The sequence below is a fragment of the Streptomyces sp. CA-288835 genome (assembly GCF_050936385.1).
GTDB lineage: Bacteria > Actinomycetota > Actinomycetes > Streptomycetales > Streptomycetaceae > Streptomyces.
The window spans coordinates 6,587,603-6,818,288 of record NZ_JBNJMW010000001.1 but is presented as its reverse complement, the minus strand read 5'-3'; the positions used below and the strand labels follow the sequence as shown (position 1 = coordinate 6,818,288).

The following is a 230,686-nucleotide window of genomic DNA, read 5'->3' as shown; positions in this document are numbered from 1 at the left end:
CACGAAGATCAAGACGGGTGCGGGCGTGTTCCGTACCTTCTTCTACCTGCCGTACCTCGCCCCGCCCGTCGCCGCGACCCTGGCCTTCGCGTTTCTGCTCAACCCCGGCACGGGCCCGGTCAACCAGGTGCTCGGCGATCTGGGCCTGCCACAGCCGGGCTGGTTCAACGACCCGACCTGGTCCAAGCCGGCGCTGACGCTGCTCGCGCTGTGGGGCATCGGCGACCTCATGGTCATCTTCATGGCGGCGCTGCTCGATGTGCCCAAGGAGCAGTACGAGGCCGCCGAGCTGGACGGCGCGGGCTCCTGGAAGCGCTTCCGCTACGTCACTCTGCCGAACATCTCGCCCATCGTGCTGTTCGCCGTGGTCACCGGGGTGATCCAGACGATGCAGTACTACACGCAGCCGCTCATCGCCGGTAAGACGGCCAGCGGTGTCATCGGCGCCGGGGCCGGCCAGATCTACGAGCCCGGCTACCCGGGGAAATCGACGCTGACCCTCCCCCAGCTCATCTACACCCTGGGCTTCCAGCGCTTCGACACCGGCTCCGCCTGCGTGGTCGCCCTCGTGCTGTTCGCCCTGTCCATGGCGTTCACCGCGCTGCTGATGCGCCGCCGCGGCGGCCTGATCACGGTGGAGGACTGATCCCCATGACCCACACCGTCACCGCTCGCCCGCCGACGCCCACCAAACCGGCCGGTTCGTCCGGCAGGGCCTCCGCGAGCCCGGCGGCCCGTACCGCCCGTCGCAAGGCGCTGCTGCACTGGATCGCCGTGCACTGTCTGGGCATCGCGGCCGCGCTGTTCTTCATCATGCCGTTCGTGTTCATCCTGCTCACGTCCCTGATGGACGACCGGCAGGCGCTGACCAGCGCCCTGCGGCCGAGGTCCTGGAACTGGGACAACTACGCGAACGTCTGGAACGCCCCCGGCTTCCTGACCTGGTGGCGCAACACCCTCATGTACGCGGGGCTCGGCACCCTCTTCACCGTCGTCTCCAGCCTTCCGGTGGCGTACGCCCTGGCAAAGTTCCGCTTCCGCGGCCGGCGGATCGCGACGATGCTCGTGATCTCCGCGATGATGCTGCCGCCGCAAGTGATCATCGTGCCGATGTACCTGTTCTGGGCCAAGCAGATGCACATGACCGGCTCGCTGTGGCCGCTGATCATCCCGATGGCCTTCGGCGACGCCTTCAGCATCTTCCTGCTGCGGCAGTTCCTGCTGACCATTCCGAATGAGTACTTGGACGCGGCGAAGGTCGACGGCTGCGGGGAGCTGCGCACCCTGCTGCGGATCGTTGTGCCGCTGGCCAAGCCGGGGATCGCGGCCGTAGCGCTGTTCCAGTTCTTCTACTGCTGGAACGACTACTTCGGCCCGCAGATCTACGCGAGTGACAATCCGGCTGCCTGGACGCTCAGTTACGGCCTTGAGTCGTTCAAGGACAACCACCATACGAACTGGAATCTGACCATGGCCGCGACCCTGCTGGTCATGGCCCCCGTGATCATCGTGTTCTTCTTCGCACAGAAGGCGTTCATCGAGGGTGTCACGCTGACCGGAGTGAAGGGCTGACTGACCGTGAAACTGGCAGTAGTGGGCGGGGGCTCCACCTACACCCCCGAACTCATCGACGGCTTCGCCCGGTTGAGGGACACCCTGCCCGTCGAAGAGCTGGTGCTCGTCGACCCGGCGGCCGAACGGCTTGAGCTGGTCGGCGGCTTGGCGCGGCGCATCTTCGCCCGTCAGGGGCACGGCGGGCGCATCGTCACGACCTCCGACCTCGACGCGGGGATCGACGGCGCCGACGCGGTCCTGCTGCAACTGCGCGTCGGCGGACAGGCCGCGCGGGAGCAGGACGAGACCTGGCCGCTGGAGTGCGGCTGTGTCGGGCAGGAGACGACCGGTGCGGGCGGGCTCGCGAAGGCGCTGCGTACGGTGCCGGTGGTGCTGGACATCGCGGAGCGCGTACGGCGGACGAATCCGGGCGCCTGGATCATCGACTTCACCAATCCGGTCGGCATCGTGACCCGCGCCCTGCTCGAGGCCGGTCATAAAGCGGTTGGGTTGTGCAATGTGGCGATCGGTTTCCAGCGGAAGTTCGCAGGGCTGCTCGGCATCGCGCCCGTCGACGTGCACCTCGATCATGTCGGGCTCAACCACCTCACCTGGGAGACGGGTGTACGACTCGGGGGGCCCGAGGGCGAGGACATCCTGCCGAAGCTACTGGCCGTGCACGGCGAAGCCGTCGCCACCGACCTTCGCCTGCCCCGCCACGTCCTCGACCGCCTCGGCGTCGTCCCCTCCTACTACCTGCGCTACTACTACGCGCACGACGAGGTCGTACGGGAGCAACGTACGAAGCCGTCGCGGGCCGCCGAAGTGGCCGCGATGGAGCGCGAGTTGCTGAAGATGTACGGCGACCCGGAGCTCGCCGAGAAGCCGGCGCTGCTGGGCAAGCGGGGCGGGGCGTACTACTCGGAGGCGGCCGTGGACCTCGCGGCCTCGCTGCTCGGTGGCGGGGCGGGAAGTCCGTACCAGGTCGTGAACACGTACAACAAGGGGACGCTGCCGTTCCTGCCGGACGACGCCGTCATCGAGGTCCAGGCGGCCGTCGGATCCAGCGGGGCCACTCCGCTGCCGGTGCCGTCCGTGGATCCGCTGTACGCGGGTCTGATGGCGAACGTCACCGCGTACGAGGACCTGGCGCTTCAGGCGGCGCTGCACGGTGGCCGCGAGCGGGTGTTCCGGGCGCTGCTGGCGCATCCGCTGGTCGGCCAGTACGCGTATGCCGACGCCCTCACCGATCAGCTGATCGCGCACAACCGGGAGCACCTCGCGTGGACGTGAGAGCGGGTGTTCTCGCCATCGACGCGGGGAACAGCAAGACCGATGTCGCTGTGGTCGCGCCGGACGGGCGGGTGCTCGCCGAGGCGCGCGCGGGTGGCTTCCGGCCGCCCGTGGTCGGGGTGCGGCAGGCGGTGGACACGCTGGCGGGGGCCGTCGACCGGGCCTTCGCCGAGGCGGGGATCACGGCCGTGGACCATGTCTCCGCTTGTCTCGCCAATGCCGATCTCCCCGTCGAGGAGCGGCAGTTGGCGGCCGCGCTGCACGCGCGTGCGTGGGGCGCGAGTACCGAGGTGCGCAACGACACCTTCGCGATCCTGCGCGCCGGCGTCGCCGAGCCGCGTGGGGTGGCGGTGGTGTGCGGTGCGGGTATCAACTGCGTCGGCATGCGGCCCGATGGGCGCATCGCCCGCTTCCCTGCCATCGGCCGGCTCTCCGGTGACTGGGGCGGCGGCGGGGGTTTGGCCGAGGAGGCCATCTGGCATGCGGCGCGCGCCGAGGACGGCCGGGGCGGCCCGACCGTGCTGGCCCGCGCGCTGCCCGCCCACTTCGGCCTGGACTCCATGTACGCGCTGATCGAGGCCTTCCACCTCGGGCACCTGGTGCAGGAGCGGCGTCATGAGCTGACACCGGTCCTGTTCGCCACAGCGGCGGCCGGCGACCCGGTGGCCCGCGCGCTGGTCGACCGGCTCGCGGAGGAGGTGGCGGCCATGGCGAGCGTGGCCCTCTCCCGTCTGGAACTGCTCGACGAGGAGGCCCCCGTACTTCTCGGCGGCAGCATCCTGGCGGCCCGGCACCCCCAACTCGACGACCGTATACAGGAACTGCTGGCCGAGCGCGCCCCCAAGTCCGTACCCCGGGTGGTCACCGCGAGCCCCGTCCTGGGTGCCGTGCTGCTCGGCCTCGACCACGTGGGGGCGCCCGAGGAGGTGCACGCGCGCGTGCGGGCGCATTACGAGGGCGGAAACTGAGCGCTTCCCTCCGGGTTCCCCCCGGCTCCCCTCCTGGGAGAAACCCGGTTCCCTCCGCGGAGAAACCGTGAGAACTCGGCAGAACTCAGGGAACCGTAGGGTCGCGGATCGCGTATTCATGGTTGCGCTGCGGTACGAATTGCACTGCGATACGAACAAGATCCAGTCAGGGCCTGTGCGGATGTCAGTCCCGGCGGGGATACTTGCGGCCGTGCACCTCTTCCCGTGCGTCCTGACGTGCGGGCGGACGTGACGGAGGGATGACCATGGGGGAGGTCAAGTGACATACACGCCGAACGGCGGCTCGGCGCCACCTGGCGCGGGACCGCCCACGATGCCCGCCATGCCGCCGCAGCCCGGTCCACCGGTCGCGGCGCCACCGGCCGCGCCCGCCGCCCAGCCTGCTCCGGCCGGTCCCGGCGGGCCCGACCCGACGCCTCCGCGCCGTACGGCCTGGGCGGAAGGCGTCGACCAGTTGCGTGCCGCGGCGACGACGGAGCCGGGGCGGCTGCGCATCATCGGTGCCGTGCTCGCCTTCCTCGTCGTGGCGTTCGGCTCGATGACGGCTTGGCAGATGACGGAGCGGTCGGCCGCCGCCGACAACGTGCTGAACAGCAGCCAGCCGCTGAGCGCCGACGCCGCGGACATCTACCGCTCGCTCGCCGACGCCAACACCGCGGCCTCCAGCGGCTTCCTCGCGGGCGGCCAGGAGACGGCCCGGTCCCGCCAGCGGTACGAGGAGGGCATCAGCACGGCCGCGGACAAGCTGGTCAACGCCGCGGCCAACTCCGAGCCGGGCTCCGAGTCGGCGAAGACCATCACCCGGCTGAACACCCGGCTGCCCGAGTACAAGGGCCTCGTCGAGCGCGCCCGGTCCAACAACCGGCAGGGCTACCCGCTCGGCGGCGCCTACCTGCGGTACGCCAACGCGAAGATGCAGGTCATGCTCAAGGACGCCGAGGATCTCTACAAGATGGAGAACCAGCGGCTGCGTTCCGACTACGACGCCGCCACTCCGTACCCGTGGATAGCGATGGGCGCCGGCGTCCTCGCGATCGGCGGCCTCGTCTGGGCCCAACGGCGCAACTACCACCGTACGAACAGGGTCTTGAACCACGGCCTTGTCGCCGCGACCGCCGCCTCCACGGTGGTGCTGCTCTGGCTGGCGGTGGGCCACACCTTCGCGCGGGCGGGACTGAACGACTCGTACGACCACGGAGTACGGTCGCTGAACGTGCTGAACGACGCCCGGATCGCCTCCCTCAAGGCCCGCGGCAACGAGACGCTGACGCTGGTCAGCCGGGGCGCCGAGACCACAAAGGTCGGCGACAAGGTCGTGGACGCGTACGACAACGACTACAAGATCCAGATGAAGGACCTCTCCGCCAAGCTGGCCGCCGCCGAGGACCTCGCCGACGACGGTGCGGGCGAGACCCCGGTGAAGGGCGCGACGAAGAACATGCAGGTCTGGCAGGACCGGCACGAGGAAGCCCGTACCGCGGACGACAACGGCGACTACCAGGGCGCGCTGGACAGGGTGATCGGCTCCAATGACAAGAAGCCGACGGGCGAGTGCTTCGACAATGTGGACACCGATCTGGACAAGGCGCTCAAGCACGAGCAGGGCGAGTTCGAACTGGCGGCTGAGGACGGCAAGGGCGCGATGACGGGGCTTCCAGTGGGCGCCGCGGTGCTCGCGGTGCTGGGCGCCTCGGGTGCGGTGCTCGGTATCGGGCGCCGGCTGTCGGAGTACCGGTGAGAGGGGGCATGACGATGAGGGCACGACGTGTGCGGGCCGCTCTGAAGGGCTGGGGCGGCGTCGGCGCGATGGCGGTCGTCCTGGCCCTGACAGCGGTCTTCGCGCTGGTGCTGCCGCTGTCGCAGTCCCGCGGGGACGGCAGCACGGGCACCGGCGGCCAGGGCGTGGCCGAGGGCACGCAGACCAAGGCCGAGGACTGCCCGAACCCGCAGGACCAGAGCCTGGCGCCGTCCGGCGAGGACGGCGCGACGATCCAGGAGATCCGGAAGCGCGGCTTTCTTCGGGTCGGCGTCGACCAGAACAGCTACCGCTGGGGCTACCGCGATCCGAACAGCGACTCGGAGACCAGTGAGCTGGAGGGCTTCGACATCGATCTCGCGCACGCGATAGCGGGCGAGATCCTCGGCGACCGGGACAAGATCCGCTTCCAGGCCATCCCCACCAATGAGCGGATCCCGGCGATCCAGGGCGACCGCGTCGACATGGTGGTGCGCACGATGACGATCAGCTGCACCCGGCTGGATGAAGTGGCCTTCTCCTCGCCGTACTTCGAGACCGGACAGCAGGTCCTGGCCCCGAAGACCTCGGGCATCAAGGGGTACGACGTGTCCTTGGCGAACAAGAAGATCTGCTCGGCGGACGGCTCCACCGCCTGGGAGACCCTGACCGCGGACAAGAAGTCCGGCAAGCTGGTCGCCTCCGCCGACATCAAGACCACCGTGCCCAACCAGCTCGACTGTCTGGTGAGGCTTCAGCTCGGTGAGGTCGACGCCGTGGTGACCGACGGCGCGCTCGCCGCGAGCCAGGCCGCGCAGGACCCGACGGTCGAGCTCAAGGGGGAACCGTTCACGACCGAGTACTACGGGGTGGCGATGAAGAAGGACGCCGACGACCTGGTGCGCCGGGTCAACCAAGTACTGGTGGACTACCGCAAGAACGGCTGGCAGCAGTCGTACGACAAGTGGCTCGAGCCGAGCCTCGGGGAGTCGGGTGGGCCACCGCCCGTCAAGTACCAGTAGCCCGAGCCGCGTTACGGCGGCCAACCTGATACCACCAACCTGATACCACTGGAGAGTTGCCCGGGGCGCGGGGGAACGCGCACAGGGAACGACTGAGAGCGAGAGGTGATCGATGGGCGCCGCGGGACCCTCCGGGCCGGTAATGGACCGGGACGAGGTGGACCGTGCGCTGGCGCGGCTCGGCGCGGAGCACGAGGCCATCGAGACCTCGCTCCTCGCCCTGCAGGACCACGCGGGCCGCAGACTCCTCGAAGGCGCCGAGCTCACGGGCACGACCCGGGAGCGCTGGACGGCCACCGAGGCGTCGATCTCGCTCCTGTGGACGTACTTCGACGCGTACGCGGACGCGTTGAGGTCCGCCCGTGACGTGCGCTCCCGCCGACGCTGGCCGAACCGCGACGACCTGGTGGAGCTGACGGAGCTGCTGCGCGGCGAGTGCGTCACGGTGGCGGGCAGTGCCGCCGCCACGGCCTCCGCGCCCACGATGGCCGGCACGGGAAAGCTCAGCGAGCGCTTCACCCTCGTCGAACTCGTGGAGCGTATGAACGAGTTGTACGCGAAGTCGCTCGACATGGTCGTGGCGGCCGACGCCGTCTGGTCGGCCCTGCCCGCCCGCATCGACCTGCTGGCCGCCGAGTTGCAGCGCACCCGCCAGCTCGCGCACTCCGTGGGCGTACGCCCCGGGGAGCACCCGGCGGGCGACGACCTGGAGCGGATCACGCGCACACTGACGTCGTTGCGTGAGCAGGTGGTGTCCGATCCGCTGGCGTTCTGGCGGCCCGCGCAGGGCAGTTCGGCGCCGGGCGGCGGGCGGCCCGACACCACGCGCTACGACCGGGAGGCGCGCGCCCTGGAGGATGTGCGCCGCGAGATCGACGCGGTGCTGAGCGTGCGGCAGGACGCGGAGGCGCGCCTCGTCAAGCTGCGGGACACGCTCTCGCGCGCGGACCGCACCCTGGCCGAGGCGCGCTCCGCGCGCGGTGAGGTGCTGGCGAAGATCGCCGCGTCGGAGGTGCCCGCGGTCAGCGGCCCGCCGACCGCGCTGCAGGAGCAGCTGGCGACGGCCGCCGAATACCGCAGACACGCGCAGTGGCACCGTCTCTCGCCGCTGCTGGAGTCCCTGGAGCAGAAGGCCGAGGACGAACTCCTCAGGGCCCGCGAGTCGTTGACGGCGGTCACCGCGCCGCTCGCGGTCCGTGCGGAGCTGCGCGGCCGGCTCGACGCGTACAAGGCGAAGGTCGCCCGGCACGGCCTCGCCGAAGACCCGCTGCTCGTGGAGCGCTACGACGCGGCGCGCCGCATGCTGTGGAGCGCGCCCTGCGATCTGCGCGTGGCGGAACAGGCGGTGTTGCGCTACCAGCACGCGGCCGCCGACTTGCTGGTGCCCAAGGTCCCCGGCCCAGCCAGCAACGGAGGACCACAGGACCGGAAGGGGCCCCTCGCGTGAGCGATAAAGGTGATGCAGCGTGAGCGAAGAGAACGCAGGCGAGCGGAAAGAGTGCCAGCGCCCCGGTTGCTCGGGGGCGTACGAGGACGTGGGCGGCGGCGAGTTGTACTGCGACACCTGCGGTCTGGCGCCGGTCGTCTCCCCGAGCGGCATGGTCGGCTCGCCGCCGACCGGGCTCACGGCGGGCGGCAAGAACTCGCGCGGGTCCGGCCGCGGGAGTGCGAGCTCGCGCTCCAGTTCCCGGTCCTCGTCGCGCTCGGCCCGCTCCTCGCAGTCCCGGCGCTCGGTGTCGGGGCGGCTGTCGCGCTCGTTGTCGGGGCGGACGTCGAGCCGTTCGGTGTCGGTGCGCAGCTCCGGCAAGACGACCGGGTCCTCCGGCCGCGGCCGGCTGGGCGTCGGCCTCGTCCAGGTTCCGGACGTGCCGCGCCCCGATCCGCGCGCGATGGTCCAGGAGAACCCCGAGGTGCCCGAGCGGAAGCGGTTCTGCTCGCGCTCCGACTGCGGGGCGCCGGTGGGACGTTCGCGGGGTGAGAGGCCGGGGCGTACGGAGGGTTTCTGCACCAAGTGCGGCCACCCGTACTCGTTCGTGCCGAAGCTGGCCGCGGGCGACGTCGTGCACGGCCAGTACGAGGTCGTGGGCTGCCTCGCGCACGGCGGGCTCGGCTGGGTCTACCTCGCCGTGGACCGCGCGGTGTCCGACCGCTGGGTGGTGCTCAAGGGCCTGCTCGACACGGGCGACCAGGACGCGATGGCCGCCGCGATATCGGAGCGCCGCTTCCTCGCCGAGATCGAGCACTCCAACATCGTGCGGATCTACAACTTCGTCGAGCATCTCGACCAGCGCACGGGCTCCCTCGACGGCTACATCGTCATGGAGTACGTCGGCGGCAAGTCCCTCAAGGAGATCGCCAACGAGCGCCGTACGCCCTCCGGGAAGCGGGACCCGCTGCCGGTCGAGCAGGCCTGTGCGTACGGCATCGAGGCGCTCGAGGCGCTCGGGCATCTGCACAGCCGCAACCTGCTGTACTGCGACTTCAAGGTCGACAACGCGATCCAGACCGAGGACCAGCTCAAGCTGATCGACATGGGCGCGGTGCGCAGGATGGACGACGACGAGTCGGCCATCTACGGCACGGTCGGCTACCAGGCGCCGGAGGTCGCCGAGCTCGGCCCGTCGGTCGCCTCCGACCTCTACACCGTCGCCCGTACGCTCGCCGTGCTGACCTTCGACTTCCAGGGCTACACGAACGTTTTCGTGGACTCCCTGCCCGACCCCGACAACATCGAGGTCTTCCGCCAGTACGAGTCGTTCTACCGGCTGCTGGTCCGCGCCACCGACCCCGACCCGGCCCGCCGGTTCGCCTCCGCCGAGGAGATGGCGGAGCAGCTGACGGGCGTACTGCGCGAGGTCGTGGCGCTCCAGACGGGCCGCCCCCGCCCCTTCCTCTCCACCCTCTTCGGTCCCGAACTGAAGGTCACGGACACGGAGTTGTTCGGGGAACTGGAAGGGGATGTGTCGCGGCTGGGGGCGCGGGCGGTGCCGGTGGGACGGCGGCGCCGGGCACTGGTCGGGGCCAGCGCGGGCCAGGCGCCCGCCGCGGGCAACGGCGGTGCGGCGCTTTCTTCAGGCACCGGCGGTGCCGCGCTGGTGGGCGGCGGAGCCGCTAACGCTCTTGGCGCCGGAGGCGCCGTGCAGGCGGGCGGCGGAGCCGCCAATGCCTCCCCCGCCCAAAGCGCGGCCAGCGCACTCGCGCCGAAGCCGACCGCCCTCGTCAAGCCCGTCGACGCCGCAGCCGCAGCGCTCGCCCTTCCGGTCCCCCGGGTCGACCCCGGCGACCCGAACGCCGGTTTCCTCGCCGGCCTCATGGCGTCAGCGCCCGCGGAGCTGATCTCCGCTCTGCACGCGGCGCCCACCGGCTCCCTGGAGCTGCGGCTGCGCGAACTGCGGGCCCGGCTCGAGATGCGCGAACTCGCCAGCGCCACCGGAACACTCGCGGCTCTGGAGGCGGACCACCCCGACGACTGGCGGGTGGTCTGGTACCGCGGTATCGCCGCGCTCGCGAGCGGCGACCACGAGGTGGCGGCGCTGTCCTTCGACGCGATCTACGACGCGTTCCCCGGCGAGCCCGCCCCCAAGCTGGCCCTCGGCCTGTGCGCGGAGGTCCTCGGGCAACTGGACAACGCCGCCGAGTACTACCGCCTGGTGTGGACGACCGACCCGAGCTATGTGAGCGCGGCGTTCGGACTGGCCCGCGTACAGCTGGCGGCCGGAGACCGGCAAGGGGCCGTACGGACCCTGGAGTCGGTACCGGAGGCGAACATCCACTACACGGCGGCCCGTGTCGCCGCCGTACGGGCGCGGCTTCGGCACCGGATCAACGAGGGGCCCAGCGCGCCGTTCCTGAACGACCTGACCGCGGCCGCCGGGCAGATCGAGGCGCTGCGCGGGTACGGCCTGGACGCGGTCCGCCGCGAGCAGTTGTCCACAGAGGTCCTCGGCTGCGCCCTGGACTGGGTACTCTCCGGTAGCCAGGGTTCCTCGCCACCGAGTACGGGAGCGCGGACCGTACTGCTCGGCAGTGACCTGGACGAGCGAGGCCTCCGTTTCGGTCTGGAGCGCTCGTACCGGACACTGGCCCGGCTCGCCCAAGGTGGCGAGGAGAGGATCGATCTGGTGGAGCGCGCCAACCGCTACCGCCCCCGGACGTGGGTGTAATTCATGTCGCAGATGCCCCCGGCGTTGTCGAAGTGCCCCAGCTGCGAGGAGCCGCTGGAGTCGGGCGACCGCTTCTGCGGTGCCTGCGGGTACGACCTGTCGGCCGTGCCCGCACCGCCGGACGACAACCCCACGATGACCATGAACGGCTCGGCGCCGCACCCCCCGTACCCTCCGGCCCCGCCGGTGGACTGGCCGGTCGCCCCCGAGGTGGACAGCTCCCACCGGCCCGCCCCGCTCCATGTGCCGTCGGAGATCCAGGGCACCGATTCGGCGGGCCACGAACTCCCGGCCCATGCGTCGGGCGTACGGTTCGACGGGCCCCCGGAGCCCGACGAGTACGCCTTGCAGGCACCAGACCCGCGTACCGCCGACTTCGTGGCGACCCCGTCCGCGGGCACCAAGGTGTGCGTGGCCTGCCGTGCGGGCCAGGTCGACCGGGACGGCTACTGCGAGAACTGCGGCCACGCACAGCCGCGTGAACGGGACCACATGGAACAAGAGTTGGACGCCGTGTCCGCGGTCAGCGACCGGGGGCTGCGTCACCACCGCAACGAGGACGCGTTCGCGATCTCCTCGACCGCACTGCCCGACGGCTCCTCCGCCGTCATCGCCATCGTCTGCGACGGGGTGTCCTCGGCGACCCGCCCGGACGAGGCCTCCCTCGCCGCGTCCCGCGCCGCCAACGAGTCGCTCCTTGAGGCCCTGCCCCGGGGCACGCACCCGCAGCAGGCCATGCACGACGCGATCGTCGCCGCCTCCCGGGCCGTCAACTCCCTTGCGGGAGCCGCCCCTTCCGAGCACGCCCCGCATCAGAACGCGCCCGCCTGCACCCTCGTGGGCGCCGTGGTCACCCCCACCCTGCTGATCGTCGGGTGGGTCGGCGACAGCCGCGCCTACTGGATCCCAGTGGATCGCACCGCCCCCGCGGCCCGGCTCACCGAGGACGACTCCTGGGCCGCGCAGATGGTCGCCGCGGGCCTGATGAACGAGGCGGAGGCGTACGCGGACGAGCGCGCCCACGCGATCACCGGCTGGCTCGGGGCAGATGCGTACGAACTGGAGCCGCACACCGCTTCCTTCAAGCCGGACCGGCCGGGTGTAGTGGTGGTGTGCACCGACGGGCTGTGGAACTACGCGGAGGCGGCCGAGGAGATGGCACAGGTCATCCCGCCCGACGCCGCGCTCCACCCGCTGCACAGCGCCCGGGTTCTGGTCGGCCACGCCTTGGACGGCGGGGGCCACGACAACGTAACAGTGGCCGTCCTGCCGTTCCCGGCCCCTCCGATGGGGGCAGGATCGGCCTGAGGCCGGGCGGACACGGCCGCGGACCGGAGGGGACCGGTCCGCTCACCGACATCACCCACGGTGCGTGGGGTTGCTTAGGGGGAGCTAGGAAGGCATGGCCAATTTCTCGAAGTCGAACGTGCCGCAGTTCTCGGTGGAGGTGTACCAGAACGAGTACCTGCCGGAAGGCGGGCGCGAGGTCAACGCGATCGTCACGGTGACCTCGACGGGCGGCGGCACCGTCGGGAGTGCGGTCGCCGCGCCGCACCTGTACACACCGGGCCAGGGCCCGGACGCGGCCGTGGCGATCATGGTCGACTGCTCGGGTTCGATGGACTACCCGCCGACCAAGATGCGCGGCGCCCGGGACGCGACGGCCGCCGCCATCGACGCCGTACGCGACGGAGTGCACTTCGCGGTGATCGGCGGCACGCATGTGGCCAAGGAGGTCTACCCCGGCGGCGGGCAGCTCGCGGTCGCCGACGCGGGGACCCGCGAGCAGGCCAAGCAGGCGCTGCGCAAGCTGAGTGCGGGCGGCGGCACGGCGATCGGCACCTGGCTGCGGCTCGCGGACCGGCTGCTGGCATCGGCGGACGTGGCGATCCGGCACGGCATCGTGCTCACCGACGGACGCAACGAACACGAGTCGGCGGAGGATCTCAAGGCCGCCCTCGACGCCTGCGCGGGGCGCTTCACCTGTGACGCGCGGGGCGTCGGCACCGACTGGGAGGTCAAGGAGGTCACCGGGATCGCCTCCGCGCTGCTCGGCACCGCCGACATCGTCGCCGACCCGGCGGGCCTGTCCGCCGACTTCACGCAGATGATGGAGACGGCGATGGGCAAGGAGGTCGCGGACGTCGCGCTGCGGCTGTGGACGCCGGTGGGCACCGCCATCAAGTTCGTCAAGCAAGTGGCGCCCACGGTCGAGGAGTTGACCGACCGCCGTACGGAGGCGGGCCCGCGCGCCGGCGACTACCCGACCGGCTCCTGGGGAGACGAGTCCCGCGACTACCACGTGTGCGTCGAGGTGCCCGAGGCGGGCATCGGCCAGGAGATGCTCGCGGCCCGGATCTCCCTGGTGATCCCGCAGACGGAGGGCCCGGCCCAGACCTTGGGCGCCCAGGGTCTCGTACGGGCCGTGTGGACCGACGACATGGCGGCGTCGACGTCGATCAATCCGCAGGTCGCGCACTACACGGGCCAGGCCGAACTGGCTGAAGCCATCCAGCAGGGACTGGATGCCCGCAAATCGGGAGATATCGATGGCGCAACGGCCAAGTTGGGCCGCGCCGTTCAGCTCGCCAGCATCTCCGGAAACGCGGATACGGCGAAACTGCTTGCGAAGGTAGTGGACGTGGTCGATGCCCCGGCAGGTACTGTGCGACTGAAGGCGAAGGTCGAGGAGGCCGACGAGATGACGCTCGAAACTCGGTCGACCAAGACTGTTCGTGTAAAGAAATAGCTGGTCCGGCCCCTCCCCGGGGGCTGGAGCGACGAAAGCCGGACCCTGTACCGAGGGGGACGGAGAACTTCGGTCCCCCGGGGCCGGAAGAAGAAAGGGGGAAGCGCCGACATGCCGACCTGCCCGAACGGACACCAGTCGGGTTCCGACGACTGGTGCGAGGTCTGCGGTCACCGCATGGCCGGTGCCGTGCCCCCTCCTCCGCCGCCACCCCCGGCCGCCGGCTACGGCTACCCGCAGCCCGGTTCGCAGCAGCACGGTCAGGGCGGACGCCCGCACCTGTCCGCCGTACCGGACTCGCCCTCGCAGGAACTCTGCCCGCAGTGCCGCACCCCGCGCGAGGGCGGGGCCCCGTTCTGCGAGGAGTGCCGGTGGAACTTCCTGACGAACACGGCGACCTCGTACACCCCGGCCGCGCCGCCCGGTGCCGGCGGTCCGAACCCGGCGCTGCGGTTCCAGCAGCAACAGCCCGGACAGCACGGCGGCGGCCATGACCCGTACGACTACCAGAGCTCGAGGCCCTCTCAGATGAACCGTCCCGCCGAGCCGCTCTCGCCGTACGGCGGCGACCCCTCGGGCCAGGGTGGCTACCCCGGTGGTCAAGGGGACTTCGGTGGTCAGGGGAACTACGGTGGTCAGGGTCAGGGCGGCCACCCCGGTGCCGCGCAGGCGTACCAGCAGCAGGCTCCGCCCGGATATCCGCAGCAGACCGGTCATCCGCAGGGTCCGGGCGGGCAGCAGCCCTACGGGAACGGGGACGACTGGGTTCTCCCTCCGCCCGGCGGCGACCCCAACGGCCAGGGCCAGGGTGGCTACGGCTACCCGCAGCCCGGCCAGACGCAGGCCCCGCCCGGCTACCAGCAGCAGCCGATGGCCTGGAACATCACGATCGGGCCCGACCGCGAGTACTTCATGGCGATGATGCAGCGCTCAGGACCGGAGGCCACGGGGCTCAACCTGCCCGCGTACTCCCCCGAGCAGCAGCGCCCGCTCATCGGCAACCAGATCACGATCGGCCGCCGTCGCCACTCCACGGGCGAGTCCCCGGACATCGACCTGTCGGTGCCGCCGGAGGACCCGGGCGTCTCGCACCAGCACGCGGTCCTCGTCCAGCAGCCGGACGGCAGCTGGGCGGTCGTCGACCAGAACTCCACGAACGGCACCACCGTCAACAACGGCGAGGAGCCCATCCAGCCCTTCGTCCCGGTACCGCTGCAGGACGGCGACCGGGTGCACGTGGGGGCATGGACGACGATCACGATCCGCCGGGGCTGAAGCAGTCCCAGCGCTGTGTGATCTGCGTTACGCGAGCGGCCAGGCGTACGGTCCTTCCGGGTCGTCCAGCCAGGCCCACTCGCGTTCGCCGCTGACCGTGATCCCGTACCGCTCCCGTTCCGGCTGCTCCTCGCGCTCCCACAGGGCCAGGGCCTCGTGGGGGTCGAGGGCGCCCGCGGTGAGGGCCAGCAGGAAGCGGAAGAGTTCGTTCTGGATCGCCCGGCGCGGCAGACCGCCGTCCGCCGTGGACCGCGGTTCGGGCCGCTCGGTGCCGCGCAGGGGCACGAAGTAGGCGGGCGTCTGCAGGAAGTGGCCCTCGGCGTGCCCGGCGTCGCGTACGCGCAGGTCGATCACGCCGGTCGCGATCGGCGCGAGGATATGGGCGCCTGGGTTGCACTGGGCGAGCCAGGGGCGCGGGATCGAGGTCACCGCGCAGGTCACGATGACGCGGTCGTACGGGGCATGCTCCGGGCAGCCGCGGGCGCCGTCTCCGGTGACGACTCTCGGGTGGTACCCGGCGGCGGCCAGATGCCGGCGGGCGGACTCGGTGATCTCCGGGTCCAGGTCGATGGTGGTGACCAGTTCGTCGCCGAGGCGGTGGGCGAGCAGGGCCGCGTTGTAGCCGGTGCCCGCGCCGATCTCCAGGACCGCGTTGCCGTCCCGTACCTCCAGCTCCGCCAGCATCTTCGCCATCAGGGACGGCTGGCTGCTGGACGAGACCAGCTGACCGTCGCGTACGCGGGTGGCCAGCGGGGAGTCCGCGTACGCGCCGCGCAGCCAGCGCTCACGGCGGCGCCGGTCGGGGTCCTCGCACCACAGTCGCTCATAGCCGTCCTCGGCACCGACGAAGTAGTACGGCACGAAGAGGTGACGCGGGACACTCTCGAAGGCCTCCCGCCAGCGCGGGTCACTGCTCCAGGCCCCGCCCGCCTCGATCTCGCGCACCAGCGCGGCCCGCGCCGTGGCGGCGAGGTCGTCCAGGCCGTGGTCGATGGCGTGCGCACTCATACCTCCACTGTGCGGCGCGAGGCTCGCAGGGGCGAGCGCTTGAATGCGCCGTTCCGCGCGCTTTCCCCGTAGTCCTAAGCCTTGAGTCCTCGGTCTACCCGTCTGAGACCATGGGTGACGTGGCTGCAATTTCCGGGGGACAACCCCCGGACCCCCGGCCGAACAGAGCCAGGGGCTGACCAGAGCGATTTTTGTGAGGCCAACCAACGTGGTCGAGATTCGGCGCGGCACGCTTCAAGAGCAGACCTTCTACGAGCAGGTCGGCGGGGAGGAGACCTTCCGCCGCCTCGTCCACCGTTTCTACGAGGGTGTCGCCGAGGACCCGCTGCTCAGGCCGATGTATCCCGAGGAGGACCTGGGCCCGGCCGAGGAGCGCCTCACGCTGTTCCTGATCCAGTACTGGGGCGGCCCCACCACGTACAGCGAGAACCGCGGCCACCCCCGGCTGCGGATGCGCCACGCCCCCTTCGCCGTCGACCGCGCGGCGCACGACGCCTGGCTGAAGCACATGCGGGTCGCCGTCGACGAGCTCGGCCTCTCCGAGGAGCACGAGCACACGCTGTGGAAGTACCTGACGTACGCGGCGGCGTCGATGGTGAACACGGAGGGCTGACGCACGCGGACTGACAGACCCGGCGAGCTGACACCGCTTTTCGAACGGCATCTATCACAATCCGGTCAAGCCCGGACGACAAGCGCTTACCCGTAGCCCCTTCCCTCTGACAACATCACCGGAGGTCCGGGACAGGCGGGGGGAGCCGGGTGACGGAGTTCGTCTTATCGCGTGCGCGGGCGCACCGTCTGCTGCTGACCGCAGCACTGCTCACCGTCATCCTGACGACCGCCGTCCTGACGACCCTCACCGCGTACTCGGGCGCGATCGGCGACGCGGCTCTGCGCCACTCGCTGCTCGCACAGGCCCGCGCCTCGGGCACATCGAGCGCGTCGGGCGCCTCGGACACCTCGGGCTCGTCGGGCTCGTCCGATACGGAGAGCGCCGCCGCCACGACCCTGTTCGTCGAGGCCGACGTGCCGGCGGACGAGCGCGAGGCCGCCGACAAGGCCGTACGAGACGGGGCTCGGCGTACCTTCGACGGGCTCCCGGTGACGCTGCGGACGCTGCTGCGGTCGGGACCGTACGCACTGCCGCGGTCCCTCCAGCCGCCCTCCGCCCGGTCCGGCGACCCGGATCTCACGCACTTCGCGGCGCTGGACCGCTCGCAGGTCCGCGTCGTCGAAGGGCGGCTGCCGCGCAATGCGGCAGGCCGCGAGATCGAGGTGGCCCTCCCCGAGGCGGCGGCGCGGGCGCTGTCGCTGAAGCCCGGCGCGCGGCTCACGCTCGTCGACCGGCTCGACGGGCCGGACGCGCGCATCCGGGTCAGCGGTCTGTACCGGCCCGCCCAAGTCACCTCGCCGTACTGGAAGTTGGACGAGCTCGGCGGCCGTGGCATCAAGGAAGTCGACTTCACCACGTACGGGCCGCTGCTCACCGATCCGGCGGTCCTGAGCGCGAACGGGCGGGTGAGCGAGGGGCCTTCGGCCTGGCTGGCGTCCGCCGACTTCCGGGAGCTGACCACCGGACGGATCGACGCCCTGCGGGAGGCCGCGCTCGCCGGTCCCAAGGCGCTGGTCAAGTCGCCCGCGATGCACGGGACCACGGCCGTCACGACCTCGTTGCCGGAGGAGCTGGACCGGGTCGAACGTTCGCTGCTGGTCTCCCGTTCGACGCTGCTGATCGTCGCGCTCCAGCTCGCGCTGCTCGCCGGCTACGCACTGCTGCTCGTGGCCCGGCTGCTGAGTACCGAACGGGCCGGTGAGACGCGGCTGTTGCGGGCGCGCGGCGGTTCGCGGGGCCGGGTCGCGGGCTTCGCCGCGATAGAGGCGCTGCTGCTCGCCGTGCCCGCTGCCGCATGCGCACCGCTGCTCGCCGGGCCGTTGACGCGGTTGCTGGCCGGGCAGGGGGCGCTGTCCCGGATCGGGCTGGAGCTCGACACCTCGGCGGCGGTCGGCTCGCTGTGGCTGGTGGCAGCAGGGGTGGCGCTGGGGTGTGCGCTCGCGGTGACCGTGCCCGCGCTGAGCGCGGAGCCCAAGGGCCGGGCCCGGGCGCTGCCCGCGCCGGTGCGGGCGGGCGCGGACGTCGGCCTGCTGGTGATCGCGGCGGTCGCGTACTGGCAGCTGAACCGCCAGACCTCCGGCGCCGTCACCGACGACACCTCCGGCACCCTCGGTATCGACCCGCTGCTCGTCTCGGCGCCCGCGCTCGCCCTGCTCGCCGGAACCGTCCTCACCCTGCGGCTGCTGCCGCCCGTCGCCCGTCTCGCCGAACGCCGCGCGGCCGGCGGGCGCGGACTGCCGGCGGCGCTCGCGGGCTGGCAGTTCAGCCGCCGCCCGATGCGCGGCGCAGGACCCGTACTGCTGCTCGTCCTCGCCATCGCCCTGGGCATGCTCGCCATCGGCCAGGGCGCCTCCTGGGACCGCTCGCAGGACGACCAGGCGGACTTCCAGTCCGGCACGTCGGTACGTGTACTCGGGGTCGGCGAGGGCGGGTTGGGCGCGGCCGGGGTCTACGCCGAGGTCGAGGGCGTACGCGAGGCCGCGCCCGCCGTGCGTACGACGCTGCCGTTGTCCGGCGACCGGACGGCTTCGGTGCTGGCCCTGAACACCGGGGACTTGGGGGAAGCGGGAGGCGGCGCACTGCTGATGCGGCGGGATCTGGCGGACGAGCCGGTGGGGCGGCTGCTGGCGGGGCTCGGGCCGGGGCGGGTGGCTGCCGAGGGTACGACGCTGCCGAAGGGGACCAGCCGCCTGGATCTGGGCCTTCGGCTCCGTGACATTGCCTCCAAGGCTTCCGGTGCCGGTCCTTCGGAGGTGACCGCGGACGTCGCGGTGACGCTGGAGGACCGGTACGGGGTGCCGTACCGGGTCACCGTCGGCGCACTCCCCGCCGACGGCCGGGCGCACACCCTCACCCTGGACCTCGAGCGGGTCGCGGCGGCCCCGGCCGAGCCGTTGACGCTCATCGGAATGCAGCTGGACATGACCCAGCCGATCGACAAGGCCGAGCAACACCGGTTCACCATCGAGGAGTTGACGGCCACGGGAGCCGACGGCCAGAAGCGCACTCTGCCGCAGCCCGCCTCCTGGAAGGCGAAGTCCCGTAGCGACAGCACCATGGTGGACCCCGAGGGTGACGCGGCCCCGACCCGTGCGCGCGTGGAGTCCTCCCGGCCGCTGACGGTCAGCTACGGCACCGGCTATGTGCCCCGCGAAGTCGCCTGGAATCCCTTCCCGTTCACGGTCCGGCTGCAGGTCACCCAGCCCGCCACACCGGAGGTCACGGCCCTGGCGACCGACCGTTTCCTTCAGTCGGCGGGCGCGCGCACCGGGCAACGGGTGGAGGTGCCGTTCGACGGCTCGACCGTGCCGGTGCGGATCGTGGGGAGCGTACGGGCGCTGCCGACCGCCGAGGACGCGTCGTCCACCAGTGGTGGCGCGCTGCTGGTCGATCTGCGGTCCGTGAACCGGGTACTGGAGGCGCGGTACGGCGAGAGCGTCACGCCCAGCGAGTGGTGGCTGCGGGCCGAGCCGGGCAGTGCGGCGCGCGTGGCGGCGCAGTTGCGGGAGCGGCCGGATATCGAGCCGTCTCAGGTGGTCGTGCGGGACGAGGTCGCGGACGGCCTGCGGGACGATCCCTTCGGGGCGGGGCCTCAGTCGGCGTTCGCGGCGGCGGCCGCGGTGGCCGCCGCGCTGGCCGCGGTCGGTTTCGCGGTGAGCACGGCGGGTTCGCTACGGGAACGGGGCACCGAGTTCGCGATCCTGCGCGCCCTGGGCGCCCCGCGCCGCCAGCTGGCCCGGCTGATCGCCGCCGAGCAGGGCGTTCTGATCGCGCTCGCGTTGGTGGTGGGCGTGGCGCTCGGGGCGGTGCTGACGCGGGCGGTCATCCCGCTGATCGTCCTGACCCCGCGGGCTACGCAGCCGGTGCCGCAGGTGCTGGTGGAGCTCCCGCTGGGTCAGGTGGCCGTCCTGCTGACGGCGGTCGTCGTCTTGCCGTTGCTGGTCACGGCGGTGCTGGCGCTGCGGCGGCAGGATGCGGCGAGTTCGCTGCGAAGCCAGGGGGGTGAGTGACGTGGCCGCACCTCGTGACTCGGTCACGCCTCATGACGAGGCTGCACCTCATGACGAGGCCTCGTCTCGCAACACGACGCCTCATGACAAGGCCGCGCCTCGCCACACGGTCGCCCCCTGGACCCGTACCCGCCTGCGCGCCGCGCCCGGTGCCGCCATCGCCCTCGCCCTGCTCGTCGCGCTGACCGCCTCGCTGGCCGCCGTCTTCCCGCGCGCGGTCGACCGTTACGAGGACGAGGGTCTGCGCCACGCCGTCGAACAGGCGACGGCCCAGTCGAGCTCCGTACAGCTGTCCGCGCCGCAGCCCTGGGGCCCCATCTCGCAGGGGGAACGGGAGTCGGCCCTGCGCCCGGACAAGCTGCGCGAGCAGTACGCGCAACTGCAGGCTTTGGTACGGGCACCCCTCGTCCCGGACCGTGAGCAGTCCACGTACGGCGTCCGCAACACCGAGCCGCTCGAGGCGCCCGAGCGCTGGCTGCCGCGGCCGAGCGGGCTGCCCGCGCAGATGTCGCTCGCCGCGCTAAACGGCCTCGCCGACCACTCCAAGCTGCGCGAGGGACGCTTCCCGCGCACCGACGGCAAGGTGACCGCCGCGACGGCCGAGGTGGAGGCCGCGGTCACCACGGAGACCGCCGCGAAGCTGCGGATCAAGGCGGGTTCGGTGATCCACGTACCCGGAGTGGAGCGCGCCCCGCTGGCCGTCCGCATCACCGGCATCGTCGCCCCGCGCGATCCGGAAGGCCCGTACTGGACGACCCAGCCCCTGCTGCGCCGCCCCTCCCTCTCCCGGGTCCCCGGCTCGATCGGCAACGAGCAGACGTACTGGCTGGGCGCCCTGCTGCTGGCCCCGGAAGCGGCCCCCGCCCTCCTCGGCACGCCCGGAAACCCGGTGCGCTACTGGCAGCTCGCCCCCGACCCCGCAAGCCTGACGGCGCGCGATCTGTCCCGGCTCAGCAGCGCCGTCGCCGCGCTCGAATCCGGCCCTGACCTGCTGAAGGTCCGCCTCCTCACCGACCCGGATGCCGATGTGGCCACCGACCTCGACGACATCCTCACCTCGTACGGCGAGCTCCGCTCCGGCATCTCGCCCCTCGTCGCCGTCGCCGTTTTCGGCACCGGCGCGGTCGCCGCGATCGTCCTGCTCATGGCCGGTGGCCTCGCCGCCGACCGCCGCCGCACCGAACTCGCCCTGCTGCGCGCCCGCGGCGGTTCCCTGCGCGGCGTCATGGGGCGGCTGCTCGCCGAGACGGCCGTGGTCGCGGTTCCGGCGGGCGCGCTCGGCCTGACGGCCGCCCTGTTCGCCGTCCCGTACGGCCGCCTCTCGTACGCCGTGACGGCCGCCGTCGCGGTCACCGTGCTCGCCTGCGTCGTGCTCCCGCTGCGCGCCGCGAGTGCCCACCGTGCCGTACGCGTCCACGGCGCCCGTGAGGACCTGACGTCCGTACGTCCCTCACGCCGCCGTACGGTCGCCGAGGTCACCCTGCTCATCCTGGCGTCGGCGGCGGTGTTCGCGCTGCGGCGGCGCGGGGCGGCGTCCGGCGATCAACTGGTGGCGCTGGCCCCGGTGTTGATCGGCGTCATCGCCGCGCTGGTGCTGGTCCGGGTCTACCCGTTCCCGCTGCGCCACCTCGCCCGTCCCGCGGCCCGGCTGCGCGGGGCCGTCGGCCATCTCTCGCTGGCGCGCGCGGGCCGCACCTCCGTCTCCACGGTGCTGCCGCTGCTCGCGCTGCTGACCGCGCTGACCACCGCCGCGTTCGGGGGTTCCGTGCTGGCGGGCGTGGCGGACGCGCGGGACCGGGCGGCGGTCCTCGCCCTCGGTGCGGACGCCCGCGTCGAAGCCATCGGCCCGCTGCCCGCCGACCTGCCCGAGGAGCTGCGCTCGACGTCCGGCGCGGACGAGGTCACGGCGCTGAGCATCGCGTACCAGGCGAAGCCGGAGGGCGGTCCGGTGACGGTGCCGCTCGCGGGGGTGGAGCCGGAGGAGTACGCGAGGCTGGCGGGGCGGACGGGGCTCGGGGCGTTTCCCGAGGGCGAGTTGAGCCGCTCGGGGCAGCGGGTTCTTCCCGCCCTCGCCTCCCCCTCGGTCGCCGAGCGGTACGGCACCCGGCCCCTGCCCGTACGGCTGGAGGACGGCAGCGAGGTGACCGTCCGGATCGCTCTCGTACGGGAGCTGACGCCGGCCGTGTCCGGCACCGAGTTCCTGGTGGTGGACCGCTCCGGTCTCGGCGCCGAGGCCGCGCGTCCGACTGCTCTGCTGTTGACCGGCGATCACCTCAACGCGGGCGCGCTGCACAAGGCCGAGGGTGCCGGCACGGACGTACGACTGCGGTCCGAGGAGCGGGAGCGGTACGTGGACTCCCCTCTCCAGTCCGGCGCCGAGCGTGTCTACGCGGCGGCGGTGGCGGCGGGCGCCGGATATGCCGTACTCGCGCTGTTGCTGGCCCTGGTCCGCGCCGCTCCGGAACGCGCCGCCCTGCTGGCCCGGCTGCGCACCATGGGCCTCACCCGTAGCCAGGGGCGCCGGCTGCTCGTACTGGAGGCGCTGCCGGGGGCTCTGCTCGCGGCGGCGGGCGGCGCGCTGACCGGCTGGGCGGCCGTCCGGCTTCTGGCGCCGGGCGTGGACCTGACCACGATCGCGCTCGCCACGGCGGGCGGCGCGAGCGCGCAGGGCGCCGCCCCGTTGCGTACGGACCCGGCGTCCCTGTTGCTTCCCGCGCTGGCCGTTCTCGTCCTCGCGACGAGCATCGCGGCTGCTCAGGCGTGGTGGACGGGGCGGAAGGGGTCGGTCACGGAACTCCGGGCGGGGGATGCGCGATGACGACCACGATCCTCCGGGGTGCCCAATGACGGCCACGGCTATGGCTACGACCACGACCGCAGGAGTCGCCTGATGACGGCGATTATCACGACCGTAGGAGTCGCCCGATGACGGCCACGAACCCGACCTTCGCCGATCTGGCCCAGCGCGCCGCCGACCGCCGGGACCGGCCCGCCTACGGCCATGACGCGCTGATCACCTGTGACCGGCTGGTCCGTGTCTTCTCCACGGACGGTGTGGAGGTGCAGGCGCTCCAGGGGCTCGATCTGCTCGTCCGCGAGGGCGAGTTGATGGCCCTGGTGGGGGCGTCCGGCAGCGGCAAGTCGACCCTGATGAACATCCTGGCCGGCCTCGACACCCCCACGGCGGGCGCGGCCCGGGTCGCCGACCACGACCTGCTGACCATGAACGCGAAGGACCGCCTCCGCTACCGGCGCGAGACGGTCGGCTTCGTCTGGCAGCAGACGGCCCGCAACCTGCTCCCCTATCTGACCGCCGCGCAGAACGTCGCCCTGCCCATGCAGCTGCGCGGCGCCCGCGGTGGCATCCGTAGTCGCCGGGCGAAGGCCGAACGTGCCCTGGAGCTCCTGGAGTTGCTGGGCATCGCCGAGTGCCGGGCGCGTCATCCCCACCAGTTGTCCGGCGGACAGCAGCAGCGGGTCGCCATTGCCGTGGCGCTGGCCAACTCGCCCGCCGTGCTCCTCGCGGACGAGCCCACCGGTGAGCTGGACTCGCACACCGCGGAGCAGATCTTCGCCGCGTTCCGTACGGCGAATGAGCGCCTCGGCACCACGATCGTCATCGTCACCCATGACCAGGCGGTGGCCGGCGAGGTCCGCCGTACGGTCGCCATCCGCGACGGGCGCACCTCCACGGAGGTGCTGCGCCGCACGGAGGTCGATGCCGCGACCGGCGACGAGAGGGTGGTGGCCCGCGAGTACGCCATGCTCGACCGGGCGGGGCGGCTTCAGTTGCCGGCCGAGTACACGGAGGCGCTCGGGATGCGCGACCGGGTCGCGCTCGAGCTGGAGCCGGACCATATCGCGGTCCGCCCCGACGGAGACGCTCCGCTGGAGGGGCAGTGACCATCTGCGGGTCCGGTGGGGGCTGGTCGCGCCCGCGCGGTGGAGCCGCAAATTGACGCAGCCCCGCGCCCCTGGGGTTCGTGGTGGGTGCGGGGCCGCGTCGGGGGTGTCCGTCCTCGGACCGGCGCGCGTTGCTGTCGGCTGGTAGAGGGTGCTCGGGGTGGCGCGCCGGCCGCTGCGGGCGCACACCCCCGCCCCGTCCCCTTGCCGCCGTGGGCGGCTGCGGGGCCATGGGGGTGCGGGCTCCCTCCGGGCGCGGCCAGCCGCAGGTTCTTTAAAGGGGCGCCCCCACTCGGCCCCCGCTCACAACATCACGCCGGTGACGGCTGGGCGCGATCAGCGGACGCTGACGTCCAAGGCACCGAGTCCCGCCCTGCGTACCGCGATCGAGCCGTACGGCGTGCGCAGTCTGAGCCACGGGCCCGAGGACAGCAGTGCCAGGGCCGGCTCTTCCGGTGTGGCTGGGCGGGCTGGGCGCAGGAAGCCCAGTGACTGGGCCGCGTGTGCCGCCCTCACCGGGAGGTCGGTGTCGCCGATCGGGCGGGACCAGATCTCCCGGCCGATCCGGTCCAGCTCGGTGCGGGTGCGCTGCTCTGGCGCCAACTCGCCCGTGCGGGAACGGAATTCGGCCACCGCCGAGGCGACCATCGACCGCACCGTCTCCAGCGGGGGCAGCCCCGGCTCCGGGCGCCAGCCGCTGCGCGGGGGCAGGACGCCTGCCCAGGGTGGGCCGGTGACGGCGGTGGGTACGGCGGCCGTGGCCGCCGGCTCGTCGATGGACTCCAGGAGTTCGCCGGCCGAGACGGTCACGTCTAGGGAGACGTCGAGGCCGTTCTCGTACGGCTTGGCCAGTCGTGCCGTACGGATGGCGAGGACCTCGAACGACGGGGGGCGGCCGAAGACCGCGAGCGCCGTCCCCGATCCCTGCAACCGTACGGCTGCCGCGCGGTCGTAGTGGATCAGCCGGGCGAGGAAGGCGGCGAGGTCCGCCGCCTCCCCGGCGTCGGCGAGGTGCAGGGCCGTCATGCGGCGACTGCCTCCGAGGGGTCTTCGTCGTCTTCGGTGGAGTCCGTGTACTCCTCGAGGAAGGCCTTCTCCTCGGCGGTGATCCGGCGCGGTCGCTGCGCCTCGAAGTCGAACGGCACGATCACCGTCGAGGCCCGTACATACACCTGGTCCGGGTCCTTGACCTCGTACGTGATGGTGAAGGACGCCGCCCGGATCTCCGTGACCCACAGCTCGATGTCCACCGGCGTGTGCCGGTGGACGAGCTGCTGCTTGTAGTCGATCTCATGGCGTGCCACCACGGACCCCTGCTGGAAATCCTTGTCCGGGCGGAACAGGAAGTCGATACGGGCTTCCTCCAGGTAGCGGAGGAAGACCACGTTGTTGATGTGGCCGTACGCGTCCATGTCCGCCCAGCGCAGTGGGCAGCGGTAGATGTGCCGCAAGATCAGCCCCGGGTCAGCTTCTTGTAGGTGGCGCGGTGCGGACGCGCGGCGTCCGGGCCGAGCCGTTCGATCTTGTTCTTCTCGTACGACTCGAAGTTGCCCTCGAACCAGAACCACTTGGAGTCGCCCTCGTAGGCGAGGATGTGCGTCGCCACGCGGTCGAGGAACCAGCGGTCGTGGGAGACGACCACGGCGCAGCCGGGGAACTCCAGCAGCGCGTTCTCGAGGCTGGACAGCGTCTCGACGTCCAGGTCGTTGGTCGGCTCGTCGAGGAGCAGCAGGTTGCCGCCCTGCTTGAGGGTGAGCGCGAGGTTGAGGCGGTTGCGCTCACCGCCGGAGAGCACACCGGCCGGCTTCTGCTGGTCGGGGCCCTTGAAGCCGAAGGCGGAGACGTACGCGCGGGACGGCATCTCGACCTGGCCGACGTTGATGTAGTCCAGCTCGTCGGAGACGACGGCCCACAGCGTCTTCTTGGGGTCGATGTTCGCGCGGGTCTGGTCGACGTAGCTGATCTTGACGGTGTCGCCGACCTTGATGGCACCGGAGTCCGGCTCCTCGATGCCCTGGATCATCTTGAACAGCGTGGTCTTGCCGGCGCCGTTCGGGCCGATGACGCCGACGATGCCGTTACGCGGCAGCGTGAAGGAGAGGTCGTCGATGAGGAGCTTCTCGCCGAAGCCCTTGCTGAGGTTGTTGACCTCGACGACCACGTTGCCAAGCCGCGGGCCCGGCGGGATCTGGATCTCCTCGAAGTCCAGCTTCCGCATCTTGTCCGCCTCGGCGGCCATCTCCTCGTAACGGGCAAGGCGCGCCTTGGACTTGGCCTGCCGGCCCTTGGCGTTGGAGCGGACCCACTCGAGCTCTTCCTTCAGACGCTTCTGCCGCTTGGCGTCCTTCGCACCCTCGACCTTGAGACGGGCCTGCTTGGTCTCCAGGTACTGCGAGTAGTTGCCCTCGTAGCCGTGGAGGCGGCCGCGGTCGACCTCGCAGATCCATCCGGCGACGTTGTCGAGGAAGTACCGGTCGTGGGTGACGGCGACGACGGTGCCCGGGTACTTGGCGAGGTGCTGCTCCAGCCAGTTCACGGACTCGGCGTCGAGGTGGTTGGTGGGCTCGTCGAGAAGCAGCAGGTCGGGCTGCTCGAGCAGCAGCTTGCAGAGCGCGACGCGGCGCTTCTCACCACCGGAGAGGTTGGTGACGGGCCAGTCACCGGGAGGGCAGCCCAGGGCGTCCATGGCCTGCTCGAGCTGGGCATCCAGGTCCCACGCGTTGGCGTGGTCGAGTTCCTCCTGGAGCTTGCCCATCTCGTCGAGCAGTGCGTCCGAGTAGTCGGTCGCCATCTGCTCGGCGATCTCGTTGAACCGGTCGAGCTTGCCCTTGATCGAGGCGACACCCTCCTGGACGTTCTCCAGGACGGTCTTGTCCTCGCTCAGCGGGGGCTCCTGCAGCAGGATGCCGACGGTGTAACCGGGCGCCAGGAACGCGTCACCGTTCGACGGCTGCTCAAGGCCGGCCATGATCTTGAGGACTGTCGACTTACCGGCACCGTTCGGGCCGAGGACACCGATCTTCGCGCCAGGCAGGAAGCTCAGGGTGACGTCGTCGAGAATCACCTTGTCGCCGTGCGCCTTGCGCGCCTTGCGCATGGTGTAAATGTACTCAGCCAAGAGAAACCGTCCGGACGCTTGAAATCGGCAGTGGGCAGATACACCCCATCTTGCCCGACCGCCACCCATGGACGGAAACCCATATGGCCACAGCCCTGTGACCTGCGGTTTCGTGCCAGGCACCCCAGGCTCAACTGTCACTGCCGGTCGTCATCGATCGACCTCGGGCGCCCTCGCACGGCCCAGAGACGGCCCAGGAATCAGCCGACTCGCCTCGACGCGGAAGCCGGACGCGACGCCCGGCGATCACTCAAGCGGTTGGGGAGCTACCGGGAGCTGTTCGCTATGCAGCCAGGTGAAGGTGCGATCGGGTTCGAGGTGGGCCTGTCCCCAGTGGATGACATGGATACCGCTCTCGACATCGGCCGTGAAGAACACACAGACCAACTTCGTCGAGGCGCCCAGCTCCTCGAAGGTTTCGTGCAGCTGCAAGTACTCCTCTGTTGTGAGCTCGTCGCCGAGATCGAACAACGTGTCCTGAGGCTCGGGTCCGTGCGCCCGGAACAATCGGCGTCGTGTGGGAGAGGTCTTGGACGGCAGCCGAGCGCGATCCAGCGGCCTCGGCCTGTCCGCGTACTTGAAGGGGAAGAGGGCGTGCTCGTTAATCACCGCGTACTCGTACCCAAGGACTTCTCGCACGGACTCACCAAGCTCGCGTGCCGTGTCCGCCAGGTTCTCGCGCACGGCCTCGGCGAGGGTGACACCGTAGGGACTTCGCTTCTTCAGCCCGGCCGCGAGATGCGCGGCGTGAGCCTTCGCCTGCGCCTTGGCCAGTTGCACCGGAACCGCCGCAGCGAGCCTGCCGGCCTGTTGCCCGAACCGCTCGACCGCCCAAGCCGACGGCGCTACCGGATCGCCACCCCACACGGACATGCAGCGTCCCCCTCCCCCTGATCCTGCCTCTCAACTGTGTGACACGTACACGAAGGGCACACAAGGGAGCGATCCGGCCACAGAGGAAGGAAGGGGGGACCCTGCTGCGGGCAGATGAGGCGACATCCGCCTTAGGAGTTCGATCCCTCCTCCGTGCGGCTGCTTCGGACTCGTGCTAGCCGGGCGGTTCGCAGTCCAGCTCCAGTCGCCAGGATCCGTTATCGTCTGGCGACGTTGATGTCAGCTGGTGATGTCAGACCATGGGGTGTTCGTTCGGCAGAGGGGCGCGGACGAACTGGGTACATCGCTCGTCGCAAGCACCCACAGCGTGGAAGTTTTTTCGTGTTTCCGTGAGGCTCAGCCGCCCGTTGGGGCAGCCTCGAACTCGGTCAGCATCATGGTCGACCTGCCCGTCGTCCTCCCAAAAGCACACGGGACAGATCTCGAAGTTGCTGCGCTCACCGAGCGTCAGGAAGCCACAGCAGGGACAGGGGTGTGGACCGTCCTCGGGGTTCCCCTGGATGTTGACGAACGGAGTGACCATCACGGCATCCTGCCTGGCATCGCCGCCGATCGTGAGCGAATAGGTACGAGCTGCCCAACCAGCGGAGCCATGAGCTTGGGAAGCCCAGGGCATCTAGGGCCTACTCCGGGGCTGAACTGCGGCGGAGCGGTGTCGGCGCCTGGTGGGCGGTCGGCTGGTTCCCCGGGTGTTCCCCGCGGGATCTGGCACGCATCTGGCATGTCTGCATGGACGTCGTGTATCTGGCTTCAGGGCGGCCAACTCCAAGCGCTTGGCGGCCTGAAGCACGACGGAAGCACGAACGCTGGGTGTTCAGATGCAGAGATCACCCGCACGCACGGCAGCCGGCGCACCGCCCCGGCCTCCACGGCAGCCCCCTGGACCGCCTCAGCCATACCCGCATCCACCTGGGTCACAACGACCACCTCCCCCGCACGGGCACGAACATCAACTCGTGCCGACCGTACAACCGGCAGCCAGAACGCGTCAGACCCTGTGGACAACTCCACAGCTGTGGAAAACCCGTCATCCGCGCCCGGGGCTAACAGCCGCCGTCCCGCTCGCTCTCCGGCAGATGCTTCTCCGCCCACTCCCCGAGCTCCTGGAGGGCGGGCCCCAGCGCCGCTCCCGCCTCCGTCAGCCGGTACGACACCCGCAGCGGCGGACCCTCGTCGACCTCCCGCACCAGGAGTCCCGCGGCGCCGAGTTCGGTGAGCCGGTCGGAGAGCATGCGCTCGCTGATCCCGGGGACGGCCCGGCGCAGATCGGCGAAGTGCGCGGGCTGTTCCACCAGCACGGACACGATCGGACCGGTCCAGCGCTTGCCGAGCAGCTGGAAGACACGGGTGATCCCGCCGTCCACCCGCTTGCACGTCGATTCGTCGTGAATCCGCTCACCCGCCATGGGTTCAGGGTACTGCCCTGACGTACGGGGATGAAAAAAAGTAAGTGACTGTGTTATCCATAGTCGAGTACGAATTATTAGCCCGCCGCTCCCGTGCGGGCACCTCTCTCCTTGGAGACCCCATGGCCACGCTGCTCCACATCGACTCGTCCGTGTTCCCCAGCGGCGCATCCGCGTCCCGCGCCGTCACGGACGCCTTCCGCACGACCTGGGAGGAACAGCACCCCGAAGGCACGGTGATCTACCGCGATCTCTCCGTGAGCCCCGTGCCGCACATCACCGCCGACGCCCACACCGCCGGCTTCGCCGACCCGGCCGCGCACAGCCCCGAGCAGGCGGCCGCCTTCACGGAGCGCCTGCAGCTGATCGAGGAGCTGGAGCAGGCGGACGCCGTGCTGATCGGCGCCCCGATGTACAACTACGCGATCCCGTCCACCCTGAAGGCCTGGCTGGATCATGTGATCCTGAGGGGCCGCACCGCGGCCGCCGAGGACTCGAAGGTCAAGGGCACCCCGGTCACCGTGGTCGCCAGCCGCGGCGGCTCGTACGCCCCGGGCACCCCGCGCGCGGGCTCCGAGTATGTACAGAACTACCTGTCGGCGATCTTCGCCGAGACTCTCGCCATGGACGTCGACTTCATCGTCCCGGAGCTCACCGCGGCCCCGCGCAACCCGGCGATGGCCGAGCTGGTCCCCCTCTTCGAGGCCTCCCGCGAACGCGCCCTCGACGACGCCGCCGCCAAGGCCAAGAAGCTGGCGCAGCGCTTCGCCGCGTAACGCCCTTCGAGGGCGTCCACAGGGTGAGTCCGTTTGCCTCCTGTGTATGCCGATCTCCGCACGAAGATCCGTACCATGAGGGTGCAGGCTGCGGCACGTGCTCAAGCGCGGGGTTAGCACTCGAAGGTCGGTGGAGCGGCTTTGGGCAGGAGCTGCTTCGCGAGTGATCATGGTCCCGTAAGCTTCCGGCGCGTCGGGCAGGTAGTGGACCTGCCCGGTAAAGCACGACGTTGGGGCCATGATCTTCGAGGCTCGCGCCAAAGTGGCTGCCTAAAGCCGTGGAGCCGACCGCCCCAGCCGCGACGTACCCCTTCTCTGGCGTCAGGCGGCTGATTGCTGTGTGCGCGGTACGGGCGTCGGCCGGGCTGGAGCGGGGCGGAGACAGGAGCGCAGGCCCGGCCGGGGGCCGGGCCGCGCGCGGGGAGCGGAGCGAGCCGCCTTGATGAACGTAGGGAAAGTCTTACCGCGCTGCGGCTCGGGTCGGGCTCGTCGCGATCATGCGGCTCGGCTGTCGGGCTTCTGCCCGTGCTCCAAGTAGACCGGCGCTGCCTCGTTGCGGGCCTCGGCCGCTGCCAAGATGCGTCGGGCCAGTCGCGGGATAGTGCGCTGCGTGATCTCGTTCGGGGTGAGGAAGGCGAAGCTCTTCAGCTCGTCTGCCTGCAAGCTGATCTGGGACAGGTGATCGGGGCTGAGCTCGCCGCCGTCGAAGAGGTACAGCACCTTGTCGCCCTCGGCCTCGTTGGGCGCCCAGTCAACGGCCAGTAGGCGCCCGAGGTTCGGCGCGATGCCCAGCTCTTCTTGAACCTCTCGGACGGCGGCATGAAGCGGTGACTCGCCGGTCTCGACATACCCGCCTGGGATCTCCCAGTAGCTCTTGTAGGTGGGCTCCACCATGAGGACCCGTCCGGCGGCATCGAAGAACAGCGCACCCGCTGCCATACGCGGATGCGCCATCTTCGCTTCCTGTGCGTTCACTGCCATGCAGCCGAGCGTACCCAGATCAGACGACATGCAGCCTGTCGGCTAGGTCAGCCAGAGTGCGGCTCGGTCGGCCGCGCTGATTCCTGACCCAGGTGAGCACCAGCTCGCGCGCGAGGTAGTGGCTTCACACCTGCTCGGGTGCCCAGCTCTCCGCTTCGAGGATCTTCGCTAGCGCTTCATCCATCTGGTTGTGGGCGCTGAGGGCTCGGGCTACTTCGAGGTTGTGACGGGTCCGGCGCTCGGTCGGCAGTCCGCTCGTGTCGATCTGTGGGCCCAGGTCTGCCGCGATCTGCATGTCCCCCAACTCAGCAGCGGTGGCTACTCGGTGGATCGCGACGTTCGTCGGGCCGAAGGCGGTCCAGACGTGGTTGGCATCGCTTCCGAGTCGCCGCGCTGCCTGGTCCGCCTCTCCGAGGAAGGCCTGTGTCGTACCGCGGTCCTCTGCGCGGGCCGCCGCCATCGATCCTGCGAGGAACAGAGTCCCGTAGATCGACAGGAACTCGGGAGTGGCCTGGTCCATGCCGGGCCGAAGGCGACCCATCGGCTCATCTTCACGAGCGGCGTCGGCGCTGCCATCTGGAGCCAAGGGTTCAACGATCAGTCGTGGAAGCCCGCGTTGGCGTCCGCCGGGATCATCCCGGTCCCGGACAAGGGCCAGGGCTACGCACCCGCCCGCGAACACGGCATGCACGCCCTGCGCCACTTCTACGCCTCGGTCCTCCTGGACGCCGGGGAGAACATCAAGGCGCTGAGTATGTACCTCGGTCACAGCGATCCGGGCTTCACGCTCCGCGTGTACACGCACCTGATGCCGAGCAGCGAGACGCGAACTCGAAAGGCCATCAGTGCGATGTACCAGACCGCCGGTCACGCCCGCCGCCAAGCAGCCTGAGGTGATGACACATTGCCCCCGTTGGAATGCCAGGTTCCCGGGCATCATGAGCTCGGGTGCCGATGAGACGTCCAGTCAAGCCGGGGGACAGACATGGATAACGGCCTAACCGCTCTGATCGCTGCACTTGTTGGCGTGACGGGGACCTTGGTGGCCCCCATTTTCTCTCAACGAATAGTCACTCGGGTCCAGGAACGGCAGTTCGAACGGCAACAACAGGCGGTACAGGCCCAGTGGATGCGCGACAGAGAGGAAGCGCGGCTATCCGAGCGGCGTGCCTGCTACGTCGCTACCAACACGGCCTATCGGCGATACCGCATACAGCTCATGAACTACCTATGGGATGTCCATCAAGGGACGGTCACGACCGCAGCGCGTGACGAGTTAGAGGCAGCACGCCACGCCCATCACGCTGCCTTCGCGGAAGCTCAGTTGATCGCCTCATCCGTGGTACTGGCCGAGTTGGACGCCGTGGCGAAGGAACTCGGCGAGACCTACCGGCGGGTCAAACGTCTGGAGGAAGGCAACCCGGTGAGGTCATTCGAGGAGATAGAACAAGATCTCCAAGACCTCTGGGAGCGATGGAAGCAGATGCGCAGCATGATGCGTACGTGCCTCGGTGTAGAAGATCCTTCGCTGCGCGTGCCCCAGGGCGGTGCTGTGAATCCATGACGGCCCAGAGACGGCCCAAGCCGCCTGACACGGCCCCTCATCGGTGGGAAACCTGCTGGTGAGGGGCTGTTTCATGCCCTCCCACAGCAAGTAACACCCCATCTTGCCCGACCGCCACCCCTCGGGGGAAACCCGTATCGCCCAGCGGACCTGACCTGCGCTTTCGCTGCCGGACCTGATCAAGAGCGAGTGCAGCGGCCCGTCGGGGCGGCGGCCGGTGGGCGGCATTGCAGGGCGAAGTCCGCGGCGTTCTTGCTCAGGTAGCGGCCCATGCAGGTGTTCGCGCTGGTGCGGCCTCGGTCTCGGCAGAAGTTCAGGGCGGCTCGGCCGTCGGCGAAGGGGCCCGGGGCGTAGATGACCCAGAAGCCGGCGCGCAGGGAGGCGAAGTTGTCGCTGCGGACGTAGACGGCCTCGGGGACGGTCTGGCGGATCTTGGCGAGCCGTTGGTCTCGGGCGGCCGTGCCCGCGCTGACGGGCTCGGAGAAGAGCTGGGCGATCCAGCGGTCGCCCTTGTTGGGGGCGGCGGGCGGGCGGGTGGTCTGCTTCGGCTTCGACGGGCTTGGGGTCGCAGTCGGGGTCGGGGTCGGTGCGGGGGTCGTCTGCCGGTTCGGCTCGGGGGTCTGGCGCGTCGGCTGCGTCACCGGTGTGGGGGACGTACCACCGCGGGCCTCCTTGTCGGTCTTGTCGCCGAGCATGAGGGCGAAGGCGGTGGCGGCGGTGACCGCGAGGGCGACCGCGATGACCGCGATGACGATCGACGTACGGCTGCCGGTGCGGCGGGGCGCCTGGTGGTACTGAGGGTGCGGCGGCGTCGGCCGCGGGGTGTCGACCTGGGTGAGCGGGTGCGGCACCGGCTCCGATGCTGGCGGTCCCGTCGTCGTCAGCGTGGGCGCCGCCCAGTGCGGGGCCGCGCCGTGCTCCACCTGCGCGAGCATCGCGTCCAGGTGTGCCGGGGCGGGGCGTGCCGCCGGGTCCCGTACGAGCAGGGCCTGGAGTACGGGCGCGAGGGGGCCGGAGCGCACCGGCGGCGGTACGGGGTCGTCGAGCACCGCGGCGAGCGTGGCGAGCGTGGTCCCGCGGCGCAGCGGGCTGACGCCCTCGACGCAGACGTACAGGACGAGGCCCAGGGACCAGAGGTCGGACGCCGGGAGGTCGTCGTTGCCGCGGATCCGCTCGGGGGCGATGTACTCGGGGGAGCCGATGAGTTCGCCGGTGGCCGTCAGGGAGGTCGAGCCCTGGAGGGCCGCGATGCCGAAGTCGGTGAGGACGGCGGTGCCGTCGGGGCGCAGGAGGATGTTGGCGGGCTTGACGTCGCGGTGCTGGATGCCGGCCGCGTCCGCTGCGCGCAGGGCGGCGAGCACCTGACGGCCGACGCGGGCGGCCTCGACGGGGAGCAACGGGCCGTTGTCGAGGCGCTGTTGGAGCGAGATGCCGCTCACCAGCTCCATCACGAGCCAGGGGTGCGGGTCCTGGTCCACGATGTGATGGATGGTCACCACGTTCGGATGGCTGAGCCGGGCGAGCGCCCGTGCCTCCCGCAGCACCCGCTCCCGCATGGCGTCCGACGTCGCCGCGTCCGCCCGTACGGCCTTGAGGGCGACCTCCCGGTGCAGAACGCTGTCGCGCGCCCGCCACACCGTTCCCATCCCGCCGCTGCCGAGCCTCTCAATCAGCTCGAACCGGCCGTCGATCACGTCCCCCGGTGCGTTCATGGGCGACAGGTTAAAGGAGAGGCGGGAGGGTTCGCCGGGCGGGAAGGGGTGCCGGGTGGGCGGAGGCTCGCCCACCCGGCCCCTAACCCGTCAGGTCAGACCGTTCGAGGACAGCCAGGTCTTGGCCACCTCCAGCGGGTCCTTTTTGTCGTTCTGCACCTGGCCGTTGAGACTGATCAGCGTTTCCGTGTCGAGCTTCTCCGATACGGCGTTGAGCGCGGAAACGCCCTCCGCCGGGAGATCGCTCTTGAATGCCAACGGAGTTACGTTCTGGAAGCCGAAGAGGTTCTTCGGGTCCTGAAGGATGAGGAACTTGTTCTGTTCGATACCGGGGTCGGTCGTGAAGATGTTCCCGGCCTGAATGTTGTTGCCCTTGAGCGCCGCCGCCGTCAGCGGACCGCCCGCGTCCAGCGCCTTGAAGGACTTGAATTCGAGCCCGTAGTCCTCCTTGAGGCCCGGCAGCCCGTGGTGCCGGGTCTGGAACTCGGGCGAACCGCCGATGACCATCTCAGGCGCCAGTTCGGCGAGGTCGGCGAGCGTCGACTTGTCCGTCAGCTTGTACTTCTTGGCCGTGGCCTCGTTGACCGCGACGGCGTCCTTGTCCTGGGCCTCCGAAGACTCCAACAGCGTGAGCTTGGAATCGATTTCGGACCCGATGGCCTTGTTGGTCTCCTCAGTCGACGTCGGGGCCGCGTCCTTGTTCAGGTAGGACAGCAGCGCCCCGTTGTACTCGGGCAGTACCGTGATCGTGCCGTTCTTGATCAGACCGTAGGTCGTTTCACGGCTGCCGATGTTCAGTTTGTAACTGACCTTGATGCCCTTGGACTTGAGCGCCTCGCCGTAGATGTCGGCGAGCAGGATGCTCTCGGGGAAGTTGTTGGAACCGACCACGACGGTCCCGCCCTTGGCTTCGTCCTCCTGCAAGGGGTCGGAGCTGCCGGAGGAGTCGTCGGAGGAACCACATCCCGCGAGCGCGGCCGTGGCCACAACCAGCAGGGATACGGCGTACGTTGCGGATTTTCTGGTGCTTCGTGCGATGGTCACGTTCGTCATCCAGACTTGCGGGGGCGTGGGCGGTGAAGGCGTTGCGAGCAATGCGGCCGTAGTTGCGGCGTCGCGACGATCCAATCGACCCCGCTCACAAGCCGTCAAGGCACGAATAGATCACCGAAGGACACCGGACGGCTTCGTCCCGTATGCACAACGGGGCCAATATGGGATCGAAAGCGGCATATCTTCGTGCCAGTTTTTGGTTGATCATGGCCGTACTGTTCCGCCAGCCGCTAGTGTTGGCCGCGTCGGGGGTCCTGTTCCACCTGGTTCCACTTGTCGGTCGAAGCGCGCTGTCGCGACCCTGCAACCGATGACTTTTGGACAGCGGGTTTTCCATGTGACGCAAGAAGCAAGGAGGTTCGGTGCCCGCGCACAGAAAGGTTGCCCGGGAGCAATCACCCGAGGCTCCCCGCACCGGCCCGACGACGCCCCTCCTCGACCGCTGGCCCTTCCGGCGCAAATTGAACGTTCTGGTGATCGTTCCGCTTGCGGTCGTCTCGGCGATCCTCGCCTACGTCGTCTACGCCCAGGTCGACCAAGCCCGTTCCGCCGCCTCCACCGCTGAACTCGTGCGCGACAGCGCGCAGGTGACCCGGCTGATCGACGCCGTGCAGACAGAGCACCGGCAGGCCCTGCTCGTCTCCCTGCGCTATGAGGCCGCGGGTCCCGAGGAGGGCGCGCCCGACACCTCCGTGTATCTCCAGGCGCAGCAGAAGGTGAACTCCCAGATAGAGAAGGTCCGGGAGACCTACGGGGACAGCCTTCCGGAGGGCGAGGCCCAGGCGCTGCAGGAGCTGGAGGGCCTGGACAGCCTGAGGCAGACCGTGGAGAAGGGGCCCATCCCCGCCGACAACATCGACCCCGCGTACGCATCGGTCATCGAGGGCCTGATCAGCGGACTCGACCTCGGTGAGGGCGCCGAGTCCTCCTCGTCCGCGGGCAATCTGCTCGACGCGCTGCTGCGGGCCGACACAGCCCACGCCTCCTTCGAGACCAGCGTGTTCGCCGCCCGGACCCGGGACCCGAACGCACTCATCCAGTTCACCGCCGCCGTCGGCGACCTCGAGCAGTACACCTACCAGGCCGAGCGGTTCACCGGGTACGCCAGCCAGAAGCAGGGTGCCGAACTGGCCGGCATCGCGCAGAGCCCGTACCAGAGCGTCATCGACCAGCACTACGTCGGGCTCCAGGTCGACCCCGGCGCACTGGTCGCCGAGAACGCGACCCAGCTGCGCAGGGCCCTCGGCGACGCGCTGAAGGCCGAGCCCACCTACGAGCGGCAGGCGCAGAACCGGCTGAAGATCACCCAGTCCCTCATCGGCCAGATCGCCGACGACACCCAGTCCGCGTCGAACGCCGCCTGGTGGCAGGTGTCCTGGCTGGTCGCCGGCACGCTGATCGCCTTCGGGGCCTGGCTGCTGTTCTCCGTACTGGTCCGCCGCTCCGTGGTACGGGTCGTACGGAGCCTCACCGGTGCGGCCCAGCATGTGGCCGCCGCGGCCGAGACCGAGTTGGCGCGGGTCGCGGACGACGACGCCGACGACGCGAGCCCGCCGCGTCTGGAAGCCGTACCCGTGCCCGTACGCGACGAGATCGGTGAACTCGCCGAAGCCTTCAACCAGGTTCAGGTCACCGCGACCGCCCTGCTGGAGCGCCAGGTCGTCAGCCGGCGCAACATCGCCGAGATGTTCGGCAACGTCGGTCGCCGTGTCAGCAACCTGACCGCCCGCCAACTCTCGCTGATCGACTCGGTGGAGCGCGGCGAGACCGACCCGGAGGTACTGGACCGGCTCTACCGCATCGACCACATCGCCGTACGACTCCAGCGCAACGCCGACAGCCTGATGCTGCTCGCCGGAATCCGTGAGACGGGCCTGAACACCGGGCCGATGCGGCTCAGCAACATCGCCCGGGCCGCGCTCGGCCAGATCGAGGGCTATCAGCGCGTCACTCCGCACGCCGAGGGCGATGTCACCGTCGCCCCCGACATCGTCGGCGATCTGACGCTGATGCTCGCCGAACTGCTGGAGAACGCGGTGACGTTCTCCCCCGCGCACACCAGCGTCGAGGTGGTCCTACGGCCCCGGATGGGCTCCGGAGGCGCCGTCGTCGAGATCATCGACCACGGGCTCGGGATGAGCACCGAGCGGCTGGACGAGGAGAACGCCCGGCTGATCCGCCGGGAACGGCTCGACCTGGCGCCGACCGAGGTCCTCGGCCTGTTCGTGGTCGGCGGTCTGTCCCGGCGCTGGGGCATCGAGGTCGTACTGTCCCGCACTCCGGGCGGCGGAGTCACCGCCACCGTCGCGGTCCCCGCGGAGCATCTGCTGACCACCGACCCGACGGCGCCTCCGGGACGGCCCGCGCAGATCCTGCCGCCCGCCCGCCGCTCGGGCCAGTCCGAACCGCGTCCCGCGATGGTGGAGGCGGCGCCCGGCCGCTCGTCCCTGCCCCGCCGGATTCCCGCGCGTACGCGGGCGGAGCAGGCACCGGCCCAGCCCTCGTCTCCGGTCGAGCCCCGGTCCGCGGGTCATGCGCGCCGCCTGGAAGCGACGGCGGAGAGCGTGCGGGGACGCCAGGACGCCACGGCTGAGGGCATGCGCGGACGCCAGGAAGCCATGGCGGACGGCATGCGCGGACGCCAGGAAGCCGCGGCAGAGGGGGGCATGCGCGGGCGCCCGGAGGCCATGGGTCACACGCCGTACGGCCCCGGCACTCCCCCGCTGCCCAGGCGGGGCGGGCTCTCGCCAAGGCCCCCCTCCGGTACGGGAGTTGGCCCTCACGAGGCGGCCGGGCGCGGCGGCAGCGCCGGCGTTGTCGGTGGCGGTGGCAGCGGCGGCGGCACTCGCGGTGGCGGCAACAGCGGATCCTCCGGTACGGCCCCGTCGCGGCCCGACGCTCCAGGACCCCTGCGGCGCCGGGTGCGTGGTGCCACCCTCGGCGCCACCACCGCCTCCGCCCGCCAGCCCAAGCGGGCGCCGACGACCCAGCGGCCGTCCGCCTGGCAGCCCGTAGACCCGGAGGCGGCGCGGTCCGAGATCGACGAGTTCGAGGCCGCCGTACAGCGGGCTCAGCGCGAGGCCGCCGAAGAGACGCGGCCCAACTCCGCGTACACACCTACCGACCCGAGACCTACAGATCCCCATTCCCGGAAGGCTTGAGCAAGTGATGATGTGGACAGGTGGAACGCAATCCGGGGCCGTGGGGCCGGTGACGGATGTGAAGGCAGCCGCCGCCGATTTCAACTGGCTGCTGAACCGCTTCGCCACCGAGACCGCCGGGGTTGTCGACGTGATCGGTGTCTCCTCCGACGGGCTGCTGATCGCGGTGTCCCAACTGCGCGGCCAGGCGGACTCGGAACGGCTCGCGGCGATCGTCTCCGGCATCACCAGCCTCGCCATGGGGGCGTCCGGCAACTACGGACTCGGCGGCCTCAACAAGGTCATCATCGACCTCGAGGAGGGCCACGTCCTGGTGTCGGCGCTCGGCGCGGGAGCGGTACTCGGCGTGGTCGCGTCCAAGGAGGCGAAGCTCGGCAACATCGCGTACGAGATGACCCTCTTCGCCAATCGTGCCGGCGCCGCGCTGAGCCCGCAGCTGGTCATGGAGCTGAAGAACACCGTGGGGATCGCGCCCGCCGGGTGACGAACGGCCTGGGGCGTTGCCCAACCATGACGCCCGTGAAGGTGAAGGGGGAACGTGATGACGGCCGGTGAGCCACCTGCCGCCGACGACTCCGTGTGGGGTGCGGAGCCTCCCGCGCCTCTGATCCGGCCGTTCCTGCTGACGGCGGGGCGGATCGCCGGCGGCGACAGCCTCGTACCGCCGATTCCGATAGAGACACAGGTGGTCGCGACCGACGTGGGTCTGGCCACGCTGGACGCATTCGCCTTCGACCAGCACCGCGACATCATCATGATCTGCCGCCAGCCGCAGTCGCTGGCGGAGATCGCGGCGAAACTGCGGATGCATCTCAATGTGATCCGGGTGCTCGCCGACGATCTGCGCGCGGACGGCCAACTGGCCTTGTACGCACCGCAGGACGGTTCCGCCCGCGACACCTCTGTATTGCGAAGGGTTATCGATGGTCTTCGAGACATCCCCGACTCCCGGGGGCGGGTCCGTGAACGATGAGACCCAGGGGACCCGGCCGCCGCTGCCGGTGAAGATGGTCATCGCGGGCGGCTTCGGCGTGGGCAAGACGACCACGGTCGGCGCCATCTCCGAGATCGAGCCGCTGACCACCGAGGCGTCCATCACCTCGGTCGCGGCCGGCATCGACGACCTCTCGCACACCCCGGAGAAGATGACGACCACCGTCGCCATGGACTTCGGCTGCGTCACGCTCGACCCGACGCTGAAGCTCTATCTGTTCGGGACGCCCGGCCAGGAGCGGTTCGGGTTCATGTGGGACGACCTGGTGGACGGCGCGCTGGGCGGCCTCGTCATCGTCGACACCCGTCGCCTCGACGACTGCTACGCCGCCGTCGACTACTTCGAGCACCGGCAGATCCCCTTCGCGGTGGCCGTCAACGCCTTCGACGGCAAGGTCGAGCACGACCTGACCGACGTACGGTGGGCCCTCGACGTCGGCGACCATGTCCCGGTCACCGTGTTCGACGCCCGCGAACGCGGCTCGGTCCGGGACGCGCTGCTCGTCGTCCTGGAACACGCCCTGGAAACCGCCGAACGGCGGTGACCGGGCGGTGACCCGGCGGGTAACCGCCCAGTCGGGTCAGGCCGTGCCGCGCCTGCGGACCCCCGGGGACACCGCCGTCCGGCCCGCGGCCCAGAACACGACGAGGACGAGCAGGGCGAGGGCCGCGGTGAGCGTGGCGCCGCCGACCACCTTCTCGTAGTCACGCTGGTAGAGGCCGTCCACGATGTACCGGCCGACGCCGCCCAGAGAGACGTACGCCGCGATCGTCGCCGTGGAGACGATCTGGATCGCCGCCGAGCGCAGCCCGCTGAAGATCAGCGGCAGCGCGGCCGGCACCTCGACCTGGAACAGGATCTGCGACTGCGACATGCCCATTCCACGGGCGGCGTCGACGGGCGAGGGGTCCACGGTGCGCACCGCCTCGTAGGTGGTGATGAGGATCGGCGGGATCGCCAGCACCACCAGCGGGATCATCACGGGCAGCACGCTCAGCCCGAGCCAGACGAACATCAGCACCAGAAGCCCGAACGTCGGCAGGGCACGGGCCGACGCCGCCACGAACGCCATCGCGTTGCCGCCGCGGCCGGTGTGCCCGGTGACCAGCCCGATCGGCAGTCCGATGGCCGCGGCGATCGCGAGCGCGGCGGCGGAGTACTGGATGTGCTCCCACACGCGCTGCGGGATGCCGTCGTAGCCCTTCCACTGGGCGCTGTCGCTGAAGAAGGCTTCGATGAAGTTCAGTACGTTCACGAGACGCGCTCTCCTGCGCGGGCCGCGCCCGCCGTTGTGGACGGGTCCGGCGCCGTGGGGCCCGCGGCGGTACGCAGCGCCGTGCGCCTGGCCTTGCTGTCGGACGGCGGCAGCCAGGGGGTGAGGAGGCGGCGCGCGAGGACGAGCAGGGCGTCGACCAGCACGGCGAGTACGGCGGTGGTGACCACCGAGTTCAAGGCCAGGACGGGGCGCTGGTAGAGCAGCGCAGTGGTCAGCAGATTGCCCAGGGCGCCCTGGTTGCCGATCAGTGCGCCGACGCTGACCAGGCTGATGCTGGAGGCCGCGGCCACCCGCAGTCCGGCGATGATCGCGGGTACGGCGATGGGCAGTTGGACCTGGAAATAGCGGCGTACGAGGCCGATGCCCATGGCCTGGGCGGCGGCGTTCGTCTCCTCGGGAACCGACCGGATGCCGTCGACGACCGACGGGACGAGGACGACCAGGCTGTACAGGCACAGCGGGATCATCACCGTGAGCTTGCTCAGCCCCGTGTAGTCGATGAGCACCACGAAGAAGGCCAGCGACGGGATCGCGTAGATCACCGTGGTGGTCCACAGCACCGGCGGGTAGAGCCAGCGGACGCGGACGCACAGCAGACCGATCGGCAGCGACAGCAGGAAGCCGACCAGCACCGGGATCAGGGCCTCTTGCAGGTGTGTGGAGATGAGGCCGAGATAGCTGCTCTGGAGGTCGCTCGGGATGTCGAAGAAGCCGTTCATCGGGCCGCCTTCACCGGGGGCGGGTCCTGCGGGTAGTCCGTGCCCTGAGGCGAGGTGGCGGCGTGCCGCTGCCTGGCGGCGCGGATCGCCGCGGCGATCGTCTCCTGGCCGGCGATGCCCAGCACGCGTCCCGACCCGTCCACGGCGACCGCATGGCCGGTGGGCGAAAGGACCGCCCGGTCCAGGGCGACGCGCAGGGAGTCCCGGCCGATCTCGAAGCTCTGCCCGTACGGCGCCAGGGTCCTGGCGTCGCCGTTCCAGGCCGTGGGGTCGGTCCAGCCGAGGGGCTTGTCGTCGATGTCGGTGACGAGAACCGGCTGGGCATCGGCGGGTTGAGCGCTCGTCGCCTGGGCGATCCGCCGCCGGTCGGCGTCGATCGGGAAGACCCGGGAACGGTCGAGTTCGAGGTCGCGCGTGGACAGGAACGACAGTCCGCGGATGCCCCGGTCACCGCCCAGGAACTCCTCCACGAACTCGTCGGCGGGCGACGACAACAGCTCGTCGGGCGCCGCGAACTGGGCGAGCCGGCCGCCCTTGCGCAGTACGGCGATCCGGTCGCCGATCGTGATGGCCTCGTCCATGTCGTGCGTGACGAACACGATCGCCTTGCCGAGCTCGCCCTGAATACGCAGCAACTCCTCCTGCAGGCCCCGCCGGACGACCGGGTCGACCGCCGAGAACGGCTCGTCCATCAGCAGGATCGGCGGGTCCGCAGCGAGCGCCCGCGCCACACCGACCCGCTGCTGCTGGCCACCGGAGAGCTGGTACGGGTAGCGGCGGGCCATGTCCTTGTCGAGCCCGACGCGTTCCATGAGCTCGGCCGCGCGGGCCCGGGCGCGCTGCTTGGACCAGCCCAGCAGCCGCGGCACCGTGGCGATGTTGTCGAGGATGGTGCGGTGCTGGAAAAGGCCGGCGTTCTGGATGACGTAACCCATGGACCGGCGCAGGGCGTTGACCGGCTGACGCTGGACGTCCTCGCCGTTCACCCGGATCGTGCCGCTGCTGGGCTCGATCATGCGGTTGATCATGCGCAGCGTGGTGGTCTTGCCGCACCCCGAAGGCCCGACCAGCACGGTGATGGAGTGGTTCGGAATATCAAGGGACAGGCGATCGACGGCCACCGTGCCGTCGGCGTACCGCTTGCTGACCTCTTCGATGGCTATCAAGCGTCGAAACCCTTCGGGAACGGCATGGCCCGTACGTGGCGCGATCACGTGCCACAGAGGGTGCGAGTCTAGCCAGTCGGCGGCTGCCTGTGATCGGTCCGGGCCCTGTTCGTACCACTCTCCACCGGGTCACTACTCAGGTGTGATCACCACGGTTACCGTTCGGTTTCGGGCGGCGCTGTCGTACGGGGCGTCCTGCTGGTCCGCGCTGGTGGTGGTGAACGCGGTGAGAGGTCCCAGAGCCCTGGCGGTACAACCGTCCTGTGTCCATCCGGATTCCAACTCCCTTCCATGGCCAGTCGCTTACGCCGTCTGCAGACTCGGGAGACGGGCGCGAAAGCCGCCGGAGAGGGCGGAGGTGTGGCATGCGACCGGCGAAGCTAAAGGTGACCTCTCCCGCTGGGAAGGCCCGCGTCTACGTACTGGAGGCGATCAGTACACCGTGGGCCGTGTCGCGCCGAACCATGAGCCGGACAACCTGTGGCGCGCCCTCGTGGCCGCCCGTCAGCACCGCCGGCGGCGGGCTCCTCCCGGAGCGGCAGGCTGGGCACCCCTGGTCAACTTCGAGAACTCCAAGGAGCCGATATGCCCGACGAACCCGCCGTACGCGAACTCCGCCTGGTGGTCACGGCAGACGACTACGACGCGGCGCTGCACTTCTACCGCGACGTCCTCGGCCTGACCGAGCGCGGCGCGTTCTCCTCCCCCGGCGGACGGGTCACCATCCTCGACGCCGGCCGGGCCACGCTGGAGCTGACGGATCCGAACCACGCCGCCTTCATCGACGACGTCGAGGTCGGACAGCGGGTCGCCGGCCACATCCGGGTCGCCTTCCAGGTCGACGACTCCGCCACCACCACGTCACGGCTGGCCGCCGCCGGAGCCCAGGTACTCGCCGAGCCGACCCGCACCCCCTGGAACTCCCTGAACTCCCGGCTCGAGGCGCCGGCCGCACTCCAGCTGACCTTGTTCACGGAGCTTGACGAGTAGCCGGTGGGGCGGCTGCGGCTGGGCGACTTCGTCGGGGCTGCGGCTGCGGCTGCGGCTGCGGCTGGGCAGTCTCAGGCTCACGTCCACGGCCACACCACCAGCCACATCGCCGTCCGCTCCGCCCACAGCGAAGTCCGGCCCACTAGCACGCGCAAGGTTGTAATTATGTAATTCGAACCTTGGGCAAGCCGAAAGGGTCGACTCGTGGCCGAGACAGTCTCCGAGCCCGACCGCTCCCGCGGGGAGCAGGCCGCGCTCGACACGTACTCCCAGGTTGTCGTCTCGGTCGCCGCCGAGCTCACTCCGAAGGTGGCGGCCCTGAACGTGGCGCACCGGCGCTACAGAGGGCGCTTCGTGATGGGCACCGGCTCCGCGGTGGTGTTCACGGACGACGGTTTCCTGCTCACCAACGCCCATGTCGTCGGGCACTCCGACGCCGGTACGGCCTCCTTCGCCGACGGTACGACCACTCCCTTCCATGTCATCGGCGCCGACCCACTGTCCGACCTCGCAGTGGTCCGCGCCGACGGACCGACCCCGCCGCCGGCCCGGCTCGGCGAGGCCAACGCACTGCGCGTGGGTCAGCTGGTGGTCGCGGTCGGCAACCCGCTCGGTCTGGCCGGCAGCGTCACCGCGGGCGTCGTCAGCGCCCTGGGTCGGTCGCTGCCGGCGAGCACCGGCTCCGCGACGCGTGTCATCGACGATGTCGTCCAGACCGACGCCGCTCTCTATCCCGGCAGTTCGGGCGGCGCCCTCGCCACCGCCGACGGCAGGGTCGTCGGCATCAACACCGCCATCGCCGAGATAGGCCTCGGCCTCGCGATCCCGGTGAACGACACCAGCCGGCGGATCGTCGCCGCCCTGCTCGCCGACGGCCGGGTCCGCCGCGCCTACCTCGGCCTCGCCGGTACGCCCGCACCACTGCCGCCCCCGCTTCAGGCGCGGTTGGACCAGCGCACCGGCCTGCGCATCATCGAGGTCGTACCCGCCTCGCCCGCCGCCCGCGCCGGACTGCGCACCGGCGACCTGCTGCTCACCGCTCACGACGAGCCGGTCAGCAGCGCACAGACCCTGCAGCGGCTGATGCTCGAGGACGCCATCGGACAGCCACTCCCCCTGACCGCGCTGCGCGGCGACGCCCTCGTGGACGTCATCGCGATACCGGCGGAGCTGGCCGCGGAGGACTGATCAGTCCGGTGTTACGTCCGGAAATCCCGCCCCGGATATCCAGGCCCGGAAGTCCGAGTCCGGAAAATCCAGCGAATCGCACCACAAGTGATGCAACCGTACGGCTCGTCCGGATGTCACACATAGTGAAATCACTGCCCCTCACCAGGAGAAATCGGGGGCGTCATGCAACACCATCCATCCCGCGCGGCCATGGCCGCAGGCATCCTTCTCACGGCCGCAGTCGGCACCACGATTCCCGCTTCGGCCTCCGCCCCTGCCTCCGCTTCCGCCTCCACTTCCGCACAGGCCGAGGCGCCCCGGCAGGCCCCCGCAATCGCACTCGTCGTCAACGCCCGCTGGGGCGGGCACTGTTCGTTCGACCGGATCGTCATCGACGTCCGGGGCACCATGCCCCCGGTCACCGTGAAACCGGTCAGGGAGCTGCGCTACGACGGAACCGGAGCCAAGGTCCCGCTCGCCGGCAAGCACTTCCTGGAGATCAAGCTCTCCCCCGCCGCCGCGCACAACGATGCCGGCCGGTCGGTCTACCGGGGCCCCAAGCTCCTGAATGTCCACCTGCCCAAACTCAAGGGCCTCGCCCTGACCGGCGACTTCGAGGGCACGGTCTCGTTCGGAGCCGCGTTCCACACCAAGCCCACGTACAAGACCTTCAAGCTGCACTCCCCGGAGCGCTTCGTCGTCGACATCAGTCACCCCAACCGGTGCCGCTGACGCATACGGTCCCTCACTGTGCAGTTGACAAGGTGCGGTCATTCATCGCTCGGCCCCGAGGCACCAGGAGGCATTCAGTCACGCGTCACTCAGCCCTGAGGCTTCTTCTTGTGGACGAGGAGCAGCGCGGTGCTGCCGATCGCGAGCAGGCCGATCGCGATCTCGACCATCATCGGGGTGGCGCTGGAGCCGCCGGTCTCGGCGAGGTCGGTGCCACCGGTGGAGGTGCCGCCGACCGTGGCCGGGCTCGGTTCGCTCAGCGTCTGTGTGGTCTCACCGCCCGCGCTGCTGCTCTGCGTCTGGCAGTCGAGGACGCCCTTGAACCGCTTCTCGTAGCCGTTCGGCCCTCTGATCGTGAAGTCGTACGCCTGGTCCTCCTGGAGCGGAATCGTCACGGTCTGCGACGCGCCCGCCTCGATGGTGTGCTCGGCCCCCATCAGCTCGAAGGTGAACGGCTCGTCACCCGCGTTGGCCGCCGTGATGTCCACGGCTCCCTTGTCGCAGTTCTTCTCGGCCGACAGCGCGGGTATCGCGCCCTTCTCGGCCCAGTTCGCGGTCGCCGTCGCGGAGACCGTCGACTCGCTGGAGCCCGCGAGGATCTGCGTCTGGCTTCTGTTCTCGGAGGCGAAGGCCCGGCCGACCGGCACCGTGGTCGAGCCCTGCACCGTCAGCGCGGCCGAGCCGTCCGCGGCACCCTCGGGCACGTCGAAGAACAGCTGACTGCCGTGGGTCGCGGAGGTGACGGCCCGACCTTCCTTGTCGACGACCTTCACCCCGCTCGTCGCGTCGGTGGGCGGCGTCACCCGCACGCTCTCCGCGTCGGTGTGGACCGTGACGGGGCCGAGCAGCTCACCGGCACGCCCGGAGACCTCCGGCGACCCCAGGGTCAGCGAGGCCTCGGGCTCCGCGACGTTCCGCGCGCTCTTGTGCAGGTAGTCGGCGAGCTTTTCCGCCTTCGGGTTCACCGCGTCCACGTCGGCACCGTCCGAGTACCGCCAGATCGCCACCTGCGTCCCGACGGCCGCGTCCTCCTCGGTGAGACCACTGGCGCCGGCCCGCTCGGCCAGCGCCGAGAGGTCGTTCACCTGCGGGTAGGAGTTCTGCAGGATCCAACGGATCTTGCCCGCGTCCGGGTTGCCGCTCAGCGCCGTACCGCTCCAGGGCGTCTCCTGGTACTTGGCGGACATCTGCGTCGGGTGGTCCATGTCGACGCAGTAGGTCTGCAGAGTGCCGCCGTTGTCGACGGACATCTCGAACAGCCCCGCGGGCACCTGCCTGTCCTCGCCGTTGTCGTGGATGACGGCGAGCCCGGACGTCTTCAGACCGCCGACGGTGGCGGTCGCGCCGCCCCGGCTCTGCGGGACCTCGTCGGCGGCAGCGACGGCCGTACCCGCCGTGGTCATCGCGCTCACCACGACAAGCCCGGACATCAGCGTCGCCGCCGCGAGGCGGGCAGCACCTCGCCCGCGTACGGACAACGCAGAGAACGAAGCAAGCACAGAATTCCCTTTCGAGCAGGACCTGTTGACGTGGGGGGTTACGGTCCCACCAGCAAAATCAGAAGCCTCGAGAGCTATGCCCGGCATCCTAGGTACGAGGCGCACCACGCTCCCCAGGCATCCCATCCGATAACCGATCCGACTCGGAATTGTTATCGCCAAGATCGCATCCGAGTCGGGGTTGTCGACAAATCCACGACGGATTGTTCGGGACACACTCGCTGATAAGCCGCACTTCGATCGGCGCAGATCAATCGGCGAAGCCGACGGCCGGTGCCGGCGCCTGCCCCACCCCGTGTCACCCCGCCTCACCCCGTGTCACCCCGCGCCACTTGGCGAGACCGACGCCGGACGTCACGTCACCAAGGCTGGCTCCGCCTGCTGTTGGGCTGCGACGCCCGGCTGGCCTCCCGGCTCCGTCTCCCAACTGGGCTCCGGCCGGGGTGGCGCGGCCGATGCCAACTCCCCCTTGTTCGCCCGCCGGAACGCCGCGGTACCGCGCGACAGATCATGGCCGACCGCGGTCGCCTCGATATCGGCGTACGTCCATGCCTTGCCGTCGCGTTGATCGGTACGGACCTTCAACCTGCCCTGGACGACGACCGGATCGCCCAGCGTCACGGACGCCTGCACATTGGTCGCGAGCGACCGCTTGACCCATACCGTGAAGAAGTTCGTATGCCCGTCCGTCCACGCGTTCTTCTCGCGGTCCCAGTACCGCTGTGTCACCGCGAGCCGGAACCGCGCCGACGCCCCCGCCGCCGTATCCCGGTACACCGGCTGCGTTGCGACGTTCCCCACCGCACAAACCGTCATCTCATTCATGGCCGAAACCCTCCCGTGTCCACACGCCGACGGGCCCGTCCCGTACGGCTGCGTCTGTCGCGGCGATCGTGCTGTGATCGCCGCGGTCCCAGATTGCCTCCGCCGGCCCGAGCCCGCTGAGAGCTGTGGGCTACCGCCCGGTTGTGGACAACTCCGTCACCCGATCGTGGTTCCGACCCCCGTGACCCGCACGTATTGCTCTCGTACCTCCCGATATCGCAGCAGCTCCGCCGCCACCGGATCCAGCACCCGCGCCCTGCCGCAGGCCGCTGCCGCCTCCCGCAATCGCCGTTCCGCCTCGTCCCCGTACCGTCGCGCCGGCCCGCGTACCGCCAGCTTGCAGGCCCACTCGATGCCCGGCCCGCCGACGATGCCGATCACCATCAGCAGCACCGGCACCCCGAGGTTCGGTGACATGAATCCGATGACCTGACCCAACAGCCAGAGCCCGCCGATGACTTGAAGGATCGTCATGGACGCCTGCGCCAGCACGGCCAGCGGCCACCAGCCGGGCCGCGGCGGTCGACCGGCGGGACTCCCGGCCGCTGCCGCCAGCTCGTCCAGCGCCTCGGGCAGCCCCTGCGACCCTCGTACGGCCGCCTCTCGCACCGCCTGCGCCCAGGGACCCGGCAGTCCGCCGGACGCCTGCTCGGCCACCGTACGCACCGCCTGCTCCACCCGCTGGCGCGCGGTGGCCTCCTCCTCGGCGTACGTCCGTACGGCCTGACGCCCGGTCGGCGGTTCGCGCAGGTCCTGGTACCAGCGCCACAGCCGGAGCCAGGGCGTACCGCAGGCGCGGTTGGCGTGGCGGCGGCAGGCGCGCTCGGCGGCCTCTCCGGCGGCCGTGGCGCCGACCGCGTCCGCGAGCCGGTCGGCGAACTCGTCGCGCGCCTCCTCGCTGAGCCCGGCCCACTGCCCGTTCGCGTAGACGGGCCACAGCCGAGCTGCCGCCGAGTCCAGATCGGCGGAGATCCGGCGGGCCGCGGCGCCCCGCTCCGCCACGAAGTGGCCGAGCGCCTCGCGGAGTTCGCCGATGCCCTTGCCGGTGAGGGCGGACACGGCAAGCACGTTCGCGCCCGGTTCGCCGTATTCGCCGAGCGCGATCCCGTCCTCGTCGAGCAGTCGTCTGAGGTCGTCGAGGACCAGATCGGCCGCCTCCCCGGGGAGCCGGTCGATCTGATTGAGCACTACGAAGGTGACCTCCGCGTGGCCCGCCATAGGCCGCAGATAGCGCTCATGGAGCACGGCGTCGGCGTACTTCTCCGGGTCGACGACCCAGATGACCGCGTCGACGAGCCCCAGGATGCGGTCGACCTGCTCGCGGTGCTGGACGGCCGCGGAGTCGTGGTCGGGCAGGTCGACAAGGACGAGCCCGCGCAGCTGTGCCTCGGCCTCGGGGCTCTGCAACGGGCGCCGCCGCAGCCGCCCCGGGATGCCGAGCCGGTCGATGAGCGTCGCGGCGCCGTCGCTCCAACTGCACGCGATGGGCGCGGCGGTGGTCGGCCTGCGTACGCCGGTCTCCGAAATGGCCACTCCGGCCAGCGCGTTGAAGAGCTGCGACTTGCCGCTTCCGGTGGCCCCGGCGATGGCGACGACGGTGTGCTGCCCGGAGAGCCTGCGCCGGGCCGCCGCCGCGTCGAGGACCCGCCCTGCCTCGGCGAGCGTCTTGCTGTCGAGCCTGGTCCGGGACAGGCCGACCAGTTCACGCAGTGCGTCGAGACGGGACCGTAGCGTCCTGTCGTACGAGAGAGGAGTCACAGGAGGCGTCCAGGGCTCCGCGACCGGCTCCCGTACGACCTGTCCGTGCCCTTGCGCCTCGTCTGCCGCGGACACGCGCCGTGCGATCAGCCCGTCGTCCCAGAAGCCTTCGGAGTCTGCGCCGGTGTCTGTGTCGGTGTCTGCGCCTGGGTCTGTGCCCGCCTCCATGTCGACGTCCGTGGAATTCACGATCTCCAGGAGGGCGGTTTCCTCGGCATCGTCCACGCGCGCGTGCCCACCGTCCCTGTGCGCCCCGTCCCTGTTCCCCCCGTCCCCATGCCCCTCGTTCCCTTGTCCCTCGCCCCCGTGCCCCTCGTCGTCTCCGGGGTGGTCGGAGTGATCCCTGTGATCCGTGGCGGCGGTCACCGTGGTCACCTCTCCTTCTGCAGTACGGACAGCGCGGCGATGAGTTCGGACTGGGGTTCCGGGCGTACGTCGAGGGCGTCGAGCGGGGCGAGCCGCCGCTCTCGTTCGGCGTGCAGCGTCTTGTCGAGGTAGTCGGTGAGCAGTCGCCCGACCCGGTCGCGCAGCCGCAGAGCGCCGTGTGCGCCGATCCGCTCGGCGAGGTTCTCGCCCGCGGACCGCGCCCGGCGACCGCCCAGCAGCGAGGTGGCGACCAGCGCGGCCACCACCTCGGCGTCGGGCGCGATGCTCTTGTCGAGGTGGCGCACCTCGTCCTCGGCGTACTCCTCGACGACCCGCCGCCAGCGCCGTACGGCCAGCCCGATCCGGTGCTCGGCGTCTTCCGGGCCCGGGTCCCGGTTCATCAGGCCGGGGGCTTTCGCGGCGGGTTCGCGGCGCCAGGCCTCGTCGATGCGCTCGTCGGCGGCGGCGACGGCACACAGCAACAGGGCGGCCAGGCTCTCCACCAGCGCGTCGAGCAGTTCGCCGGCGGTGCAGTCCAGCGGGTAGCTGCGCCATCGCTTCAACGCGTCGCCGGCGAGCACCGCTCCGGCCTGCAGACGACCCCGCACGCGCGCGTGCTCGCTGTTGTACGCCCCGTCGACGGCCGCGGTGAGCCGCAGGGCGGCGGCGTACTGCGCGGCCGAGGCACTGGCCAGTTCGGGCATCCGCGCCTTCAGCGAGTCGAGCACTCCGTACGCCGTACGGGCCATCACCTGGTGCCTGGCTCCGGGGTCCTGCACCTGATGGACGAGCCAGGTCCGTAGCGGCGCCACGGCGGTGGCCGGAAGCAGCCCCCCGCCCCACGCGGACTCGGGCAGCTCGGGCACGGTGAAGCGGGGCACGTCGCCGAGTCCGGCCTTGGTGAGCAGGGCGCCGTACTGCCGCGAGACCTCGGAGACCACCTGGTGCGGGACGCGGTCGAGAACGGTGACGAGGGTGGCGTCATGTTCCTTGGCGGTACGCAGCAGATGCCAGGGCACGGCGTCGGCGTACCGCGCGGCCGTGGTGACCATGATCCATACGTCGGCGGCGCAGATCAGCTCGGCGGCGAGGACGCGATTGTCGGCCACCAGGGAGTCGACGTCGGGCGCGTCGAGGAGGGCGAGCCCGCGCGGGAGGGTGTCGGCGGTTTCGATACGCAGCACACGCGCGCGTGGACCGTCCGGCTGCAGGAGGTCGCCCTTGGGGTCCGGTGGCCGCCTCCATACGCGTGTGAGGTCGGGCAGTACGCGCATCCCGCTGAACCAGTGGTGGTCCTCCGGGTGGCACACCAGCACCGGAGTGCGGGTCGTGGGCCGCAGCACTCCAGCCTCGCTGACACGACGGCCCACAAGGGAGTTGACGAGTGTCGACTTTCCGGCTCCGGTGGATCCCCCCACGACGGCCAGCAATGGCGCTTCGGGTTCCCTCAACCGGGGCACCAAGTAGTCGTCGAGTTGTGCGAGCAGTTCGTCGCGATTGGCACGCGCGCGTGGGGCCCCCGCCAGGGGCAGCGGGAAGCGTGCGGCGGCGACACGGTCGCGCAGGGCGGAAAGTGCGTCGAGCAGCTGAGGCCGTACGTCCAAGGTCACCACATGCGAAGAATGCCCAATTTTGGAGGCTTTCTGAAGCATATGACTACATCTGCGCGCCGATCGGACACACGGGGCGGAAGGGACGACTGGGGCGCAGGCATAACGAGTGCACAACACCAGGGTCGCGAGACGCCAAAAGCGATGCACGATTCGTACCTGCCTGCGATTATCAGGACCGCTTCACCGAACCTCCACATCGAGCCACGGAGGCGAAGCACCGGGGACCAGGGCAAGGGAGCCCTATCCTTGTCCCCGACAAGGTCACGGATCCGCCCACACCGGGCATCAGTGCCCCAGGCCACCACACCTGGCCCCCGTAGCTCAGTGGATAGAGCAGGCGCCTTCTAAGCGCTTGGCCGCAGGTTCGAGTCCTGCCGGGGGCGCCACACTGCTCTGAGTTATCGCAGGTCAGGGCACCTTGACCGCGTGCCCGGCTTCCTCCGCCGGCGTCCAGGTTTCTCTGCCCCGATTTGGGTGGTTGTCCGGCGAAAGTCCCACGCGACAACGGAGTTGCCCATGGGCAGGAGATCGACCAAGATCCTTCTGTCGCACGAGGAACTCCGTTGGATGCTCAGTGTCGTAAGGGACGGCCGCGTCAGCGCCGATGGAAGGCGCGGTTCAGGACGTCGCGGGTGACCGCCAGCCCGAGCCGGTGCCCGTGCTCGGAGGCGAAGCGGTAATGCACGCCGGCCCAGATGCGCGCCTCCAGGAGTTCGGCTGTCGCCGCCTGAAGGCTGTCGTAGTGGCGGGTCGTGCCGGAGGCGGGGCTGTACGCCGCGAACGTGAGGTCGTCACGGCCGAAGAACGACCCCAGGACCGTCATGACCGCCGTGGTGAAGCAGGCGTGGCCCGACGGGTACTCCGGCGACGGGGCGGTGACCCGCAGCGGCGTCCAGTCCGGGTCGGGATCGGTGGCCGCGTTGCCGTCGGTGCCGGCGAGCGGAATGGCCGTCACTGGGCGCCAGAAGTTCCAGTGCGCCTTGGCCTTGTAGCAGGCGATCAGGGTGTCGGCGGAGGCCACGTACACCATGGCGAGCAGCCGGGCCGTCCGGAGGCTGCTGAGGCGGTGCGCGTCGGCGAGTTGCCGGGTGATCGACCATTCGACCATCCGGGGGTCGTCCCACCAGATCGCCGCCTCGGTCTGGTCCTCGGTGCGGACGGTGCTGGTGGCCGCGCCGAGGCTCTTGGCCTCGTTCAGGTCGCGGGCCCAGGCGGCGCCGGTCAGGGCCGGCGGGGGCTTGACCCGGTAGGTGCCGGCGTCGGGGACGACGAACGGCTTCAGGTTCGGCACCCAAGCGCCGACGTTGACGTAGCCGGGCGGGGTGAGCCGGTATTCGCCCGGCTCGGTGCCGACGGTCCACGGCGCGGTGGGGTCGAAGCCGTCGTCACGGCGGCTCTCGGTCATCGCCGCGGCGGCGGCCCTGCCGACGGCCACCCCGCCGTCCTCGGCGCGGCCGTCGGGGATCGCGGCCAGCGCCTCGTCGTACCGGGCGTTCAGCGACTCGGCCTGCCCCGGGAAGAGCCACAGCAGCGTGTCGTGGGCGGCCGCGGCGACCGCCGCGGCGGTGGAGTCCCCGGGGCGGCTGCGGGGCGCGCTGACCAGGGGCTCGTACGGACGGCCGGCGACAGCGTTGACCGCGTCGTACACGGCGCCCTGCACGATGGCGAAGCTGCGGGTGCTGGTGGTGGGCGACTGCTTGGCGGTGTCGTAGATGGCGGTCTGGGCGTGGATGTTCCAGGCGATGACGGGATTGCCCGGGGCGGCCGCCACGCCGCTGTGTGCCTCGGCGGCGGTGGCCGTCAGTGGGACGGTCAGGGCGAGTGCGGTGAGGACCGCGATACGGCGTAACCCTCTGAATGATCCGGCGAGCGGGCGTTGTGTCACGAGACCCCCACGGGCTTGTCGGTGACAGATTGTCAGAGCCTAGAGGCAGGGGGTCTGATTTGTCGTTACATCGACAATCATCGACAATCCGAGTGGGGTTCACACCCGGATGTCCGTCACCTCGGCGACGAATGCGCGGGCGCTCCGGCCGGGAGCACTCCCTCACAGACGCACCGCGCCGTGTTTCGCTCGGAGCGGCCACCGAGAACCATCCCTACGACGGCGCCGACGAACCCGCGGCACCGCGACGGTGCCAGAAAGAACCAGCTCAGGGCGGCTGTAGGGCCGTACAGATGCTGTCGGTGCTGACCACCGTACGAGCGGGATGCGCGACCATGTTGATCGCGCATCCCGGTGTTGATCGTCATCGACCGGTCCTACGGCCGAGTGAGGGTGGGCCTAGCGGGCGGGCCTACCCGGTCGTGGTCGGGACGTAGGGAGACAGGGCCGGGGCCAGCTGTACGCCGGGCGCCAGGCCGAGGGCGGTGAGGGCGTCGGGGAGGCCCCGTCCGATGCGGGCGGCGTCCATGGTGCCCGGGGCGGCCAGTGGGCGGCAGCTGGCGGCGATGATCTCGAAGAGGTGCCGCACCCGGCCGGGTCCGCGCGGCAGCAACTGGCCGTGGAAGTCCTCGTGGTGAGCGAGGACGAGGGCGGCGAGACCGACGACGTGGGCCGAGGCCGTACCGGTGCCGTCGAGGGCCGTGTATCCGCCCTCCGGCGAGCACGAGAGCACCGCCACGCCGGGGGCAGCCGCGTCGACCCCGGGGCCGTAACAGCTGAACGGCGCGGCGAACAGCCCTTCCGGCGTCAGCTGCGGGCCCGCGTGCGTGGCCTGGGAGGTGTCCGGCGGGAAGGAGCCGAAGACCCCCAGCGCACCCACGGTGAACACGGTGGGTAGCGAGGCGGGGAAGCAGACCGGGCCGCCCGTGTCACCCGCCGGGGCGACGCAGGCGATCCCCGCCGCGTTGGCGTCGGCCAGTTTGCGGGAGACCAGCGCCGAGGGGTACGGCGTCGCCACGGCGATGTGCGCGATGTCGACGTCGCGTTCGATGCAGTGGTCCAGAGCGGCGATCAGGTCGCTGAAGCAGCCGCCGGGCAGCACCTGGCAGACCTCGATCTCGGCGTCGACCGCGGTGCCGATGACGCCCTTGCCGGTGTCCGCCCCGGCGATGACGCCCGCCGCGTGGGTGCCGGTGCCGACCGGGTCGTAGGCCCAGCCTTCCTCCGTACCGCGGACGAGATCGATCCCGGAGCGCACCCGCTGCTTCAGGTCCGGATGCTCGCTGGCGACACCCGAACCGATCACCCCGACCTTGACCCCGAAGGCGCGGAACGTGGGAGGCAGCTGGTCCAGCCGCATGGCCTGCTGGCCCCAGCCGTACTGCTGCCGCTCCTCCAGCCCCGGGTACGCCTTCGCCAGCGGCGTGAGCGTGACGAGGTTCTGCTCGGTCGCCGACAGGTCCGGACGAGTGATCCAGCGGTCGGTGTAGCCACCCACGGGGCGGACGTACAGGGACTGAATGGACTGGACGGTCTCCGTAGGCAGCGTGACGGTGACCGTCCCGTCGGCCGCGGTGACGCCCTGAGCGGGCCATGACGAACCGATCACGAACACGCCCGCGCCGGCCAGCGGTTCGCCCTCCGGGCCGCAGACGCGCAGCGCGATCTCGACGGGTTCGTCCAGGGGCATGACCAGCCCCGGATCGCGCAGCGGGATCCCGGCGGCCGGCGCGGTGGCGGGTGTGGCCGCGGACAGCGGCAGGTCCGGCTCGATATGTACGTGCAGAGTCCGCATCGCCGGCAACTGAGGCTCGGGCGCCTCGACGACCGCGATCTCCGGGCAGGAGGGATGCATCCCGGCCGACTGCAGTTTCTCCGAAGGCCGGAGCCTGCGGGTCACCTCGACCTCGGGCATCCGCTCCAGTTGGTCGCACACCTGGTCCATGCTGAGTTCGGGAATTCCTGGGGGCAGCAGGTGCCGCGGCAGCGGCGTCACCATGTATCGCTCCCGGCGCGATTGCACCGGGCGCGATGCCCGTGCGGCCTTCCCACCCGGCTCCGCCTGACTGCCCTCCGGGTCCGGTCCTTCGGCCCCCGCACCACCCTCGGCCCCGCTCGCGCCGCTGTTTCCGGGCCTTTCCTTAGCCATTACGTCCACCTTCACCACGCCTACGTCGTAACTCGTGCTCCTGACCGGCAACGGGACAGCTCGCCCGTTCAAGGTGATGCGGTGTGCCCGGAATCTGCTGCTCCGGGCACACCGCGTCACGCTGCCCTACTCGTCAGCCGATACCGAACGGCTGGCCCATCTGGCCGAAGCCGAAGCCGGGCTGCTGCTGGTACTGCTGGTACTGCGGGGACTGCTGACCGAAGCCGCCGCCCCACTGCTGCGGGGACTGCTGGCCGAAGCCGCCGCCCCACTGCTGCTGGCCCTGCATGCCCTGGCCCTGCATGCCCTGCTGACCCTGCTGGCTCTGCGTGAGCAGGGCCACGATCGTGTTCGGCAGCGCCTGCTGCACGGACTGCTCTACGGCGTGGCGGACCGCCCCAGCCAGCGAGCGGTGCAGCGCGAGCGCCAGGTACGGGTGCGCCTGCTGAGCGAGCTCCGGCCGCTGCTGCAGCTGCTGCTGAAGCTGCTGGATCTGCTGGAACGTCTGCTGCACCTGCTGCGCGACCTGCTGGGCCGTCTGCTGACACGCCTGCTGGATGGTCTGCTGAACCAGCTGGGTGATCTGCTGCGGGCCGCCCTGCTGCTGAGCGCCGAACTGCGTGCCGTACTGCTGTTGGGGTTGAGTACCGGTCATCACCGACATGAATGCTCCTTTCACCACTACCGAGGGAGACCGACATAAGTGTCATATCGGCCTTATCGGGATATCCCGACGCCCCGAAACTAAGGGCACGCCGACAGAGCGGCAATCGGAAGCCTCCGGCCTCACCCTCCGTCCGTGGCTACGGCTCCGCCGAGCGAGCGGACCGAGGCGCCGGCCCCCCTCACCCGACACAGGAAGCCCAAGAAGCAGTCTCGGCACGGGCATTGACGGGGAAAGCGCTTGCCTCCTACGGTTCCTCCGGCGAAGCGAACAATGTTCGAAATGTCGAACCCTGGCGGGAGTCGAGGCCGGATGGGCACGCAGAGACGGTTCGGGTGGGGGTCGGTTGCCGCGGCTGCCGCCATGGCGCTGGCGGCCGGAGTGGTCAATGCCCCTGCCGCGCACACCGCGGAGGACCCCGTCGAGGTCATAGTCGACGGGAACGATGTTCGCGCCGAGAACGTGAACGGCTTGACCTACAAGGGACTTGGCGTGCTCAGCTGCAACAGCACGACCAATCTGCTGATGGACTACAAGGCCCAGCAGCCCGATCGGTACTGGCAGCTCATCAAGGTTCTTTTCGGCGGGAAGAATCCGCTGATCAACCACGTCAAGATCGAGATGGGGACGGACACGAACACGTCGACCGGTTCGGATCCGGCGACGATGCGTACGCCGGACGAACTCGCCGACTCCTCGCGCTCCCCCGGCTTCCAACTGGCCGCCGACGCCAAGACAGTCAACCGGAACCTCAAGGTCTCGATTCTCCGCTGGGAAATGCCCGAATGGGTCCAGAACGAATGGGACAAGGGCACCGGCACCGACGAGATGTACAAGTGGTACAAGGAGACGATCCTCGACGCGTACGAGAAGTACGGATACATCGTCGACTACGTCAACCCGGACAAGAACGAGACGCGCACCCCCGACATCTCCTTCATCAAGTGGTACAAGAACGCGCTGGTGAACGACGCGGAATTCGCCGACCCGCGTTACGGACTGACGCCCCGGCAGCAGAAGGAGGCCGCCAAGGCGTACCGCGACATCAAGATCACGGCATCGGACGAGAACACCACGAAGAACATCGGCCCCGCCCTGCTCACGGACGCCGAACTCTTCGGCATGGTCGACGCGGTGGGCTACCACTACACCACCGACGACCGGCTGGACGGCACCCCCGACAGCGCCACGTACCGGCCGTACACGAAGCTGGCGACCGGTGAGAACACATACGGCCAGGACAAGGAAGTCTGGTACAGCGAGGGCGTCGGCTCCTTCGGCTACACCGAATACCGCGTCAACAACACCGAAGGCCCCAATGGCGCGAGCACCGGAATCGGCGGCGTCCAAAGCGCCCTCGATCTCGCGAACCGGTCCGTCAAGAGCTACGCCAACTCCAAGCGGACGCACTACATCTTCCAGCCGGCGATCGGCTCCTTCTACGAGGGCGCCCAGTACAGCCACAAGGAACTCGTCAGCGCCCGCGATCCATGGTCGGGCTATCTCCATTACGACGCGGCGCTCTATGTGATGCAGCACTTCACGCAGTTCGCGAAGACCGGCTGGGAGAACGACACGAACACGGCGGGTATTTGGCGCACCGTTCCGGAGGCCAGTTACAGCGGGGTGAGCGGCACCGAGAACGTCGACGGGTCGAACGGTGCCCCGAGTTATATGACGCTCGCGGATCCCCGTAAGAAGGACTTCTCGACGGTCGTGGTCAACGACAGTGACCAGCCCAAGACTTACCGCGTCAAGGCCGAGAACATGCGGCTCGGCTCGGACCCGACCATGGAGGTCTGGGAGACCCGCGCGGCGGACGCGGGACAGGCCTACGACGCGAACTTCAAGCACCTCGCCGACCAGATCCGGCCCGGCGGCGACGGCTCCTACACCTACACGGTCAAGCCGCGGTCGATCGTGACCCTGACGACGCTGGACAAGAGCCGCGACAAGGCGACGAAGCAACGTCTGCCCAAGTCCGGGGACCGTACGGTGCTCGACACCGACGCCACGGGCAAGAAGCACAACACCCGCGACGACGTTCTGTACGCCGACGACTTCGGCTACGAGGAGGAGGGCAGGGTCCGGGTCGGTGCGGCCGACGGCGCGCACAAGGTGTCCCAGCCCTACCTGCCGTCCCGTGGCAACCAGCCGCGCTACATGGTCGACCAGACCGGCGCCTGGGAAGTCGGGAAGAACGCGGGCGGCGACAACGTGCTGTACCAGTACATGGACCAGTCCATGAAGGACACCCACGCCTGGAACCGGCACACGCCGAACACCACGGTCGGCGACTTCCGCTGGGAGAGCTACAAGGCCACGGTCGACGTCTCCTTCCCGGACCCGGCGGGCGGGCTCGCCTCCCTGGGCGTCCGCCAGCAGAAGGGCATGGCGATCAGCGACGCCGCCTACAACGTGCGTATCCGCCCGGACGGCAGCTGGACGTTCTACGAGTACGGCACCGCGATCAAGTCGGGAACGGTCGCCGCGTCCGGCACGTACCGTCTCGCCCTAGAGGCGAAGGGCGCGACGGTCACGGCCTTCGTCGACGGGGAAGCCGTCGCCACGTACGAGGATCCGACGCCGCAGACCCAGGGCCGCGTCAAGCTCGGCAGCGACTTCTACAAGACGGGCTTCGACAACCTGAAGGTCGAGAAGATCGACGGGTACACGCCCTACACCGGCACCCAGATCGACAACATGGACGGTTCGGTCGCGTACGACGGCGCCTGGAGCCGGAAGGCCTCACTCGGCGACGCGATGGACTGGTACCGGTCGACGTCGACGAGCACGGCTGCTGGCGCGTCCTTCAGCGTCCCGTTCACCGGTACGGGGATCGATGTCATCGGCGGCAACGACGGCAGCGCCGTTCTGGATGTCTACGTCGACGGCAAGCCGGTCGCGGTGGACGCGAAGACCTCCGCCGTCGACAAGCGCCTCGCGACGTACAAGCTCCGCGGCCTGCCCGACGGCAAGCACACGGCGAAGTTCGTCCTGAAGTCCGGGAAGCTCGTTCTCGACGCGTTCCACGTCGTTACCGGTGAGGGCCGGCCGTAGAGATACGGCAGCGAGATCGTCACGTTCACCGACGACCACGGGCGCGCCTGTACCGCGTCCGTGGTCGTCGGCGCCCCTGCCGGAGGTCCTCAGTAGAAAGCGGCCTGGTTCTTGCCCGCCGTCTTGGCTCGGTACAAGGCCGTGTCGGCGTCCCGCAGCGCCTCCGTGGGCGCCGTCGGCTTGGTGATGCTGCGGGCTCCGATGCTCGTGGTCACCTGGACCGGATGGCCGTGGGCGAGGATGAACGGGTCGGTGAAGGCGTCCAGGAGCCGCGTCGTGTAGTCGTGCAGGGTGCGCTCGTCGACGCCTTCCACGAGGAGGGCGAACTCGTCGCCGCCGAGCCTGGCCACGAGGTCCTGGTCGCGGACCCGGCCCGCCAGCCGGTGTGCGACGCCGACCAGCAGCTCGTCGCCCACCGGGTGTCCCAGCGTGTCGTTGACCTCCTTGAAGCCGTCGAGATCGAGCATCACCAGTCCGGCGCCGCAATCGTCGGAACACCGGCCGAGTACGGACTCCAGGCGCTCGTTCAGCAGCGCCCGGTTGGCCAGACCCGTCAACGGGTCGTGGGTCGCCTGATGGCTGAGCTGTTCCTGGAGCACCGACTGTTCCCGGAGTGAGGCGGCGAGGGCGATGGCCCGGCTCTGGGCGAACTGGGCCAGGAACGCGACGCGCAACAGCAGCAGCAGTGACAAGGCCGCCATCATGCCCACGATCACGGTGACGTCCACGGGCTGGTCCCGGATGCCGCCGACGTTGGCCAGCACGATGAGTGGGCCCATCAGGATGAGCGCGATCAGGATCGACAGTCTTCGCCGCGGCATCCTCTCCTGGGCTGCCGCCGCGAGTGCGGGCCGGGCGAGGGAGGAGTGCAGTGCCGCGGCCCCCAGCAGGAGGACGGAGAGCATCCATCCCACCTCGGACACGTCCTCCGCGATCGCGGTCCCGGTCGTCGCCTGCGTCCCGTAATAGAGGCCGTCGGCGGCCAGCAGGACGACCAGCCATCCGAGGCACAGCAGGAACGACGGTGAGCGCGAGCCGGTGGTGAACATCAGCCGCGCGGCCACGGACAGCAGCATCAGGTCGGTGGCGGGATAGGCGATGGAGACCGCGAGCGGCCATGCGGACAGCTCGCTGCGCAGGTACGGGGCGAAGATGAACGCCCAGAACAGGGTGGCGAACCCGAGCGTGACGATGCCCGCGTCCAGCAGGCCCGCCCAGTGCAGACGGCCCGCCTCCCGCCGGGCCAGCGCCACCAGGCCCGCGGTGAACAACAGGTAGCTGCCCAGGTAGAGCATGTCGGCCACGCCCGGGAACGGGACTTCGTCGCCGCGGACCTGGTACAGACCCCAGATCGTGTCCGCCGCCGCGAACGGTGCCATCCCCGCGGCGAACAGCCACCACGGAAGGCGAGACGCCGGCTTGTTCCTGACCACGCCCACGGCGATCGCGGGCACGACCGAGGCGGACACCAGCACGGGCAGCAGATAGCGCACCGAGGAGGAGGTGACCAGGAAGGTGACGATCACCGCCACCCCTGCTGTCACATACGCCCAGGCCACCGCCTCGCGGCGGGAGGGCAGCCAGGCGTGCAGCTTGTCCACGGTTCCTCCCTCCCTGCCGCCGTCGGGAGCCGGAGAGCGGTGATGGAGCATCATTCGCCTCCGTTGCCCGGAGGCTGGGAGCGGAGGGCCTCGAGGATGCGGCAGGCGCGGTCCAGCTCGTCCTGGAGCCGGGGTGCAATCTGGGCCAGGGGGGCGGGGTCGCCGGCCCGGGCCTGCTCCTCCAGCTCCCCGCAGCAGGCGGCGAGGCTACGGGCTCCCATGTTGCCGGCGGCGCCTTTGAGGCTGTGGGCCTGCTCGGCGGTCTCCGAGATGTCGTGGCGGTCAAGGGCGTGGAAGAGGGCGCTGGTCATCTCGGGTGCCCGGACGAGGAAGTGGTCCACAAGACGGTTGACCAGTTCGTGCTCGGCGGGGGTGCCGGCGCCCCGTAGTTCGTTCAGCCGCTCTTCGATGGAGACGCGCAGGTCGTCGCTGTCCTCCTGTGGGCCGGTGGGGTGTACCCAGCGGGCGAGAGCTCGTTCCAGCTCGTCGGGGCTGACGGGTTTGGCGATGTAGTCGTCCATGCCCGCGGCCAGACAGCGTTCCCGGTCCTCGGCCATGGCGCTGGCCGTCATGGCGATCACCGGCAGGTGACGGCCGCTGCCGCGTTCCCGGCGGCGCAGCTCCCGGGTGGCGCTGTAGCCGTCCATCCGGGGCATCTGACAGTCCATCAGTACGGCCTGATAGCGAGGTTTCGCGTGCGCCTCGGTCAGTTGCAGTGCCTGGACGCCGTCGGCGGCGATGTCGACGCTGTAGCCGAGGCCGGTGAGCATGCCCTGCGCCACCATCTGGTTGATCTCGTTGTCCTCCACCAGCAGCAGATGGCCGCGGTCGGGCCGCGGGGGCGCGGAAGGGGTCGGAGCCCGTGCCGGTGCCTGAGCCAGCGCCTGGGTGGAAACGGCCACCGACGGCTTCTGGCTCATGAGTTCGACCAGAGCGTCCACGAGCTGCGACTGCGAGACAGGCTTGGGCAGACTCTTCGCGATACCGGCCGCGGTCAGTTCGGCGGCGGGCAGGGGTGCGCTGGAGCTGAGCATCAGCAGCCGTACGCGGGAGAGGGTCCGGTCGGTGGTGATCCGGCGGGCGAGTTCCAGGCCGTCCATGTCGGGCATATGCATGTCCAGCAGTGCCAGGTCGAAGGGGCGGCCCGCGGCTGCCGCCTCGTGCAGGGCCACCAGGGCCTGCGGGCCGCCCGCGACGGCGGTCGGCTGCATGTGCCATCTGCGCAGCTGGGTGTCGAGGATCAGCCGGTTGGTGTCGTTGTCGTCGACGACCAGCACCCGCAGCCCGCGCAGCACGACGGGCTTGACAGGCGCCGCGGGTTGCTGGGGCGTGTCAGGTGTCCGGGCCGGCACGGTGAAGTAGAACGTGCTGCCCTGTCCGAGCCGGCTGGTCACGCCGATGGTGCCGCCCATCGCCTCGGTGAGCCTGCGGCAGATGGCCAGCCCGAGACCGGTGCCTCCGTAGCGGCGGGTGGTGGAGGCGTCCGCCTGGGAGAACGCGTCGAACATGCGCTCCTGGTCGGCCTCGGCGATACCGATCCCGGTGTCGGACACCTCGAAGCGCAGCCACGGCGTGCTCGCCGCGGAGGCCCGGTCGGCGGCCGGGCAGACACGCAGGACGACCTCGCCGGACTCGGTGAACTTCACCGCGTTGGATGCCAGGTTGAGCAGGATCTGCCGCAGCCGCCCGGCGTCCCCGAGCACGATCACGGGCAGGTCGGGATCGCAGTCGCTGAGCAGTTCAAGACCCTGGGCCTGGGGGGTCTGCGCCACGAGCGTGGTGACCTCCTCCACCAGCGTCTGGGGGCTGAAGGCGACCTCGTCCAGTTCGAGCCGGCCGGCCTCCAGCTTGGAGAAGTCCAGGATGTCGTTGATCAGTGACAGCAGTGCCGAGCCCGCGGCCTGAATGCCCTCCGCGTAACGACGCTGCTCGGCGTCCAGTGGGGTGTCCAACAGCAGGCTGCTGAGCCCGAGGACGCCGTTCATGGGCGTACGGATCTCATGGCTCATCGAGGCGACGAACTGGGACTTCGCCTGGGACGCGGCGATCGCCTGGTCGCGGGCCTCCGCCAGGGCGGCTTCGGCCTGCTTGCGCTCGCCGATGTCGCGGACGAAGGCGTTGAAGCAGCGCGCCTTCGCCGACTTCAGCCGCCACACCTCCAGTTCGACCGGTATCTCGTGGCCGTCCCGGTGCAGCGCCGCGAGTTCGATCCGGCGGCCCAGCACATGTGTCTCCCCGCCGGCCAGCACCCGCTGTAGGCCGGCGGTGTGCAGGGCGCGGTAGCGCTCGGGGATGATCGTCTCCGTCAGCGGGCGGCCCATCGCCTCGCGGTGGCTGAACCCGAACAGCCTTTCCGCGGCCTGGTTCCAGTCGATGACCAGGCCCTCCTCGTCGATGGAGACGAAGGCGTCCCGGGCGGTCTCGATGACCGAGCGCGCCTGCTCCTGCAGCAGCCGCAGCGCTTCCTCCCGGCGCCGCTGTCCCTCCGCCTCGCGGATGAAGCCGCGTACCTCGAGGGGCTTGCCCGCCGCGTCCCCTACGACCCAGGACGTGGTCTCCGTCCACAGCCAGTGCCCGTCGGCGCGCCGCAGCCGCAGACACACCACCACCCGCCCGTCGCGGTGCAGGTCGCGCTCCGCTCCCTCGAAGTCGTCCACGTCGCCCGGGTGCACCCAGGACTCCACTGATGTCCCCACGATGTCCTCGACGGGCCGGCCGAGCAGGACCTGCCCCGCGGCGGACACCTCCTCGAAGAAACCGTCGAGCGTCCGCCGGAAGACCATGTCCGGAGAGTTCTTCGCCAGCAGCCGGAACCGTTCCTCGTCGTCGGCCGCGTACTGCCTCGACGGGTCTGTGGGTTGCTGCATACGTCCGCCTCCACATGTGATGCCCGACCGCACGGCGGGCCCGGGACTTCCGAGCAGACGTCCACAGGCCGGCCCGTATGCGCGACGCCGCCCGCGTTCTCACGGGCCACGGCTGATGACGGAGATCACGCGATCCCCTCCGGATACCAACGGACCCTTCCAGCGAAGGATGAACCACCGAAGATCGCAAATCGGGCCCGCGCCCACCGCCGAGGCCTGGTGACCTGACCGCGTATCAGTGCGGTACGTGCCGCTCCGACTTCGCGAGCGCGTCCGGCTGCCGCCGGTTGGGCTGGCCCGGGGGGTGGGGAGGCTGTTGCGCGCGAATGTGACACTCGACCCCTGAGGTGTCACCTTTTCGCGCAACAGCCTCTCCCCGGGCCCCGGCTCCGAGCAGGTTGTCGGCCGCCGGGCCGGCCGTGCCCAGCAGCGGGCCGGTCCCCCCTCCCCGCGCGGGGGGGGGAGCCCTGCCATGGCGACGACGCCGGCAGTGCCCGTAGCGACGTTCGGGCCGTGGGGCGCGGCAGTCGCTACGACGTCACCGGCTCGGCTTCCGCCTCCGTGCCAGTCGTTTCCGCGTCGCCGTACGGTCCTGCGTCGCCGTGCGTGCCGATGTGGATGTCGCCGTCGGCCCCGGTCGCGCTCGTGCCGCGGCCGAGTGCCGTCGCCTCCTCCAGTTGACCGGTGGCCAGCACCGTGCCCGCTGGGCCGGACGGGTTGACGTACAGCGCGTACCCGTCCGGCAGCCGGCCCAGGAGGTCGGGTACGGCGACGACTTCGAAGGCGAAGCCACCGGCGGCGTCGAGATATGGCGAGGAGGTGTAGACCGGGACCACGGGCGTGCCGTCCGACGCGACGGCCGTGACCGGCAGCCCGTCGGGCAGGGTCAGCACCGCGACCTCGGCGGCTGCCAGGGCGCGCACCGCGTCCTCGGCGGGTCCGTAGCCGGTGACGGCGAGCTGGAAGGCTGCGTCGACGTCGTCGGCGGGCGCGGGCCAGCCGAGGGCCTCCGGGGAGGGGCGGTACGCCTCGTTGTCCTCCCACTCCTCGATCTCGCCGGCCGGTCCGGACCGCCAGCGCCCGGCCACCGCCCAGTCCGGCGGCACGCCCTCGCCGGACCAGCCGGGGTCGACCATGCTGATCCAGTGGTCGGGCGCGAGTCGGGCCGCCTCGACGAGTTCCTGCGGAGGAACGGGCATGTGTTCACTCGGTGCCGGGTCGGCCGGCGTTGCGGGTCGCTTCTGCTTCTGGTTCTCGCTCATGTGACCTTCGGCCATCAGACGGAGTCGGCGGAGGCCGCGACTCTACGGACTGCAACTGGAGAGGAGGCGACCGGGAGACCAGCCGTCAGCTTCTCCGGATGCCTCGTCAACTTCCTTGTGTGGTAGGGATTTTCGGTCGCTCGGCCCTACCGCCACATGCGGCCCGGCGGCGAGGCCCGGCCGACGGCGGCTTCGTACTCCTCTCTCATGACGGGCCGTCCCGGTTCGGGTCGGAGGACGGGACCTCGGGCTCGGCGCCGGGCGCGAAGGGCTCGGCGGGCACGCCGGGCACGGCCGGATGGTGGACGCCGTCGACGTGGGCCAGCACGACCGCGGGCCCGGTCGCTGGGCCGAACGACCGTACGCCGCCGTCCGGTTCGATGACGGTGAGCCTGATGCCGAGTTCCTCGGCGACCAGTGCGGCGGTGGTCTCGGTGAGGTGCTCGCCACCGGGGCTCTGGCGCAGCAGCCGGTAGCGCTGCGGCAGAGTGAGCGTGACCTCGGCGGCCGTCAGCGACTGCCCGGTGAGCACGGCGAAGGTGCTCTGCGCCTGGGTGAGCCCGAGCGGGACCCCGGCGGCGGTGAGTTCGTCGACGGTCGGTTCCGGCCGGCCGCCGAGCCAGTCGGGTCCGGCGAGCAGGGGGGCCTTGTCCGCCGCGTCGGGGGCGCCGAGCCGGTCCTCGGCCCAGCGGTGCAGCGCGGCGGGGCCGTCCGGCCCGGCCAGGGCGGCGGCGAGGCCGTTCCCCGCCGCCGGCTCCGGCGCGCCGTCGCGCAGGGCGCGCACCAGCGCCTCGGCGAACTTGTCGCCGTCGCCGGGCACGTCGTACAGCCGCAGCGGAACGCCTCCGAGGTCGAGGCTGCCGGGGCCGGTCCAGGAGGGGGTGGGAGCGGGGGCGGGGTCCTTAGTGGCGTGTGTGAGCGAGACCTGGGCCGCCTCGGCCTCGCTGAGCGCAGCCGGGCTCGCCTCCGCCTGCGGCGCCGACGCCTGCTGCGGGACGGACCGCGTGAGCGGAGCGGGGGTGACGTCGATGTCGGCGTCGGCCGACGGCTCCGGGTCTGTGTCCGGCCACCTGCCGTCATCAGAGGCGCTGTCGCTGCCGGTGTCCGATTCCCTGCCGGTATCCGACTTCGGGCCCGCGTCCCACTCCCGGTCGGCGTCCCACTCCGGGCCCATGTCCCCATCCGGATCCGCGCCCCCTTTCGGGTAGGTGTCCCGGTCCCACACCGTGTCCGTGCCCGAGTCCCACACCGTGTCCGTGTCTGTCCAGCCCACCGAATCCGCCGCCGTTTCGGACTCGGCCGCCGGATCCGGTTGGGTGTCCGAACTGCCGACCGGGTCCGAGTCGGGGTCCGGATCGGCGTGAGGGACGGTGGTGGCCACGTTGGTGGGCAGGGGCGGGGCGGTGCGTGCCGGAGGCGCGGTTGGCTGGGCGGGCGGAGTCGGCGGTGCGGACTCCGCCCGGGTCTTGGGAGAAGCGGTCCCCTCGGCCACCGTGCCACCGGTGGACGTGCCGGGGGCGGGAGCGGGGCCGGGAGCCGGGCCGGGGCCGGGAGCCGGTGCCGGTGCCGGACCAGGCTGCGGGGCGGGCGGGGTCGGCGGTGTGGGTTCCGGCGGCAGCTGGGGTGGGTCGACCGACCTCCAGTCGAAGTCCCTGCCGAGGTAGCCGGCCACCACGCTCATCACCAGGCGGGTCTCGCCCGTATCCGTGTCGTGGACGAAGCGGACGAAGTCGCTCGTCACCCACACGGTCCGGGCGGTTCCGGTGCGGGCGGCGAGGTCGTGGGCCTCCTGGAAGCGGGAAAAGGCGTCCACGGGGACGATGTCGAGCGCTTCCGCCCGGACGTGGGCCAGCTCAGGATCGTGCTTCAGCAGCTCGACGATCTCGGCGTGGGGCACGGGGCGAGTGGTGCCGTCCCGGCGGGGCACGCTGATCCCGGCGGCGGTCCGGTCCGTGGCCACGAAGTACGGGCCCGGCTTGACGTCACGGAACTTGCGCTTGGCCCAGGGTGCCGCCACCTGCGTCTCGCCACTGCTGCCGGGGCTCTTGACGAAGTAACTGTCCACGACGACCGGGCCCTTCAGCGGGCGCCCCGTCCAGTTGCGGCCGACCCGTCGGTCGTCCGTCGAATGGATCTCGGTTCCCCGGTCCAGCGCCCCGTTCAGTTCCAGGTCGTACGCGGCGAGCACATGCGGGTCGTACGTGTCGCGGCCGACCGCCGCCGCCCGGACCGCTGTCAGGAACAGGTCGCTCTGCCGGTCGGGATCCCGCGGATCGTCGCCGGCGAGCAGATGGAGGACCTTCTTCGTCAGGGCCTCCGCGTCGGGGTGGTTGTCGACGCTCTCCACGGCCTTGACGGCGGCCCACAGCACGTGTTGCCGGTGGGCCTCGGTCACCGGGGTGTCGGCAGGCAGTCGCAGCACCTTGCGGACCCGCCCGTCCGGATCACCCTCCGCCAGCAGTTGCTTGGCCCGGCGCACGGAGGGAAGGGAGACGAAGTCGGACAGTACGGCCCGGGAGTCGGCGGCCACGTGCGCCGACGCCGCCTGGAGTGCCGCGGTCATGTCGGCGGGGCTCAGCGGGGCGGGCCGCGTCCCGGGGGTGGCCGGCCGGCCGAGGTGCGCGCGGGTGACCCCGTCGAGCAGGTCGAGCGTGAACTGCCCGGGGCCCCGCAGGTTCGCGTCCCTGCGCCGCATCATCTCCAGCGCGCCGATGCCGCGCAGCAGTCGCTGGTACTCGCCGGAGGGGTCGTTCTTGTCGTTCTCGACGGAGACACCGAACTTCAGGCGCAGTGCACGGACCAGCCGCAGGGTCGTGTCGCGGGCCTCCTGAGGGGTGAGAACGGGCTCGGTCCCGCTCACGCCCGCGATCTCGCTCAGGGTGTCGAGCTCGTCGCCCTTCGGTTCGGGCCTCACCTCCTCCCAGGTGACCGGGGTGGCGCCGTCGCGGGTGGTGTAGACACCGTGCGATCCGTCGTCGTGGTAGACCGTGTGCAGCCGGTTGGGGGCGTAGACGGTGTGCTCTGTCTCGTTGGCGATGTCCTGGGCCACCGATACCGTCGACAGCGGATCGGCGACGAACGGGGCGGGGCTCCCCGAGGCGAGGGCGACGCCAGGGTGGCCCGGTGTGTTCACCCAGCACGAGAGGACCACGATCGGTACGGTCGGCGCGAGCTGCGCCACGCTCGGACGCCTGTGGAGGTAGCCACCGCTATGGGGGCCGCGGAGTCTTGCCGTATCGCCGGACACCACGGAGAAGTGGGACTCGCCCGGCAACCCGTGCACGTAGAAGAAGTAGGCCTTCCCGCCCTTCCACGGCACCGGTTTGGGGGCGCCATGGCGCCTTTTCGTGACCGGGTCGACGCTGAACCACTCCCTCAACCGGCTCAGCTGGGCGAAGAACTGTTCGCGTTCCCGCTGGTCGGCATCGGAGAAGACCGCGCGTCCGATGGGCAGTGAGTCGCTGACGAGCGTGACGGTGTTGACGTCGCCGTCGTAGACCACCCGCCCCTTGATGTCCTCCATGGCACCGGTGTCCGCATGGAGGTCGTCGAACTCCTTGTCGGTCATGTCGTCCGGTGGGGTGGGGAGCCAGGTACCCACCGGCACATTCGCGCCCCGGTCGCCGTCGACCTCGATACGGTGCCTGCCCGGGTCGTGCTGGGCCGTCTTCAGCGAGACCGATCCGGTGTGCGTCCACACCGTCTTCCGGGTCCGGTGCGCGGCCGTGCGCGGCAGGAGCAGCCCCTGGGCACCGGCGAACGGTGACGCGATCACCACCGGTACGTCACTGTCGCGGGCCCTCAACTCCGCGTCCAGGCCCAGCAGTTCGGCGAGCGCCTTCTTCCCTACGGGCCAGCGCCTGCCGTCCGGCAGGCCCAACGTGACCGCCTCATCGTTTCCGCTCTCGGTCGCGATGAGGTACGAACCCTCGCCCCACGGAGAGGGTGCGGGCGGCGAGGCGGAGCCCCTCACCTGGTACGAAGCCATGTCCAGGTCCTGTACCGGTCTGCCGGTCCAGTTACGCCCCAGCGGTGTGCCGTCCGGCGCCCTGAGGAGGGTGGCGTCACCGAGCAGGCCCTGCTTGGCCAGGTAGAGAGCGGTCAGTGCGGATTGGCTCGTCGCCAGCCCGGCGGCCGCCGCCTCGGTTGCCAGTTCGTAGAGCTCACGGAGGCGGTCGTCGGGCACGTCGTCGGTCTCGAAGGGGTTGTGCTCCGACGCGTGGGACTCTTGGGACGCGTCGCTGCCGCTGTCGCTCGTGGACGCGATGCTCTCGGTGTCGGACGCGCTGTCGGTGGACGGGTCGGTGCTCGGACTTGGGGGCCGGCTTCCGGAAAGGTCCAGGTAGGGCTGGGCGAGGACGGAATCGAGGAGCCCCTCCGGACGGAAGAATGTGGACTCGGCGGCGAAGGTCCACGGGGCCAATCTGGCGAGCTGCGCGACCCCGTCGGACAGAGGCGACCGCTCCACACTGATCACGGCCTGCTGTCGCACCTCCCGCCCAGTGGCGCCGTCGATCGGGCCCACGGTGCCGAGGTCACGGCCACCGCTCCGTACATCGATCCTGAAGTCCTCGACCCGGACTTCCCTGCCCCGCCGCCGGAGGACGTTGTTCGCGGCCCTGCGCTGAAGTTCCAGCTGACGCCGGATCTCCTTGCGCAGGAGTTCCTCCACCCCCTCGGCCCGTTGTCGGCCGACTGTCTCCGCGTGCTCCACGGCGCCGCCGAAGAGCGCGAAACGCGGGCCGTTGCTGTAGCCGGTGATCGTGATCCGGGGGGCCCGGAGTCCGGCCCGGATGTCCCTCAGGCCGGTCGCCACGATCTGCTCGGCCAGATCGGCGATCTTCTGGATGTGGACCGGGTCGGTGACGGCCCGATTGCGGTGCAGGAAAGGGACCTGGAGCTGCGCCGCAGGCAGCAGTACTTGCGGATCGGCAGCCGGCTCTCCGTCGTCGGAGTCCACCACACTGCCCAGGCTGCTGCTGTCGGACGCCGCCACGCTGATGTCGTCGGATACGACACTGTCGTCGTCCGGTCCCGCCACGCTGATGTCGTCGGACACCACACTGTCGTCTTCCGATCCCGCCACGCTGATGTCGTCGGATGTCGCCAGGCCGACATCGTCCACGTCCGCCGCACTGACGCCGGCGGATGCCACCGGGCCAGCCCCGTCCACCTCCGCCACGCCGACGCCGGCGGATGCCACCGGGCCGGCGCCGTCCGAGTCCGCCGCGGTATTGGCGTCGAGCAGGTCGTCACCCGTCCCGGAGTCCAACGGGGCTGTCGCCAAGCCGCTGGTGATGGTCGGATCGCCGGAAGGGACGTCGGCGGCGGCGCCGGGGGCGTCGGCCGGAGGAGCGGGGGGCGCGGCCGCGGAAAGTGCGGGCGGTGCGGGATGGTTCACCCCGCCCGGCACCGGCTCCCCGCCCGTCCCGGCGGCGGCCACGGTGTCCGGCAACGCGTCCAGGAGCCGGGCGAGGGTCCGCGCCGACAGTCCGGTCGCCAGACGGTGTACGTACGCTTCGCTCGCGCCGTGCCGACGTGCGAGATCCGCGAGCCGGTCCCGCGTCGCCTGGTCCGGCGCGGGAGCCCCGGAGGTGCCGGATGCCGGTGGCTCCGCCGGCTCGTGGTCCGGCTCCGGCTGAGGCTCGTGCTCCGGCTGCGGCTGCGGCTCGATGGGGCCGGTTCCGGCCGGCTCTGCCGGGACCAGCGCCTCATAGTGGTTGGTGCCGTTGTAGAAGACGTACACCTCGGGACCGGTGGCCTCGTCGTCGAGACGCCAGCTGAAACCGCCCGGTTGTACGAGTACCAGGTTCAGGTTCTGCGAACGGGCCACCAGCAGGGGCACCTCGTCGTAGAAGGGCGTCTGCCACATTCGCGGAGTGCCGATGGCGTCCGCGACCAGGCCGCCATAGCCGGCCTCTGTCATGGCGGACCGCTCTCGCGGAATGCCCCGGGCGGCAGAGCGCTGCAATGCCCGATGCAACCGCTGCCACAGCGCGTCCGCCCGCGGATCCCCGACCGGAGCCCGCAACAGCTTCAGCACCTCCTCCCGCAGGGTGGCCACCTGGGCCTGCTCGGTCAGTCGCCTGAGACGGCCCTGGTCCACCGCCGCCGTGTCGGGCTGGAAACCGGGCAGCAACGCCGTCACGGCGGGTGTCGGGAGGTCGGCGAGAAGCGTGCGGTCGTTGTCCTCGGCCGCCAGGGCCACCAGGGCCGCCCGGCGCTGAGAGGTCCGCAACTCCTCGTCGATCCTTGCCTGTTGCGCGGGGGTGAGAGCCGGCGGACTTGAGCGTTCCAGCAGGGCCAGCAGGTCGGTGAGGCCGGGGAACTGGTCGTGGACCAGCGTGTCCAAGGGGCTCCGCTCGGCGTGCTCGGTGCGGAAGCCCTCCGCGGCGGGGGACTTCTTGTACCAGTCCACCGCGTGGCGGCGCATCGTCGACGCGTCCATGGCCGCCCCGTCCGCGTCCGGCCGCTGCGCCGCCAGGCTCCCTCGCACGGCGTGGAACAGGCAGTCTCCGTCAGGGGCCACAGGACTGACGACGAAGGTACGCCCGTCGACTTCGACACGCGTCCCGGAGGCCGCCGGCGGCGGTACCGGGCGCATGGGCTCCGCGGGCGGAGCCGTGGACTGCGACGCCGCCGGGTCCGGCACGCCCGACTGCGCATCCGCCGGGTCCGGCACATCAGGCTGCGCATCCGTCGCCCCCGGCACAACCGGCTGACCACCCGCCGGGTCCGGCACATCAGGCTGCCCGTCCGCCGGATCCGGCACAACCGGCTGACCACCCGCCGGGTCCGGCACAACGGGCTGTCCATCCGCCGGATCCTGCACCGCCGGCTGACCACCCACCGGATCCGGTACCACCGGCGGCACCACCGGCGGCTGTTGGAGGTCCTTGTGCTTCAGGAGTACCGGCTCGACCGGGACTTCGAACCGTGCCGACATGCGGGCGGCCACGTTGCTCACCCAGCGGAGGGCGTCCACGGGGTTCAGCTGCGGCCGGACGCGCTCGTTGGTGCTCATGTAGCGGCCCGACTTGTCATTGACCTCCCAGTGCCCGGCCGCCTCGTTCCAGGCCAGCTCACCGCTCACCCGGGCGGACCGGGTCACCGTCCTGCCCGCCTCGTCGAATCCGACCGCCATCGTGGGGTGGCCCTGACCGTCGAGGCCCCGCCGCAACTCCTCGCGGGTCAGGTCCGGGTTCTTCGCCGCCAGGAGCTCGTACAGCTTCTCGAACTCCTCGCCATCGAGGGCCGTGTCGATCTCCTCGACACCGAGATGGATCTCGCCTTCTTCGTCAACCGAATACAGCCAGTGCACATGCTTGTGTTCCAGGAGCGCCGGGGGGAAATCGTCCAGCGCGTACCACAGTGGATTGACGCGCGTGGGCCTGACCTTGGCACCCTCGGACTTGGCGGGCTTGTCCTTGGCGGGCTTGTCCTTGGCGCCCTCGGGCTTGGCCGACTTGTCCTTGGCGGGCTCGTCGGGTCGCGGCTTTCCTCCCGGCTGATTCGGGTCCTGCTCCTGTTCCTGCTTCTTCACGCTCTTCGGGCCCGCGAGCGGACCGTATGCGTGATCGAGGTCGGTTCCGGGAGCGACGCCCCAAGGAGGCACGCTGAGCCGGTAGGTGCCGTCCTCCAGGCTGAGCACGACGTGCCGGTTCGAGGGTGCGGGGCGGCCGTCGGGGAACCCGGTGAAGTCCTGGGAGCTGCCGTCACCGTGGACGACGGTGATCCGCGCCCCGTAGACGCGGGCCGCGAGCATCGGGAGGAGGTCACCGGTGGCGTGGTCCTCGGGGGTGGCGGTGACGGTGCCCAGGGTTTGCAGGTCCGCGTTCGCGTCTTTGCCGATCTCCTCCGTGAGTACGCGGCGCATGCGGGCGACGACGGCGGCATCGGGGCCGGGGCCGGTGGCCAGGCGCAGCCCCCTGGCGAGCGCCTGGAAGAAGGAGCTGTGGGCGGGCACGGCGAGCTGGTAGTGGTGGTCGTCGAGGCTGAGGACCACGTGGGGGCGGGGAGTTTCGGGGTCGTCTACGAGGCCGTGGAGGTCCCCTGAGCCCTCACGCGTGCCGGGGTCGAAGTGGTCGAAGGTGCCGTCGCCCCTGACCACGGTGACCCGTACGCCGAAGGTGCGGGCGGCGAGCATCGGGAGCACGTCCGCGGCGGAGTGGTTCCACCCGGTCTCCGACGCGGCGTCACCGCGTCGTAGGAGCTGGGCGACCGCCAGTCCCGTACGGGCCTCGGGGCTCAGGTCGGCGGCGTGCGGGATCAGACCGCCGAGGGCGTCGAACTCGCGGCGGGCCGGGGTGTTCGTCCCCAGGTCGAGGCCCGCGTCGGCGATCTCCCGTGTGCTGAAGGTGTCGGCCGTGTCGGGGGTGACGAAGGCGAGCAAGTCCACGTCGGCCGGGTCGGTCAGCCGGGCGGCCAGCCGCCTGCGCAGCTCGGTCACCGCTGCCGGGCTCGTGGGGTCGATGCCCAGATCGGCGAGGAGTTCCGGAGCCGCCAGGTCCAGGCCTTCGGCGAGCGCGCGGAAGAAGGCCTCGCCGTCCCTCGGACCGTCGTGGAGGGTGTACGTCTCGTTCTCGGGCGAGGTGAGCCGTACGTCCGGTCCGGTGCCGGTCCTGGTGAAGCGGGGCCGTGCCGGGGGCGGGACAACGGCCGGTGCGGGCGGGGCCTGGTAGGTCACCTCGGGTGGTTCTTCGAGACCGTCGAGCTCCTGGCGGCCCTCGTCGGTGGCCGCCAGTTGGTGCCAGCGGGTGAGCTGGTCCGCTCCGGCCCGTACCCGGTGATACTCCGCCGCGGCCGTCTCCGCCGCCTCCCTGAGCCGGTCCAGCTCGGTGCGCCGGGCGTCCAGTGCGGCCTGTGCCGTCCGCTGTCCGGCGAGGGCGGCGTCGAGGGGCCGCTGGGCGGCCTCGGCGGACAGCCGGATCGCGTCGAGCCGGGCGGCGGCTTCGGCCCGGCGAGTGCGGGCGGTCTCGAGCCGCTGATCGGCCGCCGAGCGCAGGGCGTCAGCGGTCGACTCGGCCTGGGCGAGCCCGAGTCGTGCGGCGTCGACCCGCTGATCGGCCGCCGTGCGCAGGGTGTCGGCGGCCGACTGGGCCTGGGCGAGCCGGGCCCGCGCGGCGTCGACTTCCTCCTGCGCGAGTTCCGCCCAGCCGTCGTGCTCGGGGGCGGTGTCGTCCGTGAGGAGGGCGTCGAGTTGGGCCCGCGCGGCGGCCACGGAGTCCCGGGCCGTGCGGTGGTCCCGGGCGGCGTCGGTCTCGGCCTGCCGCAGGGCAGCCTCGGCCGCGTCGTAGGTGTCCCGGGCGGTGCCGTAGTCCTGGATGACGTCGGCCTCAGCCTGCCGCAGGTCCGCCTCCGCCGCGTCGTCGGCGTCACGGGCGAGATCGAGCGGGATCGCGGCGGCCCGGGCGGCCGGGCGCACCTCGTCCACCGCGCGCCGCGCGGCGTCGAGGGCCTCGCGCAGATGGATCGCGGTACGCCGCTTCGCCCAGTAGGCCTTGTCCGCGGTGACCCACCCCTTGCTCGCGCTGTCCACCGCATCCCACGCCCTGTCGACCTGCGCGGGGAAGTTCTCGTCGTTGATCAGCTTCAGACCCTGCGCGACGTCCTTCCGTATCCAGGCGATGACGTACGCCTCGGACTCCATCGCCTGCGGACCCGACCTCACCGCGTCGCCGAAGACCCCTCGGACCGCGTTCGCGAACTTCGAGTCCTTGAAGCTCCGGTGTACGTCGCCGACGCTGAGGAAGGTGGTGGGGATCGCGAACAGGAGCGAACGGTCGGTCTTCGGTTTGACGTTGCGCGACGTCAGGTGGTCGTCACCCACCGGCATCCCGTCGCCCTCGAGGTCGTTGGGTCCGGGACCGAAGAGCCCGATCGTGTTGAGGCCGGCGCCGTTGGGCGAGTCGTACAGGAAACCGCCGCCGAAGTTCGCCGACTGGGCGTGCTCGCTCGACGAGGAGGTTCCCGCGTTCTCGCCGTACCGCCTGAGCACCTCCAGCTTCTTGCCGTCCGCGACCGTCAGCAGCAGGGCGCGGCTGAAGTCGGGCGTGGAGCGCAGGAACAGCTCTCCGGTGTCGGTGCCCACGACGGACTTCTCGGTCAGCCCCGCGACCTGGTAGCCCTCCGGCTTCAGGGTGACGGGGAAGAAGGACGTGACCGCCGCGTAGCCGGTGGCGTCCTCCAGTGCCTGCGCGGAGCCGGTGCCGAACCGGGTGAGGCCGGTGTTCCTGGTCTTCCGGAGGAGTTCGGTCACGGTGGTGGCGTCGGCGCCGGCCGGGAGGGAGATGCGGGGGTCGTACGCCCTGCCGAGCAGGAGCTCGCTCGCCGCGCGGATGTTCTCCACGGCGATGATCCCGCGCGGGTGGAAGCCGTTCTCGGGGAAGTCGAAGGTCCCTTCGGCTCCGTCCCCGAACCGGACGGTCATTGCCTGCCCCGGCTTCGGAAGGGGCACGGGCCGGGGAGCGTCGGCCAGGGCGGGATCGCTCCCCGGGTCCGGAGCGGGCAGCAGCCTCGGGGCGCCGGACGTGTTCGACGCCCCGGCATGACCAAGCCCGTTGCCGCGGGAGGGGCCGGGCCGGCCATCGGAGGAGGAGTCGTTCGCCCGCGGCGTCACCGGTTCCATCAGGCTGAGCGGCACATGCTCGCGCAGCTCCCCCACGCCGTGTTCCTCGACGATCTGCCGCCTGCCCCGGAAGCGGTCCCAGACGGAGACCGTCCCCTCCCGCGCCTCCCGCTCGGCGGCGTTGCCGGTGTTGGGGGTGTCGTCCGCCTCCAGCGTGATCCGCATGGTGTACGGGGTGACGACCTCCGCGTACGGCTCGGTGGACGCCGCGCGGTAGATCGTGACGGTGGTGGTCGAGTGGCTCGACGCGGCGGTCCGCTTGTTGGATCCGCTCTCGGCATACGTGGGCCCGGCGCCCGCGACGTACTGGTTGCCGGTGTACACCAGCTGGCTGGTCTGGATCCCGATGTCCGCGCCGGAGGAGGCTTCCGAGCCCTGCTGGACGGTCTCGATGGCCCGCCGGTTCTCCTCCATCTCCACGCTGTGGTCGAGCCCGTGGAACACGGGTGTCCCGGGGATCAGCTCGACCCGCGCCCGGACCCACCGGTCGCCGATCCGCACGCCGTCCCAGCCGGTGCCGCCGACGGTGACCATCGTCGAGGGGCCGGTGGTCGTCATCTCGCCCTTCAGGGCGCGCGTGGCGCGGGCCGTCACCAGCTGCCGGATCTTCTCCCTGCTCGACTCGTCGAGCCCCATCCCGCGGATCCGCTCCTCGAACGCGAGCAGCGCCTGAGTCGGGTCCAGCGGGTTCACCGCATACGTGCCGAAGGGGGCGCGGCGCAGCCACGGCTGCGGCGACCAGAGGTGCTGCGTGTAGCGCGGGACCTCGCCCATCCCGTCGTCGAGCAGCCCCAGCTGGTGGGCGCTCTTCTCGGGCAGGTGTCCCAGCAGGCCGGCGGGGGTCGTCAGCTCCGTCCCCGCCGCTCCGGCCAGCATCCCGGGTACGAGCGAGCTGCCCGCCGCGGCCCGACCGAGCCACCCCGTCCCGAGCCGGCTCGTCGTCAGCGCGAACCAGTGGTTCACGTCTCCGGCCACCAGCACCTGGTGGGTGAACCCCTTGCGGTTCATGTCCGCGACGACGGTACGTACGACACTGCGGCTCCGCGCGGTGCCCCGCGAGACGGGGTTGGCGACGAACGCGTAGGTGCCCATGAGCCCGTGCCCAGGGAACTGGGAGGCGTTGTAGCCCAGTTGACCGCCGAAGACGAAGGTCGTGCTGTTGCTGGTCTTGCCGGCGGCCTGCCGGGTGCCGCCGAGGATCATCTCGGTGTCCATGGACATCGACCCGGTGAGGGCACGCAGCCCGCCCACCGTCGTCGCGTACCGGTAGGTCCCCCACAGCGTGGCGTAGGGCCCCTTGCCCATCAGCCCGCTGCCCGCCAGGCCGAGGGGCCCGGTGCTCTGGTCGAAGCTCGCCGTCAGGTACTGGGGTGTGAAGACCCGGATGACCGCCTCCCGGGTGGGGGCGCCCTCCTCGACCAGTTGCCAGGAACTGCCCGACGCCTCGTGCAGGACCCGGTTCACCTCCGCGACCAGCACCGGCGGCAGCACCATGTTCACGGTCACGAAGGGGTGTTGGCGGAACTCCCGGAACTGGTCCGTCCCGCGCCCGGAGAGCCGCCCCGCGTTCGGGCCGCTGCCCCCGCCGGGCAGCACCAGATCGCCCTTCGCCAGGGCGAGGGCCCGCTGAGTGCTCATGGGTGAGGGATCGGGCTCGTCGCTCAGATACGGGTTGAGGGCCCCGTCCGCGTGCGGGTCGGCCTCGGGGGCGTGCTGGACGGGGACGCTGATCAGGACCGTTCCGGTCACCGGTCCGCCGCCCCTCAGGTGCCCCTGCGCGGTCCGGCCGAAGAGGATGTTGGTGGGCTCGTCGAGGACCAGCAGTCCGGGCAGCCCGAAGCCGAAGCCGCGGACCAGGCCGCGAGGCCGCCAGTAGCCGCCGAGGGTCGCGGTGAGTTCCAGGTTGTAGCGGTACAGGTGGGTGGGCTGGTTGCTCACCGACATCGGCTCGTTGGTGACCGTCGAGCCGAAGGCGGTCTCCGCCTCCCACTGCCGTCCCGTACGCACGCCCGCCGTCAGCCCGAGCGTGTTCCGTGGCAGCCCGGCGTCGTCGACGCTGTTGTCGCGGCCCGAGAACGTGCCTTCAAAACCGATGTCCTCGCCGCGTTTCGCGCTCGTCTGGCCGTCCAGACGGTCGACGCCCAAGGCGCTGAAGCGCATCCCCTCGTCGACGTCCTTGCCCTCGTACCGCCTTCCGGTCAGAGTTCCGTGCACCCAGAGCGTGTAGTACGTCTGCCCGAGGCCGCCGGTGTCGGTGAGCCGGATCGGCAGGCCGACCGTGGTCAGTGCCTCCAGGCTGGTGACGTTCTGCTGGGACAGCTCACCGAGGATCTGCAGGGTGTTCTGGAGCGCGACGTTGTACTTCGCGGGGTCGGACCACTGGGGCGGCCTCGGCAGACTGCGGGCCGCCGCCTGCACCTGGTTCGGGTCGCGCCGCATCATCTCGTGGAAGCGGGTGCGCCAGCCCTTCGGCAGGTTCAGCTGGTCGAGGGGAACCACCATTCCCTCGCGCTGCGCGGCGACCGAGTTGATCACGCTGTCGGCGAAGGCGTCCAGCAGGGTGCGGCCGACACCGTCCGCCGCGTCCGGCGTGACCTGCGTGCGCCGGCCGTCGTCGAAGGTGAACTCCTTCACCCGGTGCATGCCCAGGGTGCGCGGCCGGTCCACCGTGAGGTAGGCCGGGGCGAACGGCGTGGCACCGCTCCGCAGGACGAGGGACGTCCCGTCGTCCCAGCCGGCCAGCCGACGGGCCTCGGAGCTGGTCATCCGGTCCAGGCTCCAGGTGAGGAACTGCCGGGGCGGGCCGCTGTCGCCGGCCCGCCGCACCCGTACGGACTTGACGACCAGGTAGAGAGCGGTCCTGGGCCCCTTGACCTGTCCCGCCGACTTGAGGGCACCGGCGCCGCCGAGACCGACCTGGTAGGTCCGCGCGAACGAGTACGTGGCGCTCGGCCCGGCCTGGAGCCGCAGGTCGAACGGCGCCGTCCCCGGGTCGAAGAAGTTGAACGCGGGCCCGACGGCGGCCTGCAGCAGCAGGTTCCTGCCCGTCGCCCGGCTGCGCTCGCTGCGGACCGTGGACGTGTTGATGTCCCGCATCTCGGCCTGGTCGGTCTCCCCGAACAGCACAGCCGAACGCGGGATCACCTCCTCGACGACGAAGACACCCAGCGGTGACTTCCTCTTGTCGTCGGCGAACAGCGGCGGGGTCGTGACGCGGCCACGCGCCAGCGTGCCGCCGTGCCGCTGGAAGCTGTCGGCCGAGAAGAAGCTGTCGAGTTCGTTGTAGGCGGTGCTGCCCGGCCGGGCTCCGACGAGCCCTGCCGCCCAGTCGCGAATCGCCGCGACGGGACCGTAGCCCTCGATACGGACGAAGCGGTACTGCGAGTTGCGGTCGAGCGTCATCGACCTCGGAATCCGCCCCGGCGTCGGCCTCTTGAGCACGCTGTCGGGCAGGCGCACCTTGATCCCGTCGCGGACGGAGAAGTCGAAGCGGGCCGGGGTGGGAGCGCCGGTGGTGGCGGTGACCGTGTCCGTGATGACCTGTCCGGCGGCGTCGGTGACCCACACCTCGTAGCGGAGGTCGTCGAGATACGCACGGGAGCCGTCGAGCGTACGGGTCTCCATCTGGTTCTGACGCTGGTCCGTCAGCGTGTAGCCGACCTTGTCGATGAAGCCGAACCGGAAGTTGAGACGGCCGAAGCCACCGAAGGCCGCCGTGCCCGCGGGCCCGATCGGCCCGCCGAGGCCGTACTGGGAGTTGGCCTGCATGTTCTTGGAGAACCCGAAGGTCGCGGCCGCCCGGTGCATACTGTCGATCTTCGTGGCGTTTCCGACGCCGTCGTCGTACGGGCTCCAGTTGCCGTAGTGCCGCGTGTTGACGTAGAGGACCCGCAGGTCGCCGTTCGCGTTGACATACGGGAACGGGCGCCCACGGTCCGTCAGCGTCTTCGGCTTCTCCTGGAGCGCCCGTCGGACGTCGGTCAGCAGCTGGGTGTCGTCCTGGGGCAGCCGCGTGCCGGGCCGGCGGTGCAGTTCTGCCCGGATCGCCTCCACCACCTGGTCGATGCCGCGCAGGACGACCGTGCTCTGGCCGAAGGTGCTGGGGCTGGCGAGGAGTTCGGCGCGCTCGGCGTCGGTCAGGTTCTGCGGCAGCAGCGCTTCGAGGTCGTCGACGTACTCGGGCATGCTCCGGCCCTCTTCGAGCCGGGCCGGGGTCCGGCGCCCGCGGGCCGGGGGCGCCATGTCGCGGTCCAGTACGGGCTGGTGCGAGGGCGTGGCGGCAGCCCGGGAGACGACCGGGGTCAGTGCCGTGATCTGGTCGGCGTCCTCGTCCGGCTGCCTCGGCTGCTGGACGAGCGGTTGCACCGGCGGGCGTGCCCTCTGCGTGTCCGTTCGCTGGGTGGGCTCGGTCGGCGCCGTGGAAGCGGTCCTCGTCGCGGACCTGCGGAACAAGGACGCGCCGTACCTCGGATCCGAGGCGCCGTCGACCACGACGTGCTCCGTCGAGGACGACTCCCGGAAGCCGTCCAGGACCTCCGCGTCGACCCGGCCCGTGGAGTCCACGACCAGCGCCCGCGCCTCCACCGGCGCCATCTCCGGGGCACCCGGCAGCACGAGCACCCCGTCCTGCGTCATGTCCACCCAGACCGGGCCCTTGTCCTCCTCATCCGGCGCGTAGGGCGGGTAGTACGCCGCGAGGGCGTGCCCCGGCCCGGAAGTACTGCGGGTCAGGACCAGCGCGAGACTGCCCCGCCCCTTGGTGGCCAGGGCGTCGGTCACCGCGCCCCAGGAACCCACCGGGCTCATGTCGGCACCGACCCCCAGCCGGTCCGCGGCACGGCCCGTGCCCACGGCCTCGTCGTCCACAGCCCTGCCCGGCCGCGCAAGCCCTCGCAGCCCCTGCGGGAAGCGACGGTTCCGGAACCCCTCCACCAGGGCCACACACACCTGCAGATCCGCCGCCTCGTCGGCGCCGGCCACCTCCCCGAACTCCCCCATGACCTCGCGATGCACGTCCCGCGCGACCTCGGCCACGTCCTGTACGGACATCTCGGTCAGGCGGGGGCCACGACGCGGGCCGTCGAGGACCACGTTGCGGTCGATCGCCCGCCCCTCGGCGTACGGCTCCTTGCCGCTGTCAGGCGACCCGCCCCGTGGCCCGACCGACCCTCCCGCGGAGGACAACGGCACATAGGGCGCCAGGCGCGCCGCGATCGAGTGCTCGCCGAGCCACCATCCGCCGCCGTGCTCCTGGCCGAACCAGAACGCGTCCTCCTCCCCCTCCTTCGGCGCGCCCAGCGGTGGCTGCTCGCCCTCCACTTCCCGTATCAGACCGCGTACGCTCTCGGGCAGCTCGACCGTGAACTCCCCGCCATCCTCCAGCAGACGGCGCGTCGTCACACCGCGGACAAGGTCCCGCATGTCCTCACGGGAGGCCAGGAACCTCAGCACCGCCTCCCACACCAACTGCGGCTGGGCGTGCCGGGCAATGGCGTCGGCCGCGGCCGTCAATCGCAGAACCCGGTTTCGGTTGTAGAGATCCCGTACCAGGCTCTGCGCCACCGACTGGGCGAAGACCAGGGTCTGAGCGCGCCCCATCTCCTGCGGCGGCCGCGAGTAGGGAACCTTCCAGCTCCCGTCGGTCCCGACGCCGACGCCCTTGAGTGTCGGCAGTTGCCTTTGACTGTCGACACCGCCGTGTTTCAGGAACACGTCCAGTGCCTTCCCGGGGAACGTCCGCTCCAGTACCGAGTTCCGCCTGGCCAGGCCCTCCTTCTTCTGCCACCAGAAGTCCCGCACCGTACCCATGGGGCCGTAGATGTCCTCCTGGGTCTTGCCGTACTGGGCCTTGATCAGCTGGCGGAGCTCGCCGAGCGCCGGGTGCCCCGGCACCGTCAGAAACGCGGAGTTGTAGATCTTGTCGCCCTCGCGATGGACGGCGAAGCCCGCCGGGCCGTTCGCGACGTCCTGGAAGTCCTCCAGAGTGGTGATGACATTGTCGCCGTCGCTGTAAAGACCGCCGAAGGCGTTCACGATCTCCCAGCGCAGATCGTCACTGGAGGCAGCCCACCCCAGCCCCGTCTGCTTGACCGTCTCGGTGGTGGACTCCGCCTGCAGCCTCATCGGCCGCGCGGAATTGAACACCTCACGGAGGTTGACCAGCTTGACCCCCGTGCCCTGCGCCCACGCCACCATCCGTTGCACGGCCAGCAGCCTCGGGTCCTCGGACCAGTCGGTCAGGCGGAGAATCGCCTCGATATCGGCGCGTGGCACATCGGTGAACACCATGAAGAACACCTGATCCTGGAAGTCCCGGGCGGCGCTGCCGAACTTCTGCCAGAACCCGGCCGACGGACCGGTGTCGGACAACGGGTCACCCTGCCAGATGGCGGACACCAGCAGCGGCACCTGATGGTGCTCCCCCTGGTAGCTCAGGCTCCCCGCCTCGACGTCCCAGGTCGCCGGATCCATCGCGCCGGCATCCGGAGCCGACTCCAGCATGTCCATCATGTGGAGGAAGTACACCCCGTGATCGGGGCCGTATCCGGAGTAGTCGTACGGCACACCGGTGTCCGGATCGACCAGGAAGACCGGCGGCTCCGGCGGGCTCAGCAGGTTGAAGACATCAACACCCAGGGTCCGGTCCGCGGCCACCTCACGGACGTCGGGAACCCGCGCCGACGCGATGAGGTCGTCAAGGAGTTCGCCGGAGGAGGAGTAGGGGTCCGGACCCGACTCCGGATCCGTCAGGCCCAGCCCGTCCAGCACCTGGTGCAGGTCATCGTCAGTCCCCTCGGCGCTCTCCGGCGCGCCACGGTTGGTCTCGGCCCGTACGAACTCGAGTTCCTGGCCCGACAGGGGCGGCGCGGATTCCTGGGTGGACGGCGTGGACAGCGTGTCGGCGGGCGGCGGTGGCCCGGGATCCTCGGGGTACGCGCTCGACGTCATGGTGACGGGCCGGTGGGGTGCGGGGGCCGGCTCGTCCGCGAACGTGACCTCGGTTTCTCCGGTGTTGCCCGCCGACGCCCGGGCGTTCGGCGGAAGCAGGTCCTCCGGCCGGACGACCCCCCAGTCCGCGGCCGCCTGACGCCCCGGCGCCGAGGGGAGCAGGGAAGGGACGTACGGTCTCGACTCCCCCGTTCTGGCCAGGGCCACGCTGCCCTGCGAAGCCCACACGCCGTGACCGGTCTCCGCGGTGATGACGGCTCGCGGATCGGTGTTCAGGGTGCCACTGCCCGTCGGTGCGGCGGACGCGGCTGTACCCGCCGACGGCCCCGCGCCTGCCGGCGCCGGCTGCGTCGCCGGTGCCGCCTTCGGGACGGCCAGGACGATATCCACGGCCTGCGGGCGGCCGTTCAGCACCGGGTCCCGCGCCAACAGCTCGGCGACCTCCTCGTACGGCACCCGGCCGCGGAAACCCCCGGGCAGGTCCATGAGCAGGTGGTCCGGCCCGCCACCGGCCCACACCAGGTACGACGCGTGCCCGTTGGGAGTGCTCCACGGCGCTCGCTCCTGGCCCGCGGGGCGGTAGCCGCCGCCCTGCGACGGGGCGGCCACGACGACACGGTCCGTGTATGCCCGCGCGTTCAGCGGGGCCTGTGCCCAGTGGCGGCCGGTCGGAGTGCCGTTGGTGTCGAGCAACTGGGTTTCCGAGGAGAGGGCTCCCAGCAACTCGAGGTGGTACGCGGCCAGTTCGGTCAGGTTGTCCAGGTCGACTCCCACGGCCGCCGCCTGGGCGGCCAGTTGGAGCAGGTCGGGCCGCCGGGCCGTGTCCGGCTGGTCGAGGTGGAGGATCCTGGCGGTGAGCGCGTCCGGGTCGGGGAACCGGCTCTCCCATTCCAGGGCCTTCTCAGTCGCCCAGAACAGCCGTGACAGCTCGGGCTCCTCGACGGCCGCCGTATCAGGGTCGAGCCGCAGGATCCGTACGGCCTCGGCGTCCAGGTTCGCGAGCCCGTCCAGCCGCTGGGCCGTGGCGACCACGTGCGGCAGGTCGACGAAGTCGCTGAGCGCGGTGCCCGGTTGGAGGTTCGCGGTCTCGGCGGCTCTGTCCAGCAGGTCACGGTAGGCCTCAAGCCCGGGTTCGCCGTCCACCACGCCGTGTCGCCGGGCACGGTCCGCGCGGGCCGCGCGCTCGAACAGGTCCATGGTGAAGGGTCCGAAGTCGCGCAGCACCGGATCGTTGTCGCGCATGGCCTCCAGCGCGCCGATGCCGGCGAGGAGATTCCCGTACCGGCTGTCGTCCTCGATGGCCACCCCGAAGACCAGGCGCAGCGCACGGACCAGTCTCAGCGCCCGTTCGCGGGCCTCGACCGGGACCGGATCGGAACCTACGTGCAGTCCGGCCGCGCGGGCGCGGTCGCCGAGCACGTCGCCGGTGGGTTCCGGCCGGTGCTCCACCCACTTGCCGCGCCGCCCCCGCGAATCCGTGTACATACGGTGGACGAATCCCCGGTCCGGCAGATTCCCCAGGCTGACCATATGGGTGCCGCCGTACACGGTGCGCCCGGTCTCGTTGGACACATGCTGGCTCTCGCTGACGGTCGCCAGCGGGTCGGGGACGAAGGTGTCCTCGATGCCCCTGCGGGCTCGGACCACTCCCTGCGGCGTCGCGATCGAGCACGCCTCGATCAACACGCCATGGCCCGCGGGGAGTTGAGCCAGGCTCGGACGCCTCTTGAGCATCCCGCCGGTCTCCCGCTGCCGGGAGTGGTGGGCTGGGTCGCTCTCTGTCGGCACACTGGTCTCGCCGGGCTTGGCGTGCGCGCCGAAGACGTAGACGGGCTTGCCCGCGAACGGAACGGGCTCGTCGTCCTTGGCCGACTCACCGGTGACCGGGTTGTAGTGCCACAGCTCCGTCGCCTCCGTCGCGTGCCGGAGGGCCTCGATCCGCCGCGGGGCTTCGGCATCGCGGAACACGCCCCTGCCGATCGGCCCGCTGGCGGTGACGATGGTGTGGGACTGCACCTCGCGCTCCCACGCCGGAGCGTTCTCGTACTCCGCGGGGTCGAGCACCTGACCGGGAGTGCTGCGGATCCAGTCGGGGCGCGACAAGTCCGGAGCGAACAGCAGGGAGATGACGTGCGGCTGGGGCTGGTCCTGCTGCGTCGGGTCCTCTTGCGGGGACACCTTCACGATGCCGTTGGCCGACCAGGTGTCCCTGTCGATGCGGTCCGCCGCCCGGCGCGGCAGTTCCAGGCCCCTGGCGCCCGCGTTCGGGATGAGCAACACCACGGGGACGTCCTGCGGGAGCCCCGCAAGCGCCGGGTCGATGGCCAGCAGCTCGGCGAACACGTCGATCGGCACCTCGCGCGGTGCCCCGTCGTAGCCTCGCACCACGACGATGTCGTGGTGGCCCTCCGCCATCACCACATACGGCTCCGGCTCACCGGGCCGGTGCCACGGCGCGGTCTCGACGTCGCCGCGTGCCAGAACGTCGTTGGGTTGGCGGGCCACTTTCCCGACATGCGCGAGGTCCAGGTCGGGGATCGCGGCGCTCGTCCAGTTGCGGCCCCGTACGCGGCCGTCCGGGGCGGTGAGGGCACGGGTCGGGGACAGTACGCCGCGGAGCTGCAGGTGGAACGCGGCCAGCGCGGCCAGGCTGCCCGCCGATTCCACTGCCTCGTCCATCGCCACCCGGAACAGCTCGCTGCGCTGTGCGCCGGTCACCGGAGTGGCGGTGTCCAGGAGGAGCACGCGGCGGGTCAGGGCGTCCAGATCGAGCGGGCCGTCCCGCAGACCGGGGTCGGCCTGCCGGAGCCGGTCGAGGCGCGCGATGACGTCTCGGAGGGCGGGGTAGACCCGGTGCGAATCGATGGCGGGGCCGAAGACGCCCGTCAGCAACTGGTGATGGAGCTCCTCAGGGGTCGGGGACGGCTCGGGCGATGGGCCCATGGACTCGGCCATGGACTCGTCCTCGGACTCCAATTCGTCGCCGTCCTCCCAGTCCATGATCATGTCGATCGTGTCGGGGGAACCGGGCGACGACGGGGTGCCGACGGGGAGCTCGGCCGGCGCCGCGGAGCTGAAGGGCGTCTCGTCGGCGACGGTGGGCGGCGCGTGCCGGGAAAACACCGAGTCCGATTCCGCCGGCGCGTCCGCGGAAGCGGGATCGTGGATGCCGCGGTCCATGGCGGCGATCGTCAGGGCGTCGGACTCGGTCCGTACGGGTCGGTACGGCGGGGGGTCATCGGACGCGGATGCGGTCTCCGGCATCGCGGAGCGCCGGCCGGGCTCCTCGGACGTGGGGGTACGGGTGCCGTCGGGGGCGACGGGGTCCGGGGGCGCGGACGTGGATGAGGACGAGGGCTCGGTGGAGGTCGCCTGGGCTTCGGCGGCGGGGGCGTCGACGGGCGCATCGGGAGGGGTCTGGGGCCGTTGCTGCGGGGTGGCCGTCGAGGGAGCGGAAGTTGGCGAAGCGGGAGTTGGTGAAGCGGCAGCCGGCGGAGCGGTGGTCTGAGTGGTGGTCGGACTGGTCGCCGGCGAACCGCCGGTGAGCGGACCGGCGGCAGCGGCGAGCGGCGCCTGTGGGGCCGACTGCTCCTGCTCGTCGGGCGTGAGCCTGGTCTCGTGCTCCTCGTCCTGTACGGGTCCGGTGCCGCCCGTGCCCGTTCGGCCCGCGGGCGAATCGGTCGTGGACGAAGCGCTCTCCGCGTCCGGCGTTCCCCCTTCCCGAACGCCGGCGTCCTCCTCGGCGGGCAGGTTGTCGAGATCCTGGTCGAGGTCCCGGGCGAGATCCCGGGCGGGGTCCTGGTCGAGCTCCCGGGCGGGGTCCTGGTCGAGCTCCCGCTGGTCGAAGTCGCCGGTGGCGGATGCCGACCCGGCGGCCGGGGTGAACGACTGTGTGGGGGCGGCGGAGCCCACGGTGGGAATGTTCGACGGCGCGTCGATGAGTGACGTATCGACAGATGACGTATCGACAGATGATGCGCCGACAGATGATGCGTCGCCCGGCGGTGTGGTCGGCGACTGGTTGAGCGCCGAGAAGACGGACTCACCACCCGAATCGCCCTTCACAGGCAGGGAGTTGTCCACGTGGCCGGGCACGGCATTCTCGCCGACGGAGAGATCCCGAGTGGGGTTCACCCCGGCGGTGTCCGAGGAGCCGAAGAGGGTCGAGGGCTTGCCCGCGCCGCCGATCCCCGATGCGCCGATCCCCGATGCGCCGGGGACCGCGCCCGGGTGCAGGCCCGCGGCCCCGTTGACCTCCGTCTGCCCATGCTCGTCGGTTTCGTAATCGGCGAAGTCCGTTACGGACGAGGCATCGCTGCCGCCGCTGAAAGTGGAATCGGCGTTACTGGTGTGACTGTGTACGGACGCCGCATCATCGGCGTCGCCATGAATGGCCGAGTTATCGCCGATGCCACTCTGAATTGACGAGACGTCACTGGGGCTCTCGTAAACGGACGCCGCGCCACCCACATCGCCGACGTACGATGCCCCATCACCCGAGCCGACGCCATTGGTCACGCCGTAAACGTCGCCGTTGGACTCCGTGGAAGGACGGACCCCGGAGTCGGCGGTGTACTCAATCTGATTCTGGCCGTTCCCGGCACCCGCTCCGGCTCCGCCCCCACTGCCATCCGTGAGGTAATTGATGTCGTTCGGGCCGAAGTTGTTGTTACCGAAGAACTTCTGGTTGATCCACTTCCCGCCGAACTCGGCGACATCAGAAGTCGCCTCGAAAAGAAGCCCGCTGAGACCGGCGGAGCCGAACGTCGAGGGGTTGAGGGAGAACTGGCCGGTGAAGATGAGCTTGCTGAACCCTTCCGCGAAGGTCTCGGCCTGACCCTCGTTGATGAAGGTGAGCGGGAGCTCGGCCACCTCCTTCCACCCCGGGCTGTTCTTGAAGAGGTTCCTCACGATCGGCTGGGCGAACTCGTTGAAGAGCCCGCCGAAGGCCCCTGCCAGCGCTCCTGTGACCGCCGACTGCAGGATCTCGTTCCAGTCGAAGTCCGTACGCCGGCGGTCCGGGTTGTCCGGCGCGGTCATCGAGATGAGCTGGGACGTGAACGTGACGAAGGCCTCTTGGATCGCTTCGAGCACGACCGACAGCGGGGTCGGGAGGACGCGCCCCATCCTTTGCAGGATCAGCAGGATGGCCAGTGCGGTACGCGCCTTCGCCGCCGCTATCTCAGCCAGCGACGTACCGCCGGTGAAGACGGACAGGGCGGCGATCAGCGCGAGTTCGAGGTTCATCAGGATGAACTCGATGAGGATCTGGTACTTGGCCTCAGCAAGGTTGATCGAGCGGTCCACCTGCCGGGAACCCATGTCCCGCAGCTCGGCGGCGAAATTCTGAAGGTGATTCACCCCTCCGTCGTCGATGAAGGTCTTCACCGCGGCGACGAATTCCTCGGCGATCGCCGGCGGGAGCGACTTTCCCGCCGAGTCGATGGCTCCCGTCATCGAGGTGGACAGCGCTTCGATGTCGTCCGCCAGCTCGGTGAAGGCGAAACGGCTCTCGTAGCCCTTGTCCTCGTTACCGGTGGCGACGTTGCCGCCGACCCATACCTCGATGAACTCCCGCAGAGCGGGCGGGAAATCGATCGCCATTTACCGCCGGCTCTCGCTTTCGTCACTCAGCGTCTGCAGGTCGTCCAGTGCCTGGAGCTGCGGACGCTGGATCTTGTCGGCCTCCTGGGCGACCGCGTCGACCAGGGCCAGGAAACCGCCGGTGATGTCACCGACCGTCTGGGTCACCTGCTCCTTCTCGTCCACGCACTGCGAACCGACCTTCTCGGCCCACTCGTCGTCCCCCCGCTCGCCCCACCAGCCCTCGGTCTTGGCCCAGTTGGCCTCGAACTTGTCCCCCAGCGTCTCGGCCCCCCTGACGGCGTCGTCGAGGTGCTTGGACTTGGCCCGGAGCTCCGTCACGTCGCCCGAGAACTCGCTGTGCATCGCTACGCACCTCCCTGTCGCTTGTTCTCCCCGCCGCCGGGCGGGGCGGCGGGCGGCTCCTCGTCCTCGTGGATCTCGTCCCGGAACCGGCTCATCGCCGTCGGCCTCTTCTCCACGGCGGTCTCGCTGAGCAACGACCCGAAGACCGAGCCCCAGTCGACGCCCATCCGCTCCGGCGCCATGCCGCGGGAAGTCATCCTGGTGAGGGGGTCGAGCGTGTCGACGACCCGGCGCGCCATCTCGGCACGCGCCTCGTTCGCGGCTTCCAGCACCGAGGCGGAGAGCTGCGAGGCCGCCATGTTCCGGTACTTGCCGTCGAGGAACTCCAGGCTCGTCAGCTCGCCCTTGGCCCCGACGGTCACCCGGACCGATCTGTCCGCCGAGTGCGCGGTCACCGAGGCCGCGTTCAGCTCACCCTGCGCCTGGGCGACGGCCTCCTCGGTCGCCTTGAGATGCGCCATCGCCTCGGCGACGCGATCTTCGATCGACTCACTCAACTTGGTCTCCTCACCGGTCCGTTGGACAACGGGCCGCCCGGCGCCGCTCCCGCGACCGGCGCCGGGCGGCCGACGTCATCAGCTCATCTCCCCAGGGCCTGCGGCGCGCCGCCCTCGTCGGTGCCCCACACGTCCTCGTCCTCCACCAGCCAGGTGGTCCGCTCCCGGTCGCCGCTCTCCGTCTGCTGTCCGGGCCCTCCCATCCCGGGCATGCCACCCATCGGGGGCATGAAGGGCGTACTACTGCTGGTCTGCGCGGATCGCGGGGCCACCTGGTGTTCCTGGTCATCGACCGTCGGCGTGGCGGCGGCCACCCTGCCGGTGCGGACGGCACCGGGCTCGACGGCGGTACGGACCCGCTCGCCGGTTCCGCCCCCCTCACCCCCGCCCCGCATCATCGGCGGCATCATCGGCGCCCCCATACCGCCGGAACCGTTGGACGCGCCCGCCGGGACTCCGTTCCCCTCGGGGCGGCCCAAGGCGGACGCCAGGTCCTCCTGGTTGTAGAGGTTGTCGTTGAAGGCGGAGGCGTACTGCGAGCCTCCCGAGCCGAGACCCGACGGGCCGTACGAGGAGAGGTCGGGCGGCTGCGGGAGGTCGGCGATGCGCTGGCGGATCAGTTCGCCGATGTCCTTCTCGCCGGCCCCGATCCGGTCGTACTCGGCCTGGATGTCGCCCATGCGCTGGTCGTACTGGGCCTTGGCGTCCCGCCGGGCCTGCTCCGCCTCCGAACGGGCCTCATCCCGCTGCTCCTGGGCGGCGGCCTTCTGGTCCTGGTAGTCCTCCTTGGCCCGCGCCTCGGCGTCGTCGGCCTCCTTGACGGCGTCCCGCTCGGCGGCGTCGATCTCGGCGATCCGCCGGTCGTACTCCTCGCGGGCGTCCCGCTCGTCGGTGCCGGCGGCTATCTCGCGGTCGTACTCCTGCCGTGCTTCCGTCCGCTGCTGCTCGGCCTCTTCCCGCGCCTGTTCCCGCTCCTGCTGGGCCTGGGCCTTCTCCTGCTCGTACTGCTGCTTCGCCTCCGCCTCCTGGCGGTCGGCTTCCCGCTCGGCGTTCGCGCGCTCCTGCTGGGCCTCGGCCTTCTGCTGGTCGTAGGCCTCCTGCGCCTCGACCTTGGCATGCTCGGCCTCCAGCCGGGCCTGCTGCTTCTCTCGTACGGACTCCTGCCGGGCTTCGTCCTGCTGGCGCGCCGAGTCGGCCTTGGCGGCTTCCTGCTCCTGCTTGGCGGCAGCCTTCTCCTGATCCTGCTCCGCCTTCGCCTCCGCCCTCTGCTGCTCGGCCTCGGCCTTGGCGGCTTCCTGCTCCTGCTTCGCGGCAGCCTTCTCGGCCTGCTGCTCGGCCTTGGCTTCGCTCTTCTCCTGCTCGGCCTCGGCTTTCGCGGCTTCCTGCTCCTGCTTGGCTGCGGCCTTTTCCTGGTCCTGCTCCGCCTTCGCCGCGTCCTTCTCGGCCTGGGCCGCCGCTTTCTCGGCCTGCTGCTCGGCCTTCGCTTCGGCCTTCTCCTGATCCGCCTCGGCCTTGGCGGCTTCCTGCTCCTGCTTGGCTGCGGCCTTTTCCTGGTCCTGCTCCGCCTTCGCCGCGTCCTTCTCGGCCTGGGCCGCCGCCTTCTCCGCATCCCGCTCGGCCTTGGCCTCCGCCTTCTCCTGATCCGCCTTCGCCTCGGCCTCGGCCTTCTCCTGATCGGCCTCCGCCTTCTCGGCCTCCCGCTCGGCCTTCGCCTCGTCCTGGGCCTTCTTGGCGTCCGCCCGCTGCTGGTTCGCCTGGGCGACGGCGAACGCCTGCTGCGCGTCCGCCTGCTGTTTTGCCTCGTCCTGGGCCTGCTTGGCGTCGGCGCGGTCCTGCTCGTTCTGCGCCTTGGCCTCGGCCTTCTCCTGGTCGGCCTCCGCCTTCGCCGCGTCCTTGTCGGCCTGGGCCGCCGCCTTCTCCGCATCCCGCTCGGCCTTGGCCTCGGCCTTGTCCTGATCGGCCTCCGCCTTCGCCGCGTCCTTCTCGGCTTGGGCCGCGGCCTTCTCCGCGTCCTTCTCGGCCTTGGCCTCGGCCTTGTCCTGATCGGCCTGGGCCTTCGCCGCATCCTTCTCGGCCTGGGCGGCGGCTTTCTCGGCATCCCGCTCGGCCTTGGCGTCGGCCTTGTCCTTGTCGGCCTGCGCCTTTGCCGCGTCCCGCTCTGCCTTGGCTTGGGCCTGCTCCGCTTCCCGGTCCGCCCTGGCCTCGGCCTGGTCCGCCTCCCGGTCCGCCTTGGCTTCGGCCGCCGCCGCCGCGGCTGCCGCCTCCGCCGCCTTCCTCTGCCTGTCGGCCTCGGCTGCCGCCGCCGCTGCCGCCGCCTCCGCGTCGCGCCTCTGCTTGTCGGCGGCAGCCGCCGCCGCTGCGGCTGCCGCGTCCGCGTCCTTCTTCTGCTTGACGGCATCCTCCTTGGCGGAGATGTCCGAAAGCGACTTCTTGTCCTTGTCGGTTATCTTCGTGTCAAATGCATTCTGCGCATCGGCGAAGGCTTTGTTGACGGCGACGATGGCATCGGCACCCGCCACGCTGAGGAATTCCTGAACGGATTCCCCCCACAGGCTTACGGCCTTTTCCGCCACTTTCTTCCATGTCGCCATGTCACTGGGCGTGCCATAGGATTCACCGTCGATGACGATGTCGTTCTTGAAACCGTCCAGCGCCACGACCGCCAACTGGCCAGCGCTGTAAGGCCCAGCCCCGATAACCTCGAAGTCGGTGTAGTCGATCTGGTTGAGAATCTCCAGACGGGCCTTTTCCAGCAGGTCGTAGAGCCAGCGCTGCGGGTTGCTCTCGGGCCGCCACGCCTTCCAGCGGAGCTCAAGTTCCTTCGCCTGGTCGTAGAGCGTTTGCTGGGCGGCGATCAGGGCTCGGGCTGGATGAGACCTCACGACCGTGCCGTCGAGGGCGACTTCGGTGGCGGTTCCGTCGCCGTTGTCACCGTTGAGCTGGTCGGCGTATCCCTCGTAGTTTCTCGCCAGTTTATGGATGAGCGCCTTGAACACCGCCGCCGAGGTGCCGTCCCAGGCGTCACTGCCCTCGCCGATGTTCTCGGTGTCCCATTTCCCGACGGTGACCGCGCTGTCCTCGAAGAACTTCACGGCCCGGTCGAACGCCTTGGCCGCGTCGGTGAAGGAGTTCAGATCGACATAGGAAGTGTCCGGCACGTCCAGACTGTGGCTGGTGAACCCGTGGGTGGAGTAGGGCGAAGTGGTCAGCTGCTCCAGGGCGGCCTTGGAGCCGTAGATGTACCGGGCCAGGTCCGTTGTATTCCAGGTGATCCCCTCCCCCTCTTTGTTCCAGCCGCCCTTGCCCTTCAGCTTCGTGCTGGTCTTCTCGTAGTCCGAGATGATGTCGTCACCACTGGGCGGGGCCGCCGTATTGGAGGCCAGGAAGGTGATGTGCGCCCGGTACATGTAGAGCAGTCTTCCCGCCGACACGTCCTTGGCGTCATCGTCCGGGCGGTAGAACGGGATGGTGTAGTCGGTGTTCTCCGTGTGCCAGCCGCCCGAGCCAACGAATCCCGACTCGTATCCCGGACCGCCCACCTTGTCCAGGCGGACGTGGATCATCGGGATGCCGTCGTTTCCCTTCAGATTCTCGAACAACTTGTCCCGCGCCGGCAGGATGTAGCCGGTGAGCATGTCAACGGCGGCTTTCCAGTTGTCGTCGTTGTTGTTTTTGGGGTCGGCCATCACCGTGCTCCGCGAAGGTCGTGTTCGTGGTCGTAGGAGAGGAGAGGACTACGGTCCGGGCTCAGGAAGTCCTAGGACTCCTCGTCTTCGTCTTCGCTTTCACCGCTCAGGTCACTGTCGACGTCCTCGAAGATGTCCATGAATTCCTCCATCGCGATGGTCTCCAGGCCTTTCCCCTGGGCCTCGTTCAGCTTGTCGACGGTATCCCACATGGCTTCCTGGACATCCTCGAAGAGGACGCCGTGATCCTCGAATATGCGCGCCAGCTCCTCTGCGGCCTTCCGGACGACCGCGTTCAGCTCACCCCCGCCCGACGACGACTGTTCTTTGGCCATTTCGCCGAGAATGAGCGGGGTCGTGGAGCTGATCGTGGTGTTTTCGATGCCGGCGCTGATGGATTTCATGGCCGGCCCCTCCGTTGCGTGGTCCTGGGCGATTGCGCCCAGGGTCGCGGCGAAAACTTCGATCTGTTCGGTGGTGAACTTCTTGATGAATTCGCTGTCAAGGACCGTGACATCGGCCACGTCGTTCCCCTTCCGGGAGATCTGCGAATACTGAGAGAATCCGCGGCCGAACGTCGGGCGCCGTCGGCCTCAGCTGTTCCGGACCGGGCCGGCGGAGCCCGGAGCAACTGAGGCCGACGGCGCCCGGTCGTTCATTCGCCGCTCCCGCCCGGCTCGACCCGCACCGTCGTGCGCGGGGAAGGCGGGAGGCGACCGTCTCGCGCGGTCAGCGACTGCCGATCCTGACGCTCTGCCACCGGTCGGTACCGCTCTGCTGGGTGCGCGCGTATTCCATTTGGATGCCTTCGAGAGCGGTGGAGTGATTCTTGAGCAACAGCCCGAGGTTGTGGACGGCCATGTCCCATTTCTTCTGGACCTCGGCGTAGACATCTTTGTCGTCACCGATCCAGCTGTTCTGGAGCTCGGTGAGTTCCATGTTCAGGTTCTCGATGACGCGCGCGATGGCCTGCGACTGGGCCTCCATGTCCTCCACGGCGGCCTGGACCTGGGTGTAGTCGACGTAAATGAAACCTTCGTTGAAGTTCATCGAATTCCTCGATTTCGCCACGAGTACGGGGGAGCGTGTGCCGACGGTCAGTGGGCGGGACCGTCACAACATCGGCTCAGAAGGAGGTACTTCCAGGAGGACGGCCTCAAGCAGGAGAGCCCGTTCGCGGGGGAGTGCCCGACTCGGCCTCAGCCGCCCTGTCCTGGGTGGTGGAGGACGAGAGGTCCGTCCCGTTGAGCTCGTCGAAGACGGCCGTGGACCGCGAGTACTCCTGGTCGACCGCCTCGCTCGAGGAACCCTGCACCAGACCCTGTTCCCTGAGGGTCTCGTTGAGCTCGTCGACCATCCTGTCCAGGTTGACCAGGATGGTGTCGACATGCCCGTCCCATGTCTCCATCAACGTTTTGAACTTCCCGCCGTCCGCGCCCTGGTAGGCGTTGGCGAGATTGCCCGCCGTGGACTGCACGTCTTGCTGACGGCCGGCGATTTCATTGAACGCCGTTTCCAGCGACAGGATCCCGCCACGTGTCGCCTGCTCTTCGGACTGCTGCATGGCCATGAGAAAACTCCCTTTCGGCGAAATTCACCGACCGACCTGTGGACCCCATACCACTCCGCGGGCAGACAGAGTGGCCCGGCCATCACACGCCGGTTCGCCGGGGCATGGGGTTTCCAGATGCTAGGCAGGGCACAACTTGTTTGGCAATTGCCCGCCGAGCCCGCGCGACACCCGAATCCTCATTCCCGAATGCTCGATTGAGCAATTACTCGGAACTCACGCCGCTCACTTGAGCGGTGACATGATCCCAGTCGGACAGATCGGACATTGCCCCCTTCCCCGCGTTACGGTCGGACGCCCGGCCTTAACACGAGGTGACCCCGGAGAATCCAAAAATTTCCCTGCGGGATGATCTGCAGCCGGGCGACTTGTTCCCGTTGTTCCCGCTTTTCCCGGTGTACCCGTTGTCCCCGATCACCCGCTATTTCCGCGGACACCGCAGTGTCACCCGCGCCTCTCCCGAGGAGGCCGCCTCAGGGGTGAGGTCGGGGCCGCTGGGCAGCATGGCCAACATCGGCGACGGCATCGTCCGCTCCTCGGCGCCCTCGTATCCCAGCGCCTTCACCCCTTCCTGGGACAGCAGCCGGTACTTCACGCCCAGGTCCGTCACCAGGTAGGTGGTGTCGCCCAGCGCGCTGCCGCTCGCGCTCAACGCCCTGACCAGCGCGCCCTTTCCGGGTCGTACGACGATGGTGTCGACCTTGAGACAGCCCGGTACGACCTCGGGGGCCGGCGTCTGCACGGCCTCGGGCAGCGCGCTCTCGGGCCGTACGGACGTACCCACCCGTACGCCGCCGTCCGCGGAGTCGACGTCCGCGCAGGCGACGGAGCCTGCGGCTACCGTGGCCGCCTTCGGCGGCCGCTCGGGCAGCTTCGCCGAATTCACCGCGGCGCTCCCGGAGTTGGGGGCGAGATGCTCGGTCAGGATGTCCGCGCCGAGCGTCGCCACGGTCGCGGCGCCTCCTTCGTAGGCCTTCTTCCGGGTCTCCGGGTCGCCCAGCAGCAGGGCCGCGTCGGTGGCCGTGACCGGCACGAGACCCTCGCGGGTGAGCAGGTGGTACCGGGAGGCGGAGCCGGGCACGTCGATGCGGAAGAGCTGCCCGATCCGTGTGCTCCGGCCCGCCAGCGCGGGTCCCTCGGTGCCCCGGCCGGGTACGTCGACGGGAGCCAGATCGGGTCCCTGGGGGAAGGCGTCGAGGAACGCCGCCGAGACGGGACGCGGTGTGACGCTCCCGTAGCCCAGGGCCTCGGCCGCGTTCGCCCGGTCGTCCAGGCGCAGCCGGCTGCCCTGCCACAGCAGATACGTAGCGCGGTCCGGCCCGGCGACCAACAGGCCGTCGTTCTCCCCCAGTTGACGTCCACCGGGTACGTCCTGGGGTACGTCCGCGCCGAGGGCGAGCGTCGTGGTCGGCGTGACGACGCCCGTCGTCCTCGGCCGGACACCCGAACACACCAGCCAGGGCTTGCGGTCCAGGTCACCGGTGGCCGGCAGCGCCTCGGGGCCGTCCGGGACACCGATGGGCGCCCCGTGCGGCGTACCGGCGAGCGAGGACGTGCCCACCGTCGTGACGCCGAGGCCGCCGCCCGCTATGAGCTGGGCCGACGCGTAGTTGCGTACGGGACGCAGCCGACCGTCCAGATACAGGTAACGCGCGCCCGTCTGCTTGTCGACGATCAGCTTCTCCCCCGTACGCCACGAGTCGTTCCCGCCCGGCTTGATGAGCCCGAAGACGAAGGCGCCGGCGCACACCAGCACGGCGATGATCACGCCGATCGCGGCGCCGCGGTTGGTTCTGCCCAGCGGGCTCTCCGGATCGTCGGGCTCGGCGCGCAGCATGGCCGAGGCCAGCCTGCCCATGATGAAGAGATGCGCCTGTACTTGGTCCCGTTTGCTGTGCATGGTCGCCGTTCTCCCGAATCAGCAGTTGGTGACGCTTCGCCGTAGATGCCAAGTAGGCGGGGGCTCTCAGCCGTTGAGGCCGCGCAGCATGCCGTAGACGCCCATCGACCAGAGCATCAGCGGCAGCATGCTGATCGCGGCGAGCGAGTGCAGCAGCTCGGCCGCGCGGCCCCAGTACGGGACAAGTCGCCGCCCTGGCACGGTCCATGAGGCGATCGTGATGGCGGCCGCCAGGCCCATCAGACCGGCCGTCAGCGTCAGCCGGTCCCCCGGGGCGAGGGAGCGCGCGGACACGAACAGGAGCAGGGCCACGCCCCAGGCTCCGGCGATGGTCAGCGAAAGCCGCTGCCAGACGTTGCCCAACCCCCTGCTGTGCAGCAGGAGGAGGAGCGACAGGGCCACGACGGTGAGGATTCCGGCGAGGTCGGGCTCGGCCGTGAGCGCCGCGAGGCACGGCAGGCAGACCAGGCCGATGGCTCCGTAGAAGGCGGTCATCCAGCCGTCCGCCAGCATGGAGCGGGCTTCGACGTCCGAGGAGGGGTACGGGTCGATGCCCTGCTGCAGCTGCTGGACGTTGGTGGGCAGCGGCGGCATTCGCATGCCGGCGAGCCGGAAGGACAGCGAGGGGACGAAGCCGCCGAACAGGACCACGACGACGGCGACCACGCTGGCCGCCTGTTCCGGCGACAGTTCCAGGGTGATCAGGGTGGCGCCGAGCGCTCCCGCCGTGGCGACGCAGGCCGCGCCGATGAACAGGGCCGGGTACACGCCGACCGCCGCGAGGGCGAGTACGGCCCCGCCGCCGCCGGCCGCGGAGGCCGCCAACAGCCGTGCGCCCAGCACGGCTTCACCTTCCGCGCCGCCCAGGTCACCGCCGGGCAGCAGCCAGCCCGCCAGGGCGAAGTACGGGCCCACCATCAGGCCGAGCGCCGAGCCGGCGCCGGAGTCGCCGACGGCCCGGGTCGCGGAGCCCGCCCCGGCGAGCAGCAGGAGCCCGGCGGCGGAGGCGGCCACCGCGCGCAGCCAGCCGGCCGTTCCCGGCATGGCCAGCAGCACGATGCCCAGGGTGAGGGTGGCCACCGCGAGGCCGCGCAGCAGACGCCGGCCGGCCTCCGGGCTCCAGCCGTGCGGCCGCTGCTGCATGGTGGTGGAGATGCCGTCGACCAGGTCGTCGAGGTGAACCTCCGGTAGCGCTTCGGTGCGCGGGCGCAGATAAAGGTCCTCGCCGTCCCGCAGACCGAGGGAGTCCAAGGTACTCTCTGGGTCGAGCGGCGGGCCGCCGAGGCGTTGCAGCACCCAACCGCCGTGCTCCAGACCGGATTCCTCCAGGTCGTCGCCTCCGTAACTGATCACAGTGGGCAGCAGATCGGCTACGGGAACGTCGGAGGGTACGGCCAGGTCGACGGTCCTGGCCGGGGCACGTACGGTCACGCGGCACAGGCTTGCCGTCTGAATTTCAGTCATGGGCTTCGGGTTCACGCTTTCTGGCGGACCACGGGATTCGCGGTGGCTGGAAGGTGGCAGCGGCACGCCGGTCGGTCGCCGAATGTGACGGCACGTCGGATGCGGCACGCGCCGACGAGTTTGACGGTAGACCGGCCGTTTTCGCAACACCACTCAAGAAATTCAGCGTTTCACGGAACCCATACGGAAATTTCCCCGCGACCACCGCGCGGGGCTCTGACTCATTGCGACCAGAAGCGTTCTCGCCTTCGCCCCCGACTTCGAGGCGAACCGGCGTGCAGGCGGACACCGGATAATCACCGCGCCGTTACCGCGGAATTGTTCCGAAATCATTGAGGAGGCCATTCGTTGAGCGTGATCCTGTTCCGCAGGCCGGCACGCCGTAAAGGCCCGGAATTACCGTCGGGAGACCTGAGTCTTCAGGAGCCGCCGACACTTCCGGAAGTCGTGCCGGACAGTTCCGCGGTGTGGACATACTTGCCGATGGCGCTGATGTCGGTCTCCATGATGCTGATGTTCATGCGGCCGGGCATGAGCCGGTCCAGCGGCGGGTTCATCTATATCGCGCTCGGTGTGATGGTGATCGCGTCCGCGGGGATGATGCTCGGTCAGGTCATGCGCCGCAACTCCGAGCGCAAGCAGCGGATGAAGGGCGAGCGCCGCGACTATCTGCGCTATCTGCGGCAGACGCGGCGCAAGGTGCGGGCGTCCATCGTCGACCAGCAACGCGCCCTCGCCTGGCGGCATCCCGATCCCGACGCGCTGTCCTCGCTGGTGCGCAGCACCCGGTTGTGGGAGCGCCGGGCGTCCGACGAGGACTTCGCGGAGGTCCGGATGGGGGTCGGCGACCAGCGTCTGGCGATGAAGCTGACGCCGTTGTCGACCAAGCCGGTCGAGGACCTGGAGCCGCTGTCCGCGCACGCGTTGCGCAGCTTCACCCGGGCCTATTCGACCGTACGGGACCAGCCCATCGCGATCTATCTGCGGGCCTGGTCGAAGGTGCTCTTCCGCGGGGACGAGGAGCGGATACGGGGTCTGGTGCGGGGCCTGCTCGGTCAGTTGGCGGTCTTCCACTCCCCCGACGACCTGTGGATCGCGCTGTGCGTGTCGGACGAGCGGCGATCCGAGTGGGAGTGGGCGAAGTGGCTTCCGCACAGCCTGCACCGGCACGAGGAGGACGGCGCCGGACCGACCCGCATGATCGCCTCGGCCTTCAGCGAGCTGGAGAACCTGCTCGGTGTCGAGTTCCAGGAGCGGCCGGGCGCCGACCCGGACGCGGTGCCGGGGCGTGAGGAGCCGTACACCGTCATCGTGATCGACGGCTGCACGGTGCCCTCGGGCCACCGCTTCGACGGGCACGGTTTCCGCAACGCGGTGGTGCTCGACCTCACCGGAGCCCTCGCCTGGAAGCCGGGGCGCACCACTCTGCGTCTCGAGGTGGACGAGGACAGCGTCGCGCTGGTGCGCACGGACCGCGACCGCAAGGAGCAGTCGACGGCGCTCGGCAGGCCCGACCGGCTGGGCCCGGCGGGCGCGCTGGCGCTCGCCCGGCTGCTCGCGCCGTACCGGATGAGCGTGGGCGGCGACGACTCCAAGCCGTTCTCCACCGACGTCGAGCTGACCTCGCTGCTGAACATCCCCGATCTGCACCGGCACGAGCCGGCCACGCTCTGGGAGCGGTACACCGGCAGTGCCCGGCTCCGGGTGCCGATCGCGGTCAGCGGCGAGGGCAGGCCCGTGGAGCTGGACATCAAGGAGTCCGCGCAGGGTGGTACGGGACCGCACGGCATGCTCATCGGCGCCACCGGTTCCGGCAAGAGCGAGCTGCTGCGCACCCTCGTCCTCTCGCTGGCCCTCACCAACTCCTCCGAGACGCTGAACTTCGTCCTCGTCGACTTCAAGGGCGGCGCCACCTTCCTCGGCCTCGACGAACTGCCGCACACCTCCGCGGTCATCACCAACCTCGCGGACGAGGTGGCGCTGGTGGCCCGTATGCAGGACGCCCTGCACGGCGAACTGATACGCCGTCAGGAGCTGCTGCGTGCCGCCGGGAACTACACCTCGGCCCTGGAGTACGAGAAGGCGCGGCAGTCCGGGGTGCCGTTGCAGCCGCTGCCCAGCCTGTTCGTCGTGGTGGACGAGTTCAGTGAACTGCTGTCCGCGCACCGCGACTTCATGGAGCTGTTCGTCATGATCGGCCGGCTCGGGCGCAGTCTCGGTGTCCATCTGCTGCTGGCGTCGCAGCGGCTCGACGAGGGCCGTATGCACCAGCTGGAGAGCCATCTGTCGTACCGGATCGGTCTGCGGACCTTCTCCGCGATGGAGAGCCGGGGGGTGCTGGGTGTGCCGGACGCCTACCAGCTGCCCGCGCAGCCGGGCGCCGGTTTCCTCAAGAGCGGGGTCGACGCGCTGACCCGGTTCCGGGCCGCGTATGTGTCGGGCCCCTACCGGCGGCGCCGTGCCGTCGTGCAGGCCCAGGTGGCGCGCCAGGTGGTGCCGTGGACGGCGGACTGGGTGGTGCCGCGCGCGCCCGCGGACCCGGACCTGACCGGCGAGCCCGACGAGGAGGAGCCGGAGGCGGAGGGCGGCGACGAGGAGAGCGGCGAGACCCTGCTGTCGGTGGCGCTCGACCGGCTGCGCGGCTCCGGACCGCCGGCCCACCAGGTGTGGCTGCCGCCGCTGGGCATGCCGGCCACCCTGGACCAGATCCTGCCTCCGCTGGCCCCCGATCCGCGGTACGGCCTCACCACGGCCGACTGGCCGCTGCGCGGGCGGCTCACCGTGCCGGTGGGCATCGTGGACCGGCCGTTCGACCAGCTGCGTGATCTGCTGACCGTGGACCTGTCGGCGGCCGGGGGCCATGTGGCCATCGCCGGCGGCCCGCAGAGCGGCAAGAGCACCCTGCTGAGGACCCTCATCACCGCGCTCGCCCTCACCCACACACCGCGCGAAGTGCAGTTCTACTGCCTGGACTTCGGTGGCGGCACCCTCGCCGCGCTCGATGAACTGCCCCATATGAGCGGGGTGGCGGCACGCGTGGACACCGAGCGGGTGGGCCGTACGATCGCCGAGGTCAGCACGCTGCTCAGCAAGCGGGAGCGGTTCTTCCTGGAGCACGGCATCGACTCCATGCCCACGTACCGCAAGCGGCGCGCGGCGGGCGAGTTCCCCGACGAGCCGCATGGTGACGTCTTCCTGGTCATCGACGGCTGGTCCACCGTGCGCCAGGACTTCGACCGGCACATTCCCACGTTCAACGCGCTCGCCGCCCGCGGGCTGAACTACGGCGTCCATCTGCTGGTCACCACCGCCCGCTGGGTGGAGTTGTCGTCCTCCGTGCGCGACCAGACCGGCACCCGGCTGGAGCTGCGGATGGGGGACCCGATGGACTCCCAGATCGACTCCCGCAAGGCGGCCACGATTCCGCGCAGCCCGGGGCGGGGCCTAACCGGCGAGAAGCTGCACTATCTGTCGGCGCTGCCGCGCGTCGACGGGGTCGAGGACGCCGACGACCTCGCCGACGGTGTCGCCGGGCTCGTCTCCGCGATCAGCGAGAACTGGACGGGACCGACCGCGCCCCGGGTACGGATGCTGCCGACCAGTCTGTCCGTCGACGAGCTGCCCGAGCCGGAGGGCGAGAACGGCCTGCGGATCCCCCTCGGCCTGGACGAGAACGAACTCGCCCCGATCTGGCACGACTTCACCGAGAACCCGCACATGATCGTGGTGGGCGACACCGAGTGCGGCAAGACGAATCTGCTGCGCCTGGTCGCCAAGGGCATCACCGAGCGGTACACACCCGGCGAGGCCCGCATCATGACGGTGGACTACCGGCGGGAGCTGGTGGAGAGCATCCCCGAGGCGTACCGGCTCGGGCACGCCGTGTCCCTGGACATGCTCAAGGAACTCGTGGACGGGGCGGCCAGGGCGGTCAAGCAGCGGGTGCCGGGTGAGGACATCGCCCCCTCGCGGATGAGGCTGTGCGACTGGTGGCAGGGGCCGCGGCTGTTCATCCTGGTCGACGACTACGACATGGTCGGCAGCGGTCCGATGACACAGCCGTTCGCTCCGCTGCTCGACCATCTCGCGCTCGGCCACGAGGTCGGCCTGCACATGGTGGTGGCCCGCTCCTCCGCCGGAGCCGGCCGCGGCCTCAACGAGCCCCTCCTGCGCAGGCTCCAGGAGGTCAATACCCCCGGCCTCCTGATGTCGTGCCCCCCGAGCGAGGGCTACCTCTTCGGCAGCGTGAAGGGCCGCGAACTGATCCCCGGCCGGGCGATACGCATCGCCCGCCGCAAGACGCTCCAGATACAGACCGCACTGGCGGAGGACAACCGCTGATGCCACGCACTTGGCACGTCCTACTGCCCGGAGGAGTTGCCCTCCGGATGCCGGCCCGGTGGCAGCCAGCCCCTGGCCCGGCCGCGCGGAATCACCGCGGCCATGCCTCCGACCAGGAGGACGAGCGTCAGGCCCGCGGCGGCGATTGCCAGGGATCGGTTGCGGGGGCCGGGGTCGGCGGGCGGTGGCAGGTGCGCGGGGGCGGGCTTCGCGGCGGCTGCCTGCCCCTGGTCCGTGACGTCCGCGACGACGGACAGGGCCGCGTAGGGGTCGAGTCGGGGCGTGTCCGACGGATAGGCGGTGTCGAGCAGCTGTCGGGAGACCTCCGCCGCGGTCAGTTCGGGGCGGTACGCGCGTACGAGTGCGGCGGCCCCCGCGGTACCCGCCGCGGCCAGCGAGGCGCCGGAGCCGATGTAGTGCCCGGAACCGCCCGGTCCGACGCTGACCATGGAGCTGCCGGGCGCCGACAGGTCCGGCTCGTGGGCGGGTGGCGCGTTTTCCTGCCGTACGCCGCTGGGCCCGAAGTCCACGACGGCGAGCACGTCCGGCGCGGCGGCCGGCCAGTACGGTCCTTCGGGCATCTCACCGTCGGGCCCGAGTTCCTCGCGGGGCACGGCGTCCGGCGCGGCGGGGGCGACCACGAGTGCGTCGCGCCGCGTGGCGTGGGCGACGGCAGCGGTGAGTTCCGGCTTTCCGGTACGCAGGGCGTGGCCGACGTAGATGACCTGCGCGCCGCGGTCCGCCGCCGTACGTATGCCAAGAGCGACGCGCTCCGCCGAGGGCACTCCGCGGTCGTCGGTCCCCGGCAGGGCGAGGATCTCGGCTTCCGGGGCGACCCCGGTGATCCCGCTGCCCTTCTCCGGCGCGGCGGCGATGAGACCGGCGGCGAACGTGCCGTGTCCCACGCAGTCCTCGCCCGCCCCGTCGAGGGACGTCACCCGCCCGGACAGGCTGCGGACGCCCGAGGCGACACCGGTGTCGACCACCGCGACGGTCACCCCGCCGCCCCGGGAGATCCGCTGGGTCCGCGGCAGCCCGAGAGCCGTCTGCGACCACGCCGCTCCGGTGGCGGTCTCCTCGGAGGCCGCGGTGCACGGGCTGTCCTCGCCGAGGCGGACGGGCAGCGGGGGCAGCAGCGTGGTGCCCGGGTCGCCAGCCGCCGGGCCGTCGCTCTCGGACACCGACGGCTCGTGGGGTGCGGCGAAGGCAGGCACACAGGTGACCGGCAGGACGACGGCGACCGCCAGTACGAGGCCCGCATACCTGGATTTCATGGCATTCCGCGCATTCCGCATAGAGCGCATGATATGCACATGACATGCTCGGGCGCACGCACAGGGCAGGGCCAAAGACGCAGAAACACAAGGAGGTTCGAGGCGCGTGGCACGGCACATACTCACGGTCAGCCCGGAACGGTCGGACAGCTTCCAGACGATCGGTGAGGCACTGGCCCAGGCACGCACCGGGGCGGTGATCCGGGTCCGCCCCGGCCGCTACGCCGAGAACCTCGTCATCAGGAACCGGGTGACGATCGTCGCCGAGGGCGAGCCGGGAGCCGTGGAGATCTGCCCGCGCTCCGGCACCGCCGTGAGCCTGATGGCCGACGCCGTGATGCTCAGCGGCCTCACCCTCCGCGGACGCGACAAGGAACTGGCGGTCGTGGACGTACCGGCCGGCCAGGCCGCCCTCGACGGCTGCACCGTGACCGGTGCGGCATGGACGGCACTGCTGGTGCGCGGCAAGGGCTCCCTCGCCGCCCGCGGCTGCCGGATCAGCAACCCCGGCGGGGCCGGAATCGTCGACTCCTCCGAGACGCAAAGCGTCATCGAGGACTGCCTGTTCGAGAACTTCGGCACCTCCGCGGTGGTCATCGGCGAGACGGCCAGACCCCTCGTCCGCGACTGCAGGATCCGCGCGGCACGGGCGAACGGCGTCCTGGCCAGCGGCGAAGCCGGAGGCACCGTGGAGAACTGCGACATCTCCGGCACCGACAAGCCCGCCATCGCCCTGGAAGGCCACAGCTCGACCCGCGTGCTGGGGTGCACCGTTCACCACACTTCGGTGGGCCTGCTCGTGACCAGCGTGTCCCGCCCGGAAATCGAGGAGACCTCGTTCGAGTCCATCGCCCAGAGCGCCGTCGTCATCTCCGGCGGAGCCGACCCGCTGCTGCGCCGCTGTGTCACCCGGCGCACCAAGAACAGCGGGCTGCTCGTCCTGGACCGCTCGCGCGGAACCCTGGAGGGCTGTGAGTTCCACACCTCGGCCGAGCCCGCCATCCGGGTCGTCGAGGGCAGCTCCCCGATGCTGCGGGACACGGTGGTGAGCGACTGCGCCGACGCCTCCGGGGCGGTGTTCCTCGCGGACGACTCCACGGCCGAGTTCGACCGCCTGGACGTCCTGGACGCGGTCGGGATCGGCATCTCCGTACGCTCCTCCGCCAACCCCCTGCTGCGCCGTGCCAGGGTCACCGGGGCGGGCGGTCACGGCATCGAGATCACCGACGACGCCCGCGGCAGGCTCGAGCACTGCGAGATCGAGTCCGCGGGCGGCTGCGCGCTGAGCGTCGACGACGACGCCGAACCCGAGGTCAGCGACACCGTGATGCGCTCCGCCGCCCGCTCGGGCGTCGTCTTCGGCGAACGCGGCCGGGGAACCCTCCGGGACTGCGAGATCAGCGACAGCGCCGACGCCGGTGTCAGCGTGCGCGACGGGGCGGAGATCGCGCTCGACCGGGTCCGGGTGAGCGGTTCGAAGGCCCACGGGATCCAGGTGTGGCGCGGCGGCCGGGCCTCGCTGACCGCCTGCGAGATCACCGGCAGTACGGGCGACGGCGTACGGGTCGACAGCGCCGAACCGGTCGACGTCACCCGCTGCGTGGTGCGCGACAACCGCGGCGCGGGACTGCGCCAGAGCCGCGCGAGCGACCGGCTCTCGGTCGAGCACCTGACCAGCGCGGACAACGGTCTGGCGGACAGCTGGGGCGAGAACGCCGAGGTGACCGGTGAGGACGGCGCCCCCGGCCAGTCCGGGAAGGGGCCGGAGCCCGAGAGCCCGCTGGCCGAACTTGAGGCGCTCATCGGCCTGGACAACGTGAAGCACCAGGTGAACACGCTGGTCAACCTGAACCAGCTCGCGGAGCGCCGCCGCCGGCTCGGCATGCCGGTTCCCTCGATGAGCCGGCATTTGATCTTCGCCGGTCCGCCTGGCACCGGAAAGACCACCGTCGCCCGCCTGTACGGGAGCATCCTGGCCGACCTGGGCGTGCTGCGCAGCGGGCACCTGGTCGAGGTGGCCCGCGCCGATCTGGTCGCCCAGATCATCGGCGGTACGGCCATCAAGACCACCGAGGCCTTCACCAGCGCACTGGGCGGCGTGCTGTTCATCGACGAGGCGTACACCCTCACCCCCGAGGGCGGCTCCTCCAACGACTTCGGGCGCGAAGCCGTCGACACCCTGCTCAAACTGATGGAGGACCACCGCGACGACGTGGTCGTGGTGGCGGCCGGATACTCCGAGCAGATGGAGTCGTTCCTGTCCGCCAACCCGGGTCTCGCCTCCCGGTTCACCCGCACCATCGAGTTCGGCAACTACGCCGTCGAGGAGCTGGTGACCATCACGGAGAGCATGTGCCTCAAGCACCAGTTCGAGCTCGGGCCGCTGACCCGGGAAGCCCTGGCCGTCCGCTTCGAGCAGATGACGCGCGACGCGTCCTTCGGCAACGGCCGGGCGGCCCGCGCGGTGTTCGAGGACATGGTGGACCGTCAGGCGTTCCGGCTCGCGTCGATGCCGGACCCGGGCGAGAACGACCTGACCCTGCTGCTGCCGCAGGACGTCGGGGACGCGGAGGCCGCGGCCGTCGACGGGACGCCGGCGAGTGCGGACGACGCGGCCGATCCGATGGCCGAACTCAGGGCCATGGTGGGGCTCGGGGCCGTGAAGCGGGAGGTCACCGATCTGGTCAATCTGCTGTCCAACGCCCGGCAGCGGATCGCGGCCGGGCTCCCCGCCCCCAGGATCAGCAACCATCTGGTCTTCACCGGGCCGCCCGGCACCGGAAAGACCACGGTCGCCCGGCTGTACGCGAAACTCCTGCACTCCCTCGGCGTGCTCCCCCGCTCCTCCCTGGTGGAGGTGGCCCGGGCGGACCTGGTGGGCCAGTACGTCGGCCACACCGCCCAGCGCACGAAGGACGTCTTCACCAGCGCTCTGGGCGGTGTGCTGTTCATTGACGAGGCCTACACCCTTACCCCGGAGGGCTCGTCCAACGACTTCGGCCGCGAAGCCGTCGACACCCTGCTGAAACTGATGGAGGACCACCGCGACGAGGTCGTGGTCATCGTCGCCGGATACACCGAGGAGATGGAGCGCTTCCTCGCGTCCAATCCGGGGCTGTCCTCCCGGTTCTCCAAGTACGTGCAGTTCGAGGACTACAGCACGGACGAATTGGTCACCATCGTCTCCCGGCACGCCGCCGCCTCCGGCTACGAGTGCGGCACCGACACGCTCGCGGCCCTGCGCGCGCACGTGGACGCCATCCCCCGGGACCGCTCCTTCGGCAACGCCCGGCTCGCCCGCCAGTTGCTGGAGACCATGATGACCAGTCAGGCGCGTCGGCTGGGCGGGCTCGAGTCACCCACCCTCGCCGACCTCACCACGCTGCTGCCCGAGGATCTGCCGCCCGGCGACCGTCGGGCGGACAGCGTCACACGGTGAATCGCACCGCCTCGAGTGCGCGCTCCTTGGTCACATCCCCGCCGAAGATGTACTTGTTCTCGGTCTGGGGGTTGTCACAGCCGAGGCCCTGCCATCCTGCGCCGCTGACGTGGGCGGTCTGGCAGATGTTGCCGCCGCCCTCGTCGACGTTGATGGCGAAGCCGCCCATGTTCGGTGCCGACTGCTTCGGGGTTCCGATGACGAGGTCGGCGCCGTTGCCCACGTTCGTCCACGGCGTCGTCCAGCCGGCTCCCTGGTAGAACGCGTTGGCGGCCACGCCGTTGGTGTCGGAGACGGCGATGTCGAGGGCCTTGATGGCGCGGTTCTGGCCCTCCAAGCCGGCCGTGGCGCCGTCGCACACCGGGGCCTGCCAGCCGATGTCCGTCATATAGGCCCGGTAGCAGATGTGCCGGCCCGGGCTCCCCGTGGCCAGCCGCTGGACGGCGAGCGCCGCGGTGTTCGGCGCGGGCTTGGGCGCCTCCTGCTTCACCGCCTTGGTCTCGGCCTTCTTCTGCGGCGGCTCGGGGACGGCGGGAGGCGAACTCGGTGGCGCGGCCTTGGGCTTCGCCTTGGGAGACGGCTTCGAGGCCGAGGGCTCCGGTGTGGGTTCCGCCGGTGCGTAGTCGCCGCGCGGAGCGTCCAGGGACTTGTCGTCGAGGACGGTGTCGGAGTTGGCGGCCGTGGACACGTTGTCCTTCTTCGGCTCGGAGTCGTCCGAGGCCCAGATCAGCAGCGGCACCGCGAGGAGGACCGCGCCCGCGATGCCGGCGGCGGCGAGCAGCGGCTTCTTCGGGTTCCCGGAGGGCGGTTCGTCCGCCCCGCGTGCGGTTCCGTCACCGGAGGCACCGCCGGCCGCGGCCTCGGCTTCGGCTTCCGGGGCGCCCTCGCCGGCCGCCGACGCCGCCTGTGCGCGCCTGCTCACGGGCTCGGACACTCGCGGCTCCGACCGCGGCCGAGAGGTCGCCGCCGTGCCCGCCGCCGCCTCCTCGGTCGTACGACTCGTGATGCCGGCCGGCGCGGCAGCGGACGCCGCCTCGCTCTCCGAGGTGTCCGGACGCGGGCGTGCCGTTTCCTCACCCTGGCCCTGGCTCTCGCCCTGGCCGGCACCGGCGGACGGCGGCGTGGCCGGCGCCAGCATCGGACCCGGGTCCGATCCCAGCGACCCGAGCGTGACCGCCCTGCGGACGGACGACCCACCCGTGGCGGCGGACGGATCGGTGCTTCCGGCAGCCGAGGAACCCCCCGATGATCCGTCGGGGGAGGACCGCCTCTGACGCCTTGTCATCATGCTCCTTTGGCTTGGTACGTGGTCGTTGGTAGGTGGCTTTTGGTACGTGGTCAGTGGTGCGGTTCGCGGGTTGCCCCGGTGGGGCTCCGGGTGGATCGCCAGCTGGGCCTCCGGGCGCACCCTCGGCTACCCGCCATGGCCCACGGACCCGGTGCAGCGCTCCGGCCAGCTCCGGCCCTCACCGGCGGGGAACCCTTTGGAGAGCGCTTCTTCGAGGTGTGCGAGTGCCTTGAGGTCGAGGGAGCTCAGTTCCTCCGCCCCGTCCATGTAGGCAGTCGAGTTTCCGGGGAGCTCACGCAGCAGCACCACGGGCGAACCGCCGGGCCCGGTCCGTACCCCCAGCGCCCGGAAGCCGGTCCCCGGCACGAAGACGACCTCCTCGTACGCCTCCGGGGAACCGGCGGGCCGGTCGAGCAGTTGCCGCACCTTGCGCCCCGTGACGGACCAGATCGCATAGCGCACGGCGGCCCCGGTCGGCAGCCCCGAGGCCCCGGCCAGGGCACTGACCGACGCGGGCTCCTGCACCAGGGCCCCGATCGCGGGCTCGGGCCCCGCGGCGTCGCCGCCGCGCAGCGCCACCCCCCGGTAGGAGGGCAGCCGCCGCAGCCCGGACGCCAGGCACCCGGCGTAGGGCAGCAGCCGCCCTTCGCCCGTACGCAGATCCCGGGTCAACTCGCGGTGGTGCAACACCCCTTCCTCGGTGGTGAGATAGGCATGCGCCGCGATCAGATCGACCCGCGCCGCCTCCAACTCACGCCCACGCAACGCAGGCATCCGCGTAAGCACCCGCGAAACAGCAGCGGCATGCCCCTCCCAGACCCCCGAGGCAAAGTCCCGAAACGCCACACGCTCGGCTGCACCGCTGACGTGCCCGGGGACGAAGGGAAGGGGAACGGCCGACGCTTCGGGCGCTGGCGCCACGGGGGCTCCGGCCTCGGGAGCCTCTGCCTCCGGAGCCCGCGCCTCCACGACCCGCGTCCGCGGAAGCCGTGCCTCAGGAGCCCGCGCCTCAGAGGCCCTCATCTCCGGGGCCGGTGCCTCCGAGGCCCGCGTCTTCGATACCCGTCCCTCCGGAGGCCGCGCCTCTCGGGCTCGTACTGCAGGAGACCCCACCTCAGGAGCCCGCGCCTCCTGGACCCGCGCCCCCGAAGGCCGTACGTCAGGAGCGTTCGTTGCCGGGGACAGTGCCTCCGGAGCCTGTGCCTCTGGGACCGGTACGTCAGGAGCACCCGCCTCAGCGGCCGGCGCCTTCGGAACCCGCGCCTCAGGACCCCTCACCTCCGGGCCCTGTGTTTCAGAGCCCCGGGCCTCAGGGGCCTCTGCCTCCGGAGCCCGGGCCTTCGAGGCCCGTCTCTCCGGAAGCCGGGCCAACTCCGGCCGCGGCGACCGCAGTTGGGCGTGCGTCTCCGGGCCGCTCGACTCCGGTTCGCCGCCGTCAGCACCGTACGGGCCCTCGCCAGTGCCCGTACGCCCTCCACTGCCGGGACTCGCCGATGCACCGCCACCGGTCAGCTCAGTTCCAGCACCAGCGGCCGTACCACCGGGGCCGTGCCCGGCCACCCCGGCAACAGCCCCGCCACCGGACCCGCCCTCCGGCCCCGTACCCGCACCGCCCGCAGGCGTACGCCCTCCCCGGCCAGGACCGGCCTCTTCGCCACCAGCTGCGAGGGCGATCCCCTCGCCCACCAGAGCACCACCGGAGGCGTGCACCGGCCCAGCGGCACCGGCCCCACCCAGCGGCAGCGCACCCGATGGCTCGGCTTCCCGGACACGTTCCGGTGACGCGGCGGCGCCGGGTGTCCTGGCCGCCGGTGTCCCGGACCCGGTGGGCGGCGGGACCGCACCCGCCCGCGGGCGCGGCCCCGAACCGGTTGGGCGGGCCGCGGCGCGGGCGGGCCCGGCGGTGACGTAGCGGATGCCCGGTACGCCGTGTTCGGCGGCCAGCCGGCGCAGTTCGCCTTCTCCCGTGATGAGCCGGCCGCGCACCAGCAGGGTGCTCTTCGCCCGGGTCTCGGCGCCGAGGCCGCGCAGCAGCCGGGACAGCGCGGGCAGCAGCGAGGTGTCCAACGGCTGCCCAGGTGCGCCCAGTTCGATGACGCACACGTCCGGGTCCACGGCCGCCCCCGCCAGCGGAGGGCGGGGACCGTCCTGTTCCCACAGGGCGAGTCCGGCCCGGGTCACCGTGGCCTGCCAGCGGTCCGTCAGCCGTACGGTCCCGGGTTCGCTACCGCCGGGGATCCAGTCGGGCGGATGGCTTCCCACCGGCCGGAGAGCGGGAGCCCTCCCCTCCGCGTCGGCGGGCCCACAGACCACCGACGACACGAACGGCCGCCAGCTCGGCTTCCCGTCCCGCCCCACCAGCGTCGGCCGGGGTGCCGCTCCGGGCGGTGCGTGGTCGGCGAGCAGCGGCAGACCGGTGAGTATCTCCACGTCGGCACCCAGCATGTCGGCGACCGACTGCCCGAGCCGCAGCAGATCCCGGCGGCCCCCCGGCACGAGCCGGACACGGGACCGCAGGGCCACGGGCAGCGCCGCGAGCACGGCGGCCACCTCGTCGGCCGCGACGTCCTCCGCCTGCGGCGCGCCGACCAGCACCATGGGGCGTTCGAAGTCGACGGGCACGGCGAAACACAGGTCGCCGGGGCCGGGTCCGGGCGCCTCGGCCGGACGTATCAGCACGCCCGCCGGTATCGGGTCCACCACACAGCCGCCCTTCGTACGCGAGGGGACCCGGCCCAGCGCTTCCTGCCATACGGGCGCCGGGGCACGCGCGCCCAGCTTCCGAGGTGCCTCACCAGGCGCGAAGCGCCACCACCCGCAGCCGGGCCCGGAGTCCCCGTGGACGAAGAGCGCACCCCCGGGAGTGATCAGTACGGCTCCGTCCGGAGCGATCACCTCCAACTCCCAGGCGTCGGCGATCCTGCGCGCCACACAGGGCCGGCCCGGCCGGTCGTCACCGGCACCGGACATGACGAGCCGGACCCGGCCGGTGCCCTGCGAGCGGAGGGAGTCCAGGAGAGCACCCAGCCGCGCCCAGTGGTCGGCGTCGGGCGGCCCACCCCCGGCGGCGGCGCCGACGATCACCGTGACGATGCCCTCCGCGCCCCTTTCGCCACCTTCGTCCGCTTCCGCGCTGACGGCGTGCGCCACTTCGGCCAGGGCGTCCAACGGAAAGGAGTCGTCCTCGACCGAACGCACCAGCAGTACGCCGTCGATGTCCTCCACGGGCGGACCACCGGCGACCCCCTGGCGTCCCGCGCCGCCCGCGTCGGCGGCCGCCCCCCGCGCTCCACGTCCCGCACCGGACCTGCCGCCCCGCCGCGGCACAACAGATGACCAACGGCTCACGCGTCCGACCCCCGAACCGGAGCAACGGCCTCGGACAACAGCAGCCCGACGCCGACCTTCCCGGCACCCGCGCCCCTGTCCGCCATTGCCACTGCCGTTGCTGTTGCCGTCGGCTCGCGCCCGACCACCGCGTTGTCGGTGCCCTGCTGGTTCATTGCTGTCCTCACTCGGTGGTTCGGGGCGGCAGCCCGCACACGGCTGGAAAGCAGCACCGGAGTACGCCGCACAGCGCTCACGTGGCCGGTTCCGCCACGTACGCGTCGATCGTCCGCGGTGCGTCGTCCGGGCCGCCGGACCAGAGGAGGCGGCGCGCGGTCGTCGCGTCCGTGACCACACCGGTGAGGAGACCGGACTTCAGCACGGCACGGATCGCCTCGGTGCTCCGTCCGCCACCCGCGACGCCGATCAGCTCCGGAACGGCGCGGAGTTCGGCGACGCTCATGGAGATCATGCGCGCGTTCAGCTCCGTGGGAATCACCTGGCCAGCCCCGTCGAAGACGTGGCCGGCCATATCGGCGCACGCTCCCGACGCCCGGTACTTTTCGCGCTCCGGCTCGGTCAGGGCGTCGTACACCGCCGAGAGCGTGGCGTCCCACGCGCCGATACCGACGACGGCCTTGGTGACCCGCCCGAACCGGTTCAGCGTCTCGGCGATGGCCGGCTGGCTTCTGAGGATGGCAGCCGTCGCCGCGTTCGGCAGCAGGAACGGGGTGTAGAGGGGAAAGGCCCGGCCGCCGCCCGCCCCGGCGGTACGGAGGACCGCCGCGACCGCCGCGTCATTGGCCAGGTCCTGCCCGTGCACTCCGGTCAGCTGAACGACGTCGCACAGCGGCAGCCGCGTGAGCGCCTCGCTGAGCGCGTCCACCGAACGGCTTCCGTCAAGACCGAGTACGTCGCCCTCCTCGGCGATCTCCGAGATCAGCTGGGCCGCCGCGGTGCCGAGCCAGCGGCTGACCTGGCGCTGGTCCGCCGAGGACACCGCGCTGCCCTCGCTTCGGGTCAGGTTGACAACGATGGCGTGCCGGAGCCCGAACCGCTCGGTCAGCGCCTGCCCGAGTGGGGCATCGATCTCGGCCGGAACGGTGATGTCGATCCGTACGATGTCGTGGGCCACGGCCGCGTCGAGCAGGCGAGCCACCTTGAAGCGGCTGATGTTGAATTCCTTGGCGATGTCCACCTTCGACTGGTGCTCGAGGTAGAAGCGTCTGGCGACGGAAGCGGCGAGGAGTTTGTCGATCGTCGCGGGGGGAGCCACCGTCTCGCCGTGTCCGCCCATGGCGTCTCGCTGAGGTCGCATCAGCCGGTCCAAGCCGCCCCGGCCCCGCGGGTACCGTCCGTGGCTAACACGTCGTCTGCTGGCAATCCGTGAGCAACTGCCGTTCCTCCAGCATCAGTTGAGCTCTCTTGTATCTGTTGACACGCCAAGGATGGTCATGCCGGTTCACTCCGTACGGCAGAAAATCGCGAGGCCCGCGGCCGGCGTCTCGTGTCTCCCGCGCGTGGCACGTGTGCCGAACGGCAGTCAACGGGACGGGACTTGACCAAACCTTGTCGTCGGCTTGTCGGCCGGCCAGGCGACGGCGTGCCCGGGCACTCGCCGTGACTTCAGGCAATCCTCCGGACCCGGGCGCGCGCGAAGTCCGAGGCGTACGGGCCCTCTTCGGCCGCGAGCGCGCGTGCCGCTGCCGCGCGCAGTCCGTCCTGCCGTGAGGGAAGAGGCGCGGCGAGCAGGGCTGCGCGGATCAGGCCGCAGGAGAAGGCGTAGTCGGGGGGTACGGACCGGGTGACGGCGGGTGTCCAGACAACGATGTCGGCCTCCACGGCGGTGTCGAGAGCCCGCAGGACCTGACTGGCCGGCAGGGCGCAGGCGCGGGCCAGCAGCGGGACGTCGATACGGTCGCCGATGACAGCGGCCATCTCCAGCACACCGCGGCTGTCCGCGTCGAGGGCAGCGAGGCGTACGCGCATCACCGAGGCAACGGCGGCGGGCAACCGCCGCCCGGGTCCGCTGCGTTGGTCCCGCGGCAGCCGCAACATCTCGGTGAGGAGGAAGGGGTTGCCGCCGGTCAACGCGTGCAGCTCCGCGGCGGCCGTGGCCGTGTCGTCCAGAGACTCGCCGGAGTGCGCTGGTGTCCGGCCGGTGGCCGCGGTCGCCTCAACGAAGTCCACCTGGCCCGTGGCGGCGGTCTCCGCAACGATGCCCGCCTCGTCCGGGGTCGCGGTCGCCGCAACGACGCCCGCCTGGCCCGTGGCCACGGTCGCCACAGCAATGCCCGCCTCGTCCGTGGCCACGGCCGCCTTGGCGTCCTGGTGCCGGCCTCGCAGCAGTTCTTCGATATCCCTGAGGTCCAGGGGACGCAGTTCGAGGTGTTCCGCCGCGCCGCGGGCCAGCGCGGCACGAAGTTCGTCGGTCACCGGGTCCGGTGCGGCTGGCATCGTGCAGACCACGGCGACCTGGGCGCCGTGCAGTGTCTCCGCGCAGTCGGCCAGTGCATTGACGACAGCGGCCGATGCGCCCTGCGCGTCCTCGACCAGGCACAAGGCCGGACGGCCAGCCAGTGGTCCGTCTTCCGCCGGTGCGTCCCCCGCTCCTTGTCCCGGTCCCGCGACGGGAACGGGGCCTCCGTCATCCGGCCGCCCGGCCCCGTACCGTAACGCCTGTAATAAGCGCAGGACTTGGCCACCGTCCGACGCGCCCGCACCGGCCCTGACCCGCTTGGGAAACCGGTCCTGCACCACCGCGAACCCCTCCCTGCGCGCCCGCTCGGCCAGTTCCTGGACCAGCCGCGTCTTGCCCGACCCGGCCTGACCGCACACCACGGCCCATCCGGTACGGCCCGCCCGCGCATCCGGCAGCAGCTTCAGAAGCCGGGCCAGTTCCGTGTCCCGCCCCACGAGCGGCAGCTCATCCGGCCCGTGGCCCCGCCCGCGCCCGTCCGCCGCCGCCCAGGGCTCGTCCAGCTGGTCCACCTCATCGCCGTCCCCTCGGGACTCCCCGGTCTCCCCGGCCCCCCGGAGGTCCCCGGATCCCCCCGCCACCACAGCCGTCTGACGTCCGACCGGCGATACGTCCACCTCATGGCGCAGAATCGCCAGGTGAATCCGCCTCAACTCCGGACCGGGATCAGTTCCCAGCGCCTCGGCCAGAGTGCGCCGCACCGTCTCGTATCGGCGCAGAGCCTCCGCACCGCGCCCCGCGGCGTACAGGGCCCTCAGCAGGATCACCCATGACGTCTCCCGCAAGGGGTCACGGCTGACCAGCCCGTCGGCGGCGACCACCGCTTCCCGCGGCTGTCCCTCCGCGAGCAGCATCCGGGCCCGCAGCTCCTGAACCGACCAGTGCAGCTCGATGAGCCGATCCGACTCTCCGCGGGCAAAGGACAGACCCCGCGCCTCGGCGTACGGGTGCCCCCGCCACAACTGCAGCGCGTTCTCCGCCACACGGCGCGCCCGCGCCCACCGCCCCTGCCCCTCGAGACGGCTGCCCTGTCCCGCGGCCCGCTCGAACTCGACCGTGTCCCGCGCCTCCGGCGAGACGGCCAGCGCGTACCCCGCCGACGTGCTCACCAGAATCCGCGAAGAGCGTCCCGGCCGGCTCCCGTCGTCCAGCACCGACCGCAGCTTGCTGATATGCGCATGTACGGACGACATGGCCGAAGACGGCGGCCTGCCCTCCCACAGGTCCTCCCGCAGCCGCTCGGAACCCACCGGCCGACCGGCCTCCAGTAACAGACGCAGCAACAGAACACGCCGCTGCGGAGGACCGAGATCGAGGGGCCCACCGGCGCCGCTCACCTCAAGCGGCCCCAGCACCCGGAAAGCCAGCTCGCCAACAGACCCTTGACCCTCAGAAACTCCCACGAACCAAGCCCTCACAGTTCCCGCAGCTCCCGGGACGACAGCCCGAGCTCGCCGCTGCACGTCATCACTCCGGGTAGTTCACGCGTGTCAGGTAATCAACACATGGCGCACAGGAGACAAAGGAGGAACAGGAGGTCCCAGAGTGACACGTGAGACCACAGCTGCGGTACGACTCAGCCGACCGGCGAGTGCAGGTGACCACGGCCTGGCCGCCCGGCTTCAGCGCCCCTCGGCGGACCGCGTCCGAGCGGACCGCTCAGCGTGGCCGGGGAGATGTCGAGGGGGCTGGGGCTCGTCAGGGCGGCGGAACAGGAAGTCCTCGAAAGCCTCCATCGCGAGCATCAGCAGCATCATGAAGACCGGTAGGAGCAGGGCTATCAAGATCACGGAGCCTCCCGAGGGAAGTGTGATCGGGCTCCGCGGCCGGATGGTTCTCCCCGATGCGCTCACGAGAACGCCGCCCCTCAAGCCGCGCGTCTGCTGGGCACCCGCAGTCACCTCCTGCAACAGCCGGGTCTCCCTCAGTGTGGGGCCGAACGGAGCAACGCGCATGCCGAGGTCACGTGTAACAAGCACTCATCGCGGCGACCTCGGGGGGCGTGGGGCTGCAGGGCACGGAGGACGTCCTCGGGATCAGGAACCGAGAGGGCCAGGCGGCGAAACGGCGCACTGCGGCTCGATCCAACCGCAGAGCACCGGCCCTCCTTCCCGGACCACCGCGAAGTCCGAGGTGGGACTTACCGGTGCCGTAGTCGCCGATCAGGCAAAACGGTTCGCCCCACGTACCGACGTTGCCCTCTGTCATCCGGCGACGAATACGACGCGGAACATCTTGGGCCACCACTTGCCGGTGAGCAGGAACTGGTCGGTGCCGGACACGGCGGCGATGCCGTTGAGCACATGTGCTTGACGCTCCTCCTCCGCACTCAGCAGGGGCGGCACCGAGATCTCGCCGGTCACCCTGCCGGTGTCGACGTCGATGCGTACGATCCGGTGGGACGGCCACACATTTGCGTACACGGTGTCGCCGACGCACTCCAACTCGTTCAGCCGTGGCACGGCATGCCCGCGAGAGGTGACGGCCACCTCACCCGTTTTCGACAGCGTCTTCGGGTCCCGGAAGGCGAGCCGGGAGGAGCCGTCGCTCGTCACCAGCCGCCTGCGGTCCCGCTGGTAGCACACTCCCCAGCCCTCGTCTTCGTAGCGGACGCGGCGCACCTCGGCCAGCGTTTGGGCATCACGTTCGATCGCGATGCCGTTCCGCCACGTGAGCTGCCACAGCGTCCGGCCCAGGACGGTGACGCCCTCCCCGAACAACGGAGCCGGCAACTCGACGCGGACGGCAGGGGCCTTGCCGACCGGCCCGGCACGGAGGGACGACTGGCCCGGAAGGCCTGTGCCCTCGTAGAGCATGCCGTCGGCAGCTTCCAGGCCCTGGGTGAAGGCCTTGGAATCGTGAGGGAGGGTTTCGAGGACCTGTACCCGCAACCGTTCGGGTTCTCCCGCAGCCTGTCGGTGCTCGTCCACGACGGGGGACACCGCCCCATACCTCGCCTGCCAGAAGTGGGCCAGCACACCGCCGGTCAGCAAGACGGCCGCAACAGAGATCACGAGCCTGAGTCGCATGCCCTTCACTCTGAGCGTGGGTGTTCGTCCTGGAGTGTCACCGGACCGGGCTGGCCGTTGGATGTGCTGGCCACGGTGACCGGACGCGTGTGGACAGGGGGTGCTGCCGGCTTTGACGGTCCGGGCAGGCCACCGATCGGCGCGGGCCGACGGCGGCCCCAGAACCGGCCCCAACGTCGTGAGGCGTTCGCTGGGCGGTACGAGTACTCGTACGAGTAGTGCTCCTTGTCGCCCTTCGTGGAGGCCATGTTGAGGATGCCGCCGAGCATGGTGGCACCAACTCGCTGCAGGGTGTGAATCGCGTCGGCAACCTGGCTGCGGCTGGTCTTCGCGCAGCGAGCCACCACCAGGTAGCCGTCCACTGCCGGGGCCATCGCGGTCGTGTCCGCCACCGGAAGCACCGGCGCGGTGTCGACGACGACGTGGTCGAACTTGTCGGCGAGCGAGCGCAGCACCGCCCGGAACTGCTCCGAGCCGAGCATCTCCGCGGGGTTGGGAGGAAGGGCTCCGCTGGTGAGTACCGAGAAGGCGCCCGTCGACTGCATCACTTGCTCGGGCGCCGCCTGGCCGATCATGACGGTGGTGAGTCCCGCGTCCTGGACCAGGCGAAGGGTGCTCGCCACGTTGGGGCGCCGCAGGTCGGCGTCCACCAGGCACACCGAGGAACCGGCCTCGGAGAGCATGGCGGCCAAGTTCACCGAAATACTTGTCTTGCCTTCACCCGGCAAGGCACTGGTGACGGCGATGATCTTGGGCGGGTGATCGATGTCTACGAATTGGAGACTGGTGCGCAGCCGCCGAAAGTCCTCCGCGCGCCGCCCGAAGGCGTCGTCGTCGGTGGCTACAGGGCACTTGGACGCGCGCGCGTCGTAAGTAACGCTTCCCAGCAGGGCCGGCCCGCCGGCCTGGGCAAGACACTGCGTCAGGTCGTCGCGGCCGCGCAGCGAAGTGTCCAGCGACTCCCGTGCGAACGCCAGGCCGGTGCCCAGTACCAGTCCCGCCGCGAGTCCCAGCGCGACATTGACCGGGAGGTTCGGGGAGGAGGGCGCGGACGGCTTGACTGCCGGCTTGGTAATACTCAACCGCACCGGTGATGGCGCAGCCTCCTCGGGCCGTTCGATGTCGGCGATGACATGGGCGAAGCGGTCGGCGAGCGCGTTGCTGAGGCGAGCAGCCTGAGACGGCTTGGTGTCCGTGACGGTGATTTTGAGCAGGACGGTATCGAGGGGGATTTCTGTGGTGATTTTCTCGGCGAGCTGAGAGGGCGTCATCTTCAGGCGCAGACCCTGAACGACCGGCTCGGTCACCCTGGGGCTCACCACCACTTCCGCGTAGGAGCGGACGCGTGCCTGGGCAAAGGTGTTGCCGTTGTTGAGTTGGACCGTGTCGTTCGAGTCCTGCAGCGACACGAAGAGGGTTGAAGTGGCCCGGTACTGCGGAGTGACGGCGAGGGCGGCGAGCGCTCCGATCACCGTCCCCAGCAGCCCCAGCACCACGACGGCGCGCCAGCGGCGGGCGAGGACGCGAAGGTAGTCGGGCAGATCCAAGGTATCCGTCCCAATTGAGGCATTTTGTCGGAGATGCGATAGTTCACGAAAGCGAAGAGAGCGTACAGCCCCAAACCCGTCAAATCCACAACTCCTCTATCCTGCTGGGCGGGGCGGCCGGGTTTGGTCTGTTGGGCGGCGGTGCGGTCATGACTGCCCGGTGGCTGAAGCGTCACTGACCACCGCTCCCATTCGGGCTCACCACCCAGCGGGGGCTGGAAGCACTCCGCCAATCCACGACGGACCCGCTGGGCCTGCCGATCCGGCGGGCCTCGGCTACTTCGGGACCTGCAACTGCCCGCACAGCACAGCCATACGCTGGCGCTCCTCCTTCTCGAGCCGGTCAGCAGCCGAGTCCCGGGCCCTTGAACCAGCCGCTGTTCACGCCGCAACGCGCCCCGTAGAGCCCCCACGTCCTCCGCATCGCCGCGGCTGACCGAGACGTGCCTCACCCGGTCCGTACGGCCGCGGCGATCCGCTCCACCACCTCCTCGATCCGCACAAGGCATTGCTGCATCTCCTGCGGATCCGCACCGAGAGGGTCTTTGACGTCGTCGTCACCCGCTTGCGCCCGCGCGGCGCCACGGCGAGCGGCCGCGCCCTGGACGAGCGCCGCAAACCGTGCGGCCGGATCCGCCACGCCCACGGCGTCCTCGGCCCGCACCAGCCGGGCAAACTCATGCAGGGTGAAAGCGCGGGACAACGCCCGTACGGGAGACAGCCGCACGGCGGCCTCGCGATGCTCCGTCGCGGCCCCCAGCACCAGATCCGCGGACTCGACCATCTCGGCGGCCAGTCGACGCGAGACCCTTCCGGAAGGATCCACTCCACGCCGAAGGAGGAAGGACGCAACCGTGTCCGCCACCCGCATGCCCGGGACGGCTTCGGTGCCCGCACTGCTCAGCCGAATCGCCCACCGACCCTCGGACAGTTGCTGCCGGAGAAGGCACTCGGCAAGAGGTGAGCGGTAGAGGTTGCCAGTGCACACGACGAGTACACGAAACCCGCGCACGCACACGCCAGGCGCTGGGGAGGGAAATGAGCCACAACTCTGGGACATGACGCCAACATTCATCTCAACTCAGACATCACACAGACCGTACGGCCGCACCGTGGCCCGCAGCGGACGTACCAGCGGCTGGCGCAACAGCGACACGGGACGGTCCGAGGCGCTCTCCACCAGGCGCAGTACCAGAGTGCGGGCGACACCGGCAGGCAGCTCCAGATCACCACACCAACAACCTGGCACGACGGCGGCGGAGCCATCGGACCAGGTTGTCGGCGTTGCGTGGCACGTAGTTTTCGAGGCGCGGCATTCGCATGCTGCGACCGGCTCAGCCTTCTTCAGTGCGAGTACGACGGCGCCGTACGACCGTGACCGTCTTGGTGGCGATCGCGGCGAGACCAGCAGCCCCGCCCACCAGCGCCCAGTTCGCGCCCGAACCGGTCTCCGCGGGCCCCGTGCCACCGCTTACGTCTTGGCTGGCCTCGTCGTAGCCGGCCAGAGCCAGGTCGGTCGTCTGATTCGTCCCGATGGAGCGGGACTGCTCCGCGTCGGCGCTGGTCCTCAGGCTGAGGGTCTTTCCGTTGCCCGAGACCTTGACGGTCCCCGGCTGACCTTCGATGCCCTGGGGGAGTGTCGTCCCCGCCTGGTTCAACGCGGCGCCGCCGGTCACATCGGTGTTCGCCCTGTCTCCTCCGTTCGGCCTCCCGTCTCCCTTCCCATGCCCGTGTCCCTTTCCATGCCCGTTCTTCGCTGTCACGGTGATGGGAGCGGAGACGCTTCCCGACCGATCGCCGGTGAGCGTGAACAGGTAAGGACCGGGAGGGGTGCCCTGGGGCACCTGGAAGCACCCGAACACAGTGCCCCGCCTGTTGGCCTCGTAGGTCGCGTCCCGGTCCTCGCACTTGCCCCCGCCGCCCCCGCTGCGGGTCGCTCCGCTGAGGGCGGGCGAGAACTGCGGGGCGAGCGTTGCAGTGACCGTCTCGAAGTCCTCGAATCCCTCTGCGACGAAGTAGATCACCCCGCCTGCCGGCACCGTGGCAGCGCTCAACGACGGCGGGTAGGGCTGGTAGACATTCGTGGGTGCACCGGCGTACGCGGACTGAGCGGTCGCCAGTGGTACGGCGGCAACGACGGTGGCGGCAGTGACAGCCAAGGCCACCCGCCACGGCAATGAATTGATCATCCTTTTTCCATCTCCCAGCTGATCTCTGTCCGGATGGCGGCATCATCAAAAGAACTGACACTCTGCTATATATGAGGATTTACTCCGCAATTAACGCAGGAGGCCTCAGAAGCCACCTAATGGCCCAGTCCCATGGCCCTCTCGGGCGCATCCGCAGCCGCCCGCCTTGTCACTCACCGAAACGTCGGCGCAGGCGGACCGTGCCCCCAGGGCATACGCCTGGCGAAGACGGGCCGATTGGACGGCAGGTGTGTGGTCGACGAGCGATTCCAACGCAATGGTGTTGCACGAGAAGGGACATGACCGCCTGGTCAGATCGTGCGCGGCGGTGTGCGGTGGATGAGAGCCAGTGACCAGCCGCCGAGGCGCTCGTTCAGACGGATAGCGGTCGGCTGAGGAGTACGGGAATGCGTGCGTTGGGCATTGAGGGAGCGTGGGTGCTGGAGCCGAGGGTGTTCTCGGACCCCAGAGGAACCTTCCACGAGTGGTTCACCGGGCCGGCATTCGCCGCGGCTCTGCGTCATCCACTCGGCGTGGCGCAGGCGAACTGCTCCGTGTCCGTCCGTGGCACGCTCCGTGGTGTGCACTTCGCGGATGTGCCGCCAGGGCAGGCGAAGTACGTCACCTGCGTGCGCGGCTCGGTCATAGACGTGGTCGTGGACATTCGACGGGGATCACCCACTTTCAGGCAGTGGGAGGCCGTGGAACTGGGCGAACGGCACCACAGAGCCGTGTACCTCGCCGAGGGGCTCGGCCACGCCTTCATGGCACTGACCGACGACGCCACCGTGGTCTACCTGTGCAGTGCGCCGTACACCCCGGATCGCGAGCACGGCATCCATCCGCTCGACCCAGCACTCGGCGTCGACTGGCCGACGGACATCGAGCCGCTGCTGTCGGAGAAGGACGCGGCGGCTCCCACGCTCCGGGAGGCCGCGGAGAGGGGGTTGCTGCCCGAGTACGGGGAGTGCCTGGACTGGTACGGCAGGCTGCGTGAGGATCAGTCTGCCGAATCGATCACCTCCGCTCCGCGCTGAGCAGCGCCGGGAACGCCTCGGCGAGTCCCGCGCGCCAGTGGCGGATCGGAGCCAGGCCGGCTTCACACCAGCGCTGGTGTCCCAGCACGCTGTAGCCCGGACGAGGCGCGGGCCGACGGAACGCGGAAGTGGCGACGGGCCGGACTCGGGTCGGGTCGGTGCCCAGCAGCCGGAAGATCTCCTGGGCCAGCTCGTGCCAGGTGGCACTGCCCGTGCTGGTGCCGTGATAGACGCCGGGGGCGGCCTGCCCAACGAGCGCCGCGTTACCGACCCGTACCAGCAGATCGGCCAGATCGGTGGTCCACGTGGGCTGTCCCCACTGGTCGTCGACCACGTCCAGGACGTCGCGCTCGTCAGCCAGCCGGATCATGGTGCGTACGAAATTGGCGCCGCCTGCCCCATACAGCCAGGCAGTCCGGACTACGAAGCCACTCTCCGGAAGGGCCGTCAGCACGGCCTGCTCGCCCGCCAGTTTGGTGCGGCCGTAGGCTGTGCGCGGCCCCGTGGGGTGGTTCTCCGGGTAGGGGTGGCTAGCATCTCCTGCGAACACGTAGTCGGTGGAGACATGGATGAGCCGGGCGCCTGTGGCGGCGCAGTCGGCCGCAAGGTGGGCCGGGCCCTGGCCGTTGATCCGAAGGGCCTCAGCCTCACGGGTCTCGGCGTCATCAACGGCCGTCCACGCCGCGCAGTTGACGACGACATCCGGGCTGTGGGCAGCCATGGTGGCCCGTACGGAGCCAGGGTCGGTGATGTCGAGCCCGCGCCTGTCGAGGGCGATGACATCTGACCCGCGCAGCCGGGCGACGACGGCCTGTCCCAGTAGTCCACCGGCCCCGGTCACCATCCAGCGAGTCACCGTGCCGTCGCCTTCCGCTTGACGGGCTCCCACCAGGAACGGTGCTCGCGGTACCAGCGGACGGTCTCGGCCAGACCCGCCATGAAGTCCTTGCGAGGCGCGTAGCCCAACTCGGACTGGATCTTGGCCCAGTCCAGGGAGTAGCGGCGATCGTGGCCCTTGCGATCCTCAACGTGCTCCACGCGATCCCAGTCGGCCCCGCAGGCATCCAGAAGCAACCTGGTGAGGTCGCGGTTGGTGAGTTCAGCGCCGCCGCCGATGTTGTACACCTCGCCGGGGCGGCCACCCGTGCGGACGAGTTCGATTCCCCGGATGTGGTCGTCGATGTGCAGCCAGTCGCGGACGTTCAACCCGTCGCCGTAGAGGGGGACGGGCAGGCCGTCGAGGAGGTTGGTGACGAACAGCGGGATCACCTTCTCCGGGAACTGGTAAGGCCCGTAGTTGTTCGAGCAGCGGGTCACCCGCACGTCCAGACCGTGGGTGCGATGGCAGGCCAGGGCAAGCAGGTCAGAGGCCGCCTTGGACGCCGCGTAGGGGGAGTTGGGGCGCAGTGGGTCGGTCTCCGGCCAGGAGCCTTTGTCGAGCGAGCCGTACACCTCGTCGGTGGAGATGTGGACGAAGGTGCGCAGCCGGTGGCGCACCGCTGCGTCCAGCAGCGTCTGGGTGCCCAAGATGTTGGTGCGGACGAACGTGTCGGCACTCTGGATGGAGCGGTCGACATGGGACTCGGCGGCGAAGTGCACCACCTCGTCGTGCTCGGAGACGAGTTTGCCGACGAGTTCTCGGTCGCAGATGTCGCCGCGCACGAAGGAGAAGCCGGAATGGCCACGTACCGGGTCCAGGTTGGCCGGATTTCCGGCGTAGGTGAGCTGGTCCAGGACGGTGACAGCAAGACCACCGGGGCCCTGTGGGCCGAGCAGCGTGCGGACATAGTGCGAGCCGATGAAACCGGCGCCGCCCGTGACGAGGATGCGAGTGGTGACGTACGTCATGCGGAGATCTGCACCTTGCTGTGGTCGCCAAGTACGAGACGGTGAGCTGCGGGGACCGCCGGGGCGGGGGTGACATCGACGTTGCGGCCGATCAGAGAGGCCTCCACGCGGCGTACGCCCTGGATGGCCGAGCCGCTGAGCACGATCGAGTACTCGATCTCGCTGTCGAGCAGACGGCAGCCAGCGGCGATGGAGGTGTACGGCCCGACGTAGGAGTGAGTGATGACGGTTCCGGCGCCGACGATCGCGGGGCCCACGATCCGGGATCCGGTGACCCGGGCGCCTTCCTCGATGCGGACCCGGCCGATGATCTGGGAGGCCGTATCCACGCTGCCCCGCACGGCAGGCTCGAGGCTTTCCAGCACCGTGCGGTTCACTTCCAGCATGTCGGAGACGTTGCCGGTGTCCTTCCAGTAGCCGTCGATGACGGTGGAGCGGACTTCGTACCCCTCGTCGATCAGCCACTGGAGAGCGTGAGTGATCTCCAACTCCCCACGCTGGGACGGCTTGATGGCGCGTACTGCCCGGTGAACGGCCGGAGAGAAGAGATAGACGCCGACCAGCGCCAGATCGGATCGCGGCTGCTCCGGCTTCTCCTCAAGGCGGCAGACCCGGCCGGTCGTACCGAGTTCGGCGACACCGAAGGCGCTCGGATCGGCGACCCGGGTGAGCAGGATCCCGGCGTCCGGGCGGGCACGGCGGAATTCGTCGACCAAGCCTGTGATACCGCCCACGATGAAGTTGTCGCCGAGGTACATCACGAAGTCCTCGTCCTGGAGAAAATCCCGGGAGACGAGAACCGCATGGGCGAGCCCGAGGGGTGCTTCCTGGCGGATGTAGGTGGTGTCGAGGCCGAACGCGTCGCCGGCTCCGACGGCCGACTGGATTTCCTCGGCCGAGTGGCCGACGACGATTCCCACCTCCCTGATCCCGGCTGCGGCGATGGACTCGAGCCCGTAGAAGAGCACGGGTTTGTTGGCCACCGGGACGAGTTGCTTGGCGGAGGTGTGGGTGATGGGGCGTAGCCGGGTTCCTGAACCTCCGGCGAGTACGAGTGCTTTCACGAGACTGCTCCGCATGCTTCATTGGGGTGGTGGACGATGGGATCCGGGACGCCCGGGGCGGGACTGATCACGCTGCTGCCCACGGCCGCTCTCGACGGGGCATGGCACCTGGTGCTGGGGCTTCTCCACACGCGCACGGGCAATGAGTCACCTTCGATGACGAGGGCAGTGGGCGAAGCCACGTCCACCTGAGGAGGGCTCCTGGGCCAATCAGAAGCGCGACCTCTCGTCATCCGAGAACGCTCGGGGCCTGCCTGGCTCTGGTCGCGGCAGTCAGCGTTGGCCCGGAATTCCTTGAAGCCGACTCACTTGGTGAAGTGACTGCGCATCATGGCCTGGAAATTCGCCCGGTCATTGACGTGAGGGAATTCGGTGTACCTGGGGACTGGAACGCCCAGGAAGTCGCACAGGGTCTGCCATCCCTCGCGCACTTCGTAGATGAGGAGCCGATCCTTCGGAATTTTCGCGCGAACGACCCGGTTGTGCTCCTCGAACACTGAGATCACGTGCGCCTTGTCGTCGAGTCGTCCATCGAAGGTGTCCAGGGCGATACGGCGCACGAGTTTGAGGTACTCCGGGACCCCCGGGACGGCAGCCGGTGGAAGGCTGTCTGCCGACCACAAGGGAGCCAGGGTCTCGCGTAACCTTTCGTACCACCGCTCAGGATCCCGAACCGTCAGAAGCACCTTGGCCTCGGGATAACAGCGGGCCAGTGCCTCCCAGAAGTCGCAGGCGGGCCAGTCCACGGTGGACTGGAAGCCTTCAAAGACGGCATCCCAGTCGGGCTCCTCTCCCTCATGCGCGGCGTTCCAGAACCGCAGGTGATCTGGCCGTTCGAAGGCCGTGACCATGTGGTAGCAGGACCCAGCCCGATCAATTCCAGCGCGGCCTTGACCGAGAGCGTCCCCGTCCGGCCGAAGCCGACACCGATGACCTTCATCCGGATACCTCCGTGGGGGTTGGGGGGGACCGCAATCTCGCTCGCGGAGAGAACACAGTCCTGAAACTCCTGGCGGCAGACTACGAGGCCATGGGTCTTTTTCATTGAGGACAGCGGTGTGCCTGTTGGCGACGGTGAAAAGTGGTTCTGTCGCATTTTCGGTGGTGGCTGACCGTGACTGGTCCGCGATCGGGCTACGACGCCTGCTGGAGGTTGCCCACCAGGTGCACCTGGCCGGGAGCGGGGTCGTGCTCGACGACCGGGCGGGCGTCACCCACGGCGTAATCGCAGTTGGTGGGCGGTACGTCCGCACACGCTTCAAGTGCCTCGGCGCGAGTAGGCAGTCGGGTGCCCTGCCAGGCGGCCATGGCGGCGGCCCCGACCCACGTAACCCCGTAGGCTGGATGGGATTCGTGGCCGGGGCTGACCTGCCAGCGACGGCTCTTGGCGTCATACCGCAGACGGCCACCGCGTTCGTGCGGCATGGGAAACACGAACAGGTGTGCCCCATGGTGCGCGTTGGGCATCCCGGCCGCGTGAAGCAGTGTGAGCAGATCAGCCATCTCCGCGTTGGTGATCAGCAGGGTGCGCCACGATGTTCGTCCCATGGGGCGGTACACCGGTTTCGGCAAGCGAGGGGCTGTGTTTGGAGGGCGCGCGGGCGCGCGTCGGCGGGGTTCCGGTTGGCGCGGTTCATACAGGTGGTCGCCCTCCAGCCACCCGGCTGCGGTCGCAGTGATCCCAGGGCCGAGTGCTGCCTCGGCGGCAACCAGCATCGCGGTCGTGTGCTCGCGTACCAACTCTGCCGTGTGAGCGTCCAGTTCGGCGACGAGACCGTTTACTTGCTCTTGTGGCTGGTGGTGGCGAAGTCGGTAGCAACGCGGTTGGTGGCCGCTGGGCATGTCCAGGATGGAGCGTTGGCAGCCAGCGGGAGTTCCAGACGTTCAGCGATGCGAGCTAGGGTCGCGGCGCGGTTGGTGACGTCCTCTCGTACGGCACGACCGTGATGACGTCCCGGCCTTGTCGGCCCAGCGCGCGGGCCAGCAACAGAGCATTGACGGCGATCAGTCGTCCCAAGGCGATCGGCGGTGCCGGATCATCTTGCGGTAACAGGACCGCGAACTGCTCCCGCCAGCGCGGCCCGGCCCGAGGGCGCCCCCCCATCTACGACTTTCGAATACTTGCTGCCGCGGTCAAGGGACCGGTACTGGGGTCAGATCGACGCTCGCGGACTGCACTTCACGTCCCCCAAGAAGGCGACTACCGCAGCTCGAGATGCCCTGTCAGCGATCCTGCAGTGGTTGGGCGTCTGGCGCCCGTCATTCGGTGTGGTGCATCCGGGAGGGCCACGCATCATCAAGGAGGTCGCCCAAGGGCTCGGCCTGCGAGACGAAGACGTCGCGCATTCGGTCGCCTCGCTGTCCGAGAACGGCAATCTAGGCGGAAACGCCGTATTTGACATCCTGCGGCGCTTCCAGAGCACGCCGCCAGAGGCGGGCAGCGGCGGGATTGTTGTGGCTTTCGGCCCCGGCTTCGTCGTGGCTGGGGCACGTGGCACCTGGGTCTGAGGTACCACAACGTCTGCGGTTCATGCCGAGTGGGCCTGTGTGACATCACTCGGATTGTGCCTGTCGCGTACGGTATTCGCCGCTGTTGAGGCTGCCCTGACACGCCGTCGCGGTCTTCCGGCCCGGTCCCGCGAGGGCCGAGGATTCGGTTATTTCCTGCGACCGCCGACGCTCGTGCGGCGGTCTGCGCGGCCGCCCTGAGCTTCAGCAGGGCAAATGTTGGAATGCGCCGTTCGGACGGCACCAAATCGTGTGGTACCGGCGGCTATTCCGTTCTTCCAGCCGGAAATAATGCCTACCTGACCTACGCTCATCACGCCGTAGAGCACAGCACTGCGGAAGGTAATCAGGAATGCTCGGCGGCTGGCGGCACCTGTGCCAGTGGACATCCTCCTACGCTGGTGGCCGCCTAGCCGTTCGTCAACGCAGTTCTCTTGCAAATTCCAGCCGCGACGGCGTCCAAGCCGGCGCTCCCGAAAAGGACGTGTGGCTCCGGCCCAGGCTTGGTGTCGTATCGAAAGGTGGCTCCGCACGCTATGGCACGTGTCTTGGCGATCTATGGCACCCGGCCCGAGGCCGTGAAAGTCGCTCCCGTAGTGAAGTCGTTGCGCGACAGCGGCCGCCATGAACCGGTTGTGGCGGTGACCGGTCAGCATCCACACCTGGTCGAGCAGGTCCACCGGACGTTGCAGGTCGGGGCAGACCTGGACCTGCGTGCTTTCGAGCCGGGACAGCCGCTCGCGTCGATGACCGCAAGGATGGTCGAGCGAGCCTCCACCGCGATTGCGGAGGCACAGCCAGAACTCGTCCTGGTTCAGGGGGACACCACCAGCGCGTTCGCGGCAGGCATGGCCGCCTTCTACGCCAACGTCCCGCTGGTGCATCTGGAGGCGGGGCTGCGTACGGGCAGCCGGCGCGCTCCATTTCCGGAGGAGATGAACCGCTCGCTGCTCGGCTGGCTCACCGACCTCCATCTCGCGCCCACCGCCGCGGCGAAGCAGAATCTGGTCGGCGAGGGGGTGGCCGCCACCCGTGTCGTGGTAACCGGCAACACAGTGATCGACGCACTCCAGGAGGTGATGCGGATCTCTCCGCCGCTCCAGGATCGCTGGCTGGCGGAGATCCTCGACGGCGCGATCGCTGGCGTCCGTCGGCCCGGAATCGTCACGGTCACCACCCATCGCCGGGAGTCGTGGGGGGCGCCGATGGAGGAGATCTTCGAGGCGGTCAGTGCACTGGCGCGCAGGTACCCTGACCACCGGTTCGTCATCCCGCTGCATCCGAATCCGCTGGTGCGCGGAACCGCCCGAACCCACCTCGCGAAGCGGCCCAACCTCCACACCGTCGAGCCGCTGTGTTACCCGGACTTCTGCCGGCTGATGGCGGCGAGCACGATCGTCATGACCGACTCGGGCGGCGTCCAGGAGGAGGCGCCGTCGCTCGGCGTGCCGGTCGTCGTGCTCAGGGACACCACCGAGCGGCGGGAGGCGGTCAACGCGGGAACGGCCGTCCTGGCCGGTACCAGGGCGGGCTCGATCATCCAGTGCGTCAGCGAGCTCGTCGAGGACGAGGAGCGGTACGGCCGGATGGCGCGCAGCGTCAACCCGTACGGCGACGGCAACGCGGCGCTACGGTGCGTCGCCGCGATCGACGCGCTGACGGGCGGCGGCGAGCGGTTGCCGGACTTCGTCCCCGAGCCGGTGAGCCAACTGGGGCCTTGTCTGTGATGCGTCGGTGGTTGCGGGCCATGCCACCAGAAACGGAGCGAGGATGAGGATCGCGATGGTGACCGCCGCCTATCTCGACGCCGGGGTGGGCGGCATCGAGTCGCACGTCTACGAGGTATCCCGCCAGTTGCGGTTGCGTGGCCATGACCCGATGGTGTTCCGGACCAGCCCCGGCGCGGCCCGGCTGCAACCGCCGACGGATGTACCGCTGGTCGTTCTGCGGCCGGGCCAGTTGCCTTCGCCGTACCAGCGGTCGCCCGTGACCGAGGTCGCTCGCCGGATCGTCAACGGCTTCCACGCCGCCAGGCAGGCCGACCAGATTGTCGACACCGCCCCCGACGTGGTGCACTTCCACGACCTGTGCGAGGCCCTGCCGATGGCCCTGTGGCTGCGCCGCCGGCTGCCGGCCGCGCTGGTTTGGACGAACCATCTCGGCGAGTTCCTCGCCCTGGCCCGGTACCCCGCGGGGCGCACGGTGACCCGGCTGCTGACGGCGCCGTACCGGCTCGGCATCGGCCCGTCGAGCGAGCTGGCCCGCCAGGACGCCTGCTGGCCCCCGATGCGGTTCATCTCCAACGGTTACGATCCGGCGCGCTTCCGTCCGGTCAGCGCAGCGCTCCGGGCCTCGCTGCGCGTCGGGTTCGGCCTGGACCCGGACCAGTTCGTCGTTCTCGTGCCGAGACGGTGGGCGCCCACCAAGGGCGTTCTGCACTTCGCCCACGCGGTGCGCCGCTGGGTGCCGTCAGGCCGGACGGCCACCGTACTGTTCGCCGGGAGCGGCAACGACCGGTACGCGGCGTACCAGAAGGCGGTGGGGCGGGCTCTGGCCGGGGCCGCGGTCGAGGTCCGCACGCTTGGGGCCGTCGCCACCGCGGACATGCCGGCGCTCTACCAGGTCACGGACCTCACCGTCGTCCCGTCCCTCAAGGAGGCCACCAGCCTGAGCGCGATCGAGTCGCTTGGCTGCGGCGTGCCTGTCCTCGGCACCCGTGTCGGCGGCCTGCTCGACCTTGGCGACGCCTGCGGCGACTGCCTGACGCTGGTGAGGCCGGGCGACCCGGACGCGCTGCTCGGCGGACTGTCGACGTTCTTCCGGCCGGAGTACCGCTGGGACGGCGAGCGAGCCGTGAAGATCGCGGCCAGGATCGAGAAGCAGTTCTCGTGGGCGTCGGTCGCCGAGTCCGTGGAGCGCGTCTATCTGGAGGCCACGGCGTGAGAATCCTCTACTTGCAGCACGTCGACTGGAACTGGATCCCGCAGCGGCCGCATTTCCTGGCCACCGAGCTCAGCCGGCTCGGCCACGACCTCCGCGTTTTCCATCTCCGGGCGTGGCGACGGTCCGGCTTGGTCGACCAGGACCCTGGGATCGAGCTGCCGGTCGTGCCTACCGCACTCGGCTGCCTGCCCCGCTGGTCGCGGCCGGTGGTACGGCGAGGTGACGCCGCAATGGTGCGCCGGCTCGGCCGTACCGCTCGGGCGCTGCGGCCGGACGTCGTCTGGGTCACTCATCCTCGGCTGGAGCCGCTGGTCCGGAAACTCACCGGCGTGCCGGTGGTGTATGACTGCATGGACTTGGCCCCGGACATGGCCGGCGCGGACCATCGCTACGTCAGGAGCCTCGAAACGCGGCTGGCCGCGCGGGCGAACACGACAATCGCCTCGTCCCCGCGTATCGCGGACGAACTGAGCAGGCGATATCCCGCCGCGGCAGGCTTGTCACTCGTTCGGAACGCGTGCCGGTCTGATTTTGCCTGGCCAGCGCTGACGGCGTCCGGCGCCAGGCCGGATGCCGCAGACGGCCCGGTCCGAGTGCTCTTCTTCGGCACGATCGGACCATGGCTGGACATGGCGCTGCTCGCGGCCCTTGCCACCGCGCCGGCCGTCCACCTGAAGCTCATCGGCCCAGTCAGGACCGCGCTGCCGCCGGAGGTAGGACCGTGCGTGTCGGGCGCGATGCCACAGCTCGCGTTGCTGGAGATCGCCAGGACCTGGCCGCACGTGCTGCTTCTGCCGTTCCGGTCTGACGATTTCGCCGAATCGGTCGATCCGGTGAAGCTCTACGAGTATGTCGCGCTGGATCGCCCGATCCTCGCGCCTCCGCTGCCCGTGCTCCGGCCGGCGGAGCCCTTTCTCAGCTACTACCGATCCGTCCCGCAGGCGTTGGCGGCGGTGCGGGCCGACGTCGATGACACGCCCGGCGACCGGTCAGCCCGGCGGGCGTTCGTCGCCAGCAACACCTGGTGCGCCCGTGCGCGCGAGGTCGACGCGCTGTTGACGAAGGGATTTTGACCGATGACCTCGTACAGCGTCGGAATCGTCTCCTACGGGTCCTTCGACCTGGCGCACGGGGCCTTCCGTTCGACGCTGCGGCAGGTATCCCCGCCGACCACGATCGTGGTCGTCGAAAACTCGCAGCGGCCGGAACACTGGCGGTGCTGGACGTCGCTCGCCCCGGCGGGGTCAGAACGCCGGTCCGGCCGCCAGACCGGGGCCGGGGCGTACCCCGTGCGCCAGGTGCTTTCGTGGCGGTCTGGCGGCACGACGTGTGTCGTGGTCTGGAGCGCCGAGAACGGCGGCTACTGTCGCGGCAACAATCTCGCCCTAGCGTATTGCGACGAACCGTACCACCTGGTCCTGAATCCGGACTGTGTACTGCTGCCCGGTGCGGTGACGGACATGTTGCGGGTTCACGTAGCCGATACCGGGGTCGTGTCCGGTGTACTGGTGAAGACTCCGGCAGCGGTGCCGGGCGACGGGACACCGTCGGAGCGCAAGGTTGACTGTGCCGGCGGATGGGTCTCCCTGCGTACCGGCCGGACCAGGAGGTTGACCGACCCGCCGGCCCCTGACGCGGCACCCGCGGGCGCCAGGACCGCGGGCCGGGGCGTCTTCACGTACTCGGGCGCGTGCGCCCTGTTCGAGCGGGCATCGCTGGACCGGATCGGCGGATTCCCCGGCGACCTGTTCCTCTACTACGACGAGGTGCTGGTGACCCTGCGGCTGCGGGAAGCCGGACGGCAGTTGCGGCTGATCCCCCGGGTCGTCGGCGCCCATCAACGCCACTCCACGACGCGGGGCGGCGGGAGCGTGCGCAGCCCGCTGGAGGCCTATCACGCCGCCCGGTCAGCGGCCGTTGTCGCACGCACGATCGGCCCTGGCACGTCCGTGTGCTGGACGGTGGCCCGGCTCGGCTGGAGCCTGCGGCTGCTGGCCTCGTCGCGACCGGCGGCCGGCGCCAGCCTGCGAGGTCTGGTCGCCGGATTGCGCGCGGTCCGGCCATGACCGGGTTCGTGTCGGCAGCGGTCCTGCTGGCCTGTCTCGGGGCGCTGGCCGGCGGCCAGCGGCGGATCAGCCCGGCGTTCCTCCTGGTGCTGTCCATGGCCCCGATCCTGGTCGGCTTCGAGATGGTCTGCGCGCGGCTCGGTCCCCCTCCGCACAGCTGGGCGGTGTACGCCACGGCCCCGGCGTTCACTGTCGGCGTGCTCGCCGTGGGCTGGCGCGGCGGCGAGGCCAGGGTAGTGCCGAGATCCGGACATGCGCGGGTCCATCCGGCGGCGCTGTGGGGTTCGCAGCAGATCGGGCTGGCCGTGTCAGCGTTGCTCGTCTGCGGCCTGACTGTGACCCACTTCAGCATTGTGGGCATTCCCGCGCTGAGCGGGAACCCTGAGATCGAGCGCTTCAACCTCGGAGCGTCCGGACTGTTCGGTCTGCCGAGTCGCGGCGTGCTGTTCGGCCTGCCGATCCTGGCCACACTGTGCGGAGTGAAGTACGCCCGCCTGCCAGGGTGGGTCACCGGCATGGTCTGGGCGGTGTTCGTGCTGTCCCGGCTGGCACTCGGCTTCAAGGGCGGCCTGGTCGAGGTACTGGTCGTTCTCTTCACCGTCGTGCTGCTCCGGCGCGGCCGCGTGCGGCCCGCGACCGTCATCGCCGGTCTGCCGCTGCTGGCGCTGACGATGGGCTACGGCACCTGGATCGGAAACCAGTACCAGACCCTGGCCCGCTCCGGCGGCGCATCGCTCGGCTACGTGCTCGACCGGCTCACCATCGATGCGGCGAGTCCCGCGTGGTACTCCCTGGTGCTGGGCCGGACGGCCACCCAGGGCGACCCCGCGTTCGGCCACGACCTGCGCTACTTCGCCGCACACTACCTCGGGTTGGGCAACGGCCCCACGTTCGCCTACGACAAGATCGTCTCCTCATACGTCACCGGGACCCCGCTGACCGGCGACTCCTTCCTGGTGCCGGTCACGGCTGGCGGCGCGGCGTACCTGATCAACAGCGTCGGGGCGGTGCTCGCCGTGGTGGTCGCTGGGGCCCTCGGCTACGCCTGGCAGCGCTGTTGCGACCAGATCGCAGCAACTCGCAGGGTGCCCGTCGGCCTGGTGTGCATCACCTACATCCTGGCGGCGCGGACGTTCCTGCTCAACGGCGGCGGCGCGTACTTGGCAGTGAATTACGGCTGCGCGCTGGCGCTGCTGGCCATTCCCTACCTCGTCGTCGTCACCCTGGTGCGGACACTGGAGATGAACGACACGCGCCGCCGGCGCCGGTTGCCGTTGCCGGCACGCAGCACGCCGCGGCCAGGATCGGGATCGGGACCTGAGCTGTGCCCGGTCGGCCCGTACCAGGCAGCCGCGCGGGTTTGCCCACACGGCCCAGAACCGCGTGAGTCATGAGCGGGGGCCTGCCCCGACTCGTGCCCTACTGCACCGGTGTGGTGAGCCTCGGACTCAACACACTGGTCCTGTGGCCGGTCCTGGCCCGCCATGCCGCCCCGGACCTCCTGGGGCGGCTGGCCACCCAGCTCACCGTGGTCGGCCTGCTCAGCCCGGCCGCCGCGGCCGGGCTGCACGTCTACGTGGTGCGGCACGCGGCCCATCCCGACCCGCGGGTCCGTCATCAGGCGGTGCGGGTCGCGGCAGCGTCGATACGGACCGTGATCGGGCCGGCAGCCGGCCTCGCCCTGGTGCTGCTGCCGCTCTGGCCGACGGCGGGCAGCGCGATCCTGGCCGTGCTCTGCGCCGCGGCCGGCCTCGTGCTGGTCGCGCTCATGCGCGGCCTGGACCGGGGCCGGAGCTTCGCCGTTTTGACGCTGGGCAGCCAGACCGTGGCGCCGACGGCGGCGGCGCTGGCGCTGGTACGGACCGGCTCGGTCAACACCGCGATGCTCGTGTTCGCGGCCGCGATGGTCCTACCCATGGTCGCGGTCAGCCGCGACGCCGCAAGGTCAGCCACCCACGCCGGCCGGGTGGCGACCGGCCGCGTCGCGACCCGCCGGGACGACCGGTCCATGTTGGCCAGGGCGCTGCGCTTTTCGGTGCCGCTGATGCCGCACCTGGTTCTGATCCTCACGCTGGTGCAGGGGGTACGCGTCCTCGTGGCGATGACGCAGGGTTATTCGGCGGCCGGATACTTCCAGTTCGCGGCCATGCTTGGTGGGTTTCCGATCACGGCCGTGCTCATTCTGCACGGTTACTGGTCGACCTGCGCGCAACGGTGTCAGGACGATGAGGCGTTCCACCGGGAGACGCTGAGGTATGGTCAGCGGCTTGCCTGGATGTCTGTGGCACTTGCCGCCATCGCCGGCGTCTCGGCACTGCACCTCCTGCCCATCCTGCTGCCGTCGTCGTACCCTGTTCGCTCGATCGCGCTGGCCGTCGCCGCACTGGTACCGGCGGTCACCCTCCAGTGTGTCGGAGATCTGCAGGCCGAAATGGCCCTGCGGAGCGGCAAGGGTGGCACGGTGTCCATCGGGACCTGCGTCGGCGCGTGTGTCGCGGTGGCAGTCGTCATGCTGGCCAGCGGGTCGCTGGGGCTGGCGGCAGGAGGACTGGCCGTCTCCGCTGGTCTGTCCACCCGGGCCCTGGTCAGCGTCCTGCGCCTCAGGCGGGACGGCATCCGCATCGTGCTCTCCACGCCGCTGCGGGCTTCGGTCGCCGCGTGCGTGCTGGTCGGTGTGGGGGTCGCGATCATGGCTTGAGGCCGGCCCGGTCCGGCGCGTCGACGCGAGCCAATGCCTCGACCCGGCCTCGGCCGTGCGTGCGGTAGGTCGGGTGCGTGACGACAGGCCCCAACGAGGCTCCCGGTAGGCGAGTTGAGACGCGAGAGATTTCCCTCAACAGCCCGAGGGCCTAGCCTGTTACGCCGTACTAGCGTGTCCGATCGCCGACCGCGAGGGTGCTCTGCGCCCCATCAGGCCGTACGGTGGCGACCATTTTGCCTACCGACTTGGTAAAGAGAATTCGCCAAAGCGGGCCGCACTGTACCTCCACCACTCGATGGAGGGTCCATGCCGCGAAGAGCACGGCAACGAGTACACCGAGGTAGGTCACGATTCGATTCTCGTTGGTCGCGAACCGGGAGATCGCCATGTAACCGATATGGGCGTGCAGGAGATAGATCGGGTAGCTCAGGTTTCCAGCCAGGCGTGAACCCGGAAGGTGCAGCGAGGCTCCTTTCTCTGAGTTCAGGAAGAAAAAGAACGCGAAGAAGGAAACGATCACCATCGTGATCACCTGCCTCGAGTATTGGATGGCGTCATTGGCAGGCGGACTCGGCAGTGTCGCGAGGACCGTTTCGATGCAGAGGACAGCGCTGACCGCGACTGCCATCAAAGAGGCAATCGAGGCACGCCGTTTCAGGACTGCGAATGCCGCGCCGGCAGCGAAGAAGGTGAACTGACCTCCGAGGAACAGTAGTTTCGGAAGGTCTGCAAGTAGAGCAACCAGCATCACGGAAGGCCACAGGAGGAAGACACGCTCGAGATGGTTCCGCCATCCCAGGAGCAGGAGGACGAAAACGAGCAAGTAGAAGGCGAGTTCGTACTCCAGGCTCCAGTAGACGCCGTCGACGTATTTTTCACCCAGCAGGCGGGGCACCATAGTGAGATTGGCGAGTACTTGAGCCGGCTGGACCGATGTTCCTAAGCTCTGCTCCCCCCAGAACAGTGCGACGAGGGAGGTGAGGAGGACGGCTGCCCAGAATGCCGGGAAAAGACGAACTGCTCGGGACACTGCGAATTCTGCCGCAGTCCTGCCCTGCACAGAGAAAAAGATCACATACCCGCTGATCATGAAGAAGAAAGGAACGCCCAGGTATCCGTACATGGCCCATTCTGAAATACCCGGGATGTGGTCGATTGATGTGACCTTGCCGTTCTCGATCCCGTTGTACAAGTAATGGAAACACAGTACGCACAGCGCGGCGAGAAGCCTCGCGTAGTCGAGCAGTTCGAGTCGTTTCACTCAGGGATGATACAAAGTCCGCCGGGAATTTACCGGTAAGTCGCCACGTTGCTACTCCAAATGAGCTGTTGAGCCGAGCGACTCAGGAACTGCCGCGCCTTTCCGCGAACCAAGACGCAGTCACAGACCGGAGTTGATCAGCGACGTCCCGAACGCGGATGGCGTCAGGTCTCGGCCAGGACGAGGCGTCGAGAACGTCGGCGCTGGTCACGCGTTGAAGAAGCGTCGCCTGAACGTCGCGGCCGACGGACCCACCATAATCGTAGAATCGGAAATCACTCGAGTTGTTTGCGTACCGAGCCAGAGGCATCGCTGGTGTTTTCACTACATCCGCTACCACCAGTCCGTGCAAGCTGCTGGTCAGGACCCACTCCGCACGTCCAATGGCCGGGAGCACGTCGTCAAGCGGATCCGAGGTGTACACGACGCGGGCGTTCAATCTTTGCGCGTGAGATTCCAATTTGTCGATTGTTCGCGCATTTCTCCTAACGCTGTAGTGCGCCACCACTACGCCACCACTTCTCCTTTCGCTTGGCGCAAGGCGCCCTTCGAGCAGCAGAGCCGGATCCCCTAGAGTTGTAGTTTGAGGTAGTTTTAGGATTTTTCGCGTTTCAGGTCCGCGAACGGCTAGCAGATTGAGGCGGCGCACTCCGCGTCGAACCCGATCCAGCAAGGAGGGGTCGAGTTGAGGTAGACCTGATCCGATTACGGCGGTTCCATCACGTGCCTCTAGGGCTGCCCTCTGGAGAACTGAACCCAATGTGAAAACCTCCGCTGCTGGGGCATCCGCGTGCTTCACCGCGGTCGTTTCGCCCAGCTCCATGCGAAGAATTGAAGGGGCCAGTTCATCACCGAAGTTACGAAGCGCCCAAGGCGGTAGCAGACGCCCATCGTTCCGACGCGTCCAGAGGTGACAGAGGGTAAGGACCTTCTGGCGGCGAGTTCCAGTCATTGGCCTCCACCAGAAGAGCGGAATCGAAGGGGGAGTCGTGATCACGATCAGGGAGCCTTCCTGCCCATGAAGGGCAACTAGCAACGCAGCCGCCACGGCCTAGTTGAATATTGCACAGCTGCCGTTAACCGCGAACGACGTCATGGCCAGAAATGAAGAAGATAGGGCGATTCAGCCACAACGTCCCACAAAAAATTAGTCCACGACGTGTCGCCGCGCGCAACAGCAGCGCGTCATCGCCTCAGGCCCGGAGAGATTAGTCGCCTCGTACGTACTGGGGATTAATCAGACATTGGCACTCGCAATATCTTCCCCATTATTCTTTGGCGGCACCGGCGTAGTACGCCGGGTACTCCTTCAAGTCGCTACCGGCGAAGGCACTATGCGCGTCTTGCGGCCGGGAGGCGTCTGACTGCCGTCCGCTACCACCTGTGGACCTGGCCCGGCGATCACCCGCACCTACCAGCGGGACTCGGTTAGCGGCGAAGAACTGTTGTAGCCGACGGTCACGAGCGTTGCCCGGTGACAGCGGGTTGCCTGGCCGTGGGTTCAGATGTCGAAATCGGGAAGAAGCGGCTCCACTCAGTACGCTCCGTCCGAAGCCATGACAGCCCTGAAGGTGCGCCAGAGGATGATGAGGTCACCCGTTAGCGACCAGTTCTCGACATAGTGGATGTCCAGTCGGATTGCTTGCGTGAAGTCCAGGTTCGAGCGGCCGGAGACCTGCCAGAGGCCGGTCATGCCGGGGCGGACGGTGAGCCGGCGGGTGGCCACGTGGTCGTAGCGCTCCACCTCGAAGTGTCGCTGCGGGCGCGGGCCGACCAGGCTTATGTCGCCCTTGAGTACGTTGAAGAGCTGCGGCAGTTCGTCGAGGGAGTAGCGACGCATCACCCGACCGACCGCGGTAACCCGCGGATCATCGGCCGGCTTAGGGAGCTCAGCGATGCTCTTGCCCTCTGTTGCGACCAGCGCGGCCAACTCGGCGTCCGCACCGACCCGCATGGAGCGAAACTTGATCATCCGGAAGGGCCTGCCGTCCCGCCCGATGCGGTCCTGGACGTAGAAGGCCGGGCCTTCGCTGGTGAGCTTGACCAGTGCTGCACACACCATCAGGACCGGGCTCAAGATAAGGAAGAGCACCGAAGCGCCGACTCGATCGAACAGTGTCTTCGCGAGGCGCGACGCGCCGGCATATTGGGGTTCGTCGAGATGAAGGATCGGCAGGCCGGAGATCTCGTGTAGGTGGAGGCGCGAGCCGTCCACGTTGACGACATTCGGCGACAGCATCAGCTCGATGCCGGTGCCCTCGAGCCCCCAGGCGAGTTCGCGAAGGCCGTCTGGGCCGAGGTTTTCGGTATCGGTCACCATCACCGCGTTCGCGCCGGTCAGCCTAAGCATCTCCTGCAATGTGTGGCTACGGTCGAGGACCGCGATTCCTCTGTCCGTGACCGGCTCGTCAATGCCTTCACCGTCGGGCACCCATACACCGGTGACGCGGTAGCCCGACTGCGGAACTCCAGCAAGCGAGGCAGCGACCCTGCATGCTGACTCGCGGCCGCCGATGACCAGGACGTTGGACAGCGCACGCCCTGCGGCTCGGTGGCGGTGCAGCTGTACCCGGGCAACCCTCCGCCAGAGCAGCAGGCTCAGCAGCCCCAACGGGAAGGCAGCTGCCAGGTAGAGACGGGAGGTGTCGACCTTGAGCGCCACGGCCAAGACGGCCATCAACGCGAATGCTGCCCAAGTAGCGCGGATGACGCGGAGGTACTCCTCGGTCCCATAACCGATGACGCGTGGGCTCAGGCTCCGGAAGGCGTTGAGTGTCAGCCACCACACGATCGCCATGACGACACCAAGGATGTCGTACGACGGAGAGAAGGGAGCATCGGCACGTACATCTGACGCCAGGCCGAACCGTGCTGCTCTGACGATTCCCAGCACCACCAGAAGCACCGCGAGGTCGCCGAGGGCGAGGAGCCTCGTGTAGGGCCTGCGCCAACTGGGCGGGGCGGTCGCCGTGACGGCGTACCGTTGAGCCGAGATCGGACCCAGGACCTGCTCGAGCATGGTACCCCCGGTCCTTTCGTTTACCTGAGGGAATTTATACCAATCTTTGCTTAAATATACCGTTTTGACGGTTCTTTGATTACATATGACGCTTTGACGATCTCACCAATGTGACCCTGGCCACAATCCGGCACGCCCGGTACTCTTGCTGCAGACAGGTGAAATGACCCTAGCCAGAGTGTCTTTTGCCCGGGGGACGCCTGCGTCTGGACCTGGAATACGTTGACACGTGGTCCGTCCGGCTGGACTTGGCGATCCTTCCGCGCTTTGCCCGCCGTGCCGCACGGAAGCGGCGCCTACTAGGGCCAGCCTGTAAGAATGCCGCGTCCGAAGAGCCCAGATCTCCGTACTGTCGTCCGCCTGCTGCGCGATCGCCGCGTCCTGCTGCCCGTGTGCACCGTCATCGGCCTGCTGTTGGCGGGTGCCGGCTGGATCGTCGTCACCGGTGTGCTCGCGCGCAGCGAGTTGCTTGCTGCCCAACGGAGTTTGGAGACGCTGCGGGGGCAGGTCGCCGCTGACCCGACACGGGGTTCTGCCCAGCGCCTGCGTACTGATGAGGCCGCCGTGCACCGTGCCGCGAGACATGCTGCCCGGGCGCACCGCCTCACCACCGGGCCGGCCTGGTACTCCGCGGCCCACCTGCCTCTCCTCGGAGGACCGCTGCGGACCGCGCGTGGTGTCGCCGAAGCATCCGACCGGCTGACCCACGAGGTGTTTCCTCCGCTGGCACGTACTGCCACCCGCCTGGGGGTCGCCGCAGGAAGCGACAGCGGACACCTCGACCTCGCCGTGTTGCGGCGCTCGGCTCCCCTTCTGGAGCGGGCCGCGCGCAGCGCCTCGGATGTGCGGACGGAAGTCGAAGCGTTGCCGCGCGGTACGTGGCTGCCGGCCGCCGACACCGCCCGAGCCCGGCTCGCGGAGCAACTCGGCCCGATCAGCACCGCCACAGACGATGCCGCCATGGCGGCCCGGGTGATTCCACCCATGCTCGGAGCGGATGGGCCGAGGCGTTATCTGGTTGTGTTCGAGAACACCGCCGAGGCCCGGGGCACCGGCGGGCTTCCCGGGGCGTTCGCGGTGCTCACCGCGCAGGGGGGCCGACTGCGCTTCGAGGACTTCGGCAATGACACCGAAGTGTCCAACATCCAAGCCGCGGTCGACCTGCCGGACGAGTACGCCAGGCTCTATGGCCACAGCGCTCCGACCAGGATGTGGGTCAACACGAATCTGAGTCCGCACTTCCCGTACGCCGCTCGCATCTGGGCCGCCGCCTGGCGCGCGCACACCGGCCAGCGATTGGACGGTGCGTTCTCGCTCGATCCCGGTGCGCTGTCCGCTCTGCTCGCGGCATCCGGATCGGCCTCGCTGACCGACGGGACCGCCGTGACCGCTGCCAACGTGGTGGAGCTCACTCTGCGCACCAGCTATGCGGCATACGAGGACATCCCGGAGCGCAAGGCGTTCTTCCTCGATGTCGCGCGTGCCGTCGCCGCTCGGCTGACGGGAGCCGTGGACGATCCGGCGCGCCGCCCGGCGCTGTTCACGGCCCTGCGGCAGCAACTGAGTGAGGGGCGGATCAAGGTGTGGAGCGCCCACCCCGACGAACAGCGTGAAGTGCGGGAGCGTCCTTTCGGCGGTGCCCTGCCGGATGGGCCCGCGCCGCTCGCCGGGCTGGTGGTGACCAATGCGGCGGGCAACAAACTGGACTATTACCTGGACCGCCACCTGGTGTGGGAACCGGGCCGCTGCACAGCGGAAGGCCGTGAGATCACCGTGACCGTACGCCTGGCCAATCGGGCACCGGCCTCGGGGCTGCCCTTGTATGTCACCCAGCGGACGGACAAGCCGCCCTACCCGACCCAGCCGGGCGACAACCGGCTGCTGGTGTCGTACTTCGCCAGTGAGCAGTCCGGGTTGACCAAGGCTACGCTGGACGGTCAGCCTGCGCTGCTCCATCACGGTGCCGAGCGTGGGCATCCGGTCTACACCCTAGATCTGGAGCTTCCTGTGGGCTCCACCCGCACCCTGGTGCTGCACCTGCTGGAGCCGCGCAGCGACCTTGCCCCGACCGTGCTGCGTCAGCCGCTGGTTCGTCCGCTCCACACCACAGTGCGGCCGTACGGTCCGTGTGACGGCTGACCATCGGTGGCGATGCGCCCCTTCAGGCCAGGTGGTCGAGGTGCGCGGCAGCGCTTTCTGGCCACGGAACCATCGCGGTGCCCGTCGGACGCCCGCCCGGCCCGCCCCCGGTCTGCGGCACATCGGCGCCCCGCAGCAGCAGCCGACGCTCCCCGCTCCCGTCACCGCCCACGTGGCCACCGAGGACCACGGCAGAAGGCGCATACTCGTCCCCGGCTCCTGCGTGCCGCGCGTACGCAGCTCACCCGTTACCCGGCCCGTGCGGCCTACGCGTACCGATAGATCCCACTCTGGTCCTCCACCTCGCCCGGCGTCACGTCCCACGGCGGCATCCGCTCATGCCGTGCGGCGACCCGGCCGCGCTGTGCGTCGCCCCGGGCGAGCGGCTTGGCGGGGAGATAGCGGGCGCCCGGGTGGCGCCGCTGCCAGCGGGACCAGAGGAGGTCGACGAAGGCGTGGTGCAGCCAGAAGACGGGATCGTTCACGGAAGCGCCGCCGAGCATGTGGCCGCCGACCCAACGGTGCACCCGGTTGTGCGTACGCCACGAAACGGCACCCCGCCCCGGCCCCCACCCCTCCAGCTTGTTGCGGAACCCCTTGGCGGACGTGGAGTCCCAGGGGGCCGCGTCGTAGACCGGGTCCTTGAGGGCCCGGTCCACATCCGCGGCCGTGGGCAGCGCGATCGGGTCCCGCCACCGGCCCAGGTCACGCGTGAGGAACTCGGTGTCGGTGATCCCCACCTCGATGGTCCACTCGCCGTTGCGATAGGCGAAGGGCCCGTTCATGACCTGCCGGTCGGACTTCCGCCCGGTCCCGCCGAGCAGGTCCTCGGTCCACGGTACGGACGTGGTGCCGCGGTTACGCGTCCAGTCCCAGTACGGCACGGTCACCGAGTCGTCCACGCGCCGCAGCGCCTCCTCCAGGTCCAGCAGGAACCGGCGGTGCCAGGGCAGGAAGGAGGGGGCCATATGGGCGACGCGCAGCCCGGGCTCGCCGTCGGAGCGGTAGTACTCGATATGCGTACGCACGAACTGGTCGTACTCGCCCCGGCGCTTCACCTCGAGCAACGCCTCGACAAACCGCCGCCGCTCGGACTTGGTGAGCTTGCTGACGTCCTTACGCGTGTACACCACAGCGGTGCTCCCCCTCGGTTCCGTTGCCACAGCCGTGCGTACGGCCGCTCGTGTCACCCGGCGCGCCATCCGGCGCCCCCAGCCGCGCGCTCGGCCCCAGTTCGTCGACGGCCGCGCGGGCGGCGGCGAGCGGAGTCGCGTACGACTGGTAGTGGTCGACCATGCTCACCCAGCTGCCGTCCGCCCGTGGCATCAAATGCAGCGGCCGCCCGTCGACGGCCACATGCCAGCTGCCGCCATCTGAGCTGCCCCCGGACCGCCCGTCGTCATGCCTGACGCCGACGATCCGGCGCCCGCGATACGTCTCCTCGAACCGCGTCTCCTGCGCCCCGGCCGCTCTCGACCCCACCACGAACGGCGCGGACGCCATCCCGGCCACCACCGCGAACGCACCCCGCAACATTCGCCGCCGCCCCACGGCCCCAGCCGCACCACGTACCGGCGAAAACCTCACTCGTCTGCTGCTCGCCAACGGTCTGCCTCCTCCTCGCTCCTGCGCTGAACCCACGAACACGCTGAACCCGGAAACACACTGAACACGCCGAACACGACCGAAGGGCCGATCCCGCACGCACGCGGAATCGGCCCAAGGAGCCCGGGGACGGACGGTCAATAAGCACCCGATATGCAGATCCGAAAAGGAGCCGGAGCCGGAGACGAAATCCGAGCGAAGGCCGGAGACGAATGTGCGCCCGAACCGCTCAGCTCAGCTCCCGGTTCTGCACGGGTTCTCAGCGCACCAGTCGCGCGTCACCCTTCACGACGCCCGTCGTCTTCTCGACGGCCTTGGGCAGCAGTCCCTTCTCCGAGTCGAGCATCTTCGGAGCGTCCAGCCCCGGCGCCTTGACCTCCTGAGCCAGGTTGCCGACCTTTCCACTGAGGCCGGCGGACCCGCTCCCCGAGGCGTCAGCGGCGACAGCGGGAGTGGCGAGACCGGCCACGACAAGGGATCCGGCAACGATGGCGGCAGCCTTCAGAGACTTCATCGTGTTCCTTTCTTCGGCAACCCGTAAGTCGCCAGCGGGAATTGCTTCACCGAATCCAACGAGGCCGGGACGCCGCGGAAACCCCGAACACCGAAATTTCCGGCCCGCCGAAGAAAAGGTCACCCGAATGAAGGGCGCGTCTTATCCGCGTTTCTCATCCTCTTATGAACGCGACTGTGAAGGCGGGGCACATGCGCCCGGCCGCAGCAACGGACGCCGTACCGATCCGTGACAGGGCCACAGGTTCGGTACGGCGTCCGGGCCGAGCTGTGCCTGCTTCGCCTCAGGCACAACTCCCGTTCTCAGGAAGGCTGGTCCTAGGGCAGGACGGGGTTGGGCGGCACGAGGCCGTTGACGGGCGGCTCGGGGTTGATGGGCGGCAGGAGGGCCTCGATGAGGTCCGTGAGGCTGTCCGACACGGCTTCGAGGGCTGCGCCGATGGTGTCGGCAGCGGACTGGATGGCGGTGATCAGGGCGTCCACGGCGTTCCGCAGCGCGGTGAGCGCATCCGAAATGGGGGTCGAAATGGGGGGCACCGGGTTCGCGGCCGACGCCGCCGAATCGGCCGGTGTCACAGGAGCCAGGGGCGCGGTGGGAGTCGTCACGCCCGGCGTCGAGGGAGTCGTCGGGGCCGCCGTGTTCGCGGCCGCCGCGTCGATGGCGGCCTTGGCGGCCTCGCCGAGTCTCGTCACCTCCGCGGTGGAGAGCTGGGAGTTCTCGGTCTGGGCCTTGAGCGCGGCGTTCTGAAGCTCGGTGACCGGGGCCGCCACGGAGCTGATGGTGCTCAACTGCCTGACCTGGGCCTGGAGGGTGGCTACGTCGGCGGCGGGAGCCGACTTCGACTCCCGCGTACGTTCCCGCGCCTCATCGGCGGCCAGGGTGGTTGGAGCTGCGACACCGATCAGAAACGTGGCGCAGAGTGCGGAGGTCGCGATGCGCCGTGCCGAAAGAGCAGGCATGGAGGTTCCTTTCGCAAGGGTGCGTGGGGTCCTTGTGGCCACCCTTAAACCGGTGGCCACACCCTGCAACCGAGCGGGCGCACAGCGTGACACCTCGCCCTCTCCTGACCATGCATCACCGCTGGTGAGCGCCCCTGTCGAACCCCTCCGGACACCCCACCCCGTTCGGCGCAGCATCCCGGCGACACCGGCCGAGCGGCCACCGACACGAGGCGAGTGATTTAAGCGGTTCGTCACTCTTGCCCGATATGTGGGGTTTGAGGGGATAGAGTGACGCCCCGTCAGCCGCATTTGACGTTCTCGCGAAAGGGCAACGCCGGTCATGCGTCATGCCCGGGGTCTTTCCACTGCGACTCGCACGGGGGTCCGCCCGTTCCACGGCCCATCAGGGCGGAACGGCCGCCCCTCGGGCCGACGCACACGGTGATGGTCAGCCGGTCCGCCGGATCGTTGCGCGACGCGACGCGGCAGGGGGCTCCGCCGCGCATCCTCCACGTCACCCAGCCGGTGGACGGCGGCGTCGCTAACGTCGTCACCGAGCTGGTCCGGGCCCAGCGCGCGACCGGTTTCCACGTGACGGTCGCGTGCCCCGACAGCGGCCTCGCCCAGACGCTCCGGGCACTCGGCGCGGACGTACGACACTGGCCCGCGACCCGCGCGCCCGGGCGGTCGCTTCCCGCTGAGGTACACCGGCTCGCCCGCATCGTCGACGAGGTCCGGCCCGACGTACTGCACGCGCACAGCGCCAAGGCCGGGCTCGCCGCCCGGCTGGCGGTCAGGGGGCGGATCCCGACGGTTTTCCAGCCGCACGCCTGGTCGTTCGAGGCGGTCGGCGGGCTCACGGCGACGGCGGCCCTGGCGTGGGAGCGCTGGGCGGCACGGTGGGCCGCCCGAGTGGTGTGCGTCAGCGAGGCAGAGCGCACACGAGGCGTACGGGCCGGAGTCCAAGCCACTTGGCGAGTGATCCCCAACGGCGTCGACCCGCGGCGCTTCCACCCCGCCGCCGACGCGCCCGTACGAGCCCACGCCGCCGACACCCTCGTACGAGCCGGAGCCGATGCCCCCGTAAAAACGGACCCCGTACGAACGGACCCCGTACGAGTCGCCCCGCCGCCGCTCCCCGCCCTCGATCCGTCCGCCCCGCTGGTCGTCTGCGTAGGACGCCTCTGTCGCCAGAAGGGCCAGGACGTACTGCTCCACGCGTGGCCCTCGGTGCTCCAACACGTGCCCGGAGCCCGGCTGGCGCTTGTCGGGGACGGGCCGGACGAGGAGCGACTGCGGGACCGCGCGCCCGAAGGCGTGCTGTTCGCCGGTGCCGTGACCGACGCCCTGCCCTGGTACCAAGCCGCCGATCTGGTGGTGCTGCCGTCCCGTTGGGAGGGCATGGCGCTGGCGCCGTTGGAGGCGATGGCGTGCGGGCGGCCCGTGGTGGTCACAGACGTGGCGGGGGCGCGCGAGAGTCTGCCGCCTGGTCACCGGGCGCACTGCCTCGTACCGCCCGGCCTGCCGGGACCGCTGGCCGACGCGCTCACCGGGCTGCTGCTCGACCCGCCGCTGCGCGAGTCGCTCGGCCGCCAGGGGCGCTGCCACGTACTGGCCGCGCACGACGTGCGGCACTCGGCCGAGGCGGTCGCGGCCCTCTACCGCGAACTCCTCGGCTCCGGGCGCCCGGTGCCCCAGGAACCCATCGAGTGCAGGGAGTCCATCCGCTCGTGACCGTCGAACGCACCGTCTCTCCCCTCGCAGCCCAGCAACCGCAGCGGGGATTCCTGCCCGCACCGCTCCTCCCCCCACGCGGGGCCCGCGGGTTTCCCGCGAGACAGCGGTCCGCGGCACGCCCCGCCCCGGCACTGCCCCTGCTCCTCGTGGACGCGACGGCCGCGCTCACCGCCGCCCCGGCCCTCCCCCACCCCCTGCTGGCCGCACCCCTGCTGCTCGCCGTCCTCTGGCTGAACGCGCTGGCCGCGCTGTACCGCCCGCCCGCCGTACCCGCCGTCCTGGACGAACTCCCCGCCCTCTGCGCCCGGATCACGGTGAGCTGGTGCGCCCTCGCCGCACTGGTCGCGGCCCTCTCCCCGGCCCACGCCCCCTCTGTCCGTACGCTGCTGACCGGCTGCGCCCTGCAGACCGCGGCGAGCTGCGCGGGCCGCGGCCTGGTGCACTGGCGCCGCCGCCGGATGCTGGTCCGCAACCCCGCCGCCGCCCTCGTCGTAGGCCCGGCCGCCACCGCCCAGCGCGTGGCCGCCGCCTTCCTGCGCCGCCCGGAGTGCGGCCTCAGACCGGTGGGCGTCCTCGCCGACGACCCTGCCGGCGGTACGGGCCTGCCGGTGCTCAGCACGGACGAGGAGGTCCAGCGGGCCGTCGTCCAGAACGGCGTACGGGCCGTGCTCCTCGTCGGGCCCGTCGGTGAACACGGGCTGCTGGTAAGGGAGTTGGCTGAGGGCGGCTGTGCGCTGTGGGAGGTCGACGCGGACGTACCGGCGTACGACCCGGTCGCGAGCCCCGCGTACGAGGAGACCAGCCGCGCAGCCTACGACCCGTCAGGAGCCGTGCCGGGCAAGGGCATCGCCCCACACGACGAGCCCGGCAGCACGGCACACGCACGCACCGGCTACCTGCCCTCCCCCCGCACCCGCACCCCACGCGAACGCATCGCCGGCTTCTCCTGCCGCCGCCTCGAAGTCGGCCGACGCCCCGAAAGCCCCGCCAAGCGCGCCCTCGACGTGCTGGTATCCGGGATGCTGCTCCTGCTCGCCGCCCCGGTACTGCTGGCCTGCGCGCTGGTGCTGCGGCTCAGCGAAGGCCCGGGCGTCGTCTTCCGTCAGGAGCGCGTCGGCCAGGACGGACTCCCCTTCACGCTGCTGAAGTTCCGCACCCATCGCCCGGCCGACGAGCACGAGGCCGCCACCCGCTGGAGTGTGGCGGGTGAGCGGGACATGAGCCGGTTCTGCCGTTTCCTGCGCCGCACCTCGCTCGACGAGCTACCCCAACTGTGGAACGTATTCCGAGGCGATATGAGCCTGGTCGGGCCGCGCCCCGAACGCCCGTACTTCGTCGCCGGGTTCAGCCGCACCTATCCCGGTTACGCGGCCCGCCACCGTATGCGGACCGGCATCACCGGGCTCGCCCAGGTCCAGGGGCTGCGCGGCGACACCTCCATCGAGGACCGCGCCCGCTTCGACAACGCATACATCGACGACTGGTCGCTGTGGCAGGACATCTGCATCCTGCTGCGCACGGCCGCCGCACTCGTGCGCCCCACGGGGAGCTGACCACCGGTGAGCCACGCATACGCCGTCCTGCCTGCCGCGCGCGCACTGACCCCCGTACTGCCCATCCTCCCCGTACTCGCGGTGATCGCCCTGCTCGCCCTGCCCGTCGCACCGGGCAGCGAAGGCGGCGCGAGCCTCGCCGACGCCGCCTCCGGTGTCGTGGTCCTGTGCTGCGCGATCCGTCTGCTGCGGCAGCGGCGGCGCCCCCTGTCCCGTACCGCGGTAGTCGTACTCGGCCTGCCCGTGGCCGGTTTCGCGGTGGCGGCGGCCGGGGCCATCACGCCCGGCGCGGCGCTCACCGGCTTCGCGCGCTGGCTGCAGATCTTCGTGCTCGTACCGGCCGCCGTCCTCCTCCTCGTCCGCGACCGGCGCGACGTACGGCTGCTGGCCTGGTCGGTGGTGGCGCTCGCGGTGTGGCAGGGGGCCGTAGGGGTGCACCAGTACGCGACCGGGACCGGCGCCTCGTACATGGGCCAGGAGATCCGGGCGGTCGGCACCTTCGGCCCGGCGGACGTCATGGGGATGGCGACCGTGGTGTCCTTCGGGCTGGTGTGCGCGGTGGGACTGGCGCTGGCGGCAGGGTCCGTACGACAGCGGGTGTGGGCCTTGGTGTGCACGGTGCTGCTCGTCGTGCCGCTGGCCGTGTCCTTCAGCCGGGGTGCGTGGATCGCGACGGCCGTCGCGTGCGGGGCGCAGTTGGTGCTCGCGGGACTGCGGCGGGCGGTTGCGGCGGGTGCGGTCGTGGCCGCGGTGACCGTGATCCTCGTCGGCGGGTTCGGCGTCGGGTCCACGCTGTTGCAGGAGCGGGTCAGCAGCATCGGCCAGGTCGGCGACGCTCCGGACCAGTCGGTCACCGACCGGTACACCATGTGGGCGGCGGCGGCCGGCATGTGGCGCGAACAGCCGCTCACGGGCGTCGGCTTCAAGGGCTTCCCCGAACACCGCGACGGTCACGCCTCACTGGCGCTGTCGTCGGGCAGCGACATCGAGGGCGCGGGCACGGAGTACCGGAAACAGCCACTGCTGTCCCCGCACAACATGTACCTGCTGGTACTCAGCGAACAGGGCATCATCGGGCTGCTGACGCTCGCCGGAAGCTGGCTGGCGCTGCTGGTGCTGGGGCTGCGGAGACTGACCCGCGCCCGCAGAGCGCGGGACCCCGGCAACGCCCCGACGCCGGAATCGTCCCTCGACTGCGGGCTCATCGCCTGCGGCCTGCTGATCTGGCAGCTGATCAACTTCGCGTACGCCGATATCGGCGGCCCCACGACCGTCCTGACCGCCATCAGCCTGGGCCTGACGGCGTGGTGGGCGCTGAGCGCTCCGCTGGAGGTGCGGTCATGAGGCCGCGGGCCGGTCGCCCCCGCAACGGCGCGGCACATACGCCACAGCCCCGCCCCCCTCACAGGGCGCGGCACCACAGCGGACTCCGCCAAGGCCGCTTGCAGGGCCGCCCCCAACCGGCCGTCTCCGAGCCCTCCGAGGAGGCGGCCCCACGATGACCGTCCCCCCTCCGCCGGCCGGAAACGCCACGGCCACCACGCCTGCCCCCGGCACGGAAGCCCCGGAACCCACGGTGGCGGGCCCCCACACAAACGCCCCCGACCCCGACCCGGGCACCAAAACCACCTTCGTCTCGCAAGGCTTCCTCGCCAGGGCCGCCTTCATCACCGTCCTCCTCTCCCTGGCCGGAGCCCTGCTCGGCCTCGGCCGGGACCAGGCGCTGGCGCATCTCTTCGGAGCCGGGAGCGATACGGACGCCTTCCTGGTCGCGTGGACGGTGCCGGAGTTCGCGGCGACCCTGCTCATCGAGGACGGGCTGGCCTTCGCGCTCGTACCGGCGTTCAGCGCGGTCGTGGCCCGCCGCGCCAGTCGCGTCCACGGCGGCACAGGCAACCCGGGCGACCCCGGCGACCCAGTACGCGCCCTGGTCCGCCGCACACTGCCCCGCCTGACGCTGGCGTTCACCGTGGCGTCGGCGCTGCTCATCTGGGGAGGCCCGTACCTGGTCGAGCTGCTGGCGCCAGGGCTCCCGGACCCCCGGCTCGCGGTGGACTGCACCCGGCTGACCGGCACCTGCGTCCTGACCTTCGGCCTCGCCGGCTACTGCAGCGCCGCCCTACGCGCACACCGCCGCTTCGTCGCGCCCGCAGCCATCTACGTCGCCTACAACACCGCCATCATCACGGCGATGTTCGTCCTCGGCGGCCGCTGGGGCGTACGAGCGGCGGCGATCGGCGTCGCGCTGGGCGGCGTACTCATGATCGCCACCCAACTGCCCTCCCTGCTACGGCAGTTGCACCGCCGTCAGGCGTCCCTCGAGCCGACCGCAATGGGCGCGCCGCACACGACGACGAACGCGATGGCACCCGCGCCCCCAGGGCATCCGTCAACCGACCGCCACGCCCTCAACCTCGCCCTCTTCCTCACCGTCCTCCTCTTCGCCCTCTGCCGCCAGTCCCAGGTCCTCATCGAGCGCTACCTGGCCTCCCCCCTCCCCGCCGGCACCATCTCGCACCTCAACTACGCCCAAAAAGTGGCCCAGTTGCCGATGGTGCTCGCCCTGATGCTGTGCACGGTCACCTTCCCCGTCGTCTCACAGGCACTGGCCGAGGGCGACACCGAGCGGGCCCGCGACCGCGTCGAACGCGACCTCGCGGCGGTGTCGTACGTCGTCCTGCTCGGCACCGCAGCCGTCGTCGCCTGCGCCCCGCAGCTCATCCAACTCCTGTTCCAGCGGGGCGCGTTCACGGCACAGGACACGGCGGCCACGGCAGCCGTCATGCGGGTGTACGCGCTCGGGCTGCTCGGCCACGCACTCGTGGGCGCCCTCGTCCGCTCGTACTTCTCGGCAGGCCGGCCCACCTGGTACCCGGTGGCCGCCATGACCGCCGGTATCGCCACGACCGCGGGTGCCGGTGCATGGGCAGTCGGCCCGTGGGGCGTGCTCGGCATCGCCGCCGCCAACGCGGCCGGCATCAGCCTCACCGCCCTGATCCTCCTGTACGGCATGGGAAAGCGCGCCGTACCGATCCGCACCCGCCCGGTGCTGGCCGCGATGGGCAAACCACTGCGCGCGGCACTGGCCGCCTGCGCGGTGGGCTGGTTCACCGCGAGCCTCATCGGCTCCCCCACCCTCGGGCTCACCGTCGGCGGCACAGCCGTCACCGTCGTCTTCCTCCTGCTCGCCGGGCTACCGGGCGGGCAGGGCCTCGCCCCCACGATCCGCACCGTCACCCGGAGGCTCCCGTATGCCCGTATCCGCTGACCACGACCCTTCAACCGCGCGAACTACATCAACCGCGCCAACCGCGCCCCCTCCCGACCTCGCGCCCCAGCGCAGACCCGGCCGACCCCCCTGGGTGGCGATGTACCACTCCGTGGACGACTGCTCCCACGACCCGTACCGCGTCACCGTCTCGCCCCACCGCCTCGACCGCCAGCTCACCTGGCTCCGCCGCCGAGGCCTGCGCGGCGTCGGCGTGCACGAACTGCTCGCCGCCCGCGCCCGCGGTGAGGGCCAGCACCTGGTGGGCCTGACCTTCGACGACGGCTACGCCGACTTCGTCACGCACGCCCTGCCGCTGCTGCACCGCCACGCCTTCGGCGCCACCCTGTTCGTACTGCCGGGCAGGCTGGGCGGCGACAACGCCTGGGACCCCCTCGGCCCACGCAAGCCACTGCTGTCGGCGGACGGCATCCGCCAGGCCGCCGCCGCAGGCATCGAGATCGGCTCGCACGGCCTCACGCACAGGGACCTGACCCGCACCGACGACGCACGGCTCCGAGCCGAGGTGAGCGACAGCAGAGCACTGCTCTACGACGTGACCGGTGCCCACATCCACGGCTTCTGCTACCCGTACGGCCAAGCCGACCACCGAACCGTCGAAGCCGTACGCGAGGCGGGCTACAGCTACGCCTGCGCAACCGCCACCACCCCCGGCGACCTGACCGGCCCGTACGCCCTCCCCCGCGTCCACATCGGCGAGCGCGACACAGCCTGGCGACTGCACCTCAAGCGCCACCTGCACCGCCTGCACCGCCGCCCCGTCGACGGCGTGTGAGCCCCCGCCATGCCCGACTTGAAGGCCCTGCACATCATCACCGGCCTCGGCGTAGGCGGCGCGGAACAGCAACTCCGCCTGCTCCTACGCCACTTGCCCGTCGACTGCGACGTAGTGACGCTCACCAACCCCGGCCCGGTAGCCGACGGCCTGACGGCGGACGGCGTACGCGTCGTCCACCTCGGCATGTCCGGCAACCGCGACCTGTCCGCCCTCCCCCGCCTCGCCCGCCTGATCCGCCACGGCGGCTACGACCTCGTCCACACCCACCTCTACCGGGCCTGCGTATACGGCAGGCTCGCCGCCCGCCTGGCAGGCGTACGGGCCGTGGTGGCCACCGAACACTCCCTCGGCGGCACCCAGTTGGAGGGCCGTGCCCTGACCTCCGGAATGCGCGCGCTGTACCTGGCCAGCGAACGTCTGGGCCGCGCCACGGTCGCCGTCTCCCCCACGGTCGCCGACCGCCTCCGCGGCTGGGGCGTCCCCGAGCCGCGCATCGAGGTCGTCCCCAACGGCATCGACCTGGCCCGCTTCCGCTTCGACCCGTCCCGCCGCGCACGCACCCGCCGCCGCCTCGGGCTGCCGAAGGACGCGTACGTCATCGGCGGCATCGGCCGCCTCGCCGCGAGCAAACGCTTCAGCGTCCTGATCGAAGCCCTCGCCCAACTCCCCCGCGATTACGTGCTGTTGCTGGTCGGCAGCGGCCCCGAGGAGAGCGTGCTGCGACGCGCCGCCCAACGGGCCGGGGTGACCGACCGCGTCCTCTTCACGGGCGAGCAGCCGTACGAGCCCGACGGCACCCGTGACCGCCTGGACCTGCCCTCGCTGACCTCGGCGATGGACGTCCTCGCCTCCCCGAGCGCCGAGGAGTCCTTCGGCCTGGCCGTCGTGGAAGGCCTGGCAGCAGGCCTGCCGGTCCTGTACGCCTGCTGCCCCGCCGTCGAAGACCTCCCGCCACGCCTCGCCGCCGGCGCCCACCGGGTAAGCGGCGGCGCGGACGCCTTCGCCCACGCCCTGGCCAAGACCCGAGCCCAGCCCGGCAACAGCGGTTCGCGCCGACCCCCCGCCGCCGCCCGCCACTACTGCATCACGCACACCGCGGCACGCCTCATGGACGTATACGCGGCCGCCGTCTCATCCCCGTAACCCTCGGACCCGTAACCCCCGGAGCACTCCCCTGATGACCACCAAGACCGACTCCCCGGCCACCCCCGCCACCCCGACAGCCCCACCCCGCCGACTGCGCGCGGCACTGCGACGCCTGCGCGCCCTGCCCCCCTGGTCCCTGCTCGCGGCAGGCACCCTCACCGGCGCCCTGGCGGGAGGCGCATACGGCGCCCTCACGCCACCCGCCTACTCGGCCTCGGCCTACGTAGTCGCCGTACCGACCGCGAAGTCCGACCCCCAGGCCGCACTCGGCTTCGCCCAGGCCTACGGCCGCGTCGCCACCCAACTCGCAGTGCTGGGCGACGCCCAGGTGTGGGCGGGCGTACCGGTCCCGACACTCCTCGAGAGCGTACGGTCGGCGACCTCCCCGGACGCGCCCATGGTCGCCGTAACCGCCACATCCGCCCGCCCCGACCTGGCCGCCGACATGGCCAACGCGGTCACCGGCGCGATGACCCGCCACGCCACCCACACCAAGGACGCCACGCACATCGAACTCCGCCAGTTCTCCCGGGCCATCCAGCCAACCCAACCCTCCTCGGCATCCCCGGCCCTGACCGCCTTGGTAGGCGCAAGCGCCGGCGGCCTGCTGGCCGGCCTCGCCCTACTGGCCCGCCCACGCCCCACCACCCCCGACGGCACGAGCCCGGCCGTCGTACCCGGCCCGGCCACGGCCGCCGACGCCCACGGACAACTGTGAGCGCGGTAGCGGCGCAGTCAGGCGCCGGCACCCTGCGAGCCGAACTGTGCACCGAAGAGCGCGAGTTCACCGCCCTGGCCCCCGCCTGGGAACGCCTGTACCGCCGATGCAGCGCGGCCACCCCGTTCCAGAGCCACGCCTGGCTGCACTCATGGTGGATGTCGTACGGCACCCCGGGCCGCCTGCGGCTGACACTGGTACGCGACAACGACGGCGAACTCCGGGCAGCCGCACCCCTGATGCGCACCGGCGGCCTCCTGCCCCGCCTGGTCCCGCTGGGCGGCGCGATCTCCGACTACAGCGACGTACTCCTCGACGACGACCACGCCGACAGCGCCGCAGCCACCCTCACCCAAACCCTCTGGTCGGCCGCCCGCACCGCCCTGATCGACATCCGCGAGGTCCGCCCCGGCAGCGCAGTGGAGCAGGTGTACGCACACTGGCCCGGCCCCCGCCTCCAAACGCCCGACTCGGTATGCCTGGAACTACCCGCCAGCCCCCTCAACGAGCTACTCACCCGCATGCCGCCCGGCCGGGCCCGCCGCGTCCAGTCCAAGATCCGCAAACTCACCGAACTAGGCATCGAACACCGCTTCGTCCACCCCGAAGAGGTGCCCTCAACCATCCGCACCCTGCTGGACCTCCACCGCCTCCAGTGGCAGCACCGCAAGGTGACCCCCGAACACCTGAAACCCCGCTTCCACGACCACCTGACCCGCTCACTCGTCCCCCTGGTCCGCTCCGGCGACGCAGTGGTGACCGAATTCCGGGCCGGCACCGACGTACTGGCCGTAGACGTCACCCTGCTGGCACGCCGCCTGGCCGGCAACTACCTCTACGGCGCCCATCCCCGCCTACGCGAATGGAAGGCGGACATCGCCACCATGCTGCTCCACGCCTGCGCCTCGCGCGTATCTCAGGCCGACCGCCAGATCCTGAGCCTGCTACGCGGCACCGAACCGTACAAATTCCGCTGGCGCCCCGACACGGTGATCAACCAGCACCTCCTCCTGGCCCGCCGCCGCACGGCCCCCCTGCTCTCGGCGGTGGCCTGCGAGGCTTACGCGCGCGCCCGGGCCCGGGAACTCGTACGCGGCCGGAAGGGAGCGGTTGCGGTCACCAACTAAAACGGCCACCAGTCGCCGAACCAGTCATCACGGATGCAGGGCTCCCCACCGATCCAGTACTCGATCCAGTCGCCCAGATCCAACGACCGGCAGCCCGGGGAGGGTTGGGGCTCGGGAATGGGCTGAGACTCAGGCGTCGGAACGGGGGTGGGTACCGGCGTCGGAACGGGCAACGGCTTAGGAGGCACGGTCTCCGCCCCGGTTCCTGTCCCGGTCCCGTCCCCGGTCTCGGTACGCCCGTAAAGCACAGCCCGATACACCTCGGCCGCCCGCGGATTCTGCCCGCACTGCCACACCCCGTGCGGGCAGTAGTCGGTGAGCGTGTTGTACACCGGCCGGTGCTGATCCATCCAGGCCAGCATGCGCCGCATGTACTCCGGATTGTCCCCGTTGCGGAACAGCCCCCACTCCGGATACGAGATGGGCTTCCCATGCTCCCGGGCGAAGTCCACATGGTCCTGCAGCCCGTACGGCTCCGAAACCTGCTCGTCGAACGCCATCCCCCGCGGCTGGTCGTAACTGTCCATCCCGATGATGTCGACGCTCGCGTCCCCCGGATAACACTCGGTCCACGGAACGGCATCCCGCCCCCGACTAGGCGTGAAGTCAAACCGAAACGCCTGCCCAGGCACCGACCGCATGGCCCCGACGATCCGATTCCAATACGCCTTCCAGGCCTCAGGATCCGGCCCGCACCGATGGGTGTAGGTAATCCCGTTCATCTCCCACCCCAGCACCAGCACGGTATCCGGCACCCCCAACCCCACAAGCCGCTCACCCAACCGCCGAAAGTGCACATCAAACTCCCCGGCAGCCCCCCGCCGCAGCAGCCCCCGCACCTCAGAATCGGACACCCCCTCCTCGTTCCGCTCCATCATCGGCACATTGAGCACGAGCATCCGATCAGCCCGCGCCCGCCGCCACTCAGCCCAGTCATCAAGAAACCGAGGAGCCCCCTCGATATTGCTCCAAAGATCCCCAGGCAAATACGTACGCCCCACCCGCAGTTCGGCCCCACCAAGCCACCGACTGAACCAGTCCGTCCGCACCACACCACGCCGGCTGTAGTCGAGATAGGCGCCAAAGGCGGGGAACGAGGTAGGCGTTACGAGCGGAGCCGGCGTCGTGCCGGTACCTGTCGGCGCCGGTACCGGACCTGGCCCCGGCGCCGCCACAGGCCCCGGCGTCTTGTCATCCTTGTCCACCCCGCTGCCCCCAGGCCGACCAGGCCCCGCCAACAGAGCAGCCGCCGCAAGAATCCCGGCCGCCGCAAATACGGGCCATCGTCTGAGGCACCGATGCCGAGCGGCCATAACTGCTCCCGTCTCCGCTGATCAACGACGACCGCAACGACTGCACAGCCGCCGCCCTTTTCGCCGTATTACTCCTGACATCGAGTCATACGCACGACGGTCCCGCCAGCGGAGTTCCTCTACTTGGCCACACCCCGACCACCCCCACGAGTGACCGCTGCCCGGGCACGACTTCGGGGGCCGGACGAGTCTCCGCCCGGCCCCCGAAGGAAGCACACCCGCGTGGCTCCTCCTTACCGCACCGACGCGGCCCGACCCCGTCGGTACAGAATGACGCCGCCCGTCAGCAGCAGCGCGGAAGCACCCGAAGCCGCAATCACTTGCTTGCCAACGCCGGTCTCCGGAAGGGAGGGCGGCTTCGTCGGAGGCGAGGCGGGTGGCTTCGCCGGGGGCTCGGTGTGCGGAGGAGTGTCTGGTGACCACGTGGGCGGCTTCGCCGTAGGTGGTCTGTAGGTGGGTGGCGCCGACCACGTGGGCGGCTTCGTCGTCGGAGGCCTGTGCGTGGGCGGCGGCAACTTGGGCGGCTTCGTCGTCGGCGGCCTGTGCGTGGGCGACGGCGACTTGGGCGGCTTCGTCGTCGGCGGCCTGTGCGTGGGCGGATTAGTGGCCGGTGTGTCGCCATAGCCTTCCGGCGTGTCCGATTCGTGGCCGTAGCCGCTGTTGTCCTCGGCGCTGGCGTCCTCGCCATAACCGGAGTCGCCACCTGTGCCGTTGTCATCGACGTCGTCGCCATACCCACCGTCATGACGGGAGTCGGCGCCATCGCCATAACCGCCGCCACCGTCCTCGGCGCCGACGTCCCCGCCATAACCGGTGCCGTCACCGTAGCCATCGCTGTCCTCGACGCCGACGTCCCCGCCATAACCGGTGTCATCGCCGTAGCCATCGCTGTCCTCGACGCCGGCATCCCCGCCATAACCGGTGTCATCGCCGTAGCCATCGCTGTCCTCGACGCCGGCATCCCCGCCATAACCGGTGTCATCGCCGTAGCCGCTGTCGTCCTCGGCGCCGGCCTCCTCGCCATAACCGGAGTTGCCACCTGTGCCGGTGTCATCGGCGTCGTCGCCATACCCACCGTCATGACGGGAGTCGGTGATATCGCCATAACTTCCGTCATGACGGGAGTCGGCGTCGTCGCCGTAGCCGCTGTCACTTCCGTAACCGACCTCATCGACATCCGCGTAGCCACTGTCGTGGCCGACGGGCTCGCGCCCATCGTTGCGGTCGGGAGCGTTGGGGGTGCTGGACGATCCGCGCGTGTTCGGGCCACTGGTACAGGAAGTCCCGAAGGACGGGTCGGTCGCGACAGCGGCGTCGATGGACCTGTCGCAGGCGTTGGCGGATGCCTCGAAGTGCGAGTCCGAGTCCGCGAAGGCCGTGATGCCGTACACGGGCAGGATGCTCGTCGCGGCGGCAGCCACGACCATTCCCCTACTCAGTTTTTTTCGCAATCTCGTTGTCTTCCTGCTCGAAGAAAGAGGAAAACCGATCCTGGATCCAAACGAACAGGTCCCAGGCCGACCGGTGCCACAGCCGGAACCGAGTATGAGTGCATACAACAGGTCGCATCGCACCGTCGAGGTCAGTCACGCACGAGCCTTCAGGCTGTGTCCCGCGTGTTGGCGAGAGGACTGACTATCACGTCAGCGCTTGAGTACGGAACGATGCTTACCCAGTCTCCGGGCAACGTGGCAAGATGATCATATGACCCACATTTTCCCCGAAGCGTGATTCGACTCGCATTACTCTGCCGAGAAATATGGAATCGATGCTGCATCGGCACGAAATCATCCACCAAGCCACCGACTGAACCAGTCCGACCGCACCACACCACGCCGGCTGTAGTCGACGTAGGCGCCAAAGGCGGGGAAGGCGGTAGGCGTTACGAGCGGAGCCGGTACTGCTCCGGTGACTGTCGGCCCCGACGTCTTGTCGTCCTTGTTCGCCCTGCTGCCCACAGGGCGGCCAGGCCCCGCCACCAGAGCAGCCGCCGCAAGAATCCCGGCCGCCGCAAATACTGGCCATTGTCTGAGGCGCCGTTGCCGAGCGGCCATAGCCGCTCCCGTCTCCGCCGATCAACGACGACCGCAACGACTGCACAGCCGTCCACTTCTCCCGCACTCTCTCCTGACATCGAGTCATACGCACGGCTGGCCCACCAGCGGAGTTCCTCTACATGGCCACACCCCGACACCCGCACGAGTGACCGATACCCGGGAACGACTTCGGGGGCCGGACGAGTCTCCGTCCGGCCCCCGAGGGAAGCACACCCACGCGGTTCTTCCTTACCGCAGCGAAGCGGCCCGACCTCGCCGGTACAGGACGACCCCGCTCGTCAGCAGCAACGCGGCACCCGCCGCCAGCAGCGCTTGCTCCCCACCACCGGTCTCAGCGAGCGAGGGCGGCTCCACCGAGGACTCGCCCACCGGAACCTCAACGGCCGGAGGCCGGCCGGCAGGGGGCTCGACAGCCCGCGGCTCGTCAACCGGGGTGTCCGGCCGCGGCGACATGGGCGTCGTCGACTCCGGCGGCGTGGAGGCGGGCGGTGAAGTCGAGGGCTCCTCGGGCGGCGTGGACGGGTCACCGCCGTCCTCCTCGCCGCCATCGTCCCCGTACCCGACGTCGTCGCCGCCGTAGCCGCTCTCTTCGCCGTAATCGACGCCAAGGTTGTAACTGACGTCGTAGTCGAACTCACTGCCATAGGCGTAGTCGCCGTACTCGACGGACGTGTCGACGTCAGCACTCACACCGACGGAATCGCCGTCGACGTCCGGCTCAACGTCAGCCGAAACCTCAACGTCGCCGCCCGACGGAGCGCCGGACGATACCCCTTGGCCTCCCTCGGAACGCGAGTCCGCGAACACCGGGGTGCCGTACAGGGACAGAATGCTCGTCGCGGCAGCAGCCACGACCATTCCCCTGCTCAGGTTCTGTCGCAATCTGGTTGTCTTCCTGCTCGATCAAGTGGGAGAAGCCGGCATGAAACCGAAGGAAGGGTCCCAATCCCGGCCTGTGCCTCAGCCGTTCAACTGCTCTTTGGACAGCGGCACGATGGGCACGATGAGTCCGAAAGAACTGGCTCTCTCGTCAGTTCCCCCCCCTCTTCCTGCGACTGCGCCGGGGAGTGGCTTCACGCCTGCCATAGTTCCGCCGCCGCTGGATCTTCTGACTGGTGAGATGATGCGACCCAGTGAAATGCCAGTACCGACACCCGGGACACCGATAGATCCGATCCGGAATCTTCTCGATCAACGGCTGCCTGACAATCCACCCCCGAGCCTCGCCCTCAGTCCGGAACGACGCCTTCCCCGTTTCCGGACAACGCGGCAGGACGACCGCGTCACTCATGTCCCCTCCGATGTGCTCTACCTGCGCGATTACCTGCGGCGCGATGATTCTGCGGTGATCAACACCAACCCTGAACAGGGGAAAGCGCCTCTCCCTCGGCGGATGAGGATGCTTCCCCATTCGCCTGCCAGGGAGAGACGCTTTCAGGTCGGGTCACGATCCCCAAGAGAATCGAGATTTGGTGCCTCTGACCACCCGCACAGGACTTGAACAGTCACAACGCGGGGTCAGGGGCTCCGTTTAACCCCGACGTCAGACCGCGTCGGTGATCGTGTCGGTGATCGTTTCAGTCAAGCTCGCACCGGCGGACGTGCCCGTCACAGCGCCATTCTGGTTGTTGTTGTAAATGTTGGTCTCGCCGATCTGGCAGGCCGTCGCCGGGCCGAAGCCCGTCGGCCCTGCAGCGGTGGCGCCTTCGCCTTCTGCGCCCGACGGGGCCGAGGTGTTGCCACAGATGTAGCCGTCCTTGCGGTCGTCGTCGCCGGCGCTGGCAGTCGACGCAGAACCCGCGACGAGGGCGACCGCAGCGAGGGTCGAGGCGGCGCCCAGCTTCATGCTCTTGCGCATTGATATCTCCGTTTCTCGGTCCTTCTCCGTTTGGAAGAACGAAATCGATATTGCCTTGGCAGGGAAGCCCGCACCACTTGAGCGCGGCCTAGACCCGGAACTTCATCCGCTTGGCCCTGTACGTCAGTTGATACGAATTACAGGGATCCCCAGGTCACACCGGATCGGTAATTCAAACGGAGTAACGACACACCGTCAAAGCAGAGTTGAACCATCGTTGCATTCCGAACCCACGCCCGAATGGGCGCCGATACGGCACATTCCCGGGACCTACTGTCGAACCGAGACGCCTCGATGCGCGGCCCCGCAGGCCGCACTCCCACAGGAGCACATTCGACCGGCCGGAGCGCGAACGCCCGGACTACAGGCGGGCCACATCTCGCGCTCCGGCTGCGCTTCGACGCTGTGGCCCCCGAGTTCGCGATGCCGCAGCTCAACTCCCGGAAGATACGGGCCTATTGGAAGGTGCATTGCCGCCACCAGTTCGGGCCTGCACCTCAACTCGAAGCTGCTGGAGAAGGTCCGTTCCCTCACTCGGGCGCGCCCGCCAGGAGCAAGACAACACCTGCTTATCGGCAAGGAGCGGGTGCCCGCGGCGCGCCCGAGGGGACGCGTTACGAAGGCGGGTGCTGCAACGCACCCACCTTCGCGCCTCGTATGAGCGAGGACAGCGCGTAGCGGCCGGCCGTCAGGACCTCCTCCGGGATGTCGCTTTCTCGGAGTGCCACGCCATTGTTGGTGGCGGCGACTTCGACGCAGTTGTTGCCGCCGCCCCCGCAGAACGACGATCGCTGCCACTCGTTCCCGCTCATGTCCCTGGTCCCCTCACAGTTCGCGCGCGATGGAGCGGATGAGCTTCTGTGACTCGTCTGGTGACAGCGCCGACTGCTCCATCAGGTCCAGTAGGGAACGATAGTTCGCCAGGGAGGTCGGGGCATCCACGAAATGCGCGCCCATCGCTGTGTCCAGCTGAACCGTGTCCAACTGCGGAACCGGGCCCTCCGCGTACAGGACCGATTGCCCGGCTCCGTGGAAGGCTCCGGCGCTGAACGGAATGACGAGCAGCGTCACGTTGGCGCGGTCGGCTGCGTCCGCGAGGTACTCGAGCTGGGCTCGGGCCACATCGCGCCCGCCGAACGCCAGGCGCAGGGCGGCCTCGTGGATGATTCCGACGTAAGGCGTCGGGTTCGGTCTGCTGAGGATGTCCTGGCGCTTGAGGCGGTGCTCGACCCGTAGCTCAACGTCCAGCCGTCGCAGCTTCGGCACGGTGTATTCGAAGATTGCTCGCGCATGATCCTCGGTCTGGAGCAGGCCTGGCAGGTGAATCGACTGGGCTGTGCGGATCCGGGTGGCGAAATGCTCCACCTCCGAGACCTCAAGGTGCCCTTCTGGGAGCTTGCCTCGATATTCGTCCCACCAGTAGCTGGCCCGACGGAGGCCCGCCATCACGGCCAGAGCATCGACCAGTGCCGGATCAGGGCACTTGTAATGGCAGGCGATCTGCCGCACCCGCTCCTCGCTGAGGCCAGTACGTCCCGCTTCGATGTTGGAGATCATCGTCCGGTCCGAGCCGAGTAGCGAGGCGGCTTCCTGGATGGAAATGTCTGCCTGCTCGCGCATGCGACGCATCTCCGTGGCCAGGCGTCGCTTGCGGTTCGTCGGGGCGTTTCGTGGGGCCATGGGTCCTCTCTCGTGCGCGCGAGCAGTCTGACAAGGAACACCTTGGCCGTCTAGTGAGTGCCTCAACTGTTCACTAGAAAGTGGAAGTTGCGCTCACTAGTGAGTTTTCGTGCTCTACGGTGTGACCCGTGCCACCCGTTCGCCGCCGGAACCGGAAGCGCACCGCGCAGCCTTGCCCACCCGGGACGCAAGGCTGCGCGGCAAAGACACCGTCCGGCCATGGCCCCAACACCGCGTGGCGCACGCCCACTTGTCACATCACAACTGCGCACCCCCAGGAGGCGCCGCGTGGACAACGACCGCATCTGCCCGAACCCAACCACCACACCCCACGGCGACCAGAATTCCCTTCTCATCACCGCCCTCGATCCCCTCGGAGGCCTCCCGCACCCGCCACCCCTCCCCTTCGCCGCCCCCTGGCACTACGAACTCCACTTCCCCTGTGACCCGAGAGGCCCAAGTATCGCCAGGCTCACCCTTCGAGCCGTACTCTCCGCTCACGGTCTCGCCGAACTCACCGACCGCGCTGAGCTGTTGGCCTCCGAGCTGACCACCAACTCGGTTCGGCACACAAAGGGGCCCGCATCCGTACGGCTCCAGTGGCTCTGTCCCGTACTGCGCGTCACCGTCTGGGACATGAGCCCCGACCTGCCCCCACCCGCGCCGCCCGTCGCACCCCCGCCGCACGCCGACGCCGGGCGCGGGTTGCTGATTCTCGACACGGTGGCCGACCGGTGGGGTGGGTGCGCCATAGGAGATGGGCCGTACGAGCGGGGCGGCAAGACCGTCTGGTTCGAGCTCTCCCTCCCGGAGCGGGTGCCGCCGACTCTGGCCGCCTGACCCCACGTGGGCCGGAAGGGTCCAGAGGTGACCCGTCACGCAAGCGGAAGCCGTTGGCTGACCCGTCCGCCCGGGACACCAGCTGCGAATGGCGTGAACACATTCCGGAAGAGTGTTCACGCCATTCGCAGCATGCCTGCCGGGGCCGCGCCCCATCGGCCGGATTCGCAGACGGAGTCCACTGTCGGACGAGGGCGCCCTCGTAGCGGCCTGCTCGAAGCGCGACAGAACGCCTCGGTTGACCACTGCCGCAACGGCCGCCTCGGCAAGCCCGTGGCCCAGCAGTCCTGGCGATGACCTTGGCATCAACACCCGTATGGGCTTCAACCGTCGGTCACTGATCGCCTGCGACCACTGAGCCACACTGGAGCTACTTGTCCGAAGGCCGCTGCCTAGAGGCCGCCGATGCCGCCGATGCCACTGACGCCGCCGACGAGGCCACTGACTAGGTCGCCGACGATGCCACTGACGCTGACGACGAGGTCGAGGCCGAGGCCGAGGCCGATAAGGTCTTGCATGTCACCCTCCTTGCTTTGTCAACGCGAAACGCGCTGTCCCTCCGATCTTCAGACCGGATGGAGTACAGGACTAGTTGGAGCCGCCATTCGAGTGACAGGCGCGGTGACGAGCAGCTCAAACCCGCCTGTTCTCCCGCAGGGCCGCCGCCAGCTTGCGGGCCGTGTCCGGGCTGCAGCGCCCGAGGACGTCTCCGTGGCGGCAAGCTCGACGCCCGTCTACAGGTCGAGGACCGCGCGGAGCGCCTGGTTCACCCGCTCCATCACCGCGGGCTCCACGGAGCCGAGCCGCTTCGCGTCGTCGAAGCGCGCGGTCCTCAGCTGCTGGATGTTGACCGCGACCGCCGTGCACGGCAGCGGGTCCTCGATGGTCACGGACATCGCGGTGTCCGGGAACCTGCCGGCGGGATGCAGCACGATCGCGACCACCGCGCCGTACGCCCCCTCCAGCCCATCCAGCGAAATGATCAGGACGCTCCGCCCGTCGCCGAGCGTCCAGATGTCCCCCCGTTTCACAGACTGTCGCCCTCCTCACACAGGTCGTCGCCGAGGCCGAGCGCTGCGAGTTGCTGCGCGGCGTCGATCACCGACTGACGTCGGACCGCGCGGACGATGTACGCGTTGAGAGAGAGCCCGGCTGCCTTGGCGCTGGCCTTTATCGAGGGTTCGAGGTCATCCGGAATCCGGAGCGTCATCACAGACATGCCCTCACGTTAGCAACCAAGGAATGGTGGCACATTTCGGTGTCGCAGAGTGGTGCACCAGGGCCGCGTCAGCCCCGATAAAGCGCCTCGATCTGATCCGCGTACGCCCGCGTAACCGCATGCCGCTTCACCTTCAGGGACGGAGTGAGGAGGCGGTTTTCCTCTGTGAACTCGCCTTCCACTAGGAGGAATTCGCGGATGGACTCGGCTCGGGAGACCGCCTGGTTCGCGTAGTCCACGGCCTTTTCGACGTCGGCTCGCATGGCGGGGTCGCGGATCAGGTCGGACATCGGGGTGTTCGCGGGCATGGCGCGGACGTGGAGCCAGTGGGCTACGTCTTCGCGGTCGAGGGTGATCAGGGCGGCTACGTAGGGGCGGTTGTCGCCTACGACGATGCACTGGCCCACCGGGGGGCGGCTGCGGAGGCGGTCTTCCAGGATGGCGGGAGAGACGTTTTTGCCGCCCGATGTGATGAGGATGTCTTTCTTGCGGCCGGTGATGGTGAGGTAGCCGTCCTCGTCGAGGGAGCCCAGGTCGCCGGTTGCGAACCAGGCGTCCGTCAGGGCGGCGTCGGTGGCGGCGGGGTTGTTCCAGTACGCGTTGAAGACGATGCCGCCCTTGATGAGGACCTCGCCGTCGTCGTCGATGCGGATCGCCGTGCCGGGGACGGGGAGGCCGACGGTGCCGGGGCGGGGCTTCAGGGGCGGGACGATCGTTGCGGCGGCTGTGGTCTCGGTCAGGCCGTAGCCCTCGTAGATGATGATTCCGGCCGCGTAGAAGAAGAGGTTGAGGTTGCGGTCGAGGGGGGAGCCGCCGCTGATGGCGTAGCGCATGCGGCCGCCGAGTTCCTTGCGGATGCGGCGGTAGACCAGCAGGTCGTAGAGGGCCCAGGCGGCCCACAGGCCGGGGTTCGGGCCCGGGCCGCGGTCGAGGAACTTGTTGAGGTGGGCCTCGCCGAAGCGGACGGCGATTCGGTCCGCGCGGTCGAAGGAGGCGCCACGGCCGATCCGTTCGGCGGTCGCGCGGCCGGTGGCGTGGATCTTCTCGAAGAGGTACGGGACGCCGACCACGAAGGTGGGGCCGAACTCCCTGAGCGCGGGCCGGAGTTCGTCGGGTGTGATGCTCGGGAAGTGGCCCAGCTCGATACGGGCCATCAGGCAGGCGATCTGGATCGTACGGCCCAGGATGTGGGCCAGCGGCAGGAAGAGGAGAGTCGAGGCGACCTGGCCCGTGATCTCTTTGAAGATGGGATGCAGGAGCTCGACCGTGTTGGCGGCCTCGGCATGCAGGTTTCCGTGCGTGAGGACGCAGCCCTTGGGCTGGCCCGTGGTACCGGAGGTGTAGCAGATCGTCGCGGGTGTGTCGGGGGTGAGGGCTTCGCGGCGCTTGATGATCTCCTCGTCGGGGATGTGCTGGCCGCGGGCCGTGAGTTCGGGGATCACGCCTTCGTCGATCTGCCATACGCGCGGGGGCTCGGGGTGGTCGGCCGTGCCGGCCACGACGGCGTCCTCGTTCTCGGGGGTCTCGGCTATGACGAAGCAGGCGCCCGAGTCGCGGACGATCCACTCGATCTGCTCGGCCGAGGACGTGGCATAGATGGGCACGGACTGGCCGCCCGCCGCCCAGATCGCGAAGTCGAGGACGGTCCACTCGTAGCGCGTACGGGACATCAGCGCGACTCGGCCGCCGGGTTCGAGTCCCGCCGCGATCAGTCCCTTGGCGACGGCGGTGACGTCGTGGGCGAAGGCCTCCGCGGTGACCGGCGCCCACGTGCCGTTTGCCTGGCGGCGGCGAAGGATCACGGCGTCGGGGGCCTCGGCCGCGTTGGTGTAGGGCAGGTCGGCGATGCTGCCGGTGGTGGCCCTCGGCGCGAGGGGTGGCATACGGGCCTCGCGGACGACTCCGTCGTGGTCCCTGACGATCTCGACCTTGGTGCTGCGGTTCGTCAGGTCGGTACGTTTCTTTGCCTGTTTCAGATCTTTGCGTACGCCCATGACGGCTCCCGGTCGCGGCGGCTCACTTGCAGTGGTGTGCGGTGTGTAGTTACGCGGGCGTCAACTTACTCGCGCGTAGCCGAACTTCAATCGGTTGTTCGCCTGTGTTCGGTCGTGTGGGCGTTCAGGCCAGATGCCCTTGGCGGCTTGTGAGACGCATGAGGTCTTGCGCACTGCGCGATTCCGTTCGACCCTGAGGCTTCATGTTGCCTTCCGGTGGAGCCGCCGTATGAGCACATACCGTCCGAGCCGCCGCAATGTCCTCGTCGCAGGAGCCGCCCTCGCCGGCGCAGCCGCGTTCGCCGCACAGAAGCGGGCGTTCGCTGCCGAGGGGGACGAGTGGGACGCGAATCCGAGAGTCTTCCAAGTCAACAGAGAGCCGGCCCGGGCTGCCCGCCTCGTGCCGTACGCGACCGCCGCCGACGCCCGGCGCGGGCAGTTCGACAAGTCGCCGTACCACCGCTCCCTGAACGGGACTTGGCGCTTCCACTGGGCGAGAAACCCCGATCAGCGCCCCACCGGGTTCCACGTGCCCAACTTCGACGACAGCGACTGGGACCGCATCCCCGTCCCGTCGAACTGGGAGATCGAGGGCTACCCGGAGCCGATCTACCTCAACATCCCGTATCCGTGGATCGGTTACGAGGAGCCGAAGCCCCCGCAGATCCCGCACGACTTCAACCCCGTCGGCTCGTACCGCCGTACCTTCACCGTGCCCGACGGCTGGAAGAACCGGCGCACCCTGATCTCCTTCCAGGGCGTGAAGTCCGCGTTCTTCGTGTGGGTCAACGGCGAGCGCGTCGGCTACAGCGAGGACAGCTACACGCCCGCCGAGTTCGACATCACCAAGTATCTGAAGGCCGGGCGGAACACGCTCGCCGTGGAGGTCTACCGCTGGTCCGACGGCAGTTGGCTGGAGGACCAGGACATGATCGACCTGTCCGGCATCTTCCGCGACGTGTATCTGTACTCGGTTCCGCAAGTGCACGTCGACGACCTGTTCGTGCGGACGGAGCTGGATTCCGCGTACCGCGACGCCGTATTAAGCGTCGATGTCGCCGTACGCGACCGGGGTGGGGACCAGAAGGCCGGCCATCGCGTCGTGGCCGATCTCTTCGACGCCCGAGGCCGGCGCGTACTGCAACTGGCAGACGGCATCGAGGAGAAGGTGACGCTCAAGGGCGACGTGAAAGCCCCCACCCTCTGGTCGGCCGAGCATCCGAATCTCTACACCCTGGTCGTCACGCTCAAGGACCGCTCCGGCAAAGCCGTCGACATCCACAGCAAGCGCGTCGGCTTCCGCCAAGTCGACTACGGGCCCGGCAAGTTCACCGTCAACGGCAAGCCGATCATGTTCCGCGGCACCAACCGCCACGAGAACGACCCCGACCGCGGACAGGCCGTCGACGAGGCGCGCATGGTGCAGGACATCCTGCTGATGAAGCGTCACAACATCAACGCCCTGCGCACCGCGCACTACCCCAACCATCCACGCATGCTGGAGCTGTGCGACGAGTATGGGCTGTACGTCGTCGACGAGGCGAACCTGGAGACCCACGGCGTACGCGACACCGTGCCGGGTTCGCTGCCCGAGTGGACCGACGCGTGTGTGGACCGGATGCGGTCGATGGTCGAGCGGGACAAGAACCATGCGTGCGTGGTCGTGTGGTCGCTCGGCAACGAAGCGGGCCAGGGCTCGAACTTCAAGGTCATGGCCGACTGGGTGCATGCTCGCGACGCCTCGCGGCCCGTGCACTACGAGGGCATGAACGCCGTGACCGATGTGCACAGCGAGATGTACACTAGCCCGGCGGGCGTCGAGCGGTACGGCAAGTCGGGCAATCCGAAGCCGTACATGCTGTGCGAGTACACGCACATGATGGGCAACAGCGGCGGCAACCTCCCGGAGTACTGGGAGATCATGGAGCGCTATCCGAACCTGCACGGCGCATTCTTCTGGGACTGGGCCGACCAGACGATACGGCTGCCCGTGCCCGGCGACCCGAAGCGTACGTATTTGTCGTTCGGGGGCGACTGGAAGCCCGGCTATCCGACGGATGGGAACTTCTGCTGCAACGGCCTGGTGGCGGGCGACCGTGCCATTCATCCGGGGCTGCTGGAGGCGAAGAAGGTCTACCAGCCGGTGGGGATCGCGGCCGGTGATCTCGCCGCGGGTGTGGTGAAGGTGCGCAACAAGCACCTGTTCAGCGGCCTGGACGCGTACGAGCTGCGGTGGACCGTCACGCGGAACGGCGCGCGCGTGCAGCACGGCACGCTGGCGGCGCCCAAGGTCGCGCCGGGCGAGGAGGGGACCGTACGCATTCCGTATCGGAAGCCGTCCGCGCTCGAACCCGGCGCGGAGTACTTCCTCAACCTGTCCTTCGTGCTGCGGAAGAGGACGAGTTGGGCCGACGCCGGACACGAAGTCGCCGCCGAACAGCTGACGTTGGACTGGCAGGCACCCGCCCCCGCCGACCCCGCACCACGTGGCGGACTCAAGCTCACCGAGACCGACAGCGAGGTGAAAGTCAGCGGCCGAAACGTGGAGGTCGTGCTGTCGAAGGCCACCGGCACCCTCTCCTCGTACGCCTTCCGCGGCCGGCTTCTGCTCACCGAGGGCCCCGTCCCGAACTTCTGGCGGGGGCCGACGGATAACGACATCGGCCGTAAGTTCCAGAACACGGCGCGCACTTGGCGCGACGCGGGAGCCAAGCGCACCGTGAAGTCCGTCAAGGCCTCGCAGCCTTCGTCCGCCGAGGTCGTCATCGAGGTCGGCTGTACGCTGCCGACCTCGCCGAACGCCTCGTCATGGCGCACCGAGTTCCGGGTGCGCGGGGACGGCGAGGTGCGGGTGCGGCACACGCTGGAAGCGGCCTCGGGGTTGCCTGATCTGCCCATGGTGGGCGCCCTGTTGACGGTTCCCGGGGGTTTCGAGCGGCTCGACTGGTTCGGGCGCGGGCCGCACGAGAACTACTGGGACCGCAAGACGTCAGCGTTCGTGGGGCGTTGGCGTTCCACGGTCGACGACCAGATGGCGCCGTACGTCCGCCCCCAGCAGACCGGGAACATGACGGACGTACGCCACCTGTCGCTGACCGACCGTTCCGGTGACGGGCTCATCGTGATCGCCGATCCGGCGGACGGCGAGCCGTTGCTGGAGACCAGCGCCCTGCACTACTCGCCGTTCGACCTCGACGGGCCGCGCCATCCGTACGAGTTGAAGCGGCGCGACGAGACCGTACTGGGCGTCAACCACCGGCAGATGGGCGTGGGCGGCATCGACTCCTGGGGGGCGGCCCCGCTGGAGAAGTACCTGCTGCACTCCGGACGGACGTACACGTACGCCTACCGGCTCAGGCCCGCCTAGCCCGCTACCTGCCCGCCTGTTCGATCGTCTCGGCGAGTTGGCGTACCTCCTCGGACTCCGTGGTGTCAGCCAACTCGTCGGCACGGTCGGACAGTTCGGGCAGACCGGGCGCGCCGGGGAGACGGGACCAGCGGGAGTCGCCGGAGCGGAGGGCGTCGGCGAAGTAGGCGGCTATGGCGGTGACTTGGAGTCCGTTGCCGGCGTTGTCGCGGCTCCACAGCGGCTGGTTGAGGGCCTCGGACTCCAGCTGGGCCGACTCCTCGTGCGGGGTGCGGGTCTCGGGGTCGAGCCAGCGGACGGTCGCGGTGGCGAGGTGGCCGAAGGCGCCGGGCTTGGTGCGGACGGCGTAGAGGGCCGTGACCGTGTGGCCCGGGCCGATCTCGCCGCCGTCGACCTGGTCGTTGCGGAAGTCCTCGTCGGTGACCTCGCGGTTGTCGTAACCGATGAGCCGGAACTGCTCGACCGTCTCCGGGTCGAAGGCGACCTGCGCCTTGGCGTCGCGGGCGGTGAGGTCGATGTTGCGGGGCAGTTGGTCGACGAAGACCGTCCGCGCGTCCTTTTCGTTCGATACGTAGGTGGTATGGCCATCGCCCTTGTCGGCGAGCTGTTCCATCAGGGCGTCGCCGTAGTCGCTGCCCACACCGACCCCGAAGAGCGTGATGCCGTGCTCGCGACGGGCGTCGGAGACCTGATCCAGAATCGAGTCGGCGTCCGTGTCACCGGTGTTGGCGAGGGCGTCGGAAAGCAGGACGACACGGTTCGTCGCGCCCTCACGCCGGCCCTCGACGGCGGTGGCGTACCCGGTGTCGACGCCCGCGCCGAGGTTGGTGGACAGGGTGGGCTCGAGGGTGTCGACGGCCTCGTGGACCCGGTCGCGGTTGTCGCCGAGGCGGGTCATCGGGAGTACGGTCTCGGCCTCGTCGCTGAAGGTGACGATCGCGACGGAGTCGTCGTCACGCAGTTCGTCCGTCATCACACCAAGCGACTTCTTGACCAGGTCGAGCCGCCCCGGCTCGCCCATGGAACCCGAGACGTCAATCACGAACGTGAGGGCGGCGGGCGGCCGTTCACCGGTGTCCTCGGCCGGCCGCGTGGCAAGACCGACGCGTACGAGCCGCCAGTCGTCGCTCTCCCCACCGGCCTCCGTACGCGCCCCGTCGACGGTGACGGAGAAGCCGTTGCCGTCGGGACGCTCGTAGTTCTGGCGGAAGCTGTTGATGAACTCCTCCGGACGGATGGTCGCCGGGTCCGGCCGCCGTCCGTCGGCGATGGTACGGCGCGCGTACCCGTACGAGGCGGTGTCGACATCCAGGGCGAAGGTGGAGAGATAGTCGGCGGGAGGCGGCGTACTCTCGCGGATCTCGCCCTTCTGCTCGCCCGGCGCGGTGCCTTCGTCGGTGCCCGAGGGGCCGGTCGGCTGCGCTGGGTCGGGTGCCGGGAAGCGCTCGGTGTCACCTGCGGTCTTGCCGCCGTCGTGCGACGCCTCGTTGGCGCCCGAACTGCAGGCGGCGAGCAGCAGGCAGCTCGCGGCCATGAGAGCGGCAAGTGCACCGCGCGGTCGGTGGGTTGAGCGTGTTCGTTGTGTCGTCCGGTACTCGCCCATGCGGGCCCCCTCTGAGTTGACGTCGACGTCTGTGACTGTGACGCCGGAGGGGGCCGAGGTGTGCGGCACGGGGCGTTGCGGATCGATCTCAAAGCGGGCACGGCGGGCGCCTGTTGAGACCGGTGGGTGATCCTCCGGAGACCTGGAGGTGTCCGGAGGGCGCCCTTGCGACTCCGGGCTCTCAGCGGCAAATGACCGGGGTGAGTCCCGGCACAGGCAGGTCAAGGGGCTCGTGGCATACGCGCACGAAGGGCCGCCTGGCCAGTCGCGGAAGGTCAGGGGCGTACGGGGCAGCGGCGCGCGAGGCGGACGCCTTGCGCGGCGTGGCGTCACTCGTGTTCCGCAGCGTGCCGTCACGCGTGGCGGCAGGGGCGGGCACGGGGGAAGTCGGCGCGGCTGCCTCCGGCCGACGGTGTGGGCGAGGGGATGCGGGCCGGGGCCGTACGGTGTCCGCGGTCGAGGGCGGAAGCGCGATGAGGTCACCGCTGCCGATGCTGGTGCGTTCCGGTGCCGGTACGCGCGAGTTCGGCGCCTTGGCCGGTGGCCGACGCGCGGTGGCGGACGCATCCGGGGATTCGGTGGCCCCCGGCGTGAAGTCCGACGGTGCGGATTTCGGGACTACGGGAAGCTCGGTGCGCTGCGTCGTGGACCGGGCCGGCGACGACACCAGGTACTCCAGGGACACCGCCGCCGCGGCGGCCAGGGCACCCCACCACAAGGGAGCCGGCACCCGGTCACGGACCCGACGCAGTGCCCTGCCGAACCCACGCCTGCGCAGGAACCGGGCCGCGAGGACGAGCAACTGCCACAGAATCAGGACCAGTCCGAGCAGCGGAAGCAGCAGGAAGAGGATCTGCACGCAGGCCGAGAGCACGCCGAGTACGGGATTGCCGCCGGCCGTGGCACCACTGGCCAGGGAGACCATGGTCTGCCAGGCGGTGGCCGCCAGATCCGGAAGCTGGAAGAAGACGATGCCGAGTTGGATCGCCAGTGCGGGCAGCACCGCGAGGACCCAGACGGTGACGACGATCTGGGGCCAACGCTTGAGGGCGTTGAGTGCTTCGTCCGCAGGCCGGCGGAGGATGGTGCGCTTGAGGATGGGGCCGACGTACTTGAAGAGGTCCGGAATGCCGACCAGGTCGGAGACGATGTAGTACCCGTCGAACCGGAGCGTGGGCAACAACTGCTGGACCATTTCCAGGTTGACGAGCAGGAAGGTCACGAGCAGCAGCGGGGATCCGGTGTACTCGTACAGCAGGAACAGGCCGACGATGAACAGGCCGTTGAAGTAGACGCCGCCCAGATCGGTGCGCAGACGTCCGCTCTTGCTCAGCCGGTATGAGTTGGTGACGTCGGTGTAGAAGGCGGGCCACACCAGATAGATGCCGCATCCCATGGCACCGGGCGGCACCCTCCCGTACCGGCAGGCCGCTGCGTGACCGACCTCGTGGAACGCGGCGGAAGCCAGGGTCAGCAGCACCACGAGCAGGATGCCGGCCGGATTGGCCATCACGTGCGCCATCGCCTGGCCCATGTTCTGCGTGCTGAACAGCCAGATCTCGCTGGCGACGATCGCGGTGACGGCCACGACGAGGACGAGGGGCCGGTACAGCCAGGCGAACAGTCCGCTGATGAACCAGGTGGCCCGTTCGGAGACCAGTGCGGCACGAAAGCGCAGGCCCAGGAAGGGGTGTTCGCTCTTGGCGACGGTGGGCTGCGAGCCGTCGGTGTAGGTGGTGATGCCGAGCGGAGCCAGCTTGCGGTCGATCAGGAAGATCACGTGCTCGGCGGCGAAGGTGCGGCCCGTCGTACGGCTGAGTTCCCGTGCCACACGCGACATCAACTGCCGCCCGTTCAATGGTCTTTTCGCTGCTCTGGAGACCTCGTCCAGGGCCTGGGCGGCCTGGTAGAGCAGGGGCGGGAGGTGGATCACCTGTCCGTCGAAGCGGTAGACCAGGAGCGGAGGGTTGCGATATCCGGATCCCGCGAACTCGCCCACCAGCTCGGTTCCCTCGGTGATGGCGGGCGCTGCGGTGGAGGAAACGAGGCCGCCCTGGGCTTCGGGCGTGGATACTCGCGTGCTGATGACAAATCTCCAGACGTCGGGCGTTTCCAGAACTCAGCGGCTGCTGACCGCGGCAGGAATACACGTCATGCTGCTGCCACCGCCCAGCCCCAAGGTGCCGAAGGGATCCGCCACCCCCGGGGAGTTCGTGGCCTGGCATGCGTAAGCCACAGTGCCGCCACCGCCCTGGGGGAAGTTGAACGTCGTATGCCTGCTGTTGTCCAGGCTCAGATCAATAATGGACAGCAGAAATTTCCCGGGGATCAACTCACCGGAGAGTGCGTAGAGTTCCGGGTAGTCGACGGCAGACATGTTTCCCCTTCCTGATTCCTTCAGGTTGAGCCCGTGCGGGGCTTTGGGCCGGACAACAGGATGAGCGGCCGGGGAATGGACCGGCAAAAAGCCCGTCCATTCCCCGGCCGCTCGAACACGCGCCTAGAACACGGCGGTCGAAGCCGGAATACAGGTGAGGCTGGAGTTCGGGTACAGCGCTCCGCCGAGCGGGCCAGTACCGTTGACCAGCCCGGACGTGCCCAGGTTGTTGACGGACTGGCAGGCCGAGGTCGACAGGGCGCCGCGGGGAGCGACGTCACCGCCCTCCGCGACCGCGGAGCTGGAGCTGCCCGAGCTGGCGGACCCGACGCCGTCACCGCCGCCGTTGCCACCGAGGCTGCCGATGGGGACCACCGTGGACAGCACCGAACGCTCGGGGAGCATCTCGCCGGTCAGGCCCTCGAGCTCGTCGAAGCTGATCGTAGGCATGGAATTCCTTTCGTCTCCGCATGAATTGCGTCTTGCGGGAGAAGTTCTAACAGAAGGTCACCACCCCACCAACGGCCACTGTGCCGCGCCGTTGCGGAAATTCACCTGTTCCGACCAGGCAGCGAGACGCCTCATACAAACTGCGTGGCACCCCACTCAAGTCTCATACAAATGGGCGAGTTCCGGTGGTGCGGAATCCGCGAGTGGTTGACGTTGATGGAGATACGTCGGCGATCCAGCCTGCTGGCAAACGGCCAGCGATCGTCGGTGTCGGAAGGAATACGCGACTATGCGTTCTGCTCGAGTACTGCTCGGCTCGGCTGTGCTGGCCACGGCCGCCCTGACCTTGTCGGCGCCCGCCGCCTTCGCGGCGCCGGCGGAGGGCCACGCCGTCGTCCAGGGCCATGACGGCAAGGGCAAGGGCATAAAGAAGCACGGCCACGGCAACGACGGCGGGAGCTCCAACTCCAGCTCGAGCTCGAGTTCCAGCTCCAGCTCCTCCGGGGGCGGCGGTGTCGGCGGCGTGGTGAGCGTTCCGGCCTGCAGCGTCGTGAGCAGCGCTACGACTTCGGTGTTCACCTGCCTGCCGGGCGCGACCGCGGTCTTTTAGAGCGCCGCCTCTCAACTGACCGTTCCCGCTTCGGGAACCGGGGCAGAAGAACCGCCGCCTCGTTCGAGGCGGCGGTTTTCCTATGGGTCGCATCCGGTTCCCGTGGGTCCTATCCGGTTCCGTGGGTCCTAGCTGGTTCCCGCGGTCGCCGCTCCGCATGTCGGGCAGCGGTGCCGTGCGGCGGCCTGGGCTGCGGCTCTTGCGGCGAGGGTGCCGAGGGCCTGCTGGAGGGCCAGTTCCACGGCGGCGGGGACGAACAGCGTGCCCGCTCCGTCCGGCGGCACCAGCCATCGGAAGCGTCCCGGCGTCCGATAGGGGGCGGGCACGGTGATCCAGGCGCCCTTGCCCAGGTAGCGGACATCCGAGCCGACCCAGCGGCCCTCGGGATCCGGCGGCAGGAAGAAGCCCACCCTGCGTGCGCCGGTGTCCGCGAGTACCGGGCCGGGTGCCTGCGGGATGCAGAGCAAGGCGTCCAGGGCCGGCACGCCCAGTTCCTCCGGCACGCTCAGTACGTCCCAGAACCGTCCGCAGGGCAGTACCGCGATCCCCTCGTAACCCTGCCACCGCCGCTTGCAGTCGCGTGGATCGGTCGCGGCGGCCGCCAGCCACTCCATGGCCGGCTTCGTGGTGACTGTTCGCATGGTGACCCTCCGGATCCGTTGGCCCCGCACGGGCGGGACATCGCTCTCCCCCATCGCCGCGAGGGCTGGTCGGACCCTTGCCTGCTCATGCTGATGGATCTTTCTACTCAGCGGGAGGGGTGGCGCACCATGGCGATTACGTCCCGAATGTTCGGGTCGGGAACAGGTATTCCCTCCGGGTCCGCGGGGAACGGTCCTCGGCCTACGAAACGATGTCCTTGCGGGCGAAGCCGCGGAAGGCCAGGGCGAACAGCACCAGGGCGTACGTGACGGAGATCGCCGTGCCCTGGATCATCTCGCTGTAGTCCGGCTCCGGCTGGATGACGTCCAGCCAGGCGTACTGCCAGTGCGCGGGGATGAAGTCGCGCCAGTCGCCGAGGGCCGTCACCTCGTCGAGGACGCTGCCGATGATCGTCAGGCCCACCGCGCCGCCGACCGCGCCCAGCGGGGCGTCCGTCCGGGTCGACAGCCAGAACGCCAGCCCTGCGGTGACCAGTTGGGACACGAAGATGTACGCCATCACGATCAGCAGGAGCCGGGCGGCGTCGCCGCTGGGCAGGGTGCCGCCGACGGGCAGTTGGAGCGGGCCCCAGCCGTACGCGACTGTGCCGACGGCGAGTGCGATGACCGGCAGCAGCACCATCGCGGCGAGGCTGAGGGTGAGTCCGACGACGAGCTTGGACCACAGGAGCCGGGCGCGGGGTACGGGTGCCGCGAGCAGATAGCGCAGCGACGACCAGCTTGCCTCCGAGGCGACCGTGTCTCCGCAGAACAGCGCCACGGGGACGACGAGGAGGAAGCCGGCGGACGCGAAGAGGTTCACCGCGGCGAAGTTCGCGCCGGACGCCGTGGCGGTGTCCATCAGGTTCACGCGTTCGTTGCCGTCGCCCGGTTCGCCGCCGACCTGGAAGGCGATGGCCAGGATGAACGGCAGGGCGGCCAGGACCCCGAACATGATGAGCGTGCGGCGCCGCTTCAGCTGCCGTACGAGCTCGACGCGCAGTGGCAGGGTGCGGCCCGCGCGGTACCCGTCCGCCACCTCCTCCTTCTCGACCTTCTCGGTCTTCTCAGCCTTCTCGGCGAGCGTGCTCATTCGAAGTCTCCGATCAGGGTGAGGAAGGCGTCCTCCAGGCGGCGGTGCGGGCCGATCGAGGCGACGGGCACTTCGAGCCGTACGAGTTCGACGAGCAGCGAGGCGCTCCGCTCGGTGACGCCGGGTGCGCCCTCGGAGTCCGCTGAGGCCAGGGGCCCGGAGGCGGTCACGGTGGGGTCGGCTCCGCCGGAGGCTCCCACGCCGGCGGTCTCGGGCACCGGGGCGCCCTGTGTGGGTGACGGTGCCGGAGTCAGCCGTACGAGCAGGCCGTCGTCCGTTCGTACCGCCGACTCCACGTCCCGTAGAGCCGCAACCTTGTCCAGCACCGGGTCGGGGATGTCGGAGGCCAGGCCGACGAGGAGGGTGTCGCCGCCGCCGATGATCTCGCCCACGGGGCCCGCCTGGACCAGGCGGCCGTGGTCCATGACCACGATGTGGGTGCAGGACTGCTCGACCTCGGCCAGCAGGTGGCTGGAGAGGATGACCGTGCGGCCGGCGGCCGCGTAGCGGATCACGACCTGGCGCATTTCGCGGATCTGTGGCGGGTCGAGGCCGTTGGTCGGCTCGTCGAGGATGAGGAGGTCGGGGAGGCCGAGCATGGCCTGGGCGATGGCGAGGCGCTGGCGCATGCCCTGGGAGTACGTGCGGACCGCGCGGGACAGGGCGTCACCCAGGCCCGCGATCTCCAGGGCCTCCTCCAGGTGCGCGTCCTCGGGCGGGCGGCCCGTGGCCCGCCAGTACAGCTCGAGGTTCTCGCGGCCGGAGAGGTGCGGGAGGAAGCCCGCGCCCTCGACGAAGGAGCCGACGCGGGACAGCACCGGGGCGCCCGGGCGGATCGCGTGGCCGAAGACCCGGATCTCGCCGCCGTCCGGCTTGATGAGGCCCATCAGCATGCGCAGCGTCGTCGTCTTGCCCGCACCGTTCGGGCCCAGCAGGCCCAGTACCTGGCCCTTTTCGACCGTGAAGGACAGGTCGCGGACCGCGTAACGGTCGCTGGACTTGGCGTACTTCTTGCTCAGATCCGTGATCTGGAGCGGGACGTCGGCCAGTTCCGGGTCCGGGGCGGGTGCGGCGGTGGGGCGGCGGGCCGTCAGGATCAGAGCGAGTGCCGTGAGCGCCCCGGCCAGCGGCAGCCACCACACCCATGCGGGCAGCGGTGCCGTCGCCTCCGAGTCACCGAGGGGCATCGGCACCCTCAGGCCGCCGTCTCCCGCCATGGAGACCGTGTAGGTGGCCGGAGCCGTCGGGGAGGCGTAGCCGAGGTCCGTCGAGGCGAGGACCAGGCGCAGCCGGTGGCCGTCGTCCACCTCGTAGTCGATCGCCGGCAGCGTGAGCCGTACGTCCTTGCCGGACTTCGCGTCCTCCACCCTGATGGGCTCGACCAGTTGCGCGGGCAGCACCTGCTGCATGCCGCCGTCCGGTCCGACGTCGTAGACCTTCGCGAAGAGCACGGCGTCCTCGCTGGTCGACTTCACATGGACCGTCGCCGTCGGCGAACCGGTGATCTGGAGGTCCTCCACGAAAGGCTCGGACTCGAACGCGGCGAACTGGCCCGGGAAGTCCAGGGACACACCGATCCCCAGCGAGGAGAGCTGGGAGAGGCCGCCGGCGCCGCCGAGGCCGGGCAGGGCCGAGACGGCGGGCGGGTTGGCGCCCGCCGGGTTCTCGAAGCTCTGCTCGCGGCCGGTCAGGGCGATCGGGCGCGTCTTGCTCGTCAGGCCGGGGTAGCTGTCCGAAGTCACGCTGGTCAGGCGGGTGGTGCCCTCCCGGGAATCGACGCCGCCGCTGCGCGTGACCTGGAACGCGGGGCCGGTGTCCACCCCCGACTCGTCCTTCAGATAGCGGTCGAACCAGGCGCCCACGCGCGCGGACACCCGGCCCGCCTCCATGTCGCCGCCGTCATGACCGCCTGAGATCCAGTCGACGTCCACGGGCGCGCCGTTGGCCCGGATCGCCTTGGCCATCGCGTCGGCCTGGCCGAGCGGGAACAGGGAGTCGGTCTGGCCCTGCGTGATCAGCGTCGGCACGTTGATCTCGTCGCCGACGGCGGACGGGGAGCGGGCTTCCAGCAGCTCCGTCGCCTCGGCGTCCGGCTGCCCGGACTCGGCGACCCGCTGGTACATCTCGCACAGCTGGGTCTCGAAGTTGTCGCAACCGCCACCGGAGTTGACGAAGATGCCGGCCCACAGCTTCTTGAAGACGCCGTTCGGGAACAGCGCGTCCGAGAGGTTCCAGTACGTGATCGCCGGGGCGATCGCGTCCACCCGCTGGTCGTGGCCCGCCGCGAGGAGCGAGACCGCGCCGCCGTACGAGGCACCGGTGGCGCCGACGCGCGGGTCGCCGTCCTTGTCCAGTTCGACCTCGGGGCGCTCGGCCAGCCAGTCGATCAGCTTGGAGGCGTCGGCGACCTCGCCCTTGGGGTCGTTCAGGCCGATCTTGCCCGTGGACCTGCCCATGCCGCGGGCCGACCAGGTCAGCACCGCGTAACCGTCGCGCGCCAGGCCCTCCGCCTGGGACCGTACGTCGTCCTTGCTGCCGCCGAAGCCGTGCGCGAGGAGGACGGCGGGGCGGCGGCCGTCGCCCGACGTGAAGTACGAGGTGTCGATCTTCACCCCGCTGCCCATGTCCATGACTCTGTCGGCCCGGTCCACAGGCGCGGCGTCGTCAGAGGCGACGGCCGTCCACGTACCGGCGCCGGCGAGCACGACCACGGCGGCCGCGGCGGCGATGAGCCGTCGCGGCCTCCGAAGCACGGCCCCGCGCAGTCGGGGCAGTCGAAGATCCATGCGTCAACGGTAAGTGCCACCACCGACAGCCATGCGCGACTACGGCCCGAATCACACGTAAGCCCCCGGGAGTACGGGGCCCTCTCTCATACTGCGGACGCGGTATCCCACCCGGTCGGAACCCCCGAGAACCAGCACCATCGCGCCCTCGACACAGCTCCCCGCGCCCGGCCCCGGACCCCGCCTTTCGGTTCCTGTCAACTTCATGAGAATTCGCGCTGGGACCCGAAAAGCACGGCAGCCGTCCACGATGTGGACGGCTGCGGCGGGGAGTTGACGGTCTACAGATGGCGGCGGCGAGCGGCCGCATGCCGGTCGTACACCTCGCGCGCCTTGACCGCCGACGAGCGGGTCGCCGTCTCGGCCACGGGCACGTCCCACCAGGCCTGCGCCGGCGGCGCGCCCGTGACCGTGTCCGCTGTCTCGGTCTCCACGTGGACACAGACGGGAGTGTCGGCGGCCCGCGCCTCGGCGAGGGCGGCCCGCAGATCCCGTACGGTCTTCGCGCGCAGCACCCGCATCCCGAGGCTGGCCGCGTTGGCGGCGAGGTCCACGGGCAGCGGGCGCCCCGTGAACATGCCGTCCTCGGACCGGTGGCGGTACGCGGTGGCGAACCGCTCGGCGCCCACAGTCTCGGAGAGCCCGCCGATGGACGCGTACCCATGGTTCTGCAGAATCACGACTTTGATAGCGATGCCTTCCTGCACCGCGGTGACGATCTCCGTCGGCATCATCAGATACGTGCCGTCGCCGACCAGCGCCCACACGGGCCGGTCGGGCGCAGCCATCCGCACACCGATCGCGGCCGGGATCTCGTAACCCATGCAGGAGTAGCCGTACTCGACGTGGTACTGGTCCCGGGACCGGGTCCGCCACAGTTTGTGCAGGTCACCGGGAAGGGAGCCGGCCGCGTTGATCAGGATGTCGTCCTCGTTGACCAGCTCGTCGAGCAGGCCGAGGACCTGCGGTTGGGTGGGCCGGGTGTCCGGTTCGTCCGCCTCGTAGGCCGCGTCGACCCGGTGCTCCCAGCGCTCCTTGTCGTCCGTGTAGTCGGTGACGTACGCGGGCGCGGCGCGGTGGCCGTGCAGGGCGAGCGCCTCGGTGAGCGCCTCCAGGCCCGTACGGGCGTCCGCGATCAGCGGCTGGCCGGACAGCTTGTGCCCGTCGAAGGGCGCGATGTTGAGGTTCAGGAAACGGACGCCCGGGTCGGCGAAGAGGGTGCCGGAGGCGGTCGTGAAGTCGGTGTAGCGGGTGCCGACGCCGATCACCAGGTCGGCGGTGCGGGCCAGTTCGCAGGCGGTCGCGGTGCCGGTGTGCCCGATCCCGCCGACGTCCGCCGGGTGATCCCAGGTCAGCGAGCCCTTGCCCGCCTGCGTCGAGGCGACCGGGATACGGGTGACGTCGGCGAACTCCTTCAGCGCGTCCTCGGCCTCACTGTGGTGCACCCCGCCGCCCGCGATAACCAAGGGGCGCCGGGCATCCCGTACGGCCCTGACGGCGGCGGCCAGTTCCTCCGGGTCCGCGCCCGGACGCCGGACCGCCCAGACGCGCTCGGCGAAGAACTCCTCCGGCCAGTCGTATGCCTCGGCCTGCACGTCCTGCGGCAGCGCGAGCGTGACGGCGCCCGTCTCGACCGGGTCGGTGAGCACGCGCATCGCCTGGAGGGCGGCCGGGATGAGGGCTTCGGGGCGCATGACGCGGTCGAAGTACTTCGACACCGGGCGCAGACAGTCGTTCACCGACACATCGCCCGCGTACGGGACTTCGAGCTGCTGGAGGACCGGATCGGCGGGGCGGGTCGCGAAGATGTCGCCGGGCAGCAGCAGTACGGGCAGGTGGTTGATCGTGGCGAGGGCGGCGCCCGTGACGAGATTGGTGGCGCCCGGGCCGATGGACGTCGTGACGGCGTGGGTGGACAGGCGGTGCGACTGACGCGCGTAGCCGACCGCCGCGTGCACCATGGCCTGTTCGTTACGTCCCTGGTGGTACGGCATTTCGTCGCCGTACTCGAGAAGCGCCTGCCCCAGCCCGGCGACGTTGCCGTGCCCGAAGATGCCCCAGGTGGCGCCGATCAGCCGGCGCCGCACCCCGTCCCGCTCCGTGTACTGGGCGGCGAGGAACCGCACCAGCGCCTGCGCGACCGTCAGCCTTGTCGTCGCCGTTGACGTCTTCGGCTCTGTCATCGGAAGCCCTCTGTGCTTTCTACGTGTCCCGGGTGGAAACAGAGCCCGCCCCTGCCTGTCCTCACCCGGCCGTCACATTTCAGTAGTACCTCGCGTGACCGAGCTGGGCGATGAACGGGCCGAGCCATCCGTCGCGTACGAGGAAGGCATCGCCGGTGCGGACCTCGGCGAGGACATCGGAACCGCCCTCACGCGAGGGAAATACGCGCCCGCGGCCGAATCCGTTCGCTAGCGGGGCGGACGAGAACCTCCGGCGCGGGGCCGTAGCGGGCGGGGAGTCGGCGCTCGCACTTCGCTCCTGCCAGGGCGAAGCGGCCTCCCACGCCGGAGGCGATCTGTACCCGGGCGCGGGGAGGGGCGTGCGCGAAGTCGGCGACTTCGCTGAACGCGGCATCCCTGGCCGGGAGTTCGAGGGGTGTGGTTTTTGCTGGGGCGGTATGGGTGCCGTTGTTCATGGCGGAGGAGCACTCCAGGGAGGCGGCTCCGTCGGCCACGGGCTGCTCGCCGATGGAGGTCTGGGGCTCCTCGTCGATCCGACCCATGGGGATCAGTTCGTACGGACCGGATTCCCGCGCACCGGATTCCAGCGCACCCGATTCCGGCGCACCGGACACCGCGGACTCGTCCATCGGGTTCCCTTCGCTTCGGCTGCCCCCAGGTCTAGCGGCGCGCCGTGATGCCTGTCAATTGGTTGTCCGGACATTCGGACTAGGTCCCGGAGGTCGCATCACGTCACGTGTGTCACAAATGCCGCCGTTGTGTCACACATGTCCCTGCGGTGCAGGTCTTGCGTCACGGGCGGGCGACAGGCACTGGCCTGTGGTCACACCGTGTCGTTGGACGGTCACAGCCATGTGATCGCCAGCGCAGTGCCTACGCGGCGCGCGCGGGGAGGTGCTACTGATGACCGACCGACAACTCTGGTCGTACAAGGACATCGCGGCGCACATTCAGGTGCAGCCGGACACCGTGCGGTCTTATCGCAAGCACGGGATGCTTCCGCCGCCGGATCATGTGGAGTCCGGCAAGCCGTATTGGTATGCGGACACCATTCGGGCGTGGGTGGCTTCGCGGCCGAGTAACAGGGGGCGGCGGGGCGACTGAGCCGCCGGGTTTCTTTTCCCCAGCCCCGCCCCTTCCCGAAACGGGGGCTGCGCCCCCGCCCCCCCCCCCCGCCGGGGGGTGGTGAGTGACACTGCGTGTCGCGGCTGCGGGTGCGTCGGGGCTGGTCGCGCAGTTCCCCGCGCCCCTAAAAGCAAAAGCCTGCGACTGCCCGCACCCTCGACGAGAAAGCGACCCGGAAAAGCCCGCACCCCCATGGCCCCGCACCCACCCGCGGCGGGAAGGGGACGGGGCGGGGGTGTGCGCCCGCAGCGGCCGGCGCGCCAACACCGGCACCCTCTACCAGCCAACAGCAACGCGCGCCGGTCCGAGGACGGACACCCCCGACGCGGCCCCGCACCCACCACCCACCCAAGGGGCGCGAGGAACTGCGCGAGCAACCACCCACTCACCCGCGCTTTGGAGTGATACCCCCTAGGGGTACAGTGGAAGCGAACAGCACCACCCGCCCCACCGAGGAGCAACGACATGACCGCCCACACCGTCACCGTCACCTACCAGGTGACCGGAATGAGCTGCGCCCACTGCGAAGGCTCCGTCGCAGGCGAGCTCTCCGCGCTGCCGGGCGTCCGCGAGGTGAAGGCAGTCGCCTCGACCGGTGAGGTCACCGTCGTGTCCGACAACCCGCTCGACGCGGACGCGGTGCGCGCCGCCATCGACGAGGCCGGGTTCGAACTCGTCGGCACGGCCTGAGGGCCAGGGCCAACCTTGACCAGCCCAGCGGCATCCGCCACAGACAAGAGCGTCGAGCTCACCATCGGCGGCATGACCTGCGCCTCCTGCGCCGCCCGCGTCGAGAAGAAGCTCAACCGCATCGACGGCGTCACCGCCACGGTGAACTTCGCGACGGAGCGCGCGAAGGTCTCGTACGGCGACGGCATACGCGTAGCCGATCTGATCGCCACCGTAGAGAAGACCGGCTACACGGCGGAGGAGCCGGCACCCCCGAAGCCCGAGGCGGAGGCAACCCGCGAAGACCCCGAACTCGTCTCCCTCCGCGAGCGCCTGACCATCTCCGCCGTGCTCGCGCTCCCCGTCGTACTCCTCTCCATGATCCCGTCCCTCCAGTTCGACAACTGGCAGTGGCTGTCGCTCACGCTCGCCGCCCCCGTCGTCGTCTGGGGCGGACTCCCGTTCCACCTGGCGACGTTCACGAACGCCCGGCACGGCGCGGCCACCATGGACACGCTCGTCTCCGTCGGCACCCTGGCCGCCTTCAGCTGGTCGGTGTGGGCGCTGTTCTGGGGCCACGCGGGAATGCCGGGCATGCGGCACGGTTTCGACCTCACCGTCGAGCGCGCGGACGCCTCGTCGGCGATCTACCTCGAAGTGGCCGCCGGAGTCGTCACCTTCATCCTCCTCGGCCGCTATCTGGAGGCCCGCGCCAAGCGGCGCTCAGGCGCAGCCCTGAGGGCCCTCATGGAGCTGGGCGCCAAGGACGTCTCCGTACTGCGCGACGGCCGCGAGGTGCGCGTTCCCGTCGCCGATCTCAAGGTCGGTGACCAGTTCGTCGTACGCCCCGGCGAGAAGGTCGCCACCGACGGCACCGTCGTCGAGGGCGCCTCGGCGGTCGACGCCTCCATGCTGACCGGCGAGTCGGTGCCGGTGGACGTAACCGTCGGCGACGCCGTGACCGGCGCGACCGTGAACGCCGACGGCAGGCTCGTCGTCGAGGCGATCCGCGTCGGCGCGGACACGCAGCTCGCGCGGATGGCGAAGCTCGTGGAGGACGCGCAGAACGGCAAGGCCGAGGCGCAGCGCCTCGCCGACCGGATCTCCGCCGTGTTCGTCCCGGCCGTGCTGCTGATCGCCGTCGCCACCTTCGGCGTCTGGCTCGGCATGACGGACGAGCTGACCGCCGCCTTCACGGCCGCCGTCGCGGTGCTGATCATCGCCTGCCCGTGCGCCCTCGGCCTCGCCACGCCCACCGCCCTCATGGTCGGCACCGGTCGCGGCGCCCAGCTCGGCATCCTCATCAAGGGCCCCGAGGTCCTGGAGTCCACGCGCCGCGTCGACACGGTCGTCCTGGACAAGACCGGCACGGTCACCACCGGCCGTATGACCCTCCAGGAGGTGTACGCCGCTGCCGGCGCCGACGAGAAGCAGGTACTGCGGCTCGCAGGCGCCCTGGAGCACGCCTCCGAGCACCCGATCGCACGGGCCGTCGCGGCGGGCGCGGAAGAACGCACAGGGCCCCTCCCAGCCGTCGCCGGCTTCGAGAACGTCGCGGGTCTCGGCGTACGCGGAACCGTCGACGGACACGAAGTGCTCGTCGGACGGGCGCGGCTGCTCGACGACGCCGGTGTCGCGCTGCCCGACGAGCTGGCCGCGCTGAAGACGCGGGCCGAGGCAGAGGGACGTACCGCCGTGGCCGTCGCCTGGGACGGGGTGGCACGCGGTGTCGTGACCGTCGCCGACGCGGTCAAGGAGACCAGCGCCGAGGCGGTCCGCGAGCTGCGCGCCCTGGGGCTGACGCCCGTGCTGCTGACCGGGGACAACCGGACCGTCGCCGAGGCGGTGGCGCGCCGGGTCGGCATCGACGAGGCGTTCGTCTTCGCCGAGGTGCTGCCGCAGGACAAGGTCGAGGTGATCCGGCGGCTCCAGGCTGAGGGCCGGGCCGTCGCGATGGTCGGCGACGGCGTCAACGACGCGGCCGCTCTCGCTGTCGCCGATCTGGGCCTTGCCATGGGCACCGGAACTGACGCGGCGATCGAGGCGAGCGATCTGACGCTCGTACGCGGGGATCTGCGGGTGGCCGCGGACGCGATCCGGCTGTCGCGGAAAACCCTCGCGACGATCAAGGGAAACCTCGTCTGGGCCTTCGGCTACAACGTGGCCGCGCTGCCGCTGGCCGCGGCAGGACTGCTGAATCCGATGATCGCGGGGGCCGCGATGGCGTTCTCGTCGGTGTTCGTGGTGACGAACAGTCTCCGACTCCGGGCATTTCGGTGATGTCGAAGTAAGAACCCCTCTGGAGTCCGACGCGTGCCTCACATAAGCTCTTCACAAGGCTCGCGCATCTTCCTTACGCTTGGGCTCCGATCTCGATATCGGGTCTCTTGTGCATTTTCAGGACATATGCAAGAGACGCAGATCACAGTGAAGAGAAGGTAACCCTCGAAGGAGTTCGTGAGTCTAAGTTGGCGATGTCAGAAGCGTCTTGGGGGGCGTGACTGGCATCTGGGGATGTCTTGGGGGACGTTCCCGGACTGCGTTGCCGGGACACGTACACGGGGAGCTTGAGCGGCCCTCCCGTACGGGTCCCGGCAGACCGCACTCGCCGCAGTAACACGAAGTTCAGCAGCACGAAAGTTCAGCCGTACACAGAGCAGTACGCAGTGCACGACGGTTCTGCTCATTTAGATCACAGCGATTCAGGCGCTGTCCTCAGGCGCCCGGCCGGATCCCGTGGGGGGAATCCGAACCGGGACAAGGAAGGCGCCCCGACTCCGGCCCGTGGGGGGACCGGCAGCGGGGCGCCTTCCGTTTACGTATGTGCTGCCTGCCGGCGGCGGCCGGTCAGCGGGACTCGACCGGGACGAAGTCCCGCAGAACCTCGCCCGTGTAGATCTGGCGCGGGCGGCCGATGCGCGAACCCGGCTCCTTGATCATCTCGTGCCACTGGGCGATCCAGCCGGGGAGACGGCCGAGCGCGAACAGGACCGTGAACATCTCGGTCGGGAAGCCCATCGCGCGGTAGATCAGGCCCGTGTAGAAGTCCACGTTCGGGTAGAGGTTGCGCGAGACGAAGTAGTCGTCGGAGAGCGCGTGCTCCTCCAGCTTGAGCGCGATGTCCAGCAGCTCGTCGGACTTGCCGAGGGCCGAGAGGACATCGTGCGCGGCGGCCTTGATGATCTTGGCGCGCGGGTCGAAGGACTTGTACACCCGGTGGCCGAAGCCCATCAGGCGGACGCCCTCCTCCTTGTTCTTCACCTTGCGGATGAAGGAGTCGACGTCGCCGCCGGAGGCCTGGATGCGCTCCAGCATCTCCAGCACGGACTGGTTGGCGCCGCCGTGCAGCGGGCCCCAGAGCGCGGAGATACCGGCGGAGATCGAGGCGAACATGTTCGCCTGCGAGGAGCCGACCAGGCGGACCGTGGACGTCGAGCAGTTCTGCTCGTGGTCCGCGTGCAGGATCAGCAGCTTGTCGAGCGCGGAGACCACGACCGGGTCCAGCTCGTACTCCTGCGCCGGCACCGAGAACGTCATACGCAGGAAGTTCTCGACGTAACCGAGATCGTTGCGCGGGTAGACGAAGGGGTGGCCGATCGACTTCTTGTACGCGTACGCCGCGATCGTCGGAAGCTTGGCGAGCAGCCGGATCGTGGAGAGGTTGCGCTGCGTCTCGTCGAACGGGTTGTGGCTGTCCTGGTAGAAGGTGGACAGCGCGGAGACCACCGAGGACAGCATCGCCATCGGGTGGGCGTCGCGCGGGAAGCCACGGTAGAAGTTCTTGACGTCCTCATGCAGCAGCGTGTGCTGCGTGATGTCGCCCTTGAAGGTGGCGAGCTCGTCGACCGTGGGCAGTTCGCCGTTGATCAGCAGGTAGGCCACCTCGAGGAAGGTGGAGCGCTCTGCCAGCTGCTCGATCGGGTAACCGCGGTACCGGAGGATGCCCTGCTCACCGTCGAGATAGGTGATGGCGGATTTATAGGCGGCGGTGTTGCCGTAACCACTGTCCAGCGTGACCAGACCGGTCTGGGAACGGAGCTTCCCGATGTCGAAGCCCTTGTCACCGACGGTGCTGTCTATCACCGGGTAGGTGTACTCGCCGTCGCCGTACCGCAGTACTACAGAGTTGTCGCTCACGTCATCCCTCACCGACGTTGTGCCTCTTCTTCGAGGTGCCCTGACTGCTTCTACCATCCCCCATTTGGCGCAGGAGAGTGCACTCGGGGTCGACCATGGGGCCTACTGGCGGCACTGAGTGCCGTCAACCTTTCCATCCTCCCCCCTCCTGCCCTCCTGAGGAAAGCACTGTGTGACCTTTCCGACTTGTTTGATCGATCATTTTTTCGGCTACGGGCCCGAGGAGGGCTGGTCGCGAACGAAACCTGCCGACGTCGGTGGTGGTCGGCGGAGACGCAGTGGCCCTGCCCCCGGGTCAGCTCTGCTGCCAGGTTGCGGTCGGCTTCGTCGTCCAGCGCAGCGACATCGGGTCGCCCTCGTTCGCCGGGCTCGACCGACGTCGGCAGCGCCGACTGCGGCCCCGCGTCCAGCTTGCCCCGTTCGCCCTTCTCGGATTCTTCACGATTTTAATCGATTGTCTTCAAAAGTTACAGAACTCGAAAGCGCAGCGGGGAATTCCAACTTCGAGTGAATGCAGCCGCAACAAAAAGTATCCTCTCCGTCCGGCCCTCACTTGGCATGAAAATCTTCAGCACGACCCAGATTCATTCCAACCGCAGCCAAAGGGGAGTTTCATGGATGCCTCGGACGAGATGACCTTGAGCACAGCCTCAAACATTTCCTCACACAGCTCCTCACGCCCAACCACCGACACGCACGGATTCGATCGGCCTCCGACTGCCCGTGATATTGAGGTGCGTCTTCTTCGTCCGGACGACGCCGACGGGCTCATGGAGCTGGAGGAGGTCAAGTGGACAGAAGAACAGTCGGGCAGCCGTGAGGGTCTCATCCAACGCATCGAGGAAAATCCGCAACTCAACGCCGGCGCTTTCTCTGTCATCACAGGCAAAGTCCTCACCTCGCTTTTCGTGAAGCCGATCACGGCCGAAAAGGCGCGCACAGCGCTGTCCTGGGAAGAATGCGCCAAAGCCGATTCTCCCTCTCCGCGTCCGAACGCGAAACGTTCCCTCTTCGGCGTCAGCCTCAGCAGTATTGACGGTGACGCGGTGACGGCTGTCTTCCAATTCTTCCTTCCGCATGTACGCGCACTCGGATACCACGATGTATATCTCGGGTCCCCCCTGCCCGGCCTGGATGCCTGGAAGCGCGCCAACCCCGAGGTACCGGTCGGAGACTACGTGTACGCCAAGCGCAACGGCCTCCCGCTCGACCCTCAACTCCGCTACTACCACGGCAAGGGGTTCCAGAGCATCGTCGCCTGCAAGGAAAACTACTTTCCGCACGAACGGTCACTGGACTATGCGGCCGTAATACGAGGCGATATAGATGATTTGATTCTGGCACTGCCCAAGGCAGCGGATCCTGTTCGTTCCTGAAGGGAGAGAGAATGCGCACGTTCCGACCGCTGCCCGCTTCCGAGGAAGCGCCCGCAACTCATGTCCACACTCGTACGCCAACGGTATTCCGAGCGGCGGCAGCCACCTGGCCGGCCGTCAAGGAGTGGAGCTTCCCGTATCTCGCCTCACTCGACCCCGGCCTCCCCGTGCAACTGGTTGCGGGAAACAGAGAGACCGAGAGGACTCGATTCACGACGTCGACGCTGGGTTCCTACCTCAGCCGTCTGACGCGAGAAGCACCACCGGACGACGTACTGGCCTATCTCAAAGAGTTCGATCTGCTCAAGAAGTTCCCGCAGTTGCGCGTGGACCTCAGAAGCCGCGAACTGTTCCCGTCGGGGACCATCAGGTCGAGTGCCACATGGATCGGCCCCTCCCGCGCTCATACCGGGTTGCACTGCGATCTCCTGGACAATCTCGCCGTTCAGATCATGGGGACGAAACGCTTCTATCTCGCACACCCCGGGGCAGTGAAACGGGCCGGAATGGAATCCCGGAAATACGACGCATGGGCCCGCTTGTCCCTGATCGGCGCCGACGAGCTGGCAGCCGGGCAGGAACACGGCGACTTCTTCGTGGCGGATCTCGAACCGGGCGATGTGCTATACGTGCCTGCTTACTGGTGGCACGAAGTCGTCAACCTGACGCCGAGCGTGCTTCTCAGTGGCTTCTTCGGCCCCAGGACCCGCGTCCTGTCACGCTGGGCATGGGTCCAGGCGCGCGAAAGCCTGCACCGGGCAGGGCTTCTCGGTCGTGGCAACTGCACCTGCCACGACCACCCCGACAGCAGGACGCGACGTTCCCCGAGCAGCGCATGAGCTCGTCGGCCTCAGTTTGACTCGTCCGGGAGCCGGCCCCCGGCCAGGCGGAAGTCCAACGCCGTGCACCGCCGCCCCGCGGACACCGTACGGACCGCCTGGCCCAGGGCCTTCCGCGACCCCACCAGTACAACCAGCTTCTTCGCCCGAGTGACCGCCGTGTAGAGCAGGTTGCGCTGGAGCATCATCCAGGCGCTGGTGGTCACCGGGATCACCACCGCCGGGTACTCACTGCCCTGGGAGCGGTGGATCGTCACCGCGTACGCGTGCGCCAGCTCGTCGAGCTCGTCGAATTCGTACGGCACCTCCTCGTCCTCGTCGGTCAGCACCGTCAGCCGCTGGTCGTCCAGGTTGAGGGAGGTGACCACGCCGACCGTGCCGTTGAAGACACCGTTCGTGCCCTTTTCATAATTGTTGCGAATCTGCGTGACCTTGTCGCCGACGCGGAAGACCCGGCCTCCGAAGCGCTTCTCCGCGAGGTCGGGCCGGGCGGGTGTGATCGCCTGCTGGAGCAGTCCGTTGAGGGTGCCGGCGCCTGCCGGGCCGCGGTGCATGGGGGCCAGGACCTGGACGTCGCGGCGCGGATCGAGGCCGAATTTCGCCGGGATGCGGCGGGCCGCCACGTCCACCGTGAGCCGGCCCGCCTCCTCCGTGTCGTCCTCGACGAACAGGAAGAAGTCCTTCAGGTCCTGGGTGACGGGCTGCTTGCCCGCGTTGATCCGGTGGGCGTTCGTCACCACGCCCGACTGCTGGGCCTGGCGGAAGACCCGAGTGAGGCGGACGGCCGGCACCGGGCCGCCCTCGGCGAGCAGGTCCCGCAGAACCTCCCCCGCGCCGACGCTCGGCAGCTGGTCCACGTCTCCCACGAAGAGCAGATGCGCCCCCGGAGGCACCGCCTTGACCAGCTTGTTGGCAAGCAGCAGGTCGAGCATCGAGGCCTCGTCCACGACCACCAGGTCGGCGTCCAGCGGGCGGTCCTTGTCGTACGCCGCGTCCCCGCCGGGCTTCAGCTCCAGGAGCCGGTGCACGGTCGAGGCCTCCGCGCCCGTGAGCTCGGACAGGCGCTTGGCGGCCCGGCCCGTGGGCGCGGCCAGCACGACCTTGGCCTTCTTGGCGCGGGCCAGCTCCACGATCGAGCGGACCGTGAAGGACTTGCCGCAGCCGGGGCCTCCGGTGAGCACGGCGACCTTCTCGGTGAGCGCGAGACGGACGGCTTCCTCCTGCTCGGGGGCCAGCTCCGCTCCCGTACGGTCCTTGAGCCAGGCCAGAGCCTTGTCCCAGGCCACGTTCCGGAAAGCCGGCATCCGGTCCTCGTCGGTGCGCAGGAGGCGCAACAGCTGGGCGGACAGGGAGAGTTCGGCCCGGTGGAAGGGGACCAGGTAGACGGCCGTCACGGGGTCGCCGCCGTCGTGACCGGGCACCTTTTCCCGTACGACTCCGGGGTCGCCGTCATCCTCCTGGGGCGCCGCCAGCTCCCCGAGGCACTCGATGACCAGGCCCGTGTCCACCTGGAGCAGCTTCACCGCGTCCGCGATCAGCTGCTCCTCCGGCAGAAAACAGTGGCCCTGGTCAGTGGACTGCGAAAGGGCGTACTGGAGACCGGCCTTGACGCGCTCCGGGCTGTCGTGCGGGATGCCCACGGACTGGGCGATCTTGTCGGCGGTGAGGAAGCCGATGCCCCAGACGTCGGACGCGAGCCGGTACGGCTGGTTCTTGACCACCGAGATCGAGGCGTCGCCGTACTTCTTGTAGATGCGGACCGCGATCGACGTCGACACCTCGACGGTCTGGAGGAAGAGCATGACCTCCTTGATCGCCTTCTGCTCCTCCCAGGCGTCGGCGATCTTCTTCGTCCGCTTCGGACCGAGCCCGGGGACCTCGATGAGCCGCTTGGGCTCCTCCTCGATGATCTGGAGAGTGTCGAGCCCGAAGTGCTGGGTGATGCGGTCCGCGAAGACCGGCCCGATGCCCTTGACCAGGCCGGATCCCAGATAGCGGCGGATGCCCTGCACGGTGGCGGGCAGCACCGTCGTGTAGTTCTCCACCGTGAACTGCTTGCCGTACTGGGGATGGGACCCCCAGCGGCCTTCCATGCGCAGGGACTCCCCCACCTGGGCACCCAGCAGCGCGCCGACGACCGTCAGCAGATCGCCGCCGCCCCGTCCGGTGTCCACCCGGGCGACCGTGTAGCCGTTCTCCTCGTTGGCGTATGTGATCCGCTCCAGCACGCCTTCGAGCACGGCAAGTCGCCGCTCACCGCTCCCCTGCTGGGCCGCCGTCTGATTGGGCATGATCCGACGCTACCGCCCGCCTCTGACAGCGGACGAAGCCTGTGGACAACTTCAGCGGGATCCGACCTTGAGGGCTTGCCGACTTCAGTGGCACCGATTCCAGCCCCTCCTGTACAAGGAGAGAGTGATAAACGACTACGACCTGCTGGTCATCGGCTCGGCCAACGCCGACCTGGTGATCGGCGTCGAGCGCCGCCCCGCCGCCGGGGAGACCGTGCTCGGCTCCGACCTCGCCGTCCACCCCGGCGGCAAGGGCGCCAACCAGGCGGTCGCCGCCGCCCGCCTCGGGGCGCGTACGGCGCTACTGGCGCGCGTCGGCGACGACGGCCACGGCCGGCTGCTGCTCGACTCGATGCGGGACGCCGGCGTCGACACGGCCGGCGTCCTCGTCGGCGGAGCGCCCACCGGGGTCGCACTGATCACGGTGGACCCGTCCGGCGACAACAGCATCGTCGTGTCGCCCGGCGCGAACGGCCGCCTGACCCCGGACGACGTCCGCACGGCCTCGACCCTCCTCGCCGCCTCCCGGGTGGTCTCGGCCCAGCTGGAGATCCCACTGGAGACGGTCGAAGAGGTCGTACGAGGCTTGCGGCCGGACACCCGTTTCGTACTGAACCCATCCCCGCCCCGCGAGTTGCCCGAGGCCGTACTCGCCGCCTGCGACCCACTGATCGTGAACGAACACGAGGCGCGCGTGGTGCTGGGAGCCGAAGCGGGCGCCACCCCCTCGGAGTGGGCCGAGGCCCTCCTCGCCCGGGGCCCACGCTCAGTGGTCGTCACGCTGGGCGAGGAGGGCGCCCTGGTTGCCGACGCGTCCGGGGTGGCCCACGTCCCGTCCGTGAAGGTCGACGCCGTGGACACGACGGGTGCGGGCGACGCCTTCACGGCGGCGCTGGCCTGGCGGCTGGGGCTCGGGGAGGCCCTCGCGGAGTCGGCGGCGTACGCGGCGCGCGTGGGCGCCGTAGCGGTTACCCGGGAGGGCGCCCAGGCATCCTTCCCCACCGCGCCGGAAGTCGCCGCCCTGTGAAGAAAGCCGGAAAGGCTTCGAGGGGCCCGGTCCGTCGACCAGGCCCCTCGTTTTACCCCTCCCCCAACATCAGAACCCCCGCGGATCCCCCCAGATCCCCCCTCCAGAAGCCCTGATGCCAAGTACGACCCGCGGGGTGGGCGGAGGGTTGCACGGGCCTTCGAAGATTTTTTGCGGGACCTCTGTGGGTCCTCAGCGGTCGTCTGCCCGTACGCGGTCGGCGATGCCCAGGGTCAGCTTCTCCGAGCGTTCCTGGAGGTCCCACTTCCCGTCCTGGTAGGCGTGGTTGCTCACCCAGAACACCAGGACGCCGTCGCGCGGCCAATGGGCGAGATAGCCCAGGGACCAGTCGTTGCCGCCGTTGTGCCAGGCGAGCGGGCCGTCGGGAGTGCGGGTGGCGACCCAGCCGTATCCGTAGTGCGACGGGCCGGGGCCGATCAGCTCGTCGGAGTCGGGGATCCGCGCGTGGGGCGCGAACAGCCTCTTCCGGGCCTGCGCCGGAAGGATCTCGTCGCCCAAGAGGGCGCGGTGCCAGCGGAACATGTCGCCCGCGGTGGAGAGCATGCCGCCGTTGCCGCGCAGGTGCCAGTACGGCCCGTCGGGCGCCCAGGGATGGTCGATGGGCCTGCCCTGGCTCTGCCCCTCGCTGTCGTACTCCACCGCGATCAGATGCCGCGGCCACTTGGGCAGCACGTATCCGGTCCGGTGCATTCCGGCCGGTGCGAACAGGTGCCGGGCCAGGAACGGCTCGTAACCCTCCCCGGACGCCTCCTCGATGATCGCGGCGAGCAGGCTGTAGCCGGTGTTGGAGTAGTGGAACTCCGCACCCGGCGCGGACCGCAGCTTCGACGCCAGGGCCTGCCGCACCATCTCCTCGCGGGAGACGGGTTCGTAGTCGTCACCGAGCCCTTCGACCAGGCCCGATGTGTGCGTGAGCAGGTGCTCGATCGTGATGCCGCGCTTGTCCCCGGGCACCGGCTGCCCCAGGTACCGGCTGATCGGATCGCTCACCCGCAGCCGCCCCATCACCTCCAGCTTCAGGATGGCGGCCGCGGTGAACTGCTTGGTGATCGACATGACGTCGTACACGGTGCGGCAGCTCGCCGGGGTGCCTGCGGCGCGGTCCGCCGTCCCGAACCCTCCGCAGTACGCGAGTTCGTCGCCGCGTGCGGCGATCACGGTGCCGCCGGACCCGGCGGGCAGGGTGCGGCGTAGGAAGTCGGCGACCGACTCCCCGTCGCGCGCCTTCGGGGTCGCGGCGTCGACTGGTGCCGAGCGCCCGGCGGCGGCCCCTCCCGGCGTATGCCCGTCGGCCGGCTCTTCGGCGCTTTCGGCGCATCCGCCCAGCATCACCAGAACCGCGAGGACCGTGACGCCGACGCCCGTACGGCGACAGTGAGGCAGACGCGGACGCAGACCCTTGCCCATATGACCTCCAACATCGGGAATCTGCGCCGAGGTTGACCGCCGCTCTCACCGTTCCTCAAGCTGTCAGGGTGTTCGAGCTTGTGCGAGCTCGTGTACGTCCAGCTCAACAGGGGGGACCACCACCATGACCACAGCACCGCCCACACCACCGGACACCGACCCGGCCGCCTTCGTGGCAGCCCTACGACGCCTCAAGGCATGGTCGGGCCTGAGCTACCGCCAACTCGAACGCCGCGCAACAGAGGCAGGCCACACGCTGCCCTACTCCACAGCGGCGACCATGCTCGGCAGGGAACGCCTGCCCCGCGAGGAGCTGCTCGTAGCGTTCGTCACGGCCTGCGGACTGCGGGAGGACGAGGCGGAGGCGTGGGCAGACGCGCGCACCACAATCGCGTGCGGGCCCGTGGACGCCCCGGCAGACGCGCGCAAGACGATCGCCTGCGGGCCCGTGGACGCCCCGCCCGCACGCAGCGTCGAGACCAAGCGCTCGTGGCGGCCACACTGGGCGTTCGTCGTCGCGGCAGCACTCGCCGCGACACTCCTCAGCGGGGCGGCGTCGTCCGGTGCCTTCACGGACGACGAGGAGGTACGGGAGACGCAGGTGGTGACCCAGACATCGCTCGGTCTGTAGTCACGTGGCCGATGGCCGTGGCTGTTCCGGCGGGACCGATCCCTCGGCGGCGGCCATCCACTGGTCCAGGTCGGCCTGCGTGAAGTCAGGCCACGCGGGAATCTCGGGAAGCCGGCGGAGAAAGTCGTACGCCTCCGCGATCCGCGGCCCGCGAAGCACCGGCGAGTGGCAGCCGGCGATGACCTCGGCGTCCAGCCGCTGGAAGTCGTCCACCACCGCCCCGAACTTCCGGCCGTCAAGCAGCGCGACCCAGGGCGAGACGAGGCGTCCGCCGAAGAACTGGCCGTCACGGAATTCATCGGCGGACAGGTCGGCGATTTCGGGGACGGGAGCGGGCACGTTCGTCGCGAAGGTGTCCACCGCCCACAGAACACTGGTCTTCGGGTCGAAGAGGGCGCGGGTCGTGGGGTTGTCGTACAACGGCGGCCGCTTGGCCACCAGCGTTCGGTCACCCACATCCACCGTGTCGCCGTCGATCATGAAGCGGCACCGGTTGACGGGCGTCTCCCACTCCTCGGCCATGCGCCCGATCGAGAACCACGTCGTCAGCAGTGTCGCGTTCGGGCATTCGGCGAGGACGGCCAAAAGGTTGCCCGCGTGGTCACGGTCGTCGTGAGTGAGGAAGATCCACCGCACGTCCAGCGGATCCACTACGGACCACGCGGCCTCCAGCCACTGCGCCCGCACCGCCGGTGCCCCGGTGTCCACAAGCACCGGTTCCGCTCCCCGGATCACCATCGAATTCATCGGGAAGTGGCCGACCGGCGGGGCTTCCAGGGCCCACGGGATGACGAACGTCTCCTCGGCGATCCGGTACGGCTGCAGAAGATTGAAAGTTTCCATGGTCGTCATCGCTGCTCTCCCTAGAACGGAGGCCGGCCGCAGCGCCCGTGATTCCAGTCCAGCCCCAGGGCGGACTCCCGTCAAACGCAGACAAACGCCCACCGCAAGGAGCAGCCATCGGCAGTGGACGCCACGTGGGGCGCCCCTTCCCTCGCAGGGCGCCCCACGCGCGTCAGTCCACGCACACCCCTTACGCGGCGTGCTCCACGAACCGCGCCGCCGTCTCCGCCAGCACTTCGCGGCCGTCCCGAGCCCACAGCCCGGCGTTGAAGAGCTCGACCTCGATGGGGCCGGTGTAGCCCGCCGCCTCGACGTAGCCCTTCCACTCCCGCATGTCGATCGAGCCGTCGCCGATCTGACCGCGGCCCGTGAGGACCCCCTCCGGCAACGGGGTTGTCCAGTCGGCCAGTTGGAAGGTGTGGATACGGCCGCCGGCGCCCGCGCGGGCGATCTGGGCGGGCGCCTGATCGTCCCACCAGATGTGGTACGTGTCGACCGTCACACCCACCTGCTCCGCAGGGAAGCGTTCCGCGATGTCCAGGGCCTGGCTCAGGGTGGACACCACGCAGCGGTCCGAGGCGAACATCGGGTGCAACGGCTCGATGGCCAGCCGTACGCCCCGCTCCTGCGCGTACGGCCCCAGCTCGGCCAGCGCGTCCGCGATGCGCTCCCGCGCACCGTGCAGGTCCTTCGAGCCCGCCGGAAGGCCGCCGGACACCAGGACCAACGTGTCCGTCCCCAGGGTGGCCGCCTCGTCGACGGCCGCCCGGTTGTCGTCCAGCGCCTTCGCGCGCTCAGCCGGGTCGATGGCCGTGAAGAAGCCGCCCCGGCACAGGGTGGTGACGGCCAGACCCGCGTCACGGACCAGCTTCGCCGTCGCCTCCAGACCGTACGACTGGACCGGCTCTCGCCACAGGCCGACCCCCGGTACGCTCAGCTCCAGGCAGGCGTCGACCAGTTCGGGCAGCGACAGTTGCTTGACCGTCATCTGGTTGATGGAAAAACGCGAGAGGCTCACTGTTCGACTCCGTACAGCGACAGCAGGTTCTTCATCCGCGTCGCGGCCACCGCCGGGTCCGGGAACAATCCCAACCCGTCGGCCAGTTCGTACGCGCGGGCGAAGTGCGGGAGCGAGCGCGCCGACTGCAGTCCGCCGACCATCGTGAAGTGGGACTGGTGGCCGGCGAGCCAGGCCAGGAAGACCACGCCCGTCTTATAGAAGCGGGTCGGGGCCTGGAAGAGGTGGCGGGACAACTCGACGGTGGGGTCGAGGAGTTCGCGGAATCCCTTCACGTCACCCGTGTCGAGGACGCGTACCGCTTCCGCCGCCAACGGGCCCAGAGGGTCGAAGATGCCGAGAAGCGCGTGGCTGAATCCCTGCTCGTCGCCCGCGATCAGCTCGGGGTAGTTGAAGTCGTCGCCCGTGTAGCAGCGGACCCCCTTCGGCAGACGGCGGCGCAGGTCGATCTCGCGCTGGGCGTCCAGGAGGGAGACCTTGATGCCGTCGACCTTGTCGGGGTGCGCGGCGATGACCTCCAGGAAGGTGTCGGTGGCCGCGTCCAGGTCGGACGAGCCCCAGTAACCCTCCAGCGCCGGGTCGAACATCGGGCCCAGCCAGTGCAGGATCACCGGCTCGGACGCCTGGCGCAGCAGATGGCCGTAGACCTCGAGGTAGTCCTCGGGTCCGCGGGCCACCGCCGCCAGCGCCCGCGACGCCATGAGGATCGCCTGCGCGCCCGTCCCCTCCACGAGCGCGAGCTGCTCCTCGTACGCCGCCTGGACCTCAGCCAGGGAACCGGCGGCCAGCTGGTCCGTGCCCACCCCGCAAGCGATCAGCCCGCCGACGGCCTTGGCCTCGGCGGCCGAACGGCGGATCAGCTCCGCCGCCCCGTCCCAGTCGAGCCCCATCCCCCGCTGAGCCGTGTCCATCGCCTCCGCGACCCCGAGCCCGTGCGACCACAGGTGCCGCCGGAAGGCGAGGGTGGCGTCCCAGTCGACGGCGGCGGGAGAGTCGGGGGACACGTCGGCGTACGGGTCCGCGACCACATGCGCCGCCGAGAAGACCGTACGAGAGGTGAAGGGTGCGCCCGTGGAGAGGGCGAGCGGTTCCGTACGCGGGGTGTAGGCACGCAACTCCCCACCCGCATCCGGCAGTTGAATGGTGACCGTCACAGCGAAATCTCCGGCACGTCGAAACGGCGGCCCTCGGCCGAGGACTTCAGCCCCAGCTCGGCGAGCTGAACCCCACGAGCGCCCGCCAGCAGATCCCAGTGGTACGGCGCATCGGCGTACACATGCTTGAGGAACAGCTCCCACTGCGCCTTGAAGCCGTTGTCGAACTCGGCGTTGTCGGGGACCTCCTGCCACTGGTCGCGGAAGACTTCGGTGGCGGGGATGTCCGGGTTCCACACCGGCTTGGGGGTCGAACTGCGGTGCTGGACACGGCAGTTGCGCAGACCGGCGACCGCCGAGCCCTCCGTCCCGTCGACCTGGAACTCCACGAGTTCGTCGCGGTTGACGCGTACGGTCCAGGAGGAGTTGATCTGCGCGATGGCGCCGTTCTCGAGCTCGAAGATGCCGTACGCGGCGTCGTCGGCCGTCGCGGCGTACGGCTTGCCCTGCTCGTCCCAGCGCTGCGGGATGTGGGTCGCGGTCAGCGCCTGTACGGACTTGACGCGGCCGAACAGCTCGTGGAGTACGTACTCCCAGTGCGGGAACATGTCGACGACGATGCCGCCGCCGTCCTCGGCACGGTAGTTCCAGGAGGGGCGCTGGGCGGGCTGCCAGTCGCCCTCGAAGACCCAGTAGCCGAACTCGCCGCGGATGGACAGGATCCGCCCGAAGAAGCCGCCCTCGATGAGGCGCTTCAGCTTGAGCAGGCCGGGCAGGAACAGCTTGTCCTGGACGACGCCGTGCTTAATGCCCTTGTCCGCGGCCAGCCGGGCCAGCTCCAGGGCGCCCTCGAGCCCGGTCGCGGTCGGCTTCTCGGTGTAGATGTGCTTTCCGGCCTCGATGGCCTTCTTGATGGCGTCCTCGCGGGCGGAGGTGACCTGTGCGTCGAAGTAGATGTCGATGGCCGGGTCGTCGAGTACGGCGTCGAGGCTGGTGGACCAGTGCTCGAGTCCGTGCTGGTCGGCGAGCGCCTTCAGAGCGTGCTCACGGCGGCCGACCAGCACGGGCTCGGGCCACAGCACGGTGCCGTCGCCGAGATCGAGGCCGCCCTGTTCGCGCAGGGCGAGGATGGAGCGGACGAGATGCTGGCGGTAGCCCATGCGTCCCGTCACACCGTTCATCGCGATGCGCACCGTCTTGCGTGTCACGTCATTCCCTTCGTACGCGTCCTGCGCCGCGTACGCCCCACAGTGAACAGGTGAGCGTTGCAGCAAGCGCTTTCTATGTGTGAAGAAGCTAACCTCTGTGCGGCGGATCGGACAACCCCGCGCGGTGATGAGATATGCGACGTAGATCCCTGACCGGAGGACGATAGATGACCGTGACCCTGGCGGACGTGGCGGCTCGCGCGCAGGTCTCGCCCGCCACCGTGTCCCGTGTGCTGAACGGCAACTATCCCGTGGCGGCGACGACGCGGGACCGGGTGCTGCGGGCCGTGGACGAGCTGGACTACGTATTGAACGGCCCGGCGAGCGCGCTGGCCGCCGCCACCTCCGACCTGGTCGGCATCCTCGTCAACGACATCGCCGACCCCTTCTTCGGGATCATGGCGGCGGCGATCCAGTCCGAGATCGGCGGGCCGGGCGGGCGCGCGGGCGGGGAACGGCTGGGGGTCGTCTGCAATACGGGCGGCTCGCCGGAGCGCGAGCTCACCTACCTCACGCTTCTTCAGCGGCAGCGGGCCGCCGCGGTCGTACTGACCGGGGGTGCCGTCGAGAACACCGCGCATGCGGCGGCCGTCGCGACGAAGCTGCGCAAGCTGGCGGATGCGGGGACGCGGGTGGTGTTGTGCGGGCGGCCGCCCGCGCCTGCTGACACCGAGGCGGTGGCGTTGACGTTCGACAACCGTGGCGGCGGGCAGGAGTTGACCGAGCATCTGATCGGGCTCGGGCATCGGCGGATGGGGTATATCGCGGGGCCCGAGGAGCGGACGACGACGCGGCATCGGCTCGAAGGTCACCGGGCTGCGCTGGCCGCGTACGGTATCGCCGACGATCCCGCGTGGACCGTCCACGGGCGCTACGACCGCCGGGCGGGTTACGAGGCGACCCTCGAACTCCTGCGGCGGGAGCCGTCGTTGACGGCTGTTGTCGCCGCCAACGACACGGTGGCGCTGGGCGCTTGTGCCGCGCTTCGGGACTCGGGGCTCCGTATCCCGGACGACGTGTCCGTCGTCGGGTTCGATGACCTGCCGTTCAGCGTTGATGCGGTGCCTGCGCTGACGACTGTGCGGTTGCCGTTGTCGGAGGCGGGGGCCCGGGCGGGGCGGATCGCTATGGGGCGGGAGGAGGCGCCGGACGGGGGGATTGTGACGGTGCGGGGGGAGTTGATGGTGCGGGGGTCGACGGGGGTCCCCAAGGGTTGAGGTTGTCTTTTGGCTGCGAGTCCGTTGCGGGTGGTCGCAATTCCCCATACCCACCCCTTCCCGAAACTGAGGGCTGCGCCCCCAGGCCCCGCTGCCTCCGGCGGGTGGGCGCCTCCGCGGGTGGGTGGGTTCGTGGCGGGCGGGTGCCTACCGGGGTGGGGGGTGACAGTCGTGTCGCGGCCGCGGGTGCATCGTGGCTGGTCGCGCAGTTCCCCGCGCCCCTAAAGGCAAAAGCCTGCGACTGCCCGCACCCCGACGAGCAAGCGAACCGGAAAGCCCGGCCCCGGAAGGCGCCCGCACCCGAGCAGCCCGCAGCCGGGAAGGCGCCCGCACCCCGAGCAAGCCCGTGCCCGGAAGGCGCCCGCGCCCCGAGTAAGCCCGCGGCCCGGAAAGCCCGCCCGGAGGGAGCCCGCACCCCCATGCCCCCGCAGCCGCCCACGGCGGCAAGGGGACGGGGCGGGGGTGTGCGCCCGCAGCGGCCGGCGCGCCAACACCGACACCCCCTACCAGCCAACAGCAACGCGCGCCGGTCCGAGGACGGACACCCCCGACGCGGCCCCGCACCCACCACAAACCCCAGGGGCGCGAGGCTGTGACATATGCGGCTCCGCCGCGTGGGCGCGAGCAACCACGACGGACCGGTAGTCGCCCATGAACCGAACCCCCACCACCCTGGGCGACCCATGGACGCGGAGCCGTCGTCGGCCTAACCTCGGACTGGCGATATCTCTGACTGAGTCAACCATCCGAGGTCGGGCTATGACCATCCAGGACATCCGCTCGTTCAACCGGTTCTATACAAACGTCATCGGCGCGCTGGACTACAGCCGCCAGCTGTACGCCCCGTACACCCTCACCGAGGCCCGCGTGCTGTACGAGCTCGCGCACGCGCCCCGCACAGACGCCGCCGACCTGCGCACCGAACTGTCCCTGGACGCCGGCTACTTGAGCCGCATCCTGGCGAAGTTCGAGCAGGACGGCCTGATCGAACGCGCGCCGTCCGAGAAGGACACGCGGCGGCGACACGTCACGCTCACCGCGCGCGGGCGCGAGGCGGCCGACCTGCTCGACGAGCGGTCGCAGGAAGCGGTCGGGTCGTTGCTGGCGACGGTTCCGGCGGACGAGCGGCCCCGGCTCGTAGAGGCGATGCGCACGATCCGGGACGTGCTGTCCGCCGGGCGGGCACCGCGCCGCGAGGACATCGTCCTGCGCGACCCCGGCCCCGGCGACCTCGGCTGGATCGTGCAGCGCAACGCCGCGCTGTACGCCGCCGAACACGGGTTCAACACGGACTACGAGGGCCTGGTCGCCCGGATCGTCGCGGACTTCGCGGAGGATCACGACCCGCACCTGGAACGGGTATGGATCGCAGAGCTGGACGGCCGCGCAGTGGGCTGCGTGATGTGCGTACGAGACGAGGCACCGGGCGCGGCACGCCTACGGCTCCTCCTCGTCGAACCGGACGCCCGCGGCCTCGGCATCGGCGACCAACTCGTACGCGCCTGCATCGAGTTCGCCCGCGGCGTCGGCTACCGCGAAATGGTCCTGTGGACAAACGACGTACTGACCTCGGCCCGCCGCATCTACCAGCGCCACGGCTTCGTCCTCCTAGCCGAGAAACCGCACCGCTCCTTCGGCGTAGACCTGGTCGGCCAGGACTGGCGCCTGGACCTGCACAGCGGTCAGGACTGACCCTGCCCAGCACGCGGAGCCAAAAGGTAAGGTCCGCAGCATGAAGCTGGCGTTCTCCACTCTCGGCGTCCCCGGACTCCCCATCCCCGACGTGGTGCGGCTCGCGGCCGCCCACGGCTACCACGGCGTCGAGCTACGCGCGCACCCCGAGGAGCCGGTCCACCCCGGCATAGACCTGAGCCGCCGGGCCGACGTGGCCGCCGAGTTCAAGGCGGCCGGCGTCGAGATCCTGGGCCTCGCGGGATACGCACGCGTAGCCGCGCCGGGCGAGGACGGCCCCGTACTCGAGCAGATCCGCGAACTCCTAGAGCTGGCCCGCGACTTGGGCGCCCCCTACATCCGCGTCTTCCCCGGCGGCGGCACCGACCAGAGCCCCGAGGAAGCCGACGCGACGGCCGCGCGGCGACTGGGCACAGCAGCGGAGTACGCCGCCGATCTCGGCGTACGCATCCTCCTGGAGACTCACGACTCCCACCGCACCGGCGCGGACGCCATCCGCGTCCTCGGCCTCGTAGGCCACCCCCGCGTCGGCGCCCTCTGGGACGTCATGCACACCTGGCTAGGCGGCGAACAACCCGGCTCCACGTACGTCGCCCTCTCCCCCTACCTCGGCTACGTCCAGGTCAAGGACATCGCCTCGTCGGACGACACCACCCCGCTACCGCTCGGCTCAGGAGTCCTCCCCCTCACCGAGTGCGTAGAACTCCTCTCCCGCGAGGGCTGGGACGGCTGGCTCTGCTGGGAGTACGAGAAGCGCTGGTACGACTCGGCCGCGCCGCTTGAGGGCTTGCTGGGGGCGGGCCGGGAGCACCTTTCCCGGTTGCTGAACGAGTCAGCCTGAGCCTGGGCGGCCCCGGGCTCGGACCACCCCCTCCGCCCGGCCCAAAACAGCGCCGCAGGAACCTCCTCGGGCCCAGTGGCGCGTTTCCGTACCAATTTTTGGGAATCGGGCCGATCCGGGGAACCCATCCCCGCCACCCTCCGTCCAACGCGCAGGCTGCCGGATGAGTCTCCGCTGTGCGGTGTCGGCCCTCGCTGCTGGCTGCGATCGCTGACCTACCCTCTCCAACCGCCTGCGGCCGGCAGCCATGCCGTCATCGGCGCGCCCCCCTCCAACAGCGCCGATGACGGCCCCTCTTGGGGGGGGCACAGCTCCGCTGAAGGCACAGTTGAACCCGCGGGTTCGTTGTGGCTGGGCGCGCAGTTCCCCGCGCCCCTTACGGGGCGCGATACCGCACCGGACTTTTCCAGCGCCCCTTGGAGCCGTTCACCAAGAGTGTTCGTTGCGCGCGCCCTTGACTGGCAGAAAGTTCCCAGCTATCCGTGACTTCTTGGAAGTTTCCTTCATGCTCGCCCCTCCACGGGTCCTTGGGCCCTCTCCGGAAGGAGCGCACGTGTACGAACGTACGAGGAAGTCCGGTACCTCCAGACGTACGCTGCTTGCCGTCACGGCGGGCACCGCGGCGGCCGTCGCCGTCGGGCAGGCTCCCGCCCGGGCGGACGACCGCGATCGGCGGCTGCGCGCCCTCATCTCCCGTATGACCCTCGAAGAGAAGGTCGGGCAGCTCTTCGTGATGCGGGTGTACGGGCACTCAGCCACCGCGCCCGACCAGGCCGACATCGACGCGAATCTCGAGGAGATCGGTGTACGGACTGCCGCCGAGCTGATCGCCAAGTATCACGTGGGCGGGATCATCTACTTCGCCTGGGCGCACAACACCCGTGATCCGCACCAGATCGCGGATCTGAGCAATGGGATCCAGCGGGCCTCGCTCGGGAAGCCCCGCGGGCTGCCCGTTCTCATCTCCACCGATCAGGAGCACGGCATCGTCGCCCGCGTGGGCAAGCCTGCGACCCTCCTCCCGGGTGCGATGGCGCTCGGTGCCGGTGGGTCGCGGTCGGATGCCCGCCGGGCCGGGCAGATCGGCGGGGCGGAGCTGCGCGCGATGGGCGTCCGGCAGGACTACGCGCCGGTCGCCGACGTGAATGTGAACCCGGCCAATCCGGTCATCGGTGTACGTTCCTTCGGCGCCGATCCGCGGGCCGTGGCCGTTCTCGTCGCCGCCCAGGTGAAGGGCTACCAGAGTGCGTCGGTGGCCGCCACGGCCAAGCACTTTCCGGGGCACGGGGACACCGAGACCGACAGCCACTACGGGTTCCCGGTCATCGAGCACACCGAGGCTCAGTGGGCCGAGCTGGACGCGCCGCCCTTCCGGGCCGCGATCGCCGCCGGGATCGACTCGATCATGACCGCGCACATCATGGTTCCGGCACTCGATCCCTCCGGCGACCCGGCCACGCTCTCCCGCCCGATCCTCACTGGCATCCTGCGCGAACGGCTCGGCTACGACGGGGTCGTGGTGACCGACTCCCTCGGCATGGAGGGCGTCCGCACGAAGTACGGCGACGACCGGGTGCCGGTGCTCGCCCTCAAGGCCGGTGTCGACCAGTTGCTCAACCCGCCGAAGCTGGACGTCGCCTGGAACGCGGTCCTGGCGGCCGTACGTGGTGGCGAGCTGACCGAGGCCCGCCTCGACGAGTCGATCCTGCGCGTCCTCCGGCTGAAGGCGAAGTTGGGGCTGCTGAAGGACCCGTACGTCTCGCACCGCGGCGTAGACCGCGTCGTCGGCATCACGGCGCATCTCAGGGCGGCCGACAAGATCGCCGACGGTACGACGACGCTGCTGGTCAACTCGGGCGGACTGTTGCCGCTTTCGCGCCGTACGCATCGCAATGTGCTCGTCGTCGGCGCCGATCCCGCCTCGCCGTCCGGGACCACCGGGCCGCCGACGACCGTCCTCGCGGGCGCGCTCACGGAGCTGGGCTTCACCGCCACCGCGCTCTCCACCGGTACGGCACCCTCCGCGGCGGTCATCGCGCAGGCCGTGGCGGCGGCGCGGGACGCGGACGCCGTGGTCGTCGGCACGTACAACGTCACGGCGACCAGCTCGCAGAAGACCCTCGTCGGCGAGCTGCTCGCGACCGGCCGCCCGGTGGTCGCGGTGGCCATCCGCAACCCGTACGACGTTGCCCAACTGACCGCCGTCCAGGCCTACTTGGCGACGTACTCATGGACCGACGTCGAGCTGCGCGCCGCCGCCAGAGTGATCGCAGGCCGTATCGAACCGGAGGGCAGGCTGCCGGTGCCCGTGCAGCGGGCGGACGATCCGGATCAGGTGCTGTATCCGATCGGGCACGGGCTGCGCTACTAGCTCGCAGTCGCACAACGGATCGGGCTACCAGACCCTAGTCCGACATTGAACGACCTACGGCTGTACAGTCCGCCGTACGCCACGTACGCCGCACACCCGGCGCACCGCCCCCAAAAGACGCAAAGCATCCTGCACGTCTGGCGTGGGCCGCGGTGGCGGGTCACGCTGGGCGGGGGTATCGGGGGGAGCGTCATGCACAAGGCACGGTGTGGGTGGGTGGTGTGCGCGCTGCTGGTGCTGGTGGCGGCGCTCACCGGGTGCGATCGTCTTTCGGGATCCGCGGATTCCGGGGAGGGCCGACTCGGCGAGAGTGGCGAGAGCGGGCGGGTGACGCCGACGCGGACCGCCGGGTACGGGGCGGAGTTCCTCGGGGTGGACGAGTGCAGTTCGTTCGGGCGCACGTCGTTCACCGAGGTGGCGTGCAGCAGTGAGCGGGCGGCGGCGCGGGTCGTGGCGCGCCATGACGGCAAGCAGAGCGAAGGTCCGCCGTGCCCTGCCACCACGGACTTCGTGCTGCACATCAGCGAACAGAAACCGTCCGCGGACGAGGACGGCGACGGCGCGGTCCCCCAGGGCTACGCCTGTATGCGCAATCTGCAGAAGCCGCACCCCGGCGACCCGGGCGGCGGCGGAGGCCCGCGCACGATCGTCGGCGACTGCGTCTACAGCGCCGGCAAGGGCGAGGTCCGCGAGACGGCCTGCGACGGCAAGGGCGAGAAGTCGCCCGAATACAAGGTCACTTCGGCGGTCGAGAAGCGCACCGAGTGTCCCGGGTCGACCGCCCTGTACGTCCGGCTCGGCGGGCCGAAGCCGGTGGGCTGCGCCCGCCCGCTGTGATCAACGGACGGGCGCAGCAAGGAAGTTACGGCAGTAAGAGCAGTTACGGCTTTACGGCCGCAGCTGGCGCTCCGCGCTGTGCTTGTCCAGCTTCCTGTCGTACTTGGCCAGCGGCTTCGCCTTCGCCGGGTCGTCCTGGACCGTGGCGGAGGCGACGCCCGCCCACTTCAGGATGCGGGCCGTGGCGAGGGCCTTCTCGTCGGCGACGAGTCCTGCGACGTTGGCGCCGTGGTTCGCGCCGGGGGCCGTGAAGATGTACGAGTCACGGGCGCCCTTGCCCAGGTGGAACGGCTCGGAGCCCCACGGGTCGTTCTCGCCGTACACGAACAGCATCTGCTTGGCGTTGTGCTTGACCCAGGTGTCGACGTCGCGCATCGCCCACGGCTGGAACTTCATGGAGATGTCGCGCGGCACGAAGTTCCGCGGCGGCTGGTAGCCGTAGCGGATCAGCCCCGGCTCGATGTGCGGGAACTCGATGTCCGGCGCCCCGAGTTGCGTACCCGCCTGGTAGTAGTACGGCGTGTACTGCTCCAGGCCCTGGTCGGCGTAGGCGGAGAAGCCGACGATCGTGTCGATCGTGCTCCACAGCTCGTCGTCGGTGGCCTTCGCGGCGTCGGCCGGGATCGCGTCGCAGTCGCCGAGCAGGCTGTACTGCCAGAAGCCCCACACATAGTCGAGTACGACGGCCTCGTACGCCTTGTCCATGCTGCCGATGGTCTTGAAGGTCAGACCCTCCGCGGCGGCGTACTCCTCGTAGCGCTTCTCCAACTTCTCGCGGCGTACGAGCGCTTCGCGCTGCACGGCGTTCAGCTTGTCGCGGCACTCCTTGGTGCCGACGCCCGCGAAGAAGCGGTCGTACGCCGAATCCTCCTTGTTCACCACGTCGTTGGGGGCGACGTACGCGACGACGCCGTCCATGTCACGCGGGTAGAAGCGCTCGTAGTACGTGGCGGTCATGCCGCCCTTCGAACCGCCCGTGGAGAGCCACTTCTTGTCGTAGACCTTCTTCAGCGCCTTGAAGATACGGTGCTGGTCGCTGGCGGCCTGCCAGATGTCGAGCTTGGACCAGTCGGCCGGGTCGGGGCGGGACGGAGTGAAGAAGCGGTACTCCATCGAGATCTGGTTGCCGTCCACGATCTGGGTCGGCTCGCTGCGGCGCGGTGTCGTCGAGACGTTGTAGCCGCTGGTGAAGAACACCGTCGGGCGGGCCGTGTCCTTGTGCAGCACCGTGATGCGCTGCTTGAACGTGCCCTTGGACGGGTGCCGGTGGTCGATCGGCTGGGTGTAGTTGAGGACGAAGTAGCGGTAGCCGGTGTAGGGCTTCTCCTCGATCAGGCTCATGCCCGGTATCGCGAGGAGGCGGTCCTTTATATCCGCGTTGTCGTCCGTTATGGCACTGGCGCGGGTGCCGGTGGCCTCCGGCTGCGCGGCGGTGGCCGCGCCGGCCGTGCTCAGGGTGCCTATAAGCACCACGAGCGACAGCAGCCATCTGAGCGTCTTGCGCATGCACACTCCCCTGGAGAACACAGATGTCCGCCGGAACTTATCTGAGCAACTCCGTTGAGACCAGGGGATGTTGGGTGCATTACGGACAGTTCTGAGCCGGGGCGCGGTTTACAGGCGGATCCAGCCCGAGCTCACCGACGCCGAACCCACCGTTCCCTTCACCAGTACGCGGCGGTGACCCACATGTGCCGTCACCGGGCCCGCATGGTGCCGGAACAAGCCCTTGTTCACGGCCGGTCGGGCGCGCCAGGCCCGGACGCTTACGGACATGTAGGTGCGGGCGCCCTCCCTCTTACGGAGGGTCAGCGCGCAGACGTAGCCGTCCTTCTTGTAGATCTGGAGGGATCCGGTGGAGAAGGGCAGCGTGCGGACCTTGCGGCCGGAGCAGGGGGATGCCGCCTCCGCGGTGGCCGTGCCGGGGCCCGCGAGCGACAGAAGTCCGGCAGCGGTCAGTACAGCCACAGCGAGCGCCATATGGCGGCGTATCGCGCTCTTGTCCACTGTTGTTCCTCCCGCAGCAATCGGCGTACTCCGTCTACGGACGCAAGGCGTAGGCCGTCTGGTTGCGTTGGGGGAGAAAGCCGGGAGAAACGCTACTTCACTGCGGCAGCGGGGCCGTTACGGGCTCCCCCAGGAACATCTGCCACAACTCGGCGTACCGTCCGCCGCGTTCGAGCAGTTCCTCGTGGGTGCCGTCCTCCGCGACCCGGCCGTGGTCCATGACCACGACGCGGTCCGCGCGGGCCGCCGTGGTCAGGCGGTGGGCGACCACGAGTGTGGTGCGGCGGCCTGCGATGCGGTCGGTGGCCTGGTTGACCTGGGCTTCAGTGGCCAGGTCGAGGGCGGCGGTGGCCTCGTCGAGGAGGAGGATGTCGGGGTCGACGAGTTCGGCGCGGGCGAGGGCGATCAACTGGCGTTGCCCGGCGGAGAGGTTGCGGCCGCGTTCGGCGACCTCGTGGAGGTAGCCGCCGTCGAGCGTGGCGATCATGTCGTGCGCGCCGACCGCGCGGGCGGCGGCCTCCACCTCGGCGTCGGTGGCGTCGGGGCGGCCGTACGCGATGGCATCCCGGACCGTGCCCTGGAAGAGGTACGCCTCCTGGGGGACGACGCCGAGACGGTGCCGGTACGAGGTGAGGTCCAGCGCGCGCAGGTCCGTGCCGTCGACGGTGACCCGTCCGCTCGTCGGGTCGTAGAACCGGGCGACCAGTTTGACCAGCGTCGACTTGCCCGCGCCGGTCTCCCCGACGAAGGCAACCGTCTGTCCGGCGGGGATGTGCAACTGCACGCCGCTCAGGGCCTCTTCGTCGTCCTTGTACGCGAAGTCGACGTTCTCGAAGGCGATCTCGCCCCGCAGTGACGGGACGTCGAGCGCCTTGTCGGCGGCCTTGGTGGAGGTCGGCTCCTGGAGGAGTTCCTGGACGCGGCCCAGCGAGACGCTCGCCTGCTGGTAGCCGTCGAAGACCTGCGAGAGCTGCTGCACGGGCGCGAAGAACAGGTCGATGTAGAGCAGATACGCGACCAGCGCACCGGTGGTGAGCGTCCCCGCGTCGATCCGCCCAGCGCCCACGATGATCACCGCGGCCGCCGCGACCGACGACAGGAACTGCACGAAGGGGAAGTAGACCGAGATCAGCCACTGACCCCGGATACGCGCCTTGCGATAGCTGTCGCTGCCCGCCGTGAACCGCTCCCGGCCGCCGCGCTCACGCCGGAACGCCTGCACGATCCGCAGCCCGGCCACCGACTCCTGAAGGTCGGCGTTCACCACGGACACGCGCTCACGGGCGAGTTCGTACGCCTTCACACTCGACCGGCGGAAGAAGACGGTGCCGATGATCAGCGGCGGCAGCGTCGCGAAGACGACCAGCGCCAGCTGAATGTCGATCACGAACAGCGCGACCATGATGCCGAAGAAGGTGACGACGGAGACGAAAGCGGTGACGAGTCCCGTCTGCAGGAACGTCGACAGGGCGTCCACGTCGGTCGTCATCCGGGTCATGATCCGGCCCGTCAACTCCCGCTCGTAGTAGTCGAGTCCGAGCCGCTGGAGCTGCGCGAAGATCTTCAGCCGGAGCGCGTACAGGACCCTCTCCCCCGTACGTCCGGTCATGCGGATCTCACCGGTCTGCGCCGCCCACTGGACGATCACGGTGAGCAGGGCCAGCAGGGACGCCGTCCACACGGCGCCCTCGGCAACCTTGCTGACACCGTCGTCGATTCCGTTCCGGATCATGACCGGCAGCAGCAGGCCCATGCCCGCGTCGACGGCGACGAGGCCGAGGCTGACGAGAAGGGGGAGCCCGAAGCCTCGGAGCAGTCTGCGGAGCCCGTACGACTCTTCCGGGGTGACCGCCCGCGCCTCGTCGATGTCGGGCTTGTCGTTCGCCGGGGGCAAGGCCTCGACCTGGGCGAGGAGTTCGGGTGTCGCGGGCATCCCGTCCATGGCGGCGTCCCGGGGCTCACGGTCGCCGGTCCACAGCTTGGGAGTGATGCCGCGCTCGGCGTCGAACTCGGCGTCCAGTTCGTCCCGTACGGACGTGTCCTCGACCGGGCAGGCGGGCTGGGTGTGCCCGGGCGAGACGCCGCCCAGCTCGTCCGGGTCGGTGAGCAGCCGCCGGTACAGGGGCGAGCGCTGCTGGAGTTCGTCGTGCGTACCGATGTCGGCGAGCCGTCCGCCGTCGAGGACGGCGATGCGGTCGGCGAGGTTGAGCGTGGAACGGCGGTGGGCGATGAGCAGGGTCGTACGACCCTCCATCACATGCTTCAGCGCCTCATGGATCTCGTGCTCCACGCGGGCGTCCACGGCCGAGGTCGCGTCGTCGAGGACCAGCAGGCGTGGGTCGGTGAGGATCGCGCGGGCGAGGGCGACGCGCTGGCGCTGCCCGCCGGAGAGGGTCAGGCCCTGTTCGCCGACCTTGGTGTCGTACCCGTCCGGCAGTTCGGCGATGAACCGGTCCGCCTGCGCGGCACGCGCCGCGGTGACGATCTCCTCCTGGGTGGCGTCGGGGCGGCCGTACGCGATATTGGCGCGCACGGTGTCCGAGAAGAGGAAGGAGTCCTCGGGGACGAGCCCGATCGCGGCGCGCAGTGATTCGAGGGTCAGCTCGCGCACATCGTGGCCGCCGACGAGGACGGCGCCGCGCGTGACGTCGTAGAAGCGCGGGAGGAGCAGGGAGACGGTGGACTTGCCGGAGCCTGAGGAGCCGACGACGGCGAGGGTTTCGCCCGGGCGGATCTCGAAGCTGAGGCCGTCGAGAACGGGTTGAGAGGAGTCGGCGTACCCGAAGCTCACATCGTCGAACTCGACGGTCGCGGGCGCGTCGGCCGGCAGCGGCTTCGTGCCGTCCTCGATGGACGGCTTGGTGTCGATCAGCTCAAGCACGCGCTCGGCACCGGCGCGGGCCTGCTGCCCGACGGTGAGCACCATGGCGAGCATGCGCACGGGTCCGACGAGCTGGGCGAGGTACGTCGAGAAGGCGACGAACGTACCGAGCGTGATGTGCCCTCGTACGGCGAGCCAGCCGCCCAGCGCGAGCATCGCGACCTGACCGAGTGCGGGCACGGCCTGCAGTGCCGGGGTGTAGCGGGCGTTGAGCTTGATGGTCCGCAGCCGCCCCGCGAAGAGCCGCCGCCCGACCTCCCGCAGCTTCCCGGTCTCCTGGTCCTCCTGCCCGAACCCCTTCACCACGCGTACGCCGCTGACGGCGCCGTCGACGACTCCCGCGACGGCGGCGGCCTGACCCTGCGCGTACCAGGTGGCGGGGTGCAGCCGGCTGCTGCTGTGCTTGGCGATGAACCACAGGGCAGGGGCGACGGCCAGCGCGACGCCGGTGAGCGGCAGGGACAGCGAGGCCATGATCCCGAGGGAGATCAGGAAGAGCAGTACGTTCCCGATGGTCATCGGGAGCATGAACAGCAGGCTCTGGATCAGCTGGAGGTCACTGGTCGCCCTGCCGACGACCTGCCCGGTCGACAGCTCGTCCTGGCGCCGCCCGTCGAGGCGGGTGATCGCCTTGTACATGTCGGTGCGCAGGTCGTGCTGGACGTCGAGGGCGAGTCGGCCGCCGTAGTAGCGCCGGATGTAGGTGAAGACGTAGACGAGGAGGGCTGCGCCGATGAGGGCGCCCGCCCACGGGGCCATGTCCCGGGTCTTGTCCCCGATGACGTCATCGATGATCACCTTGGTGACGAGCGGGACCAGCGCCATGACCGCCATACCGGCGAGCGAGGAGCCGAGCGCGAGCACGACGTCCTTCGGATACCGCCATGCGTATCCGGCGAGCCGCCGTGCCCAGCCGCTCGACTCCCCCTGTTGCGCTGCCAACGCCGGTGCCTCCCGTAGGTCCGTTGGATCTGGATCTTGAGATCCCTAGATCCCTAGATCCCTAGATCCTTGTCCGCCGGAAGGCACCAACGCGATCGGAACCGGATTTCATCCCTCCGCAACACTCGGAGGCAAATCAGATGCGGATCAGACGCGAATCGGAGGCGAAATGGTCAGAGGCGTACGCGCAGGGAGTAGAAGCGGGTGATCTGCGCGTCGTTCTGGTTGTCGTCGCTGGCCAGGAGGACCTTGAGGCGGCCGTGGCGGTGGCCGGTGATCGTCATGGCCTCGATGTTGTCGAGGAGGGGGTTGGGCTGGGGCTGCTTGGCGGTGGCGCCGAGGGTGGGGCAGTTCACGAGATCGGCGAGGAGGGTTTTCTTGATCAGGCGTACGCCGTCTTGGCCGGTCAGGTTCTCGATGCCGCCGGTGTCCGTGGCGCGGCGGAGGTCGGCGGCGTAGAGGCGGACCGTGTTGCCGACACCCGAGGTGAAGCCGCGTTCCAGGACGAGGAGACGGCCGTCCGGGGTCGCGGTGGTCTCGACGACGCCGAGGCCGGTGTCCGCGCGGTAGCCGTACTGGGCCGCGAGGCGGAAGTCCTTCGAGCCGTGCCGGTTCCAGGTCTGGAAGCGGACGATGCCCGCCGTGTCACCGGAGAGGGAGCCCTCCATGCCGGCCAGCAGGGTGCGGCCGCCGTTGCGGAAGGTCAGGGCCTCGAAGGTCTGGTTGGTGGCGGCTCGTCCGGCGGGGGCGACGCGCAGGTCGTCCGGCACGGGGAGCCGTCCCAGGAGCGCCCCGTCCGGCCCGTACCGCCGAACCGCCGGCTCCCCCTCGGACGACACAAGCCGCGTACCGTCCCGGTCGATGACCAGGCCCTCGGAGTCGAGCGCGGCCTTGTTCTCGTCGGCGAGCGCGACGACGGAGCGGGGCGCGAGCGTCTTCGGGTCCAGGGTGAAGAGGGACGACCGGTCCGAGAGGGCGGCGAGCTTGCCGTCCCGGTCGACGGCGAGCGCGGAGAAGTTACCGACGAAGGTGCCCTCGTACGTCGTCTTGTCGAGGGCGTCGGAGAAGCCGTCGATGGATACGGAGGGGGAGCAGGCGTTCCGCGGCGGGGCTCCGACGGCGGCTGCGGCTGCGGCGGGTCCGGCGGCGGTGAGGCAGGTGGCCGCGGTCAGGCCGGCGGTAAGGGTCGCGAGTACGGATCTCAAGCGCATGGGATCACCGTAGGGCGGGGGTGGTGGAGGGAGAGCGTACGGGCCGTTAATTCCGGGCCGGAGTTTCCGGGAGACGGCCTTCCGGCGGAGGCGATCACGCTCATCCCTCGAGGGCCATTGCCATGACGAGTTTCGCGACGATGGGTGCCGGGATACGGGTGGTGTCGATCAGCTCTGCTTCCTCGCGTAGCCAGAGGAGTGCCTGGTCATAGTCCTCGAGATGGTCCAGCCGCCATCCGCGGGCGTCGGCGCCCTCCGGGTCGGTGTCGTTCTGGATGCGCTCGACCAGCGTGTTGTGGTCGGTGTGGAGGACGAAGTGCCGTAAGGGAATGCCCGCTTGGGTCAGCCCCGTACGGATCTCGCGCCAGTACGGCTTCTCCAGCACGGTCTGCGTGACGACCAGCGTGCCGCCCACATAGTCGAGCACCTGACGCGCGGTCTCCACCACCAGCCCACGCCACGGCGGAAGGTCCTGGAACTCCCGCGGCTTTCCAAGGACGTGCCAGAGCATGTACCCGACCTGCTCGGCGTCGAAGAGTCTGGAGTCCGGGAGGATGGTGGTGAGTTCCCTCGCGGTCGTGGTCTTGCCGACCCCGAAGGCACCGTTCAGCCAGATGATCACGACGCCACCGCCACCGCCGGCGTCGCAGTCACGGTGGGCGGCGCTGGGATCCCGGCGTCGAGGCCCTCGCAGAGCCCGCGGGCAGGCCGGGATATCCGGTGAGTCATCGAGTCTTTCCGTCCTCTTGAGTACGTACGAGCGCACCTCGGCGCACTGGTCTCTCGACTCACCGGAGTGGCTGGGGGTTGTACGGGCGTTCCCGGAAAGGGAGTTGGAAGACCCCCTCGGCGGAGCCCACCGGGGGACATACACTCCCCGGATGACCAGCGACCTTCTGCGTCTCACCGTTCTGGGGTCTGCGACGCCCTATGCGAGCGTGGACAACCCGTGCTCCGGGTACCTCGTGTCCGGCGGCGGTACTCGAGTCTGGGTGGACGCGGGCAGCGGGACGCTGGCGGAGCTGCAGCGGCATGCCGGGCTCGATGAGGTGGACGCGATTTGGATCTCGCACCTGCATGCCGATCACAGCGCGGACCTGCTCACCGCCTACTACGCGGCGCTCTACGCGGATATCCAGCTTGCCGCGCCCATCCCCCTGTACGGACCGCCCGGAATCGCTGACCGGTTGGCTCACTTCCTCACCAACGGCTCGACGCGCAGCCCGGTCGAGCGCGCCTTCGCCGTCCATGAGCTGGTTGACGGGCATCAGGCGCGCGTCGGCTCGCTCACGATGACCAGCCGGGCAGTGGCGCACGGCATGCCGGCCTTCGCCGTGCGCATCGAGGCCGAGGGCCGCTCGCTGGTCTACTCCGGCGACACTGCACCGTGCGCGAACCTCACGGAACTGGCCGAAGGATGCGACGTGTTGCTGTGCGAAGCCGAGAGCGCCCAGGCGCCGACCGAGGGCGAACAGGTGCACCACACGCCCGAAGACGCCGGCGACACGGCCGACGCAGCCCGAGCACGCCGGTTGATCGTCACCCACGTCGGCCGATTCCTCACCCCGCAACAGGCGGTGGCACGCGCCTCGGCCCGCTTCGACGGCCCCGTTGACTATGCCGCCCCCGGCACCACCTTCTCGGTCGGCTAGCCCGCAACCGCCTGGGCCGTTCGACAAGACGGCCCGCCTTCGAACCGCGCTGCGGCTCGACGCCGGTGAGCCGTCAGTGGGCCGACACCGTGGTGGCGGGCGCGGGGACCCCTCCCGGGCACCCGCCTATAGAACGGGTCCATGACCACATCGGAAACATCGGCCCGTCGCCGTACGGCCAGGCTGTCCGCAGCGCGCGGTGCGGCGGGAACCGTCTGCGCCCTCCTGGTCCTCTCCGCCGCGCTGACCGGCTGCGGCTCCGACTCGGGTGACGACAAGGGGGCGCCCGCGTCAGCCGAATCGTCGCCTTCGACTGAACCGTCGACCGCCTCGCCCACGCCCACGAAGCCCTCCGCTTCACCGTCGCCGACCCCGGTGAAGCCGATGAAGCCGTCGTCACCGGCCGAGTTGCAGGCGTGTGCGGACGGAAGCTGCACGGTCGTCGTGAAGAAGGGGACCGAGCTCCCGCGTGCCGAGAGCCTTCGGGCGGGTCCGTTCGCGGTGACCGCCGTCAGTGCCGAGGGCGTGGACCTGAGATCGGTCGACGCGACAGGATTCGCCTCCAACCTGCTCGGACAGCACCCCGACCAGGGCGGCCCCTCCACCGTCAACGAGTTGTCAATCGAGGTCCTCGCCATCGCGGGCGACACCGCGAAGCTACGGCTGTTCCCCGCGAAGTAGTGCGGATCGCCCGCAGGTCGGGCAATCAGCCGGTCTGGGGGCGCCCCCAGCGGTAGCTGGGGGAGTTTGAGGACCGGGGGTCCGGGGGCCAGCCCCCGAACGGGGTCCGGGGCGGAGCCCGGTGGGGGTCCGGGGCGCAGCCCCGTGGGGGTCCGGGGCGCAGCCCCGTGGGGGTCCGGGGCGCAGCCCCGTGGGGGTCCGGGGCGCAGCCCCAGTGGGGTCCGGGGCACAGCCCCGAGGGGATCCGGGGCACAGCCCCGAGGGGGTCCGGGGCACAGCCCCAGCGGGGTCCAGGGGCGGAGCCCCTTGGTATGGGACGGGGTAAGGGCGGCGGGGGCGAGGTCGGCACCCGTACGACGCCATCGCCTGGTCCGGATCCTGGCGAAGGCGCCGGACGGGTTGCCGCCTGGGCCCTGGGACGATCTTCGCGGGGGTCGAGTACCCCAGTCAATCCTGGGGTTTTCTCACATACCCCAAGGTGTAGCTTGGGTGCCCGTGACGTTGGACGACCTGCGTGTGTTCGTGGCCGTATGCCGGGCGGGAAGCCTCAGTGCTGTGGCCCGGGAGCTGACCTGTACTCAGTCGGCTGTCAGCCAGCACGTGAAGCGGCTGGAGCGGGAGACCGGACTGAGCCTGCTGGAGCGTCAGCCGCGCGGAGTCGTACCCACGGCGGCCGGGCGCATCCTGTGCGATGCCGCCGCCGACGGCATCGCGGGGCTCGATCTCGCGCTGCGCCGCCTCGGCGAGCTGGTGAACGGTGACAGCGGTTCGGTCCGGATCACCACCGGCGGCACGACCGTACGGCACTTCATGGCCGAGGCGATCGTCGCGTTCCGCAGGCGTTACCCCAGGGCGAACCTGGAGTTCCAGACCGAGACCTCCAGCCGCAGCTGCTTCGACGCCCTCCTGGCCAGCAACCTCGATCTGGCCTGGATCACAATCGGCGACCCGGTGCGCGGCATCGAGCAGCGCCCCGTACTCGACCTGCCCTGGGTGCTCGCCATCCAGGCCGACGACCCGCTCGCGACCCGGTCGCGCATCGACGCCCCCGACCTGTCGGACATCCGCCTCGTCCGGCTTCCGCCGAACTCCACCTCGGGCGCCCATCTGGACGCGGCCTTCGCCGAGTTGGGCATCCGGGTCGGCTCGGACACGAGTGTCGCCGACTGGGATACGGCTCTGCTGCTCGCCGAACTCGGCCTGGGGCACGCCGTCGTACCCGCCGTACCGGGTCTGCCGACGCCCGAGGACGGACCACTGCGGCTCGTCCCCATTCCGGCGCTGCCGCCGCTGTCGGTCGGCTGGGCCGTACGCCGCTGGGACGCGCTCCCGCCCCTCGCCCGCGCCTTCGCCGACATCGTCACCCGCAGCTGTGCGGCATCCCCGTACCGCCAGGACCCGACGGCCGTCAACTAGAGCAAACCCTCAGCCAGTTGGGGAAAACCCGCGCAAAGCCCGCGCACCCCGCGGCTCTACGGGAACGTCACACAACCGCCCCTTCCCGGTTACACGGCGGACCCCTCCCCCGTGCCACTCTCGCGATTGACCAAGTGGTCAACACGCGTAGAGCAGAGGCACCTTGAGCCGGACACCGCGTTCCACGCGTGCAGTCCCCGGGAAAGGGCACCCCCCATGTCCGTTACGCAGACAGGCACCAGCCGGGCGACCGGCAGTCGAATACGCGGCTGGAAGCCGCTCGCGATGACCGCCGCCGCTGTACTCGTCGGCCTCACCCTGCCGACCGCCGCCGCGAGCCCCGCCGTGGCCACCACCGACGCGTACGACGACACGTACTACCAGGACGCGATCGGCAAGACGGGCCCGGCGCTCAAGGACTCGCTGCACACGATCATCAGCGACCAGACCAGGATCTCGTACTCCGCGGTCTGGAACGCCCTCAAGGCCACGGACCAGGACCCGAACAACAGCAACAACGTGATCCTGCTCTACAGCGGCACCTCCCGCAGCAAGTCCCTCAACGGCGGCGACACCGGCGACTGGAACCGCGAGCACGTCTGGGCCCAGTCCCACGGCGACTTCGGCACCTCGGCCGGCCCCGGCACCGACCTGCACCACCTGCGCCCCGAGGACGTACGGATCAACAGCATCCGCGGCAACAAGGACTTCGACAACGGCGGCAGCGCGGTCAGCGGGGCGTCCGGCAACTTCACCGACTCGAACTCCTTCGAGCCCCGCGACTCCGTCAAGGGCGACGTGGCCCGCATGATCCTCTACATGGCCGTCCGTTACGAGGGCGACGACAGCTGGGCGGATCTGGAGCCCAACGACTCGGTGTCCAACGGCAGTTCCCCGTACCACGGCCGCCTCTCGGTCCTGAAGCAGTGGAACGACGAGGACCCGCCGAGCGCCTTCGAGGAGAACCGCAACGAGATCATCTACGACACGTACCAGCACAACCGCAACCCGTTCATCGACCACCCGGAGTGGGTGGAGGCGATCTGGTAGCGCACCCGCACGTGAACCGGTGGCGCACCCACACGCACTCCGGTAGCCCACTGCACAGAGGCGTGAACTCCCCGTGTTCAGCGGGGAGTTCAGTTCCAGCCAAGGTCCGTGGGTGAACAAAAAATGTCGTCCGGCCACACAACCGGTGAAGCGCCATCCGGGTCCCAGTCCATGAATGCGCGTCCAACGCGCTGAACGGACCGACTCGAAAGGCTCATGCATGTCCCGAGCACGACGCAGGACCCCCACCGCCCGGCTGGCCGCTCCCGTGGCCGCCGCGGCGCTGCTCGCCGGAGGGATCGGCACCCTGACCCTCACCGGGGCCTCCGCCCACGCCGCGCCCGCCGCCGCAGCGGCGGACGTGGACGTACAAGACGACTTAAACGGAGACGGCCACGCCGACCTGGTCACCGGCGCCCCGGGCGCCACGGTGTCCGGCAAGGCCAAGGCCGGCTACGTAGCCGTGACCTACGGCTCGCCCAGCGGCCTCTCCGCCGCCAACAAGAAGCTCATCAGCCGCTCCACCAGCGGAGTCCCCGGCTCGGCCACCGCCGACCAGCGCTTCGGATCCACGTTCGCCAAGGGCGACCTGGACGGCGACGGCTACGGCGACCTCGTGATCGCGGGCGGGACCGCGGGCTCCGTCATCCTGTGGGGCTCCCCCTCCGGCCTGACCGGCGGCACGAACATCGCCGGGTACGGGGCCACCCCGCAGGCCGGCGACTTCGACGGGGACGGCACTACGGACCTGGCCCTGTTCTCCAAGCGGCCCGTCGGCGGCGACGAACCCGAGGGTGCCCCGGCCGCTGTGTGGAAGGGCCCGATCTCCCGCGCCGGAACGCCCGCCGCCACCCTGAACATCCTCGACAAGTCGGAGTGGTGGGGCTGGAACGCGGACGACGCCTCCTGCGTCACCAACGGCGGCTGCGAGAACGGCCCCGACTCGATCACCGGCCCCGTCGTCTCCGGACAGGTCGGCGACGTCAACGGTGACGGCAAGGACGACATCGTCCAGTGGGTCTACGCCGGCGACGGCACCTGGGGCAACCGGCTGCTGTACGGCGGCGGCAGTTCGGGCTTCACCATCGGGTGGTCCCACGGAGAGACCGCGAGCGGCGACCAGCCGGGCACCGGCGTGGGTGACGTGAACGGCGACGGCTTCGACGATGTGGTGGTCGGCGCCGACGACTGGTCCGAACAGGTCCGTGTCGCCTACGGCTCGGCCTCCGGACTGGCCGACACCAAGTCCTTCGACCAGAGCCTGCCCGGCTTTTACGGCGCCCAGGAAGAGGGTGACCGCGTCGGCTCCGCGGTCTCGGTCGCCGACGTCACGGGCGACGGTTTCGCGGACATCGCGCTCGGCATCGCCGGCGAGGACTTCGGCGGCCTCACCGACGCCGGTTCGTTCGCCCTGGTCCCGGGCAGCGCCTCCGGCGTCACGGGCACAGGCACCCAGGTCTTCAACCAGAACACCGAGGGTGTGCCCGGAGTAGCCGAGGCGAACGACGCGTTCGGCGCGGCCACGGCGCTTGTGGACGTGGACGGCAACGGCCACCGCGATCTCGCCGTCGCCTCGACGGCGGAGAACGCCGCCGCCGGAGCGGTCTGGGTGCTGCGCGGCAACACGAGCGGCCTCACCACCACGTCGGCGTTCGCCTTCGGTCCCGGCACGCTGTCGGCACCGACCACGAACGCACTGTTCGGCTCGGACCTGCGCTGAGCGGCTGAGAAGCACGAGGCCCACGAGTGACCCAGGACCGGCGTCCGCGCCGCTCCTGGGTCACTTGTGTCTGAGCGCGAACCACAGCTCCATCCGTACGTCCGGATCGTCGACGTCCATGCCCAGCAGGGCCGCACACCGCGCGACCCGCTGCCGCACCGTGTTCCGGTGCACGGACAGGGCGACCGCCGTGCGGTCCCAACTGCCGTGCAGGGAAAGCCAGGTGCGGAGGGTCTCGGGGAGGGCCGGGTTCGTGGCGATCGGGTCGAGGAGCGTACGGGCGTGTGCCTCGGCCTCGGCCGGCGGGATCAGACCAGCCAGGCCGAGGCGTTCGCTGTGGCGAACCAGGGGTGTACGGGTGGCCCGCGCGCGAGCGAGCGCACGGGCAGCCTGCGTATCGCCGGTCGCCCATTCCTGCGGGCCGACGGCCGAACTGGCCCCGCACGCCCAGCCGGGCTGCGGCGCCGGCTCACGGTCAGCGGGCACGAGGACGCGTACGACGTCTCCGTCCATGTCCACGAGCGCCGAGCCGAGCGCCGCCCCCAGCGCGGACGCGCCGACGGCGTCCGGAGCGGCGGGGCCGTCTGGACACGCGTGCACCACGACCCACCGCTTCCCGCCCAGAAGAGGCGCCACGTCCTCGGGCGCGGCGCCCAACAGCAGTCGTACGAGAGCCGAGGAGCGAGCCGCGCCGGTGCCGCTCTGGTGCTCGCCGGTGAGGAGGGACAGGAGTACGGCGGCGACGGAGGCGATGGTGTGGTCACCGGGTTCACGCCGGGAGGCCGCCACTCCGAGCACGAACCTCTGCTCCGCACCGAGGGCGTACGCGGCGAGGTGGGTGCCGTCCACGGTGTCGGTGGCGGAGGAAGGGGCGGGCGTGGGCGTGGCACCGGAGCCCTCGACCGGCCGCACGATCGCCGCCAGCTCGGCCAGCGCACCACTCACTCCCGGCCCCAACTCCCGCCCTGCAAAGGCGACTTCCGCCCCGTCGGTCCCGTACAGCACCGCCCGGCCGCCCACGCGCTGAGCCAGTTGCCGCAGGACCGACGGCACCGGGTCCTGCCGGGAGGCCGCCGCGGCCAGGCTCTGCTGGGCCTCGGTCACCCGGCGCAGCTCCGCGTGCCGAGCCTGGGCCATGAGCTGCCAGACCGCCCGGGCCACGCCCGAGAAGGTGGTCTGCGGAGGGACCTCGACCAGCGGCAGCTCGTACGCCTCGCAGGCCGCGACCAGCGCCCGCGGCACCGTGTCGTGCACCGGCGCCACCCCGAAGCCGAGGGCCGCGCCGCGCGCCGCGACGATCCGGGAGACGTAGTCGTCGAAGTAGGTGCCTGAACCTGCCGCCTCGGGGATGTGCACGCCCGCCGTCAGCAGCAGCTCGCCGCCCAGCAGGTACGGGTACGGGTCGGCCATCTCCGAGGTGTGCGCCCAGTGGATGACGATGTCCGGATCGGTCGGCCCGGCGATCTGGCGGAGGGCGAGGTCCTCGCGGGCCAGGAGTGCCGCAAGTGGGACCGGTGGGGTGGGAGGGACGGCGGAGTCCGACATGGTGGACGTTCCCTCCACTCGAGGCGGCTCGAATGGATGAAACGTACACTTCGCAGTCGCTTTCCGGCCACCTAGTGTCGGTGCTCGTCACCCGCAGGCGACACCGAGTGAAGGAGGGCCCTGTGGCCGTCGACTACGCAGTGATCGTCGTCTATCTGGCAGGCATGCTGGCCATGGGCTGGTGGGGCATGCGCCGCGCCAAGTCGAAGAGCGAGTTCCTGGTGGCGGGCCGCCGCCTGGGCCCCACCATGTACTCCGGCACCATGGCCGCGATCGTCCTCGGCGGCGCATCCACCATCGGCGGCGTCGGCCTCGGCTACCAGTACGGCCTCTCCGGCGCCTGGATGGTCTTCACCATCGGCCTCGGGCTCCTGGCCCTGTCGGTCTTCTTCTCCGCCCGCATCGCCCGGCTCAAGGTCTACACCGTCTCCGAGATGCTCGATCTGCGCTACGGCGGCAGGGCCGGGGTCGTCTCCGGCGTCGTCATGTGGGCGTACACGCTGATGCTCGCGGTCACGTCCACCATCGCGTACGCCACGATCTTCGACGTCCTCTTCGACATGAACCGCACGGTCGCGATCGTCCTCGGCGGCTCGATCGTGGTCGCGTACTCGACGCTCGGCGGCATGTGGTCCATCACGCTGACGGACATGGTGCAGTTCGTGGTCAAGACGATCGGCGTACTGCTCCTGCTGCTCCCCATCGCGGTCGTCAAGGCGGGCGGCTTCGGCGCGATGAGGGACGAGTTGCCGACGTCGTACTTCGATCCGCTGGGCATCGGCGGCGAGACGATCTTCACGTACGTCCTCATCTACACGTTCGGCATGCTGATCGGGCAGGACATCTGGCAGCGCGTGTTCACCGCGCGCAGCGACCGGACCGCCAAGTGGGGCGGCACGATCGCGGGCACCTACTGCCTGGCGTACGCGCTCGCCGGCGCGGTCATCGGTACGGCGGCCAAGGTCCTCTACCCGAAGCTGGGCAGTGCGGACGACGCCTTCGCGACCATCGTCAAGGACGAACTCCCCATGGGTGTACGGGGGTTGGTGCTCGCCGCAGCGCTGGCCGCCGTGATGTCGACGTCCTCGGGCGCTCTCATCGCCTGCGCGACCGTCGCGAACAACGACATCTGGTCGCGGCTGCGAGGGGCCGTCCGGCCGTCCGAAGGGCAGCACGACGAGGTCAGGGGCAACAGGGCCTTCATCCTCATCATGGGCGTCGCCGTGATCTGTACCTCCATCGCGCTCAACAACGTCGTCGAGGCCCTGACCGTCGCGTACAACCTCCTCGTAGGCGGCCTCCTCATCCCCATCCTCGGCGGCCTGCTGTGGAGGCGCGGCACCGCCCAGGGCGCTCTGGCCTCCGTCGCGGTCGGCGGGCTCGCGGTCATCGCGCTGATGGCGACATACGGAATCCTCGCCAACGAGCCCATCTACTACGGGCTGCTGGCCTCGCTGGCCACGTACCTGATCGTGTCGCTGGCCACACCCGCGACCGACGCCGCCGTGCTTGGCGCCTGGCGCGAGCGGCTGGCGGGTCGGGCACCCGAACCCGTGTCCGAAGCGGTCCCGGCTCCCCAGTAGAGTCGGCCATGCAGTACAAACGCGATGAAGCGTAAGAAAGAAGGCATAACCACCATGAGCGGCACCGAGACGCCCCGCGGGCCCGTCGACTCCTCCCGTATCCCCCGGTACGCGGGACCGGCCACCTTCGCCCGGCTGCCCCGCCTCGACGAGGTCGGCCGCGCCGACGTCGCGGTGGTGGGCGTCCCCTTCGACGCGGGCGTCTCGTACCGTCCGGGTGCCCGTTTCGGCGGGAACGCCATCAGGGAGGCCAGCCGTCTCCTGCGCCCGTACAACCCCGCGCAGGACGCGTCGCCGTTCGCGCTGGCGCAGGTCGCGGACGCCGGGGACATCGCCGCGAACCCGTTCGACATCAATGAGGCCGTGGAGACCATCGAAGGGGCTGCGGACGAACTCCTTGGCACGGGCGCCCGGTTGATGACCCTCGGCGGCGACCACACCATCGCGCTCCCCCTCCTGCGTTCGGTCGCGAAGAAGCACGGCCCGGTGGCTCTGCTGCACTTCGACGCGCACCTCGACACCTGGGAGACGTACTTCGGCGCGGAGTACACGCATGGGACACCGTTCCGGCGGGCGGTCGAGGAGGGCATCCTCGACACCTCGGCGCTGTCGCACGTGGGCATCCGCGGTCCGCTGTACGGCAGGAAGGACCTGGACGACGACGAGAAGATGGGCTTCGGCATCGTGACGTCGGCGGACGTGATGCGGCGCGGCGTCGACGACGTGGCGGACCAGCTGCGGCAGCGCATCGGAGACCGTCCGCTCTACATCTCCATCGACATCGACGTACTGGACCCCGCGCACGCACCCGGCACGGGTACGCCGGAGGCGGGTGGCCTCACCTCGCGCGAACTCCTGGAGATCCTCCGGGGGTTGGCGTCCTGCCACCTCGTCTCGGCGGACGTCGTGGAGGTCGCGCCCGCGTACGATCACGCCGAGATCACGTCGGTCGCCGCGTCCCACACGGCGTACGAGCTGACGACGATCATGTCCCGCCAGATCGCGCAGGCGAACCAGGAGAAGACGGCGAAGTGACGCACGACCACGACCTGGTACTCCGTCCCACACCCGCCCAGACGGAGGCCGCCCTCGCCCCTCCCCCCGGCCGCATCGGCGGCGACCTGGTCGTGGAAACCCTCTCCGGCCTCGGCGCGACCACGGTCTTCGGTCTCCCCGGCCAGCACGCGCTTGGCCTGTTCGACGCATTGCGCCGCTCCTCCCTCCGCTACATCGGCATGCGCGTCGAGAACAACGCGGGCTTCGCGGCAGACGCGTACGGCCGTATCACCGGCGAGGCGGCCCCGCTGCTGCTCTCGACGGGCCCGGGCGCGCTGATGTCCCTGGCCGCGCTCCAGGAGGCGGCCGCGGCGAGCGCGCCGGTGCTGGCGATCAGCAGCCAGATCCCGACGGCGGGCCTGGGCGGCGGTCGTCACGGCTACCTGCACGAACTCCCGGACCAGCAGGCGTCGTTCAGGGGCGTGGTGAAGTCGGTCCATACGGTCCGTACGCAGTCACAGATCCCGTCGGCGATCGCGGCGGCCTGGCAGTCGGCGCTGACGGCTCCGCATGGGCCGGTGTGGGTGGAGATCCCCCAGGACGTACTGCTGGCCGAGACGCTGCTGCCGGAGGTGACGGCGCCCGACGCGACGCCCGAGGAACTGGTCCCGCGCCCCGAACTCACCGCGCTGGCGGCCCACTTGCTGTCGGGCGCGGCCCGCCCGGCGATCATCGCGGGAGGCGGGGTCGTACGGGCGGACGCGTCGGGCAAGCTGCGCGCGCTGGCGGAGCGGATCCAGGCCCCCGTGGTCACCACGTTCGGCGGCAAGGCCGCGTTCCCCTGGAACCACCCGCTCTCCCTCCAGTCCTGGATGGAGGACCGGCACACCACGGACTTCCTGGAGGACGCGGACGTACTCCTCGTCGTCGGCTCGGGCCTCGGCGAGATGTCGTCGAACTACCGAACCTTCAAGCCCCGCGGCCGCCTGATCCAGATCGAGGCGGACCTGGGCAAGCTGGAGTCCAACTACCCGGCGCTCGGCATCCACGCCGACGCGAGGCTCGCGCTCTCCGCCCTGCTGGAGACGGTGGACGAGCGCACGGACGAGACGGCTCCCGAGCGGGTACGTACGCTCCTGGAACGCGTCCACGCACGCATCGACGCCCAGCAACTCACCCTGGAACAGGGCCTGTTGGCGTCGATCCGCCGAGCCCTCCCCCGACGCTCCCCTTCCTTCTGGGACATGACGATCCTGGCGTACTGGGCCTGGTCGGCCTTCGACCCCCGCCACCCCAACACCATGCACTCGGCTCAGGGCGCGGGCGGCCTCGGCTACGCCTTCCCCGCCGCCCTGGGCGCCGCGGCAGCCGACCCCACCCACCCGGTCCTCGCGATCTCCGGCGACGGCGGCGCCCTGTACTCCATCGCCGAACTCGCCACCGCGAAGCAGCACGACTTCAACGTCACCTGGCTGATCATCGACGACGGCGGCTACGGCATCCTCCGCGAGTACATGACGGACACCTTCGGCGAGACGACGGAGACGGCCACAGCCACGGTGACGGAGTCGGCCACGGAGCTGTCCCGCCCGGACTATGTGGCCCTGGCGGAGTCATTCGGGGTACCAGGGGCCCGTACGACTCCGGAAACCCTGGAAGCCGACCTGTCCAAGGCCCTCTCCACACCCGGCCCCGTGGTGATCGTCCTCCCGGCGGTGCTACGGATGTTCGCGCCTACGCACCTGGGCTGACGCCTGCGGCGGACGGCCGCGGGTGACGAACGCCACGTGGCCCCCCGTCCCAGGCTGCGGAACACCAGTTCGCCGCGCGGAGCGCACCGGCAGAATAGGGACCATGCCGATAACCGGGACTCCCAGCCGCGCCGAACTCGTCGAGCACCTCGTACGGACGCGTATCGCGGGCGATGTCGCCACCCCCCGCGAGAACAACCTTTCCCACTACCGCAAGCTGTCGAACGGCGACCGCAACTTCTGGCTCGGCCTTGAGCTCGGTGACCGCTGGACCGACGAGCAGGACGTGCTCGCGGTGATGGCGGAGCGGTGCGGGGTGAACGACGACCCGGAGTATCGCCACGGGCAGGACACCATCGATCCGGAGCTGACGATCGACGCCCTGGACCGGATGGCGTCACGGCTGCGGAAGGCTGCCGCCGGGCAGCAGCGGGTGCTGTTCGCGACGGGGCATCCGGGCGGGCTTCTGGACGTGCACCGCGCGACCGCCGCCGGATTGCGGGCCGCCGGGTGCGAGATCGTGGTGATCCCGGATGGGCTGCAGACGGATGAGGGGTACGTGATGCAGTTCGCGGACGTGGCGGTTCTGGAGCACGGGGCCACCCTCTGGCACACCCACTCCGGCGAGCCGATGCGCGCCATCCTGAAGGGGCTCGAGCGCGAAGGCCGGCCGCTCCCCGACCTGGTCGTCGCCGACCACGGCTGGGCCGGTTTCGCCGCCCAGCAGGGCATCGACTCGATGGGGTACGCCGACTGCAACGACCCCGCGCTGTTCCTCGCGGAATCCGAGGGCACGCTCCAGGTGGCGATTCCGCTGGACGACCACGTGACCAGTCCACGGCACTACGACCCGATGACGGCGTATCTGCTGGACGCGGCGGACTTGGCGTAGGGGTATTCGCCCCCCGCCGCCCTTACCCTCCCCCACTCTCGGCTTCGCTCGAGCGGGGGGACCCCCATCATCCCGGGGCCAGCCCCGGACCCCGTTTCGGGGGCCAGCCCCCGAACCCCCGCTCCTCAAACTCCCCCAGCTACCTCCCCCAGCTACCGCTGGGGGTGCCCCCAGAGGTGCCCCCAAGGGGCTGATTTTTCAGCCCGTCCGGCGTTTGAGGACGAGGCCGCCAGGCCGATAACGGGGGTCTGGGGCGCAGCCCCAGCGGGGTCCAGGGGCGGAGCCCCTTGGTATGGGACGGGTAAGGGCGACGGGGGCGAGAAAAGCCGGGAACCGTCACCGCGGCACCCGCACAACCCCCTCCTGGATCACCGTGATCGCCAACTGGCCCTCCCGCGTGTAGATCCGTGCCTGCCCAAGCCCCCGCCCGCCCGACGCCGACGGCGACTCCTGGTCGTACAGGAGCCACTCGTCCGCCCGGAACGGGCGGTGGAACCACATCGCGTGGTCCAGCGAGGCCCCGACCACGTCCCCGACGGCCCAGCCACCCCGCCCGTGGGCGAGGAGCACGGAGTCGAGGAGCGTCATGTCGGAGACATACGTGGCGAGGCAGACGTGCAGCAGGGGATCGTCCACCAGCTTGCCGTTGGTGCGGAACCACACCTGGGAGCGCGGCTCACGCTCCTCCCCGACGCTGGCGAACGGCGGTGCGTCCACATACCGGAGGTCGACCGCGGCACGAGCCTCCAACAGCCGCTCCAGAACGCCCGGTTCCCAGAAGGCGTCCGCGTACGCGGGAAGGGTCTCCTCCGCGGTCGGCAGCGTCTCGGGGTCGGGCGAGTCCGGCATGGGCGCCTGGTGCTCGAGGCCCTCCTCGTACGTCTGGAACGACGCCGAGAGGTGAAAGATCGGCTGCCCGTGCTGGACCGCGACGACCCGACGCGTCGTGAAGGAACGGCCGTCGCGGATCCGGTCCACGGTGTAGACGATGGGCGCGCCCGGATCTCCGGGGCGCAGGAAGTACGAGTGCAGGGAGTGGGCGAGCCGGTCCTCGGGCACCGTACGCCCGGCCGCGACCAGCGCCTGCGCCGCGACCTGCCCGCCGAAGACGCGCGGGACGACGGAGCGATGGGACCGCCCGCGGAAGATGTCCTGCTCGATCCGCTCCAGGTCGAGCAGATCGAGCAGGGAGTCGAGCGCCTCGCGCGGCTGACTCGCCTCGCGCGGCCGGTTTACGTCGCTTTCCTGGCTCATGATGTCCGTTGTGCCGTGGACTGATTTCTGACGGCCTACAGACCCATGTCCTTCGCGATAATCATCTTCATGACCTCGCTGGTGCCGCCGTAGATCCGGTTGACGCGGTTGTCGGCGTACAGGCGGGCTATCGGGTACTCGTTCATGAACCCGTAGCCGCCGTGCAGCTGGAGGCAGCGGTCGATGACGCGGTGCGCGACCTCGGTGCAGAACAGCTTGGCGCTCGCGGCCTCGGCCGGGGACAACTCGCCCGCGTCCAGGGCCTCCAGGGAGCGGTCGGCGACGGCCTGCGCGGCGTCGACCTCGGCCTGGCAGGCGGCCAGCTCGAACTTGGTGTTCTGGAACGAGGCGACGGTCTTGCCGAAGACCGTACGGTCCTGGACGTACTCCTTGGCGAACCGGACCGCCGCAGCGGCCTGCGCGTACGCGCCGTAGGCGATGCCCCAGCGCTCGGAGGCGAGGTTGGTGCCGAGGTAGGCGAAGCCCTTGTTCTCCTCGCCGAGCAGGTCCTCGACCGGCACCTTCACGTCGACGAACGCCAGCTCGGCGGTGTCGGAGGTCTTCAGGCCGAGCTTGTCCAGCTTGCGGCCGACGGAGTAGCCCTCGGACTTGGTGTCGACGGCGAACAGGGAGATGCCGAAGCGGCGGTCGTCCTCGCGCGGGGCGGAGGTGCGGGCGCAGACGATGACGCGGTCGGCGTGGACGCCGCCGGTGATGAAGGTCTTGGCGCCGTTGAGCACATAGTGCGTGCCGTCGTCGGAAAGCTTGGCGGTCGTCTTCATGCCCGCGAGGTCGGAGCCGGTACCCGGCTCGGTCATCGCGAGGGCCCACATCTCCTCACCGGAGACGAACTTGGGCAGGAACCGCTTCTTCTGCTCGTCGGTGGCGAGCATCTTGATGTACGGCAGCCCGAGCAGCACATGCACCCCGGAGCCGCCGAAGGAGACACCCGCGCGGGCGGTCTCCTCGTACATGATGGCCTCGAACTTGTACGAGTCGATGCCCGCGCCGCCGAACTCCTCGGGGACGCGGATCCCGAAGACGCCCAGCTCGGCGAGCTTGTAGTAGAAGTCGCGCGGCGCCTGGCCCGCGGCGAACCACTCGTCGTACACGGGCACGACCTCGGCCTCGATAAAGGCCCGCAGGGTCTCCCGGAACGCCTCGTGATCCTCGTTGAAGACGGTACGGCGCATCGTGTACGACTCCTTGACTCGCGCTGCTCGGTCCCAAGCGCTGCGTGACTTGTCTAAGCGCTTGCTCACCAACCGTACCGGCGAGTACGAAGAGCCGTCCAGGGGGTCCACTCCGTAACGCTCGTCACGCTCGCCCCCGAGGTTCAGTCACGCGGGCAGGGTGCCGCCACATCCAGTCCACCCAGGTACCGGTCGTACTCCTCCTGAGGCAGTTCCTGAGGCTGAAGGTCGCACAAGACCTGCTGCCACTGCGCGACATCGACCGTCCGGCGCACCAGACTGCCGTCCGCAGTAAGGGAGATCACCGCGCCGTCACCACCGGGAAGCAGACGCGTGGTCACGACGTCTTGGCCGGTTCCCTCGCCCACGAGTGTCCAGGAGCCACGGGACTCCGTGGTGGCGGCGTCCCAGAACTGCAGTACCGGCGCATCGTCCGAGGCGCCTGCCTGGACCAGCAAACTGTTGTCGGCGCCGAAGACGGGCACTGTTCCCTCAGGAGCCGCCGAGGTGCTCCGCACGAACCTGCCGCTGGCCACATCCAGCACCGAGATGATCCTGTCGTCGTTGACGAGCGCGACCCGCTCCCCGTCGGCACTGACCGCGACCCCCTGCCCCAACATGGTCCACACGGACTCGATGGACACCTCGCGCACCTGCCTCAGTTCGTCACCGTCGGTCCACCTCCACACCGTGAGTTTGTCGTCCCGCACCAGAGCCACCGTGGTCCGGTCGGCACTCACAGACGCCGTGTCGAAAGGCTCCCCATCGAAAGGCACCGACTGCAACACCTTCCAGGACCGGGTGTCCAGGACCTGCACCGCGTTCCTCGTTGTGCCCACCACATGGACGTTGTCGGGCAGGAAGGCCACCGGCATGAATTCCTCGTCGCCGACCGCCGGCCGCCCCACCCTGCTGCCATCCCGTGGGTCCCAGAGCGACAGCTCACCTGCTTGAGCCACGACGGCACGGGTGCCGTCGAGCGAGGCGATCAGGACCTCCTGCCGCGACGGCTTCCTGACCAGACGCAACGGAATGCGACCGGACTTCCGGACGCCCTTGCCCGTGACAGACCACACATCGGTGCCCGATTCATCGGCACGGAAGGCAGTGCGATCGTCCGGCGCCAGATCGGCGGGCTTGACCCCCGGCTCGTTCGGAAGGGGTACGCCCGCCTGAAAGCCGGTGGTCGAAAAGAGAGAGACGGCCCCGTCCTCCGAGCCTGCGACCACCCATCGGCCGTCACCGGAAGCGGCAACGCTGCTCACGGGCCAGGTGAAGGAGCCGAGGACACGCCGTCGGCGCAGCGCGGAGTCGTACACACCCACCTTTCGGTCCTCGGCGGCGTACACGTTCCCGTTCCCCGCACCGGGCACGCTCATCACTCCCAGGCCCCGGCTCTCCGCGTCGCCCATGCGCCGGCCCTTCACCAGATCCCAGACCTCATCGCGCTCACCGACGTAGGCCTTGGAGCCGTCGGCTGAGAAGGTCACCTGAGCCACTTCCTGGCGCGGGAAGCCAGGGAGGGTCCGCCAGGCGCTCCAAGACGTGGAGTCGGGATCCAGGGCACGGATCCGGCCGACCGCGTGATCGAGCGCCACGAGCCGGTTCTCGTCGTCGAAACCGAGGGTGAGACTACGGGGAGCGACGTTTTCCTCAGTCAGCAAGCGGCCGGTCCCCACGTCCCAGACGGCGACGCGGAATCCGAACTCGGGCTCGTCCGGTGTGAAGAACGTGGCGGCAAGGCGCCGCCCGTCCCCGGAAAAGGCGAACGCCTGGAGGCGCTTGAACGCCTCGGCCAAAGCCTCGCCCTCACTCGCGGTGATCGTCCGGAGCAGCTTCTGGCGGGCCACGTCCCAGATGTCGATCCTGTTATACGGCCGCTCGACCGCCAGGGTCCGCCCATCCGAGCTGAACTCCATGCCGCCGCCGTTCTGCGGCCAGGATCCCTCGTCGATATGCGGCAGCGCCTTGCCCGCCACGATGTCGTATAGGTGGATGCGCTGACCGTCCTCGAGCTCCTTGCCATCCGGATCGAAGTCCGAGTAGTACGCCAGCACGCTGCCGTCACGGCTGATCGCCACGTTGGTCGCGTTGGCGTTTCCGACGCCGTGGTAGTCGGCCACTTCGTCGCTACCGGCCTGCAGGTGCCGGGTCACACTGGCGTTGGCCGCGACGGCCTGGGCCAGCGCCTGTGCCGATTCCCCAGTGGGTTCGACTGCCTGGGCGTAGAGCGCGAATTGTGCGGCTTTGCGGGGGTCCTTGGCGACGGTGTCGAGCGCGCGGGCCGCCAGGGCCTGCGACGCGGAGGTGCGGGCCCGCGAGAGGGCCTCGCCGCGCTGCTGCCAGGCAATGAGACCGGCTCCCGCGGCGAGCAGCGACAGGACGAGCAGACCGGCCACGAAGAACCGGAGGATACGGACCGCCTTGCGCTGGACGCGCAGATCGGTGCTGTCCAAGGCGTCCTTCGGCATGCCGTACAGAGGCGCGGCGAGCGCAGCCACCCGGTCGCGAAACGGGGCGCCGGGCTTCATGGAGCGTTCTTCGCCGGCGCGGAACTTCCTGAGGTCCACCC

Annotated in this window: 160 protein-coding genes, 1 tRNA gene and 2 pseudogenes (2 of these 163 cut by a window edge); 71 read left to right on the top strand and 92 right to left on the bottom strand. The window is 69.9% G+C overall.

Annotation, left to right across the window (positions count from 1 at the left end):
• The 11 genes from ACQEVY_RS30930 to ACQEVY_RS30880 all read left to right on the top strand — a co-directional run.
• Nucleotides 1-646: the 3' portion of a carbohydrate ABC transporter permease gene (locus ACQEVY_RS30930; protein ID WP_432952653.1), read on the top strand. 314 nt of this gene lie to the left of the window's left edge; only the last 646 of its 960 coding nucleotides appear in the window; its start codon lies off the left edge, out of view; the stop codon is at nucleotides 644-646.
• A 5-nt stretch (nucleotides 647-651) separates the two neighbouring features.
• The gene (locus tag ACQEVY_RS30925) at nucleotides 652-1,572 is read left to right on the top strand and encodes a carbohydrate ABC transporter permease (RefSeq protein ID WP_432952652.1); all 921 of its coding nucleotides are present in this window, start codon (nucleotides 652-654) and stop codon (nucleotides 1,570-1,572) included.
• Between the two features lie 6 nt (nucleotides 1,573-1,578).
• Nucleotides 1,579-2,847 (top strand): 6-phospho-beta-glucosidase, encoded by a 1,269-nt coding sequence (locus ACQEVY_RS30920; protein WP_432952651.1) that lies wholly within the window; start codon nucleotides 1,579-1,581, stop codon nucleotides 2,845-2,847.
• Entirely contained in the window at nucleotides 2,844-3,815 is a 972-nt protein-coding gene (locus ACQEVY_RS30915; RefSeq protein ID WP_432955485.1) for an N-acetylglucosamine kinase, read from the top strand. The genes ACQEVY_RS30920 and ACQEVY_RS30915 overlap by 4 nt, the downstream gene beginning before the upstream one ends.
• Nucleotides 3,816-4,095: 280 nt before the next feature.
• The gene (locus ACQEVY_RS30910; RefSeq protein WP_432952650.1) at nucleotides 4,096-5,574 is read left to right on the top strand and encodes a hypothetical protein; all 1,479 of its coding nucleotides are present in this window, start codon (nucleotides 4,096-4,098) and stop codon (nucleotides 5,572-5,574) included.
• 14 nt (nucleotides 5,575-5,588) lie between these two features.
• A complete protein-coding gene (locus ACQEVY_RS30905) occupies nucleotides 5,589-6,593 on the top strand; it encodes a glutamate ABC transporter substrate-binding protein (protein WP_432952649.1) in 1,005 nt (334 codons plus the stop codon).
• 112 nt (nucleotides 6,594-6,705) lie between these two features.
• On the top strand, nucleotides 6,706-8,040 hold the full coding sequence (locus ACQEVY_RS30900; RefSeq protein ID WP_432952648.1) for a hypothetical protein: 1,335 nt from the start codon (nucleotides 6,706-6,708) through the stop codon (nucleotides 8,038-8,040).
• Nucleotides 8,041-8,059: 19 nt separating this feature from the next.
• Nucleotides 8,060-10,756: a tetratricopeptide repeat protein gene (locus ACQEVY_RS30895; RefSeq protein WP_432952647.1), complete on the top strand. Its 2,697-nt coding sequence runs from the start codon at nucleotides 8,060-8,062 to the stop codon at nucleotides 10,754-10,756.
• 3 nt (nucleotides 10,757-10,759) lie between these two features.
• Nucleotides 10,760-12,064 carry a PP2C family serine/threonine-protein phosphatase gene (locus ACQEVY_RS30890; RefSeq protein ID WP_432952646.1) on the top strand — a complete coding sequence of 435 codons (1,305 nt, stop codon included), beginning with the start codon at nucleotides 10,760-10,762 and terminating at the stop codon, nucleotides 12,062-12,064.
• A 94-nt stretch (nucleotides 12,065-12,158) separates the two neighbouring features.
• Nucleotides 12,159-13,505, top strand: a complete 1,347-nt coding sequence (locus ACQEVY_RS30885; RefSeq protein ID WP_432952644.1) for a vWA domain-containing protein — start codon at nucleotides 12,159-12,161, stop codon at nucleotides 13,503-13,505.
• Between the two features lie 111 nt (nucleotides 13,506-13,616).
• Entirely contained in the window at nucleotides 13,617-14,780 is a 1,164-nt protein-coding gene (locus ACQEVY_RS30880; protein ID WP_432952642.1) for an FHA domain-containing protein, read from the top strand.
• Between the two features lie 27 nt (nucleotides 14,781-14,807).
• Here ACQEVY_RS30880 and ACQEVY_RS30875 read toward each other — a convergent pair whose 3' ends face one another.
• Nucleotides 14,808-15,788: a methyltransferase domain-containing protein gene (locus tag ACQEVY_RS30875; protein ID WP_432952641.1), complete on the bottom strand. Its 981-nt coding sequence runs from the start codon at nucleotides 15,786-15,788 to the stop codon at nucleotides 14,808-14,810.
• A gap of 208 nt (nucleotides 15,789-15,996) precedes the next feature.
• On the opposite strand from ACQEVY_RS30875, the gene ACQEVY_RS30870 reads away from it, so the two are divergent.
• The 4 genes from ACQEVY_RS30870 to ACQEVY_RS30855 all read left to right on the top strand — a co-directional run bounded on the left by ACQEVY_RS30870 (nucleotide 15,997) and on the right by ACQEVY_RS30855 (nucleotide 23,816).
• Nucleotides 15,997-16,401 carry a globin gene (locus ACQEVY_RS30870; RefSeq protein ID WP_165341989.1) on the top strand — a complete coding sequence of 135 codons (405 nt, stop codon included), beginning with the start codon at nucleotides 15,997-15,999 and terminating at the stop codon, nucleotides 16,399-16,401.
• 149 nt (nucleotides 16,402-16,550) lie between these two features.
• The gene (locus ACQEVY_RS30865) at nucleotides 16,551-19,913 is read left to right on the top strand and encodes an FtsX-like permease family protein (RefSeq protein ID WP_432952640.1); all 3,363 of its coding nucleotides are present in this window, start codon (nucleotides 16,551-16,553) and stop codon (nucleotides 19,911-19,913) included.
• Nucleotides 19,876-22,731 carry an FtsX-like permease family protein gene (locus ACQEVY_RS30860; protein ID WP_432952639.1) on the top strand — a complete coding sequence of 952 codons (2,856 nt, stop codon included), beginning with the start codon at nucleotides 19,876-19,878 and terminating at the stop codon, nucleotides 22,729-22,731. The genes ACQEVY_RS30865 and ACQEVY_RS30860 overlap by 38 nt, the downstream gene beginning before the upstream one ends.
• A gap of 107 nt (nucleotides 22,732-22,838) precedes the next feature.
• Nucleotides 22,839-23,816 (top strand): ATP-binding cassette domain-containing protein, encoded by a 978-nt coding sequence (locus ACQEVY_RS30855; RefSeq protein ID WP_432952638.1) that lies wholly within the window; start codon nucleotides 22,839-22,841, stop codon nucleotides 23,814-23,816.
• A gap of 336 nt (nucleotides 23,817-24,152) precedes the next feature.
• Here the strand turns inward: ACQEVY_RS30855 and ACQEVY_RS30850 are convergent, their stop codons facing one another.
• The 6 genes from ACQEVY_RS30850 to ACQEVY_RS30825 all read right to left on the bottom strand — a co-directional run bounded on the left by ACQEVY_RS30850 (nucleotide 24,153) and on the right by ACQEVY_RS30825 (nucleotide 29,234).
• Nucleotides 24,153-24,842 (bottom strand): hypothetical protein, encoded by a 690-nt coding sequence (locus ACQEVY_RS30850; RefSeq protein WP_432952637.1) that lies wholly within the window; start codon nucleotides 24,840-24,842, stop codon nucleotides 24,153-24,155.
• Nucleotides 24,839-25,267, bottom strand: a complete 429-nt coding sequence (locus ACQEVY_RS30845; RefSeq protein WP_432952636.1) for an acyl-CoA thioesterase — start codon at nucleotides 25,265-25,267, stop codon at nucleotides 24,839-24,841. Before ACQEVY_RS30845 ends, ACQEVY_RS30850 begins: the two co-directional genes overlap by 4 nt.
• A gap of 2 nt (nucleotides 25,268-25,269) precedes the next feature.
• On the bottom strand, nucleotides 25,270-26,934 hold the full coding sequence (ettA, locus tag ACQEVY_RS30840; RefSeq protein WP_328771514.1) for an energy-dependent translational throttle protein EttA: 1,665 nt from the start codon (nucleotides 26,932-26,934) through the stop codon (nucleotides 25,270-25,272).
• A 246-nt stretch (nucleotides 26,935-27,180) separates the two neighbouring features.
• Nucleotides 27,181-27,807, bottom strand: a complete 627-nt coding sequence (locus ACQEVY_RS30835; protein WP_432952635.1) for a hypothetical protein — start codon at nucleotides 27,805-27,807, stop codon at nucleotides 27,181-27,183.
• Nucleotides 27,808-28,060: 253 nt separating this feature from the next.
• Nucleotides 28,061-28,351, bottom strand: a complete 291-nt coding sequence (locus ACQEVY_RS30830; RefSeq protein ID WP_432955484.1) for a CPCC family cysteine-rich protein — start codon at nucleotides 28,349-28,351, stop codon at nucleotides 28,061-28,063.
• A 520-nt stretch (nucleotides 28,352-28,871) separates the two neighbouring features.
• Nucleotides 28,872-29,234, bottom strand: a complete 363-nt coding sequence (locus ACQEVY_RS30825; RefSeq protein ID WP_432952634.1) for a winged helix-turn-helix transcriptional regulator — start codon at nucleotides 29,232-29,234, stop codon at nucleotides 28,872-28,874.
• 122 nt (nucleotides 29,235-29,356) lie between these two features.
• Here ACQEVY_RS30825 and ACQEVY_RS30820 point away from each other — a divergent pair, with 122 nt between their 5' ends.
• Nucleotides 29,357-30,010: an FMN-dependent NADH-azoreductase gene (locus ACQEVY_RS30820; protein ID WP_432952633.1), complete on the top strand. Its 654-nt coding sequence runs from the start codon at nucleotides 29,357-29,359 to the stop codon at nucleotides 30,008-30,010.
• A 495-nt stretch (nucleotides 30,011-30,505) separates the two neighbouring features.
• Here the strand turns inward: ACQEVY_RS30820 and ACQEVY_RS30815 are convergent, their stop codons facing one another.
• Nucleotides 30,506-30,991 carry an NUDIX domain-containing protein gene (locus ACQEVY_RS30815; RefSeq protein WP_432952632.1) on the bottom strand — a complete coding sequence of 162 codons (486 nt, stop codon included), beginning with the start codon at nucleotides 30,989-30,991 and terminating at the stop codon, nucleotides 30,506-30,508.
• Between the two features lie 124 nt (nucleotides 30,992-31,115).
• Nucleotides 31,116-31,532 (bottom strand): hypothetical protein, encoded by a 417-nt coding sequence (locus ACQEVY_RS30810; protein ID WP_432955673.1) that lies wholly within the window; start codon nucleotides 31,530-31,532, stop codon nucleotides 31,116-31,118.
• Between ACQEVY_RS30810 and ACQEVY_RS30805 the strand changes: the two are divergent.
• Nucleotides 31,515-31,883 (top strand): annotated as a pseudogene (locus ACQEVY_RS30805) (tyrosine-type recombinase/integrase); the annotation flags it as partial. The gene ACQEVY_RS30810 and the pseudogene ACQEVY_RS30805 overlap by 18 nt on opposite strands.
• Before the next feature lie 93 nt (nucleotides 31,884-31,976).
• Nucleotides 31,977-32,555: a hypothetical protein gene (locus ACQEVY_RS30800; RefSeq protein ID WP_432952631.1), complete on the top strand. Its 579-nt coding sequence runs from the start codon at nucleotides 31,977-31,979 to the stop codon at nucleotides 32,553-32,555.
• A gap of 179 nt (nucleotides 32,556-32,734) precedes the next feature.
• Here ACQEVY_RS30800 and ACQEVY_RS30795 read toward each other — a convergent pair whose 3' ends face one another.
• Both ACQEVY_RS30795 and ACQEVY_RS30790 read right to left on the bottom strand, forming a co-directional pair.
• Complete coding sequence (locus ACQEVY_RS30795) at nucleotides 32,735-34,267, bottom strand: serine/threonine-protein kinase (RefSeq protein ID WP_432952630.1); 1,533 nt, start codon at nucleotides 34,265-34,267, stop codon at nucleotides 32,735-32,737.
• A 90-nt stretch (nucleotides 34,268-34,357) separates the two neighbouring features.
• Nucleotides 34,358-35,320 (bottom strand): ABC transporter substrate-binding protein, encoded by a 963-nt coding sequence (locus ACQEVY_RS30790; RefSeq protein WP_432952629.1) that lies wholly within the window; start codon nucleotides 35,318-35,320, stop codon nucleotides 34,358-34,360.
• Nucleotides 35,321-35,682: 362 nt separating this feature from the next.
• On the opposite strand from ACQEVY_RS30790, the gene ACQEVY_RS30785 reads away from it, so the two are divergent.
• From ACQEVY_RS30785 to ACQEVY_RS30770, 4 genes are read left to right on the top strand one after another with little or no spacing between them, the layout of a single operon-like run.
• A complete protein-coding gene (locus tag ACQEVY_RS30785) occupies nucleotides 35,683-38,481 on the top strand; it encodes an ATP-binding protein (protein WP_432952628.1) in 2,799 nt (932 codons plus the stop codon).
• Nucleotides 38,482-38,488: 7 nt separating this feature from the next.
• Entirely contained in the window at nucleotides 38,489-38,965 is a 477-nt protein-coding gene (locus tag ACQEVY_RS30780; RefSeq protein WP_328771510.1) for a roadblock/LC7 domain-containing protein, read from the top strand.
• A 57-nt stretch (nucleotides 38,966-39,022) separates the two neighbouring features.
• Nucleotides 39,023-39,454, top strand: coding sequence for a DUF742 domain-containing protein (locus ACQEVY_RS30775; RefSeq protein ID WP_328771509.1), 432 nt, complete (start codon nucleotides 39,023-39,025; stop codon nucleotides 39,452-39,454).
• Between the two features lie 34 nt (nucleotides 39,455-39,488).
• Nucleotides 39,489-40,019 (top strand): GTP-binding protein, encoded by a 531-nt coding sequence (locus ACQEVY_RS30770; protein WP_328774282.1) that lies wholly within the window; start codon nucleotides 39,489-39,491, stop codon nucleotides 40,017-40,019.
• Between the two features lie 36 nt (nucleotides 40,020-40,055).
• On the opposite strand, the gene ACQEVY_RS30765 is transcribed toward ACQEVY_RS30770, so the two are convergent.
• From ACQEVY_RS30765 to ACQEVY_RS30755, 3 genes are read right to left on the bottom strand one after another with little or no spacing between them, the layout of a single operon-like run.
• Nucleotides 40,056-40,730, bottom strand: a complete 675-nt coding sequence (locus tag ACQEVY_RS30765; protein WP_432952627.1) for an ABC transporter permease — start codon at nucleotides 40,728-40,730, stop codon at nucleotides 40,056-40,058.
• Nucleotides 40,727-41,470, bottom strand: a complete 744-nt coding sequence (locus ACQEVY_RS30760; RefSeq protein ID WP_328771507.1) for an ABC transporter permease — start codon at nucleotides 41,468-41,470, stop codon at nucleotides 40,727-40,729. Before ACQEVY_RS30760 ends, ACQEVY_RS30765 begins: the two co-directional genes overlap by 4 nt.
• Nucleotides 41,467-42,636, bottom strand: a complete 1,170-nt coding sequence (locus ACQEVY_RS30755; RefSeq protein ID WP_432952626.1) for an ABC transporter ATP-binding protein — start codon at nucleotides 42,634-42,636, stop codon at nucleotides 41,467-41,469. The genes ACQEVY_RS30760 and ACQEVY_RS30755 overlap by 4 nt, the downstream gene beginning before the upstream one ends.
• A gap of 585 nt (nucleotides 42,637-43,221) precedes the next feature.
• On the opposite strand from ACQEVY_RS30755, the gene ACQEVY_RS30750 reads away from it, so the two are divergent.
• The 3 genes from ACQEVY_RS30750 to ACQEVY_RS30740 all read left to right on the top strand — a co-directional run bounded on the left by ACQEVY_RS30750 (nucleotide 43,222) and on the right by ACQEVY_RS30740 (nucleotide 45,528).
• Entirely contained in the window at nucleotides 43,222-43,626 is a 405-nt protein-coding gene (locus ACQEVY_RS30750; protein ID WP_432952625.1) for a VOC family protein, read from the top strand.
• A 204-nt stretch (nucleotides 43,627-43,830) separates the two neighbouring features.
• Entirely contained in the window at nucleotides 43,831-44,814 is a 984-nt protein-coding gene (locus ACQEVY_RS30745; protein WP_432952624.1) for a S1C family serine protease, read from the top strand.
• A gap of 192 nt (nucleotides 44,815-45,006) precedes the next feature.
• Entirely contained in the window at nucleotides 45,007-45,528 is a 522-nt protein-coding gene (locus ACQEVY_RS30740; protein WP_432955482.1) for an AMIN-like domain-containing (lipo)protein, read from the top strand.
• Nucleotides 45,529-45,617: 89 nt separating this feature from the next.
• On the opposite strand, the gene ACQEVY_RS30735 is transcribed toward ACQEVY_RS30740, so the two are convergent.
• From ACQEVY_RS30735 to ACQEVY_RS30720, 4 genes are all read right to left on the bottom strand, one after another.
• Complete coding sequence (locus tag ACQEVY_RS30735) at nucleotides 45,618-47,027, bottom strand: Cys-Gln thioester bond-forming surface protein (RefSeq protein WP_432952623.1); 1,410 nt, start codon at nucleotides 47,025-47,027, stop codon at nucleotides 45,618-45,620.
• A 354-nt stretch (nucleotides 47,028-47,381) separates the two neighbouring features.
• On the bottom strand, nucleotides 47,382-47,852 hold the full coding sequence (locus ACQEVY_RS30730; RefSeq protein WP_432952622.1) for a single-stranded DNA-binding protein: 471 nt from the start codon (nucleotides 47,850-47,852) through the stop codon (nucleotides 47,382-47,384).
• 156 nt (nucleotides 47,853-48,008) lie between these two features.
• The gene (locus ACQEVY_RS30725; RefSeq protein WP_432955481.1) at nucleotides 48,009-49,976 is read right to left on the bottom strand and encodes a YfjP family GTPase; all 1,968 of its coding nucleotides are present in this window, start codon (nucleotides 49,974-49,976) and stop codon (nucleotides 48,009-48,011) included.
• Nucleotides 49,977-49,981: 5 nt separating this feature from the next.
• Nucleotides 49,982-51,589: a dynamin family protein gene (locus tag ACQEVY_RS30720; protein WP_432952621.1), complete on the bottom strand. Its 1,608-nt coding sequence runs from the start codon at nucleotides 51,587-51,589 to the stop codon at nucleotides 49,982-49,984.
• Nucleotides 51,590-51,899: 310 nt separating this feature from the next.
• On the opposite strand from ACQEVY_RS30720, the gene ACQEVY_RS30715 reads away from it, so the two are divergent.
• Nucleotides 51,900-51,975, top strand: a tRNA-Arg gene (locus ACQEVY_RS30715).
• A 209-nt stretch (nucleotides 51,976-52,184) separates the two neighbouring features.
• Here ACQEVY_RS30715 and ACQEVY_RS30710 read toward each other — a convergent pair.
• From ACQEVY_RS30710 to ACQEVY_RS30700, 3 genes are all read right to left on the bottom strand, one after another.
• A complete protein-coding gene (locus ACQEVY_RS30710) occupies nucleotides 52,185-53,474 on the bottom strand; it encodes a vanadium-dependent haloperoxidase (RefSeq protein ID WP_432952620.1) in 1,290 nt (429 codons plus the stop codon).
• 412 nt (nucleotides 53,475-53,886) lie between these two features.
• Entirely contained in the window at nucleotides 53,887-55,473 is a 1,587-nt protein-coding gene (locus ACQEVY_RS30705) for a S8 family serine peptidase (protein ID WP_432952619.1), read from the bottom strand.
• A 283-nt stretch (nucleotides 55,474-55,756) separates the two neighbouring features.
• Nucleotides 55,757-56,287 (bottom strand): hypothetical protein, encoded by a 531-nt coding sequence (locus ACQEVY_RS30700; RefSeq protein ID WP_432952618.1) that lies wholly within the window; start codon nucleotides 56,285-56,287, stop codon nucleotides 55,757-55,759.
• 312 nt (nucleotides 56,288-56,599) lie between these two features.
• Here ACQEVY_RS30700 and ACQEVY_RS30695 point away from each other — a divergent pair, with 312 nt between their 5' ends.
• Nucleotides 56,600-59,347, top strand: coding sequence for a GH59 galactosidase (locus ACQEVY_RS30695; protein WP_432952617.1), 2,748 nt, complete (start codon nucleotides 56,600-56,602; stop codon nucleotides 59,345-59,347).
• A gap of 89 nt (nucleotides 59,348-59,436) precedes the next feature.
• On the opposite strand, the gene ACQEVY_RS30690 is transcribed toward ACQEVY_RS30695, so the two are convergent.
• From ACQEVY_RS30690 to eccD, 12 genes are all read right to left on the bottom strand, one after another.
• Nucleotides 59,437-60,948, bottom strand: a complete 1,512-nt coding sequence (locus tag ACQEVY_RS30690; RefSeq protein WP_432952616.1) for a diguanylate cyclase domain-containing protein — start codon at nucleotides 60,946-60,948, stop codon at nucleotides 59,437-59,439.
• A 50-nt stretch (nucleotides 60,949-60,998) separates the two neighbouring features.
• The gene (locus tag ACQEVY_RS30685; protein ID WP_432952615.1) at nucleotides 60,999-63,815 is read right to left on the bottom strand and encodes a response regulator; all 2,817 of its coding nucleotides are present in this window, start codon (nucleotides 63,813-63,815) and stop codon (nucleotides 60,999-61,001) included.
• A gap of 530 nt (nucleotides 63,816-64,345) precedes the next feature.
• Nucleotides 64,346-65,077, bottom strand: coding sequence for a type VII secretion system-associated protein (locus ACQEVY_RS30680; RefSeq protein ID WP_432952614.1), 732 nt, complete (start codon nucleotides 65,075-65,077; stop codon nucleotides 64,346-64,348).
• 205 nt (nucleotides 65,078-65,282) lie between these two features.
• Complete coding sequence (locus tag ACQEVY_RS30675) at nucleotides 65,283-88,256, bottom strand: lonely Cys domain-containing protein (RefSeq protein ID WP_432952613.1); 22,974 nt, start codon at nucleotides 88,254-88,256, stop codon at nucleotides 65,283-65,285.
• Nucleotides 88,257-88,601: a hypothetical protein gene (locus tag ACQEVY_RS30670; protein ID WP_432952612.1), complete on the bottom strand. Its 345-nt coding sequence runs from the start codon at nucleotides 88,599-88,601 to the stop codon at nucleotides 88,257-88,259.
• A 2-nt stretch (nucleotides 88,602-88,603) separates the two neighbouring features.
• Nucleotides 88,604-89,098 carry a YbaB/EbfC family nucleoid-associated protein gene (locus ACQEVY_RS30665; RefSeq protein ID WP_432952611.1) on the bottom strand — a complete coding sequence of 165 codons (495 nt, stop codon included), beginning with the start codon at nucleotides 89,096-89,098 and terminating at the stop codon, nucleotides 88,604-88,606.
• 83 nt (nucleotides 89,099-89,181) lie between these two features.
• Entirely contained in the window at nucleotides 89,182-92,784 is a 3,603-nt protein-coding gene (locus ACQEVY_RS30660) for an AAWKG family protein (RefSeq protein WP_432952610.1), read from the bottom strand.
• 71 nt (nucleotides 92,785-92,855) lie between these two features.
• On the bottom strand, nucleotides 92,856-93,308 hold the full coding sequence (locus ACQEVY_RS30655) for a type VII secretion system-associated protein (RefSeq protein WP_432952609.1): 453 nt from the start codon (nucleotides 93,306-93,308) through the stop codon (nucleotides 92,856-92,858).
• A 205-nt stretch (nucleotides 93,309-93,513) separates the two neighbouring features.
• Entirely contained in the window at nucleotides 93,514-93,834 is a 321-nt protein-coding gene (locus tag ACQEVY_RS30650) for a WXG100 family type VII secretion target (RefSeq protein WP_432952608.1), read from the bottom strand.
• Between the two features lie 106 nt (nucleotides 93,835-93,940).
• The gene (locus ACQEVY_RS30645; protein WP_432952607.1) at nucleotides 93,941-94,354 is read right to left on the bottom strand and encodes a hypothetical protein; all 414 of its coding nucleotides are present in this window, start codon (nucleotides 94,352-94,354) and stop codon (nucleotides 93,941-93,943) included.
• 421 nt (nucleotides 94,355-94,775) lie between these two features.
• The gene (gene eccB / locus ACQEVY_RS30640) at nucleotides 94,776-96,254 is read right to left on the bottom strand and encodes a type VII secretion protein EccB (protein ID WP_432952606.1); all 1,479 of its coding nucleotides are present in this window, start codon (nucleotides 96,252-96,254) and stop codon (nucleotides 94,776-94,778) included.
• Between the two features lie 66 nt (nucleotides 96,255-96,320).
• On the bottom strand, nucleotides 96,321-97,718 hold the full coding sequence (eccD, locus tag ACQEVY_RS30635) for a type VII secretion integral membrane protein EccD (RefSeq protein WP_432952605.1): 1,398 nt from the start codon (nucleotides 97,716-97,718) through the stop codon (nucleotides 96,321-96,323).
• 354 nt (nucleotides 97,719-98,072) lie between these two features.
• Here eccD and eccCa point away from each other — a divergent pair, with 354 nt between their 5' ends.
• On the top strand, nucleotides 98,073-102,059 hold the full coding sequence (eccCa, locus tag ACQEVY_RS30630; RefSeq protein ID WP_432955479.1) for a type VII secretion protein EccCa: 3,987 nt from the start codon (nucleotides 98,073-98,075) through the stop codon (nucleotides 102,057-102,059).
• A 20-nt stretch (nucleotides 102,060-102,079) separates the two neighbouring features.
• On the opposite strand, the gene ACQEVY_RS30625 is transcribed toward eccCa, so the two are convergent.
• Nucleotides 102,080-103,333, bottom strand: coding sequence for a S8 family serine peptidase (locus tag ACQEVY_RS30625; RefSeq protein WP_432952604.1), 1,254 nt, complete (start codon nucleotides 103,331-103,333; stop codon nucleotides 102,080-102,082).
• 106 nt (nucleotides 103,334-103,439) lie between these two features.
• Here ACQEVY_RS30625 and ACQEVY_RS30620 point away from each other — a divergent pair, with 106 nt between their 5' ends.
• Entirely contained in the window at nucleotides 103,440-106,772 is a 3,333-nt protein-coding gene (locus ACQEVY_RS30620) for a right-handed parallel beta-helix repeat-containing protein (RefSeq protein WP_432952603.1), read from the top strand.
• Here the strand turns inward: ACQEVY_RS30620 and ACQEVY_RS30615 are convergent.
• Nucleotides 106,762-107,694 carry a hypothetical protein gene (locus tag ACQEVY_RS30615; RefSeq protein ID WP_432952602.1) on the bottom strand — a complete coding sequence of 311 codons (933 nt, stop codon included), beginning with the start codon at nucleotides 107,692-107,694 and terminating at the stop codon, nucleotides 106,762-106,764. The two genes, ACQEVY_RS30620 and ACQEVY_RS30615, sit on opposite strands and share 11 nt — an antisense overlap.
• A gap of 46 nt (nucleotides 107,695-107,740) precedes the next feature.
• Here ACQEVY_RS30615 and ACQEVY_RS30610 point away from each other — a divergent pair, with 46 nt between their 5' ends.
• Nucleotides 107,741-108,046 carry a hypothetical protein gene (locus tag ACQEVY_RS30610; protein ID WP_432952601.1) on the top strand — a complete coding sequence of 102 codons (306 nt, stop codon included), beginning with the start codon at nucleotides 107,741-107,743 and terminating at the stop codon, nucleotides 108,044-108,046.
• Between the two features lie 140 nt (nucleotides 108,047-108,186).
• Here the strand turns inward: ACQEVY_RS30610 and ACQEVY_RS30605 are convergent, their stop codons facing one another.
• The 9 genes from ACQEVY_RS30605 to ACQEVY_RS30565 all read right to left on the bottom strand — a co-directional run bounded on the left by ACQEVY_RS30605 (nucleotide 108,187) and on the right by ACQEVY_RS30565 (nucleotide 120,631).
• Nucleotides 108,187-111,285 (bottom strand): hypothetical protein, encoded by a 3,099-nt coding sequence (locus tag ACQEVY_RS30605; protein ID WP_432952600.1) that lies wholly within the window; start codon nucleotides 111,283-111,285, stop codon nucleotides 108,187-108,189.
• A 119-nt stretch (nucleotides 111,286-111,404) separates the two neighbouring features.
• Nucleotides 111,405-111,563, bottom strand: a complete 159-nt coding sequence (locus tag ACQEVY_RS30600) for a hypothetical protein (protein ID WP_432952599.1) — start codon at nucleotides 111,561-111,563, stop codon at nucleotides 111,405-111,407.
• A gap of 77 nt (nucleotides 111,564-111,640) precedes the next feature.
• The gene (locus ACQEVY_RS30595) at nucleotides 111,641-112,705 is read right to left on the bottom strand and encodes a sugar-binding transcriptional regulator (RefSeq protein WP_432952598.1); all 1,065 of its coding nucleotides are present in this window, start codon (nucleotides 112,703-112,705) and stop codon (nucleotides 111,641-111,643) included.
• A gap of 308 nt (nucleotides 112,706-113,013) precedes the next feature.
• On the bottom strand, nucleotides 113,014-115,203 hold the full coding sequence (locus ACQEVY_RS30590; protein WP_432952597.1) for a BREX system ATP-binding domain-containing protein: 2,190 nt from the start codon (nucleotides 115,201-115,203) through the stop codon (nucleotides 113,014-113,016).
• 285 nt (nucleotides 115,204-115,488) lie between these two features.
• The gene (locus tag ACQEVY_RS30585) at nucleotides 115,489-115,656 is read right to left on the bottom strand and encodes a hypothetical protein (RefSeq protein WP_432952596.1); all 168 of its coding nucleotides are present in this window, start codon (nucleotides 115,654-115,656) and stop codon (nucleotides 115,489-115,491) included.
• Nucleotides 115,657-116,070: 414 nt separating this feature from the next.
• The gene (locus tag ACQEVY_RS30580; RefSeq protein ID WP_432952595.1) at nucleotides 116,071-116,895 is read right to left on the bottom strand and encodes a glutaminyl-peptide cyclotransferase; all 825 of its coding nucleotides are present in this window, start codon (nucleotides 116,893-116,895) and stop codon (nucleotides 116,071-116,073) included.
• Nucleotides 116,896-116,900: 5 nt separating this feature from the next.
• Nucleotides 116,901-118,442 (bottom strand): polysaccharide biosynthesis tyrosine autokinase, encoded by a 1,542-nt coding sequence (locus ACQEVY_RS30575; protein WP_432952594.1) that lies wholly within the window; start codon nucleotides 118,440-118,442, stop codon nucleotides 116,901-116,903.
• A gap of 448 nt (nucleotides 118,443-118,890) precedes the next feature.
• The gene (locus ACQEVY_RS30570; RefSeq protein ID WP_432952593.1) at nucleotides 118,891-119,430 is read right to left on the bottom strand and encodes a low molecular weight phosphatase family protein; all 540 of its coding nucleotides are present in this window, start codon (nucleotides 119,428-119,430) and stop codon (nucleotides 118,891-118,893) included.
• Nucleotides 119,431-119,776: 346 nt separating this feature from the next.
• Complete coding sequence (locus tag ACQEVY_RS30565; protein ID WP_432952592.1) at nucleotides 119,777-120,631, bottom strand: hypothetical protein; 855 nt, start codon at nucleotides 120,629-120,631, stop codon at nucleotides 119,777-119,779.
• A gap of 407 nt (nucleotides 120,632-121,038) precedes the next feature.
• Between ACQEVY_RS30565 and rfbC the strand changes: the two genes are divergently transcribed.
• A complete protein-coding gene (rfbC, locus tag ACQEVY_RS30560) occupies nucleotides 121,039-121,668 on the top strand; it encodes a dTDP-4-dehydrorhamnose 3,5-epimerase (protein ID WP_432952591.1) in 630 nt (209 codons plus the stop codon).
• Here rfbC and rfbD read toward each other — a convergent pair.
• From rfbD to ACQEVY_RS30535, 5 genes and pseudogenes are all read right to left on the bottom strand, one after another.
• Nucleotides 121,649-122,512, bottom strand: coding sequence for a dTDP-4-dehydrorhamnose reductase (gene rfbD, locus ACQEVY_RS30555; protein ID WP_432955477.1), 864 nt, complete (start codon nucleotides 122,510-122,512; stop codon nucleotides 121,649-121,651). The genes rfbC and rfbD overlap by 20 nt on opposite strands.
• Before the next feature lie 8 nt (nucleotides 122,513-122,520).
• On the bottom strand, nucleotides 122,521-123,516 hold the full coding sequence (gene rfbB, locus ACQEVY_RS30550; protein ID WP_432952590.1) for a dTDP-glucose 4,6-dehydratase: 996 nt from the start codon (nucleotides 123,514-123,516) through the stop codon (nucleotides 122,521-122,523).
• Nucleotides 123,513-124,580, bottom strand: coding sequence for a glucose-1-phosphate thymidylyltransferase (locus ACQEVY_RS30545; RefSeq protein WP_432952589.1), 1,068 nt, complete (start codon nucleotides 124,578-124,580; stop codon nucleotides 123,513-123,515). Before ACQEVY_RS30545 ends, rfbB begins: the two co-directional genes overlap by 4 nt.
• A 305-nt stretch (nucleotides 124,581-124,885) precedes the next feature.
• Nucleotides 124,886-125,520, bottom strand: a pseudogene (locus tag ACQEVY_RS30540) (sulfotransferase family protein).
• A gap of 194 nt (nucleotides 125,521-125,714) precedes the next feature.
• Entirely contained in the window at nucleotides 125,715-126,128 is a 414-nt protein-coding gene (locus tag ACQEVY_RS30535) for an SUMF1/EgtB/PvdO family nonheme iron enzyme (RefSeq protein ID WP_432952588.1), read from the bottom strand.
• Nucleotides 126,129-126,608: 480 nt separating this feature from the next.
• Between ACQEVY_RS30535 and ACQEVY_RS30530 the strand changes: the two genes are divergently transcribed.
• From ACQEVY_RS30530 to ACQEVY_RS30500, 7 genes are all read left to right on the top strand, one after another.
• Complete coding sequence (locus ACQEVY_RS30530; RefSeq protein ID WP_432952587.1) at nucleotides 126,609-127,088, top strand: hypothetical protein; 480 nt, start codon at nucleotides 126,609-126,611, stop codon at nucleotides 127,086-127,088.
• 536 nt (nucleotides 127,089-127,624) lie between these two features.
• Nucleotides 127,625-128,815: a non-hydrolyzing UDP-N-acetylglucosamine 2-epimerase gene (wecB, locus tag ACQEVY_RS30525; RefSeq protein WP_432952586.1), complete on the top strand. Its 1,191-nt coding sequence runs from the start codon at nucleotides 127,625-127,627 to the stop codon at nucleotides 128,813-128,815.
• Nucleotides 128,816-128,858: 43 nt separating this feature from the next.
• Nucleotides 128,859-130,031, top strand: a complete 1,173-nt coding sequence (locus ACQEVY_RS30520; protein ID WP_432952585.1) for a glycosyltransferase family 4 protein — start codon at nucleotides 128,859-128,861, stop codon at nucleotides 130,029-130,031.
• An 11-nt stretch (nucleotides 130,032-130,042) separates the two neighbouring features.
• Nucleotides 130,043-131,104, top strand: coding sequence for a glycosyltransferase (locus ACQEVY_RS30515; RefSeq protein WP_432952584.1), 1,062 nt, complete (start codon nucleotides 130,043-130,045; stop codon nucleotides 131,102-131,104).
• Nucleotides 131,105-131,107: 3 nt separating this feature from the next.
• Nucleotides 131,108-132,097 (top strand): glycosyltransferase, encoded by a 990-nt coding sequence (locus ACQEVY_RS30510; RefSeq protein ID WP_432952583.1) that lies wholly within the window; start codon nucleotides 131,108-131,110, stop codon nucleotides 132,095-132,097.
• The gene (locus tag ACQEVY_RS30505; RefSeq protein ID WP_432952582.1) at nucleotides 132,094-133,491 is read left to right on the top strand and encodes a hypothetical protein; all 1,398 of its coding nucleotides are present in this window, start codon (nucleotides 132,094-132,096) and stop codon (nucleotides 133,489-133,491) included. Before ACQEVY_RS30510 ends, ACQEVY_RS30505 begins: the two co-directional genes overlap by 4 nt.
• Nucleotides 133,488-134,795, top strand: coding sequence for a lipopolysaccharide biosynthesis protein (locus ACQEVY_RS30500; protein WP_432952581.1), 1,308 nt, complete (start codon nucleotides 133,488-133,490; stop codon nucleotides 134,793-134,795). Before ACQEVY_RS30505 ends, ACQEVY_RS30500 begins: the two co-directional genes overlap by 4 nt.
• 169 nt (nucleotides 134,796-134,964) lie before the next feature.
• Here the strand turns inward: ACQEVY_RS30500 and ACQEVY_RS30495 are convergent, their stop codons facing one another.
• The 3 genes from ACQEVY_RS30495 to ACQEVY_RS30485 all read right to left on the bottom strand — a co-directional run bounded on the left by ACQEVY_RS30495 (nucleotide 134,965) and on the right by ACQEVY_RS30485 (nucleotide 139,078).
• A complete protein-coding gene (locus tag ACQEVY_RS30495; RefSeq protein WP_432952580.1) occupies nucleotides 134,965-136,059 on the bottom strand; it encodes an acyltransferase family protein in 1,095 nt (364 codons plus the stop codon).
• A gap of 82 nt (nucleotides 136,060-136,141) precedes the next feature.
• The gene (locus tag ACQEVY_RS30490) at nucleotides 136,142-136,882 is read right to left on the bottom strand and encodes a polysaccharide pyruvyl transferase family protein (RefSeq protein WP_432952579.1); all 741 of its coding nucleotides are present in this window, start codon (nucleotides 136,880-136,882) and stop codon (nucleotides 136,142-136,144) included.
• 711 nt (nucleotides 136,883-137,593) lie between these two features.
• Nucleotides 137,594-139,078 carry a sugar transferase gene (locus tag ACQEVY_RS30485; protein WP_432952578.1) on the bottom strand — a complete coding sequence of 495 codons (1,485 nt, stop codon included), beginning with the start codon at nucleotides 139,076-139,078 and terminating at the stop codon, nucleotides 137,594-137,596.
• A 318-nt stretch (nucleotides 139,079-139,396) separates the two neighbouring features.
• On the opposite strand from ACQEVY_RS30485, the gene ACQEVY_RS30480 reads away from it, so the two are divergent.
• Entirely contained in the window at nucleotides 139,397-141,217 is a 1,821-nt protein-coding gene (locus ACQEVY_RS30480) for a DUF4012 domain-containing protein (RefSeq protein WP_432952577.1), read from the top strand.
• A 22-nt stretch (nucleotides 141,218-141,239) separates the two neighbouring features.
• On the opposite strand, the gene ACQEVY_RS30475 is transcribed toward ACQEVY_RS30480, so the two are convergent.
• From ACQEVY_RS30475 to ACQEVY_RS30455, 5 genes are all read right to left on the bottom strand, one after another.
• Nucleotides 141,240-141,389 (bottom strand): hypothetical protein, encoded by a 150-nt coding sequence (locus ACQEVY_RS30475; RefSeq protein ID WP_432952576.1) that lies wholly within the window; start codon nucleotides 141,387-141,389, stop codon nucleotides 141,240-141,242.
• Between the two features lie 94 nt (nucleotides 141,390-141,483).
• Nucleotides 141,484-142,350: a tyrosinase family protein gene (locus ACQEVY_RS30470; RefSeq protein ID WP_432952575.1), complete on the bottom strand. Its 867-nt coding sequence runs from the start codon at nucleotides 142,348-142,350 to the stop codon at nucleotides 141,484-141,486.
• Nucleotides 142,334-142,720 carry a tyrosinase family oxidase copper chaperone gene (locus ACQEVY_RS30465; RefSeq protein WP_432952574.1) on the bottom strand — a complete coding sequence of 129 codons (387 nt, stop codon included), beginning with the start codon at nucleotides 142,718-142,720 and terminating at the stop codon, nucleotides 142,334-142,336. The genes ACQEVY_RS30470 and ACQEVY_RS30465 overlap by 17 nt, the downstream gene beginning before the upstream one ends.
• A gap of 361 nt (nucleotides 142,721-143,081) precedes the next feature.
• Entirely contained in the window at nucleotides 143,082-143,336 is a 255-nt protein-coding gene (locus ACQEVY_RS30460) for a hypothetical protein (RefSeq protein WP_432952573.1), read from the bottom strand.
• 317 nt (nucleotides 143,337-143,653) lie between these two features.
• Nucleotides 143,654-144,295 (bottom strand): hypothetical protein, encoded by a 642-nt coding sequence (locus ACQEVY_RS30455; RefSeq protein WP_432952572.1) that lies wholly within the window; start codon nucleotides 144,293-144,295, stop codon nucleotides 143,654-143,656.
• A 426-nt stretch (nucleotides 144,296-144,721) separates the two neighbouring features.
• Between ACQEVY_RS30455 and ACQEVY_RS30450 the strand changes: the two genes are divergently transcribed.
• The 8 genes from ACQEVY_RS30450 to ACQEVY_RS30415 all read left to right on the top strand — a co-directional run bounded on the left by ACQEVY_RS30450 (nucleotide 144,722) and on the right by ACQEVY_RS30415 (nucleotide 154,625).
• Complete coding sequence (locus ACQEVY_RS30450; RefSeq protein ID WP_432952571.1) at nucleotides 144,722-146,011, top strand: glycosyltransferase; 1,290 nt, start codon at nucleotides 144,722-144,724, stop codon at nucleotides 146,009-146,011.
• Entirely contained in the window at nucleotides 146,008-147,567 is a 1,560-nt protein-coding gene (locus ACQEVY_RS30445) for a sugar transferase (protein WP_432952570.1), read from the top strand. Before ACQEVY_RS30450 ends, ACQEVY_RS30445 begins: the two co-directional genes overlap by 4 nt.
• A gap of 6 nt (nucleotides 147,568-147,573) precedes the next feature.
• Nucleotides 147,574-148,911, top strand: a complete 1,338-nt coding sequence (locus ACQEVY_RS30440) for an O-antigen ligase family protein (protein ID WP_432952569.1) — start codon at nucleotides 147,574-147,576, stop codon at nucleotides 148,909-148,911.
• 154 nt (nucleotides 148,912-149,065) lie between these two features.
• On the top strand, nucleotides 149,066-150,835 hold the full coding sequence (gene murJ, locus ACQEVY_RS30435) for a murein biosynthesis integral membrane protein MurJ (RefSeq protein ID WP_432952568.1): 1,770 nt from the start codon (nucleotides 149,066-149,068) through the stop codon (nucleotides 150,833-150,835).
• A gap of 100 nt (nucleotides 150,836-150,935) precedes the next feature.
• Nucleotides 150,936-151,631, top strand: a complete 696-nt coding sequence (locus ACQEVY_RS30430) for a polysaccharide deacetylase family protein (protein ID WP_432952567.1) — start codon at nucleotides 150,936-150,938, stop codon at nucleotides 151,629-151,631.
• A gap of 18 nt (nucleotides 151,632-151,649) precedes the next feature.
• Nucleotides 151,650-152,777: a glycosyltransferase gene (locus tag ACQEVY_RS30425; RefSeq protein WP_432955475.1), complete on the top strand. Its 1,128-nt coding sequence runs from the start codon at nucleotides 151,650-151,652 to the stop codon at nucleotides 152,775-152,777.
• Between the two features lie 34 nt (nucleotides 152,778-152,811).
• Nucleotides 152,812-153,498 carry a lipopolysaccharide biosynthesis protein gene (locus tag ACQEVY_RS30420; RefSeq protein WP_432952566.1) on the top strand — a complete coding sequence of 229 codons (687 nt, stop codon included), beginning with the start codon at nucleotides 152,812-152,814 and terminating at the stop codon, nucleotides 153,496-153,498.
• On the top strand, nucleotides 153,495-154,625 hold the full coding sequence (locus ACQEVY_RS30415) for a GNAT family N-acetyltransferase (protein ID WP_432952565.1): 1,131 nt from the start codon (nucleotides 153,495-153,497) through the stop codon (nucleotides 154,623-154,625). Before ACQEVY_RS30420 ends, ACQEVY_RS30415 begins: the two co-directional genes overlap by 4 nt.
• Here ACQEVY_RS30415 and ACQEVY_RS30410 read toward each other — a convergent pair.
• The 6 genes from ACQEVY_RS30410 to ACQEVY_RS30385 all read right to left on the bottom strand — a co-directional run bounded on the left by ACQEVY_RS30410 (nucleotide 154,622) and on the right by ACQEVY_RS30385 (nucleotide 161,533).
• Nucleotides 154,622-155,938 (bottom strand): glycoside hydrolase family 26 protein, encoded by a 1,317-nt coding sequence (locus ACQEVY_RS30410; protein WP_432952564.1) that lies wholly within the window; start codon nucleotides 155,936-155,938, stop codon nucleotides 154,622-154,624. The two genes, ACQEVY_RS30415 and ACQEVY_RS30410, sit on opposite strands and share 4 nt — an antisense overlap.
• Before the next feature lie 233 nt (nucleotides 155,939-156,171).
• A complete protein-coding gene (locus ACQEVY_RS30405) occupies nucleotides 156,172-157,359 on the bottom strand; it encodes an LPXTG cell wall anchor domain-containing protein (RefSeq protein WP_432952563.1) in 1,188 nt (395 codons plus the stop codon).
• 864 nt (nucleotides 157,360-158,223) lie between these two features.
• The gene (locus ACQEVY_RS30400; RefSeq protein ID WP_432952562.1) at nucleotides 158,224-158,847 is read right to left on the bottom strand and encodes an LPXTG cell wall anchor domain-containing protein; all 624 of its coding nucleotides are present in this window, start codon (nucleotides 158,845-158,847) and stop codon (nucleotides 158,224-158,226) included.
• Between the two features lie 691 nt (nucleotides 158,848-159,538).
• The gene (locus ACQEVY_RS30395) at nucleotides 159,539-159,853 is read right to left on the bottom strand and encodes a hypothetical protein (protein WP_432952560.1); all 315 of its coding nucleotides are present in this window, start codon (nucleotides 159,851-159,853) and stop codon (nucleotides 159,539-159,541) included.
• A gap of 614 nt (nucleotides 159,854-160,467) precedes the next feature.
• Nucleotides 160,468-160,665, bottom strand: coding sequence for a DUF397 domain-containing protein (locus ACQEVY_RS30390; protein WP_432952559.1), 198 nt, complete (start codon nucleotides 160,663-160,665; stop codon nucleotides 160,468-160,470).
• Between the two features lie 13 nt (nucleotides 160,666-160,678).
• Nucleotides 160,679-161,533: a helix-turn-helix domain-containing protein gene (locus ACQEVY_RS30385; RefSeq protein ID WP_432952558.1), complete on the bottom strand. Its 855-nt coding sequence runs from the start codon at nucleotides 161,531-161,533 to the stop codon at nucleotides 160,679-160,681.
• Nucleotides 161,534-161,821: 288 nt separating this feature from the next.
• On the opposite strand from ACQEVY_RS30385, the gene ACQEVY_RS30380 reads away from it, so the two are divergent.
• The gene (locus tag ACQEVY_RS30380) at nucleotides 161,822-162,373 is read left to right on the top strand and encodes an ATP-binding protein (RefSeq protein WP_432952557.1); all 552 of its coding nucleotides are present in this window, start codon (nucleotides 161,822-161,824) and stop codon (nucleotides 162,371-162,373) included.
• A gap of 392 nt (nucleotides 162,374-162,765) precedes the next feature.
• On the opposite strand, the gene ACQEVY_RS30375 is transcribed toward ACQEVY_RS30380, so the two are convergent.
• The 4 genes from ACQEVY_RS30375 to ACQEVY_RS30360 all read right to left on the bottom strand — a co-directional run bounded on the left by ACQEVY_RS30375 (nucleotide 162,766) and on the right by ACQEVY_RS30360 (nucleotide 165,586).
• Nucleotides 162,766-162,891 (bottom strand): hypothetical protein, encoded by a 126-nt coding sequence (locus tag ACQEVY_RS30375; protein WP_432952555.1) that lies wholly within the window; start codon nucleotides 162,889-162,891, stop codon nucleotides 162,766-162,768.
• A gap of 216 nt (nucleotides 162,892-163,107) precedes the next feature.
• Entirely contained in the window at nucleotides 163,108-163,404 is a 297-nt protein-coding gene (locus ACQEVY_RS30370; RefSeq protein ID WP_432952553.1) for a type II toxin-antitoxin system PemK/MazF family toxin, read from the bottom strand.
• Nucleotides 163,401-163,592: a toxin-antitoxin system HicB family antitoxin gene (locus ACQEVY_RS30365; protein ID WP_432952552.1), complete on the bottom strand. Its 192-nt coding sequence runs from the start codon at nucleotides 163,590-163,592 to the stop codon at nucleotides 163,401-163,403. Before ACQEVY_RS30365 ends, ACQEVY_RS30370 begins: the two co-directional genes overlap by 4 nt.
• A gap of 68 nt (nucleotides 163,593-163,660) precedes the next feature.
• On the bottom strand, nucleotides 163,661-165,586 hold the full coding sequence (locus ACQEVY_RS30360) for an AMP-dependent synthetase/ligase (RefSeq protein WP_432952551.1): 1,926 nt from the start codon (nucleotides 165,584-165,586) through the stop codon (nucleotides 163,661-163,663).
• 229 nt (nucleotides 165,587-165,815) lie between these two features.
• On the opposite strand from ACQEVY_RS30360, the gene ACQEVY_RS30355 reads away from it, so the two are divergent.
• On the top strand, nucleotides 165,816-168,953 hold the full coding sequence (locus ACQEVY_RS30355; protein ID WP_432952549.1) for a glycoside hydrolase family 2 TIM barrel-domain containing protein: 3,138 nt from the start codon (nucleotides 165,816-165,818) through the stop codon (nucleotides 168,951-168,953).
• Between the two features lie 4 nt (nucleotides 168,954-168,957).
• On the opposite strand, the gene ACQEVY_RS30350 is transcribed toward ACQEVY_RS30355, so the two are convergent.
• The 4 genes from ACQEVY_RS30350 to ACQEVY_RS30335 all read right to left on the bottom strand — a co-directional run bounded on the left by ACQEVY_RS30350 (nucleotide 168,958) and on the right by ACQEVY_RS30335 (nucleotide 173,383).
• A complete protein-coding gene (locus ACQEVY_RS30350; protein WP_432952548.1) occupies nucleotides 168,958-170,487 on the bottom strand; it encodes a YfbK domain-containing protein in 1,530 nt (509 codons plus the stop codon).
• A 250-nt stretch (nucleotides 170,488-170,737) separates the two neighbouring features.
• Nucleotides 170,738-172,555 carry a hypothetical protein gene (locus tag ACQEVY_RS30345; protein ID WP_432952547.1) on the bottom strand — a complete coding sequence of 606 codons (1,818 nt, stop codon included), beginning with the start codon at nucleotides 172,553-172,555 and terminating at the stop codon, nucleotides 170,738-170,740.
• A 120-nt stretch (nucleotides 172,556-172,675) separates the two neighbouring features.
• Nucleotides 172,676-172,933, bottom strand: coding sequence for a hypothetical protein (locus ACQEVY_RS30340; RefSeq protein ID WP_432952546.1), 258 nt, complete (start codon nucleotides 172,931-172,933; stop codon nucleotides 172,676-172,678).
• A 123-nt stretch (nucleotides 172,934-173,056) separates the two neighbouring features.
• Complete coding sequence (locus ACQEVY_RS30335; RefSeq protein ID WP_432952545.1) at nucleotides 173,057-173,383, bottom strand: hypothetical protein; 327 nt, start codon at nucleotides 173,381-173,383, stop codon at nucleotides 173,057-173,059.
• 289 nt (nucleotides 173,384-173,672) lie between these two features.
• Here ACQEVY_RS30335 and ACQEVY_RS30330 point away from each other — a divergent pair, with 289 nt between their 5' ends.
• Complete coding sequence (locus tag ACQEVY_RS30330) at nucleotides 173,673-173,993, top strand: hypothetical protein (protein ID WP_432952544.1); 321 nt, start codon at nucleotides 173,673-173,675, stop codon at nucleotides 173,991-173,993.
• A gap of 128 nt (nucleotides 173,994-174,121) precedes the next feature.
• On the opposite strand, the gene ACQEVY_RS30325 is transcribed toward ACQEVY_RS30330, so the two are convergent.
• The 5 genes from ACQEVY_RS30325 to ACQEVY_RS30305 all read right to left on the bottom strand — a co-directional run bounded on the left by ACQEVY_RS30325 (nucleotide 174,122) and on the right by ACQEVY_RS30305 (nucleotide 181,325).
• Nucleotides 174,122-174,634, bottom strand: coding sequence for a hypothetical protein (locus ACQEVY_RS30325; RefSeq protein ID WP_328771435.1), 513 nt, complete (start codon nucleotides 174,632-174,634; stop codon nucleotides 174,122-174,124).
• 202 nt (nucleotides 174,635-174,836) lie between these two features.
• The gene (locus ACQEVY_RS30320; protein WP_328771434.1) at nucleotides 174,837-175,727 is read right to left on the bottom strand and encodes an ABC transporter permease; all 891 of its coding nucleotides are present in this window, start codon (nucleotides 175,725-175,727) and stop codon (nucleotides 174,837-174,839) included.
• On the bottom strand, nucleotides 175,724-178,513 hold the full coding sequence (locus tag ACQEVY_RS30315; RefSeq protein ID WP_432952543.1) for an alpha/beta fold hydrolase: 2,790 nt from the start codon (nucleotides 178,511-178,513) through the stop codon (nucleotides 175,724-175,726). Before ACQEVY_RS30315 ends, ACQEVY_RS30320 begins: the two co-directional genes overlap by 4 nt.
• Nucleotides 178,514-178,794: 281 nt before the next feature.
• Complete coding sequence (gene iolD, locus ACQEVY_RS30310) at nucleotides 178,795-180,696, bottom strand: 3D-(3,5/4)-trihydroxycyclohexane-1,2-dione acylhydrolase (decyclizing) (RefSeq protein WP_432952542.1); 1,902 nt, start codon at nucleotides 180,694-180,696, stop codon at nucleotides 178,795-178,797.
• 188 nt (nucleotides 180,697-180,884) lie between these two features.
• The gene (locus tag ACQEVY_RS30305) at nucleotides 180,885-181,325 is read right to left on the bottom strand and encodes a 5-deoxy-glucuronate isomerase (RefSeq protein ID WP_432952541.1); all 441 of its coding nucleotides are present in this window, start codon (nucleotides 181,323-181,325) and stop codon (nucleotides 180,885-180,887) included.
• Nucleotides 181,326-181,599: 274 nt separating this feature from the next.
• Here ACQEVY_RS30305 and ACQEVY_RS30300 point away from each other — a divergent pair, with 274 nt between their 5' ends.
• The 3 genes from ACQEVY_RS30300 (at nucleotide 181,600) to ACQEVY_RS30290 (ending at nucleotide 184,770) form a co-directional block, all read left to right on the top strand.
• On the top strand, nucleotides 181,600-181,800 hold the full coding sequence (locus tag ACQEVY_RS30300; protein WP_432952540.1) for a helix-turn-helix transcriptional regulator: 201 nt from the start codon (nucleotides 181,600-181,602) through the stop codon (nucleotides 181,798-181,800).
• A 486-nt stretch (nucleotides 181,801-182,286) separates the two neighbouring features.
• Nucleotides 182,287-182,511 carry a heavy-metal-associated domain-containing protein gene (locus tag ACQEVY_RS30295; protein ID WP_328771430.1) on the top strand — a complete coding sequence of 75 codons (225 nt, stop codon included), beginning with the start codon at nucleotides 182,287-182,289 and terminating at the stop codon, nucleotides 182,509-182,511.
• 15 nt (nucleotides 182,512-182,526) lie between these two features.
• Nucleotides 182,527-184,770: a heavy metal translocating P-type ATPase gene (locus ACQEVY_RS30290; RefSeq protein WP_432952539.1), complete on the top strand. Its 2,244-nt coding sequence runs from the start codon at nucleotides 182,527-182,529 to the stop codon at nucleotides 184,768-184,770.
• A 567-nt stretch (nucleotides 184,771-185,337) separates the two neighbouring features.
• On the opposite strand, the gene ACQEVY_RS30285 is transcribed toward ACQEVY_RS30290, so the two are convergent.
• Nucleotides 185,338-186,627, bottom strand: a complete 1,290-nt coding sequence (locus ACQEVY_RS30285; protein ID WP_432952538.1) for a citrate synthase — start codon at nucleotides 186,625-186,627, stop codon at nucleotides 185,338-185,340.
• A 614-nt stretch (nucleotides 186,628-187,241) separates the two neighbouring features.
• On the opposite strand from ACQEVY_RS30285, the gene ACQEVY_RS30280 reads away from it, so the two are divergent.
• Nucleotides 187,242-188,003: a hypothetical protein gene (locus ACQEVY_RS30280; RefSeq protein ID WP_432952537.1), complete on the top strand. Its 762-nt coding sequence runs from the start codon at nucleotides 187,242-187,244 to the stop codon at nucleotides 188,001-188,003.
• An 11-nt stretch (nucleotides 188,004-188,014) separates the two neighbouring features.
• Nucleotides 188,015-188,842: a cupin-like domain-containing protein gene (locus tag ACQEVY_RS30275; protein ID WP_432952536.1), complete on the top strand. Its 828-nt coding sequence runs from the start codon at nucleotides 188,015-188,017 to the stop codon at nucleotides 188,840-188,842.
• Between the two features lie 11 nt (nucleotides 188,843-188,853).
• Here the strand turns inward: ACQEVY_RS30275 and recD2 are convergent, their stop codons facing one another.
• Nucleotides 188,854-191,133: an SF1B family DNA helicase RecD2 gene (gene recD2 / locus ACQEVY_RS30270; RefSeq protein WP_432952535.1), complete on the bottom strand. Its 2,280-nt coding sequence runs from the start codon at nucleotides 191,131-191,133 to the stop codon at nucleotides 188,854-188,856.
• 127 nt (nucleotides 191,134-191,260) lie between these two features.
• On the opposite strand from recD2, the gene ACQEVY_RS30265 reads away from it, so the two are divergent.
• Nucleotides 191,261-192,160 (top strand): ribokinase, encoded by a 900-nt coding sequence (locus tag ACQEVY_RS30265; protein ID WP_432955474.1) that lies wholly within the window; start codon nucleotides 191,261-191,263, stop codon nucleotides 192,158-192,160.
• A gap of 192 nt (nucleotides 192,161-192,352) precedes the next feature.
• Here the strand turns inward: ACQEVY_RS30265 and ACQEVY_RS30260 are convergent, their stop codons facing one another.
• Entirely contained in the window at nucleotides 192,353-193,588 is a 1,236-nt protein-coding gene (locus tag ACQEVY_RS30260) for a serine hydrolase domain-containing protein (protein ID WP_432952534.1), read from the bottom strand.
• A gap of 124 nt (nucleotides 193,589-193,712) precedes the next feature.
• Between ACQEVY_RS30260 and ACQEVY_RS30255 the strand changes: the two genes are divergently transcribed.
• Entirely contained in the window at nucleotides 193,713-194,219 is a 507-nt protein-coding gene (locus tag ACQEVY_RS30255; RefSeq protein WP_432952533.1) for a hypothetical protein, read from the top strand.
• On the opposite strand, the gene ACQEVY_RS30250 is transcribed toward ACQEVY_RS30255, so the two are convergent.
• The 4 genes from ACQEVY_RS30250 to ACQEVY_RS30235 form a co-directional block, all read right to left on the bottom strand.
• The gene (locus ACQEVY_RS30250) at nucleotides 194,220-195,071 is read right to left on the bottom strand and encodes an MBL fold metallo-hydrolase (protein WP_432952532.1); all 852 of its coding nucleotides are present in this window, start codon (nucleotides 195,069-195,071) and stop codon (nucleotides 194,220-194,222) included.
• A gap of 181 nt (nucleotides 195,072-195,252) precedes the next feature.
• On the bottom strand, nucleotides 195,253-196,050 hold the full coding sequence (locus tag ACQEVY_RS30245; RefSeq protein WP_432952531.1) for a sugar phosphate isomerase/epimerase family protein: 798 nt from the start codon (nucleotides 196,048-196,050) through the stop codon (nucleotides 195,253-195,255).
• A gap of 26 nt (nucleotides 196,051-196,076) precedes the next feature.
• On the bottom strand, nucleotides 196,077-197,234 hold the full coding sequence (locus ACQEVY_RS30240; protein WP_432952530.1) for a dihydrodipicolinate synthase family protein: 1,158 nt from the start codon (nucleotides 197,232-197,234) through the stop codon (nucleotides 196,077-196,079).
• The gene (locus tag ACQEVY_RS30235) at nucleotides 197,231-198,382 is read right to left on the bottom strand and encodes a Gfo/Idh/MocA family protein (protein WP_165341235.1); all 1,152 of its coding nucleotides are present in this window, start codon (nucleotides 198,380-198,382) and stop codon (nucleotides 197,231-197,233) included. The genes ACQEVY_RS30240 and ACQEVY_RS30235 overlap by 4 nt, the downstream gene beginning before the upstream one ends.
• A 167-nt stretch (nucleotides 198,383-198,549) precedes the next feature.
• On the opposite strand from ACQEVY_RS30235, the gene ACQEVY_RS30230 reads away from it, so the two are divergent.
• The 5 genes from ACQEVY_RS30230 to ACQEVY_RS30210 all read left to right on the top strand — a co-directional run bounded on the left by ACQEVY_RS30230 (nucleotide 198,550) and on the right by ACQEVY_RS30210 (nucleotide 205,340).
• On the top strand, nucleotides 198,550-199,599 hold the full coding sequence (locus tag ACQEVY_RS30230; RefSeq protein ID WP_432952529.1) for a LacI family DNA-binding transcriptional regulator: 1,050 nt from the start codon (nucleotides 198,550-198,552) through the stop codon (nucleotides 199,597-199,599).
• 759 nt (nucleotides 199,600-200,358) lie between these two features.
• Complete coding sequence (locus ACQEVY_RS30225; RefSeq protein ID WP_432952528.1) at nucleotides 200,359-201,291, top strand: bifunctional helix-turn-helix transcriptional regulator/GNAT family N-acetyltransferase; 933 nt, start codon at nucleotides 200,359-200,361, stop codon at nucleotides 201,289-201,291.
• A 40-nt stretch (nucleotides 201,292-201,331) separates the two neighbouring features.
• Nucleotides 201,332-202,132 carry a sugar phosphate isomerase/epimerase family protein gene (locus ACQEVY_RS30220; protein ID WP_432952527.1) on the top strand — a complete coding sequence of 267 codons (801 nt, stop codon included), beginning with the start codon at nucleotides 201,332-201,334 and terminating at the stop codon, nucleotides 202,130-202,132.
• Between the two features lie 505 nt (nucleotides 202,133-202,637).
• Nucleotides 202,638-204,503, top strand: a complete 1,866-nt coding sequence (locus ACQEVY_RS30215) for a glycoside hydrolase family 3 protein (protein ID WP_432952525.1) — start codon at nucleotides 202,638-202,640, stop codon at nucleotides 204,501-204,503.
• Between the two features lie 192 nt (nucleotides 204,504-204,695).
• Nucleotides 204,696-205,340, top strand: coding sequence for a hypothetical protein (locus ACQEVY_RS30210; protein ID WP_432952524.1), 645 nt, complete (start codon nucleotides 204,696-204,698; stop codon nucleotides 205,338-205,340).
• A gap of 51 nt (nucleotides 205,341-205,391) precedes the next feature.
• Here the strand turns inward: ACQEVY_RS30210 and ACQEVY_RS30205 are convergent, their stop codons facing one another.
• The 5 genes from ACQEVY_RS30205 to ACQEVY_RS30185 form a co-directional block, all read right to left on the bottom strand.
• Nucleotides 205,392-206,846, bottom strand: a complete 1,455-nt coding sequence (locus ACQEVY_RS30205) for a S28 family serine protease (RefSeq protein WP_432952523.1) — start codon at nucleotides 206,844-206,846, stop codon at nucleotides 205,392-205,394.
• A gap of 108 nt (nucleotides 206,847-206,954) precedes the next feature.
• A complete protein-coding gene (locus tag ACQEVY_RS30200; protein ID WP_432952522.1) occupies nucleotides 206,955-207,347 on the bottom strand; it encodes a hypothetical protein in 393 nt (130 codons plus the stop codon).
• Between the two features lie 97 nt (nucleotides 207,348-207,444).
• Nucleotides 207,445-211,170, bottom strand: coding sequence for an ABC transporter ATP-binding protein (locus ACQEVY_RS30195; protein WP_432952521.1), 3,726 nt, complete (start codon nucleotides 211,168-211,170; stop codon nucleotides 207,445-207,447).
• Nucleotides 211,171-211,343: 173 nt separating this feature from the next.
• Nucleotides 211,344-212,381 carry an esterase-like activity of phytase family protein gene (locus tag ACQEVY_RS30190; RefSeq protein ID WP_432952520.1) on the bottom strand — a complete coding sequence of 346 codons (1,038 nt, stop codon included), beginning with the start codon at nucleotides 212,379-212,381 and terminating at the stop codon, nucleotides 211,344-211,346.
• Nucleotides 212,382-212,481: 100 nt separating this feature from the next.
• Nucleotides 212,482-213,003, bottom strand: coding sequence for an AAA family ATPase (locus ACQEVY_RS30185; RefSeq protein ID WP_432952519.1), 522 nt, complete (start codon nucleotides 213,001-213,003; stop codon nucleotides 212,482-212,484).
• A gap of 259 nt (nucleotides 213,004-213,262) precedes the next feature.
• On the opposite strand from ACQEVY_RS30185, the gene ACQEVY_RS30180 reads away from it, so the two are divergent.
• The 5 genes from ACQEVY_RS30180 (at nucleotide 213,263) to ACQEVY_RS30160 (ending at nucleotide 218,900) form a co-directional block, all read left to right on the top strand.
• Complete coding sequence (locus ACQEVY_RS30180) at nucleotides 213,263-214,033, top strand: MBL fold metallo-hydrolase (protein WP_432952518.1); 771 nt, start codon at nucleotides 213,263-213,265, stop codon at nucleotides 214,031-214,033.
• Nucleotides 214,034-214,174: 141 nt separating this feature from the next.
• Nucleotides 214,175-214,714, top strand: coding sequence for a hypothetical protein (locus ACQEVY_RS30175; RefSeq protein ID WP_432952517.1), 540 nt, complete (start codon nucleotides 214,175-214,177; stop codon nucleotides 214,712-214,714).
• Nucleotides 214,715-215,209: 495 nt separating this feature from the next.
• Entirely contained in the window at nucleotides 215,210-216,130 is a 921-nt protein-coding gene (locus ACQEVY_RS30170) for a LysR family transcriptional regulator (RefSeq protein ID WP_432955473.1), read from the top strand.
• A 216-nt stretch (nucleotides 216,131-216,346) separates the two neighbouring features.
• Nucleotides 216,347-217,180, top strand: coding sequence for an endonuclease I family protein (locus ACQEVY_RS30165; RefSeq protein ID WP_432952516.1), 834 nt, complete (start codon nucleotides 216,347-216,349; stop codon nucleotides 217,178-217,180).
• Nucleotides 217,181-217,400: 220 nt separating this feature from the next.
• Nucleotides 217,401-218,900: an FG-GAP repeat domain-containing protein gene (locus tag ACQEVY_RS30160; protein ID WP_432952515.1), complete on the top strand. Its 1,500-nt coding sequence runs from the start codon at nucleotides 217,401-217,403 to the stop codon at nucleotides 218,898-218,900.
• Nucleotides 218,901-218,960: 60 nt separating this feature from the next.
• Here the strand turns inward: ACQEVY_RS30160 and ACQEVY_RS30155 are convergent, their stop codons facing one another.
• Nucleotides 218,961-220,445 carry a PucR family transcriptional regulator gene (locus ACQEVY_RS30155; RefSeq protein WP_432952514.1) on the bottom strand — a complete coding sequence of 495 codons (1,485 nt, stop codon included), beginning with the start codon at nucleotides 220,443-220,445 and terminating at the stop codon, nucleotides 218,961-218,963.
• Between the two features lie 122 nt (nucleotides 220,446-220,567).
• On the opposite strand from ACQEVY_RS30155, the gene ACQEVY_RS30150 reads away from it, so the two are divergent.
• From ACQEVY_RS30150 to ACQEVY_RS30135, 4 genes are all read left to right on the top strand, one after another.
• A complete protein-coding gene (locus ACQEVY_RS30150; RefSeq protein ID WP_432952513.1) occupies nucleotides 220,568-222,028 on the top strand; it encodes a sodium:solute symporter in 1,461 nt (486 codons plus the stop codon).
• Between the two features lie 54 nt (nucleotides 222,029-222,082).
• Complete coding sequence (speB, locus tag ACQEVY_RS30145; RefSeq protein ID WP_432952512.1) at nucleotides 222,083-223,063, top strand: agmatinase; 981 nt, start codon at nucleotides 222,083-222,085, stop codon at nucleotides 223,061-223,063.
• Nucleotides 223,060-224,775 carry a thiamine pyrophosphate-binding protein gene (locus ACQEVY_RS30140; protein WP_432952511.1) on the top strand — a complete coding sequence of 572 codons (1,716 nt, stop codon included), beginning with the start codon at nucleotides 223,060-223,062 and terminating at the stop codon, nucleotides 224,773-224,775. Before speB ends, ACQEVY_RS30140 begins: the two co-directional genes overlap by 4 nt.
• Nucleotides 224,776-224,878: 103 nt before the next feature.
• Nucleotides 224,879-225,667, top strand: a complete 789-nt coding sequence (locus ACQEVY_RS30135) for a phosphatase (protein WP_432952510.1) — start codon at nucleotides 224,879-224,881, stop codon at nucleotides 225,665-225,667.
• Nucleotides 225,668-226,003: 336 nt separating this feature from the next.
• Here ACQEVY_RS30135 and ACQEVY_RS30130 read toward each other — a convergent pair whose 3' ends face one another.
• The 3 genes from ACQEVY_RS30130 to ACQEVY_RS30120 form a co-directional block, all read right to left on the bottom strand.
• A complete protein-coding gene (locus ACQEVY_RS30130; RefSeq protein ID WP_432952509.1) occupies nucleotides 226,004-226,921 on the bottom strand; it encodes an acyl-CoA thioesterase in 918 nt (305 codons plus the stop codon).
• Nucleotides 226,922-226,956: 35 nt separating this feature from the next.
• Nucleotides 226,957-228,114 (bottom strand): acyl-CoA dehydrogenase family protein, encoded by a 1,158-nt coding sequence (locus tag ACQEVY_RS30125; RefSeq protein ID WP_432952508.1) that lies wholly within the window; start codon nucleotides 228,112-228,114, stop codon nucleotides 226,957-226,959.
• 143 nt (nucleotides 228,115-228,257) lie between these two features.
• A protein-coding gene (locus ACQEVY_RS30120; RefSeq protein ID WP_432952507.1) for a toll/interleukin-1 receptor domain-containing protein crosses the window boundary here: on the bottom strand, nucleotides 228,258-230,686 show its 3' portion. Its footprint extends 415 nt past the window's final position; 2,429 of the gene's 2,844 nt are visible here — the last part of the coding sequence; its start codon lies off the right edge, out of view; it ends in the stop codon at nucleotides 228,258-228,260.

Excerpts from the sequence above, each read along its gene's own strand:
- ACQEVY_RS30670 (WP_432952612.1), bottom strand. The coding sequence starts at position 88,601 with ATGCACAGCGAGTTCTCGGGCGACGTGACGGAGCTCCGGGCCAAGTCC.
- ACQEVY_RS30430 (WP_432952567.1), top strand. The coding sequence starts at position 150,936 with ATGTACCACTCCGTGGACGACTGCTCCCACGACCCGTACCGCGTCACC.
- ACQEVY_RS30320 (WP_328771434.1), bottom strand. The coding sequence starts at position 175,727 with ATGAGCACGCTCGCCGAGAAGGCTGAGAAGACCGAGAAGGTCGAGAAG.
- ACQEVY_RS30835 (WP_432952635.1), bottom strand. The coding sequence starts at position 27,807 with ATGTCCGTGTGGGGTGGCGATCCGGTAGCGCCGTCGGCTTGGGCGGTC.
- eccB (WP_432952606.1), bottom strand. The coding sequence starts at position 96,254 with ATGCACAGCAAACGGGACCAAGTACAGGCGCATCTCTTCATCATGGGC.
- ACQEVY_RS30565 (WP_432952592.1), bottom strand. The coding sequence starts at position 120,631 with ATGATCAATTCATTGCCGTGGCGGGTGGCCTTGGCTGTCACTGCCGCC.
- ACQEVY_RS30295 (WP_328771430.1), top strand. The coding sequence starts at position 182,287 with ATGACCGCCCACACCGTCACCGTCACCTACCAGGTGACCGGAATGAGC.
- ACQEVY_RS30780 (WP_328771510.1), top strand. The coding sequence starts at position 38,489 with ATGATGTGGACAGGTGGAACGCAATCCGGGGCCGTGGGGCCGGTGACG.
- ACQEVY_RS30365 (WP_432952552.1), bottom strand. The coding sequence starts at position 163,592 with ATGTCTGTGATGACGCTCCGGATTCCGGATGACCTCGAACCCTCGATA.
- ACQEVY_RS30280 (WP_432952537.1), top strand. The coding sequence starts at position 187,242 with ATGGATGCCTCGGACGAGATGACCTTGAGCACAGCCTCAAACATTTCC.
- ACQEVY_RS30465 (WP_432952574.1), bottom strand. The coding sequence starts at position 142,720 with ATGGCGTCCGCGCCGTTCGTGGTGGGGTCGAGAGCGGCCGGGGCGCAG.
- ACQEVY_RS30760 (WP_328771507.1), bottom strand. The coding sequence starts at position 41,470 with ATGAACGGCTTCTTCGACATCCCGAGCGACCTCCAGAGCAGCTATCTC.
- ACQEVY_RS30490 (WP_432952579.1), bottom strand. The coding sequence starts at position 136,882 with ATGGAGCTGGGCGAAACGACCGCGGTGAAGCACGCGGATGCCCCAGCA.
- ACQEVY_RS30135 (WP_432952510.1), top strand. The coding sequence starts at position 224,879 with ATGCCGATAACCGGGACTCCCAGCCGCGCCGAACTCGTCGAGCACCTC.
- ACQEVY_RS30260 (WP_432952534.1), bottom strand. The coding sequence starts at position 193,588 with ATGGGCAAGGGTCTGCGTCCGCGTCTGCCTCACTGTCGCCGTACGGGC.
- ACQEVY_RS30880 (WP_432952642.1), top strand. The coding sequence starts at position 13,617 with ATGCCGACCTGCCCGAACGGACACCAGTCGGGTTCCGACGACTGGTGC.
- ACQEVY_RS30480 (WP_432952577.1), top strand. The coding sequence starts at position 139,397 with ATGCCGCGTCCGAAGAGCCCAGATCTCCGTACTGTCGTCCGCCTGCTG.
- ACQEVY_RS30680 (WP_432952614.1), bottom strand. The coding sequence starts at position 65,077 with ATGAGCGAGAACCAGAAGCAGAAGCGACCCGCAACGCCGGCCGACCCG.
- ACQEVY_RS30705 (WP_432952619.1), bottom strand. The coding sequence starts at position 55,473 with ATGGTGACGCCGCTGCCGCGGCACCTGCTGCCCCCAGGAATTCCCGAA.
- ACQEVY_RS30860 (WP_432952639.1), top strand. The coding sequence starts at position 19,876 with ATGCGGCGAGTTCGCTGCGAAGCCAGGGGGGTGAGTGACGTGGCCGCA.
- ACQEVY_RS30165 (WP_432952516.1), top strand. The coding sequence starts at position 216,347 with ATGTCCGTTACGCAGACAGGCACCAGCCGGGCGACCGGCAGTCGAATA.
- rfbC (WP_432952591.1), top strand. The coding sequence starts at position 121,039 with ATGCGTGCGTTGGGCATTGAGGGAGCGTGGGTGCTGGAGCCGAGGGTG.
- ACQEVY_RS30350 (WP_432952548.1), bottom strand. The coding sequence starts at position 170,487 with ATGGCCGCGAGCTGCCTGCTGCTCGCCGCCTGCAGTTCGGGCGCCAAC.
- ACQEVY_RS30450 (WP_432952571.1), top strand. The coding sequence starts at position 144,722 with ATGGTCAGCCGGTCCGCCGGATCGTTGCGCGACGCGACGCGGCAGGGG.
- ACQEVY_RS30650 (WP_432952608.1), bottom strand. The coding sequence starts at position 93,834 with ATGAACTTCAACGAAGGTTTCATTTACGTCGACTACACCCAGGTCCAG.
- ACQEVY_RS30205 (WP_432952523.1), bottom strand. The coding sequence starts at position 206,846 with ATGCGCAAGACGCTCAGATGGCTGCTGTCGCTCGTGGTGCTTATAGGC.
- ACQEVY_RS30500 (WP_432952581.1), top strand. The coding sequence starts at position 133,488 with ATGAGCGGGGGCCTGCCCCGACTCGTGCCCTACTGCACCGGTGTGGTG.
- ACQEVY_RS30325 (WP_328771435.1), bottom strand. The coding sequence starts at position 174,634 with ATGCGAACAGTCACCACGAAGCCGGCCATGGAGTGGCTGGCGGCCGCC.
- ACQEVY_RS30520 (WP_432952585.1), top strand. The coding sequence starts at position 128,859 with ATGAGGATCGCGATGGTGACCGCCGCCTATCTCGACGCCGGGGTGGGC.
- ACQEVY_RS30625 (WP_432952604.1), bottom strand. The coding sequence starts at position 103,333 with ATGAAATCCAGGTATGCGGGCCTCGTACTGGCGGTCGCCGTCGTCCTG.
- eccD (WP_432952605.1), bottom strand. The coding sequence starts at position 97,718 with ATGACTGAAATTCAGACGGCAAGCCTGTGCCGCGTGACCGTACGTGCC.
- ACQEVY_RS30360 (WP_432952551.1), bottom strand. The coding sequence starts at position 165,586 with ATGGGCGTACGCAAAGATCTGAAACAGGCAAAGAAACGTACCGACCTG.
- ACQEVY_RS30700 (WP_432952618.1), bottom strand. The coding sequence starts at position 56,287 with ATGTCGGTGATGACCGGTACTCAACCCCAACAGCAGTACGGCACGCAG.
- ACQEVY_RS30820 (WP_432952633.1), top strand. The coding sequence starts at position 29,357 with ATGGCCACGCTGCTCCACATCGACTCGTCCGTGTTCCCCAGCGGCGCA.
- ACQEVY_RS30505 (WP_432952582.1), top strand. The coding sequence starts at position 132,094 with ATGACCGGGTTCGTGTCGGCAGCGGTCCTGCTGGCCTGTCTCGGGGCG.
- ACQEVY_RS30335 (WP_432952545.1), bottom strand. The coding sequence starts at position 173,383 with ATGCCTACGATCAGCTTCGACGAGCTCGAGGGCCTGACCGGCGAGATG.
- ACQEVY_RS30340 (WP_432952546.1), bottom strand. The coding sequence starts at position 172,933 with ATGTCTGCCGTCGACTACCCGGAACTCTACGCACTCTCCGGTGAGTTG.
- iolD (WP_432952542.1), bottom strand. The coding sequence starts at position 180,696 with ATGACAGAGCCGAAGACGTCAACGGCGACGACAAGGCTGACGGTCGCG.
- ACQEVY_RS30790 (WP_432952629.1), bottom strand. The coding sequence starts at position 35,320 with ATGACGAACGTGACCATCGCACGAAGCACCAGAAAATCCGCAACGTAC.
- ACQEVY_RS30215 (WP_432952525.1), top strand. The coding sequence starts at position 202,638 with ATGCTCGCCCCTCCACGGGTCCTTGGGCCCTCTCCGGAAGGAGCGCAC.
- ACQEVY_RS30675 (WP_432952613.1), bottom strand. The coding sequence starts at position 88,256 with ATGGCGATCGATTTCCCGCCCGCTCTGCGGGAGTTCATCGAGGTATGG.
- ACQEVY_RS30810 (WP_432955673.1), bottom strand. The coding sequence starts at position 31,532 with ATGGGTCGCCTTCGGCCCGGCATGGACCAGGCCACTCCCGAGTTCCTG.
- ACQEVY_RS30125 (WP_432952508.1), bottom strand. The coding sequence starts at position 228,114 with ATGCGCCGTACCGTCTTCAACGAGGATCACGAGGCGTTCCGGGAGACC.
- rfbB (WP_432952590.1), bottom strand. The coding sequence starts at position 123,516 with ATGACGTACGTCACCACTCGCATCCTCGTCACGGGCGGCGCCGGTTTC.
- ACQEVY_RS30730 (WP_432952622.1), bottom strand. The coding sequence starts at position 47,852 with ATGAATGAGATGACGGTTTGTGCGGTGGGGAACGTCGCAACGCAGCCG.
- ACQEVY_RS30875 (WP_432952641.1), bottom strand. The coding sequence starts at position 15,788 with ATGAGTGCGCACGCCATCGACCACGGCCTGGACGACCTCGCCGCCACG.
- ACQEVY_RS30510 (WP_432952583.1), top strand. The coding sequence starts at position 131,108 with ATGACCTCGTACAGCGTCGGAATCGTCTCCTACGGGTCCTTCGACCTG.
- ACQEVY_RS30275 (WP_432952536.1), top strand. The coding sequence starts at position 188,015 with ATGCGCACGTTCCGACCGCTGCCCGCTTCCGAGGAAGCGCCCGCAACT.
- ACQEVY_RS30455 (WP_432952572.1), bottom strand. The coding sequence starts at position 144,295 with ATGCCTGCTCTTTCGGCACGGCGCATCGCGACCTCCGCACTCTGCGCC.
- ACQEVY_RS30595 (WP_432952598.1), bottom strand. The coding sequence starts at position 112,705 with ATGCGACCTCAGCGAGACGCCATGGGCGGACACGGCGAGACGGTGGCT.
- ACQEVY_RS30300 (WP_432952540.1), top strand. The coding sequence starts at position 181,600 with ATGACCGACCGACAACTCTGGTCGTACAAGGACATCGCGGCGCACATT.
- ACQEVY_RS30385 (WP_432952558.1), bottom strand. The coding sequence starts at position 161,533 with ATGGCCCCACGAAACGCCCCGACGAACCGCAAGCGACGCCTGGCCACG.
- rfbD (WP_432955477.1), bottom strand. The coding sequence starts at position 122,512 with ATGGTGACCGGGGCCGGTGGACTACTGGGACAGGCCGTCGTCGCCCGG.
- ACQEVY_RS30130 (WP_432952509.1), bottom strand. The coding sequence starts at position 226,921 with ATGAGCCAGGAAAGCGACGTAAACCGGCCGCGCGAGGCGAGTCAGCCG.
- ACQEVY_RS30245 (WP_432952531.1), bottom strand. The coding sequence starts at position 196,050 with ATGACGGTCAAGCAACTGTCGCTGCCCGAACTGGTCGACGCCTGCCTG.
- ACQEVY_RS30695 (WP_432952617.1), top strand. The coding sequence starts at position 56,600 with ATGGGCACGCAGAGACGGTTCGGGTGGGGGTCGGTTGCCGCGGCTGCC.
- ACQEVY_RS30800 (WP_432952631.1), top strand. The coding sequence starts at position 31,977 with ATGGATAACGGCCTAACCGCTCTGATCGCTGCACTTGTTGGCGTGACG.
- ACQEVY_RS30825 (WP_432952634.1), bottom strand. The coding sequence starts at position 29,234 with ATGGCGGGTGAGCGGATTCACGACGAATCGACGTGCAAGCGGGTGGAC.
- ACQEVY_RS30775 (WP_328771509.1), top strand. The coding sequence starts at position 39,023 with ATGACGGCCGGTGAGCCACCTGCCGCCGACGACTCCGTGTGGGGTGCG.
- ACQEVY_RS30390 (WP_432952559.1), bottom strand. The coding sequence starts at position 160,665 with ATGAGCGGGAACGAGTGGCAGCGATCGTCGTTCTGCGGGGGCGGCGGC.
- ACQEVY_RS30155 (WP_432952514.1), bottom strand. The coding sequence starts at position 220,445 with ATGTCGGACTCCGCCGTCCCTCCCACCCCACCGGTCCCACTTGCGGCA.
- ACQEVY_RS30925 (WP_432952652.1), top strand. The coding sequence starts at position 652 with ATGACCCACACCGTCACCGCTCGCCCGCCGACGCCCACCAAACCGGCC.
- ACQEVY_RS30220 (WP_432952527.1), top strand. The coding sequence starts at position 201,332 with ATGAAGCTGGCGTTCTCCACTCTCGGCGTCCCCGGACTCCCCATCCCC.
- ACQEVY_RS30230 (WP_432952529.1), top strand. The coding sequence starts at position 198,550 with ATGACCGTGACCCTGGCGGACGTGGCGGCTCGCGCGCAGGTCTCGCCC.
- ACQEVY_RS30795 (WP_432952630.1), bottom strand. The coding sequence starts at position 34,267 with ATGAACGCACCGGGGGACGTGATCGACGGCCGGTTCGAGCTGATTGAG.
- ACQEVY_RS30900 (WP_432952648.1), top strand. The coding sequence starts at position 6,706 with ATGGGCGCCGCGGGACCCTCCGGGCCGGTAATGGACCGGGACGAGGTG.
- ACQEVY_RS30535 (WP_432952588.1), bottom strand. The coding sequence starts at position 126,128 with ATGGGACGAACATCGTGGCGCACCCTGCTGATCACCAACGCGGAGATG.
- ACQEVY_RS30740 (WP_432955482.1), top strand. The coding sequence starts at position 45,007 with ATGGCCGCAGGCATCCTTCTCACGGCCGCAGTCGGCACCACGATTCCC.
- ACQEVY_RS30375 (WP_432952555.1), bottom strand. The coding sequence starts at position 162,891 with ATGCAAGACCTTATCGGCCTCGGCCTCGGCCTCGACCTCGTCGTCAGC.
- ACQEVY_RS30890 (WP_432952646.1), top strand. The coding sequence starts at position 10,760 with ATGTCGCAGATGCCCCCGGCGTTGTCGAAGTGCCCCAGCTGCGAGGAG.
- ACQEVY_RS30580 (WP_432952595.1), bottom strand. The coding sequence starts at position 116,895 with ATGCGACTCAGGCTCGTGATCTCTGTTGCGGCCGTCTTGCTGACCGGC.
- wecB (WP_432952586.1), top strand. The coding sequence starts at position 127,625 with ATGGCACGTGTCTTGGCGATCTATGGCACCCGGCCCGAGGCCGTGAAA.
- ACQEVY_RS30395 (WP_432952560.1), bottom strand. The coding sequence starts at position 159,853 with ATGCGCAAGAGCATGAAGCTGGGCGCCGCCTCGACCCTCGCTGCGGTC.
- speB (WP_432952512.1), top strand. The coding sequence starts at position 222,083 with ATGAGCGGCACCGAGACGCCCCGCGGGCCCGTCGACTCCTCCCGTATC.
- ACQEVY_RS30420 (WP_432952566.1), top strand. The coding sequence starts at position 152,812 with ATGACCACCAAGACCGACTCCCCGGCCACCCCCGCCACCCCGACAGCC.
- ACQEVY_RS30250 (WP_432952532.1), bottom strand. The coding sequence starts at position 195,071 with ATGACGACCATGGAAACTTTCAATCTTCTGCAGCCGTACCGGATCGCC.
- ACQEVY_RS30685 (WP_432952615.1), bottom strand. The coding sequence starts at position 63,815 with ATGCAGCAACCCACAGACCCGTCGAGGCAGTACGCGGCCGACGACGAG.
- ACQEVY_RS30175 (WP_432952517.1), top strand. The coding sequence starts at position 214,175 with ATGACCACATCGGAAACATCGGCCCGTCGCCGTACGGCCAGGCTGTCC.
- ACQEVY_RS30600 (WP_432952599.1), bottom strand. The coding sequence starts at position 111,563 with ATGAACCAGCAGGGCACCGACAACGCGGTGGTCGGGCGCGAGCCGACG.
- ACQEVY_RS30645 (WP_432952607.1), bottom strand. The coding sequence starts at position 94,354 with ATGGCCATGCAGCAGTCCGAAGAGCAGGCGACACGTGGCGGGATCCTG.
- ACQEVY_RS30815 (WP_432952632.1), bottom strand. The coding sequence starts at position 30,991 with ATGGCAGTGAACGCACAGGAAGCGAAGATGGCGCATCCGCGTATGGCA.
- ACQEVY_RS30410 (WP_432952564.1), bottom strand. The coding sequence starts at position 155,938 with ATGGCCGCTCGGCATCGGTGCCTCAGACGATGGCCCGTATTTGCGGCG.
- ACQEVY_RS30210 (WP_432952524.1), top strand. The coding sequence starts at position 204,696 with ATGCACAAGGCACGGTGTGGGTGGGTGGTGTGCGCGCTGCTGGTGCTG.
- ACQEVY_RS30850 (WP_432952637.1), bottom strand. The coding sequence starts at position 24,842 with ATGACGGCCCTGCACCTCGCCGACGCCGGGGAGGCGGCGGACCTCGCC.
- ACQEVY_RS30180 (WP_432952518.1), top strand. The coding sequence starts at position 213,263 with ATGACCAGCGACCTTCTGCGTCTCACCGTTCTGGGGTCTGCGACGCCC.
- ACQEVY_RS30660 (WP_432952610.1), bottom strand. The coding sequence starts at position 92,784 with ATGGCCGACCCCAAAAACAACAACGACGACAACTGGAAAGCCGCCGTT.
- ACQEVY_RS30460 (WP_432952573.1), bottom strand. The coding sequence starts at position 143,336 with ATGAAGTCTCTGAAGGCTGCCGCCATCGTTGCCGGATCCCTTGTCGTG.
- murJ (WP_432952568.1), top strand. The coding sequence starts at position 149,066 with ATGACCGTCCCCCCTCCGCCGGCCGGAAACGCCACGGCCACCACGCCT.
- ACQEVY_RS30330 (WP_432952544.1), top strand. The coding sequence starts at position 173,673 with ATGCGTTCTGCTCGAGTACTGCTCGGCTCGGCTGTGCTGGCCACGGCC.
- ACQEVY_RS30855 (WP_432952638.1), top strand. The coding sequence starts at position 22,839 with ATGACGGCCACGAACCCGACCTTCGCCGATCTGGCCCAGCGCGCCGCC.
- ACQEVY_RS30830 (WP_432955484.1), bottom strand. The coding sequence starts at position 28,351 with ATGGTCACTCCGTTCGTCAACATCCAGGGGAACCCCGAGGACGGTCCA.
- ACQEVY_RS30190 (WP_432952520.1), bottom strand. The coding sequence starts at position 212,381 with ATGCGCTTGAGATCCGTACTCGCGACCCTTACCGCCGGCCTGACCGCG.
- ACQEVY_RS30305 (WP_432952541.1), bottom strand. The coding sequence starts at position 181,325 with ATGGACGAGTCCGCGGTGTCCGGTGCGCCGGAATCGGGTGCGCTGGAA.
- ACQEVY_RS30225 (WP_432952528.1), top strand. The coding sequence starts at position 200,359 with ATGACCATCCAGGACATCCGCTCGTTCAACCGGTTCTATACAAACGTC.
- ACQEVY_RS30160 (WP_432952515.1), top strand. The coding sequence starts at position 217,401 with ATGTCCCGAGCACGACGCAGGACCCCCACCGCCCGGCTGGCCGCTCCC.
- ACQEVY_RS30485 (WP_432952578.1), bottom strand. The coding sequence starts at position 139,078 with ATGCTCGAGCAGGTCCTGGGTCCGATCTCGGCTCAACGGTACGCCGTC.
- ACQEVY_RS30885 (WP_432952644.1), top strand. The coding sequence starts at position 12,159 with ATGGCCAATTTCTCGAAGTCGAACGTGCCGCAGTTCTCGGTGGAGGTG.
- ACQEVY_RS30770 (WP_328774282.1), top strand. The coding sequence starts at position 39,489 with ATGGTCATCGCGGGCGGCTTCGGCGTGGGCAAGACGACCACGGTCGGC.
- ACQEVY_RS30255 (WP_432952533.1), top strand. The coding sequence starts at position 193,713 with ATGACCACAGCACCGCCCACACCACCGGACACCGACCCGGCCGCCTTC.
- ACQEVY_RS30355 (WP_432952549.1), top strand. The coding sequence starts at position 165,816 with ATGAGCACATACCGTCCGAGCCGCCGCAATGTCCTCGTCGCAGGAGCC.
- ACQEVY_RS30750 (WP_432952625.1), top strand. The coding sequence starts at position 43,222 with ATGCCCGACGAACCCGCCGTACGCGAACTCCGCCTGGTGGTCACGGCA.
- ACQEVY_RS30315 (WP_432952543.1), bottom strand. The coding sequence starts at position 178,513 with ATGGATCTTCGACTGCCCCGACTGCGCGGGGCCGTGCTTCGGAGGCCG.
- recD2 (WP_432952535.1), bottom strand. The coding sequence starts at position 191,133 with ATGCCCAATCAGACGGCGGCCCAGCAGGGGAGCGGTGAGCGGCGACTT.
- ACQEVY_RS30905 (WP_432952649.1), top strand. The coding sequence starts at position 5,589 with ATGAGGGCACGACGTGTGCGGGCCGCTCTGAAGGGCTGGGGCGGCGTC.